At 52.8% G+C, this 230,686-nt stretch carries 203 protein-coding genes, 7 tRNA genes, 6 pseudogenes and 1 other annotated feature (2 of these 217 only partly in view); of the genes and pseudogenes, 112 read left to right on the top strand and 104 right to left on the bottom strand.

Annotation, left to right across the window (positions count from 1 at the left end; translation table 11 throughout):
- Positions 1-592, top strand: the 3' portion of a protein-coding gene (locus V1566_RS18195; protein WP_109845299.1) for a GntR family transcriptional regulator. The gene continues 155 nt to the left of window position 1, outside the view; the window shows 592 of its 747 coding nt (coding positions 156-747); its start codon lies beyond the left edge, outside the window; it ends in the stop codon at positions 590-592.
- On the opposite strand, the gene V1566_RS18190 is transcribed toward V1566_RS18195, so the two are convergent.
- Genes V1566_RS18190 through V1566_RS18180 form a run of 3 tightly spaced genes read right to left on the bottom strand, consistent with a single transcriptional unit; the run spans position 566 to position 3,794 of the window.
- Positions 566-1,519, bottom strand: a complete 954-nt coding sequence (locus V1566_RS18190) for a PfkB family carbohydrate kinase (RefSeq protein WP_395304228.1) — start codon at positions 1,517-1,519, stop codon at positions 566-568. The two genes, V1566_RS18195 and V1566_RS18190, sit on opposite strands and share 27 nt — an antisense overlap.
- Positions 1,516-2,520, bottom strand: coding sequence for an ADP-ribosylglycohydrolase family protein (locus V1566_RS18185; RefSeq protein ID WP_395304227.1), 1,005 nt, complete (start codon positions 2,518-2,520; stop codon positions 1,516-1,518). Before V1566_RS18185 ends, V1566_RS18190 begins: the two co-directional genes overlap by 4 nt.
- Positions 2,517-3,794 (bottom strand): nucleoside permease, encoded by a 1,278-nt coding sequence (locus tag V1566_RS18180; protein ID WP_159514544.1) that lies wholly within the window; start codon positions 3,792-3,794, stop codon positions 2,517-2,519. The genes V1566_RS18185 and V1566_RS18180 overlap by 4 nt, the downstream gene beginning before the upstream one ends.
- Positions 3,795-4,044: 250 nt before the next feature.
- On the opposite strand from V1566_RS18180, the gene fbaB reads away from it, so the two are divergent.
- On the top strand, positions 4,045-5,097 hold the full coding sequence (fbaB, locus tag V1566_RS18175; protein WP_023312424.1) for a class I fructose-bisphosphate aldolase: 1,053 nt from the start codon (positions 4,045-4,047) through the stop codon (positions 5,095-5,097).
- Positions 5,098-5,150: 53 nt separating this feature from the next.
- On the opposite strand, the gene yegS is transcribed toward fbaB, so the two are convergent.
- The 9 genes and pseudogenes from yegS to V1566_RS18130 form a co-directional block, all read right to left on the bottom strand.
- Positions 5,151-6,050: a lipid kinase YegS gene (gene yegS / locus V1566_RS18170; protein WP_395304226.1), complete on the bottom strand. Its 900-nt coding sequence runs from the start codon at positions 6,048-6,050 to the stop codon at positions 5,151-5,153.
- Positions 6,051-6,212: 162 nt separating this feature from the next.
- Positions 6,213-6,764, bottom strand: coding sequence for a hypothetical protein (locus V1566_RS18165; protein ID WP_395304225.1), 552 nt, complete (start codon positions 6,762-6,764; stop codon positions 6,213-6,215).
- A gap of 61 nt (positions 6,765-6,825) precedes the next feature.
- Positions 6,826-7,778, bottom strand: a pseudogene (locus V1566_RS18160) (hypothetical protein).
- A gap of 353 nt (positions 7,779-8,131) precedes the next feature.
- A pseudogene (locus V1566_RS18155) lies at positions 8,132-8,995 on the bottom strand (tyrosine-type recombinase/integrase); the annotation flags it as partial.
- Between the two features lie 23 nt (positions 8,996-9,018).
- Positions 9,019-10,710 (bottom strand): protein kinase, encoded by a 1,692-nt coding sequence (locus V1566_RS18150; protein WP_395304224.1) that lies wholly within the window; start codon positions 10,708-10,710, stop codon positions 9,019-9,021.
- A 6-nt stretch (positions 10,711-10,716) separates the two neighbouring features.
- Positions 10,717-10,998 (bottom strand): hypothetical protein, encoded by a 282-nt coding sequence (locus V1566_RS18145; RefSeq protein WP_395304223.1) that lies wholly within the window; start codon positions 10,996-10,998, stop codon positions 10,717-10,719.
- A 642-nt stretch (positions 10,999-11,640) separates the two neighbouring features.
- Complete coding sequence (locus V1566_RS18140; protein WP_395304222.1) at positions 11,641-12,477, bottom strand: hypothetical protein; 837 nt, start codon at positions 12,475-12,477, stop codon at positions 11,641-11,643.
- A 5-nt stretch (positions 12,478-12,482) separates the two neighbouring features.
- Positions 12,483-12,917: a hypothetical protein gene (locus V1566_RS18135; RefSeq protein ID WP_395304221.1), complete on the bottom strand. Its 435-nt coding sequence runs from the start codon at positions 12,915-12,917 to the stop codon at positions 12,483-12,485.
- A complete protein-coding gene (locus V1566_RS18130; protein WP_395304220.1) occupies positions 12,892-13,956 on the bottom strand; it encodes a hypothetical protein in 1,065 nt (354 codons plus the stop codon). Before V1566_RS18130 ends, V1566_RS18135 begins: the two co-directional genes overlap by 26 nt.
- Before the next feature lie 525 nt (positions 13,957-14,481).
- Between V1566_RS18130 and V1566_RS18125 the strand changes: the two genes are divergently transcribed.
- The gene (locus V1566_RS18125) at positions 14,482-14,769 is read left to right on the top strand and encodes a hypothetical protein (protein ID WP_395304219.1); all 288 of its coding nucleotides are present in this window, start codon (positions 14,482-14,484) and stop codon (positions 14,767-14,769) included.
- A 60-nt stretch (positions 14,770-14,829) separates the two neighbouring features.
- On the opposite strand, the pseudogene V1566_RS18120 reads toward V1566_RS18125, so the two are convergent.
- Both V1566_RS18120 and V1566_RS18115 read right to left on the bottom strand, forming a co-directional pair.
- Positions 14,830-15,000, bottom strand: a pseudogene (locus tag V1566_RS18120) (Presumed portal vertex protein); the annotation flags it as partial.
- 17 nt (positions 15,001-15,017) lie between these two features.
- Positions 15,018-16,138 (bottom strand): IS3 family transposase gene (locus V1566_RS18115; RefSeq protein WP_395304218.1). Its coding sequence is split into 2 segments (ribosomal slippage): positions 15,018-15,880 and positions 15,880-16,138, totalling 1,122 coding nucleotides; the frame shifts between segments, so codons are not numbered across the junction.
- A gap of 387 nt (positions 16,139-16,525) precedes the next feature.
- Here V1566_RS18115 and V1566_RS18110 point away from each other — a divergent pair.
- Entirely contained in the window at positions 16,526-17,641 is a 1,116-nt protein-coding gene (locus V1566_RS18110) for an AAA family ATPase (protein WP_395304217.1), read from the top strand.
- Between the two features lie 3 nt (positions 17,642-17,644).
- Complete coding sequence (locus V1566_RS18105; RefSeq protein ID WP_395304216.1) at positions 17,645-18,322, top strand: hypothetical protein; 678 nt, start codon at positions 17,645-17,647, stop codon at positions 18,320-18,322.
- Between the two features lie 371 nt (positions 18,323-18,693).
- Here V1566_RS18105 and V1566_RS18100 read toward each other — a convergent pair whose 3' ends face one another.
- Positions 18,694-19,407 carry a hypothetical protein gene (locus tag V1566_RS18100; RefSeq protein WP_395304215.1) on the bottom strand — a complete coding sequence of 238 codons (714 nt, stop codon included), beginning with the start codon at positions 19,405-19,407 and terminating at the stop codon, positions 18,694-18,696.
- A gap of 85 nt (positions 19,408-19,492) precedes the next feature.
- On the opposite strand from V1566_RS18100, the pseudogene V1566_RS18095 reads away from it, so the two are divergent.
- Positions 19,493-19,864 (top strand): annotated as a pseudogene (locus V1566_RS18095) (phage baseplate assembly protein V); the annotation flags it as partial.
- A 203-nt stretch (positions 19,865-20,067) separates the two neighbouring features.
- Positions 20,068-20,286 (top strand): DNA-binding transcriptional regulator, encoded by a 219-nt coding sequence (locus tag V1566_RS18090; RefSeq protein ID WP_395304214.1) that lies wholly within the window; start codon positions 20,068-20,070, stop codon positions 20,284-20,286.
- A gap of 48 nt (positions 20,287-20,334) precedes the next feature.
- On the opposite strand, the gene V1566_RS18085 is transcribed toward V1566_RS18090, so the two are convergent.
- Complete coding sequence (locus V1566_RS18085) at positions 20,335-20,517, bottom strand: hypothetical protein (protein WP_395304213.1); 183 nt, start codon at positions 20,515-20,517, stop codon at positions 20,335-20,337.
- A 206-nt stretch (positions 20,518-20,723) separates the two neighbouring features.
- Here V1566_RS18085 and V1566_RS18080 point away from each other — a divergent pair, with 206 nt between their 5' ends.
- Entirely contained in the window at positions 20,724-21,038 is a 315-nt protein-coding gene (locus V1566_RS18080) for a hypothetical protein (RefSeq protein ID WP_395304212.1), read from the top strand.
- Positions 21,039-21,326: 288 nt separating this feature from the next.
- Here V1566_RS18080 and yegQ read toward each other — a convergent pair whose 3' ends face one another.
- From yegQ to V1566_RS18040, 8 genes are all read right to left on the bottom strand, one after another.
- On the bottom strand, positions 21,327-22,688 hold the full coding sequence (gene yegQ, locus V1566_RS18075; RefSeq protein WP_023312421.1) for a tRNA 5-hydroxyuridine modification protein YegQ: 1,362 nt from the start codon (positions 22,686-22,688) through the stop codon (positions 21,327-21,329).
- A 154-nt stretch (positions 22,689-22,842) separates the two neighbouring features.
- Positions 22,843-23,175, bottom strand: coding sequence for a YegP family protein (locus V1566_RS18070; protein ID WP_395304211.1), 333 nt, complete (start codon positions 23,173-23,175; stop codon positions 22,843-22,845).
- Positions 23,176-23,309: 134 nt separating this feature from the next.
- Positions 23,310-24,032 (bottom strand): two-component system response regulator BaeR, encoded by a 723-nt coding sequence (baeR, locus tag V1566_RS18065; protein ID WP_395304210.1) that lies wholly within the window; start codon positions 24,030-24,032, stop codon positions 23,310-23,312.
- Positions 24,029-25,432 (bottom strand): two-component system sensor histidine kinase BaeS, encoded by a 1,404-nt coding sequence (baeS, locus tag V1566_RS18060; RefSeq protein ID WP_395304209.1) that lies wholly within the window; start codon positions 25,430-25,432, stop codon positions 24,029-24,031. Before baeS ends, baeR begins: the two co-directional genes overlap by 4 nt.
- On the bottom strand, positions 25,429-26,844 hold the full coding sequence (locus V1566_RS18055; protein ID WP_395304208.1) for an MFS transporter: 1,416 nt from the start codon (positions 26,842-26,844) through the stop codon (positions 25,429-25,431). The genes baeS and V1566_RS18055 overlap by 4 nt, the downstream gene beginning before the upstream one ends.
- Complete coding sequence (gene mdtC, locus V1566_RS18050; RefSeq protein WP_395304207.1) at positions 26,845-29,922, bottom strand: multidrug efflux RND transporter permease subunit MdtC; 3,078 nt, start codon at positions 29,920-29,922, stop codon at positions 26,845-26,847.
- A complete protein-coding gene (locus V1566_RS18045) occupies positions 29,923-33,045 on the bottom strand; it encodes an MdtB/MuxB family multidrug efflux RND transporter permease subunit (RefSeq protein WP_395304206.1) in 3,123 nt (1,040 codons plus the stop codon).
- On the bottom strand, positions 33,045-34,247 hold the full coding sequence (locus V1566_RS18040) for an MdtA/MuxA family multidrug efflux RND transporter periplasmic adaptor subunit (protein ID WP_395304205.1): 1,203 nt from the start codon (positions 34,245-34,247) through the stop codon (positions 33,045-33,047). Before V1566_RS18040 ends, V1566_RS18045 begins: the two co-directional genes overlap by 1 nt.
- Positions 34,248-34,959: 712 nt before the next feature.
- Between V1566_RS18040 and V1566_RS18035 the strand changes: the two genes are divergently transcribed.
- The 8 genes from V1566_RS18035 (at position 34,960) to V1566_RS18000 (ending at position 44,191) form a co-directional block, all read left to right on the top strand.
- Entirely contained in the window at positions 34,960-35,544 is a 585-nt protein-coding gene (locus tag V1566_RS18035; protein ID WP_023336292.1) for a common pilus major fimbrillin subunit EcpA, read from the top strand.
- A 51-nt stretch (positions 35,545-35,595) separates the two neighbouring features.
- Positions 35,596-36,270 carry a hypothetical protein gene (locus V1566_RS18030; RefSeq protein ID WP_395304204.1) on the top strand — a complete coding sequence of 225 codons (675 nt, stop codon included), beginning with the start codon at positions 35,596-35,598 and terminating at the stop codon, positions 36,268-36,270.
- Between the two features lie 56 nt (positions 36,271-36,326).
- A complete protein-coding gene (locus tag V1566_RS18025) occupies positions 36,327-38,819 on the top strand; it encodes a TcfC E-set like domain-containing protein (RefSeq protein ID WP_395304203.1) in 2,493 nt (830 codons plus the stop codon).
- A gap of 4 nt (positions 38,820-38,823) precedes the next feature.
- Complete coding sequence (locus V1566_RS18020) at positions 38,824-40,437, top strand: fimbrial protein (protein ID WP_395304202.1); 1,614 nt, start codon at positions 38,824-38,826, stop codon at positions 40,435-40,437.
- Positions 40,434-41,114 carry a molecular chaperone gene (locus V1566_RS18015; RefSeq protein ID WP_395304201.1) on the top strand — a complete coding sequence of 227 codons (681 nt, stop codon included), beginning with the start codon at positions 40,434-40,436 and terminating at the stop codon, positions 41,112-41,114. Before V1566_RS18020 ends, V1566_RS18015 begins: the two co-directional genes overlap by 4 nt.
- A 101-nt stretch (positions 41,115-41,215) precedes the next feature.
- Entirely contained in the window at positions 41,216-41,947 is a 732-nt protein-coding gene (locus V1566_RS18010; RefSeq protein WP_395304200.1) for a transcriptional regulator, read from the top strand.
- The gene (locus V1566_RS18005; RefSeq protein WP_395304199.1) at positions 41,922-42,395 is read left to right on the top strand and encodes a hypothetical protein; all 474 of its coding nucleotides are present in this window, start codon (positions 41,922-41,924) and stop codon (positions 42,393-42,395) included. The genes V1566_RS18010 and V1566_RS18005 overlap by 26 nt, the downstream gene beginning before the upstream one ends.
- Before the next feature lie 326 nt (positions 42,396-42,721).
- Positions 42,722-44,191 (top strand): EAL domain-containing protein, encoded by a 1,470-nt coding sequence (locus V1566_RS18000; protein WP_395304198.1) that lies wholly within the window; start codon positions 42,722-42,724, stop codon positions 44,189-44,191.
- Positions 44,192-44,231: 40 nt separating this feature from the next.
- Here V1566_RS18000 and yegD read toward each other — a convergent pair whose 3' ends face one another.
- Entirely contained in the window at positions 44,232-45,584 is a 1,353-nt protein-coding gene (gene yegD / locus V1566_RS17995) for a molecular chaperone (protein WP_395304197.1), read from the bottom strand.
- A 130-nt stretch (positions 45,585-45,714) separates the two neighbouring features.
- Here yegD and alkA point away from each other — a divergent pair, with 130 nt between their 5' ends.
- Entirely contained in the window at positions 45,715-46,587 is an 873-nt protein-coding gene (alkA, locus tag V1566_RS17990) for a DNA-3-methyladenine glycosylase 2 (protein WP_395304196.1), read from the top strand.
- Here alkA and V1566_RS17985 read toward each other — a convergent pair.
- Positions 46,552-49,881 carry a diguanylate cyclase gene (locus V1566_RS17985; RefSeq protein ID WP_395304195.1) on the bottom strand — a complete coding sequence of 1,110 codons (3,330 nt, stop codon included), beginning with the start codon at positions 49,879-49,881 and terminating at the stop codon, positions 46,552-46,554. The genes alkA and V1566_RS17985 overlap by 36 nt on opposite strands.
- 344 nt (positions 49,882-50,225) lie before the next feature.
- Here V1566_RS17985 and udk point away from each other — a divergent pair, with 344 nt between their 5' ends.
- The 3 genes from udk (at position 50,226) to asmA (ending at position 53,413) form a co-directional block, all read left to right on the top strand.
- Positions 50,226-50,867 (top strand): uridine kinase, encoded by a 642-nt coding sequence (gene udk, locus V1566_RS17980; protein ID WP_008500855.1) that lies wholly within the window; start codon positions 50,226-50,228, stop codon positions 50,865-50,867.
- 91 nt (positions 50,868-50,958) lie between these two features.
- Positions 50,959-51,540 carry a dCTP deaminase gene (gene dcd, locus V1566_RS17975; RefSeq protein WP_023312408.1) on the top strand — a complete coding sequence of 194 codons (582 nt, stop codon included), beginning with the start codon at positions 50,959-50,961 and terminating at the stop codon, positions 51,538-51,540.
- Positions 51,541-51,562: 22 nt separating this feature from the next.
- Positions 51,563-53,413, top strand: a complete 1,851-nt coding sequence (asmA, locus tag V1566_RS17970; protein WP_395304194.1) for an outer membrane assembly protein AsmA — start codon at positions 51,563-51,565, stop codon at positions 53,411-53,413.
- A 90-nt stretch (positions 53,414-53,503) separates the two neighbouring features.
- Here the strand turns inward: asmA and V1566_RS17965 are convergent, their stop codons facing one another.
- Entirely contained in the window at positions 53,504-55,087 is a 1,584-nt protein-coding gene (locus tag V1566_RS17965; protein WP_395304193.1) for a TerC family protein, read from the bottom strand.
- Between the two features lie 692 nt (positions 55,088-55,779).
- Here V1566_RS17965 and V1566_RS17960 point away from each other — a divergent pair.
- The 33 genes from V1566_RS17960 to ugd all read left to right on the top strand — a co-directional run bounded on the left by V1566_RS17960 (position 55,780) and on the right by ugd (position 92,310).
- Positions 55,780-56,919, top strand: coding sequence for a polysaccharide export protein (locus tag V1566_RS17960; protein ID WP_134347914.1), 1,140 nt, complete (start codon positions 55,780-55,782; stop codon positions 56,917-56,919).
- Positions 56,920-56,925: 6 nt separating this feature from the next.
- Complete coding sequence (wzb, locus tag V1566_RS17955) at positions 56,926-57,369, top strand: low molecular weight protein-tyrosine-phosphatase Wzb (protein ID WP_023312405.1); 444 nt, start codon at positions 56,926-56,928, stop codon at positions 57,367-57,369.
- 2 nt (positions 57,370-57,371) lie between these two features.
- Positions 57,372-59,534, top strand: coding sequence for a tyrosine-protein kinase Wzc (gene wzc / locus V1566_RS17950; RefSeq protein ID WP_395304192.1), 2,163 nt, complete (start codon positions 57,372-57,374; stop codon positions 59,532-59,534).
- Positions 59,535-59,600: 66 nt separating this feature from the next.
- The gene (wcaA, locus tag V1566_RS17945) at positions 59,601-60,443 is read left to right on the top strand and encodes a colanic acid biosynthesis glycosyltransferase WcaA (protein WP_023312403.1); all 843 of its coding nucleotides are present in this window, start codon (positions 59,601-59,603) and stop codon (positions 60,441-60,443) included.
- Entirely contained in the window at positions 60,443-60,934 is a 492-nt protein-coding gene (wcaB, locus tag V1566_RS17940) for a colanic acid biosynthesis acetyltransferase WcaB (protein ID WP_395304191.1), read from the top strand. Before wcaA ends, wcaB begins: the two co-directional genes overlap by 1 nt.
- Positions 60,931-62,148 carry a colanic acid biosynthesis glycosyltransferase WcaC gene (gene wcaC / locus V1566_RS17935; RefSeq protein ID WP_395304190.1) on the top strand — a complete coding sequence of 406 codons (1,218 nt, stop codon included), beginning with the start codon at positions 60,931-60,933 and terminating at the stop codon, positions 62,146-62,148. The genes wcaB and wcaC overlap by 4 nt, the downstream gene beginning before the upstream one ends.
- Entirely contained in the window at positions 62,123-63,343 is a 1,221-nt protein-coding gene (wcaD, locus tag V1566_RS17930; protein ID WP_395306017.1) for a colanic acid polymerase WcaD, read from the top strand. The genes wcaC and wcaD overlap by 26 nt, the downstream gene beginning before the upstream one ends.
- Positions 63,344-63,359: 16 nt before the next feature.
- Positions 63,360-64,106, top strand: a complete 747-nt coding sequence (gene wcaE, locus V1566_RS17925; protein ID WP_395304189.1) for a colanic acid biosynthesis glycosyltransferase WcaE — start codon at positions 63,360-63,362, stop codon at positions 64,104-64,106.
- 15 nt (positions 64,107-64,121) lie between these two features.
- The gene (wcaF, locus tag V1566_RS17920) at positions 64,122-64,670 is read left to right on the top strand and encodes a colanic acid biosynthesis acetyltransferase WcaF (RefSeq protein ID WP_023330881.1); all 549 of its coding nucleotides are present in this window, start codon (positions 64,122-64,124) and stop codon (positions 64,668-64,670) included.
- A 24-nt stretch (positions 64,671-64,694) separates the two neighbouring features.
- On the top strand, positions 64,695-65,816 hold the full coding sequence (gene gmd, locus V1566_RS17915; RefSeq protein ID WP_063144525.1) for a GDP-mannose 4,6-dehydratase: 1,122 nt from the start codon (positions 64,695-64,697) through the stop codon (positions 65,814-65,816).
- 2 nt (positions 65,817-65,818) lie between these two features.
- Positions 65,819-66,784: a GDP-L-fucose synthase family protein gene (locus tag V1566_RS17910; protein ID WP_395304188.1), complete on the top strand. Its 966-nt coding sequence runs from the start codon at positions 65,819-65,821 to the stop codon at positions 66,782-66,784.
- 2 nt (positions 66,785-66,786) lie between these two features.
- The gene (locus V1566_RS17905; protein WP_395304187.1) at positions 66,787-67,266 is read left to right on the top strand and encodes a GDP-mannose mannosyl hydrolase; all 480 of its coding nucleotides are present in this window, start codon (positions 66,787-66,789) and stop codon (positions 67,264-67,266) included.
- Positions 67,263-68,486 (top strand): colanic acid biosynthesis fucosyltransferase WcaI, encoded by a 1,224-nt coding sequence (gene wcaI / locus V1566_RS17900; protein ID WP_395304186.1) that lies wholly within the window; start codon positions 67,263-67,265, stop codon positions 68,484-68,486. The genes V1566_RS17905 and wcaI overlap by 4 nt, the downstream gene beginning before the upstream one ends.
- Positions 68,487-68,489: 3 nt before the next feature.
- Entirely contained in the window at positions 68,490-69,926 is a 1,437-nt protein-coding gene (gene cpsB, locus V1566_RS17895) for a mannose-1-phosphate guanyltransferase (protein WP_193939472.1), read from the top strand.
- 111 nt (positions 69,927-70,037) lie between these two features.
- A complete protein-coding gene (gene cpsG, locus V1566_RS17890; protein ID WP_395304185.1) occupies positions 70,038-71,408 on the top strand; it encodes a colanic acid biosynthesis phosphomannomutase CpsG in 1,371 nt (456 codons plus the stop codon).
- A gap of 46 nt (positions 71,409-71,454) precedes the next feature.
- A complete protein-coding gene (wcaJ, locus tag V1566_RS17885; RefSeq protein WP_219321720.1) occupies positions 71,455-72,849 on the top strand; it encodes an undecaprenyl-phosphate glucose phosphotransferase in 1,395 nt (464 codons plus the stop codon).
- A 1-nt stretch (position 72,850) separates the two neighbouring features.
- A complete protein-coding gene (gene wzxC, locus V1566_RS17880) occupies positions 72,851-74,329 on the top strand; it encodes a colanic acid undecaprenyl disphosphate flippase WzxC (protein ID WP_063144520.1) in 1,479 nt (492 codons plus the stop codon).
- A gap of 17 nt (positions 74,330-74,346) precedes the next feature.
- Positions 74,347-75,627, top strand: a complete 1,281-nt coding sequence (wcaK, locus tag V1566_RS17875; protein ID WP_033145972.1) for a colanic acid biosynthesis pyruvyl transferase WcaK — start codon at positions 74,347-74,349, stop codon at positions 75,625-75,627.
- Positions 75,624-76,844, top strand: a complete 1,221-nt coding sequence (wcaL, locus tag V1566_RS17870; RefSeq protein ID WP_395304184.1) for a colanic acid biosynthesis glycosyltransferase WcaL — start codon at positions 75,624-75,626, stop codon at positions 76,842-76,844. The genes wcaK and wcaL overlap by 4 nt, the downstream gene beginning before the upstream one ends.
- Before the next feature lie 12 nt (positions 76,845-76,856).
- Entirely contained in the window at positions 76,857-78,248 is a 1,392-nt protein-coding gene (gene wcaM / locus V1566_RS17865; protein ID WP_395304183.1) for a colanic acid biosynthesis protein WcaM, read from the top strand.
- 176 nt (positions 78,249-78,424) lie between these two features.
- Positions 78,425-79,318 carry a GalU regulator GalF gene (gene galF, locus V1566_RS17860; RefSeq protein WP_395304182.1) on the top strand — a complete coding sequence of 298 codons (894 nt, stop codon included), beginning with the start codon at positions 78,425-78,427 and terminating at the stop codon, positions 79,316-79,318.
- Between the two features lie 385 nt (positions 79,319-79,703).
- Entirely contained in the window at positions 79,704-80,792 is a 1,089-nt protein-coding gene (rfbB, locus tag V1566_RS17855) for a dTDP-glucose 4,6-dehydratase (RefSeq protein ID WP_395304181.1), read from the top strand.
- A gap of 14 nt (positions 80,793-80,806) precedes the next feature.
- Complete coding sequence (rfbA, locus tag V1566_RS17850; RefSeq protein ID WP_395306016.1) at positions 80,807-81,673, top strand: glucose-1-phosphate thymidylyltransferase RfbA; 867 nt, start codon at positions 80,807-80,809, stop codon at positions 81,671-81,673.
- A gap of 234 nt (positions 81,674-81,907) precedes the next feature.
- The gene (rfbC, locus tag V1566_RS17845) at positions 81,908-82,444 is read left to right on the top strand and encodes a dTDP-4-dehydrorhamnose 3,5-epimerase (protein WP_395304180.1); all 537 of its coding nucleotides are present in this window, start codon (positions 81,908-81,910) and stop codon (positions 82,442-82,444) included.
- The gene (gene rfbD, locus V1566_RS17840) at positions 82,441-83,304 is read left to right on the top strand and encodes a dTDP-4-dehydrorhamnose reductase (RefSeq protein ID WP_395304179.1); all 864 of its coding nucleotides are present in this window, start codon (positions 82,441-82,443) and stop codon (positions 83,302-83,304) included. The genes rfbC and rfbD overlap by 4 nt, the downstream gene beginning before the upstream one ends.
- The gene (locus V1566_RS17835; protein WP_395304178.1) at positions 83,301-84,077 is read left to right on the top strand and encodes an ABC transporter permease; all 777 of its coding nucleotides are present in this window, start codon (positions 83,301-83,303) and stop codon (positions 84,075-84,077) included. Before rfbD ends, V1566_RS17835 begins: the two co-directional genes overlap by 4 nt.
- 2 nt (positions 84,078-84,079) lie before the next feature.
- Positions 84,080-84,814, top strand: a complete 735-nt coding sequence (locus tag V1566_RS17830; RefSeq protein ID WP_395304177.1) for an ABC transporter ATP-binding protein — start codon at positions 84,080-84,082, stop codon at positions 84,812-84,814.
- 13 nt (positions 84,815-84,827) lie between these two features.
- Positions 84,828-86,744, top strand: coding sequence for a rhamnan synthesis F family protein (locus V1566_RS17825; protein WP_395304176.1), 1,917 nt, complete (start codon positions 84,828-84,830; stop codon positions 86,742-86,744).
- A 2-nt stretch (positions 86,745-86,746) separates the two neighbouring features.
- Positions 86,747-87,601 (top strand): NAD-dependent epimerase/dehydratase family protein, encoded by an 855-nt coding sequence (locus V1566_RS17820; protein WP_395304175.1) that lies wholly within the window; start codon positions 86,747-86,749, stop codon positions 87,599-87,601.
- On the top strand, positions 87,585-88,493 hold the full coding sequence (locus V1566_RS17815) for a glycosyltransferase family 2 protein (protein ID WP_395304174.1): 909 nt from the start codon (positions 87,585-87,587) through the stop codon (positions 88,491-88,493). Before V1566_RS17820 ends, V1566_RS17815 begins: the two co-directional genes overlap by 17 nt.
- Positions 88,490-89,263: a glycosyltransferase family 2 protein gene (locus V1566_RS17810; protein ID WP_395304173.1), complete on the top strand. Its 774-nt coding sequence runs from the start codon at positions 88,490-88,492 to the stop codon at positions 89,261-89,263. Before V1566_RS17815 ends, V1566_RS17810 begins: the two co-directional genes overlap by 4 nt.
- A 241-nt stretch (positions 89,264-89,504) precedes the next feature.
- Positions 89,505-90,911 carry an NADP-dependent phosphogluconate dehydrogenase gene (gndA, locus tag V1566_RS17805; RefSeq protein WP_395304172.1) on the top strand — a complete coding sequence of 469 codons (1,407 nt, stop codon included), beginning with the start codon at positions 89,505-89,507 and terminating at the stop codon, positions 90,909-90,911.
- A 232-nt stretch (positions 90,912-91,143) separates the two neighbouring features.
- Positions 91,144-92,310: a UDP-glucose 6-dehydrogenase gene (ugd, locus tag V1566_RS17800; RefSeq protein WP_395304171.1), complete on the top strand. Its 1,167-nt coding sequence runs from the start codon at positions 91,144-91,146 to the stop codon at positions 92,308-92,310.
- Between the two features lie 418 nt (positions 92,311-92,728).
- On the opposite strand, the gene V1566_RS17795 is transcribed toward ugd, so the two are convergent.
- The 10 genes from V1566_RS17795 to hisL form a co-directional block, all read right to left on the bottom strand.
- On the bottom strand, positions 92,729-93,733 hold the full coding sequence (locus V1566_RS17795) for an NAD-dependent epimerase (RefSeq protein WP_395304170.1): 1,005 nt from the start codon (positions 93,731-93,733) through the stop codon (positions 92,729-92,731).
- A 142-nt stretch (positions 93,734-93,875) separates the two neighbouring features.
- Positions 93,876-94,487, bottom strand: coding sequence for a bifunctional phosphoribosyl-AMP cyclohydrolase/phosphoribosyl-ATP diphosphatase HisIE (gene hisIE, locus V1566_RS17790; protein WP_047344777.1), 612 nt, complete (start codon positions 94,485-94,487; stop codon positions 93,876-93,878).
- Positions 94,481-95,257: an imidazole glycerol phosphate synthase subunit HisF gene (hisF, locus tag V1566_RS17785; RefSeq protein ID WP_047749077.1), complete on the bottom strand. Its 777-nt coding sequence runs from the start codon at positions 95,255-95,257 to the stop codon at positions 94,481-94,483. The genes hisIE and hisF overlap by 7 nt, the downstream gene beginning before the upstream one ends.
- A complete protein-coding gene (gene hisA, locus V1566_RS17780; RefSeq protein ID WP_395304169.1) occupies positions 95,239-95,976 on the bottom strand; it encodes a 1-(5-phosphoribosyl)-5-[(5-phosphoribosylamino)methylideneamino]imidazole-4-carboxamide isomerase in 738 nt (245 codons plus the stop codon). The genes hisF and hisA overlap by 19 nt, the downstream gene beginning before the upstream one ends.
- Positions 95,976-96,566, bottom strand: coding sequence for an imidazole glycerol phosphate synthase subunit HisH (hisH, locus tag V1566_RS17775; protein ID WP_032646447.1), 591 nt, complete (start codon positions 96,564-96,566; stop codon positions 95,976-95,978). Before hisH ends, hisA begins: the two co-directional genes overlap by 1 nt.
- Complete coding sequence (gene hisB, locus V1566_RS17770; RefSeq protein WP_395304168.1) at positions 96,566-97,633, bottom strand: bifunctional histidinol-phosphatase/imidazoleglycerol-phosphate dehydratase HisB; 1,068 nt, start codon at positions 97,631-97,633, stop codon at positions 96,566-96,568. Before hisB ends, hisH begins: the two co-directional genes overlap by 1 nt.
- On the bottom strand, positions 97,630-98,691 hold the full coding sequence (hisC, locus tag V1566_RS17765; RefSeq protein ID WP_395304167.1) for a histidinol-phosphate transaminase: 1,062 nt from the start codon (positions 98,689-98,691) through the stop codon (positions 97,630-97,632). Before hisC ends, hisB begins: the two co-directional genes overlap by 4 nt.
- Positions 98,688-99,992, bottom strand: a complete 1,305-nt coding sequence (gene hisD, locus V1566_RS17760; RefSeq protein ID WP_395304166.1) for a histidinol dehydrogenase — start codon at positions 99,990-99,992, stop codon at positions 98,688-98,690. Before hisD ends, hisC begins: the two co-directional genes overlap by 4 nt.
- A 5-nt stretch (positions 99,993-99,997) precedes the next feature.
- Positions 99,998-100,897: an ATP phosphoribosyltransferase gene (gene hisG / locus V1566_RS17755; RefSeq protein ID WP_028018500.1), complete on the bottom strand. Its 900-nt coding sequence runs from the start codon at positions 100,895-100,897 to the stop codon at positions 99,998-100,000.
- 45 nt (positions 100,898-100,942) lie between these two features.
- Positions 100,943-101,066 (bottom strand) — a sequence feature (His leader region).
- Positions 101,042-101,092: a his operon leader peptide gene (hisL, locus tag V1566_RS17750; RefSeq protein WP_001364200.1), complete on the bottom strand. Its 51-nt coding sequence runs from the start codon at positions 101,090-101,092 to the stop codon at positions 101,042-101,044. (Overlaps the previous feature by 25 nt.)
- A 175-nt stretch (positions 101,093-101,267) precedes the next feature.
- Here hisL and V1566_RS17745 point away from each other — a divergent pair, with 175 nt between their 5' ends.
- From V1566_RS17745 to V1566_RS17730, 4 genes are all read left to right on the top strand, one after another.
- Positions 101,268-102,092: an SDR family oxidoreductase gene (locus V1566_RS17745; RefSeq protein WP_395304165.1), complete on the top strand. Its 825-nt coding sequence runs from the start codon at positions 101,268-101,270 to the stop codon at positions 102,090-102,092.
- 41 nt (positions 102,093-102,133) lie between these two features.
- The gene (locus V1566_RS17740; RefSeq protein WP_395304164.1) at positions 102,134-103,063 is read left to right on the top strand and encodes a LysR substrate-binding domain-containing protein; all 930 of its coding nucleotides are present in this window, start codon (positions 102,134-102,136) and stop codon (positions 103,061-103,063) included.
- A 219-nt stretch (positions 103,064-103,282) separates the two neighbouring features.
- A complete protein-coding gene (gene yoeI / locus V1566_RS17735; protein WP_099458931.1) occupies positions 103,283-103,345 on the top strand; it encodes a membrane protein YoeI in 63 nt (20 codons plus the stop codon).
- Entirely contained in the window at positions 103,335-104,693 is a 1,359-nt protein-coding gene (locus tag V1566_RS17730) for an APC family permease (RefSeq protein ID WP_395304163.1), read from the top strand. Before yoeI ends, V1566_RS17730 begins: the two co-directional genes overlap by 11 nt.
- Positions 104,694-104,792: 99 nt before the next feature.
- Here the strand turns inward: V1566_RS17730 and sbcB are convergent, their stop codons facing one another.
- Positions 104,793-106,229 (bottom strand): exodeoxyribonuclease I, encoded by a 1,437-nt coding sequence (gene sbcB / locus V1566_RS17725; protein ID WP_395306015.1) that lies wholly within the window; start codon positions 106,227-106,229, stop codon positions 104,793-104,795.
- Between the two features lie 198 nt (positions 106,230-106,427).
- Here sbcB and dacD point away from each other — a divergent pair, with 198 nt between their 5' ends.
- The 4 genes from dacD to V1566_RS17705 all read left to right on the top strand — a co-directional run bounded on the left by dacD (position 106,428) and on the right by V1566_RS17705 (position 109,832).
- The gene (gene dacD / locus V1566_RS17720; RefSeq protein WP_395304162.1) at positions 106,428-107,594 is read left to right on the top strand and encodes a serine-type D-Ala-D-Ala carboxypeptidase DacD; all 1,167 of its coding nucleotides are present in this window, start codon (positions 106,428-106,430) and stop codon (positions 107,592-107,594) included.
- 119 nt (positions 107,595-107,713) lie between these two features.
- A complete protein-coding gene (gene sbmC, locus V1566_RS17715; RefSeq protein WP_395304161.1) occupies positions 107,714-108,187 on the top strand; it encodes a DNA gyrase inhibitor SbmC in 474 nt (157 codons plus the stop codon).
- Positions 108,188-108,279: 92 nt separating this feature from the next.
- Positions 108,280-109,338 (top strand): FUSC family protein, encoded by a 1,059-nt coding sequence (locus V1566_RS17710; protein WP_395304160.1) that lies wholly within the window; start codon positions 108,280-108,282, stop codon positions 109,336-109,338.
- A 158-nt stretch (positions 109,339-109,496) separates the two neighbouring features.
- Positions 109,497-109,832 (top strand): DUF496 family protein, encoded by a 336-nt coding sequence (locus V1566_RS17705; RefSeq protein WP_008499467.1) that lies wholly within the window; start codon positions 109,497-109,499, stop codon positions 109,830-109,832.
- A 47-nt stretch (positions 109,833-109,879) separates the two neighbouring features.
- Here the strand turns inward: V1566_RS17705 and V1566_RS17700 are convergent, their stop codons facing one another.
- Entirely contained in the window at positions 109,880-110,215 is a 336-nt protein-coding gene (locus V1566_RS17700; protein ID WP_395304159.1) for a gamma-glutamylcyclotransferase family protein, read from the bottom strand.
- A 53-nt stretch (positions 110,216-110,268) separates the two neighbouring features.
- Positions 110,269-110,344 (bottom strand) — tRNA-Asn (locus tag V1566_RS17695).
- A 161-nt stretch (positions 110,345-110,505) separates the two neighbouring features.
- Between V1566_RS17695 and emmdR the strand changes: the two genes are divergently transcribed.
- Both emmdR and V1566_RS17685 read left to right on the top strand, forming a co-directional pair.
- Positions 110,506-111,960 (top strand): multidrug efflux MATE transporter EmmdR, encoded by a 1,455-nt coding sequence (gene emmdR / locus V1566_RS17690; RefSeq protein ID WP_395304158.1) that lies wholly within the window; start codon positions 110,506-110,508, stop codon positions 111,958-111,960.
- 103 nt (positions 111,961-112,063) lie between these two features.
- Positions 112,064-112,139, top strand: a tRNA-Asn gene (locus tag V1566_RS17685).
- Positions 112,140-112,284: 145 nt separating this feature from the next.
- Here the strand turns inward: V1566_RS17685 and V1566_RS17680 are convergent.
- From V1566_RS17680 to shiA, 3 genes are all read right to left on the bottom strand, one after another.
- Positions 112,285-114,057 carry an aminopeptidase P family protein gene (locus V1566_RS17680; protein ID WP_395304157.1) on the bottom strand — a complete coding sequence of 591 codons (1,773 nt, stop codon included), beginning with the start codon at positions 114,055-114,057 and terminating at the stop codon, positions 112,285-112,287.
- Between the two features lie 18 nt (positions 114,058-114,075).
- Entirely contained in the window at positions 114,076-115,530 is a 1,455-nt protein-coding gene (locus V1566_RS17675; RefSeq protein ID WP_395304156.1) for an AMP nucleosidase, read from the bottom strand.
- A gap of 73 nt (positions 115,531-115,603) precedes the next feature.
- Complete coding sequence (shiA, locus tag V1566_RS17670; protein ID WP_395304155.1) at positions 115,604-116,917, bottom strand: shikimate transporter; 1,314 nt, start codon at positions 116,915-116,917, stop codon at positions 115,604-115,606.
- A gap of 255 nt (positions 116,918-117,172) precedes the next feature.
- Here shiA and pagP point away from each other — a divergent pair, with 255 nt between their 5' ends.
- Positions 117,173-117,748 (top strand): lipid IV(A) palmitoyltransferase PagP, encoded by a 576-nt coding sequence (pagP, locus tag V1566_RS17665; RefSeq protein ID WP_395304154.1) that lies wholly within the window; start codon positions 117,173-117,175, stop codon positions 117,746-117,748.
- On the opposite strand, the gene V1566_RS17660 is transcribed toward pagP, so the two are convergent.
- The 3 genes from V1566_RS17660 to V1566_RS17650 are packed head-to-tail and all read right to left on the bottom strand — an operon-like array spanning position 117,745 to position 122,854.
- Positions 117,745-118,710 (bottom strand): acyltransferase, encoded by a 966-nt coding sequence (locus tag V1566_RS17660; protein ID WP_395304153.1) that lies wholly within the window; start codon positions 118,708-118,710, stop codon positions 117,745-117,747. The genes pagP and V1566_RS17660 overlap by 4 nt on opposite strands.
- Positions 118,707-121,769 (bottom strand): efflux RND transporter permease subunit, encoded by a 3,063-nt coding sequence (locus tag V1566_RS17655; protein WP_395304152.1) that lies wholly within the window; start codon positions 121,767-121,769, stop codon positions 118,707-118,709. Before V1566_RS17655 ends, V1566_RS17660 begins: the two co-directional genes overlap by 4 nt.
- Positions 121,769-122,854: an efflux RND transporter periplasmic adaptor subunit gene (locus V1566_RS17650; RefSeq protein WP_395304151.1), complete on the bottom strand. Its 1,086-nt coding sequence runs from the start codon at positions 122,852-122,854 to the stop codon at positions 121,769-121,771. The genes V1566_RS17655 and V1566_RS17650 overlap by 1 nt, the downstream gene beginning before the upstream one ends.
- 396 nt (positions 122,855-123,250) lie before the next feature.
- Between V1566_RS17650 and V1566_RS17645 the strand changes: the two genes are divergently transcribed.
- The 8 genes from V1566_RS17645 to V1566_RS17610 all read left to right on the top strand — a co-directional run bounded on the left by V1566_RS17645 (position 123,251) and on the right by V1566_RS17610 (position 133,210).
- On the top strand, positions 123,251-123,682 hold the full coding sequence (locus V1566_RS17645; protein ID WP_395304150.1) for a universal stress protein: 432 nt from the start codon (positions 123,251-123,253) through the stop codon (positions 123,680-123,682).
- A gap of 47 nt (positions 123,683-123,729) precedes the next feature.
- Positions 123,730-126,423, top strand: a complete 2,694-nt coding sequence (locus tag V1566_RS17640; RefSeq protein WP_395304149.1) for a cation-transporting P-type ATPase — start codon at positions 123,730-123,732, stop codon at positions 126,421-126,423.
- A 197-nt stretch (positions 126,424-126,620) separates the two neighbouring features.
- A complete protein-coding gene (locus tag V1566_RS17635; protein ID WP_395304148.1) occupies positions 126,621-127,838 on the top strand; it encodes a multidrug effflux MFS transporter in 1,218 nt (405 codons plus the stop codon).
- Positions 127,831-128,772: a 3-hydroxy-3-methylglutaryl-CoA lyase gene (locus V1566_RS17630; RefSeq protein WP_395304147.1), complete on the top strand. Its 942-nt coding sequence runs from the start codon at positions 127,831-127,833 to the stop codon at positions 128,770-128,772. The genes V1566_RS17635 and V1566_RS17630 overlap by 8 nt, the downstream gene beginning before the upstream one ends.
- Positions 128,769-129,485: a hypothetical protein gene (locus V1566_RS17625; RefSeq protein WP_395304146.1), complete on the top strand. Its 717-nt coding sequence runs from the start codon at positions 128,769-128,771 to the stop codon at positions 129,483-129,485. Before V1566_RS17630 ends, V1566_RS17625 begins: the two co-directional genes overlap by 4 nt.
- The gene (locus V1566_RS17620) at positions 129,482-131,644 is read left to right on the top strand and encodes an isocitrate/isopropylmalate family dehydrogenase (RefSeq protein ID WP_395304145.1); all 2,163 of its coding nucleotides are present in this window, start codon (positions 129,482-129,484) and stop codon (positions 131,642-131,644) included. The genes V1566_RS17625 and V1566_RS17620 overlap by 4 nt, the downstream gene beginning before the upstream one ends.
- A 7-nt stretch (positions 131,645-131,651) precedes the next feature.
- Positions 131,652-132,320 carry an RraA family protein gene (locus V1566_RS17615; protein WP_395304144.1) on the top strand — a complete coding sequence of 223 codons (669 nt, stop codon included), beginning with the start codon at positions 131,652-131,654 and terminating at the stop codon, positions 132,318-132,320.
- Positions 132,317-133,210, top strand: coding sequence for a DUF6282 family protein (locus V1566_RS17610; protein ID WP_395304143.1), 894 nt, complete (start codon positions 132,317-132,319; stop codon positions 133,208-133,210). Before V1566_RS17615 ends, V1566_RS17610 begins: the two co-directional genes overlap by 4 nt.
- Here V1566_RS17610 and V1566_RS17605 read toward each other — a convergent pair.
- Positions 133,176-134,069 carry a LysR family transcriptional regulator gene (locus V1566_RS17605; protein ID WP_395304142.1) on the bottom strand — a complete coding sequence of 298 codons (894 nt, stop codon included), beginning with the start codon at positions 134,067-134,069 and terminating at the stop codon, positions 133,176-133,178. The two genes, V1566_RS17610 and V1566_RS17605, sit on opposite strands and share 35 nt — an antisense overlap.
- Positions 134,070-134,235: 166 nt before the next feature.
- Between V1566_RS17605 and ldtA the strand changes: the two genes are divergently transcribed.
- The gene (gene ldtA, locus V1566_RS17600) at positions 134,236-135,132 is read left to right on the top strand and encodes a L,D-transpeptidase (protein ID WP_395304141.1); all 897 of its coding nucleotides are present in this window, start codon (positions 134,236-134,238) and stop codon (positions 135,130-135,132) included.
- A 145-nt stretch (positions 135,133-135,277) separates the two neighbouring features.
- On the opposite strand, the gene V1566_RS17595 is transcribed toward ldtA, so the two are convergent.
- Positions 135,278-135,353: transfer RNA gene (locus V1566_RS17595), tRNA-Asn, on the bottom strand.
- Positions 135,354-135,673: 320 nt separating this feature from the next.
- On the opposite strand from V1566_RS17595, the gene nac reads away from it, so the two are divergent.
- Together nac and cbl are read left to right on the top strand one after the other, a co-directional pair.
- Positions 135,674-136,591: a nitrogen assimilation transcriptional regulator NAC gene (gene nac / locus V1566_RS17590; protein WP_008499475.1), complete on the top strand. Its 918-nt coding sequence runs from the start codon at positions 135,674-135,676 to the stop codon at positions 136,589-136,591.
- 96 nt (positions 136,592-136,687) lie between these two features.
- Positions 136,688-137,638, top strand: coding sequence for an HTH-type transcriptional regulator Cbl (gene cbl / locus V1566_RS17585; RefSeq protein ID WP_023336219.1), 951 nt, complete (start codon positions 136,688-136,690; stop codon positions 137,636-137,638).
- A 43-nt stretch (positions 137,639-137,681) separates the two neighbouring features.
- On the opposite strand, the gene V1566_RS17580 is transcribed toward cbl, so the two are convergent.
- Complete coding sequence (locus V1566_RS17580) at positions 137,682-138,290, bottom strand: glutathione S-transferase family protein (protein ID WP_395304140.1); 609 nt, start codon at positions 138,288-138,290, stop codon at positions 137,682-137,684.
- Positions 138,291-138,460: 170 nt separating this feature from the next.
- Between V1566_RS17580 and V1566_RS17575 the strand changes: the two genes are divergently transcribed.
- A complete protein-coding gene (locus tag V1566_RS17575; protein WP_395304139.1) occupies positions 138,461-139,354 on the top strand; it encodes a LysR substrate-binding domain-containing protein in 894 nt (297 codons plus the stop codon).
- An 8-nt stretch (positions 139,355-139,362) separates the two neighbouring features.
- Here V1566_RS17575 and V1566_RS17570 read toward each other — a convergent pair whose 3' ends face one another.
- The 5 genes from V1566_RS17570 to V1566_RS17550 form a co-directional block, all read right to left on the bottom strand.
- The gene (locus V1566_RS17570; protein WP_395304138.1) at positions 139,363-140,316 is read right to left on the bottom strand and encodes a radical SAM protein; all 954 of its coding nucleotides are present in this window, start codon (positions 140,314-140,316) and stop codon (positions 139,363-139,365) included.
- 162 nt (positions 140,317-140,478) lie between these two features.
- The gene (locus tag V1566_RS17565) at positions 140,479-142,089 is read right to left on the bottom strand and encodes a bifunctional metallophosphatase/5'-nucleotidase (RefSeq protein ID WP_395304137.1); all 1,611 of its coding nucleotides are present in this window, start codon (positions 142,087-142,089) and stop codon (positions 140,479-140,481) included.
- A 22-nt stretch (positions 142,090-142,111) separates the two neighbouring features.
- The gene (locus V1566_RS17560) at positions 142,112-142,993 is read right to left on the bottom strand and encodes a nucleoside-specific channel-forming protein Tsx (RefSeq protein WP_395304136.1); all 882 of its coding nucleotides are present in this window, start codon (positions 142,991-142,993) and stop codon (positions 142,112-142,114) included.
- Between the two features lie 70 nt (positions 142,994-143,063).
- Positions 143,064-144,626, bottom strand: a complete 1,563-nt coding sequence (locus V1566_RS17555; protein ID WP_395304135.1) for a bifunctional metallophosphatase/5'-nucleotidase — start codon at positions 144,624-144,626, stop codon at positions 143,064-143,066.
- A gap of 87 nt (positions 144,627-144,713) precedes the next feature.
- Entirely contained in the window at positions 144,714-146,267 is a 1,554-nt protein-coding gene (locus V1566_RS17550) for a bifunctional metallophosphatase/5'-nucleotidase (protein WP_395304134.1), read from the bottom strand.
- A gap of 132 nt (positions 146,268-146,399) precedes the next feature.
- On the opposite strand from V1566_RS17550, the gene V1566_RS17545 reads away from it, so the two are divergent.
- Complete coding sequence (locus V1566_RS17545) at positions 146,400-147,551, top strand: cytoplasmic protein (RefSeq protein WP_395306014.1); 1,152 nt, start codon at positions 146,400-146,402, stop codon at positions 147,549-147,551.
- 150 nt (positions 147,552-147,701) lie between these two features.
- On the opposite strand, the gene V1566_RS17540 is transcribed toward V1566_RS17545, so the two are convergent.
- The 4 genes from V1566_RS17540 to V1566_RS17525 form a co-directional block, all read right to left on the bottom strand.
- Positions 147,702-149,228: an aryl-sulfate sulfotransferase N-terminal domain-containing protein gene (locus V1566_RS17540; RefSeq protein WP_395304133.1), complete on the bottom strand. Its 1,527-nt coding sequence runs from the start codon at positions 149,226-149,228 to the stop codon at positions 147,702-147,704.
- A gap of 245 nt (positions 149,229-149,473) precedes the next feature.
- A complete protein-coding gene (locus tag V1566_RS17535) occupies positions 149,474-149,863 on the bottom strand; it encodes a M15 family metallopeptidase (protein ID WP_395304132.1) in 390 nt (129 codons plus the stop codon).
- A complete protein-coding gene (locus V1566_RS17530; RefSeq protein ID WP_395304131.1) occupies positions 149,850-150,161 on the bottom strand; it encodes a phage holin family protein in 312 nt (103 codons plus the stop codon). Before V1566_RS17530 ends, V1566_RS17535 begins: the two co-directional genes overlap by 14 nt.
- Before the next feature lie 441 nt (positions 150,162-150,602).
- Entirely contained in the window at positions 150,603-151,541 is a 939-nt protein-coding gene (locus V1566_RS17525) for a LysR substrate-binding domain-containing protein (protein ID WP_395304130.1), read from the bottom strand.
- 141 nt (positions 151,542-151,682) lie between these two features.
- Between V1566_RS17525 and V1566_RS17520 the strand changes: the two genes are divergently transcribed.
- Positions 151,683-152,072, top strand: coding sequence for a RidA family protein (locus V1566_RS17520; protein ID WP_395304129.1), 390 nt, complete (start codon positions 151,683-151,685; stop codon positions 152,070-152,072).
- 429 nt (positions 152,073-152,501) lie between these two features.
- Here the strand turns inward: V1566_RS17520 and V1566_RS17515 are convergent, their stop codons facing one another.
- Positions 152,502-153,179 (bottom strand): helix-turn-helix domain-containing protein, encoded by a 678-nt coding sequence (locus V1566_RS17515; RefSeq protein ID WP_395304128.1) that lies wholly within the window; start codon positions 153,177-153,179, stop codon positions 152,502-152,504.
- A gap of 238 nt (positions 153,180-153,417) precedes the next feature.
- On the opposite strand from V1566_RS17515, the gene V1566_RS17510 reads away from it, so the two are divergent.
- From V1566_RS17510 to V1566_RS17495, 4 genes are read left to right on the top strand one after another with little or no spacing between them, the layout of a single operon-like run.
- A complete protein-coding gene (locus tag V1566_RS17510; protein ID WP_395304127.1) occupies positions 153,418-154,017 on the top strand; it encodes a fimbrial protein in 600 nt (199 codons plus the stop codon).
- A 44-nt stretch (positions 154,018-154,061) separates the two neighbouring features.
- Positions 154,062-154,709, top strand: coding sequence for a molecular chaperone (locus tag V1566_RS17505; protein WP_395306013.1), 648 nt, complete (start codon positions 154,062-154,064; stop codon positions 154,707-154,709).
- A gap of 8 nt (positions 154,710-154,717) precedes the next feature.
- On the top strand, positions 154,718-157,144 hold the full coding sequence (locus V1566_RS17500; protein ID WP_395304126.1) for a fimbria/pilus outer membrane usher protein: 2,427 nt from the start codon (positions 154,718-154,720) through the stop codon (positions 157,142-157,144).
- The gene (locus V1566_RS17495; protein ID WP_395304125.1) at positions 157,141-158,109 is read left to right on the top strand and encodes a fimbrial protein; all 969 of its coding nucleotides are present in this window, start codon (positions 157,141-157,143) and stop codon (positions 158,107-158,109) included. The genes V1566_RS17500 and V1566_RS17495 overlap by 4 nt, the downstream gene beginning before the upstream one ends.
- A 277-nt stretch (positions 158,110-158,386) precedes the next feature.
- Here V1566_RS17495 and V1566_RS17490 read toward each other — a convergent pair whose 3' ends face one another.
- The 8 genes and pseudogenes from V1566_RS17490 to V1566_RS17455 all read right to left on the bottom strand — a co-directional run bounded on the left by V1566_RS17490 (position 158,387) and on the right by V1566_RS17455 (position 168,098).
- Positions 158,387-159,226, bottom strand: a complete 840-nt coding sequence (locus V1566_RS17490; RefSeq protein ID WP_395304124.1) for an MBL fold metallo-hydrolase — start codon at positions 159,224-159,226, stop codon at positions 158,387-158,389.
- Positions 159,227-159,537: 311 nt separating this feature from the next.
- Positions 159,538-159,845 (bottom strand): annotated as a pseudogene (locus V1566_RS17485) (Arm DNA-binding domain-containing protein); the annotation flags it as partial.
- Positions 159,846-159,891: 46 nt separating this feature from the next.
- Positions 159,892-159,967: transfer RNA gene (locus V1566_RS17480), tRNA-Asn, on the bottom strand.
- Between the two features lie 164 nt (positions 159,968-160,131).
- Positions 160,132-162,321: a TonB-dependent siderophore receptor gene (locus V1566_RS17475; RefSeq protein WP_395304123.1), complete on the bottom strand. Its 2,190-nt coding sequence runs from the start codon at positions 162,319-162,321 to the stop codon at positions 160,132-160,134.
- Positions 162,322-162,347: 26 nt separating this feature from the next.
- Positions 162,348-163,673: a lysine N(6)-hydroxylase/L-ornithine N(5)-oxygenase family protein gene (locus V1566_RS17470; protein WP_395304122.1), complete on the bottom strand. Its 1,326-nt coding sequence runs from the start codon at positions 163,671-163,673 to the stop codon at positions 162,348-162,350.
- Positions 163,670-165,412: an aerobactin synthase IucC gene (iucC, locus tag V1566_RS17465; RefSeq protein ID WP_395304121.1), complete on the bottom strand. Its 1,743-nt coding sequence runs from the start codon at positions 165,410-165,412 to the stop codon at positions 163,670-163,672. Before iucC ends, V1566_RS17470 begins: the two co-directional genes overlap by 4 nt.
- Complete coding sequence (locus V1566_RS17460; protein ID WP_395304120.1) at positions 165,409-166,356, bottom strand: GNAT family N-acetyltransferase; 948 nt, start codon at positions 166,354-166,356, stop codon at positions 165,409-165,411. The genes iucC and V1566_RS17460 overlap by 4 nt, the downstream gene beginning before the upstream one ends.
- Positions 166,356-168,098, bottom strand: coding sequence for an IucA/IucC family protein (locus tag V1566_RS17455; protein WP_395304119.1), 1,743 nt, complete (start codon positions 168,096-168,098; stop codon positions 166,356-166,358). The genes V1566_RS17460 and V1566_RS17455 overlap by 1 nt, the downstream gene beginning before the upstream one ends.
- 138 nt (positions 168,099-168,236) lie before the next feature.
- Here V1566_RS17455 and V1566_RS17450 point away from each other — a divergent pair, with 138 nt between their 5' ends.
- Entirely contained in the window at positions 168,237-169,448 is a 1,212-nt protein-coding gene (locus V1566_RS17450; protein ID WP_395304118.1) for an MFS transporter, read from the top strand.
- Here the strand turns inward: V1566_RS17450 and mtfA are convergent.
- Positions 169,445-170,242: a DgsA anti-repressor MtfA gene (gene mtfA / locus V1566_RS17445; protein WP_032658707.1), complete on the bottom strand. Its 798-nt coding sequence runs from the start codon at positions 170,240-170,242 to the stop codon at positions 169,445-169,447. The two genes, V1566_RS17450 and mtfA, sit on opposite strands and share 4 nt — an antisense overlap.
- A 345-nt stretch (positions 170,243-170,587) precedes the next feature.
- On the opposite strand from mtfA, the gene V1566_RS17440 reads away from it, so the two are divergent.
- The gene (locus tag V1566_RS17440; RefSeq protein WP_395304117.1) at positions 170,588-171,487 is read left to right on the top strand and encodes a LysR family transcriptional regulator; all 900 of its coding nucleotides are present in this window, start codon (positions 170,588-170,590) and stop codon (positions 171,485-171,487) included.
- On the opposite strand, the gene V1566_RS17435 is transcribed toward V1566_RS17440, so the two are convergent.
- The 4 genes from V1566_RS17435 to V1566_RS17420 form a co-directional block, all read right to left on the bottom strand.
- Entirely contained in the window at positions 171,462-172,250 is a 789-nt protein-coding gene (locus V1566_RS17435) for a substrate-binding domain-containing protein (protein WP_395304116.1), read from the bottom strand. The two genes, V1566_RS17440 and V1566_RS17435, sit on opposite strands and share 26 nt — an antisense overlap.
- Complete coding sequence (locus V1566_RS17430) at positions 172,247-173,560, bottom strand: MFS transporter (RefSeq protein WP_395304115.1); 1,314 nt, start codon at positions 173,558-173,560, stop codon at positions 172,247-172,249. The genes V1566_RS17435 and V1566_RS17430 overlap by 4 nt, the downstream gene beginning before the upstream one ends.
- A gap of 282 nt (positions 173,561-173,842) precedes the next feature.
- Positions 173,843-175,492 carry a class I fumarate hydratase FumA gene (gene fumA, locus V1566_RS17425; protein ID WP_395304114.1) on the bottom strand — a complete coding sequence of 550 codons (1,650 nt, stop codon included), beginning with the start codon at positions 175,490-175,492 and terminating at the stop codon, positions 173,843-173,845.
- Positions 175,493-175,547: 55 nt separating this feature from the next.
- Positions 175,548-177,056: an anion permease gene (locus V1566_RS17420; protein ID WP_395304113.1), complete on the bottom strand. Its 1,509-nt coding sequence runs from the start codon at positions 177,054-177,056 to the stop codon at positions 175,548-175,550.
- A 610-nt stretch (positions 177,057-177,666) separates the two neighbouring features.
- Between V1566_RS17420 and V1566_RS17415 the strand changes: the two genes are divergently transcribed.
- Positions 177,667-180,447 carry a flavocytochrome c gene (locus tag V1566_RS17415; RefSeq protein ID WP_395304112.1) on the top strand — a complete coding sequence of 927 codons (2,781 nt, stop codon included), beginning with the start codon at positions 177,667-177,669 and terminating at the stop codon, positions 180,445-180,447.
- Positions 180,448-180,541: 94 nt separating this feature from the next.
- Positions 180,542-181,504 carry an FAD:protein FMN transferase gene (locus V1566_RS17410; RefSeq protein ID WP_395304111.1) on the top strand — a complete coding sequence of 321 codons (963 nt, stop codon included), beginning with the start codon at positions 180,542-180,544 and terminating at the stop codon, positions 181,502-181,504.
- Here the strand turns inward: V1566_RS17410 and dcuR are convergent.
- Both dcuR and V1566_RS17400 read right to left on the bottom strand, forming a co-directional pair.
- Entirely contained in the window at positions 181,485-182,204 is a 720-nt protein-coding gene (gene dcuR, locus V1566_RS17405; RefSeq protein ID WP_395304110.1) for a two-component system response regulator DcuR, read from the bottom strand. The genes V1566_RS17410 and dcuR overlap by 20 nt on opposite strands.
- On the bottom strand, positions 182,201-183,817 hold the full coding sequence (locus tag V1566_RS17400) for a sensor histidine kinase (protein WP_395304109.1): 1,617 nt from the start codon (positions 183,815-183,817) through the stop codon (positions 182,201-182,203). Before V1566_RS17400 ends, dcuR begins: the two co-directional genes overlap by 4 nt.
- A gap of 164 nt (positions 183,818-183,981) precedes the next feature.
- Here V1566_RS17400 and V1566_RS17395 point away from each other — a divergent pair, with 164 nt between their 5' ends.
- Entirely contained in the window at positions 183,982-184,845 is an 864-nt protein-coding gene (locus V1566_RS17395; RefSeq protein ID WP_395304108.1) for an N-acetylmuramic acid 6-phosphate etherase, read from the top strand.
- 55 nt (positions 184,846-184,900) lie between these two features.
- Here V1566_RS17395 and ompC read toward each other — a convergent pair whose 3' ends face one another.
- On the bottom strand, positions 184,901-186,064 hold the full coding sequence (ompC, locus tag V1566_RS17390; RefSeq protein WP_395304107.1) for a porin OmpC: 1,164 nt from the start codon (positions 186,062-186,064) through the stop codon (positions 184,901-184,903).
- Between the two features lie 284 nt (positions 186,065-186,348).
- On the opposite strand from ompC, the gene V1566_RS17385 reads away from it, so the two are divergent.
- The 3 genes from V1566_RS17385 to V1566_RS17375 all read left to right on the top strand — a co-directional run bounded on the left by V1566_RS17385 (position 186,349) and on the right by V1566_RS17375 (position 188,999).
- Entirely contained in the window at positions 186,349-187,050 is a 702-nt protein-coding gene (locus V1566_RS17385) for a phosphohydrolase (RefSeq protein WP_395304106.1), read from the top strand.
- Between the two features lie 61 nt (positions 187,051-187,111).
- Entirely contained in the window at positions 187,112-188,527 is a 1,416-nt protein-coding gene (locus tag V1566_RS17380) for a DNA cytosine methyltransferase (RefSeq protein WP_395304105.1), read from the top strand.
- Complete coding sequence (locus V1566_RS17375) at positions 188,508-188,999, top strand: very short patch repair endonuclease (protein ID WP_395304104.1); 492 nt, start codon at positions 188,508-188,510, stop codon at positions 188,997-188,999. The genes V1566_RS17380 and V1566_RS17375 overlap by 20 nt, the downstream gene beginning before the upstream one ends.
- Here V1566_RS17375 and yedA read toward each other — a convergent pair.
- Positions 188,971-189,885: a drug/metabolite exporter YedA gene (gene yedA / locus V1566_RS17370; RefSeq protein ID WP_395304103.1), complete on the bottom strand. Its 915-nt coding sequence runs from the start codon at positions 189,883-189,885 to the stop codon at positions 188,971-188,973. The genes V1566_RS17375 and yedA overlap by 29 nt on opposite strands.
- Before the next feature lie 178 nt (positions 189,886-190,063).
- Here yedA and V1566_RS17365 point away from each other — a divergent pair, with 178 nt between their 5' ends.
- From V1566_RS17365 to dgcQ, 3 genes are all read left to right on the top strand, one after another.
- Positions 190,064-190,975 carry a DUF808 domain-containing protein gene (locus tag V1566_RS17365; protein ID WP_395304102.1) on the top strand — a complete coding sequence of 304 codons (912 nt, stop codon included), beginning with the start codon at positions 190,064-190,066 and terminating at the stop codon, positions 190,973-190,975.
- A gap of 78 nt (positions 190,976-191,053) precedes the next feature.
- Positions 191,054-191,236, top strand: a complete 183-nt coding sequence (locus V1566_RS17360) for a YodC family protein (RefSeq protein ID WP_008500307.1) — start codon at positions 191,054-191,056, stop codon at positions 191,234-191,236.
- Between the two features lie 73 nt (positions 191,237-191,309).
- Positions 191,310-192,998: a cellulose biosynthesis regulator diguanylate cyclase DgcQ gene (gene dgcQ, locus V1566_RS17355; RefSeq protein ID WP_395304101.1), complete on the top strand. Its 1,689-nt coding sequence runs from the start codon at positions 191,310-191,312 to the stop codon at positions 192,996-192,998.
- Here dgcQ and V1566_RS17350 read toward each other — a convergent pair.
- Together V1566_RS17350 and yodD are read right to left on the bottom strand one after the other, a co-directional pair.
- Positions 192,995-193,795, bottom strand: a complete 801-nt coding sequence (locus tag V1566_RS17350; protein ID WP_395304100.1) for a mannosyl-3-phosphoglycerate phosphatase-related protein — start codon at positions 193,793-193,795, stop codon at positions 192,995-192,997. The two genes, dgcQ and V1566_RS17350, sit on opposite strands and share 4 nt — an antisense overlap.
- A 301-nt stretch (positions 193,796-194,096) precedes the next feature.
- Entirely contained in the window at positions 194,097-194,324 is a 228-nt protein-coding gene (gene yodD, locus V1566_RS17345) for a YodD family peroxide/acid resistance protein (RefSeq protein WP_013097742.1), read from the bottom strand.
- Between the two features lie 126 nt (positions 194,325-194,450).
- On the opposite strand from yodD, the gene dsrB reads away from it, so the two are divergent.
- Positions 194,451-194,639: a protein DsrB gene (gene dsrB, locus V1566_RS17340; protein WP_008500312.1), complete on the top strand. Its 189-nt coding sequence runs from the start codon at positions 194,451-194,453 to the stop codon at positions 194,637-194,639.
- 101 nt (positions 194,640-194,740) lie between these two features.
- On the opposite strand, the gene rcsA is transcribed toward dsrB, so the two are convergent.
- The 14 genes and pseudogenes from rcsA to fliF form a co-directional block, all read right to left on the bottom strand.
- The gene (gene rcsA, locus V1566_RS17335; protein WP_008500313.1) at positions 194,741-195,364 is read right to left on the bottom strand and encodes a transcriptional regulator RcsA; all 624 of its coding nucleotides are present in this window, start codon (positions 195,362-195,364) and stop codon (positions 194,741-194,743) included.
- 288 nt (positions 195,365-195,652) lie between these two features.
- Positions 195,653-196,445 (bottom strand): annotated as a pseudogene (gene fliR, locus V1566_RS17330) (flagellar biosynthetic protein FliR); the annotation flags it as partial.
- 7 nt (positions 196,446-196,452) lie between these two features.
- The gene (gene fliQ, locus V1566_RS17325; RefSeq protein WP_008500315.1) at positions 196,453-196,722 is read right to left on the bottom strand and encodes a flagellar biosynthesis protein FliQ; all 270 of its coding nucleotides are present in this window, start codon (positions 196,720-196,722) and stop codon (positions 196,453-196,455) included.
- A 9-nt stretch (positions 196,723-196,731) separates the two neighbouring features.
- Positions 196,732-197,469 (bottom strand): flagellar type III secretion system pore protein FliP, encoded by a 738-nt coding sequence (gene fliP / locus V1566_RS17320; protein ID WP_024909733.1) that lies wholly within the window; start codon positions 197,467-197,469, stop codon positions 196,732-196,734.
- The gene (gene fliO / locus V1566_RS17315; protein WP_023312309.1) at positions 197,469-197,843 is read right to left on the bottom strand and encodes a flagellar biosynthetic protein FliO; all 375 of its coding nucleotides are present in this window, start codon (positions 197,841-197,843) and stop codon (positions 197,469-197,471) included. Before fliO ends, fliP begins: the two co-directional genes overlap by 1 nt.
- 2 nt (positions 197,844-197,845) lie before the next feature.
- Positions 197,846-198,259, bottom strand: a complete 414-nt coding sequence (fliN, locus tag V1566_RS17310) for a flagellar motor switch protein FliN (protein WP_023312308.1) — start codon at positions 198,257-198,259, stop codon at positions 197,846-197,848.
- Complete coding sequence (fliM, locus tag V1566_RS17305) at positions 198,256-199,260, bottom strand: flagellar motor switch protein FliM (RefSeq protein ID WP_023336184.1); 1,005 nt, start codon at positions 199,258-199,260, stop codon at positions 198,256-198,258. The genes fliN and fliM overlap by 4 nt, the downstream gene beginning before the upstream one ends.
- Before the next feature lie 4 nt (positions 199,261-199,264).
- Positions 199,265-199,735, bottom strand: coding sequence for a flagellar basal body-associated protein FliL (fliL, locus tag V1566_RS17300; RefSeq protein ID WP_023312306.1), 471 nt, complete (start codon positions 199,733-199,735; stop codon positions 199,265-199,267).
- A 106-nt stretch (positions 199,736-199,841) separates the two neighbouring features.
- Positions 199,842-201,074 carry a flagellar hook length control protein FliK gene (fliK, locus tag V1566_RS17295; protein ID WP_395304099.1) on the bottom strand — a complete coding sequence of 411 codons (1,233 nt, stop codon included), beginning with the start codon at positions 201,072-201,074 and terminating at the stop codon, positions 199,842-199,844.
- Entirely contained in the window at positions 201,071-201,514 is a 444-nt protein-coding gene (gene fliJ, locus V1566_RS17290; RefSeq protein ID WP_395304098.1) for a flagellar export protein FliJ, read from the bottom strand. The genes fliK and fliJ overlap by 4 nt, the downstream gene beginning before the upstream one ends.
- A 21-nt stretch (positions 201,515-201,535) precedes the next feature.
- Positions 201,536-202,906, bottom strand: a complete 1,371-nt coding sequence (fliI, locus tag V1566_RS17285) for a flagellar protein export ATPase FliI (RefSeq protein ID WP_023336182.1) — start codon at positions 202,904-202,906, stop codon at positions 201,536-201,538.
- Positions 202,906-203,613 (bottom strand): flagellar assembly protein FliH, encoded by a 708-nt coding sequence (gene fliH, locus V1566_RS17280; protein ID WP_311392177.1) that lies wholly within the window; start codon positions 203,611-203,613, stop codon positions 202,906-202,908. The genes fliI and fliH overlap by 1 nt, the downstream gene beginning before the upstream one ends.
- On the bottom strand, positions 203,606-204,604 hold the full coding sequence (fliG, locus tag V1566_RS17275) for a flagellar motor switch protein FliG (RefSeq protein ID WP_395304097.1): 999 nt from the start codon (positions 204,602-204,604) through the stop codon (positions 203,606-203,608). The genes fliH and fliG overlap by 8 nt, the downstream gene beginning before the upstream one ends.
- Positions 204,597-206,276 (bottom strand): flagellar basal-body MS-ring/collar protein FliF, encoded by a 1,680-nt coding sequence (gene fliF, locus V1566_RS17270; RefSeq protein ID WP_395304096.1) that lies wholly within the window; start codon positions 206,274-206,276, stop codon positions 204,597-204,599. The genes fliG and fliF overlap by 8 nt, the downstream gene beginning before the upstream one ends.
- Before the next feature lie 228 nt (positions 206,277-206,504).
- Here fliF and fliE point away from each other — a divergent pair, with 228 nt between their 5' ends.
- The 3 genes from fliE to V1566_RS17255 all read left to right on the top strand — a co-directional run bounded on the left by fliE (position 206,505) and on the right by V1566_RS17255 (position 208,526).
- Positions 206,505-206,819 carry a flagellar hook-basal body complex protein FliE gene (gene fliE, locus V1566_RS17265; protein WP_008500329.1) on the top strand — a complete coding sequence of 105 codons (315 nt, stop codon included), beginning with the start codon at positions 206,505-206,507 and terminating at the stop codon, positions 206,817-206,819.
- A 74-nt stretch (positions 206,820-206,893) separates the two neighbouring features.
- Positions 206,894-207,307, top strand: a complete 414-nt coding sequence (gene yedD / locus V1566_RS17260; protein ID WP_395304095.1) for a lipoprotein YedD — start codon at positions 206,894-206,896, stop codon at positions 207,305-207,307.
- A gap of 232 nt (positions 207,308-207,539) precedes the next feature.
- Complete coding sequence (locus V1566_RS17255; protein WP_395304094.1) at positions 207,540-208,526, top strand: IS110 family transposase; 987 nt, start codon at positions 207,540-207,542, stop codon at positions 208,524-208,526.
- A gap of 62 nt (positions 208,527-208,588) precedes the next feature.
- Here V1566_RS17255 and amyA read toward each other — a convergent pair whose 3' ends face one another.
- Genes amyA through fliD form a run of 4 tightly spaced genes read right to left on the bottom strand, consistent with a single transcriptional unit; the run spans position 208,589 to position 212,359 of the window.
- Positions 208,589-210,076: an alpha-amylase gene (gene amyA / locus V1566_RS17250; protein ID WP_395306012.1), complete on the bottom strand. Its 1,488-nt coding sequence runs from the start codon at positions 210,074-210,076 to the stop codon at positions 208,589-208,591.
- Positions 210,077-210,127: 51 nt separating this feature from the next.
- The gene (fliT, locus tag V1566_RS17245) at positions 210,128-210,502 is read right to left on the bottom strand and encodes a flagella biosynthesis regulatory protein FliT (protein ID WP_395304093.1); all 375 of its coding nucleotides are present in this window, start codon (positions 210,500-210,502) and stop codon (positions 210,128-210,130) included.
- Positions 210,503-210,508: 6 nt separating this feature from the next.
- Entirely contained in the window at positions 210,509-210,913 is a 405-nt protein-coding gene (fliS, locus tag V1566_RS17240) for a flagellar export chaperone FliS (RefSeq protein WP_023312296.1), read from the bottom strand.
- A gap of 21 nt (positions 210,914-210,934) precedes the next feature.
- Positions 210,935-212,359 (bottom strand): flagellar filament capping protein FliD, encoded by a 1,425-nt coding sequence (gene fliD / locus V1566_RS17235; protein WP_395304092.1) that lies wholly within the window; start codon positions 212,357-212,359, stop codon positions 210,935-210,937.
- Positions 212,360-212,760: 401 nt separating this feature from the next.
- Between fliD and V1566_RS17230 the strand changes: the two genes are divergently transcribed.
- The 9 genes from V1566_RS17230 (at position 212,761) to sdiA (ending at position 220,672) form a co-directional block, all read left to right on the top strand.
- Complete coding sequence (locus tag V1566_RS17230; protein ID WP_395304091.1) at positions 212,761-213,585, top strand: flagellin; 825 nt, start codon at positions 212,761-212,763, stop codon at positions 213,583-213,585.
- 62 nt (positions 213,586-213,647) lie between these two features.
- On the top strand, positions 213,648-214,853 hold the full coding sequence (gene fliB, locus V1566_RS17225; protein ID WP_395304090.1) for a flagellin lysine-N-methylase: 1,206 nt from the start codon (positions 213,648-213,650) through the stop codon (positions 214,851-214,853).
- 129 nt (positions 214,854-214,982) lie between these two features.
- Positions 214,983-215,702, top strand: a complete 720-nt coding sequence (locus V1566_RS17220) for an RNA polymerase sigma factor FliA (RefSeq protein ID WP_059310219.1) — start codon at positions 214,983-214,985, stop codon at positions 215,700-215,702.
- Positions 215,703-215,756: 54 nt separating this feature from the next.
- Complete coding sequence (fliZ, locus tag V1566_RS17215) at positions 215,757-216,308, top strand: flagella biosynthesis regulatory protein FliZ (protein WP_025759916.1); 552 nt, start codon at positions 215,757-215,759, stop codon at positions 216,306-216,308.
- Positions 216,309-216,394: 86 nt separating this feature from the next.
- Positions 216,395-217,195: a cystine ABC transporter substrate-binding protein gene (gene tcyJ / locus V1566_RS17210; RefSeq protein WP_023336163.1), complete on the top strand. Its 801-nt coding sequence runs from the start codon at positions 216,395-216,397 to the stop codon at positions 217,193-217,195.
- Positions 217,196-217,302: 107 nt separating this feature from the next.
- Positions 217,303-218,289, top strand: a complete 987-nt coding sequence (gene dcyD / locus V1566_RS17205; RefSeq protein WP_395304089.1) for a D-cysteine desulfhydrase — start codon at positions 217,303-217,305, stop codon at positions 218,287-218,289.
- A gap of 21 nt (positions 218,290-218,310) precedes the next feature.
- On the top strand, positions 218,311-218,979 hold the full coding sequence (tcyL, locus tag V1566_RS17200; protein ID WP_014884380.1) for a cystine ABC transporter permease: 669 nt from the start codon (positions 218,311-218,313) through the stop codon (positions 218,977-218,979).
- Complete coding sequence (gene tcyN / locus V1566_RS17195) at positions 218,976-219,728, top strand: L-cystine ABC transporter ATP-binding protein TcyN (RefSeq protein WP_023336161.1); 753 nt, start codon at positions 218,976-218,978, stop codon at positions 219,726-219,728. Before tcyL ends, tcyN begins: the two co-directional genes overlap by 4 nt.
- 221 nt (positions 219,729-219,949) lie before the next feature.
- Positions 219,950-220,672, top strand: a complete 723-nt coding sequence (gene sdiA, locus V1566_RS17190; RefSeq protein WP_395304088.1) for a transcriptional regulator SdiA — start codon at positions 219,950-219,952, stop codon at positions 220,670-220,672.
- A gap of 66 nt (positions 220,673-220,738) precedes the next feature.
- Here sdiA and V1566_RS17185 read toward each other — a convergent pair whose 3' ends face one another.
- The gene (locus V1566_RS17185; RefSeq protein WP_008500345.1) at positions 220,739-220,963 is read right to left on the bottom strand and encodes a DUF2594 family protein; all 225 of its coding nucleotides are present in this window, start codon (positions 220,961-220,963) and stop codon (positions 220,739-220,741) included.
- 465 nt (positions 220,964-221,428) lie between these two features.
- On the opposite strand from V1566_RS17185, the gene uvrY reads away from it, so the two are divergent.
- From uvrY to V1566_RS17155, 6 genes are all read left to right on the top strand, one after another.
- On the top strand, positions 221,429-222,085 hold the full coding sequence (gene uvrY, locus V1566_RS17180; RefSeq protein WP_013096026.1) for a UvrY/SirA/GacA family response regulator transcription factor: 657 nt from the start codon (positions 221,429-221,431) through the stop codon (positions 222,083-222,085).
- The gene (uvrC, locus tag V1566_RS17175; RefSeq protein ID WP_395304087.1) at positions 222,082-223,914 is read left to right on the top strand and encodes an excinuclease ABC subunit UvrC; all 1,833 of its coding nucleotides are present in this window, start codon (positions 222,082-222,084) and stop codon (positions 223,912-223,914) included. The genes uvrY and uvrC overlap by 4 nt, the downstream gene beginning before the upstream one ends.
- A gap of 56 nt (positions 223,915-223,970) precedes the next feature.
- On the top strand, positions 223,971-224,519 hold the full coding sequence (pgsA, locus tag V1566_RS17170; RefSeq protein WP_023312285.1) for a CDP-diacylglycerol--glycerol-3-phosphate 3-phosphatidyltransferase: 549 nt from the start codon (positions 223,971-223,973) through the stop codon (positions 224,517-224,519).
- Positions 224,520-224,671: 152 nt separating this feature from the next.
- Positions 224,672-224,747 (top strand) — tRNA-Gly (locus V1566_RS17165).
- A 46-nt stretch (positions 224,748-224,793) separates the two neighbouring features.
- Positions 224,794-224,867: transfer RNA gene (locus tag V1566_RS17160), tRNA-Cys, on the top strand.
- 11 nt (positions 224,868-224,878) lie between these two features.
- Positions 224,879-224,965 (top strand) — tRNA-Leu (locus V1566_RS17155).
- 393 nt (positions 224,966-225,358) lie between these two features.
- On the opposite strand, the gene V1566_RS17150 is transcribed toward V1566_RS17155, so the two are convergent.
- The 7 genes from V1566_RS17150 to V1566_RS17120 all read right to left on the bottom strand — a co-directional run.
- The gene (locus tag V1566_RS17150) at positions 225,359-225,838 is read right to left on the bottom strand and encodes a DUF2778 domain-containing protein (RefSeq protein WP_395304086.1); all 480 of its coding nucleotides are present in this window, start codon (positions 225,836-225,838) and stop codon (positions 225,359-225,361) included.
- Complete coding sequence (locus V1566_RS17145; protein ID WP_370733055.1) at positions 225,835-226,326, bottom strand: Hcp family type VI secretion system effector; 492 nt, start codon at positions 226,324-226,326, stop codon at positions 225,835-225,837. Before V1566_RS17145 ends, V1566_RS17150 begins: the two co-directional genes overlap by 4 nt.
- A 154-nt stretch (positions 226,327-226,480) precedes the next feature.
- Positions 226,481-227,197 (bottom strand): ABC transporter ATP-binding protein, encoded by a 717-nt coding sequence (locus tag V1566_RS17140; RefSeq protein WP_023336152.1) that lies wholly within the window; start codon positions 227,195-227,197, stop codon positions 226,481-226,483.
- Entirely contained in the window at positions 227,194-228,069 is an 876-nt protein-coding gene (locus V1566_RS17135) for an ATP-binding cassette domain-containing protein (RefSeq protein ID WP_395304085.1), read from the bottom strand. The genes V1566_RS17140 and V1566_RS17135 overlap by 4 nt, the downstream gene beginning before the upstream one ends.
- On the bottom strand, positions 228,066-229,340 hold the full coding sequence (livM, locus tag V1566_RS17130; RefSeq protein ID WP_395304084.1) for a high-affinity branched-chain amino acid ABC transporter permease LivM: 1,275 nt from the start codon (positions 229,338-229,340) through the stop codon (positions 228,066-228,068). The genes V1566_RS17135 and livM overlap by 4 nt, the downstream gene beginning before the upstream one ends.
- Before the next feature lie 11 nt (positions 229,341-229,351).
- Positions 229,352-230,266, bottom strand: a complete 915-nt coding sequence (locus tag V1566_RS17125; RefSeq protein ID WP_121424252.1) for a branched-chain amino acid ABC transporter permease LivH — start codon at positions 230,264-230,266, stop codon at positions 229,352-229,354.
- 99 nt (positions 230,267-230,365) lie between these two features.
- Positions 230,366-230,686: the end of a branched-chain amino acid ABC transporter substrate-binding protein gene (locus tag V1566_RS17120; protein ID WP_395304083.1), read on the bottom strand. It continues 801 nt past the right edge of the window; only the last 321 of its 1,122 coding nucleotides appear in the window; its start codon lies off the right edge, out of view — the gene reads right to left on this strand; its stop codon occupies positions 230,366-230,368.

Below are 230,686 nucleotides of genomic sequence, written 5' to 3'. Positions count from 1 at the left end.
TCTGAGCCAGTTAACCGGGGTGTCGCGCATCACCGTGCGAAAAGCGATGCAGGCGCTGGAGGAAGAGGGCGTGGTGACGCGTTCCCGTGGCTATGGCACGCAAATCAACAACATCTTCGAATATTCGCTGAAAGAGGCGCGCGGCTTTTCCCAGCAGGTGGTGCTGCGCGGCCAAAAGCCTAATACGCTATGGGTCAACAAGCGGGTGGTGAAGTGCCCGGAAGAGGTCGCAAACCACCTGTCGATCCCGCCGGACAGCGAAGTCTTTTTGCTCAAGCGCATTCGCTATGTGGATGACGATGCGGTGTCGATTGAAGAGTCCTGGGTGCCGGTTGGGCTCATTCCCGATGCGGATGCGATTGGCATTTCGCTGTACGACTACTTCCGCAGTCAGAATATTTTCCCGCAGCGCACCCGTTCACGGGTCAGCGCCCGTATGCCGGACAGCGAGTTTCAGGCGCACATTAAGATGGACGAAAAAATACCGGTGCTGGTGATCAAGCAGGTCGCGCTTGACCAACAGCACCGGCCGATTGAGTACAGCATTAGCTACTGTCGCAGCGATCTATATGTCTTTGTGTGCGAGGAATAATTCGTCGCGAGTCGGGGCGCAGTCCCCGCCGCGGTGGCTGACCACCCAGGACGCCACGGCATTCCCCAGCAGAACGGCGTCAGCCAGTGACCATCCTGCCGCCAGCCCGGCAAGCGTGCCGCCCGCGTGGCTGTCGCCAGCGCCAATGGTATCCACAACCGTCGCCGGAAATGCCGCAACGACGCCCGAGGTATTACCGTCATACCACGCGGCGCCATCTTTATCATGCCGCACAATCAGCGCGGCGCCGAAACGCTGCTGCCACTCCGCACCCAGATTTTCAGCCGCTACACCCAGCCGTTCGGCTGCGATCTCCGATTCCTGACGATTCAGCGACACAATCGGCTTGCAGGCCATAATCCGCGCCATCAGCGCGTCGGGGATATCCGCGATGCGGGGACCGAAATCGATAAAGGCCGTCACGTCCTGCAACCCCTCCAGCCAGCGTGTCAGCAGTTCACCGCACGGCGAGGCCAGCTGATAGCCGGATAAATAGACCAGACTGTTCGACGGGATGTTAAGCACATCAAGCCAGCGCTGCTGCCACTGATTTTCCACGCCGCTAAAGGACATAAAGGTGCGCTCGCCGTCTGGCTCCACCAGTGCCAGGCACCAGCCGTTATCGCCGGTTTCGGCCTCAATGGCGCTGTGCAGATCCTGCTTCGCCATGGCGTTGCGGATGATATCCGCCCATACCCCGTGGCCGACGGGCAGGGCGTTTTGCGCTGTAATGCCGAGCCGTTTCAGGGCGATGGCGATATTCAGCGCGCAGCCGCCAATATTCACGCCCTGCTGTTTAAGCTCGATATCGCACCCTCGCCAGGGCAGGGCGTAGGCGTCGGCGATGACGTCAATCACCGCTGCGCCCAGCACCGTCACCGGGCGCGCGGCGTGCAGGGTGTCGAGACGTTGGGCAAATGAATTCATACGCCCTCCCTTTGCTCCCGGTAGTGCAATAATTTCTCGCAATAGTGGCCGAAATCGAGCCGGTTGACGGCGTCGAGTTCGGCTTTGAGCGTCGGGTCAATCGCCTGCACGCCGTGGAGCGCGCCGCAGATGGCCGTCGCCATTGCGCCAATGGTGTCGGTATCGCCGCCCAGATTGGCACATAAAATGGCGCAGCGGTTTGGGTCGGTTCCCGCCAGTTCGACCATCGCAATGGCCGCCGGAACGGACTCAATGGTGCTGGTTCCGGCCCCCACGAGCTGGTACACCTGCTCGCTGGCGGACTCAACCCCGTTGGCTTCCCGCACGGTCTTAAGCGCCAGCTCGATACGTGCCGCCAGCGACGCGCTGAAGGTGGTGGTTTTCGCCTCCTGCGCATAGCGGGCGATACCCGGCAGGGCATCGACGATGTTCTGCCAGCTTTCGCCGTCGACGGCGCGCGAAACCGCCCAGGCAATCACCACCGCGCCGGCAATGGCGAGGTCCGATTTATGGGTAGGGCTGGAGGCCAGCGCCACCTGCTCAACAAAGTGCTCCAGACGCGTGGCCGGAAGCAGGCAGCCTAGCGGGGAGGCGCGCATTGCCGCCCCGTTGGTCACGCCGTTGTTTTCCAGTTCGCTGACCGGTTTCCCGTCGCGAATCGCGTTAAGCGCGATTTTGGAGGTCGGGCCGAGCACGTTCTTATTAAACGCATCGAAATCGAGCGCCCAGCGAAGAATATGCTTGCCGATAACGTCCGCGTTGATGTCTCCCTCACACTCAATAATCGCGTCCGCCAGGCACAGCGCCATTGAGGTATCGTCGGTGAACTCTGCCTGTTTGAAATAGCAGGCCGCATTATTCTCTGCCGGACCGGGTAAAAAGCGGTCGATCCAGCCGAAGTGCGCTTTGACGCGCTTTCTCGGCCACAGCTCCGACGGCATGCCCATCGCATCCCCTAACGCCTGCCCGTAAAGAGCACCGAGAACACGTTCTTGTTTCATTTAACTTCCCCTTGTGTCAGCGCGGCATCGCCATCAACCACCTCAATTGCGGTGATCTCTTTATCCGATTCGCGGAAAAACAGCATAAACAGCACGGCAATCACGGCAATCATGATTGCACCAAACGCCCACATTCCGGCCCAGTTGAAGGTCAGCCCATTCACCGGCTCTTTGTATGCGAACATTTTTTCCATCATCACGCCGCCCAGGCGGTAGCCCAGCAGGCTCCCAAAGCCCTGGCAGCACAGCGTAATCAGGCCCTGCGCGGCGGTGCGCATGTGCACCGGCGCTTTTTTATCCACGTAGATGTACGCGGTAACGTAGTAGAAGTCGTAGCTCACGCCGTGCAGCAGAATACCGAGGAACAGCAGGGCGTAGGTGAAGTACTGTTCCGCTCCGCCGTAAACGAAGAACCCGTAGCGGATGGCGGCAGTGATCAGACCCAGCAGTAAGACCTTCTTAATACCAAAGCGTTTGGTAAAGAACGGCAACGCCAGCATAAAGAAGATTTCGGAGAACTGGCCGAGCGTCATCCAGCCGGTGGCGTTTTTCATCCCCACTTCGGTGAGATAGCCGTTGGCGAAGATGTAGTAGAAGGCCAGCGGCATGGCGAACAGGAACGAGCAGAAGAAGAATACCAGGAAGTTTTTGTCGCGCAGCAGGATCAGCGCGTCCAGCCCCAGCATCACTTTGATATCCAGCTTGCCGGTGCTCTTCGGCGGGGTGTTCGGCAGGAACAGGGCAAACACGCCGAGCAGGGCGGAACTGGCGGCCGTCATCAGCAGCGGAATATTGGTATCAGAAATGTCGCTGTAGCCCATCATCTGCGGCAGGAATCCGCACGCCAGGCCCGAGGCGATCCAGCCGATGGTGCCCATTACGCGGATGCGTGGGAAATCGGCCTCGACGTCGTCCACGTTGGCGAAGGCAATGCTGTTGGTCAGCGCGATGGTCGGCATATAGGTCAGGGAGTAAACCAGCAGCAGCGGGAAGAAGGTGCTGAACTGGGTTTGCTGTGCGGCGAAGTACATCAGAATCGCACCGGCGAACATCAGCACCGCCAGCACTTTCTGGGCGGCGAAGAAGCGGTCCGTCAGCGAGCCGACCAGAATAGGAGAAAGGATCGCGGCAATGGCGGTACAGGCGTAAGACCAGCCGATTTCTCCGGCGGTAAAACCGCTTTTGCTCAGCCACAGCCACAGCGGCACAAACCATGCGCCCCAGATAAACCATTCAACAAACATCATGAATGACAGTTGGACTTTCGTTTTCATTTTTTAATCCTGCATGTCAGAGAGGGTACGCCTTTAACATACCACTCAATAGCACCTTTTAAATACCTTTGTGGCGATTGTTTGATCAATGTAACAGTTTTGTTGTACACGAATCGAGCCAGCAGATTGTGCTGAAAAAAAATGCAAAGGGTGGAAAATCTGTTAAGTCGGTACCAGGCTTAGTCTGCCCATAAAAGATGGGACTGGATAAACACACACCGACACGACGTCGGACTTACGGGAGTATCACATGACTGATATTGCGCAGTTGCTTGGCAAAGACGCCGACAGCCTTTTACAGCATCGTTGTATGACCATTCCAGCCGACCAGCTGTATCTGCCTGGTCATGACTACGTTGACCGCGTGATGATCGACAACAACCGTCCGCCTGCGGTCCTGCGAAATATGCAGACGCTCTACAACACCGGGCGGCTCGGCGGCACCGGGTATCTCTCTATTCTGCCTGTGGACCAGGGCGTTGAGCACTCGGCGGGCGCCTCTTTCGCGGCGAATCCGCTCTACTTCGATCCGAAGAACATTGTTGAGCTGGCGATTGAGGCGGGCTGTAACTGTGTCGCCTCCACCTACGGCGTGCTGGCTTCGGTTTCGCGTCGCTACGCCCACCGCATTCCGTTCCTCGTGAAGCTGAACCACAACGAAACCCTCAGCTACCCTACCGAATATGACCAGACCCTCTACGCCAGCGTCGAGCAGGCGTTCAATATGGGGGCGGTGGCGGTAGGGGCGACCATCTATTTCGGTTCTGAGCAGTCTCGCCGTCAGATTGAAGAGATCTCCGCGGCGTTTGAGCGCGCGCACGAGCTGGGCATGGTCACCGTACTGTGGGCGTATTTGCGCAACAACGCGTTCAAGAAAGACGGCGTGGATTACCACGTGTCGGCCGACCTGACCGGGCAGGCGAACCACCTGGCGGCGACCATCGGCGCGGATATCGTGAAGCAGAAAATGGCCGAGAACAACGGCGGCTATAAAGCGGTGAACTTTGGCTATACCGATGACCGCGTTTACAGCAAGCTGACCAGCGATAACCCGATCGACCTGGTGCGCTACCAGCTGGCGAACTGCTACATGGGCCGCGCAGGGCTGATTAACTCCGGCGGCGCGGCGGGCGGTGATACCGACCTGTCAGACGCGGTGCGTACGGCGGTTATTAACAAACGCGCGGGCGGTATGGGGCTGATCCTTGGCCGTAAGGCGTTTAAGAAATCGATGGCCGACGGCGTGAAGCTGATCAATGCGGTTCAGGACGTCTATCTGGATAGCAAAGTAACGATTGCCTGACCTGAGGGCGAAACGTAGGCCGGGTAAGGCGTAGCCGCCACCCGGCAATACGATCAGCGCAAAAGCACGCAGTCCGGTGGTAGCCGACACCGCAGCGCGCCGGGCAACACCTCAATGCGGAACTGCGTTCCGCTCAGCGGCTCTCCGTCGAGGTTAAAGGTCATCCCGTGCGGAGCATTCACTTCAAACCACGCCGACTTCCCGGCGATGATATTTGGACTCTCTTCCGGCTGCGTCAGCGTGGTAAACAGCGCGGGCAGCAGGCCGTCGCCCGTGAAAATACGCAGCTGTAGCTGACCGTCATTGATCAGCGCCTCCGGGCACAGCTGCTGCCCGCCACCAGCCTGGCGGCCATTGCCAATCCCAATTACCAGCGCGTCACCCTGCCACTGAAAATCCTCGCCGCGAATTTCGCAGCGGTCAGGCTTGAGGGTGTCCATGCGCATCAGGCCGTGGATCAGGTACGACACGCCGCCCAGCGCCGCCTTAAGCTTTTCCGGTGTTTCGCTGGTGATACGCGTGCCAAACCCGCCCGTCGCCATATTGATAAAGCAGGTTTTATCATTCACCTGCGCAATATCCACAGCGGTGGCCTTGCCGAGGATCGCCAGCTGGAGCGCCTTCTCTAACTCCTCCGGGATCCCGGCGCTGGTGGCAAAATCATTGGCGGTACCGAGCGGTAAAATGCCCATCACCGGCCGGTTTGCCGGGGGCAGGTCGATAAGCGCTGACGCAATCTCATTGATGGTGCCGTCGCCGCCGCCGGAAATGATGGTGTTGACGCCAAGCCTGAGGGCTTCATTGATATAGCGTGCCGCGTCGCCTTTTTCCCACGTCACCCTGACGTGGATGCGCGCGCCGTCGTCACGCAAACCCTGAATGACCTGACGCAACAGATCGTTGCCCGCACTTTTGCCATTGAGAATCAATAAACTGTCTGGATAGGTTGCCATCCGCGCTGCTCCCTTTTTTAGCGTTAGTAAGAGTGTATAGCAGAGAGGAAAAAAGCGGGTAAGAACAGGATGAAAGGAAAAAAATAAGGCTGCGGAAAGGGGATTTATCCCCCTTTGTGGCGTTTACCTTTTATACGCCGGCCCCTCAATTGACGCTTGCTGTCAACGTTTGAGCCCTGCCATTTGCCTGTTCTCAATTTTCAACTGCTTACGCCACACCCGATTATGTAGCGTTAGCGCAATTGAACGATAAAAGACTGACGTATTCATCCACACGATATTCAGGCCGAAAAATCCCAATCCTAATAATGAGGTTATTTGCGGTGTGTAATTCTCTACAGAGCCGAATAAAAGCGAAATCCACGTCCAGATAAAGTAAACGATGCTCATCAAGCCGGTTAGTGTAATGACAAAAATATGCAGTTTATATCCCGTTAAGGACCCTCTGGCCGTTAAAAACATCGTGCTCATTACAATCATGCAATACACCACTGCTGCAAGGAATACTCCCATCATTACCTTAAATTCAGGTAAGCCGAGCAGGCGAAATAGCAACATCCAGACAGAAACTTGTAGCATAGCGTAGCAAAAAATAGTGAGTAAGGTACTTATTGCTAAGGGAATACCTGTCATATGTACACCCACAGGAACACCGAACTGACCTTTTAAGCGATCTTTCAATGATTCAAGCCGTTGGCAATCGTCAGTCGCCATTTCACCTGTTATCACAGTACTTAATGCAAGGCTCTTTTTGATGTAATTTATCATGTCCGGGTCAATAACTTCCTGTAAATGAAAAAGACTGAATCAAACCAAAAACGTATTTACCAGATTGTGTAATATTCTGAGGATTCCGAATTGTACCCGAGATAGCACTGCCAACAAATGCTGAGGAGTTTGAAATAGCATTCAACAGCTCTCGCTGTAAGAGCAGCTGCAGCGCTTCCGAGGGGTAACGTTTAGGGTAAACGCCAGCTTTCATCGCTGCTTTAACCCCTGAATTAGAGATCCCGGGATTTCGAATACGAATGATTTCCTCAGTTAACCGCGTGCGGTCCGCTCGGCTCATTTTTTGTAATAACGAGAGTAAACTTTCGGACGTCGAGCGATTAAGTAGGCGGTAGGTTAATACTGCGCTTTTTAGACCCGCGGCAGCCCCGGCAAGTGAAATCGCATCAAGAGCAGTATTGGTTGCGGTATACCACTCCTGAGAATCCATCCAGGCAACATAGTCATTATGATTCATGGCAATAAGTGACAAGCGGCCAAGCCCGTTTGCACACTGAATTCCTGTTGCTACACCACCAGCGACAATCACAGCGGCAACAGCACCGGAAGAACCTGCGGTGAGAGGAATGGCCATACCTGCGCCTGCAGCAAGTACGACAGTGAGAATGGCAGCTCCGCAAGAAATCGCCGTAGAACCTATTTCAGTCGCTAATGAAGGCGACTGAATCGTCGTCGTCGTTGCCCGGAGAGGATTACTTGATGAGGCGTTTACTTTAGACTTACCGAGCTTTCGTTTGGCGTCGCAATCCGTCTTGAGGGTCTCACTAACCACTGACGCGCACCGTCTGAGTAGATGATCCCAACCTGGCTAAAGTTACGGCTACAGTCCAGCTGATTGGAAAGGGCGGTGAAATTAATATCGCCGCCGGAGGCTAGACCCAGACTGCGTGCGAGTTCGTAATCCGGAATATCCTTTGAAATCTGACCAGGAAAAGTCATGTTGTCTCTCCGTCCGTGTGAAATCGTATAACGCTAAGAAATCAAGAGTAAAGGGCATGTTATGGACGGGAATTAGGAATGATCCGAATAACGCACCATCCTGCCAGAACCAATGAAAATTGTGATGGATATCATATACCCGCCCGATTTTCGTAAAAGATCTTCCAGCAGACGCTGTCGCGAATCAACACCCTTCATTTGGTGGGGCTGTGCAATTTCATTCTGACTCAGTGGACTGAATTGTACAAAAAAATAAGCCCGCGTAAGGGCCATTACGACCCTTACGGCTACTGGCTTTCAACGGTGCAATGCGGGTTTGCGCGGCACACAAGACCATTGAAAGCCATATTTAGTTACCTGTCTGTGGACACTATGTGGACGCTCTGGACATCAGTACCACCTTTCAAAGGATTGAGTAAAACAGCATCCTGTAGGTACTCAGGTGCAAAGTGCGCATAGACCATTGTTTGCTCAATGCGTGAATGACCGAGTATCCGTTGAAGAGTGATAATGCTTCCTCCGTTAATCATGAAATGCGTCGCGAAACTGTGGCGCAATGCATGTGTTGCCTGACCCATTGGCAAATCAGGTTTAACTTCCTTCATCGTTCGCCTGAATACAGGATAGGCGGCATCAGGAAATAGAAAACCTCGCTTATTGCAGGCAATCATTTTCGCCACTTCCTCAGAGACAGGAACTGTGCGCGGCTTGTTCGTTTTTGTCTTAACAAACGTGATGCGATTATGAATGATGTTTTCCGCCTTCAATCGCGCCGCTTCGCTCCATCTGGCCCCTGTACTCAAGCAGAGGATGGCAATTTTTTTGTTGTCACCATCAAGCCTTGAGAGCAGCAGGACGATTTCGTCTTGTGTCAGATAACCCGTTTCTGGTTTTTGCTCTTTCAGTCGTTTGGTACCGCGTATCGGGTGCTCACCAAAGAATAACTCGGCCTCTATCAGTGCCGTGAACATCCCGCTTATGCAGGTCAGATCGCGGTTGATACTTGATGGCTTTATCCCCTGGCTTCGCCTGGTCGCGCTGTAATGACTGATAAGTGCTTTAGTAATCTGGAATGCACACGGGTCATCAGTAATCCGGGTGAAGATTTCGATCTTCCCGAGGTTCGATTTACCGTGTTCTTCATGCTTGCCTTTCAAATTCCACCAGACTTGGGTCAGTTCAGACAGACGCCGCTTATCTGTCGGTTTTGAGAGCCATTAAACGTGGGGTGTTATAAGGTTTATGATAATGAATACACCATGTTTTCATTGAATTTAATATCATAAAGCATGAGGCCGCCCTCACGTAGGATTGAAACTTCACCAATGTATTGATTTGGAATTGAATATATTTCAAAAGGAGTTGATATCTCTCCGGGTGATAATGAAAATGGTGAGCCTGATACTTCGTGATTTTCTGTAGTATGCTGGTCATAAATGTGAATGATATGGTTAAATGGTGTGTCATTTTTAACTGCTACAGTTAATTTATTATTACCGATTTTTCTTAAGTTTCTTCTTTGTACTTTGTCAATAATGCTAACTAAAAAACGCGTTGGGTGCTTATCGGGATTCATTTGTTCAAGAGACTGCAAAACAATAGGAAGCGTAGGTCTTTGGTCCGGCTCAGTACTCAGCATTTTTTTTATTAATGTACTGAGAGTGGTGGGGAGTTGGCTCATATGGTAGTCATTCTCCTTAACGCTACTACTCCGATATACTGAACCAGTAAAAAGAGAAAAAAACGTAGCTCCAATACTATATATATCGCCTTTAATTATTAAGTCTGTGTTTTGTATTGTTCTCCATTCTGGCGGAGCGAATCCTGGTGAACCCCATGGGTCATATATAGATTCAGTCCCAAAATGTGCACCCTCAAAGTCAATTAATGATATGCCTGCACATTCATCTATTATCAGATTGGCGGGTTTTATATCCCTATGATATATATCCATCGCATGAAGTATTCCAACTTGTTCTGAGAGGAGAAATGCCAGTCTTACCATTTGTCCAAATGATAAATTATGTTTTGTGCGAAGCGATTCAGATATCATTTCATCTAATCTAATCCCTGGAATGTAACTTGTTATCACTAGGCAGCGATATTCTGTTTCTATCTTTTTAATTACCTTTGGTACCTTTGCTTTAGTGTCTTTTAAAATGTTCAATATCTTGTGTTCATTGAGCAGTCTTGCATATCCATCTCGACCAGGATGTTCTTCCTCACCATTTTTCCTACCTTCCTTAATTATCACATTATCAATAGATTGTGATAATACTGATAACGCCTTGAACACACCACCTTTTCCTCTTTGGCTTAGACATTCATAAATAAGATATCCATGATCTAAAAGTGAAATAGAGTTATCCTCATTATTAAAATGGATGCTAGTAGTTTGATTTTTTGCCCACAAGGGGACTGCGGTACGTCTAAGTCGGCCATCAAGTATAATGTTGCCTTGAGGGTCAACAATAGTATTTTCACTATTTTGAAAATTACCATACCTATAATAAAGGCAAGAGCTATCTTTTACTTTCATATCAGATGGCACTGAAGGACCTGTGTACGTCCTCGTTGACTCCTTAAGTATCGATATTTTCTCAACAAAATCCACATGGTCAATGCAATATATGGTAATAAATTTACCTATTTGAGAGTATCCAAAAAATAAACCAGTGTTCATCTTTCTAAGTAACTCAATTGACATAATGGCTTTACCCTGCCAATGGTATTTTAATACAAGTTCCCCTACATTTTTTAAAATTTCTAGTGCATTTGCCGGAGTCGCAGAAATATGAATTTTCCATCCTTGTAGAGGTAGGTTGTTGGGTAAAAGGAATTCTGATAAACGCCAATTACCCCTCTTGCCAGGGAAATATTTTTCTACCTCAGCATCATATAATTCTGTAACACCTTCGGAAAAATTACCCATGTGACATCAATTTCCCGTAGTAGTAGTTGTTGTTCCTGTTGTAGTACATGCAGCAGTAGTATATGTAGTTGTTGTTGTCACTGTTGTAAAACCAAATAATTCTGTGTGGTTGCTCCCTGATAATAGTTCTTCAAGTTCATTTTCTGATGATATAAAGTATTGAACTAGCTCTTTATGCTCATCCGAGTTTATACCTTTTTCAGCTGCTGCTTTAGCTGTTTCTCTGAGTTGCTCAGCATATGCTGGATCTTTTAGTGCCCTCTCAACAATTTCTTTTGATGATTTCATATCAGCATCCTCACAATATAGAGTAATAGAGTATGAATAAATGTGGCGAAAACCAATCTAACATTGGTAAGTGTAAATCTAGTTATAGCTCAATAAATAATGTAAATGTCGTATTTTAGTAATTTCATCTAATAACTATGTTTGTCTTACTATTGAGGGTTTTTTTTATGTTATTGAATTGCATAGAGTATATGTGACGTTAACTTATAATTGATGTGGTTTGATTAGTGGCGGTTCTATACCCTCGAGATTGACTATCCTTAAGTGGTATGAGGGGGGAGTGGGTCTTTTATAAGTAAGGCTTGGGCTGAACGATTTTTATCAGGAATATAAAGTTAGTCATTGGTGATAATACAAATGTTAAATAAATAGCGTTTGCTATTTATTAAAAAAGATATAACTAAAACAGGTTGGTTTTTTATTATGCATAAAAATAGATTTGTTTTGATGGTAATAAAACATTAACTATCGTAATGCATGGATGGGGTTTTAATTTTACTTCTTGTGAATCTACACCTGTAAAGTTGTGTCAGGTTTTCGCAAATTAATAATGACAAAGGATCGAGGGGGGAGATAAAAAGTGTTTTTGATAAGGTTGATACCTCAACCTTATACCCGAGTATTTTATTTATAGGGTTTATTTTACTTCGTATTTTTCAATGCATCTTCGACATCTTCGACATCTTCATACTCTTCATCAAGTTCGTCACTATGATAGATTTTTATCTCTTCAAACAATTCATCAATCATTGTATTGTTGAATTGCCCAATAGTCCATAGCTGATAAAAATCGCGAATTCTATTTTTAGCTTGACCAAAAGCAATTGACTGGTTTTTTAGACCACTTTTATCAATTGGATCATGGTGCACATCGATATAAAAGCAACGAATCTTTAAGTCATCACTTGAGGGTTGAATGACATCTATGTCAGCATAGCAACAATCTTGTTTGATTTTTGGACAACTTATGTTTTTTAAATGAGACAGCAATGGAGTCGCTTTTTTTAATGAACCTGATTTTTCACAATAATCTCTCCATTCATGGTTGTAGATGTACTTCAACCATTGTTTGAAGTGATAAGATGATTTTGCCTTTTGAAAATAAATTATTATACCTGCATGGTTATCTCTTTTAACATAGCGGGTAAGCAATTGAAGTAATCCCTCAAATATTTTTTGATTGCCATATCCTATTTTTGCTTCAGCAATCCATACATAATCTCCGTTTCTTGAGCAAACGGTTATATCAACGCTTCCATTCTTTTTGGTTTGTTCTGTTGCATTATATCCAAGATGTACAAGTGAGGCTACAATTGTGTGGCTTAGTTTATCTTCATCGTCGCAATAATACTTGTCACTAGATTGCTCCATTAATTTTATGATGGATTCAATGTCAGAATATAATGTTTTTATAAATCCGGATTCATCTGCAAAATGAATCCGCTTGCCTAATTCGCATGTAACTTGTTGTTTGTCCATGATCATCAATCCATATTTATTATACAATAAAATGAAAGATACTTTGGATTGAAGTCTTCGATTTCCGAACCATTGGCCGTTACTGGTTCAGTTCCGTACAGTATATAGTTCGTATATTCATCAGCTTGTATATCCTCATATTCCATGTTTTCTAGTTCATAGCAGTATTTGACATCAAATAAACAAGATGTATTGCTACTAAAAAACTGAACAACTTTTAATAAATGTTCATAACTATCTGTTTTTATGGCCTTTCGCAACACTGGGATTGTATAAATATTACGTTCAAGATCGCCCTCGATATACTCAAGTAGATTTGTGTAATATTTATGGGAGTCATTGCTTATAAAAACAGATGATTTCCCTGTGTGTTCCAAAAGCACTCTTTGTTTATAGAGCAATGAGTGCATCTTTTTATTTCGCTCTTGTGAGTAAGTCATTTATCACCCTATAATGCACCTGATGATCTGCTGCTTGTGTATAATAAAAATCACCACAAAATTTGTTTGTAGACCAATCAGTTTTGCTGGGTTCAAAGCCAATTTCATTTGAGATATTTTCGTTTGCAACTTTGCTATCTAATCTTACAGCAACGCCTGAAACCTCAAGATTTAGTGAATGAGGTGTTCCGTTTTGGGTTTTAGACACAACTTCACGGTAACGTGCGTCATAACTAGGGTCAGTTCTGCAACGTAGTACTGCATCCTCATCCCCGTTTGGATCAAGAAAATTAACTTGAACGAGTCGCCCATACTGCTTGTCATGATAAATGTTAGAAATTGCCTTGTAGAAATTGATAGTATCAACGTGTAAACCAATTTTGAGCTCTGTTAGCAACTCAAGAAATTTTGTGCGTAAATTCGTCATCGCTTTCTCAGAAGATCTTTTACCTAAAGATTTATCAATGCGATATTCTATACGGCTTAAATCGTTAGGAATGAAAACGGTGTTAAAATATTGTTCCGGATATTGATTGCTTCGTAGTTTACTTCTTCCTTGTATTTTTCTTAGAATAACATAGGAATATATTACGGCGATCCCATCACCCATCTTTTCTATGGCTGTAATGAAATGTCCGGGGGTTAATGGAAGTCCCGTATTATCATCTAGCTTTCTTGGAAACACCGAACTAAATGTTTTTTCAAGATGAGGATAATTGACAATGTTTGGTATTAGGCTAATAGTCCCTGATTTAATACTGTCAATAGAATAATAATGGTTTACACTAGTTATTATTTTCAGGGTAATCAAACGAAGGTTGGAAAAATTTGCTGGCGTGGCTTGCTTCGCTGGATCGTTAAGAGTTTTATTCAAGTTCTCCAATGTGCTTGCCCAGCGACTTGTTACGTCGAAGCCATGTCTTCCACCTACGCGGCGGAAAAAAGCTAATTCCGTTGTTTGCTCCAGTCCTTTCAGCCATTGTTCAATGGTAGCTTGGGAAGCAACTGAAGGGATGTTGAGGACTTGCTGAGTACTCATGAAGTTAAGTTCCTTTTTTGCGTATGCTGTGACAAGGCACATGAAGAAAACTGGCCCTTTGATTATTTTGCTGTCTTAGATGCCAACTTGAGCTCTACATGTTGCAGCCTAGCAGCCTTACCAAAGGAAGCAACATTCTTGATTTCAATGCGTGCAGATCCGCAACTTCGCAATGATCATATTTTTACCATATTGTATTCCAAAGGGAATGCCTGAATGTGCGTTTTTTTGCACGCGCTATATAGGCCTTTACTCAGGTTATGCAGCCGGTAGAGATGTGGTACCACTATGTTAATGCAATGCATTAAAACCGACTCACAAAGCGGGCAGGCGTGGCGGGGAAAGCATTGCGCGCGCTGCGCAGTGTCAGCAATTGTTTTCGCGTATTAGAGTGCATGCCTTAGTGATCGAACGAGGGAGCTATAAGATGTGTGGGGGCCTTCTGCGCATCTTGCTTAAGCAAGGTTGCTGGAGCTTTGGCTGTTAGGTGAAAGTGTAGCAAAGTGGGCTACTCTGAATCAGGTCATGCTCAGAGTAATTTGGCTTGATATCGTATCTGAAAATAAAACTGGCTATCTGGGAGTGCAGAATATGTTTGATTTTGATGTTAAGGCAAAACAAGCCGAAGAATTATTGCATCAACGTGGGTTGGAAAACTCAAGCCTTGTTTTTAACGAACTGGCGCGGATTTACTCCCCTTTCTACCAGTCAGCATCACCAGAGGAGCGTCTGCTTCTCTTGGATTTGTTAAAACGATATGAAGCTCGTAAAGGACTTGGCAAACCATTTGATTGGGTAAACTCACTCAAGTGATCTTGTACCATCAACATCTTTATCTTGTTTTAAATAGCCGCCATTCGGCGGCTGCGAGAGTCACACGTCCTCAGGATCCAGAGAGTAGTTTTTGAAACGGATAATCTCTTCGCCTGCCCACGCATTCAGCTCCATGAAGCGCGACTGCAAAGGGCTGAGCTCGTTACGCACAAAGACCTTCGCCACCTTCTCCACGTCGCCCAGTGAGCCAACATTCTCTGACCTGCCCCCAGGATTAGATACAACCTTCAGTTAGTAATGTCGGTTGGTTTTTCTTCATATTTCCTGTTTCGCCAGTCCGTTGCGAATTCAGCTGGTGTCTGGTAATCCAGCGATGAATGGGGACGGCACTCGTTATAATCCTGCCGCCAGTCAGTAATCGTTTTCCGGGCATGAAGAATATCGCTGAACCAGTGTTCATTCAGACACTCATCGCGAAAGCGTCCGTTAAAACTCTCAATAAATCCGTTCTGCGTTGGCTTACCTGGCTGGATAATCCGTAGTTCCACACCATGCTCAAAGGCCCATTGATCGAGCGCGCGGCAGGTAAATTCCGGGCCCTGATCGGTTCTTATTGTCGCCGGATAGCCCCTAAACAGCGCGATGCTGTCCAGAATACGCGTGACCTGAACGCCTGAAATACCGAAAGCAGCGGTGATTGTCAGACACTCCTTCGTGAAATCATCCACACAGGTCAGGCACTTGATCCTCCGACCGTTGGCCAGTGCGTCCATAACGAAATCCATCGACCATGTCAGGTTCGGCGCATCCGGGCGCAGAAGCGGAAACCGTTCGGTTGCCAGCCCTTTACGGCGTCGTCTGCGTTTTACGCTCAGTCCATTAAGGTGGTAAATACGGTATACCCGCTTGTGATTGACGTGAAGGCCCTCCCGACGCAGCAACTGCCAGATGCGGCGGTAGCCAAAACGCCTGCGCTCCAGTGCCAGCTCAGTGATGCGCCCTGATAAATGCGCATCAGTTGCCGGACGCTGAGCCTCATAGCGACAGGTCGACAGGGACAAACCTGTAAGCCTGCAGGCACGACGTTGCGACAGACCGGTCGCATCACACATAAACTCAACGGCTTCCCGCTTCTGGCCTGTCGTCAGTACTTTCGCCCCAGAGCCACCTGAAGTGCCTCCTTATCCAGCATGGCTTCGGCAAGTAGCTTCTTGAGGCGGGCGTTCTCCTCTTCAAGAGATTTAAGCCGCTTCACCTCAGGAATTTCCATGCCACCAAACTTCTTGCGCCAGGTGTAGAAAGTGGCATCGGAAATGGCGTGCTTACGGCAGAGCTCACGGGCAGAAACTCCGGCTTCCGCTTCGCGAAGAATACTGATGATCTGTTCGTCGGAAAAACGCTTCTTCATGGGGATGTCCTCATGTGGCTTATGAAGACATTACTAACATCGGGGTGTATTAATCAACGGGGAGCAGGTCAAAAACATAGTATACTCAGAACGCCAACTACTTGGACTCAATTTAAGGGAGGTAGAAGCAATAGAAATGATACTTATTCAATACTTAAGTTAGACTAATCGCCCAATTTTAGTCTGTGGAGATTGAGTTTTTTGTGGGAATTCTATAGGTGTAGGCGTTTTTTATGCGGTATAAATTATTTTCCCTAATCTCTTGATACATGAATGAATAAAATTATAATCTAAACTTCGTAATGCAAGCGAGGTATGCCTAGTTAGACTTGGTATAAAAATCACTTTTATAAGAACTATTAAGAATGTAATACAAGAGGATATTGCATGACTAGAAAGGATGAAGATAAATTTGAAGCGCTTTTGGCTTCAATTCATCATGGGAATGTATATTTTGTAACTGGTAAAAATGGCTCTGGGAAGTCTCGTTTTTTTTCTAATGCAACGAGGGAGCATTTCAATCAGCTAGTTAATAACAAAGGAGATGTTAGTAGAATAATATGTATGTCAGGAACCATGCATGATAAATACCCACCCGACATTTATAAAAAAAGTCTTTCTAATGACGCTGTGATTTACCTTGGGAACAAGGTGAATAATAATATGGTCTCTGACACAGCGCCTTTCCGTACACTTTGCAAATATATTCTGAGCAGTGTAGTCAGCAATAGCCAAAACTCGGGCGTTAATAATGAATTGATTTATAATGCCTTACAAAGACTGAACTTTGAAGAAAGCATGGTTTTTAAGTTTCGCTATGGTAAAAATAGAAAAGCAGAAGTATTCTCTTCAGTCTCCTCTGAATTAAAAATCAATCTTCTTCAAGATGTAAATGATTTGCCTTTGATTGGTAAGTATATTCAGCACCTTGAAGCTGGTGATATATTATTATCTGACGTTAGTTTCTTTAGAAATAATTTGCCTTATGGATTGGCTGAACTAAGCTCCGGAGAAAAGCAATATGCCTTGGCTCTTTTAGGATTCATCTACTGTGGTTGCTCTGATTGCATTCTTTATTATGACGAACCTGAAAACTCCCTTCATCCATCTTGGCAGTTAAGTGTGGTAAATGATCTCGCCATTATTGCAGAAAAAATTTTCCCCCGTTCAATATTAATGGTCGCCACTCACTCACCTTTAATTGCGAGTAGTGTACGTAATGAACGAACTTTTATTTGTGATTTTCCGGCCGGTCAGTCATGGCAACGATCAAGTCTACATGGACAAGCCAGTGATGTGGTTCTTCGTGAGCAATTCCACTTATATTCAGCAAGATCGCCAGATGTTTACATTATCGTAAATAAATGCTTGGATCTTATTTCTAAAAGTGAAATTAGCACCCCGGAATTTCTCAGTTACCAAAATGAACTAAGAATGTTCAATTTGGATCTACAAAGTGATGACCCCTTATCTGAGGTGGTTACAACAATTTTGGGGTTTTAGTATATGGCAATACTTAAACCGGTTGCACGAGCAGCCTTAAAAAGAAAAGAATATAAAGATGTCATCTCTGAGTATTTATCAGGAGAAATAGAATGGTCAAACAAATCCCTTAAACCAGTAAAGGATTCTATAAGAGCTCTACTTCGAGTTGAACAAGATGATATCTGCCCATATTGCCAAAGAATAATCATACCGGAAAGACGAAATGTTAATGAACATATAGAGCATTTTTTGGATAAATCCAAAGCCAAATATAAGAAATTTGCATTTACGGCTTCAAATTTAATATTGGCATGTCAAGGCTGTAACGTTGAAAAAGGAACTCGAGACCTGATTGGTAATGGAGTACCGACTCCTACATATCTGAGTCGGATTGGAACATCTTTTCTTTGGCCGCATCCATACTTTGATGATATGACAGCGTGCATTCAAAAAGCACGTGGACCAGTTTACTCTCCTATTCCTGGCTCTGGCCGTGAAACCCAAGCCACAAAATTAATTACGGACCTTAAGCTTAATGATATCCAAAGTATAGAGACGCGACATGGTCGACTTACTGAAAGAAAAAATAAGTTGCTAAAAATCCTAATGAAATTAGCGCGAATAAATGATGAGCGCAGTCGTGCGAGAATGGCTCCACTCATTATAGAATTGGGTAAAGTAGATAATGACTTAAGTTAAACTGTTTGACTTTTTGAAATGGCGAAAATAGATCTTTCAGCTATTGATTGTTGTCTAGTGAATAGTGAAATTTCATTCAATGCCGCCGATGCTCTCCGGCGGCATTCTTTCCCTCATGAAAATACAATTTACTCTTCAGGATATTCTTTTCCTGATGCTCAACCTTATCCACATTGGTACTATTGTTTGACCTTGCGGAGGGGCTCTGTAACCTTTAGTTCGTCGATATTGTTACCGAGTGGCTTTAGTCATCAGTTTTTTATGCTGGATATTCGTGCAAACTGTGGGATACCTTCGAGAGTAAGTGCATGATGATATGACCCAAACACATGAAAAACATTGAATAAATTCATATAAGTATGTCACCAAAATCATAATAAATTTGACGAGCGTGCTCTTGCTTCTGAGGTCTGTATTCCTGCGTAAGTGGAGGACTTAACAAACATTAGGCTGACAGATACGGTTGACCAGACCAAAACCCCCACGCTTATTACTAATTCCTTAGTAGGTTCACTACAGAAAGACAGTTGTGGTATATTCGTAATTGTCATTATCACTAATATTATCCATATACCAAGTAAGTAAAAGGCTACCAATTGATTTATTTTGGATACTGATATTTGCTTAGGGCCTGTAATGTATTTATCTATGAAATCGTCATCTGTGTTAGTTAGCTGTGGGGCCGATTTTTTTGCTTCAGTAGAAGGCCGTGAAAGGACCGTTTTATATAGAGGCCCTGTGACTCCATTTTCCATGAGATCTAAATGATTCTCCCAGTTTTCCTGCCAGTACTTACTACCTCTATTAACTAAAAACCATGAAAGTGTAAAAACAGCCCCCATACTGGATAGCAAAAGGGAAAATGCATTTTTAAACGGAAAGCTATTTGCCGAGGCCAAAGCGAAATAACCAGTAAATGTAATGGCAATGATTGTCCAGAAATATGTAGCTCTTTTCCAGTACATTTCAATTTCAAATTTCCTGATGTCTGCAACCTGTGTAAACGCTCTTATGTGTTTATCGGAAGGCTTATGCGATAGATCATCAGTAATGTCAAAATGCCGCTGATATTCCTTGTTGTTCAATTTGAGTATCCCCTCGAAGTTGTACTAAAAAGCATACAACACCGGTGAATTACATTGAAGGTGTTTTTCTTTCATCCTTCTTCGCATGAAAACTCAATCCACTCTTCAGGATATTCTACGCCTGCTGCGCAATCTGATCCGCACCGGCGTCATCATCGAGACTGACCTCGATGCGGGGCGATGTCGCGTGCAGACCGGCGGCATTGTCACCGACTGGCTCCAGTGGCTGACAGCTCGCGCCGGGCGTTCACGTACATGGTGGGCTCCTTCGGTGGGCGAGCAGGTGCTCATTCTGGCGGTCGGCGGTGAGCTTGATACCGCGTTTGTGCTGCCTGCCATTTTCTCTGACGACTTCCCTGCGCCGTCGACGTCTGCCGATGCGTTTCACATCACCTTTCCCGATGGCGCGATCATCGAGTACGAACCTGACACCAGCGCGCTTTCGGTTAAGCGCGTTATAGACGAGCAGGCGTGGTTAATCAGTAAGGTGACCCACAATCTCAATAATAACGGCTTCACGACGGGCGTAGAGCTTGAGGTAAGGCTTTCAGATGTAGAGTATGAGGCAGAAGTGGGTGAATAAATGAGCGTATGTGTTTGTTTTATATGAATTTAATAGGTAAAATATCACCATTGAAGCTATAAGGTGAGGTGATAAAAATGTTCCATTGTCCGTTATGCCATACTGCCGCCCATGCTCGCACCAGTCGTTATTTCACTGACACCACAAAAGAGCGTTATCACCAGTGCACAAACATTAATTGTAGCTGCACATTCGTCACGACCGAGACCGTCGAGCGCTACATTGTGAAGCCCGGCGAGGTGGCTCCGGCGTTACCTCACCCAGCATCGACGGGACAGCAGCAGCTCTGGATGTGAAAAAGAAATCCCCGCAATCGCGGGGATGTTCGTAGTATGACTACCCGATTAGAGATCGTCCGGAAGTTCGCGTATAGCCTTACGTATGTTTGATTCGGCGTCATCAAGCTCGTTTATAGCTCTGTCGATATCTGAACGACCATTTTCTACCTTAGAGCGAGTACGCTTCAAAGTAGAAATAGCATCATCAATTGCGCTAAGAGCCCGTTTTAGTCTTCTTTTAGTATCCATTTCTGCTAATCCCCTGTTTCGACGAATTTTTCACGATGCATAGTTAAATAATACATCCGTATTTATTTGGATTTTGTGTCAGAAATCACCTTTAAATTACCTAAAAGTATGAGGTATGAATTCTTTTCCTTGTCTAATGTCAAAACAATCCTTCATTTCAGAATATGAAGGGGACTTACACATCATCAAAACTAGAGGATACTGGTATGCAACTTTCCGGTTATGCTTTTGTTATGTCAGATAATAGTGAGATATACATTGCACCTAAAGATGGTGTTGATTCCTGTATGGCTACACATGATCAATTAGAGATAACCATCGATGTCGTGAAAGGGTCTTTTAAGGCAAGAATACTTGATAAAGCAGCTCAAGCACTTGGCGTCTTAGAGTTCAAAAAGGCACTTTTTGAAGTTCCTGACGGTGGGACTCGAGATTCTGATGATCCTGGGAATGTAGGAATTCTATGGTGTCGCGCTACAAACTGTTGTTGTAATTGTGGCGCTGGATGGATTTGCGGCTAGTCGTACTGAACAGTGTGAAAGGTTGATAAAGCCCCGCATTTGCGGGGCTTCTCGTATCGATGTGGTCAATGTGTGGACGTGGCCTGAAATAAATCCTTTTATTTCAATAAGTTATAGGAAAAAATAAGCCCGCGTAAGGGAGATTACGCAGGCTAAGGAGGTGGTTCCTGGTACAGCTAGCATTTATGGGTTATGTTTTTCAGCGGGGGGATAATACCCGTATTGAACGAAGCGGTATGTGATCCGATTCTAAGAATTATCCCAGCGCGAAAAAATTTCCCTGCTTAACTATTTGCCGTGTGGGTTTCGGGTGCTTTCACCGTTGAAGTTACGCATCAGCAGCGCGAACTTCAGCTCCACCTCTTCCGGAACCGGCAGCCAGACGGTATGCCCGTCGCCCGGCGCCACGTCAATCGCTTCGCCTTTGCCGTTTTCCAGATGCTCCAGCGTAAAGTTCATGTTGCCCTGCGGGGTCATCAGCTCCAGGCTGTCGCCTTTGGTGAACTTGTTTTTCACCGCGACGGCCGCCAGCGCGCCTTTGCGCTCGCCGGTAAAGTCGCCGACAAACTGCTGGCGCTCGGAAACGGAGTAGCCGTGCTCGTAGTTCTGGTAGTCGTCATGGGTATGACGGCGCAGGAAGCCTTCGGTATAGCCGCGATGCGCCAGGCCTTCCAGGGTTTCCAGCAGGCTGGTATCGAACGGTTTACCGGCGGCGGCATCGTCGATAGCTTTGCGGTATACCTGTGCGGTACGCGCGCAGTAGTAATAGGATTTGGTACGGCCTTCGATCTTCAGGGAGTGTACGCCCATCTGGGTCAGACGCTCGACGTGGGCGATGGCGCGCAGATCTTTCGAGTTCATGATGTAGGTGCCGTGCTCGTCTTCAAAGGCGGTCATGTACTCGCCCGGACGTTTGGCTTCTTCAATCATAAACACGCTGTCGGTTGGCGCACCGATGCCCAGCGTAGGCTCAACGTTGGTCACCGGGATCGGCTCGTGCTTGTGCACAATGTTGCCGACGTCATCCTCTTTGCCTTCCTGGACGTTATATTCCCAGCGGCAGGCGTTGGTGCAGGTGCCCTGGTTCGGGTCGCGCTTGTTGATATAGCCGGAGAGCAGGCAGCGGCCGGAGTAGGCCATGCACAGCGCGCCGTGAACGAAGATTTCGATTTCCATATCCGGCACCTGGGTGCGGATCTCTTCGATCTCTTCCAGAGAAAGCTCCCGGGAAAGAATGACGCGGGTCAGCCCCATCTGTTTCCAGAACTTCACTGTCGCCCAGTTGACGGCGTTAGCCTGTACGGAGAGGTGAATATCCATCTCCGGGAAGTTCTCCCGAACCAGCATGATTAAACCCGGGTCCGACATGATCAGCGCGTCCGGCCCCATATCCACCACCGGCTTCAGGTCACGGATAAACGTTTTCAGCTTGGCGTTGTGCGGCGCGATGTTCACGACCACGTAGAATTTCTTGCCCAGGGCATGCGCTTCGTTGATGCCGAGCTGCAGGTTCTCGTGGTTGAATTCGTTGTTACGCACGCGCAGCGAGTAGCGCGGCTGGCCCGCATAAACGGCGTCGGCACCATAGGCGAAAGCGTAACGCATATTTTGCAGCGTTCCCGCCGGGGAAAGGAGTTCCGGTTTAAACATGTTTGTTCTCGTTCTGATGACAGGTCAGATCCGCGTGCACCAGGTGCAGCGGTAAGGGGAGATCCCCCACTTTAAGGGCGGGCATTGTAGCGCTGTGGGGCAGGGAGGTAAAGCGCCGGGTCGCGTCACCGCTCTCCCGGCGCGCGTCGTGCCGTCAGGTGTTGTCTTTTACCGTCTGGGTAGAGCCGTTGGTTTTGACCGAGGCTATGCCCTTATCACGCGATTGTTCCGTTGCATAAAGCTGGCTGCTGCCAATCACCTGATGGTTGCCCGCCTTTAGATTGAAATGGAACTTCCCGTTCGAGGCCGTTTTCTTCTCATAGCGCTCGTCCAGGGGGCTGTTCGTGCGTACGGAAGCAATGCCGTTTTCGGCGGCACTTTTGCTGGTATAAAGCTCGCTGGTAAGAATGACCTCACCGTTACCCGCTTTCAGCACAAACCTGAACTGACCATCACTGCTTTTATTTAATTCGAACCAACCAGACATAGGTACTCCTTTATCGAAAGTAAAATTATCAGCACCAGTTATAAATAAGCGAACCGGTAAAAAGAGTATGGTTGATTCATGGATTGATTCCAGAAAAGAAAAACCCGCCTGAGGCAGGTTTCAGAGGTGAAATGTTATGCAATCCTGCACGCATCCGCTTCCCAGCGATACCCCACGCCATAAACCGCACGAATAAACGACTGCTCGGCGTCCAGTGCCTCCAGCTTGCGGCGCAGGTTTTTGATATGGCTGTCGATGGTGCGGTCGGTCACGACGCGGTAATCGTCATACAGGTGGTTCAGCAGCTGTTCGCGGGAGAACACTTTTCCCGGCTCGTGAGAGAGGGTTTTCAGCAGGCGGAACTCCGCAGGCGTCAGGTCCAGCAGCTTGCTGCGCCAGCTCGCCTGGAAACGGCTTTCGTCGACAATCAGCGGGCTTTCGGCGTCCAGCACCTGAAGCTCGCGCTGCGGCTTGCAGCGGCGCAGAATGGTTTTCACGCGGGCGACCACTTCACGCGGGCTGTAGGGTTTGCAGATGTAATCGTCTGCGCCAATCTCGAGCCCCAGCAGGCGGTCAATCTCTTCAATTTTGGCGGTGACCATGACGATAGGCACGTCGGAGAAGCGACGAATTTCCCGGCACAGGGTCAGTCCGTCAACGCCCGGCAGCATTAAATCCAGCAGGATCAGATCCGGCGGGGTCTGACGCACGTATGGCAGCACCTGGTCGCCGTGGCTGATCAGTGACGGGGCGTAGCTGGCCGCGCGTAAATAATCGATCAGCAACTGCCCAAGCTTCGGCTCGTCTTCCACAATCAAAATGCGCGGCGTGTTTTCGTCAATCGGTAACTCGGTCATACTTCTCTCGATAAATCCCGTTCCAGAGGTAACTCTACTGTAATGCTAACCCCGCCAAAAGGCGAATGGGCGGCGCGGATCGTGCCATTATGCGCCTCGACGATGTTAACGCAAATCGCCAGCCCCAGGCCGGAACCGCCGCTGGCGCGGTTGCGGGAGCCTTCTGTACGGTAGAAACGTTCAAACAGTTTTTCCAGCTGCGCGTCCTGCACGCCGGGGGCGGAATCCGCGAAGGTGAGGGCAAAGCGCCCGTTTTCCTGCCTGCCGGAGATGTGCAGCCCGCCGCCGCTGTCGGTGTAGCGCAGGCTGTTTTCCAGCAGGTTGTTGAACAGCTGCATCAGCCGGTCTTTGTCGCCAAACACCACCGCGCTGTCCGGCAGGGAGAGCTCGATTTTCAGGTCGCGGCTGGCAAACCGCTCGCGGAACGCGCCGCTGATCACTTCCAGAATGTTAATCACGTCCACCGGCGCCTTCTGGTAGGCCAGCGCGCCTTCGTCGGACATGGAGAGCTGGTGGAGGTCATCCACCAGCTTGGTGAGCGTGCCCACCTCCGCCTGCAGAGAGGCTACCGATTCGGGCGTAAACTGGCGCACGCCGTCCTGAATGGCCTCCAGCTCGCCGCGCAGCACCGCCAGCGGCGTGCGCAGCTCGTGGGAAATATCGGCCATAAAGTCGCGGCGCATCTGCTGGTTCTTCTCCAGCGTGCTGGCAAGCTGGTTAAAATCCTGCGCCAGCTTGCCCAGTTCGTCCTGGCTGCGGGTATCGACGCGGGTGGTGAAATCCCCGGCGGCCAGCTTGTGCGTGCCTTCCACCAGCCGTTTCACCGGAGCGAGCAGGCCGCGCGCCAGCGGGAAGGTGGCGAGCGCGGCGAGCAGGGTGGAGAGGGCAACAATCAGCCAGCTTGTCCGGCGCTGCTGGCGGTCAAAGTTGATGTCGGTGTTGCGCGTCAGGCGCTCCACCGGAGAGGCGATAACCCAGCCGACTGTCGCATTATTGACTTTGATCGCACGACGGGTGCCGTCCGGCGGTATCGGCGCGCGCGGACCCACCAGCGTGCGCATGTCCTGGTCAATCACCCAGAACTGGGTGCGCCAGCCGTGCGGCGGCATGCCTGGCCCCGGGCGATCGTCACCGGTATCGTGCTCCAGCGAGCGCAGGATCTGGAAAATAAAGCGGTCGTTATTGCGCAGAAAACGCCAGTTGCCGTGCTGGGCGTACTGTTCACTCAACGCATCGCTTAAGCCCTGTAAACGCTGTTCATTGCCATGCTTGATGTAATCAATAAAACCGCGCTCAAAGCTGATCCGCACCGCCCAGTGCATGGTGATCAGCAGGACGATACAGGTGGCAAAGATCGCCACAAAGAGCTTACCGGTAATGCCCGGACGCCAGAATTTCATGAACCACTCCTTTTGCCGCGCCTGATGACGACGTTCTTGCTGGTATCATCCGGCACTCTGGCGAAGATGAAAGCGGGCAGGGCGATGATGACCGCCATGCTGAGATAGGTATACAAAAAGACCTGATGCGCCACCGGCGTGTCGACGCTGAGATGGTGCTGGCCGTACATGCCGAGCAGTAAGCCCGCGATGGTCACCCCGACGCTCATTGAGAGCTGCATGATCATCGACAGCAGGCTGTTGCCGCTGCTCGCCAGATCGTCCGGCAGGTCCTTCAGCGTCAGGGTATTCATCGACGAGAAGCGCATGGAGTTGACGATCCCCTGGCAGAACAGTACCAGCGGCAGAACGTAGTACCAGCCCATCAGCGCCACGGCCATAAACAGCAGACTCACCAGCGACAGCCCCAGCGTGGCGGTGACCAGCACGTGACGGTAGCCAAAGCGGTTCACGACCTGCACCACGATGCGCTTCATTCCCATGCTGCCGAGCACCATCGGGATCATCATCAGGCCCGCGTGGAACGGCGAAAATCCCATTCCGATTTGCAGGAAAACGGGCGTCATAAACGGCAGCATGCCGCTGCCGACGCGCCCGGCGAAGCTGCCGAACAGGCCAAGGCGGTAGGTAGGGTTTTTAAACAGGTTCAGGCTGAAGAGCGCTTTATCGTTACCTCTGGCATGCCACAGGTACCACAGTATGGCGGTAACGCCGAGCGCGATCAGGAGCCCGAGCGTCAGGGGCGAAATCCCCAGACCTTTTTGCCCGTCGAGCGCCAGGGTAAGCGTGGCCATGCCCGCCGCCAGCAGAATAAAGCCAAAGAAATCAAAGCGCCGCGTCTGCATTTTGTAGTTCGGCATCAGCGTCAGGGTGGCGATGGCACCGATGATGCCAACAGGAAGATTGATTAAGAAAATCCAGTGCCAGGAGGCGTACTCCACCAGAATGCCGCCGAGCGCCGGGCCCAGCAGCGGCCCCACCTGACCGGGCAGGGTGACAAAGGTCATCGCCGCCATGTACTGCTCGCGCGGCACAATTTTCATCACCGTTAGCCGCCCGACGGGGATCATCATCGCCCCGCCAACACCCTGCAGCACGCGCGCCATCACCAGCTGGTCGAGGGTATTGGCCTGGGCGCAAAACAGCGAGCCGGTGGTAAACAGCACGATGGCGGTAAAGAAGATATTCCGCACGCCGACCTTATCGGCCAGCCAGCCGCTGGCGGGCAGCATCACGGCAACCGTCAGCACGTAGGAGACAATCACCATGTGCATATGCAGCGGGCTCTCCCCCAGGCTTTTCGCCATGGAGGGGAGGGCAGTGTTGACGATGGTCGTATCCAGCGACTGCATAAAAAAGCCGAAGGCGACTATCCATAACTGCCAGCGAACGTTAGCGGGGAGATCTGTCATCTACTCAGTCACCGTGGTTCTGTTTTTACGCGAAAAGCGCAGCCGCAGGCGGTCGAAGAACAGATAGACCACCGGCGTGGTGTACAGCGTCAGTAGCTGGCTCATCACCAGGCCGCCGACAATGGTGATCCCCAGCGGCTGGCGCAGCTCCGAGCCGTCGCCGCCCGAGATCACCAGCGGCAGCGCGCCAAACAGCGCCGCCAGGGTGGTCATCATAATCGGACGGAAGCGCAGCAGGCAGGCCTGGAAGATCGCCTCTTCCGGCGACAGATTGCCGTTGCGCTGGGCGTCCAGGGCGAAATCGACCATCATGATCGCGTTTTTCTTCACAATGCCGATCAATAGCATGATCCCGATAAGCGCGATAAGGCTGAACGGCGCGCCGAACAGCTCCAGCGCCAGCAGCGCCCCCACGCCCGCAGACGGCAGCGTTGAGAGAATGGTCAGCGGGTGAACGTAGCTCTCATACAGCACGCCCAGCACAATATAAACCGTGGCGATGGCGGCCAGAATCAAAATCACCTGCGAGTTCATCGTCTCCTGGAACACCTGCGCGGTCCCGGCAAAGCTGCCGCGCACGGTGGACGGCACGCCAAGCTGCGTCATCGCGCGGTTGATAGCGTCGCTGGCTTCAGAAAGCGACGAGCCGGCGGGCAGGTTAAAGGAGATGGTCGACGCCGCCGAAAGTCCCTGATGGTTCACCGACAGCGGCGCGTTGGCAGGCTGCCAACTGGCAAAGTAGGAGAGCGGAATCGCCTTGCCATCGTTGTTAATCACAAACATTTTGTCCAGCGCGCTGATGTCCTGGGTGTAGCGCGGGTCAACTTCCATCACCACCTTGTACTGGTTCATCGGCTGGTAGATGGTGGAGATCTCGCGCTGGCCGAAGGCGTTGTTCAGCAGGCTGTTGGCGGCTTCAACGTTAATGCCCAGACGCGACATGGTTTCGCGGTCGTAGGTCAGGGCCATCTCGGCACCGTTGTCCTGCTGATCGGAGTTGACGTCCGCCAGCTCCGGCAGGGCGGCCAGCGCCTTGCGGATCTTCGGCTCCCACTCGCGCAGGGCGGCTAAATCGTCCGAGAGCAACGTGTACTGATAGCTGGCGTTCGCCTGACGGCCGCCGACGCGGATATCCTGAACGGCCATCAAAAACAGATTAGCGCCCGGCTCTTTGGCGAGCTTCACCCGCAGGCGGTCAATCACCTGCTGGGCGGTTTCGTTGCGCTCGCCGCGCGGTTTCAGGGTAATAAACATCATCCCGCTGTTAACGCGTGACCCGCCGGTAAAGCCGGTGACGTTATCCACGGCTTTGTCTTCCCGAATGATCTTCATAAAGTCCTGCAGCTTGCCGCGCATCGCCTGGAACGAAATGCTCTGGTCTGCCTGAATACCCCCCATCAGCACGCCGGTGTCCTGCTCCGGGAAGAAGGTTTTCGGGATGGTGATGTACATCCAGACGTTGAGCACGATGGTGCCAATCAGCACCAGGCCAACCAGTCGGGTATGGTTCAGCACCCACTTCAGCGATTTGCCATACCCTTCCTGCATCGCCATCAGGAAACGGCCAAAGCCTTTACGGCGCGGCTGCGAGTGCGGCTTGCTGCGCTTGAGCATCCAGCCGCTCATCATCGGCGTGAGCGTTAAGGAGATAACCAGCGAAATGCCGATGGCAACCGACAGCGTGACGGCAAACTCCCGCAGCAGACGGCCCGGCAGCCCGCCCATCAGCAGCAGCGGCAGGAATACCGCCACCAGTGACAGGCTCATGGAGAGCACCGTAAAGCCCACCTCGCGCGTGCCCTGCAGGGCAGCCTGCAGCGGCTTCACGCCCGCCTCCAGGTGGCGGGAAATGTTCTCCAGCACCACGATGGCATCATCCACCACGAAGCCCGTGGCAATTGTCAGGGCCATCAGCGACAGGTTGTTGAGGCTAAACCCGCACAGGTACATGGCGGCAAAGGTACCGATCAGCGATACCGGCACGGCCACCGCCGGAATAAGCGTCGCCCGGCCGGAGCGCAGGAACAGGAACACCACCAGGATCACCAGCGCGACGGAGATAATCAGCGTTTGCTCCACCTCTTCAAGCGAGGCGCGAATGGTCGGGGAGCGATCCTGGGCAATTTGCAGATCGATTGCTGCCGGGATGGTCTCCTGCAGGTCCGGAAGACGGGCGCGAATGCTGTTTACCGTCTCAATAATGTTTGCTTCCGGCAGCTTGCGGATCATCAGCAGAATGGCCGGTTTAGCGTTGGTCATCCCGGCGTTACGCACGTCCTGCACCGAGTCGGTGACGCTGGCAACGTCGCTCAAGCGAACCGCCGCGCCGTTGTTGTAGTGAATAATGAGCGGCTGATACTCCGCCGCGGTTTTCAGCTCGTCATTGGTGTGGATCTGCCAGCGGTGGCTACCGTCCTCAATCGCCCCCTGCGGTTTGCGGACGTTGGCGTTGCTGATGGCGGAGCGCACGTCGTCCAGCGACACGCCCTGGTTGAACAGCGCCTGCGGGTTTAGGCCCACGCGCACGGCGGGCAGGGAACTCCCGCCGACGCTCACGTCACCCACGCCGTTAATTTGTGAGATTGTCTGCGCCAGCTGGGTAGACGCAAAGTCGTAAAGCTGCCCCTGCGAATACGTATCCGAGGTCAGCGTCAGGATCATGATCGGCGCATCGGACGGGTTGGCCTTGCGGTAGGTTGGGCGGCTCGGCATCCCGCTCGGCAGCAGGCTTTGTGCGGCGTTGATGGCGGCCTGCACGTCCCGCGCCGCGCCGTTAATATCCCGGTCGAAGCTGAACTCCAGAATGATGCGCGTGCTGCCGAGCGAGCTGCTGGAGGTCATCTCGTTGACCCCCGCAATCCGCCCGAGCGAGCGCTCCAGCGGCGTGGCAACGGACGAGGCCATGGTTTCCGGTGACGCACCCGGCAGCGAGGCGCTGACCATAATCACCGGGAAATCCACCTGTGGCAGCGGGGCCACCGGCAGCAGCCGGAAGCCCAGCACGCCGCAGAGGGTAATGGCGAGCGAGATTAAAATCGTCGCCACCGGACGATAAATGAAGAGGGCGAAAAACTTCACTTATGCCTCCTCTTCACGTTTCGGGAAGCGGCTTTTGGTCCACAGCGCCAGGCGGTCAAACAGCAGGTAGATCACCGGCGTGGTGAAGAGCGTTAGCACCTGGCTCACCAGCAGACCGCCGACCATGCCGATACCCAGCGGACGACGCAGCTCCGCGCCGACGCCGGTGCTGAGCATCAGCGGCAGCGCGCCCAGCAGGGCGGCCAGCGTGGTCATCAGGATTGGACGAAAACGCAGCAGACAGGCCTGGAAGATGGCATCGCGCGGCGACATGCCCTGCTCGCGCTCGGCGGCCAGGGCGAAGTCGATCATCATGATGGCGTTTTTCTTCACGATACCGATGAGCAGGATGATGCCGATGATGGCAATGACGTCCAGCTCGCTGCCCGCCAGCATCAGCGCCAGCAGCGCTCCGACGCCCGCCGTCGGCAGGGTAGAGAGGATGGTGATCGGATGGATAAAGCTTTCGTACAGCACCCCGAGCACGATGTACATCGCCACGACCGCCGCGACGATCAGCCAGATGGTGTTACCCAGCGCGGCCTGAAACGCCAGCGTGCTGCCCTGGAACTGGGTCTGAATATCGGATGGGAAGCTTACCGCTTTTTCAGCCGCCTGAATGGCCTCCACCGCTTCGCCGAGAGAATAATTGTCCGGCACGTTGAAGGAAATGGTGGTGGACGGGAACTGATCCAGATGGTTAATCGACAGCGGGGTATAGCGTTCTTCCACCGTGGCGATAGCGCTCAGCGGCACAATACCACCGTCTTTGCTGGTCAGGCGCACCGAGTCCAGCCCCGCAAGGCCGGGCGTATTCTCCGTGTTGTGCTCCAGCACCACGCGATACTGGTTCGCCTGGGTGTAGATGGTGGAGATCAGGCGCTGACCGAAGGCGTTGTACAGGGCGTTGTCCACGTCCGACATGGTGATGCCCAGACGGCTGGCGGCGTCGCGGTTGACGTTCACGTAGGCCGCCAGCCCTTTGTCCTGCCAGTCGCTGCTGACGTCGGAGAGCTGCGGCAGGGTGTTAAGCTTATTCACCAGCTGCGGCACCCAGGTGCTGAGGGCGTCCAGCGAGGTGGCCTGCAGCGTGAACTGGTACTGCGTGCGGCTGACCTGGGTATCAATGGTCAAATCCTGAATCGGCTGCAGGTAAAGCTCAACGCCCGGCACGCGTGCGACGGCGTTTTGCAGCCGCTCAATGACGGCGTTGACGCGGTCGTCTCGTTCATCCAGCGGCTTGAGGTTGATCTGCAGACGCGCGCTGTTGAGCGACGGGTTGGTGCCGTCGACGCCCACGTAGGAGGTCAGGCTCTCGACCGCCGGATCTTTCATGACGATCTCAGACACCTGCTGCTGGCGCTGGGCCATACTGGCGAAGGAGACCGACTGCGGGGCCTGAAGCGTGCCCTGAATAATGCCGTTGTCCTGGATGGGGAAGAAACCTTTCGGAATGAAAATCCACAGCATCACGCTGAGCGCCAGCGTTCCCAGCGCCACGCCGAGCGTGGCCCACGGATGGTTAAGGACTTTCGCCAGCACGCGACCGTAGGCGGCAATAATCCGCTCGAACATGCGCTCGGAGGCGCGGGAGAAGCGGTTTTGCTTGCGCAGGGATTCATGGCTCAGCATGCGGGCACACATCATCGGCGTCAGGGTCAGCGACACCACGGCGGAGATCAAAATGGCGACGGCCAGCGTGACGGCAAACTCGCGGAAAAGACGCCCGACGATATCGCCCATGAACAGCAGCGGGATCAGCACCGCAATCAGCGAGAAGGTCAGCGAGATAATGGTAAAGCCGATCTCGCCCGCGCCTTTCAGCGCGGCCGCCAGCGGTTTTTCGCCTTTCTCGATATAGCGCGAAATGTTCTCAATAACGACGATGGCGTCATCCACCACGAACCCGGTGGCGATGGTGAGCGCCATCAGCGTCAGGTTGTTAATCGAAAAATCGAGGAACACCATTACCGCAAAGGTCCCGACCAGCGAGAGCGGCACGGCGACGGCGGGAATAATGGTTGCCGGAACGTTGCGCAGGAACAGATAGATGATCATGACCACCAGCGCAATCGCCAGCATCAGCTCAAACTGGGTGTCGGTAACCGACGCGCGAATGTTCGTGGTGCGGTCGGAAAGCACCTTCACGCTGACTGATTTCGGCAGGCTTTCGATCAGCTGCGGCAGCATGGTGCGGATGCTGTCGGCGGTTTCGATGATGTTAGCGCCCGGCTGGCGCTGCACGTTCATCACGATTGCCTGCTGCCTGTTGGCCCAGGCGCCGAGCCAGCTGTTTTCGGCACCTTGTTCCACAGTCGCCACGTCGCCCAGACGCACCGGGGCGCCGTTCTGGTAAGCAATAATCAGCTGACGGTATTCATCGGCGGACTGCATCTGATCGTTGGCAGAGAGCGTCACGGCGCGGGTGGGGCCGTCCAGCGAGCCTTTTGCCGAGTTAACGTTGGCACTGCTGATGGCGGTGCGGATAGTTTCGCTGGTCAGGCCCAGCGCGGCAATCGCCTGCGCGTTCAGCTTTACGCGCACGGCGGGACGCTGGCCGCCCGCCAGCGTGACGAGGCCGACGCCGGAGACCTGCGAAATCTTCTGCGCCACGCGCGTTTCGACCATGTCTTCAACCTGGGTCATCGGCATGGCGGAGGAAGTGACGGCCAGCGTCATGATCGGCGGATCCGCCGGGTTCACCTTGCTGTAGACCGGCGGGTTAGGCAGGTCCGAAGGCAGCAGGTTGGTGGCGGCGTTGATGGCGGCCTGTACCTCCTGCTCGGCGACGTCCAGCGACAGCGTCAGCTGGAACTGCAGCGTCACAACGGATGCCCCGCCGGAACTCTGGGAGGACATCTGTTTTAGCCCCGACATCTGCCCAAACTGGCGCTCCAGCGGGGCGGTAATGGCGGATGTTACCACGTCCGGGCTGGCCCCGGGATAGAGAGTGACAACCTGAATCGTTGGGTAATCCACCTCCGGCAGCGCCGACACGGGCAGGAAGCGATAGCCGATAATCCCGGCGAGCAGGATCGCCACCATCAGCAGCGTGGTGGCGACAGGACGGAGGATAAACAGGCGTGACGGCCCACCTGTAGAGCCTGGGGGCATCACCTGCATCAGGATTTCTCTCCCTGTTTCGCAGGTTCAACCACTTCCACTTTGGCCCCTTCGGTCAGGCGGTCGATGCCGTCTGTCACCACGCGGTCGCCTGCGGAAAGGCCAGCGGCGATGACCACCGTCTGGCTGTCCTGAATCCCGGTTTTCACCAGGTGCTTGCTGACCTTATTGTCGCTGTTAAGTACCCAGACGAAGTTACCTTCATTACCCATCTGCAGCGCGGCGGTGGGGATCACCACCGCGTTCTCTTCGGTCGCGACCAGCATTCGCGCATTGACGAACTGGTTCGGGAAGAGGGCATCGTCCTGGTTATTAAAGCGCGCCTTCAGCTTGATGGTGCCGGTGGTGGTGTCAATCTGGTTATCCAGGCTTAGCAGGGAACCTTCGCTCAATTTCTGCTTGTTGGTGCGATCCCAGGCTTCCACCACCAGCCCCTTTCCGGATTTTTGCGCCTGCACCACGGTCGCAATATCGCTTTCCGGCAGGGTAAAGACTAAATCAATCGGGTGAGTCTGGGTGATCACCACGATGCCCGTGGTGTCGCCGCTGGAGATCTGGTTGCCAATATCGACCTGCTTCAGGCCCACGCGTCCGTCAATCGGCGCGGTGATGCGGCTCCAGTCCAGCTGCAGCTGGGCGCTGGCCACGGCGGCTTCGTCGGCTTTGATGGTGCCCTGCGTTTCGCTGACCAGCGACTGCTGCGTGTCCAGTTCCTGACGAGACACGAGGTTGGTTTTCACCAGCTGCTGGTAGCGCGCCAGATCGCGACGGGTGTTGGCGAGGGTGGCTCTGTCTTTCGCAAGCTGTCCCTGCGCCTGGGCGAGGGCGACCTTAAACTGGCTCGGGTCGATTTCCGCCAGCAGATCGCCAGCTTTGACCTGCTGACCTTCCTGGAAGTGAATGGCCTGAAGCTGGCCGTCGACGCGGCTGCGCACCGTCACGGTGTTGGCGGCGGTAATGGTCCCAAGGCCCGTAAGGTAGCGAGGAACGGCTTTATTCACGGCCGTCGCCGCCTGTACCGGCGCCAGCGCGCCACCGCGCATGCCGTGACGCCCTCCGCCTGCCGGGCGCTGTGCCTGACTGCTGGCACCGGCGGGAGCGGCGGAGTTCGCGGATTGACTGTGCCAGTACCAGGCGGTGGCAAGGACCACCACAATGATGCCAGCGGCGATTGCCCAGCGGGATTTGTTACTGCCTTTCATCGTTATACGTTCTCATCCTGAATACTTCGGGGAATGATACTAGTTTAGTCAGCTAACACAGCGGAAAAATGGAGGAAATATGGAAGACTGTCTGGAATTGTCTGAATGAAGCCGGTGTGGCTTCGTTGCGTGGCGCTTCGCGGATTCTGTTTAATCCAGGAAAATTCTTTATTCGCGGAATATTCCGAAGTGACTCCGTTCAGATGAAAAATATAACCCGTTGCTCATCATTTATTATTTACCAACAGTCCAGGAATATTCCTGTTATTATTAATGTGGTATAGGATTTTTCCCGTCAACACTAAATTGATGCATTTTTTTAGCAAAAATTTAACAAATATTTTTGTTTTGAACCAGGTTCAATAGTTAATTGATTCACAATGCTTTTTGGTTTTTCCGCATTCTTTTCCTATTTTGATTTGTATCAAAACAGGAAAATAGATTTAAAATCTCTGATTTGTGTTAATTTCGGAATTAAAAACCACTTATTAAACATTTATTGGATTTTAATATTATAACAAAGCGTTGCCAACCGATTATTGATAAGTAAATTCTTAGAAGTATTAAGGTTTTTCGTATTTTATGGTGTTGTGAGGAAGGTTATTTCGAATAATAATTTTTTGGCGCAGCAAATCTCGCTCGCAATTAAATGGAGCATCCTGGTTCTTATATAAAGAGTGCCTGGTTGCGCGTTTGTTCTCAGGAGAAAAAAATGAAAAAGTTATTACTGGTGGCCTCTCTGGTTTCTGTATTCGCAGCAGCAAATGCAATGGCTGATGTGACTGCATCAGCTACAGCGTCATGGGATGCTACTGCTACAAAAGATACAACCAGCATGCTGGTTGTTACTCCGCTAAACTCTCTGACTTTCCAGTATGCGGAAGGCCTGAACGGGTTCAACACTCAGGACGGCGCTTTTGACGTAACCATTCAGGGACAAGAAAGTGCGACAGATTTCGAGCTGACTGCACAGGTCATCAGCAATACGCTGACCAACGCAAGCGGCGATGCGTCTACGCTGGACGTGGGTGTGGCATGGAACGGCAATGCGCTTTCCAGCGCGTCTGAGACCGTACTGGTTAACTCCTCTTCAACCTCTGGCCTCGAAAGTCTGATGGCGGATGGTGCTTATAACGGTGCTGAGCGCGTGAGCGATCAGTCCAGCTTCAAGTTCTCCATCTCCTCTGCTACCTCTGACGGTACGACTCCGGTAACAGATTACTCAGCGCTGCCTGACGGCTACTGGACTGGCGATGTGAAAGTACAGTTCAACGCGACCTGGACCACGCCAGCGTAATGAATAAAATTCGGGAGAGTCACTCTCCCGAATTTTCTCAGGAAATAAGTAATGACTAAATATGTGCCAATAGCCATGTTGGTAGGGGTTGCCATATCCTTTTCCAGCTGGGCAATTAATGTGGGTGATATCACGTCGATAATGACTTCCGAAGCGAGTTCATTATCGAAAGAAATTATCAACACGACGGATTCAGCGCGCTACGTAAGCGTGACGGTAAAACAACTCTCCTCTCCGCTGCCCGGCGGCGTAGAGCTGAACGTTAATCCCGGTGAATTATTGTCGACTCCCGCCAACCTTATTCTTCCAGGCGAGGCAAAAGACGTTTTCCGCTTTTTCTATAAAGGCCCGGAGGATGATAAAGAGCGCTATTACCGTCTGCAGTGGATAGACGAGCCGATTAGTGAAAGCGCCACAACCAAAGCCGGTAAGGCCGCGACGGCCACGGCCTCGGCGGAAATTGGCACCATTCTGGTGGTTGCCCCGCGCAAGGAGCGCTTCGACTACAGCCGTCAGGGTGACCTGATTACGAATACCGGCAATGTTTCCTTCCGTGTGATCGCCTATGGCACCTGCAAGGACAAGGCGCAGGATCAGGGCAGGGGCTGCCGCGAGCGTTACTACGTTATGCCGGGTACAAAAATAAGGCTGCAAAAAAGCGATGTGTCGAACAGCCGTACCCGTATTGGCATCTGGCACGGCAAGCAATTTATTACAGTGAAGTAAAAACATAACGCCATTACCGGTACCAAAAATTAAAATGCCGATGTGTAAGGATGCGTATGTCATTTAAATATCTCGTTGGGGGAAGTGTATTTCTCTCGTTAGTGTTAACACCAGGTTTTGCACATTCTGCGCCAGTGAAGATCGGGAAATACGTTATTCCTGGCGCGTTTGCCCATTCGCTGGAGCAGGGAATGACGGTTCCGGTATTTATTCGTTATCAGGAAACGGACGAAAAGAGTCAGCAGCAAATTGCGGACGCGGTGATCTCTCTGGTCGACGGGAATATTACCGTGAAGTCGATTATGGTTTCCGACCTGCCAAATAACGCCGTGCTGTCGGATAAAACCCGCGCCATGGTGGAAAAAATCGCTGACGCTAAGTTTGTCGATAACACTGCGATTGCCCTGACGCCGGAAGCCCGCCTGCAACTGAACGTTTCGTCGTTTCACCTGGAGATGATCGTCAGCCGGGACGCGCTGACCGAGGCGGTCGTGGCGCGCAGCACCTTATTAGGCCCGTCCAGCGTGGACAGGCTCTCTAACGTGCTTAATTACAATTTCGGTACCTATTACAACGACTATCAGAACGGCAGCAGCTCGCGCAGCTATTTAACGCTGGATAACACCCTGTCGCTTCGGGAGCATCACTTCAATATTAACGGTTCGGTATATGGTATTGGCCAGAGCAACAGTTCGAGCAAGGTGTATCGCGCGATGTACGAGCGCGACTACGAGGGCTATCGCCTGGCGCTGGGGATGCTGGACACGTGGAACGTGCAGTCCATTGCCAGCCTGAACGCGCTGAACGGCGGAAAAATCTACGGTGCCAGCTACGGCAACAAAGGCAGCACAGTGGTGGAAAATACCGCGCTGTCGCTGACTCCCATTACGGTCTTTCTTCCCGCCGCCGGGGAAGTCCACGTCTTCCGCGACGGGCGCCTGCTGAGCGTGCAGAACTTCAACATGGGCAGCTACGAAATTGACACCAGCCGTTTTCCCTACGGGGTGTACGACGTGACGGTGGATATCGTGGTGAACGGTCGCACGGTGAACACCCGCGTCAGCCGCGTGAATAAAATCTTCGCGCGCCAGCAGGCCACCGGGCTGGACCAGCTCTCATGGCAGGTGTTCGGCGGATCGCTGGATTACGATCGCGTAAGCTACAAGCGCAATCACTACCACAATGCCGGCAGCGAGCAGACCTGGATTGCCGGCGGCGCGGCCTCTCTGACGCTGGCGATCCTCTCCGGCCTGAACGTGAAGTCCACGCTGTATGGCTTTGATTCCAACGCCGTGAACGAAACCGACCTGACCTTAAACGTTAATGAATACGTGAGCGTGGGCACTCAAACGCTGGTGGCAAACGACGGCACCTGGCGCAACGTCAGCAGCGTGAGCCTCAACGCTCCCGGCGGGTTTGGCTCGGTGTGGGCGTCACGCGAGGACAGCAAAATCGGCGACCGTTTGCCGGTGCAGGAGCGCGATAACTACTCCATTGGCGGTACGATTAACCTCGGACGCTTTATTTCGCACGGGGGATCGCTGACGGTGAGCCAGACGGAAAACCGCTACTCGGGCAACAAATATCGCAACCTGGATTACAGCACCACGCTGTACGCTGGGCGTTACGCCACCGTCGGCCTGCGCGCCGGGGTGCAGCGCTATTACTACAACAACCGTAATGACGACGGTCGTCAGGAGCGTTACGTCAGCCTCGACTTCTCGCTGCCTCTGGCCTCCTGGCTAAGCGTCGGGGCATCGCGGGATCGTTACGGTGCAACGCAGGGCAACATCAGCGCCCGCAAGCAGTTTGAAGACGGGCCAATTACCTCGGCGGGGATCGCGGCCTCCACCCGCCTGAGCGGCGAGCAGAACTACGGCAACGATTATTCCGTGAACGGCAACATGAGTTACGCCACCAAATACAACGCCGGGACGGTCTCCGTTACACGATCGGCGGATAACGCCACCAACCTGAACTTCTCATCCCAGGGTTCGGTTGCCTGGGCAGGGGGCGATTTCGGCCTCAGCAAAGAGCGCCAGCGTTCCGGCATCATCGTGAAAACCGGGCTGGCAGGGGACGGCAAGCTGGCGGCAAAAATCAATAACCGTCACTACGTCCTGAGCGGCAAATCGAGCTTTATCGCGCTGCCGCCGTACGCCCAGTACAAGCTGGAGATTATGAACGACCGCAACTCCGAGGACAGCTTCGATATCGTCTCCGGGCGTAAGCAGTCGCTGAACCTCTATCCGGGCAACGTTGGTGTGGTGGCGCCGGAAGTGAAAAGCATGGTGACTGTTTTCGGGCGCGTGCGCTATCCGAACGGACAGCTCGCGGCCAATACCGATATTCATAACCACATCGGTAAAACGCGCACCGATGCGAAAGGTGAGTTCGCGATTGATATCGATAAGACATTCCCCGTCATTACCCTTGTTTCGGCGAATGGCAACATCTGCGAAGCCGATTTAGATCTGGAAAAAGCCCGCGGAGCTGCGTGGGTCGGGGACGTGCAATGCGCACTGCAATCGACTATGGCGAAGAGATAATGCTATGAAAAATGTTAACCTTATTCTTCCGTTACTCGTTGCGGGCGCATTGACGCCACTGGCGGCGAAAGCGTTGACCGCGTCATCGTCCGGCTCGGTCAGCAATAACTTTCTGTTTATTGAAAACGCCGTGGACGGTGAGTACTTCATTACCCCCTCCGCGCTCGATCCTCGCTTTAGCGGATCCAACACCTGGGTGAAATACGGCACCTCGCAGGTGAGCCTCGGCTATCTCGGCTACGTGAGCTGGACGGCTCCGGCGAATAACTATCAGGATATGTGGATCGATAATTCGCCGATTGACGGGCCATTTAACGGCATCCGCTGTTACAGCGGTACGCAATGCCCAACGTCCGGCTATATCTCCGGTCAGGGCCGAGACAGCAGCGGTTTCTACCACGCTCAGGTCGGCTCGGTCGCGGGCGTGGTGGGCGGGGCGTACGGCTTTGCGTCGCTGAGCGATTCGGCCTACGAATATTTCCGCGCGATGCCGACCGGCAGCAGCGAAACTTACGTCTTTAACCGCTGCTATACCTCGGTTAACTATGATTACGCGGGGGGGGAGCGCTGTAAGGATCAAAGTACCGGACGCTGGAACTACGTGAACTACACCTTAACCAAGCGCGGCCATCTGGCGCTGGAATCTACCAGCGCTTTCCAGGAGCTATGGATCGCCAGCGACGGGACGCCGAGCATTACCAATGACTCCGGCGCCTGCGAACTGGGGGTTGTCGGAAGCGTAAGCGGCGTGATCTGTAAAATGGTCAGCTACAGCCTTCAGCAGACCGCGAACCTGACCGCCTCGCTCACCTTCAGGGCCTATATCGATTCCGCCGCGCTGGGCTTTACCCCGGCGGCGTCAACGGTACGTTATTCCGGCAACGGCTCGAACTGGTATAATTTCAGCGCGACGACGGCCTATTACAATGTCTTCTCAACGGACGGCCACTACGTCTATCTCTTTTTGTCGAAGACGTTTCTTAAAAACCTTGTCGACTCGGGCTACAGCATTACCAACAGCCAGCCTTTTACCTTTGCCTTCCGCAATGGCTTAACGCCGGAATCGGGGCATTACGAGTTCACGCCATCGTTGCAGTTGAACATTATTCCTAAGGAGTATGGAATCAGCATTGTCTCGTCGAATAACACCACGTCGGCAAGCGGCAGCGGCACCATCGGCGATGATACCCCGATTGGCATGGACTATGTCGTCACCGTTTCCGGCCCGCGTCAGGCGGACAGTATTACCGCCCAGGTCACGGGGGATACCACGACAATTAACAATACGCCGTACTGCCTGTTTACCTCCGCGCAGGGTGGGATCAGCGTGCCGATCCCGGCGTATCTTCAGTACAGCAACCAGTCGGGCAGCGTGACGCAGGTGCGCAATAGCTGCGGCGATGCGCCCATCAGCCTCAACGATGCGCTGTGGCAGCAAACGCCGTGGGATGCGAATAACACCGACGACGGAAGCTACTTCAGCACCGGCTTATCGCTGCTGTTCCCGATGAATGACTCCCGCTCGGCGCTGACGGTTGCAGGCTCCGACTGGGAAGGCGTGGTTAGCGCCAGCGGCGAAATCAAAGTCACCGCGAACTGGCTGGGCGTCACCAAATGAAGCGCTGGTATGGGGCAATCATCAGTGCGGCGCTGCTGAGCTTTTCGGCGCACGCCCTGTATCTCGATTCCACGATTTATGAGATGCCAGCGGACAAGTCATTCATAAGCAAACGCATTTTTAACGACAGCAAAAAGCAGAATGTGTATCGCATTTCTGCGGCGAAAATTGATAAGCCCGGGCCGGGCGGGGAGAAGCGCCAGGATATAGAAGAAGGAGAGCTGATTTTTGCGCCGCTGACGTTCTCGCTGGCGCCGGATGCCGGGGAGTTTTTTAAGATTTTCTACCGCGGCCCGCAGGATGATAAGGAGCGCTATTACCGGGTGCAGTTCACGGAGCTGCCCGTCACGATGTTTCCGGAGCGCAACGGGGGGAAAAGAAGCGAAGCGATACCGGCTATCGCACTGGATACGATACTGGTGGTGCGCCCGAGAAAGATCGACCTGCGCTATACCCTGGATGAGCAGGCCGGGGTGCTTAGAAATACCGGGAACACTTTTTTTAAAATCATTGTGCAGCAGGGATGCAATTCAACGGATGATGAGGCCAGTATCCGTTACGTTCTTCCCGGAGAAACGTATCGAAGTAGCGGATTAAAAAATCAAAATAAAAAATTCATTGTCGCTTTGCACAAGTATATCCCTGTTGGCAACGCGTGTTTTAAACCTGACGCATAAAATCTAAATAAAAATATTCTTATATTGCTAACCTGTATAAGGTAAATATACTCTGTATAGGTTGCTTGCATAATGAAAGAAAAATATAAGAGTTTGTCTGGATGAGAAAGATAATTAATGGTCGGGTTTTGTACGACTCAACGAAACGAGAATTGAGCGTACAAAATCAACAACTTGTCCTTTCCGCTTCGGTGGCAAGGCTACTGGATTTTTTTATTGTAAATAATGCCCGGCAATTAAGCAGGGAACTGATCATTGAAGAAGTCTGGGCTAAGTATGGCATGACTCCATCTGGCCATAGTCTTAATAAAAGTATTAGCCTGTTGCGTAAGGCATTTTCTTCGCTGGGCATTGATGACGCTATTATCACCATTCCGCGAGAAGGGTTTATTTTTCAGGCACAGGTTAGTGACAACCGCGAAGAGGTATTGTGTTCTACTGAGAAAGACCTGACGGCCGCTAATCCTGCGATGACCTTTCCGTGGAATAAAACCCTTTTAGTCTGGTTTGTTGTTGCTCTTGTTTTACTGGGCGGTGCAGGTATTTTTCTCACCGTCATGTTGCGCAATAATGACGGCGTGGTGCATGTTTCAAATACCGGGGTCTGCGAGGTGTATACGACGGATGATAATTCTTCGGAGAAAATTTTTAAGTTTCTGCATTCGCAAAGATGGAAAGGGTTTAACACCATTTGTAACGGCACGAAGAAAGCTATCATATTTTATGACGATAACAGTCTGTCTAAGAGCAATAAACTGAAAGAACATTTTTTCAGTATTTGTATGATGGATGAAAAAAAGGTGGCGTATGAGTGTCAAAATTATTTCTATTAGCATCATGGCCGCGCTGATCGCTCTGTTTTTCATTGTACTTGACCGCGGGGCAATCCCGGCGGCGCTGGTCTGTACCTCAAAATATCATATTGAGCTGGACACGCATAAAGACGGGATAAAAATAAAGGGAGAGGTTCTCCAGGTATTCAGGATCTCTTCGGAAAAAGACGGGATGCTGTCGCAGGTGGGTGTACTGGACGTAAATGATAAACAGTACGCCGTAAATCGCACAACGTCGCTGCGTTTTTTAGGGAAGGACAGCGACGGATATCTGCGTACGGAGCGCCTGGCAATAGTCAAGAACGATAATGACGATCTGCCCGACGCGATAACGGATCTGCTGATGTCAAAACAGAAGCTTTTTTATTACAAGGTTATCCATATCGACGACAATGTGTATGGTATCAGGGATTTGCGCCGCACGCTGATGGTCTGTCGTGCGAAGTGATCCTCTGCCTTACAATGATTTACAGTGATTTTTATCTGTTAATTGATGCATTTTTGAAGTTTTAATTTGTCTGGTTGTGAATGTAAGGGCATTTGTTTGTACTTGTCGCAGCTAAGAAAATTCCCTGTTCTGGCGGTAGGAATATTCTTATCATTTTAACTCTGACCGCAGTCGTAGCTCGGGAGATATAAAAAGCTTTCCTTAGCTTTGCAATGATAATATTAATTATCTGACATGTATGTCGTTGGAAACCGAATCAATTGTGAATGTTCTCTCTATTTGAGGGAGGGGTAGCCTTTGCAATTAAAACCATGATGGTGATGATTATGAACACGAAAAAGGTCTTCCTGCTTAGTTATGACATTTATCTTTTCTCAGGGATTAGGTCATTTTTACCTAATCTGATACTGGTGGATACCGGAACCTATATCAACGATTCTGATATCTCCACGCCCCAGTACAAATCCTGCCTGTTAATTATTGATAGCCGAATGCCATTTGGTCTGGTTAAAAGGTGGCTGCAAAGAAACAGTAGTCAGTTTATCAATATCAATAGTGTGGTTATTAAACTGAGTGAAAATAAATGTATTAACCGAGGTTTTGAATACGCGGAGTTTATCGATGCTAAACTGGACGCTGATGCCGTCATTGATTCGCTGAAGCAGATTTTGATGGCGAATACTGAAAACGGTGCGCCCGCCAGAATAGGCTTTGTGGATGAATTTCGCCTGAGCGATTTTGAACAGGAGATGCTGAATGCCTCATTCACCCGAACCGGCCAGGAGGAATTTTGCCGGGCGAACTCACTGGCAGTGAAATCGCTTTATCGTTATCGGGATAAAATCACCCATCGTCTGGAATTTGATAATTTCAACGAGTCCATTATTTTTCTTTCCCGTAACGGCCTGCTGGCAGAGAGAATAAATGGAAATGAAAAGCCGCCGCGCTATGTCTGTGATAATAATGAGGCCGATCGATTGAGTCTGGCGCTGAAAAATGAGGAAATTATTCCGTATTATCAGCCTATCGTCGGCAGCAATGGAGATCTGAGCGGGGTAGAGGTGCTAGCGCGCTGGCCGTTGGGTCATAATTACGCAATCTCACAGCGTGAGTTTATTCCGCTGGCGGAAAAAAGCGGGCTTATTAATGAGCTAACCAGCTATTTAATGAATAAGGTAGCCAGCGATTTAAATCACAGCATTCACTGGCATGGACAGTCCTTTTTTGTCGCCTTTAACGTAAGCCCTTCAAGCCTGAGCAATCCCGTCTTTTACTGGGAGTGCCTTAACTTTTTAGAGTTAACGGAATCGTTGCCGATAAAGCTGATGATCGAAATAACCGAAAACCAGACGCTGGTGGTCACTCCGGCAATAAAAGAGCTGATCCGGTCCCTGCGCAATCGCGGGGTGCTGTTTGCGCTGGATGATTTTGGCACGGGGTATGCGAATCTCTGTTATCTGAACGAGCTTGAACTCGATGTGATTAAAATCGACAAGACCTTTATCAACGGCATCCACGCGCATGAGCAGCCGCTGCCGATGCTGGAGTCGATAATAAACCTGGCCGCCATTCTCGGGCTGCAAACCGTGGCTGAGGGGGTGGAATATGACTACCAGCGCGACTGGCTTTTGGATAACAAGGTCGACTACCAGCAGGGGTACTTTTTTATGCCCCCGGTGGCGCTGGCGGAGTTCAAGGGCTTCATCAAGCGGTGTGAAAATATCGAGAGGACTGTCCGGAAAAAGAAGTCCCCAGGGCAGGAAAAGCAGGTTAATCCGCGCCTTACCGCACCCTGAACCCGCTCGCCCCGTATCATAGTACGGGGCGAGAGTAGTTTTAACTAAACATCACCTGCGCCCAGCGCGCCAGACCGGCGGTAACGGAGCCAAAGTCATCGCCACCCGCAACAGGTATTCCCGGCAGCTGTTCCGCCAGCGCTCTCTTGATCAGCGGCGAACGGGCACTCCCCCCGGTCAGGTAGATAACGTCCGGCTTCTCTTTGCCGTTTTCCAGCGCTAGCTGCACCTGCTCCAGAATACGCTGCAGCGGCTGCGCGAGCGCCGTCTCCAGTCCGTCCTGCGAAATCGCGGTAGCCAGATCGTCGCTGATAAACGGCAAGGAAACCGCATGCTCCGCGCGGTCGGAAAGGGCAATTTTGCTCTCTTCGGCAGTACGCACCACGCGGTAGCTCAGGCGCTGACGCCACACTTTATACAGCAGGGCGACTTTTTCGGCGTCCTGCGCGTCACGCACCAGATCGTTAAGGAAGCGGCCGTTCGCGGTGCTGTAAAAATCACTTTGCGCAGGCACGTCGTTGATGGCAATCGCGTTCCACCACGGCAGGATCGGCAAGGCGATGCCTTTTTCCGTCTGACCGCCCATGCCGAGCAGTGGCATCAGGCTCTTGAATGCCAGCGCGATATCGAGATCGTTACCGCCTACGCGGCAGCCGCTGTGTCCGAGCAGGCTATTTTCACGATCGCGACGGTTATGCCACTGCGGTCCCATCAGCAGCAGCGAGCAGTCTGTGGTGCCCCCGCCGATATCCACGACTAATACGCGCTTCTCTTCCGTCAGCGTAGCTTCAAAATCCAGCCCCGCGGCAACCGGTTCATACTGGAACACCACGTCGCGGAAACCTGCCCGGTGCGCCGCGCGTTCAAGGATCCCCTGTGCCTGCTGGTTGGCCTCATCGCCGCCCAGCCCCTGGAAGTTGATCGGGCGACCAATGACCGCCTGGGTAATCGCATCGGAGACCTGCGTCTGCGCCTGATGACGAATATGCAGCATCATCGCGCACACCAGGTCTTCGAACATCGCCACCTGCTGCGGCTTCAGGCCGCTGGCGCCGAGGAAGGATTTTGGCGACTTAACGAAGTAGACCTCTTCCGGGTCTTCAATGTAGTGCCCGAGCGAAGAGAGGCCGAACTGCACGCTGGATGGCGAAACATCGATGTCTTCCTCGCGGTTAAAGCTGACCGCCCGGCGCAGCAGCGCCTGGGTCTCCGCCGCCGTGGCCGGAACCTGATGGTGGCGGAACAGCCATTCGCTTACCGCTTCACGCGTCGGCGCGCAGAGCATAGAAGGCAGCAGCGTGCTCTCTTTTTCCATTTTCAGGAGCTGTGGCTGCCCGTTTTGCATAATCGCAACCGAGCAGTTTGCCGTACCGTAGTCAAATCCAATAAACACGATGAATCCCCATGCCAGTGAGAAGGGGCGAGACTTTAACGAAATGTCTTCATGGCGACAACAGGAATATGAAAGCAAGGCGAAACAGGACCTTTCCGTTTATGCTGTGGAGAACCCAAAAGGAGAGACGATGTACACTCTGAACTGGCAACCCCCTTACGACTGGCAGTGGATGTTTGGCTTTCTCGGCGCGCGTGCGGTGACGGGCATTGAAACCGTCACGCACGACTACTACGAGCGCAGTTTTGCCTGTGAAGGGCATCAGGGGATATTTCGCGTGACGCCGGATATCGCCACCCATACGCTGACCATCACGCTCAGTCCGGGGTTAATCCCGGTTGCTCAGACGTGCCTTGAACGCATAGAACGCCTGTTCGATCTCGCCTGCAACCCGCAGCAAGTCGCGGATACGCTGGGCGATCTCGGTGCTGCCCGGCCAGGCTTACGTTTGCCGGGGGCGATGGATGCGTACGAGCAGGGCGTCCGGGCGATTCTCGGACAGCTGGTGAGCGTAGCGATGGCGGCGAAACTGACGTCGCGCGTGGTGGCGCTGTGTGGCGAACCGGTGGCGGACTGTCCGGGTTATCTCTGCTTCCCCATGCCGGATGCGCTGGCGGCAGCGGACCCGCTGGCGCTGAAAGCGTTAGGGATGCCGGTAAAGCGGGCGGAGTCGTTAATTCATCTGGCGCAGTCGGTCATCGAAGGGACGTTTCCGCTTTTCCCGCCCGCGAATATTGAGGCCGGGATGAAAGCGCTACAGCAGCGGCCGGGGATAGGGCGCTGGACTGCAAACTACCTGGCCCTGCGCGGCTGGCAGGCGAAAGATGTCTTTCTGCCGGATGATTATCTGATTAAGCAACGTTTTGCCGGGATGACGCCTGCGCAAATTCGTCGTTATGCCGAGCGCTGGCAGCCGTGGCGCTCTTACGCGCTGCTGCACATCTGGTACACCGACGGCTGGGCGCCATCAGTTGATGGCGAAATAGCTGGTATTGAGCAGTAGATCCAGCGGCTGCGGCTCGGCGATGGTGTCACCAAAGATAAAATCAATGCCGATGCCGGAGAGCGTATCCATCATGATGGGCTGGTTGCAGGGGCCTGCGATGGTTTTCATTTCCAGACGCTGGGCGTGGCCCTGCACAATGGTCACCATCATCTCATCCATCAGATTGCCATACACGTTGCTTACCACCTCTGTGTCCAGCATCAGATAGTCGGCCATATTGGCGGTCAGATGGGTAAAGACGTTCATGTCGCGGCCCACCTGGCTGAAGATCACGCGGCAGCCCGCCTGGCGAAGCTTTTGCAGACTCCGCTGCAGGTTTTTATCCGGACTGCACACCACGTCGGCAGAGATAATCAGATGCAGGAGACGGCCCGGCATGGGACTTTTATCCAGCAGGTCGAGAAGTTCATCGACCAGCGTTACGCTGGCTAAACCGGCCTCGGAAAGCGGCAGTGCCACCCCCATGCCTTTACTGGCGATCTGTGCAGCAGAGGCACGGAAAAACTCACTAAAAATACGTCTGTCGAGGGCGTGCAAAAGCTCAGGCTCCGCCAGGCCCGAGCGGAAAGCATGCTCTTCCTGGACTTCGCCCTGGCTGGTCCACAGGCGTAACGACAGCAGCCAGAAATTACTGCTTTCCGGGATGCGCGGGGAGGCGACGCTGCGGGCAATCATCATCAGGTGATTGTCTTTAATCATGTGCCACTGTTCATCAAGCGACATCATGCTGCGCGTGTGGTGATCCCGCTCCTGCTGGGGTTCGTAAACCGTCACCATGCCGCGCCCGCTGTTTTTTGAGGCATAACAGGCAATATCCGCCTGCGACATCACTTCCGACGCCTGATGGTTATTTTCATCAATCAGCGTGATACCTGCGCTGGCGCCGATCCGGTGCAGGCGGCCTTCCCACATAAAGTGATAGTCATTGATTGTATGGATCAGGCGACCGGCAATATAGCGCGCACTTTCAATATTGCAGTCCGGCAGCAGTAACCCGAACTCGTCCCCGCCCAGACGCGCCAGCACGTCGCTGGAGCGAAGCATGGTCAACATCAGGGAAGAGAGTTCCCGCAGCAGGGCATCACCCGCCGCGTGGCCTGCCGTATCGTTGACGGCTTTGAAGCGATCGAGATCGATAAAGACCAGAGCGTGACGCTGTCGCGTTTCACGAACGGTCTGCAGGAGTCGTTTAAGATGATTTTCGAAGCTGACCCGGTTTGCGAGGTGGGTCAGGGCATCGTGGGAGGCGCTATAACTCAGCTGACGCAGCATTTTGCGCGACTCGGTCACGTCCTGAATCACGATAACCGAGCCAATATTCTGCCCATCCAGCGTGCTGAGCGGCGTAATGCTGTAGTGAATATCAAAATTCCCGCCGGTACGGCAGTTCAGTACCACGTCCTGATCGATATCGGAACGGGACATATCGCCGCTGTGAATATTCTCCATCAGCGGCCCTTTTTCACCAAAGGTGATGTGCAACACCTTCAGGATCGGCTGGCCGATAGCCTCGGTCTGCAGCCAGCCGCTCATTTTCTCGGCCACCGGGTTCATAAAGGTGACGTTCATGTTGATATCGGTACACAGCACCGCTTCACCGATGGAATCGAGGGTGATGTGCAGACGCTCTTTTTCCTGGAAGAGGGCCTCGTTGAGCTGCTTAACCTCGGTCATATCCATGTTGATCCCGAGCAGCCGTTCGACTTCACCCTGCTTATTGAGCACCCGGTTCGCCAGGGAGCGAATATGGCGCACGCCTTCCTTCACGCGGATGCGGAATTCCAGCTTAAACGGCAGACGGGAAATCAGCGAGTCACGCAGCACTTTTTCTGCGTGGGCACGGTCTTCCGGCAGCATCGTGTCATGCCAGAGCTGCCAGGTGGGCTTGATGTGCGGCGGGATTTCATACAGCTCAAACATCCGCTTGTCCCAGCTGATAATGTCTGGCTCCAGATCCCACTCCCAGATGCCGATGCCGCCCGCTTCGTTAGCAAGCGTAATGCGCTCCATCAGGCGCTTATTGACCCACTCGGTCTGCTTCAGGTCGTTAATGTCTTCAATCTGGGCGATAAAATAGAGCGGCGAGCCGTCGGCGTGACGCACGACGGAGACGGCAAGCAGCGCCCAGACCACTTCTCCGTCGCGGGTGTAGTAGCGCTTCTCGAGGGTGTAGGTATTGATGTCGCCGTTGACCAGCTGTTCGAGCTGTTCCAGGTCGGTGTGCAGATCTTCCGGCCAGGTGAGTTGCTGGAAGGTCAGCGACTGGAGCTCAGTCTGGCTGTAACCGAGGAAATTGCACAGCGCCTTGTTAGCCTGAAGCCATTTTCCCTCAATGCTGACCAGTGCCATACCGATGGCGGAATACTCCATCGCATTGCGGAAACGCTCCTCGCTTTCGGTGATGTGTTTGCGCTCGGCGCGGAAGGCGTACATCACCATGGTCATGACGTTGGCAGGCAGGAGCAGCATCAGGAACGGCAACCAGGGGGCGTTCAGCATCGCCCCGACGTGCTGGGTTGTCAGCGCCACAGGGTTACGGGCAATCATCAGCGACACGACCATCACGGTGACCAGAAACACAAGGAACGCTTCCATTCGCGGCAGGCGCACGGCGCTCCACATAAGCAAAACGATAACGCAGGTGAAAGGCCACGGCAGCCAGGTAATGGCTGCCCAGCTGAGAGCCAGCGTCACGGCCAGCGTGGTCAGGGTTTCCAGCAGCAGTCTCGGGTCACGGTGGCGCAGCAGATAATGCGGTTTAAACAACAGTCCCAACGGTACTACCGCCAGCGCGCCAATGGCTTCGGACAACACCCAGACGAAAAAATTACGCAGGGGTTCAGGGCCTGGAGCCAGCAGAGACACCAGGACGCCGCCCACCAGCGGCGGTATCACGGCGCTGCCGATGGCCACGCGGACCCAGTCATTCAGATTCTGCAGCGGGTTGTACCACGGGAGCAATTTGCGCAGCAATAGCGCGCCAATAAAGGCCTCAACCACGTTAATTGAGGTGTAGGTGAGGCTTATCGATCCCCACGAAAACAGCATCCAGGTCGCCAGAATATTGCCGAACGAACAGGCCAGGGCGATTCCGGGCCACATTTTTCCTGCATGGCGGTAAAACGCCACCATCATAATCGCAGTGGGGAACCAGAGCGGGGCAAGCAGGGTGCCGAACCGGGTGAGCTCCAGCGAAAATAAGGTAAAGATAAAGGTGACCAGGCCCAGACAGACAAGTCGTATTAAAGGATGTGGGGTAGTAACCAAAACCCGCTGGTATTGTTTATTCATTACCGCTTTATCCAGAGACGCCATGCTGTCAGGGAAGATGTCCGAACGCGTGAATTTGATAATTTGGTTTATGCTAGTACAAACAATTTACAATTCATATGGTGACCGCTCAGAATTTGACATCACAGACTTATTAAATAGAGGTTCCGTGAGAAAAAAACGGTTAAACGCTGAAAAAACGGCCATTTAAATTTCACTCAGGGAATAAAGCGCCACTTTTCGGCCAGTCTCGCAGAAGCTGTGCATTCGACTGGTATCACGCCCGCGAAATCCCTATAATTGCCGCGTTTGACGCTCCGGCGTCGTCCTTCCTTAACATCCAGGTTAATCAGGTCGCTAAATTTATGACTGATAAGTCTCATCAGTGCGTCATTATAGGCATCGCCGGCGCATCGGCTTCAGGTAAAAGTCTAATTGCCAGTACGCTTTATCGCGAACTGCGTGAACAAGTAGGTGATGAGCATATCGGCGTCATTCCCGAAGACAGCTATTACAAAGATCAATCCCATCTGTCGATGGAAGAACGCGTCAAAACCAACTATGACCACCCCAATGCGATGGATCACAGCTTGCTGTTCCAGCATTTAGAAGCGCTCAAGAGCGGCCAGGCGATTGAGCTGCCCGTTTACAGTTACGTAGAACACACCCGCACTCAGGAAACCATCCGCATCGAGCCGAAAAAGGTCATTATCCTTGAAGGCATTTTGCTGCTGACCGACGCCCGCCTGCGTGAATCCATGAACTTCTCCATTTTCGTTGATACCCCGCTGGATATCTGCCTGATGCGCCGCATCAAGCGTGACGTGAATGAACGTGGTCGTTCGATGGACTCCGTCATGGCGCAATACCAGAAAACGGTCCGCCCGATGTTCCTGCAGTTTATTGAGCCATCCAAACAATACGCCGATATCATCGTGCCGCGCGGGGGTAAAAACCGCATTGCTATTGATATCTTAAAAGCGAAAATCAGCCAGTTTTTTGAATAAGCCGCGTGAATTGTGTACCGTTCAGAGATAACCTGGTTTTACCCTGAGCGCTTACTGCCTCAGGGGACGATGCATGAAAGGAGAAAGTGCCATGCGTCTTTGCGATCGTGATATAGAAGCCTGGCTGGATGAAGGCCGTTTGTCTATTACCCCACGTCCGCCTGTTGAGCGTATCAATGGCGTGACCGTTGATGTACGGTTAGGCAATAAATTCCGCACCTTTAGCGGCCATACCGCACCGTTCATTGACCTTAGCGGTCCGAAGGACGAAGTCAGCGCCGCGCTCGATCGCGTGATGAGTGACGAAATCGTCATTGACGAGGGCGAAGCCTTTTATCTGCATCCCGGTGAACTGGCCCTGGCGGTGACGTTTGAATCCGTCACCCTGCCTCCGGACCTGGTCGGCTGGCTTGATGGCCGTTCTTCGCTGGCGCGACTGGGATTGATGGTTCACGTGACTGCGCACCGTATCGATCCAGGCTGGTCGGGGCGTATCGTGCTGGAATTCTTCAATGCCGGTAAACTGCCGCTGGCGCTGCGTCCCGGAATGATGATTGGTGCGTTAAGCTTTGAACCGCTGTCAGGCCCGGCAGACAGGCCTTATAACCGCCGGCAGGACGCAAAATATCGCGACCAGCAGGGCGCGGTTGCCAGCCGTATTGATAAAGACTGAACGCGAGTCCATTGAGGTAGCCATGAGAAGAGTTCTGACGACGCTGATGATTTTGCTGGTGGTGCTGGTTGCTGGCCTTTCGGCGTTGGTTCTGCTGGTTAACCCCAACGATTTCCGCACTTACATGGTGCGGCAGGTCGAAGCACGCAGTGGTTATCAACTGAAGCTTGACGGGCCGCTGCGCTGGCACGTCTGGCCGCAGCTCAGCATTCTCTCTGGCCGCATGTCGCTCACGGCGCCGGGGGCATCCCAGCCGCTGGTGTCCGCAGACAACATGCGCCTTGATGTGGCGCTGATCCCGCTCATTTCCCATCAGCTGCAGGTTAAACAGGTGATGCTGAAAGGCGCGGTGATTCAGCTCACCCCGCAATCCGAAGCCGTGCGTGATGCAAATGCGCCGGTTGCGCCGCGCGAAAATACCCTGCCTGATGAACCCTCTGATACAGGCTGGTCCTTTGATATCGGCAAGCTGAAAGTTGCCGATAGCGTGTTGGTTTTCCAGCATGAGCACCAGGAGCAGGTGACCGTTCGCAACATTAACCTGCAGATGGAACAGGATGCTCACCATCTTGCGTCGGTGGAATTTAGCGGGCGCGTGAATCGCGATCAGCGCGATTTGACCCTGTCGCTGAATGCCAGCGTCAATGCCTCGGACTATCCGCATCAGCTTACGGCCGACATTCAGCAGCTGGACTGGCAACTGACGGGGGCCGATCTTCCCACCCAGGGGATCGCCGGGCAGGGAACGCTGCAGGCCGTGTGGCGCGAAGAGCAAAAGCAGCTGGAGCTGGATAATCTCAACCTGAAGGCAAATGACAGTAGCCTGAAGGGGCAGGCGAGCGTCACGCTGGAAGAGAAGCCGAAATGGGTGCTGAATCTGCAGTTTGACAAGCTCAATCTGGAAAACCTGCTGCCACCGCTGCCAGCCAGCGCCACCGACAGCGATGCCACGCAGACGGGGCAAAGCCAGGCACCGGTATCGCGTCCGGTTATCTCGTCGAATCTTGATCAACCTGACTATAACGCCCTGCGCGGATTCACGGCGGATATTCTGCTGAAGGCCAATAACCTGCGCTGGCGCGGTATTGATTTTACCGACGTGAGCAGCCAGATGTTTAACCATAATGGTTTGCTGGTGATCTCCGAACTGAGCGGTAAGATGGGCGCAGGTAACCTCTCGCTGCCCGGCACGCTGGATGTCCGTAAAGACGTTGCCAGCGCCGAATTCCAGCCGCGTCTCGACAACGTTGAGATAGGCACCATCCTGAAAGCGTTTAACTACCCGATATCCCTGACGGGGCAGTTGACGCTTGCGGGTGACTTCGCGGGCACGAAAATTGATGCCGATGCTTTCCGCCGCGAATGGCAGGGGCAGGCGCATCTTGATCTGAAAAACTCCCGTATGGAAGGGCTTAACTTCCAGCAGCTGGTGCAGCAGGCGGTCGAGCGCAGCAGCGATGTGAAAGCTCAGGATAACTACGACAGCGCCACTCGCCTCGACAGCTTCACCGCGGACCTGACGCTGGACAACGGACAACTCTCTCTCGACGGAATGCAGGGTGCCTCTTCACTGTTATCAATGACGGGTGACGGTAAGCTGGATCTGGTGAAAGAGACGGCGGACACGCGCTTTAACGTGCGGGTACTTTCCGGCTGGCAGGGGGAAAGCAAGCTCATCGACTTCCTGAAAGAGACGCCGGTCCCGCTGACCGTATATGGCAAATGGCAGGCCCTGAATTACAGCCTGCAGGTGGATCAGATCCTGCGTAAGCATCTGCAGGATGAAGCGAAACGTCGGCTTAGCGGCTGGGCGGATCGTAATAAAGATTCACAGGACGGCAAGGATGTGAAGAAGCTACTGGATAAGCTTTGATGCCTGTTGTGCCGGGTGGTGGCTTCGCCTTACCCGGCCTACAAAATCCTGACTTCGTAGGCCGGGTAAGCGCAGCGCCACCCGGCTTTTTTACACCTCAAAATCCAGTTCTTCCTCATCCCGCAGCGGAATGAGCTGAACCTTTTGCACGCGATGGTTTTCAATTTGTAGCGTTTTGAGCAGATAGTCGCCCACCTGAACCTCTTCCCCCGGCTGCGGGATACGCTGCAAATACTCCATCAGCAGGCCGGCAATAGTGTGATATTCCCGTTTTTCATCCAGCGGCAGCGGCACATATTGCACCAGGTCTTCAAGCGGCATATGGCCGTTAGCCGTCCACGAACCGTCTGCGTTTTTCTGAATATCATGGCGGGCATCAATCTCATCTACCTCGTTAGGCAAATTACCGGCGATGGTTTCCATTACGTCGCTGAGCGTGACCAGCCCTTCCACCGAACCAAACTCATCCACCACAAAGGCAAAGTGCGTGCGCGCGTTACGGAATTGCTCCAGGGCGGAAAGCAGCGGTAGCCCTTCCGGGAAAACCAGCGGCTGGCGTACCAGGGCGCGCAGATTGAGCGGCTCGCCGTGAAGCTGCTGCTGGAGCAGGTCAATAACGTGCACCACGCCCAGTAGCTCCTCTTCCTCTTCACCGCCGGTCACCACCACGCGGGTGTGCTGGTTTTTATCCAGCAGGGCGCGAATGTGCTCTTCCGGTGCCGTCAGGTCGATATGTTCAATGTCATGCCGCGAGGTCATGATGCTGCTGACCGTCCGCTGGTTCAGATTGAGCACCCGCTCGATCATCCGTCGTTCCTGCGGGTCAAAGATAAGCCCGTCGCTGTGATCGGCCAGCATGGCGGAGGATTCGGCGTCCAGCTCCGCATCCTCTTTCTTACCGCTTAACAGGCGCATAACCGTGTCGGCCGTACGCTGACGCAGGGTCTGATTCGCGGACAGGAAGCGGCGGCGGTTAAATATTGCCAGCTGGTTAAGCGCTTCAATCATGACGGAGAACCCGATGGCGGCATACAGGTAGCCTTTCGGAATATGGAAGCCAAAACCGTCGGCCACCAGGCTAAAGCCAATCATCAGCAGGAAGCTCAGACAGAGGATGACGATTGTCGGGTGACTGTTCACAAACCGTGTGAGCGCCTTGCTGGCCATCACCATCAGGGTGATGGCGATAATCACCGCGGCCATCATCACCGCAAGGTGGTCGACCATCCCGACAGCGGTGATCACCGAGTCCAGGGAGAAGACCGCATCCAGCACCACGATTTGCGTCACTACCGGCCAGAATTTCGCCCCGCGGCGCTGGGTAGGGTTCTCGCTGTCTTTGCCCTCCAGGCGCTCGTTGAGTTCTACCGTGGCTTTGAACAGCAGGAACAACCCGCCAAAGAGCATGATGAGATCGCGGGCGCTAAAACTCAGACCGTGGATGGAGAACAGAGGCTGAGTGAGCGTGACCAGCCAGGAGATAGAGGCCAGTAGCAGTAATCGCATCACCATCGCCAGCAGCAGACCCGTCACGCGCGCGCGGTCGCGCTGAGAAGGGGGCAGTTTTTCAGCGAGGATGGCGATAAAGACCAGATTATCAATCCCGAGCACTAACTCGATGACGACCAGTGTAACCAGCCCGGCCCAGATTGAGGGATCGGCAATCCATTCCATAGTAATAGCAATACCTTCTGTTATATGACGAATGTCACACTTCGATCATGGATAAAGCCGGGGGAAATTGCAATGCCGGGCTGAGATTTCTCTTAATGCGAAGGGTAAAAAAGAGAGCATTCTCAACAGGGTGTAAATAAGCGAAATACGTATATTTAATTACAAAGAAAGCATTTTAGGATATATCGCAGTTAATGGGTTTTGGTCTTTTTTTGTCAATATAAAGAAAATCCTAAAAGGTCAAAAATTTGCTCTTAATATTAATCTTAAAAACTGATATTAGGACGGTTGTCTCCTTGCCTGCTATTAGGTTAGCTGCAACAATTCTCCCAGCATCAAATGTTAAATCTCGGTGTTGCTATTAATGTTCGGTCTTCAGGGATGGTTATTCATTATCCGTCGGGTTTCTCAAGCGGCTGATATATTTCCAGAAGACCTTGCTCAAGAGGGTGTCTATCCATAACACATTGTTTAGTCAGTGGATTGGTAACTGAAAGCCAAGGGCGGTAGCGTGCCTGAAAGCGTGTGAATCAGCCTCGATTATTCTGTCAATAGCCAATGGATGAATAAGCTTTTTTTAGGACTGATGCCAGTTATATTTCTATTTGATTAACTGCATGCTGAAACCCAATACGACTCGAGCTTATTTAAATTGCACAGGATAATTACTCTGCCAAAGTGATAAATAATCAATGATGAAATCCAAAATGAAATTGATGCCATTATTGGTGTCTGTGACCTTGATGAGTGGTTGCACGGTCTTTCCCGGCAGCAATATGTCAACAATGGGTAAGGATGTGATCAAGCAACAGGATGCCGATTTTGATCTCGACAAAATGGTGAATGTTTATCCACTTACGCCTCGTCTGGTCGAACAATTACGTCCACGTCCAAATGTTGCCCAGCCGAATATGTCGCTGGACCAGGAAATTGCGTCCTACCAGTACCGAGTGGGTCCGGGTGACGTGATCAACGTGACCGTCTGGGACCACCCCGAACTGACCACGCCAGCGGGCCAGTACCGCAGTTCAAGCGATACCGGTAACTGGGTGCAGTCAGATGGCACCATGTTCTATCCCTACATTGGTAAAGTCCATGTTGTGGGGAAAACGCTTGCCGAGATCCGTAGTGATATTACCGGCCGCTTAGCGCAGTACATCGCCGATCCGCAGGTGGATGTTAATATCGCCGCATTCCGCTCGCAAAAAGCCTATATCTCCGGCCAGGTGAACAAATCCGGCCAGCAGGCCATCACCAACGTTCCTCTGACCGTGCTGGATGCCATTAACGCCGCGGGCGGGTTAACCGACGGCGCCGACTGGCGCAACGTCGTACTGACCCACAACGGGAAGGAGCAGCGCATTTCGCTGCAGGCGCTGATGCAAAACGGCGATCTGACCCAGAACCGCCTGCTCTATCCGGGCGACATTCTCTACGTGCCGCGCAATGACGATCTGAAAGTCTTCGTGATGGGTGAAGTGAAGAAACAGAGCACCCTCAAAATGGACTTCAGCGGTATGACGCTGACCGAAGCGCTGGGCAATGCTGAGGGTATCGATCTGACGACCTCTAACGCGACCGGTATCTTCGTTATCCGTCCGCTGAAAGGTGAGGGCAGTGCGAAAGGCAAGATCGCCAACATCTACCAGCTGGATATGTCCGATGCGACCTCTCTGGTGATGGCGACGGAGTTCCGTCTCCAGCCATACGATGTGGTGTATGTCACCACCGCGCCGGTTGCCCGCTGGAACCGTCTGATCAACCAGTTGCTGCCGACCATCAGTGGCGTTCGCTACATGACGGATACGGCGCGCGACATTCATACCTGGTAATTCGCGATGTTTAACAAAATTCTGGTGGTATGCGTGGGGAACATCTGCCGTTCCCCCACGGCTGAACGGTTGTTGAAACACTACCAGCCCGAACTGACCGTTGATTCCGCAGGGCTGGGGGCACTGGTCGGTAAAGGTGCCGATGAGCGCGCAACGAGCGTGGCGCGGGATCATCACCTCTCTCTCGACGGCCACGTGGCCCGCCAGGTCACTGGTCGCATGTGCCGGGAGTATGACCTGATCCTGACGATGGAAAAACGCCATATTCATGCGCTGTGCGATATCGCTCCGGAGATGCGCGGCAAGGTGATGCTGTTTGGTCACTGGGATAATGAACGTGAAATCCCCGATCCGTATCGCAAAAGCCATGAGGCCTTTGAGGCGGTTTACACCTTACTTGACCAGTCTGCCCAACAGTGGGCGCAGGCACTGAAAGTTCAGCAGGGATAACAATGACAGAAAAAACAAGACCTTCTGCCGCCCCGACTTCGGGCAGTGATGAAATTGATATTGGGCGCCTGGTCGGCACTGTTGTAGAGGCAAAGTGGTGGGTGCTGGGCATTACTGCCGTATTTGCCGCGGCGGCCGTCGTCTACACGCTGTTCGCCACCCCTATCTACAGCGCCGACGCGCTGGTGCAGATCGAGCAGAATACCGGCAACTCGCTGGTGCAGGACATCGGTTCCGCGCTGGCGAACAAACCGCCGGCATCCGACGCCGAAATTCAGCTTATCCAGTCACGTCTGGTGCTGGGTAAAACGGTTCACGACCTCGGGCTCGATATCTCCGTCACCAAAAATACCTTCCCGGTCTTTGGTGCCGGCTGGGATCGTCTGATGGGGCGAAACAACGACACGGTGAAAGTGACTGACTTCGTGCTGCCGAAAGGAGCTGCCGATCAGACGTTTACCCTGACGGTGCTTGGCCCGAAACAGTACCAGCTAACCAGCGACGCAGGTTTTAGCGCGCGTGGTGAAGTGGGACAGATGTTGACCAAAGACGGCGTCAGCATGATGGTCAGCGCGATTAACGCCCAGGAGGGCGGTGAATTCACCGTGACCAAATTCTCCACGCTGGGGATGATCAATAATCTGCAAAATAACCTGACCGTCACCGAAAACGGTAAGGACACCGGCGTGCTGAGCATGACCTTTACCGGTGAAGATAAGGATCAAATCCGCGACATCCTGAATAGCATCACCCGCAACTATCTTGAGCAGAACGTTGAGCGTAAGTCGGCGGAAGCGGCGAAAAGCCTGGCCTTCCTCGCCAAACAGCTCCCGGAAGTGCGTGCTCATCTGGATGACGCCGAGAACAAGCTGAACGCCTATCGTCAGGATAAAGACTCCGTTGACCTGCCGCTGGAGGCGAAATCGGTCCTCGATTCGATGGTCAACATTGATGCGCAGCTCAACGAGCTGACCTTCAAAGAGGCGGAGATTTCCAAGCTTTATACCAAACGTCACCCCGCCTACCGCACGCTGCTGGAGAAACGCCGTACGCTGGAAGAGGAGAAAGCGAAGCTCAATGACCGCGTGACCGCGATGCCGAAAACGCAGCAGGAGATCGTGCGCCTGACCCGCGACGTGGAGTCCGGACAACAGGTTTACATGCAGCTGCTGAACAAGCAGCAGGAGCTGAAAATCACCGAAGCCAGTACCGTCGGTGACGTGCGCATCGTCGACGCGGCCATTACCCAGCCTGGCGTACTGAAGCCAAAGAAAGCGCTGATTATTTTCGGCAGCATTATTCTCGGCCTGATGCTCTCCATCGTGGGCGTGCTGCTGCGTTCGCTGTTCAACCGCGGCATCGAAAGCCCGCAGGTGCTGGAAGAGAGCGGTATCAACGTTTATGCCAGCATTCCGCTGTCTGAGTGGCAAAAATCCCGTGACAGCGTCAAAACCATCAAGGGCGTTAAGCGTTACAAACAGAGCCAGCTTCTGGCGGTGGGTAACCCGACCGACCTCGCTATCGAAGCGATCCGTAGCCTGCGTACCAGTCTGCACTTTGCCATGATGCAGGCCAAAAACAACGTCCTGATGTTAACCGGTGTTAGCCCATCAATCGGTAAGACTTTCGTGTGCGCCAACCTGGCGGCCGTGGTCAGCCAGACCAACAAGCGTGTGCTGCTGATCGACTGTGATATGCGTAAGGGCTATACCCACGAACTGCTGGGCACCAACAACGTGAACGGTCTGTCGGAAATCCTGCTCGGCAAAGGTGAGATCAGCCAGAGCGCGAAACCCACAACGGTGCCGAAATTTGACCTGATCCCACGCGGTCAGGTGCCGCCGAACCCGTCTGAACTGCTGATGAGCGAACGCTTCACTCAGTTGATCGAGTGGGCGAGCAAAAACTACGACCTGGTGCTGATCGATACGCCGCCAATTCTGGCCGTGACCGACGCGGCCGTTGTTGGCCGCCATGCGGGCACCACGCTGATGGTGGCGCGTTACGCGGTGAACACCCTGAAAGAGGTGGAAACCAGCCTGAGCCGCTTCGAGCAGAACGGCATTGAGGTGAAAGGGGTGATCCTGAACTCCATCTTCCGCCGCGCGACCGGGTACCAGGATTACGGGTATTACGAGTACGAATATAAATCTGACAGTAAATAAAAATCCCTCTCACCCTAACCCTCAGCCCACAGGGAGAGGGGCGGGGTGAGGGATAAGGGGAAGACCATGACCACACAACGCCCTTTAGTTTCAATCTATATGCCGACATGGAATCGTCAGCAACTGGCGATCCGCGCAATCAAATCCGTCCTGCGACAGGATTACGATAACTGGGAGCTGATCATCGTTGATGACTGCTCTTCCTCGTATGAACAGCTGCAAAAGTTTGTGACTGACCTCAACGACCCGCGGGTGGTCTATACACATAACGCCATTAACTCCGGGGCCTGTGCGGTGCGTAATCAGGCGATTATGCAGGCCAAAGGGCAGTATCTGACGGGGATCGACGATGATGATGAATGGACGCCGAACCGCCTGTCTATCTTCCTGTCGCATAAAGAACAGCTGGTCACGCACGCTTTCCTGTATGCCAACGACTATGTATGCCAGGGCGAGGTTTACTCGCAGCCCGCGAGTCTGCCGCTGTATCCGAAATCACCGTACTCTCGCCGCCTGTTCTACAAGCGCAACATTATTGGTAACCAGGTCTTCACCTGGGCGTGGCGTTTCAAAGAATGCCTGTTCGATACCGAACTGAAGGCCGCGCAGGATTACGATATCTTCCTGCGCATGGTGGTGGAATACGGCGAGCCGTGGAAAGTGGAAGAGGCCACGCAGATCCTGCATATCAACCACGGGGAGATGCAAATCACCTCCTCGCCGAAGAAGTTCTCCGGCTACTTCCATTTTTACCGCAAGCACAAAGACAAGTTTGACCGTGCCAGCCGTAAATATCAGCTCTTTACCCTCTATCAGATCCGCAATAAGCGCATGAACTGGCGCACGCTACTGACGCTGCTGTCCGTGCGTAACGGAAAACGCCTGGCTGATGGACTTCGGGGGAAATAATGTTTCTGGAAGATTGCCGCGCTAACAGCTGGAGCCTGCGTCCGTGCTGCATGGTTCTGGCGTACCGCATCGCGCACTTTTGCTCGGTGTGGCGTAAGAAAAACGTGCTGAACAATATCTGGGCGGCGCCCGTGCTGGTGCTGTACCGCATCACCACCGAATGCTTTTTTGGCTATGAAATTCAGGCCGCTGCCACCATTGGCCGCCGCTTCACCATCCACCACGGCTATGCGGTGGTGATCAACAAGTTCGTGGTCGCCGGGGATGATTTCACCATTCGTCATGCGGTCACCATTGGCAACCGTGGGCCTGACAGCCTGGCCTGCCCGGTCATCGGCAATAACGTCGAGCTTGGGGCGAACGTGGTGATCATCGGTGACATTACGATTGGTAATAACGTCACGATTGGTGCTGGCAGCGTGGTGCTGGACAGCATTCCGGATAATGCGCTGGTGGTGGGAGAAAAAGCCCGCGTGAAGGTGATTAAATGAACATTCTGCAATTTAACGTACGCCTCGCAGAAGGCGGAGCGGCTGGCGTGGCATTGGATCTGCACCAGCGCGCGCTGCAAAAAGGGCTTCAGTCTCGTTTTATTTACGGCTATGGCAAAGGCGGCAAGAAAAGCGTCAGCCACGATAACTTCCCGCAGGTGCACAAGCACACGCCGCGTCTGACCTCAATTGCCAACATTGCGCTGTTCCGTCTGTTTAACCGCGACCTGTTTGGTAACCTGAACTCGCTTTACCGCACGGTTACCCGCACCGCGGGCCCGGTTGTGCTGCATTTTCATGTGCTCCACAGCTACTGGCTGAATCTGGAAGAGGTGGTGGCGTTTTGTCAGAAGGTGCAGGCCCACAAGCCCGATACCCGCTTTGTCTGGACGCTGCACGATCACTGGAGCGTGACGGGCCGCTGCGCGTTTACCGACGGTTGCGAAGGCTGGAAAGATAACTGCCAGAAGTGCCCGACGTTAAGCAACTACCCGCCGGTGAAGGTGGATCGCGCGCATCAGATGGTCGCCGGAAAGCGTCAGCTGTTCCGTGACATGCTTTCGCTCGGCTGTACCTTTATCTCCCCGAGCCAGCACGTGGCCGATGCCTTCAACAGCCTGTACGGGGCAGGGCGCTGTCAGATTATCAACAACGGCATCGACGTGGCGACGGAAGCCATTCTTGCCGAGCTTACCCCGGTGGCGGAAATCGCGGGCAAACCGAAAATCGCTATCGTTGCGCATGACCTGCGTTACGACGGTAAAACCAACCAGCAGCTGGTGCGCGACATGATGGCGCTGGGGGACAAGATAGAGCTTCACACCTTCGGCAAGTTTTCACCGTTCGAAGGGGCCAACGTGGTGAACCACGGGTTTGAGACCGACAAGCGCAAGCTGATGAGCGCGCTGAATGAAATGGACGCGCTGGTGTTCAGCTCCCGCGTGGATAACTACCCGCTGATCCTGTGCGAAGCGCTCTCAATCGGCGTGCCGGTGATTGCCACCCACAGCGATGCGGCGCGTGAAGTGCTGGAAAAGTCCGGCGGGAAAACCTTCACGGAGCAGGAGGTCCTGCCCCTGGTACAGCTGCCGAAGGCGCAGATTGCTGAGATCGTTTTTGGCACTGACCTGGAATCGTTCCGCAACCGCAGCCGCAAGGCCTACAGTGGACAACAGATGCTGGAGGAATATGTCTCGTTCTATCAGAATCTGTAGTTATCTGCTGCTGCCGCTGATCTACCTGCTGGTCAACGTCAAAATTGCCCAGCTCGGCGAAAGCTTCCCGATAACCATCGTGACCTTCTTGCCCGTTCTGCTTCTGCTGTATGTCGATAAAATCAACCTCAAGAAGCTGATGATTGCCTTAGGGCTGGGCACGGGCCTGACGCTGTTTAACTACATCTTTGGCCAGTCGCTGGATGCCAGTAAATACGTCACGTCGACCATGCTTTTTGTTTATATTGTTATTATTATCGGAATGGTCTGGAGTATTCGGTTTAAAACTATTTCTCCGCACAATTATCGGAAAATCCTTAGGTTCTTTTATATTGCCGTTGCGTTAATTGTTATGCTTGCCGCACTGGAGATGGTGCAAATTATTCTGACCGGTGGCAGCAGCCTGATGGAGATAATTTCGAAATATCTCATTTACAGTAACAGCTATGTATTGAACTTCATCAAGTTTGGCGGGAAGCGTACTACGGCCCTCTATTTTGAACCGGCGTTTTTCGCTCTGGCGTTAATCTCAATTTGGCTCAGCATCAAACAGTTTGGTATCAAAACGCCTAAGACCGATGCTATGATTCTTGCAGGAATTGTTCTGTCTGGATCGTTCTCAGGGGTAATGACATTTATCCTGTTTTACCTCCTGGAGTGGGCATTCCAGTACCTGAACAAAGATGCGATTAAGAAAAAACTGCCGCTGGCGATTATCTCCCTGACGGTATTTATGGTAGGCGTGATATTTGCTTTCCCGTACATCTCAGAACGTCTGGGTGATTTGGGAACGGAAGGGTCTTCGTCCTATTATCGCATCATTGGTCCGCTGGTTATGGTGGGTTATTCCTTAACCCATATTGATGGGGTAGTAAGATTCGGCTCACTTTACGAATATGTTGCATCATTCGGAATCTTTAACGGTGCGGATGTCGGTAAAACCATAGACAATGGTCTGTATCTGTTAATTATTTATTTTTCGTGGTTCGCCGTACTCTTGACCCTGTGGTATCTGTTTAAAGTTTTCAAAATGATGATTAACGCGTTTGGTGATAACCAGAATTTTCGCGTTCAGCTTTATCTGTTTACTCCGGTGTCGCTGTTTTTTACCGGGTCAATATTTAGCCCGGAATATGCTTTCTTGATTGTCTGTCCGTTTATTCTGCGCAAAGCGCTTAATATTACGAACGCGTGACGAAATGAGGTGATTTATGTTTCTTAGCGTCATTACTGTCGCTTTTCGTAATTACGAAGGGGTGGTAAAAACCTGGCGCTCGCTGCGCAACCTGGCGCGCGATCCAAGCCTCACCTTTGAGTGGATTGTGGTCGACGGCGGCTCGAATGATGGCACGGCGGAGTTTCTGGAAAAACTCAACGGTGAGTTCAACTTACGCTACATCAGCGAGAAAGATAAAGGTATCTACGATGCGATGAATAAAGGCATCAACATGGCGCAAGGCCGTTATGCCATCTTTCTGAATTCGGGCGACATTTTCCATGATGACGTGGCGCTGTTTGCCCGCCAGCTGGCTCGCCAGAAAGAGGACGCCATGTATATTGGCGATGCGCTGCTCGATTTTGGTGACGGGCATAAAGTGCGCCGCAGCGCGAAGCCAGGCTGGTATATCTATCACAGCTTGCCGGCCAGCCATCAGGCCATTTTCTTCCCGGTAAAAGGTCTGAAAAAAGAGCCTTACGATTTGCAGTATAAAGTGTCTTCGGATTATGCACTGGCGGCCAGTTTGTATAAGTCAGGTTACCCGTTCCGCCGAATTAAAGGGCTGGTATCTGAATTCTCAATGGGCGGCGTGTCAACGTCCAATAATCTGGAATTGTGCCAGGATGCCAAAAACGTACAGCGTAAAATATTACGCGTGCCGGGGTTCTGGGCGGAATTGTCTTATTTATTGCGCCTGCGTACCACAGGCAAAACGAAAACCTTATATAACAAAGCCTGAATATAAGGAAACGCAATGCAGGATCTGAAAGGTTTCTCCGTGCCGAAAGGCTTTCGGGGCGGGAACGGTATTAAGGTACAGCTGTGGTGGGCCGTTCAGGCAACCTTATTTGCCTGGTCACCGCAAATACTCTACCGCTGGCGTGCCTTCTTATTGCGCCTGTTTGGCGCAAAAATAGGAAAAAACGTAGTCATCCGACCTTCTGTGAAAATTACCTATCCGTGGAAATTAACGCTTGGGGATTACGCATGGGTTGGGGATGACGCGGTGTTATATACCCTGGGCGAAATTACGATTGGCGCAAATTCGGTGGTTTCACAGAAATGTTATTTGTGCACCGGCAGCCACGATTTTATGAGTCAGCATTTTGATATTACCGCTTCGCCTATTGTGATCGGTGAAAAATGCTGGCTGGCAACGGATGTTTTTGTTGCACCGGGTGTTTCTGTTGGCGATGGCACGGTAGTCGGTGCCCGCAGCAGCGTTTTTAAATCGCTACCGGCAAATAAAGTTTGCCGTGGCAACCCCGCAGTGGTGATACGCGAACGCGTTGAAACTGATTAAATTCATAAGTAGAGGAATATAAACATGTCTAAAGTCGCTCTCATCACCGGCGTTACCGGGCAGGATGGTTCTTACCTGGCAGAGTTACTGCTGGAAAAAGGTTATGAAGTGCACGGTATTAAACGTCGTGCGTCTTCTTTCAACACCGAGCGTGTTGACCATATCTATCAGGATCCTCACTCCGCGAACCCGAAATTCCATCTGCATTACGGCGATCTGACGGACTCCTCCAACCTGACCCGTATTCTGCAGGAAGTACAGCCGGATGAAGTGTACAACCTGGGCGCGATGAGCCACGTAGCGGTCTCCTTCGAGTCCCCTGAATATACCGCTGACGTTGATGCCATGGGCACCCTGCGTCTGCTGGAAGCAATTCGCTTCCTCGGCCTTGAGAAGAAAACCCGCTTCTACCAGGCATCCACCTCTGAGCTGTACGGCCTGGTGCAGGAAATCCCACAGAAAGAAACTACGCCGTTCTACCCGCGCTCGCCGTATGCGGTAGCAAAACTGTATGCCTACTGGATCACCGTTAACTACCGTGAATCCTACGGCATGTACGCCTGTAACGGCATCCTGTTCAACCACGAATCTCCACGTCGCGGCGAAACCTTCGTGACCCGCAAAATCACCCGCGCAATCGCCAACATCGCGCAGGGTCTGGAGTCTTGCCTGCACCTCGGCAACATGGACTCCCTGCGTGACTGGGGCCATGCCAAAGACTACGTGAAAATGCAGTGGATGATGCTGCAGCAGGAACAGCCAGAAGACTTCGTGATTGCGACCGGCGTGCAGTACTCCGTACGTCAGTTCGTTGAAATGGCCGCGGCACAGCTGGGCATCAAACTGCGCTTCGAAGGTACCGGCGTGGAAGAGAAAGGTATCGTTGTTTCCGTGACCGGCCACGATGCACCGGGCGTGAAGCCAGGCGACGTGATTGTGCAGGTTGACCCACGCTACTTCCGTCCTGCTGAAGTGGAAACCCTGCTGGGCGACCCAACCAAAGCGCACGAGAAGCTGGGCTGGAAACCAGAAATCACTCTGCAGGAGATGGTTTCCGAGATGGTAGCCAAAGATCTTGAAGCAGCGAAAAAACACTCTCTGCTTAAGTCTCATGGCTACGAGGTTGCCATCGCGCTGGAGTCCTGAGAATGACAAAACAACGTATTTTTGTCGCCGGTCATCGCGGAATGGTGGGTTCCGCGATTGTTCGCCAGCTCGAACAGCGCGGTGACGTTGAAGTGGTTGTCCGCACTCGCGACGAGCTAAACCTGCTCGACAGCAAAGCGGTGCAGGATTTCTTTGCCAACGAACGTATTGACCAGGTGTATCTGGCGGCGGCGAAGGTGGGCGGCATTGTTGCCAACAACACCTACCCGGCGGATTTCATCTACGAAAACATGATGATCGAGAGCAACATCATTCACGCGGCGCATTTGCACAACGTGAACAAGCTGCTGTTCCTCGGCTCGTCCTGTATCTACCCGAAAATGGCGAAGCAGCCGATCGCCGAAAGCGAGCTGCTGCAGGGCACGCTTGAAGCAACCAACGAGCCGTACGCGATTGCCAAGATTGCCGGGATCAAGCTGTGCGAATCCTACAACCGTCAGTACAACCGCGACTATCGCTCGGTGATGCCGACCAACCTGTACGGGCCGCACGACAACTTCCACCCGAGCAACTCGCACGTGATCCCGGCGCTGCTGCGTCGCTTCCACGAGGCGACAGCCGAGAACGCACCGGACGTGGTGGTGTGGGGCAGCGGTACGCCGATGCGCGAGTTCCTGCACGTGGACGACATGGCTGCGGCCAGCATTCACGTGATGGAGCTGGATCGCGAAGTGTGGCAGGAGAACACCGAGCCGATGCTGTCGCACATCAACGTGGGCACCGGCGTGGACTGCACCATTCGCGAGCTGGCGCAAACCATCGCGCAGGTGGTGGGCTACAAAGGCCGCGTGGTGTTTGACGCCACGAAACCGGACGGCACGCCGCGCAAGCTGCTGGACGTGACCCGTCTGCATCAGCTGGGCTGGTATCACGAGGTGTCACTGGAGCAGGGGCTGGCCAGTACCTACCAGTGGTTCCAGGAAAACCAGCACCGCTTCCGGGGGTAACGATGTTTTTAAGTCAGGAAGATTTTGCCACGGTAGTGCGTTCCACTCCGCTCATCTCAATTGATTTGATCGTGGAGAACGAACGCGGCGAGTTCTTGCTGGGGAAACGAACCAACCGTCCTGCACAGGGCTTCTGGTTTGTGCCCGGCGGGCGCGTGCAGAAGGATGAGACGCTGAGCGATGCGTTTGAGCGTCTCACTCTGGCGGAACTGGGTCTGCAGCTGCCGATGGCAGCGGGCCAGTTTTACGGGGTCTGGCAGCACTTCTATGACGATAACTTTTCAGGCACCGGGTTCACTACGCACTACATCGTGCTGGGGTTCCGCCTGAAGGTGAGTGAGGCAGACCTGTGTCTGCCTGATTCTCAGCATGACGACTACCGCTGGCAGACGCCAGAGGCGCTGCTGGCCAGCGACAATGTGCATGACAACAGTCGTGCCTATTTCCTGGCCGATCGTCAGTCCGGAGTGCCGGGCTTATGAAAATTTTAGTGTACGGAATCAACTACTCGCCGGAGCTAACCGGCATCGGGAAATACACCGGCGAGATGGTCGAGTGGATGGCGAGCCAGGGACATGACGTGCGGGTCATTACCGCGCCGCCGTACTACCCGGAGTGGAAAGTCGGGGAGCGCTACTCAAGCTGGCGCTACCGTCGCGAAGAGGGTGCAGCGACCGTCTGGCGCTGCCCGCTGTATGTGCCTAAGCAGCCCTCGACGCTGAAACGGTTACTTCATCTGGGCAGCTTTGCCCTGAGCAGTTTTTTCCCGCTGATGGCGCAGCGTCGCTGGAAGCCGGATCGCATCATCGGTGTGGTGCCGACGCTGTTTTGCACGCCGGGCTTGCGCCTGCTGGGCAAACTCTCCGGCGCGCGCACCCTGCTGCACATTCAGGATTATGAAGTTGACGCCATGCTGGGCCTGGGGATGGCAGGCAAAAGCAAGGGCGGCAAGGTGGCGAAGCTCGCCAGCGCGTTTGAGCGCAGCGGCCTGCACAACGTGGATTACGTCTCGACTATCTCGCGCTCGATGATGAACAAAGCGCAGGAGAAGGGCGTCCCGGCGGAGAAGGTCATTTTCTTCCCGAACTGGTCAGAAGTGGCGCGTTTTCGCGATGTGACAGAACAGGACGCTCAGGCGCTGCGCGCGCAGCTCGGTTTGCCTGAAGATCAAAAAATCATTCTTTACTCAGGCAACATCGGCGAAAAACAGGGACTGGAGAGCGTGATTGAAGCGGCCCAGCTGCTGAGTGAACATCCGTGGACCTTTGTGATTGTCGGGCAGGGCGGTGGAAAGGCGCGGCTGGAAAAAATGGCCGGCGAACGCGGCCTGACCAACGTGAAATTTTTCCCGCTCCAGTCTTACGAAGCATTGCCTGCGCTGCTGAAGATGGGTGATTGCCATCTGGTGGTGCAAAAACGCGGTGCCGCGGATGCGGTGCTGCCGTCCAAGCTGACCAACATTCTGGCTGTGGGTGGCAACGCGGTGATTACGGCAGAAGCCGAAACAGAATTAGGCCAGCTGTGCGACAGCTATCCGGGAATTGCCGTGTGCGTGGAGCCGGAATCGGTCCCGGCGCTGGTGACCGGAATTGAGCAGGCACTTGCCATGCCAAAAGTGAACACGGTGGCACGTGAATATGCCGAACGCACGCTCGAGAAAGAGAGCGTGCTGAGCCAATTTATTGCAGATATACGGGGATAAATCATGAGTCAAACCACTTTGTATCCAGTTGTGATGGCTGGTGGCTCTGGTAGCCGGTTGTGGCCGCTGTCCCGCGTGCTCTATCCAAAACAGTTCCTCTGCCTGAAAGGGGATCTCACCATGCTGCAGACGACGGTAAACCGTCTGCACGGCGTGGAGTGTGAAAGCCCGGTGGTGATTTGTAACGAACAGCACCGCTTTATTGTTGCCGAGCAGCTGCGCCAGCTGAACAAACTCACCGAAAACATCATCCTGGAGCCTGCCGGTCGTAACACCGCGCCTGCGATCGCCCTGGCGGCGCTGGCGGCAAAACGCAGCAGCCCGAACTGTGACCCGCTGATGCTGGTCCTGGCGGCAGACCACGTTATCCAGCAGGAAGACGCGTTCCGCGACGCGGTGCGTGCGGCCATTCCTTACGCCGAGAGCGGCAAGCTGGTGACCTTCGGCATCGTGCCGGATCTGCCGGAAACCGGCTATGGCTACATCCGTCGCGGCAGCGTGACGCCGGGTGAAGGCGACAGCGTGGCGTTTGACGTGGCGCAGTTTGTTGAAAAACCGAATCTGGAAACCGCGCAGGCGTATGTCGCCAGCGGTGAGTATTACTGGAACAGCGGGATGTTCCTGTTCCGTGCTGGACGCTATCTGGAAGAGCTGCGCAAATACCGCCCGGATATTCTGAATGCCTGCGAGAAAGCGATGGCGGTGGTGGACCCGGATCTCGACTTTATCCGCGTGGATGAAGAGGCGTTCCTCGCCTGCCCGGAAGAGTCCATTGACTACGCGGTGATGGAACGTACGGCAGACGCCGTCGTGGTGCCGATGGATGCGGGCTGGAGCGATGTCGGCTCCTGGTCCTCCCTGTGGGAGATCAGCGCCCATACCCCGGAGGGTAACGTCCACCACGGCGATGTCATTAGCCACAAAACGGAAAACAGCTACGTCTACGCCGAGTCCGGCCTGGTGACCACGGTCGGGGTGAAAGATCTGGTGGTTGTCCAGACTAAGGACGCCGTGCTGATTGCCGACCGTAACGCCGTGCAGGACGTTAAAAAAGTGGTGGAGAAGATCAAGGCGGATGGTCGCCACGAGCACCATATTCACCGCGAAGTCTACCGTCCGTGGGGGAAATATGACTCCATTGACTCCGGTGACCGCTATCAGGTGAAACGCATCACCGTGAAGCCAGGCGAGGGGCTGTCGGTGCAGATGCACCATCACCGCGCCGAGCACTGGGTGGTGGTTGCGGGTACCGCTAAAGTCACTATCGACGGTGAAGTCAAACTGCTGGGTGAAAACGAGTCCATTTATATTCCTCTGGGGGCGACGCACTGTCTGGAGAACCCGGGGAAAATTCCTCTCGACTTAATTGAGGTGCGCTCCGGCTCGTATCTGGAAGAGGACGATATCGTGCGCTTCCAGGACCGCTACGGGCGGGTGTAGCACTCTGCATGATGCCCGGTGGCGCTGTGCTTGCCGGGTCTACGAATGACAAAAAAATCAATTTGGCCATTTAGTGGTCAGGGCCGACTGTTGCCTGAAAAAGGGGTCATCATGGAAAAATTAACCTGTTTTAAAGCCTACGATATTCGCGGCAAGCTGGGCGAAGAGCTGAATGAAGACATCGCGTGGCGCATTGGCCGTGCGTACGGCGAATATTTAAAACCGCAGACCATCGTGCTGGGTGGCGACGTTCGTCTGACCAGCGAGTCCCTCAAGCTGGCACTGGCGAAAGGGCTGCAGGACGCGGGCGTGGACGTGCTGGATATCGGCCTTTCCGGGACCGAGGAGATTTACTTTGCTACCTTCCACCTGGGCGTGGACGGCGGTATCGAAGTGACTGCCAGCCACAACCCGATGGACTACAACGGCATGAAGCTGGTGCGCAAGGGTGCCCGTCCTATCAGCGGCGACACCGGCCTGCGCGACGTGCAGCGTCTGGCGGAAGCTAACGATTTCCCGCCGGTGAATGAGGCGAAGCGCGGCAGCTACAAAAAAATCAACCTGCAGAAAGCGTACATTGACCACCTGCTGGGCTACATCAACGTGGCGAACCTCAAACCGCTGAAGCTGGTAATCAACTCCGGTAACGGCGCGGCCGGCCCGATTGTCGATGCCCTTGAAGCGCGCTTTAAGGCGCTGAACATGCCGGTCACCTTCATCAAAGTGCACAACACCCCGGACGGCAACTTCCCGAACGGTATTCCTAACCCGCTGCTGCCGGAGTGCCGCGATGACACCCGCAACGCGGTGATTGAGCACGGCGCGGACATGGGGATTGCCTTTGACGGCGATTTCGACCGCTGCTTCCTGTTCGACGAGAAAGGTCAGTTCATCGAAGGCTACTACATTGTCGGCCTGCTGGCGGAAGCGTTCCTCGAGAAAAACCCGGGCGCGAAGATCATTCATGACCCGCGCCTTTCCTGGAACACCGTCGACGTGGTGTCAGCGGCAGGCGGCACGCCGGTGATGTCCAAAACCGGCCACGCCTTCATCAAAGAGCGCATGCGCGAAGAAGACGCCATTTACGGCGGCGAGATGAGCGCCCACCACTACTTCCGTGATTTTGCCTACTGCGACAGCGGGATGATCCCGTGGCTGCTGGTGACCGAGCTGCTGTGCCTGAAGGGGCAGACGCTGGGCGAGCTGGTGCGCGACCGCATGGCGGCGTTCCCGGCGAGCGGGGAGATCAACAGCAAGCTGGCGCAGCCAGCCGAGGCCATTGCCCGCGTGGAGCAGCACTTTGCGATTCACGCGCTGGAAATTGACCGTACGGACGGCATCAGCATGGCGTTCCCGCAGTGGCGCTTCAACCTCCGCTCGTCCAACACCGAGCCGGTGGTGCGCCTGAACGTGGAATCCCGTGCTGACACGGCGCTGATGGAAGCCCGAACGAAGGACATTCTGGCGCTGTTGAATCAGTAACAATTGCCCCTCCCGGCGGGAGGGGGAACCGAATACAGGAACAACGATGACGAATCTAAAAAAACGCGAACGAGCGAGAACGAATGCATCGTTAATCTCTATGGTGCAGCGTTTTTCTGATATCACCATCATGGTTGGTGGATTGTGGGCGGTGTGTCGGATCGGCGGGCTGCCGTTCTTATACATGCATCTGCTGATGGCGCTGATTGCGCTGGTCGTGTTTCAGATGATCGGCGGGATGACCGATTTCTACCGCTCGTGGCGCGGTGTGAAGATGACCACCGAACTGATGCTGTTGCTGCAGAACTGGACCCTTAGTCTGATCTTCAGCGCAGGCCTGGTGGCGTTCAGCCATGATTTTGATAATCGCCTCGTCACCTATCTCTGCTGGTATCTGCTGACCAGCGTCGGCATGGTGGTGTGCCGTTCCCTGATCCGCTTTGGTGCGGGCTGGCTGCGTAACCGGGGCTATAACCGTCGCTTCGTTGCCGTGGCGGGCGATTTGCCGGTCGGGAAGGTCCTGCTCGACAGCTTCCGCAAAGAGCCGTGGTTAGGGTTTGAAGTGGTGGGGATTTATCACGACGCGAAGCCGGGCGGCGTGCCTGCGGACTGGGCGGGTAATTACGAACAGCTTATTGAAGACGCGAAAGCCGGCAAAATTCACAACGTCTATATCGCCATGCAGATGAGAGACGAATCCCGCATTAAGCAGCTGATGCGCGAGCTGGCGGACACCACTTGCTCCGTGATCCTGATCCCGGACGTGTTTACCTTCAACATCCTTCACTCCCGTATTGAAGAGGTGAACGGCGTGCCGGTGGTACCGCTGTACGACACGCCGCTGTCGGGTATTAACCGCGTGCTGAAGCGTGTGGAAGATATCGTGCTCTCTTCACTGATCCTGCTGCTAATTTCGCCTGTTTTGTGCTGCATTGCCCTTGCGGTGAAGCTGAGCTCTCCCGGCCCGGTTATCTTCCGCCAGACACGCTACGGTATGGACGGTAAGCCGATTATGGTGTGGAAATTCCGCTCCATGAAGGTGATGGAAAACGACAAGGTGGTGACCCAGGCAACGCAGAACGACCCGCGCGTCACCCGCGTGGGGAACTTCCTGCGCCGCACCTCGCTGGATGAACTGCCGCAGTTTATCAACGTCTTTACCGGCGGCATGTCGATTGTTGGCCCGCGTCCACACGCGGTGGCGCACAACGAGCAGTACCGATCGCTGATTGAAGGCTACATGCTGCGCCATAAGGTGAAGCCGGGCATCACCGGTTGGGCGCAGATCAACGGCTGGCGCGGCGAAACCGACACGCTGGAAAAAATGGAAAAACGTATCGAATTCGATCTGGAGTACATCCGCGAATGGAGTATCTGGTTCGATATCAAGATTGTTTTTCTGACCATCTTCAAAGGTTTCGTGAACAAAGCGGCGTACTAAGATGAGCTTACGTGAAAAAACCATCAGCGGGGCGAAGTGGTCAGCGATGGCGACCATCGTCATCATTGGCCTCGGTCTGGTGCAGATGACCGTGCTGGCGCGCATTATTGATAATCACCAGTTCGGTCTGCTGACCGTCTCGCTGGTGATTATCGCGCTGGCCGATACGCTGTCTGATTTTGGTATTGCCAACTCGATTATCCAGCGCAAAGAGATCAGCCATCTTGAGTTGACCACCCTCTACTGGCTGAACGTGGGGCTGGGGATTTTCGTGTTCGTGCTGGTGTTCCTGCTGAGCGACACTATCGCCAGCGTGCTGCATAACCCGGATCTGGCTCCGCTGATGCGCACGCTGTCGTTTGCTTTCGTGGTGATCCCGCACGGGCAGCAGTTCCGCGCGCTGATGCAGAAAGAGCTGGAGTTCAACAAGATCGGCATGATTGAGACCAGTGCCGTTCTGGCGGGCTTTACCTTCACCGTGGTGAGCGCGCATTTCTGGCCGCTGGCGATGACGGCCATTCTGGGATACCTGGTCAACTCCTCCGTACGTACGCTGCTGTTCGGCTATTTTGGCCGCAAGATCTACCGTCCGGGGCTGCATTTCTCTCTCGCTTCCGTTTCATCCAACCTGCGCTTTGGCGCGTGGCTGACGGCGGACAGCATCATCAACTATGTGAATACCAACCTGTCGACGCTGGTACTGGCGCGTATTCTTGGCGCGAGCGTGGCGGGGGGTTACAACCTGGCCTACAACGTCGCGGTGGTGCCGCCGATGAAGCTGAACCCGATAATCACCCGCGTCCTGTTCCCGGCGTTCGCTAAGATTCAGGACGACACCGAGAAGCTGCGCGTCAACTTCTACAAGCTGCTTTCCGTGGTAGGGATCATTAACTTCCCGGTGCTGCTGGGGCTGATGGTGGTTTCCAGCAACTTCGTGCCGCTGGTGTTTGGTGAGAAGTGGAACGGCATCATCCCGATCCTTCAGCTGCTGTGCGTGGTGGGGCTGCTGCGCTCCGTGGGCAATCCGATTGGTTCCCTGCTGATGGCAAAAGCCCGCGTGGATATCAGCTTTAAGTTCAACGTGTTCAAAACCTTCCTGTTTATTCCGGCGATTATCGTCGGCGGGCATATGGCGGGCGCCATCGGCGTAACGCTGGGCTTCCTGCTGGTGCAGGTAGTCAATACCGTTCTGAGCTACTTCATCATGATCAAGCCGGTGCTGGGCTCCAGCTACCGTCAGTACATCCTGAGCCTGTGGCTGCCGTTCTATCTCTCATTGCCGACCCTGGCGGTGAGCTACGGCCTGGGCATCATCCTCAGCGGTCACCTGCCGCTGGCCGCGCTGCTGGCGGTGCAGGTTGCCGCGGGGGCGCTGGCATTCGTCGTGATGATTGTGCTGTCACGCAATGCGCTGGTGGTAGAGATGAAGCGCCAGTTTTGCCGTAACGAAAAAATGAAAACGCTGCTTCGCGCAGGCTAGTTATTTAAGAGGCCATTATGAAATTATTAATTCTTGGCAACCATACCTGCGGCAACCGTGGCGACAGCGCCATCCTGCGCGGTTTACTGGATGCAATTAACACCCTTAAGCCTGAGACCGAAGTGGACGTGATGAGCCGTTATCCGGTCAGCTCATCCTGGTTACTGAACCGCCCGGTGATGGGCGACCCGCTCTACAGCCAGATGAAACAGCATAACAACGCCGCGGGCGTGATGGGCCGCGTGAAGAAAGTGCTGCGTCGTCGCTACCAGCACCAGGTGCTGCTTTCCCGTGTGACCGATACCGGCAAGCTGCGCAATATTGCTATCGCGCAGGGCTTTACCGATTTTGTTCGTCTGCTGTCCGGCTATGACGCCATTATCCAGGTTGGCGGATCGTTCTTCGTCGATCTCTACGGCGTGCCGCAGTTTGAGCATGCGCTGTGCACGTTTATGGCGAAAAAACCGCTGTTTATGATCGGCCACAGCGTCGGACCATTCCAGGATCCGCAGTTTAACCAGCTCGCAAACTACGTCTTCGGCCACTGCGACGCGCTGATCCTGCGCGAGTCGGTTAGCCTCGACATGATGAAGCGCAGCGAAATTGACACCTCAAAAGTTGAGCACGGCGTGGATACCGCCTGGCTGGTGGATCACCAGGACGACAGCTTCCAGCCGAGCTACGCGGTGCAGCACTGGCTCGACGTGGCGGCGAAACAGAAAACCGTCGCGATTACCCTGCGCGAGCTGGCGCCTTTTGATAAACGTTTAGGTACGACGCAGGCGGCGTATGAGAAAGCCTTCGCCGACGTGGTGAACCGCGTGCTGGACAGCGGTTACCAGGTGCTGGCGCTCTCAACCTGTACCGGTATCGACAGCTACAACAAAGATGACCGCATGGTGGCGCTGAACCTTCGCAGCCTTGTGAACGATCCGTCCCGCTATCACGTGGTGATGGACGAACTGAACGACCTGGAGATGGGCAAGCTGCTCTCCGCCTGCGACCTGACCGTGGGCACGCGCCTGCACTCCGCCATTATCTCCATGAACTTTGGCACGCCGGCCATTGCCATCAACTATGAGCACAAATCAGCAGGCATCATGCAGCAGCTTGGTATGCCGGAAATGGCCGTGGATATCCGTCATCTGCTGGATGGTTCGCTGGGTGCGATGGTGGGGGATACCCTGGGTCAACTGCCTGCCATCAATGAACGCCTGGCCGTGGCGGTGAAAGCCGAGCGCGAGAAGGGCATTGGGATGGTGAAATCGGTACTTGACCGCGTACGGGAGGGGAAATGAAGGTTGGTTTCTTCTTACTGAAATTTCCGCTGTCGTCTGAAACGTTTGTCCTGAACCAAATCACCGCGTTTATTGATATGGGATATGACGTGGAGATTATCGCCCTGCAAAAGGGCGATACCAAAAATACCCATGCGGCGTATACCCAGTATGGGCTGGAGGCGAAAACCCGCTGGCTGCAGGATGAGCCGTCCGGGAAGCTGAGCAAGCTGCGCCACCGGGCCAGCAAGACCTTACGCGGGATCCACCGAGCGTCGACGTGGCGGGCGCTGAATGTTTCCCGCTATGGGTCCGAATCCCGCAATATGATCCTGTCGGCCATCTGCGGGCAAACGGCGCAGCCGTATCGCGCCGACGTGTTTATCGCCCACTTTGGCCCGGCGGGCGTCACCGCCGCGAAGCTGCGCGAACTGGGCGTGATTGACGGTAAAATTGCGACCATCTTCCACGGTATCGACATCTCCAGCCGCGAAGTGCTGAACCACTACACGCCGGAGTATCAGCAGCTTTTCCGCCGCGGCGACATGATGCTGCCGATCAGCGACCTGTGGGCCGGACGCCTGAAAAACATGGGATGCCCGGGAGAAAAAATTGCCGTTTCTCGAATGGGCGTGGATTTAACGCGCTTCACTCGCCGTCCTGTCAAGGTGCCGGGAAAGCCGCTGCAGATCATCTCCGTTGCTCGTCTGACCGAGAAGAAAGGCCTCCATGTGGCCATTGAAGCCTGCCGCCAGCTGAAAGCACGCGGGGTGGATTTCCACTATCGCATTCTCGGCATTGGGCCGTGGGAGCGTCGTCTGCGCACGCTTATCGAACAGTATCAGCTGGAAGATGTCGTAGAGATGCCGGGCTTCAAGCCGAGCCACGAGGTCAAGGCCATGCTCGATGAGGCGGATGTGTTTCTGCTGCCCTCGGTGACGGGCGCCGATGGCGATATGGAAGGCATTCCGGTGGCGCTGATGGAGGCGATGGCCGTAGGCATTCCTGTGGTATCGACCCTGCACAGCGGGATCCCGGAGCTGATTAAGTCTGACCATTCCGGCTGGCTGGTGCCGGAGAATAACGCGATAGCCCTTGCGGACCGATTAGCTGCCTTCAGCGACATCGACCAGCAGGCGCTGGAGCCCGTGCTGCACAATGCCCGCCAAAAAGTGGAAGCCGATTTTAACCAGCAGGTGATTAACCGTCAGTTAGCGAGCCTGCTGCAAACGTTGTAACGCCGAGGATGTATGCTGAAAAAGATTACCCGACGCACCTTTGTCTCTTCTCTGTCCGTTCTGGCGGCCACGCCGCTGCTGTCGTCACGCATTGCGCGGGCGGCCGCCGGAAGAACGGTCTCTGTTAATCAGTACAATAACAACGACTGGATCGCCGCCTTTAAGCAGGCATTTAATGACGGTGACACTGTCGTTGTTCCTGCCGGGCTCACCTGCGAAAACATCAATACGGGCATTTTCATTCCCGACGGTAAAACGCTGCTGATCCGCGGGGCGTTAACCGGCAACGGGCGCGGCCGCTTTATTCTGCAGGAAGGCAGCAAAGTGATAGGCGAAGGTGCTGGTCGCACGGAGAACATTACGCTCGATGTTCGCGGCTCTGACTGCGTCATCAAAGGGCTGGCCATGAGCGGTTTTGGCCCGGTGACGCAGATCTACATTGGCGGCAAGAAACCGAGCGTGATGCGCAATTTGCTGATTGATAACATCAGCGTGAGTCAGGCCAACTACGCCATCCTGCGCCAGGGTTTCCACAACCAGGTGGATGGCGCCCGCATCACCAACAGCAAATTTAGCCATCTGCAGGGGGATGCGATCGAGTGGAACGTCGCCATCAACGATCGCAATATCCTGATCTCCGATCATGTCATCGACAACATCAACTGCACCAACGGCAAGATCAACTGGGGCATCGGCATAGGCCTCGCCGGCAGCACCTACGATAACGATTATCCGGAGAAGCAAACCGTCAAGAACTTCGTGGTGGCCAACATCACCGGCAGCAACTGTCGCCAGTTGGTGCATGTTGAAAACGGTAAACATTTTGTTATCCGCAATATTAAGGCCAAAAATATTACTCCCGACTTCAGTAAAAAGGCGGGAATAGACAACGCCACGGTGGCCATTTATGGCTGTGATAATTTCATTATTGATAATGTCGATATGGTTAACAGTGCCGGAATGTTAATCGGCTATGGGGTGATAAAAGGCGATTATTTGTCCATCCCGCAGAACTTCAAGCTCAATAATATTCACCTCGATAACCGCCAGCTTGCGTATAAATTGCGCGGAATACAGATTTCATCAGGTAACGCTACCTCGTTTGTGGCGATAACTAACGTGGAAATGCAGCGCGCTACGCTTGAACTGCACAACAAGCCGCAACATCTTTTTTTGCGTAACATCAATGTGATGCAGGAAGCCGCCGTGGGTCCCGCCCTGAAGATCAACTTCGATCTGCGCAAGGATGTGCGGGGTAAATTCATGGCGAAAGATGAGACGTTGCTGTCGCTGGCGAACATAAAAGCAGTGAATGAGAAGGGGCAAAGCTCGGTGGATATTGACCGGGTCGACCAGCAGGTGGTGAATGCGGAGAGGCTGAACTTTGCGCTTCCGCACAGATAATCGACAATCGTCTGTTTTGAGACTATTCCTGGCATAAAAGCGCGATCGAATCAGATTACAACTACAGAAATTTGTGATGCGAAGGCGTAACATTGCCCAAGGATTACGGCAAATCATGCTGGCGAAAACAGGTTTAAGAGCTATAATTCGTCAACCATTTTAAGGTGGAAGAAATAATGATTAATTTGAAAGCAGTCATTCCGGTAGCAGGCTTGGGCATGCATATGCTGCCAGCCACAAAAGCCATTCCTAAAGAGATGCTGCCGATCGTCGACAAGCCAATGATTCAGTACATTGTCGACGAGATTGTTGCTGCAGGGATCAAAGAAATCGTCCTGGTTACCCACTCCTCCAAGAATGCGGTAGAAAACCATTTCGACACCTCTTACGAACTCGAAGCGTTGCTTGAGCAGCGCGTCAAACGCCAGTTGCTGGCGGAAGTGCAGTCTATTTGTCCGCCGGGCGTGACCATCATGAACGTGCGTCAGGCGCAGCCGCTGGGCCTGGGTCACTCCATCCTTTGTGCTCGTCCGGTTGTGGGTGATAACCCGTTTATCGTTGTGCTTCCGGACATTATTATCGATACCGCTTCAGCCGATCCGCTGCGTTACAACCTGGCGGCAATGGTCGCACGTTTCAATGAAACCGGCCGTAGCCAGGTGCTGGCAAAACGCATGAAGGGCGACCTCTCCGAGTACTCCGTTATTCAGACCAAAGAGCCGCTGGAGACGGAAGGGCAGGTGAGCCGCATCGTTGAGTTCATCGAAAAACCGGATCAGCCGCAGACGCTGGATTCGGACCTGATGGCAGTGGGTCGCTATGTTCTGAACGCCGATATCTGGGCGGAACTGGAAAAAACCGAGCCAGGCGCCTGGGACCGTATCCAACTGACCGACGCGATTGCTGAGCTGGCGAAGAAGCAGTCCGTGGACGCTATGCTGATGACCGGCGATAGCTATGACTGCGGTAAGAAAATGGGGTATATGCAGGCGTTCGTGAACTATGGCCTGCGTAACCTGAAGGAAGGGGCGAAGTTCCGTAAGAGAATTGAGGATCTTCTGGGACAGTAAGTCAAATCCTTAACAAAAGAACCAGGTAGCAAAGAGTAGAAGGAGGCTGTTCCAGCTTCTATAATTACTCTTGCTGCCTTTTTTATTGCAATAGAATCAATGCATAAGACACTTTTTTTGAGTGTAGACGTGCCAGTTTAGTATGAGATTTTCCCTTGTCTTCAAACCTATTTAAGTGGAGAATATCAGATTAGCATTCTGTGCCTATTTGATAACAACAGGCACTGGTTCTCTTTACATAGTCGTCAACATTCTTATTGTTTTCAGTGCACTGGTAGCTGGAGAGCCAGGGGCGGTAGCGTGTTTTAAATTTGGCGCGTTGCAAGGTAACCACTCAAAAATAATGTTCGCGATTTAACATGGCGATGCAATACGGAATAGTCTCGTGAAAATACTTGTTACTGGTGGTGCAGGTTTTATTGGATCTGCAGTAGTTCGTCATATTATTAATAATACTCAGGATTCTGTAGTTAACGTAGATAAATTAACCTACGCAGGTAACCTGGAATCTCTGTCAGAAATCAAAAATGATCCTCGTTATGCCTTTGAGCGAGCTGACATCTGTGACGGCAGTGCTATGTCGCGCATTTTCGCTGAGCATCAGCCTGATGTTGTCATGCATCTTGCCGCCGAAAGCCATGTAGACCGCTCAATCACGGGCCCAGCTGCCTTTATTGAAACCAACATTATCGGTACCTATGTATTGCTGGAGGCGGCACGTCAGTACTGGTCTCAATTGGACGACGGGCGCAAGTCGGTGTTTCGTTTCCATCACATCTCGACCGATGAAGTGTATGGCGACCTGCCCCATCCCGATGAAGTGCCTGCCGGTAGCGATCTTCCGCTGTTTACTGAGACCACGCCATATTCGCCAAGCAGCCCGTACTCCTCTTCTAAAGCATCCAGCGATCATCTAGTGCGCGCCTGGCGTCGTACCTATGGTCTTCCGACGCTAGTGACTAACTGTTCGAATAACTACGGACCTTACCACTTCCCGGAAAAACTGATTCCGCTCATTATCCTGAACGCCCTGGCAGGTAAACCGCTTCCAGTGTACGGCAACGGCGAGCAAATTCGCGACTGGCTGTTTGTTGAGGATCATGCGCGCGCGCTATACAAAGTGGTAACTGAAGGTACTGTGGGTGAAACCTACAATATCGGTGGCCACAACGAGCGTAAAAACATTGAAGTCGTGAAGACAATCTGCACCATTCTGGATGAAATTATTGCCGATAAGCCTGCAGGCATTACTCACTTCGCCGATCTGATTACCTATGTAACCGACCGTCCAGGGCACGACCTGCGTTACGCCATTGATGCCAGCAAAATCAAAAACGATCTGGGATGGGTACCTCAGGAAACCTTTGAATCTGGTATTCGTAAAACGGTTGAGTGGTATTTAAACAACGAAAGCTGGTGGAAGCGCGTAATGGATGGCTCCTATGCGGGCGAACGTCTGGGACTGGCAGAATAATAAAGGAAATTATGATGAAAGGTATTGTGCTTGCTGGTGGTTCCGGAACCCGTCTCTACCCGATTACACAAGGTGTGTCTAAGCAGTTGCTTCCTGTTTATGACAAACCAATGATTTTCTATCCTATCTCGGTTCTGATGCTGGCTGGTATCCGTGAGATTCTGGTCATTACCACTCCGGAAGATATGCCATCGTTCAAACGTTTGTTGGGTGATGGTTCGCAATTCGGGATTAGCTTATCTTATGCAGTTCAGCCATCCCCGGATGGCCTGGCGCAGGCATTCATTATTGGCGAAGAGTTTATCAATAATGAACCTTGCGCTCTGGTGCTGGGTGATAATATTTATTTTGGTCAGAGCTTTGGTAAGAAACTGGAAATTGCGTCGCAAATGACTAGCGGAGCAATGGTGTTTGGCTACCAGGTCCAGGATCCTGAGCGATTTGGCGTGGTAGAGTTCGATGAGAACTACAAGGCGCTGTCAATCGAAGAGAAACCATTAAAACCAAAATCAAACTGGGCGGTCACCGGTCTCTATTTCTACGATAAGCATGTAGTGGAAATGGCGAAACAGGTCAAACCTTCTGCCCGTGGTGAGCTTGAAATTACAACGCTTAACCAGATGTATCTCGAGCAGGGTAAACTGCAGGTTGAATTGCTGGGTCGTGGTTTCGCGTGGCTAGATACCGGGACTCATGACAGCCTGGTAGAGGCTTCCCAATTTATCCATACTATTGAAAAACGTCAGGGTATGAAAGTGGCTTGCCTGGAAGAGATTTCATATCGCAATGGATGGATGAGCAAGGACCAGGTTGAGGAACAAGCTAAAAAACTTGCTAAAACAGATTATGGTCGTTATCTCAAAGTATTAATTAGCGAATAAACAATATATACCTCCCTGTTGTGGAAAATAAATTTTAATTTACACAGGGAGATTATGTTTATTTGGCATTCTCCTGGCAGTGTTGTCATTTGATTTATTTATATTGGGAACTAATAAGATATATATAAAGATTTGTCAAAATTAAATTAACTAAGGAAAGACAACACCCGCAGGGATTGTGTTTAAACGCAACAAACAAGTGTTATAAATAATTTCTTATGAAGGGGCAGTTTCGTGAAAGTCATTGATACAATCATACACGACGTGAAAATCATTGAGCCAAGGGTTTTTGGGGATGAACGTGGTTTTTTCCTTGAAACCTTTGAGAAGAAACGTTATCAGGAAATGCTCAATATAGACCTTGACTTTGTGCAAGACAACCATTCTCGTTCAACTAAAGATGTCCTTCGTGGTCTGCATTTTCAAAAAAATAATCCACAGGGCAAATTAGTTCGCGTTGTTAGCGGTGCAGTATTTGATGTTGCTGTTGATATCCGCCCGGATTCTAAATCTTTTGGTCGATGGGTTGGTGTTGAACTTTCTGCCGAAAATAAAAATCAACTTTGGATCCCACCTGGACTTGCGCATGGTTTTTGCGTACTCACGGATACTGCTGACTTTGAATATAAATGTACTGATTACTATTATCCGGAACATGAAGGATGTTTGCTTTGGAATGATGAAGCGGTCGGTATTGAATGGCCAGTGACCAATCCAAAACTATCTGAAAAGGATAAAAAAGGTCTTACTTTGGCGAATCTTTATAAATGAGAGTATTGCTAACCGGAGCTAAAGGTCAGTTAGGGCAGAGTCTTAGCAGATACATCCCACAAGACTGGATTTTACTGGCCGCAGATAAAGTATTCCTCGATATTGCTAACGAAAGCAATGTTTATGATGTTATTTCCGATTTTAAGCCTGATGTTGTAATCAATACTGCAGCTTTCACTTCCGTTGATGATGCTGAAACGCACATAGATTTTTCTGAAAGCGTAAATAATTTAGGCGCTAAATATGTCGCTCAGGCATCATCAAAATATGGTGCTAAGTTAATCCATGTATCCACAGACTATGTTTTCGATGGTAACAGCAGTGTACCTTATACCGAGAAAGACACCGTAAAATCACTTAATGTATACGGGAGTACAAAACATAAGGGAGAACTGGAGGTACTAAAATATCATGCTGATGCTATTATAATAAGAACTTCCTGGGTATATAGTGAATATGGGAAAAACTTTTTAAAAACTATTTTTAATTTAGTTGAGAAAAACAAAGATATCAAAGTTGTAGACGACCAGGTTGGCGCACCCACATATGCGGCGGATATCGCGAATTTGATTATTAATATAATCAAAGAAGGAACGCTTCAGCCTGGTCTCTATCATTACAGTGGTGATACTGTAATGAGTTGGTATGATTTTGCCAATAAAATAGCTGCAGCTATGACATCGTCACATTCTAAAGTTGAACCGATTAGTACTGCAGAATACAGAGCTATCGCCAGGAGACCAAAATATAGTGTTTTAAATTGTGATAAAATAGAAAAGTTTGGTTACAAGCGTTCCTGTTTTTCAAAAGGCTTTGAACAAAGTGTTCGTGCTCTTATTGATGAAAGTAAAAAATTATGAATTCGTTTATTAATGAGATAGTTGAGTATCGACAAGTTTTAAGACAACTGATTCATCAACAGATTACTATGAGGTACAGAAGAACTTTCTTTGGTTTCCTCTGGACCTTACTAAATCCATTACTCAATATGGCGATTATCGCTGTAGTATTTTCGCTAGTAATGAAGTTTCAAGTCAATGAATATGCGATATTTTTATTTGCCGCGATGATACCCTGGTCAGTATTTTCCAACTCTCTTAACCAGGGAGGGGGGGCATTACTGGCAAACGAATCGTTGTTTAAGAAAATATATCTACCAAAACAATTGTTTGTCATATCCGTAGTCATCTCAACGTTGGTAGATTCATTGCTTAGTACTGCGTGCTTGTTTATTATAGCTTTTTTCCTCGGAGCTAAAATATCGTCTGCTCTTTTCTTCCTGCCCGTTGCATTCCTGCTATTGGTCATGTTTTCTCTTGGTGTCACATTTATGCTTTCAATTGTGACTGTTTATTATAGGGACGTACAGTATCTTATTGGGGTTGTATTACAGGCATTATATTTTGCAACACCAATTATCTACCCAATCACTGCGATTCCAGAAAAGTTCCATGTTATATTTACCTGGAACCCGCTTGTATATTACATTGATCTCTTCCGTTCGCCAATTTATTCTGGGACCTTGCCTGAAACTCAATCGCTAATAATATGTTCTATTTGTTCGTTGCTAAGTATTGTCTGCGGTATAATCTATTTTAGACGCAATGACGCAAAAGTTATATTTAGGTTGTAAATATGAATTCTGAAATAGTCCTTAAGAATGTTGGATTGCAATTTGAACTTCATCATAATAAAAGTTCAAGTTTAAAAGAGTTGTTCGCTGATTTATTTTCCAGAAATCATCAGAAAAAAAACGATACCTTTCTGGCTCTAAATGACATTAATTTAAAAATTAACCACGGAGATAGATTAGGCATTATTGGACACAATGGAGCAGGAAAGAGCTCTTTGTTGAAAATATTATGCAAAATTTATACGCCAACAAGTGGTTCTATTGATATAAAAGGTAAAGTTGCACCATTACTTGAGATTGGGGCAGGTTTTAACCCTGAACTGAGTGGCAGGGAAAATATTTACCTTAATGGGACCATACTTGGGTACAATTTTAAAAGGCTGAAAGAAATTGAGGCTGATATTATTAAGTTTGCTGAGCTTGAACAATTTATTGACATGCCCGTAAAATACTATTCAACGGGTATGTATATGAAGCTGGCATTCTCAATTGCGACCGCTACCCAACCTGATATTTTAATTCTTGATGAGCTTTTCGCTGGTGGCGATGCCGATTTTATCCAAAAAGCACAGGCAAGAATGAAAGCGATGATAGAAGATTCCAATATTATGGTGTTTGTTTCTCACCAAATGGATCTTCTGCTTGAGCTTTGCAATCGAGTTATTTGGGTTGACCATGGGAATATTATTGCTGATGGTAAACCTGATGAAATTATTAATCAATATTTGAAAAAATGAGTGGTAATATTTAATGCGCAGGATTGCCTTTTATCTTTTTTATGATGAGTTCGGTGAAGTTGATGATTATATTCCAACTAAACTAACTGCTTTACAGGAATTTGTCGAAGATATTGTTGTTGTATCGAATTCGAAAATGACAGTTGCAGGAAGGGCAAAGCTTGAAAACATCGGTGCTACTGTTTTCTGCCGAGAAAACGTGGGCTTTGATGTTTGGGGTTATAAAGAAGGGATGGAAACTATTGGCTATGATGAATTAGCCAGTAATTACGATGAGGTTATTTTACTCAATTATACCTTCTTTGCGCCGATTTTCCCTTTTGCTGAGCTGTTCAATGAAATGGACAGTAGAGACTGTGATTTCTGGGGGATCAGCGAGCATAACGAAATGGTTCCAAACCCGTTTACAGGAACTGGGATATTACCTCGTCATATACAGTCTCATTTTATTGCTATTCGCAAAAAAATGTTAAACTCGATTGAGTTTAAAAAGTATTGGCAAGATATGCCGATGATTACAAGCTATACTGATTCTGTTTTAAGTCACGAATCACGTTTTACTTCTCATTTCCAGTCAAAGGGTTTCACATCATCTGTTTATATTAGCAATGATGATTATCCTTCAGATTATCCTACATTTATTGATGTTAAACGTACTATTGAAAATAGATGTCCAATTCTTAAGCGTCGTTTATTTTTCCATGATCCAATGTGGCTTGATATCAACTGTGTAGATCTACGCGGAGCCGTGGAAACAATTGAAAGGACGAGTGACTACGATATTGGCCTTATCAATCAAAATATCAATCGCACAGTAAAACCACGCGTTCTATATACAAATCTGGAACAGTTAAGGATCCTGCCTGATAACTACACATCTCCAGAGTATAATACTGTAACTAATCAGGAACCAAAAATTGCTGTTCTTGCTCATATATTTTATTCAGATATGTGGGATGAGATTTATGATTATATAAAAAATATTCCTTACAAATATGATTTATATATATCTACTTCTAGTGAAAAAGATGCATCCATTCTAAGAGAAAAAACGAAGGATATCGGTCAATACGTTGAGGTTCGTGTTGTCGAAGAAAATAGAGGTCGTGATATGTCCTCACTATTTATCACATTTAAAGACATTGGGTCGAGTGATAAATATGATTTTATTTGCCGTTTGCATTCAAAGAAGTCTCCGCAGAATGGTTTTGCGCGAGCCGATTCGTTTAAAAAGCATCTGTACGAGAACCTTCTGGGCTCACCGGAATATATCACCAACCTTATTGGTTTGATGAGCAAACGTGAAGACCTCGGTTTAATTTCCCCTCCTTTGGTCCACATTGGTTATCCTACAATGGGACATGCCTGGTTTGCTAATTATCAGCCAACCGCTGAATTATGTAAGAAGCTTGGTGTTGTTGTTCCACTGGATGATGATACTCCCGTTGCAGTATATGGGACGATGTTCTGGTTCAGACCTGCAGCTTTGCGGCCTTTATTTGAACATGACTGGAAATGGACAGATTTTAATGCTGAACCAGCACATGTTGATGGCAGCTTGTCACATGTACTCGAACGCATTATTAGTTATGTAGCAAAAAATGAAGGTTTTAGCGTTTATAGTGTAATGACACCAGCACAAGCAGAAAAAAACTATACTAAGTTAGAATTTAAACATCAGAAAATTATGTCTGCCCTGCCTAATGGTGACGTTTACTGGCAATATTCAAGCTTGCTCAGATTGTTTACCGAAACTAAATCGGGAAAACCAGATTTCTTGGCTGTATTAAGCGGATGTTCCAGATTGCTGTTTAGTTCGTTTAGGCGTACGGTTTGGGATAAATATCCTCGTGTGGCAAAAATGCTATATGGTCCATATCGTCTAACGAAAAAAATCTATAAACTTTCTAAATTCAAGAAGAAAAACTGATTATGAAAATTGCTGTTACTGGTGCAGGTGGTTACATAGGTAAACATGTCGTGAAGGCATTGGCTTCAATGCACCACGATGTCGTCGCAATAACATATCCAGGGACAAAAAAAACGTCTGGCGCGAATGTAATTGAGATGGATATTTTAGAAGCGAATGATGATCAAATCATCGAAGTTTTTTCTGACTTTGATGCCGTACTTCATCTGGCCTGGAGTGCTGGTTTTAACCATCACGATCAAGGGCACATCGCTAACGTGATGAACCATTATCGTTTTCTAAAAGCCTTAATTAGCGCAGGTGTACAAAATATTTCAGTGGCTGGTACCATGCATGAAATAGGGTATCATGTAGGGGAAATTACTGAAAAAACTGCCTGTAATCCTAGCAATCCCTACGGAATTGCGAAGAATTTTTTACGTCAGATCTGCACTTACGAAATGGAAAAGGCCGGTGTTTCATTAAAATGGCTTCGTATGTATTACATAACTGGCGATGACAGAAACAGTAATTCTATTTTCTCAAAAATCATGGCAGCAGAAGATGCTGGTAAAGAAACTTTCCCACTTAATAGTGGAGAAATGCTGTATGACTTTATCGACGTTGAATGTCTTGCAAAACAAATCGCGACAGCGACTATCCAGACAGATGTTGCTGGTGTTATCAACTGCAGTAGCGGTAAACCGAAAAGTTTACGTACAGCAGTAGAAGAGTTTATTGAGCAGCATAAACTCAAAATAAAACCGGTATATAATGTATTCCCAGCTCGTGCCTATGACTCTCCAGCTATCTGGGGTAATAGTAATAAAATTGAGCAAATCATGGCAGATGGTTGCAGTGATGACAAGCAGGGATAATCCTCAAAAGCATAAGGTTATAGCAATTGTTGTAACCTTCAATCCTGTAATAACCAATCTTCTCTCACTTGTCTCACAATTAGAGACACAATCTTATCGTACCATTATTGTTGACAATGGTAGTGATAATGTTGCGGGTATTGCTCAGCTTCAGGCTTCCTGTTCTAACGTTGAGCTTTTATCCCTCTCGGAAAATATCGGTATTGCCGCAGCACAAAATAAAGGTATCCGCCATGGTCTAAATCTTGGAGGAGACTTTACATTATTCTTCGATCAAGATAGCAGTATAGCTGAAGATTTTGTTAGCAAAATGGTCGAAGATTTCATATCTCTTAAGCATAATTACAATATTGCTGCTCTGGGACCAACGCTGCAGGATAGCCGTTATAAAAAAATATATCCTGTTATACGTATGTCTAAACATGGGTTACGCACTAAAATCATTCCCGATGTAACATCAACTGAGCCTGTTGAAGTGTCATGTATTATTGCCTCTGGTTGTCTTGTTGATAATAATATTTTATCTTTAGATAACCTTATGGACGATTCACTTTTTATTGATTACGTTGATACAGAATGGTGTTTAAGAGTAATTAGTCGTGGTTTTAAAATCTTTGTCACCCCGAATGTTATTATGCAGCATGAGATAGGCGATGCTCATATTGAAATGTTGGGTTTTGTTATTCCAGTACATTCTGCATGGCGCCGTTATTATCGAGTCAGGAATGGTGTCTTTATGCTGAAAATGTCACATGTTCCAAAACTATTGGCCATTCGGGAAATTATTTTTTCTTTTGTGCATCAAATGATTTTATTTTTTAAAAGTAAAAACATTGAATACATTAAGGTATATTTCCGTGCAATGTCGGATGCAGTCAGAAAATTATTATGATACACATAATAGTAGTAAGTCACTTCCATGATGACTATATCATATCATTAATTAATAAAATTAATGAATCTGATTTTGATACAAGCTCTTTATTTCGAATATATATAAAGGATAATGTTAATAGTTCTGGGTTGCGAGACTTTTGCGCGAAGGAAAATATTCATTATATTCCATCTGTAGAGCGGTCGGGATTTTCACGGAATAACAACCATGCAGTTGCTGAGATAATTGAAGATCATCACGTCGATATTGATCAAGATTATTTCTTATTTCTCAATCCAGATGTATTGGTCGATGCTAGCACCCTAAAACGATTGTGCGAAATACTTGCTTGCTATAAATATGATCTTTTTACAGTTGATCTCTACAAAGATCAGAATCTAACCGTAAGGGATCCCTCTGTCAGACATTTTCCCAAATTAGTTAACTTCTTTACTTCATATTTTTTGGGTTATAACAAAAGTATAATAGATCGTACTGATATCAACTCCCATCAGATTGTTGACTGGTGTGCTGGTTCCTTTTTGGGAATGAAATGCTCGGTTTTTAAACACATTAAAGGTTTCGATGAGCAGTTTTTTATGTACTGCGAAGATATTGATATTTGTATCAGAGCAAAGAAAGCAGGTTATGAACTGGTCTACCTTCCTGAAATAAAGGTGGTTCACTTTAGTCAGAATGATAATAGAACTTTTTTTAGCAAAAATTTCATTTGGCATCTGAAAAGCGTTCTGTATATGTTTCGTAAACATCTGCTAAAAGTTTGCTGAAAATAGAGAAATGCTGTGGACGTATTAAATTGCAACAAATTCGGATTGTAAATTAGTTTGTTCTGCTGCCTAACATTTTTTTCTCTGATATGTTTTCCGAAATGTGCACTTAAGGTTAAAAAGATGAGGCAATAAGTTTACATGGATACTGTTCATCGCAATAAATTTTAAGTTAACATGTTTACACTTTGCATCGCCAGGAAGAATCCGCTGGCGTATCCACACCTGACAGGAGTACTTAATGTCCAAACAACAAATCGGCGTTGTCGGTATGGCTGTGATGGGGCGCAATCTGGCGCTCAACATCGAAAGCCGTGGCTATACCGTTTCCGTATTCAACCGCTCCCGTGAAAAAACCGAAGAAGTGGTTGCTGAGAACCCAGGTAAGAAGCTGGTTCCGTTCTATACGGTGAAAGAGTTCGTTGAGTCGCTGGAAACGCCTCGCCGTATCCTGTTGATGGTGAAAGCCGGCGCTGGCACAGATGCCGCAATCGACTCCCTGAAGCCTTACCTTGATAAGGGCGACATCATCATTGATGGCGGCAATACTTTCTTCCATGACACCATTCGTCGCAACCGTGAACTGTCTGCTGAAGGCTTCAACTTCATCGGTACCGGTGTTTCCGGTGGCGAAGAGGGCGCGCTGAAAGGGCCATCTATCATGCCTGGTGGCCAGAAAGAAGCTTATGAGCTGGTTGCACCAATTCTGACCAAAATTGCTGCTATTGCTGAAGATGGCGAACCGTGTGTGACCTATATTGGTCCGGACGGAGCAGGCCACTATGTGAAGATGGTTCATAACGGCATTGAATATGGCGATATGCAGCTTATTGCTGAAGCGTACTCCCTGCTTAAAGGTGGTCTGAACCTTTCCAACGAAGAACTTGCTGAAACTTTCACCGAGTGGAACAAAGGTGAACTGAATAGCTACCTGATCGACATCACTAAAGATATCTTCACGAAGAAAGATGAAGAAGGTAAATACCTTGTGGATGTGATTCTGGATGAAGCTGCGAACAAAGGTACCGGAAAATGGACCAGTCAGAGCTCCCTTGATCTGGGCGAACCACTGTCTCTGATCACCGAATCCGTCTTTGCACGTTATATTTCTTCCATCAAAGATCAGCGTGTGGCGGCTTCTAAAGTGCTGTCTGGACCACAGGCTAAGCCTGCAGGTGATAAAGCTGAATTTGTAGAGAAAGTTCGTCGTGCACTGTACCTGGGTAAAATCGTTTCTTACGCGCAGGGCTTCTCTCAGCTACGTGCGGCATCAGACGAGAATAACTGGGATCTGAACTACGGTGAAATCGCGAAGATCTTCCGCGCAGGTTGTATCATTCGTGCGCAATTCTTGCAGAAAATCACCGATGCCTACGCTGAGAATTCCGGTATCGCGAATCTGCTGCTCGCGCCGTACTTCAAAAAAATCGCGGATGAATACCAGCAGGCGCTGCGTGACGTAGTGGCCTATGCTGTTCAGAACGGTATCCCAGTTCCGACCTTCTCGGCTGCAGTAGCTTACTATGACAGCTATCGTGCTGCCGTACTGCCGGCTAACCTGATTCAGGCGCAGCGTGACTACTTTGGCGCGCATACCTATAAGCGTACTGATAAAGAAGGTGTGTTCCATACGGAATGGTTGGACTAATCTGATTTAGCCTCAGGTTGATATGTAAACCCGGAGATCTTCTCCGGGTTTTTTTTACGTCAAAACCATCGCCAAATATTCGAAGTAGTCTGAATGTTGTCCCGAGACGGGCTAATCCTCTGGCTTCGCCTTGACAGTCCTACAAGGCAGGAGGTAAAAAGCCCAACAGTCATTGATTATCTTGATGGTCCTGCGGTCATCTCATCAGTTCACTTACAGAAGTTACTCGCAAATGAAAATAACTATTTCCGGTACAGGTTATGTAGGTCTCTCCAACGGTATTCTGATTGCTCAGAACCATGAAGTGGTTGCACTCGATATTGTTCAGGCTAAAGTGGACATGCTCAATAGGAAGCAGTCCCCGATTGTAGATAAAGAGATTGAAGAGTATCTGGCAACGAAGCCGTTAAACTTTCGCGCTACGACTGACAAACGTGATGCTTACGAGGGGGCAGAGTATGTGATTATTGCCACCCCTACAGATTACGATCCCAAAACAAACTATTTTAATACCTCAAGCGTTGAGTCAGTCATCCGCGATGTCATTGAGTTCAATCCAAATGCGGTCATGATCATAAAATCTACCATTCCGGTTGGTTTTACCCAGTCTGTTAAAGAGAAGTACGGTATTGATAACGTCATCTTCTCGCCAGAATTCCTCCGTGAAGGTCGTGCGCTTTACGATAACCTGCATCCGTCACGAATCGTGATTGGTGAACGCTCTAAGCGCGCAGAGCGCTTCGCGGCGTTGCTGCAGGAAGGCGCGACGAAGAAAGATATTCCAACGCTCTTTACCGACTCAACCGAAGCGGAAGCCATTAAACTGTTTGCCAACACCTATCTGGCAATGCGTGTTGCTTACTTCAACGAACTGGATAGCTATGCTGAGAGCCTTGGACTGAATAGTCGCCAGATCATCGAAGGTGTTTGCCTCGATCCGCGTATAGGCAACCATTATAACAACCCCTCTTTTGGCTACGGCGGTTACTGTCTGCCAAAAGATACCAAACAGCTACTGGCAAATTATCATTCTGTTCCAAACAATATCATCTCAGCGATTGTGGACGCTAACCGCACGCGTAAAGATTTTGTGGCGGATTCTATTCTTTCCCGCCAGCCAAAAGTGGTGGGCGTCTATCGTCTGATTATGAAAAGCGGCTCCGATAACTTCCGTGCTTCATCTATTCAGGGGATCATGAAGCGTATTAAGGCTAAAGGGGTGCAGGTTATTATTTATGAACCTGTCATGCAGGAAGACGAGTTCTTCCACTCTCGTGTAGTGCGGGATCTGGATGCATTCAAACAAGAGGCCGATGTGATTATTTCCAATCGCATGGCTGAAGAGTTGGCGGATGTTGCAGATAAAGTCTACACCCGCGATTTATTTGGTAGCGATTGATAGATTATTCTGGCACCGCGACCTGTGGTGGTGCCAGTTCTAATCCACCTATCTTTATTATCTTTGGACTTCGTTCACCACGAAATGATTTTCTGATACCGAGTGTATAATGAGTTACAAACATTCATTATACATCAATATTTTCGTCATATTGATACCTGTCAAATGACAACAAGAAGATGATAATGAAAAATAATGATGCAGCGCTTCAGTGTTACGATAATTCGCCCCGGATTTTATAAGGGTGATCTCATTTTTATGATTCTCAATTCCATACCATGTATACTACACCTTTGCGTATCGGCTATTGAAAGATACAATGCCAGGCCTATACTTATAAAATTAATCTGAATTAAAAATCCACCTTAAAGAGGTGGATTGAGTAATTTGTTTTAATATTTATGCGTAATCAAATTTTTTAAACTTTATAAAAGTCCCGATACCAGGTTACAAAATTCTTCACGCCTTCTTTCACCGACGTCTGAGGTTTAAAGCCTGTCACTTCGTACAGTGCAGTCGTATCCGCACTGGTGTTCAGTACATCACCTGGCTGAACAGGCATCATGTTTTTATCCGCTTCTTTGCCCAACGCTTCTTCCAGCGCGGTAATGTAATCCATTAATTCAACCGGGGAGCTGTTGCCGACATTGTATACGTGATACGGAGCAGAACTGGTTGCAGGAGAGCCCGTCTCCACGGTCCAGTCTGGGTCAGGCTGAGGGATAACGTCCTGCAGACGAATAATGGCTTCAACAATGTCATCGATATAGGTGAAGTCGCGCTTCATTTTGCCGTAGTTGTAGACATCAATACTTTTGCCTTCAATAATGGCCTTGGTAAATTTGAAGAGAGCCATATCAGGGCGGCCCCATGGCCCATACACGGTGAAAAATCGCAGGCCGGTCGTTGGCAGATTGTACAGATGAGAGTAGGTATGCGACATCAGTTCGTTGGATTTTTTAGTCGCGGCATATAAGGAAACCGGGTGATCAACTGAGTCATCAGTGGAGAACGGCATCTTACGGTTCAGGCCGTAAACAGAGCTGGAAGAAGCATACAGTAAATGCTGTACCTTGTTGTGTCGGCAGCCTTCCAGTACGTTGAGATGGCCAATAAGGTTTGATTGCGCGTAAGCGTGCGGGTTTTCCAGAGAGTAACGTACGCCAGCCTGCGCGGCGAGGTGGATCACGCGGTCAAATTTCTCAGTAGCAAAAAGCGCGGCCATTCCTTCGCGATCGGCCAGATCCAGCTTACGGAAAGTGAAATTGTCGGACGTCAGCAGATCCAGTCTTGCTTGCTTCAGATTAACATCGTAATAGTCATTAAGGTTATCAATTCCAACAACCTGATGTCCTGCCTGTAACAGTCGCTTGCTGACGTGGAAACCGATAAAGCCGGCGGCGCCGGTGACCAGAAATTTCATCTTCAACCTCAATGTTAAATGAGTAACTCTTAACGCACAAAGTCTTGCGTTTACACTATCGGCTGATGATACCCGCTCAGGAAAGGAATGATAACTGCTTTATTACATGAAAAGGGGAGCGAACGCTCCCCCGGGTGGGTGTTTATTTATGTCTTTTACGTAAATTCTCAATCACCGCCGTCAAATCCAGCTCCTGATCCTGCAGCAGCACCAGCAGGTGATACATTAAATCAGACGCTTCGTTCGTCAGCTCCTCACGGTCATGCACCGTCGCCGCCAGCGCGGTCTCAACGCCTTCTTCACCTACCTTCTGTGCGATACGCTTGGTTCCGCTGGCATACAGCTTCGCGGTATAGGAACTCTCAGGATCCGCCGTTTTACGCTCTGCCAGCAGTTGTTCCAGTTGATACAGGAACAACCACTGGTGGCTCGTCTCACCGAAGCAACTGCTGGTCCCTTTGTGGCACGTCGGCCCAATTGGGTTTGCCAGCACCAGCAGGGTGTCGTTATCGCAGTCGGGTGCCATGCTGACCACATTGAGGAAATGGCCTGAGGTTTCCCCTTTGGTCCACAGGCGCTGTTTCGTGCGCGAGAAAAACGTGACTTTGCCGCTGTCGATCGTTTTCGCCAGCGCGTCCTGGTTCATATACCCCAGCATCAGCACTTCGCCTGAGACGGCATGCTGGACAACCACCGGCAGTAATCCGTCAGTTTTTTCCCAGTCCAGCTGCGCCTGTTGTTGCTCTGTTAACATACCCTGATCTCCACGCCCTGGTCGGCCAGGTACGTTTTTAACTCACCAATATTAATAATCTGTTTGTGAAACACGGAAGCGGCCAGCGCACCGTCCACGTTGGCATCGCGGAAGGCTTCGAGGAAGTGTTCCATGGTGCCCGCGCCGCCGGAGGCAATCAGCGGAACGTGGCAGACCGCACGGACTTTTTTCAACTGCTCGAGGTCATACCCGTTACGTACGCCGTCCTGGTTCATCATGTTGAGGACAATCTCTCCCGCGCCACGCTTCTGCACTTCCTGCACCCAGTCGAGCGTTTCCCACTGCGTCACGCGCGTGCGGCTTTCATCTCCTGTGTACTGGTTGACGTGGTACTTGCCCGTTGCGGCGTCATACCAGGTGTCGATCCCAACCACAATACACTGTACGCCAAAACGATCGGCAAGGCGGGTGATCAGCTCCGGGTCGGCCAGGGCAGGAGAGTTGATAGAAATCTTGTCGGCACCAAACGAGAGAATTTTGGCGGCGTCGTCTGTGGATTTAATCCCGCCCGCCACGCAGAATGGAATGTCGATCACTTCCGCCACGCGTGCCACCCAGCTTTTGTCGACCACGCGGCCATCGCTGGAAGCGGTGATATCATAAAAGACCAGCTCGTCTGCGCCTTCATCGGCATAGCGTTTTGCCAGCGGGACGATGTCGCCAATGATTTCGTGGTTGCGGAACTGCACGCCTTTCACGACCTGACCATCGCGTACGTCAAGGCAAGGAATTATCCGTTTTGCCAGCATTGAATCGCCTCCGTCACAGTAAATTTACCTTCCAGCAGGGCCCGGCCCACAATCACACCCTGTACACCGGTACCGCGCAGCGCGGCCACGTCGCCTATATCACCGATACCGCCAGAAGACTGGAACGCTACCTGCGGATAACGTGCACAGACCTCTTCATACAGCGAAACGTTGGAGCCCGCCAGCGTACCGTCGCGGGAGATGTCCGTGCATAACACGTGCTTCAGACCAACGGGCAGATAGATATCGACCAGCTCTTCCAGCGTCACGCCGGAGTTTTCCTGCCAGCCGCTAACGGCCACCTGCTTGTTACCCTGTTCGTCAATACGAACGTCCAGCGCCAGTACAAGGGCGTCGGCCCCAAAGCGGCGGAACCAGCCCTTCACCGTCTCAGGATCTTTCACGGCGGTTGAACCCACCACAACGCGGGCCACGCCAGCGTCCAGCAGCGCCGCAACGTCCTCTTCCGTACGCACGCCGCCGCCGACCTGGACGGGCACATCAACACCGGCGACCAGATTTTTCAGCAGTGGGATCTGGCGTTTCGCCGGGTCTTTCGCGCCCGTCAAATCCACCAGATGCAGCACCTGAGCCCCCTGGGCGGCATAATCCTGCAGACGCGGCAGCGGGTCGTTTCCGTAGTCGCGCTGCTGGCCGTAATCGCCCTGATGCAGACGGACAACCGTACCGTCAATTAAATCTAACGCGGGAATAATCATCACATCTCCAGGAAGTTTTTCAGCAGCTGCGCGCCGGCGGCGCCAGAGCGCTCCGGGTGAAACTGCACGCCGAAGAAATTGTCTTTCTGTACGGCCGCCGTGAACGCCTCACCGTAGGTGCACTGGGCGATCGTGTTAACGTTCACCGGCATGGCGTAGCTGTGCACGAAGTAAAAATACGCGCCGTCTTCGATACCGCGAAACAGCCTGTCGCCCGCTTTGGCGTAAACGCGGTTCCAGCCCATATGCGGCAGAGGCAGACCGTGGTCGGTCATTTTCGGCACGTCTTCGTCAATAATGCCCAGCAGGTCAACGCCGTTGCTCTCTTCGCTGCGGCGGCCCAGGATCTGCATGCCCAGGCAAATGCCCAGCACCGGTTGGGTACAGGCTTTGATCAGATCGACCAGCTCGCGTTCGCGAATCTGATCCATCGCGGCCTGGGCGGTTCCCACGCCCGGTAAAAAAAGTTTGTCGGCGCGCAGCACCACGTCCGGGTCACGGCTCACCACCGGCTCATAGCCGTGGCGCGCAATCGCCGATTTCACGGAGTTCAGGTTGGCGCATCCGGTATCCAGAATCACCACGTTCATTACAGCACTCCTTTCGACGAGGGCAGGGCGTCGCCTTCCACGCGAATCGCCTGGCGAAGGGTACGGCCAAAGGCTTTGAAGAGACTCTCCACGCGGTGGTGATCGTTCTTGCCTTTGGTCTTCAGGTGCAGCGTCAGGCCCATGGTGTAGGACAATGAGCGGAAGAAGTGCTCCACCATTTCGGTGCTCAGATCGCCCACGCGCTGATAGGTGAAATCGGCTTTATATTCCAGGTGTGGACGACCGGAGATGTCCATCGCGCAGCGCGCCAGACACTCGTCCATCGGCAGGACAAAGCCGAAACGGTTAATACCGCGCTTATCGCCGAGCGCCAGCTTCAGGGCTTCGCCCAGCGCCAGGCCGGTATCTTCCACGGTGTGGTGATCGTCAATGTAAAGGTCGCCTTTTACCGCGATCTCCATGCGGAAGCCGCCGTGGGTGGCAATCTGATCCAGCATGTGGTCGAAGAAACCGACGCCGGTGTGGATCTTGCTGCCGCCTTCGCGGTCCAGCCAGACCTTCACATCAATCTGCGTCTCTTTGGTGTTGCGCTCAACGTGGGAATAGCGGTCACGTTTTGTCAGCTGCTCGCCAATCTTCGCCCAGCTAAGGTTGTTGCGGTCGTAGCGCAGCCCCGCGATGCCCATGTTTTCCGCCAGCGTGATATCGGTGATGCGATCGCCGATGACATAGCTGTTGGTTTTATCCAGCGCATCTTCAGCCAGGTAACGCTCTACCAGCTTCACTTTTGGCTTACGGCAGTCACACTCATCGGCGGGCATGTGCGGGCAAATCAGCACGTCATCAAATACCACGCCCTGAGAGGTCAGCACCTGCATCATCAGGTTGTGCGGGCCGTCGAAGTCCGCCTGCGGGAAGCTGTCGGTACCCAAACCGTCCTGGTTGGTGATCATCACCAGCTTAAAGCCTGCTTTTTGCAGCTTAAGCAGCACCGGGATCACGTCCGGTTCAAAAGCCAGCTTGTCGAATCGATCGACCTGAAAATCGGCTGGTGGCTCCGAAATAAGGGTGCCGTCACGATCGATGAAAAGGATCTTCTGGGTCATACTTTCTCCGCTTTCAGGGCGTCAATCACGCGCTGGCTCTCTGCACGGGTGCCTACGGTAATGCGCAGACATCCGCTCAGAGAAGGTTGTTTATTCTGGTCTCGTAAGATAATGCCCTGATCCCACAAAGATTTAAATACGGCGCTGGAGGCGGTGAAGCGCACCAGGATGTAGTTGGTTTCTGAGTCGAACACCTGCTCCACGCAGGGAATATCCTTCAGTGTACTCACCAGATACTGACGTTCCTCCAGGATTTGCGCCACGCGCTCGCGCATCGCGTTGATCCCCTGAGGCGTCAGCGCCTGTGCCGCAATATCGGCAACCGGCGTCGCGAGCGGGTACGGGGCGATCACTTTCAGCAGCAGGTCGATGACCTCTTTATTCGCCAGCGTGAATCCGCAGCGCAGACCCGCGAGGGCAAAGGCTTTCGACAGCGTACGCAGTACCACCAGGTGCGGATACTCATCCAGCCAGCCTGCCAGCGTCGCCTGCGGGCAGAACTCGATGTAGGCTTCGTCGGCCACCACCAGGGCTTTACCGCGCGTCATCTCCAGCAGGGTGCGGATATCCTGCGGGTTGATAATCTGTCCGGTCGGGTTGTTCGGGCTACAGACAAAGACAACTTTTACGCCATCGAGATTGTCGGCAATGCCCTGCAAATCCAGCTGCCAGTTCTCCAGCGCCTGCACGTTGCGGCACGCCACGCCGAAGGTTTCCGCGCTGACGCTGTACATGCCGTAGGTCGGCTGGCAGTACATCACCGCGTCTTTGCCCGGCTCGCAGAAGGCGCGGATCAGCAGTTCAATACCCTCGTCCGCGCCGCGGCTGACCAGCACCTGCTCCGGCTTCACGCCCGCGTACTGCGCGTAGTTTTCAATCACCGCTTTCGGCTGACACTCCGGATAGCGGTTCAGCGTTTGCTGCGACAGCTCAAACTGCACCGCCGTCGGGAATTCGTTGGCGTTCAGCCAGACATCTCCTTTGCCGCCGAGACGACGCGCAGACTGGTAAGGCGTCAGGCGACGGACATTTTCGCAGGCTAATTCTTCAATGTTCATGCTTGCTCCTTCAGGGCTGCAACGCGCAGCGTAACGGCATTCTTGTGGGCGGTCAGTCGCTCGGCGGCAGCGAGGGTTTCAATAGTAGACGCCAGTGACGCAAACCCTTCGCGGGAGAGTTCCTGCACGGTCATGCGTTTCTGGAAATCCGCCAGGCCCAGGCTGGAGCAGGTAGAAGTGTAGCCATACGTTGGCAGCACGTGGTTGGTGCCGGAGGCGTAATCTCCTGCAGACTCAGGTGACCAGTCGCCGAGGAACACCGAGCCCGCGCTGGTAATGCTGTCGACCAGATCGCGCGCGCTGCGGGTCTGAATAATCAGGTGCTCCGGGCCGTACTGGTTGGAAATGGCAATGCACTGGTCCAGGTCGCGCGCCACAATCAGGCGGCTGGCCGCTAACGCCTGGCGTGCCGTGTCGGCGCGGGGCAGGTCGGCAAGCTGACGCTCAACGGCTTCGCCCACGCGTTTCGCCATATCGGCATCCGGCGTCAGCAGGATGACCTGCGAGTCCGGACCGTGTTCCGCCTGAGAAAGCAGGTCGGAGGCCACAAAGTCCGGCGTTGCGCCGCTGTCGGCAATCACCAGCACTTCAGACGGGCCGGCAGGCATATCGATGGCCGCGCCGTCCAGACGCTGGCTGACCTGGCGCTTGGCTTCGGTCACGTACGCATTGCCCGGGCCAAAAATTTTGTCGACCTTCGGAATGGATTCCGTACCGAACGTCAGGGCTGAAATCGCCTGCGCGCCGCCCACTTTATATACCGCCTGCACGCCGCACAGCTTCGCTGCATAAAGGATCTCGTCGGCAATCGGTGGCGGTGAGCAAAGCACCACTTTCTGGCATCCGGCAATGCGTGCGGGAGTCGCCAGCATCAGTACGGTGGAGAAAAGCGGGGCAGAGCCGCCAGGAATATAGAGGCCGACGGATGCAACCGGGCGCGTGACCTGCTGGCAACGCACGCCGGGCAGGGTTTCGACATCCACGGTCTGCAGCTTTTGCGCGGTGTGGAAGGTATCAATGTTTTTCACCGCGACGGCCATCGCCTGTTTGATGTCGTCACCCAGACGATTGCTGGCGTCAATGATTTCCTGCTCGGTTACCCGTAATGCGCCGACTTCCGTCTTATCAAATTTTGCACTGTATTCACGCAGCGCGTCATCGCCACGGGCTTTGACGTTGTCCAGGATCTCAGCCACGATGCGTGAGATGCTTTCTGAGGCGGAAATCGCCGGGCGCATCAGCAGCTCGCGCTGCTGTGCGTCGCTACAGTTATTCCAGTCGATGATTGTGTTAAAGTTCATGGCCATTACTCCATCATCTTCTCAATAGGCAGCACCAGGATGGAGCTTGCGCCCAGCGCCTTCAGTTTTTCCATGGTTTCCCAGAACAGGGTTTCGCTGCTCACCATGTGCATCGCCACGCGCTGCTGATCGCCCGCCAGCGGCAGGATGGTTGGACGCTCAGCGCCCGGCAGCAGGGCAATCACTTCATCCAGACGCTCGGTCGGGGCGTGCATCATGATGTACTTAGACTCACGCGCCTGAATCACGCCCTGAATACGGGTCAGCAGCTTGTCGATCAGCTGCTGCTTGGCGTCGGCCATGTCGCCGTCGCGCTGAATCAGGCACGCTTTAGAGCGGTAGATGACTTCCACTTCGCGCAGACCGTTCGCTTCCAGCGTCGCGCCGGTAGAGACGAGATCGCAGATGGCGTCCGCCAGACCCGCACGCGGTGCCACTTCAACAGAGCCGTTCAGCAGGCAGGATTTAAACTGCACGCCTTTCTGGTCCAGGTAACGTTTTAACAGGTGAGGGTAAGAGGTGGCGATACGTTTGCCGTTCAGCGCGGCCGGGCCGTCCCACGCTTCATCAACCGGCGTTGCCAGCGACAGGCGGCAGCCGCCGAAGTCCAGACGACGCAGAGTGAAGTAACGTGGATCTTCGCCCTGCGCGCGGCGGGTCAGCAGCTCTTCTTCAAGCACGTTTTCACCGATGATGCCGAGGTCAACGACGCCATCCATCACCAGGCCCGGAATATCGTCATCACGCACGCGCAGAATGTCGATGGGCATGTTTTCAGCCAGAGCAATCAGGCGCTGGGTGTGCAGGTTAATTTTAATCCCGCAGCGGGCCAGCAGTTCGCGTGAGTCGTCGCTCAAACGGCCTGATTTTTGAATAGCTATGCGTAAGCGTGAGTTATCTAACATTCTTTGTTCCTCGTTAACCTGTTTTAACCTGTCTGAATTCGGTCCAAAAAAAAGCCCCCGGAAGAAGATCTTCCGGGGGCTTTCTCATGCGTTCATGCACCACTGGAAGATCCAAACGTCTTCCAGCACACATCGCCTGAAAGACTAGTCAGGATGATGGTGATGATGGTGGTGTTTAAATTGAACGCGTGTCATATAAATTCTCGATGAATGCTTATTCATTTGATGTCTTTTAACCTAAACCAGTTGTACGACATATTGCAAGGGCTTTTTTTGATCATTAATTCATTTCATATTGATGCTATGAATTGTGTGTTCTGCCAGGCTGGCGTAGCCTTATAAAAGACGAGTGAGAGTCAGGAGAATTCGCATGAAAAAGGTCGCGATTGTCGGTTTAGGATGGCTGGGAATGCCGCTGGCGATGTCATTAGCCGCGAAAGGCTGGCAGGTGACCGGGAGCAAAACCACGGCGGATGGGGTAGAGGCAGCGCGCATGTGCGGTATTGATGGCGTTGAACTGCGACTTGAGCCGGAGCTGGTGTGTGATGCTGACGATCTGGACACGCTGATGAACGTTGATGCGCTGGTGATCACGCTCCCCGCGCGGCGCAGCGGGCCGGGCGAATCGTTTTATCTGCAGGCGATGCAGGAGATCGTCGACAGCGCGCTGGCGCACCATGTGCCGCGCATCATTTTTACCAGCTCGACGTCGGTCTATGGCGAGGTTGAGGGCGTGGTGAAAGAGAGTTCCGAGCGCCGTCCCGTGACGGCGAGCGGTCAGGTTCTGAAAGACCTGGAAGACTGGCTGCATCATCTTCCCGGCACGCAGGTTGATATTGTACGTCTGGCGGGGCTGGTGGGCCCAGGCCGCCATCCGGGACGCTTTTTTGCCGGAAAATCTGCGCCAGACGGCCAGCATGTCGTCAATCTTGTACATCTTGACGATGTTGTTGGCGCGATTGAGCTACTCTTACAGGCTCCGAAAGGTGGACACATCTATAATATATGTGCACCGTCTCATCCGGCGCGCAGCACGTTTTACCCACTGATGGCACGTCAGCTGGGCCTGGCGGCGCCGGTTTTCGGTGAGGCAAAGGATGACAGTAAAGGCAAAATTGTTGATGGCAATCGCATTTGTCATGAGCTGGGGTTTGAGTATCAGTATCCCGATCCGCTGGTGATGCCCATGGAATAAGTCCCGCAGCGGAGACGATCGCACACCAGAAGGGGGCGAGCATGAAACCGCTGCTGGATGTTCTTATTATTCTGGATGCACTGGAAAAAGAGGGGAGCTTTGCCGCTGCGTCGGCAAAGCTCTACAAAACCCCATCTGCGTTGAGCTATACCGTTCAAAAACTGGAAAGCGATCTCAATATCCAGATCCTCGATCGCTCCGGGCACCGCGCTCGTTTTACCCGTACCGGACAGATGCTGCTGGAAAAAGGCCGCGAAGTCCTTCATACCGTCCGTGAACTCGAAAAACAGGCCGTTAAACTCCATCAGGGGTGGGAAAACGAGCTGGTTATTGGCGTGGATGATACCTTTCCGTTTTCTCTCCTGACGCCGCTGATTGAAGCCTTTTATCAACACCACAGCGTGACCCGGCTGATCTTTATCAACGGCGTGCTGGGGGGCTCCTGGGATGCCTTAACGCAGGGCAGGGCGGATATTTTTGTCGGCGCACTCCATGAGCCTCCCCAGTTGAGTGATTTTGGTTTTGCCCGGCTGGGCGTGCTCGAGCAGGTGTTTGCCGTAGCGCCCCATCATCCCCTGGCCCAGGAACCCGAGCCTATTAACCGTCGCGTGATTAAAGGCTACCGCGCCATCGTGGTTGGGGACAGCTCGCGTCCTGAATGTTCGGTCTCCTCGCAGCTGCTTGATGAGCAGGAGGCCATTACCGTTTTTGACTTTAAAACCAAGCTGGAACTGCAAATAAGCGGCCTGGGCTGCGGCTATTTACCCCGCTATCTGGCGCAGCGGTTTATTGACAGCGGTGCGCTTGTTGAAAAACAGGTACTTGCTCAAAGCAGTAATGACTCGGTGTGGGTAGGCTGGAATGAACAGACTGCCGGACTGGCCAGCGCCTGGTGGCGGGACGAGATTTTAGCAAATAGTGCTATCGCCGCCGTTTACTCTCAGCCCGGCGTCCAGAAATCAGCCAGTTAGCAAAAAGAAAAACGGACCGGGCGTTGCAAAGTATTGCCTTTTGTATCCGATGTGGGGCAAAATGCCGCCGCTGCAACCAAATGAATAATCGACGATATAAAAGGCGTCGGTTATTTTTTTTTGCATGTACGAAACGAAACTAAAAACCAAGAGGCCGGGCTTCGTACCGGATAGATATTTACTAAAATCCGACAGTTGTTGTCGCTGAGGAAGAAAGAAATGGGGCAATTTTTCGCTTACGTGGCGGTTATCACCGTAAAGGAGAATAACTATGTCGCATAACGCAACTCCAAACACCTCTCGCGTGGAATTACGTAAAACGCTTACGTTGATTCCGGTTGTTATGATGGGCCTCGCCTATATGCAACCGATGACGCTGTTCGATACATTCGGTATCGTATCGGGCCTCACAGACGGTCACGTGGCAACGGCGTACGCCTTTGCGCTGGTCGCTATTCTCTTTACTGCGCTGAGCTACGGTAAACTGGTTCGCCGTTTCCCGTCTGCAGGCTCTGCCTACACCTATGCCCAAAAATCCATCAGCCCGGCGGTTGGCTTTATGGTGGGCTGGTCATCTCTGCTGGACTATCTGTTCATGCCGATGATCAACATTCTGCTGGCAAAAATTTACTTCGAAGCGCTGGTGCCTTCTGTTCCATCGTGGATCTTCGTTGTCGCGCTGGTGGCCTTTATGACCATATCTAACCTGCGCAGCATCAAGACCGTGGCGAACTTCAACACCCTGATTGTTATTCTGCAGATGGGCATTGTGGCGGTTATCGTTGGCCTGATCATCTACGGTGTTTCTCACGGTGAAGGTGCAGGTACGCTGACCAGTACGCGTCCATTCTGGTCTGAAGGTGCGCACGTTGTGCCGATGATTACCGGTGCGACAATTCTGTGCTTCTCGTTCCTGGGCTTTGACGGTATCTCTTCTCTGTCCGAAGAGACCAAAGATGCTGAGCGCGTGATCCCGAAAGCGATTTTCCTGACAGCGCTGATTGGCGGCCTGATCTTTATCGGAGCTTCCTACTTCCTGCAGCTGTACTTCCCGGACATCTCTCGCTTTAAAGATCCGGATGCGTCACAGCCTGAAATCATGCTGTACGTTGCGGGTAAAACCTTCCAGTGGGGCGTGCTGATCTTCTCCAGCGTGACCGTACTGGCGTCCGGCATGGCGGCACACGCAGGCGTCTCTCGTCTGATGTACGTGATGGGCCGTGACGGCGTATTCCCGACCCGTTTCTTCGGCTACGTTCATCCGAAATGGCGTACTCCGGCGTGGAACGTGCTGCTGGTTGGCGCTATTGCCCTGCTGGCGATTAAATTCGATCTGGTGACGGCGACCGCGTTGATTAACTTTGGTGCGCTTGTGGCGTTTACCTTCGTTAACCTCTCCGTGATCTCCCAGTTCTGGATCCGTGAGAAGCGCAACAAAACGCTGAAAGACCACTTCAACTATCTGGTGCTGCCAGTGTGTGGTGCCCTGACCGTGGGCGCGCTGTGGATTAACCTGGAAGAGAGCTCTATGGTTCTGGGTCTGATCTGGGGTGCTATCGGTTTGGTTTACCTGGCCTGCGTCACCAAGAGCTTCCGTAACCCGGTTCCTCAGTACGAAGACATCGCGTAATTCCGTGTCGGGTGGCGGCTACGCCTTACCCGACCTACAAAACCCAAGCGGGCAAAAAAAAGCCGGAGACATCGCCTCCGGCTTTTTTATTTCCCTCACTCAGACTATCTCTTGCGCGTACTGGAACAGGGATTTCAATAGTGCCTGTTTTTCAGCATTCCCTTCATACTGGCCATAAAGCATTTCCAGCTCCTGGGCATAGCTATTAAGGAACTCTGGGGTAAAGACATTGCGACGATGCTGCAACCAGCGTTCCTGTTCCGCTTCATCCAGGGTTCCCGGGTAGTTACGCGCGCGGTAATTAAACATCAGCCTTTCGATGCGTTTATCGGCGAAGGTGATATCCAGCGCAGGCAGGTTGCGCGGCTCGGTTTGCAGAACGATATTCATCGCCGCGCGATCGGCATCGCTGAAGAAACCGTTATAGAGCTGGGCATCCACGTTTTCAGACGGAACGAAAGGCTCCGCCTCGGCAAAGATGGCGACCACTTTCTCGCGCACCTGCGGGTTATCACGCAGCACTTTCAGGTTATCGAGGCAGTGCTGCCGGTTTATGCCCAGTCTGTCCGCATCTTCCGGGCGCAGCGTATTGGCCTGCGCCAGGACCGGACATTTATTGATATGCACCAGTTTGACCGGCACCGCAGGCAGATCCCCAAGTTCATTTTTCGGGGTATAAAGCCGTTCGCGCAGGGTATCGCTGTCAAGCTCCAGCAGCGGCGAAATATCGCCGGCCAAATCCACCATGATGACCGCATTACGGTTATCCGGATGCCAGGCCAGCGGGGCGACCCAGCTGGTATTACCGCGCCAGGCGCCAAACATGCCGGAAATATGCACCAGCGGCTTCATCTGCGGCACATCAATCAGCGTGGTCAACTTCTGTTTACTGCGGTGGCTCAGCAGATACTCAAACAGCCGGGGCTGCGCGTTTTTCACCAGCTTCGCCATGGCAATGGTGGCATAGACGTCCGCCATCGCGTCGTGGGCATTGCTGTGCTCGATACCGTTAGCGCGTGTCAGGTGCTCCAGCCGGAAGCTGGTCAGCCCTTCCTCATTTTCCGGCCAGTTAATGCCTTCAGGACGCAGGGCATAACAGGCGCGCATGATGTCGAGTAAATCCCAGCGTGAATTGCGGTTCTGCCAGCTCCAGGCATAGGGATCGTAAAAGTTACGATAGAAGATGTTGCGCGTCACTTCGTCATCGAAGCGGATGTTGTTGTAACCGACCACGCAGGTATTGGGGACGGTAAACAGGTCGTGGATGCGTCGGGCGAATTCTGCCTCGTTTACGCCTTTCTCCCGTGCTTCCTGAGGGGTGATCCCGGTGACCATGACCGCCCCGGGCTGCGGCAGGTAGTCATCAGCCGGTTTGCAGTAAAAGACCTCAGGCTCGCCAATGATGTTGAATTCGTCGTCGGTACGGATGGCGGCAAACTGCGCCGGTCGGTCCAGCGCCGGGTGCGTGCCAAAGGTTTCGTAGTCGTGGAACAAAAAAGTCGGGCGAGCGGCAGAGTCAGACACCAGTAATACCATCCTGTTAAAAAATGACGTCACTATGGTAAACGATCGTGCGGTCCAGACCGAATAAAAAGCACCGCCGTAGCGCAAATTTGCGCGCCAGCTTCAGAGAAAAATCTGCGTTCTGTCACATTTTTTTGCAATTAAGCCAGGTAACGACATCAGAACTCCCGTAAAAAGGTCATCGATTTTTAATGACCTGAGGATATACCGTTGAAACGCCGTCTGTTTATTGCTGTTTCTTTACTCGCTTCGAGTGTCTCATCTACTTTTGCGGCCGAACCACTGGATTTTTCGCCGCAGCCTCCGGCCATTCAGGCTGGCTCCTGGGTGCTGATGGATTACACGACTGGTCAGATCTTAACGGCGGGCAACGAACATCAACAACGTAATCCGGCGAGCCTGACCAAGCTGATGACGGGATATGTGGTTGATCGGGCCATTGATAGCCACCACATTACGCCGGACGACATTGTCACCGTAGGGCGTGACGCGTGGGCTAAAGGCAACCCGGTTTTTGACGGCTCGTCTCTCATGTTCCTGAAAGAGGGCGATCGTGTCTCCGTGCGTGACTTAAGCCGCGGCCTGATTGTCGATTCCGGCAACGATGCCTGCGTGGCGCTGGCCGATCACGTGGCGGGCGGTCAGCCGCAGTTTGTGAAGATGATGAACGACTACGTGCAAAAGCTGAACCTGCGCGATACGCATTTTGAAACCGTCCACGGGCTGGACGCACCGGGCCAGCACAGCTCGGCCTATGACCTGGCTGTACTCTCCCGGGCCATCATCCACGGCGAGCCTGAGTTTTATCATATGTACAGCGAAAAGAGCCTGACCTGGAACGGGATCACCCAGCAGAACCGTAACGGCCTGCTGTGGGATAAAACCATGAACGTGGACGGCCTTAAAACGGGACATACCTCGGGGGCGGGCTTTAACCTGATTGCGTCCGCCGTTGACGGGCAGCGCCGTTTAATCGCGGTGGTCATGGGGGCGGACAGCCCGAAAGGGCGTGAGGACCAGGCCCGAAAACTGCTGCACTGGGGGCAGCAGAACTTCGATACGGTGCAGATCCTGCATAGCGGTAAAAAAGTGGGGACAGAGCGTATCTGGTACGGCGATAAGGAGCAGGTGAAACTGGGTACCGACCAGGACTTCTGGCTGGCCCTGCCGAAAGCGGAAGTGCCGAACATCAAAGCCAAATACGTGCTGGATAAAAAAGAGCTGGAAGCGCCGATCGCCGCGTACCAGCGGGTGGGTGAGATCCAGCTCTACGATCGCGACAAAGTGGTGGCGCACTGGCCGCTGGTGACGCTGGAAGCCGTTGATAAAGGCGGCCTGTTCTCTCGCATGAGCGATTATCTGCATCACACGCTCTAACGGTATTTGAGCAGACTGGCAGGGTTGCGAGTCTGCTCACATAATAAACACTTCTCGTTTGCTGATAATAGTAATCCGGTTTTATAGTGTATAAATATACAGTAATAAGCGGAGGCAGCATGGACTACAGCATTAAGCAGCAACAGAAACGTAAGATTGCCGGTTTTCATTTGGTCGGACCGTGGGAACAAACGGTAAAACAGGGCTTTGAACAGCTGGTGATGTGGGTGGACGGGCGCCACATTGAGCCGCTGGAGTGGGTTGCGGTCTACTACGATAATCCGGATGAGGTCCCGGCAGAAAAACTGCGCTGCGATACGGCCGTTACGGTACCGGATGATTTCGTTATCCCGGAAAACAGCGAAGGCGTCATGATGACGGAAATAGCGGCCGGGGATTATGCCGTGGCGACGGCGCGCGTGGAAAACTACGACTTCGCCACGCCGTGGTATCAGTTCTTTAATTCCCTGCTGCAGGACAATAAGTACCAGATGGCGCTCAAACCCTGCTTCGAGCGCTATCTCAATGACGGTAATGCAGACGGTTACTGGGATATCGAAATGTATATCGCGATAGAGCATAAAACGGTTTAAGCCTGCTAAATGAAGGGTTTTTCAGCCGGGAGCGATCCGCCCGGCTGAAAACACAGTACAATTGTGATTTGCCGTGTAGCTGGAGAGCGGGTGTGCGTCCCGACAAATCATTAACTCCTTTTGAAATTCGCTTGTACAAACATTACCGCGTGGTGCACGGGTGTCGCATTGCGCTGGCTTTCGTGTTGACGTTTGTGCTGGTCCGTTTGCTGGACGTTCCGGAAGGGACGTGGCCGCTGATCACGCTGGTGGTGGTGATGGGGCCCATCTCGTTTTGGGGGAACGTTGTTCCGCGCGCCTTCGAGCGAATTGGGGGGACGGTTTTAGGCTCGGCCCTTGGGCTTATCGCCCTGAAGCTGGAGCTCATCTCATTTCCCGTGATGCTGGCATGGTGCGGTGCCGCCATGTTCCTGTGCGGCTGGCTGGCGTTGGGTAAAAAGCCGTATCAGGCGCTGCTGATTGGTATTACGCTCGCGGTGGTTGTCGGTGCGCCCGCCGGGGATATGACCACGGCGCTGTGGCGAAGCGGGGATGTCATCCTGGGGTCACTGCTGGCCATGCTCTTCACCGGTATCTGGCCACAGCGTGCTTTTCTACACTGGCGTATTCAGATGGCTAACTACGTCACCGCCTTTAACCGCGTCTATCAGGCCGGTTTTTCCCCGAATCTGGTTGAGCGCCCCAGGCTGGAAAAACATCTGCAAACGATCCTCAACGACGTGGTCAAAATGCGCGGCTTGATCACGCCTGCCAGCAAAGAAACCCATATTCAGAAATCGATTTTTGAAGCCATCCAGACCGTAAGCCGCAATCTGGTCTGCATGCTTGAACTGCAAATCAACGCCCACTGGGCCTCGCGTCCCAGCCATCTGTTGATGCTTAACGCGCAGACCCTCAAAGAGACCCAGCAGATGACGCAGCAAACGCTGTTGACCATCGCCCATGCGCTCTATGAAGGGAACCCGCAGCCGATACTGGCCAACAGCGAGCGGCTGAATGAGATCGTCGCGGAGCTGAAGCAGCTCATCAACGAACGCCAGAGCGATAACGTGGCGGAAACGCCTATTCATGGCTACGTCTGGCTGAGCATGGAACTGGCGCGGCAGCTTGAGCTGTTATCGCACCTTATTTGCCGGGCACTGCGCAAATAAAAGGCGTATGTGACGGCTGCTGCTTCGATTCAGCAGCAATTGGGGTTATGATAGCTTTAAACGATATACTCATTGTCATTCGCAGCCGCTGTCAGTAAGGTTATTGTTACAACGGTTGCCTTAACGAATCCGAATCTCACATTATCAGGGGTGTAAAAATGGAAACTACCAAGCCTTCGTTCCAGGATGTTCTGGAATTCGTCCGCCTGTTCCGCCGCAAAAACAAACTGCAGCGTGAAATCCAGGACGTTGAGAAGAAGATCCGTGACAACCAGAAACGTGTTCTGCTGCTCGACAACCTGAGCGACTACATCAAGCCAGGTATGAGCGTTGAAGCTATTCAGGGCATCATCGCCAGCATGAAGAGCGACTATGAAGACCGTGTTGATGACTACATCATCAAAAACGCTGAGCTTTCCAAAGAGCGTCGCGACATCTCCAAGAAGCTGAAAGTGATGGGCGAAATCAAAAACGGCGAAGCAAAAAGCGAGTAATCGCAGCGAATAGTGAAAAAGGCTCTCTTTCACCAGAGAGCCTTTTTTTATGCTTCAGAACGCGGCTGTAGCTGATAAATCCAGGCCTTAACCTGCTTGCCTTCAAGGGTGGTCACCGTGACCTCAACCCGATCGTAGCCGTCTTCAAATTCATCCAGCATTTGCCAGTGTGCGGCAAGGTTATCAGAGATAAACAGATAGCCTTCGACGCGGGGGCCATCAGCGTGGAGCACAATCCCCGGAAAGTCCGCTGCAGCGCCCCAGCCGCGTTCGTAAAACGTACCGGATACGAAGCCGGCCAGCCATTCGCCGCCAATGTTTTCAAGAATATGCGCGTTAGAGTGACCGGGGCGTAGTGTGCCGTAAACAAACAGTGCGTCCATTTATCCTCACCGGAAAAGCAAAAAGCCCGCTCGAAAGCAGGCTTTTCTAAATGTGGCTCCTCTGACTGGACTCGAACCAGTGACATACGGATTAACAGTCCGCCGTTCTACCGACTGAACTACAGAGGAATCGTTGTGGAGGCTTATCTTAGCGGCGAAAAAACTTTTGTCAAACCTGATCTTAGGGAAAATCGACTGATTGCTGATTCTGTCGTCAGTTTGTTGTAAATCCACACATCTTTTTCTGGAAAATACTTTGCAGGATTAGCATTTGTCCCTCATCATTTGAAATGGAGTTTCAACTTTTCTCGCTAAGGTCCATTTTGAACGTCACTGCCTCCTTACGCCAGGCGATATCGCGCACGCCATGGTATGCAAAACGTAAAAGCTATCGTGTCCTGTTCTGGCGTGAAATCACCCCTCTCGCTGTGCCTATCTTCCTGGAAAATACCTGCGTTTTGCTGATGGGGGTCCTGAGCACCTTCCTGGTGAGCTGGCTGGGAAAAGAGGCGATGGCCGGGGTTGGGCTTGCGGACAGCTTTAACATGGTGGTGATCTCCTTCTTTGCCGCCATAGATCTCGGGACGACGGTGGTGGTGGCTTTTAGCCTCGGCAAGCTTGACCCCAAACGTGCACGCGAGGCGGCCCGCCAGTCGCTAATGATCATGACCATTTTTTCGATCGTTCTGGCGGCGGTGATCCACTATTTCGGTAAAGAGATTATCGATTTTGTCGCCGGGGAGGCCACGAACGAGGTTAAAGACCTGGCGCTGACCTACCTGGAAATGACCGTCTTAAGCTATCCGGCGGCGGCCATTGCGCTGATTGGCAGCGGCGCGCTGCGCGGGGCAGGCAACACCAAAATTCCGCTGCTGATCAACGGCGGGATGAATATCCTGAATATCATTATCAGCAGCGTGCTGATCTACGGCGTGTTCTCGTGGGAGGGGCTGGGGTTCGTCGGTGCGGGACTGGGCTTAACCATTTCACGCTATATCGGTGCGGTAGCCATCATCGGGGTGCTAATGGCGGGGATCACCCCCTCGCTGCGTCTGACGCTAAAAAGCTATTTCCGTCCTTTTAATTTCGCCATTATCTGGGAAGTGATGGGGATCGGCATTCCCGCGAGCATTGAATCGGTGTTGTTCAACGGCGGGAAGCTGCTCACGCAGATGTTTGTCGCCGGGATGGGGACCGACGTTATCGCCGGTAACTTTATCGCCTTCTCCATCGCCTCGCTGATTAACCTGCCGGGTAACGCGCTGGGTTCGGCATCGACCATCATCACGGGTAAACGGCTCGGGAAAGGGCAGATAGGCCAGGCGGAGCGGCAGCTGCGGCACGTCTTCTGGCTGTCGACCATTGGACTGACGCTGATCGCCTGGGGAACCGCGCCGTTTGCCGGGCTGATGGCCTCGTTTTATACCCACGAAGACGACGTTAAAGAGGTCGTTAAGATCCTCATCTGGCTCAACGCGGCCTTTATGCCCATCTGGGCGGCCTCATGGGTATTGCCCGCCGGGCTGAAAGGGGCGCGCGATGCCCGCTTTGCGATGTGGGTATCGATGCTCGGCATGTGGGGATGTCGCGTTGTCGCGGGGTATACGCTCGGGGTGATGCTCGGATGGGGTGTGGTCGGCGTCTGGTTGGGGATGTTCCTTGACTGGGCTGTGCGGGGCGCGCTGTTCTACTGGCGGATGGTCAGCGGGCGCTGGCTGTGGAAATATCCGCGAAAGAGTGCCTGACAATTGCGCGAAGTGGAGAATAATTCGGCAAACGATCGGAAATATGCATTCTGCCTTTGACATCATGGGGGAGCATCGATAATATGCGCCCCGTTCACACGATTCCTCTGTAGTTCAGTCGGTAGAACGGCGGACTGTTAATCCGTATGTCACTGGTTCGAGTCCAGTCAGAGGAGCCAAATTTAAAAAGCCTGCTTTTAAAGCAGGCTTTTTGCTTTTCGGCATCTGGTAAAAATGTCGGGTGGCGGCTTCGCCTTACCCGACCTACAAAAACCTCGAATCGTAGGCCGGGTAAGGCGAAGCCGCCACCCGGCAAAAGCCGCACTATCCGTTCACACGAATCGGCGCCGTCGCCTCAACCAGCCACGGACGCGCATCGCTATCCACCAGCGGTGACAATGCCTTCCGTACCTGCTGATGATATTCATCCAGCCACTGCTTTTCCTGCTCGCTCAACAGATGCAGCTCAACCTGGCTTAGGTCAATCGGGATCAGCGTCAGCGAGGAAAATCTGCAGAACCCCGGACGGCTCTCCACAATCTCCACCTGGTTTTCAATACGAATACCGTGGCTATCGCCCAGATAGTAGCCCGGCTCGATAGTCATGATATTGCCCGCCACCAGCGGCCACGGGTTGACCTTTTTGGCGATGCGATGCGGGTTCTCATGGATCAGCAGCTGGTGCCCCACGCCGTGCCCCGTGCCGTGATCGTAATCCAGCCCCATCTCCCACAGCGGGCGGCGCGCAAACGCATCCAGCTGATGCCCCTGAGTCCCGGAAGGAAACTGCAGGGTAATGAGCGACAGGAAGCCTCTCAGCACGGCAGTGTAATGCAGGCGCTGCTGCGGATCGACTTTCCCCCACGCCAGCGTGCGGGTGGCGTCGGTGGTGCCGTTAGCATACTGGCCGCCGGAATCGTTCAGGTAAAAATGGTCATGGCCGATGGGCTTATTGCTGGCCTCGCTCGAATGATAGTGGCACATCGCCGCATTGCTCGAAGAGGCGGAGATGGTCGCAAAACTCTGCTCGATGAACCCAGGCTGCTGTTGACGGAACGCAAGCTGCTGCGCCTGCGCGTCCAGTTCGGTGAGCGGTTGTCCTGCCGCCTCGCGCAGCGGCACTTCACGGCTCAGCCAGGCGAGGAAGTTGACCCACGCGGCCCCGTCCTGGTGATGGCACTCGCGATAACCTGCCAGCTCGACCGGGTTTTTAGTCGCTTTCATCAGGGTGATGGGGTCAGTCCGCCAGACAATTTCTCCCCGTGGCTCAATGGCGAAGCGCAGGGCTACCGGCGCGGAATCGGCATCAACCATCACCCGTTTGCCTTCAGCAATCTGCTGGCAGCGTTCTATAAAGGTATCCTGCGGCGCAATGGTGAACGCATTGCGCACATCGTCAGGCAGGGCGCTGAGCTTATTGTCGTTAACAAACCACTCAACATGACCGTCACGACCAAGAAGGGCAAAGGAGAGCGGTACCGGGCTGTAAGGGATATCCGCGCCACGGATGTTTAACAGCCAGGCGATGTTATCCGGCAGGGTGACGGCGAGATAATCAGCATTGTTTGCGGCCAGCACGGCGGCGACGTGCTGACGTTTGTCCGCGCTGCGTTCACCGCTGTGTTCAACCGGCATTTCACGGATAAGCCCCGTCGGTGCGGCAGGGCGGTCAGTCCATAAGGTGTCGAACGGCGAGGTCTTCAGAGGTACCAGCTCGCACGGCGTGGCTGACAGTTGCTCGAACTCCGAGTTAGTCATCAGCAGCGCGTCAAAACCGATTCGTGTCCCGGCCTCAACGTTTTCTGCAAGCCATTCTGCCAGCGGCTCGTTGTGCAGATGGTGGATCTCAACCTCATCCGTATTGACCTGAACGCGAGCCTGAACCTGATAGCGCCCGTCGACGAACAGCAGCGCTTTGTTTTTCAGCACCAGCGCCACGCCGGCAGAACCGTCAAAACCCGTCAGCCAGGCCAGCTTTTCGTCGTAGGGCGCGCAGTATTCGCTTTGCCAGGCATCCGCCCGCGGGACGATCATCCCGTCGAGATGACTGGCCTCAAGCCAGTGGCTCAGGGCAGAGAGCGGTGATGTGCTGGACATTGTTTTTCCTTATCGTTATTAGCGGAACGGCGGCTCGTTGAAGGTGCGCAGCTTGCGGGAATGGAGCTTGTCACCTTCTGCCCGCAGCAAATCAATGGCGCGAATACCAATTTGCAGATGCTCAGAAATAGCCCCTTCATAGAAACGGTTGGCCTGGCCCGGCAGCTTAATTTCACCGTGCAGCGGCTTATCGGAGACGCACAGCAGCGTGCCGTAAGGGACGCGGAAGCGATACCCCTGCGCGGCGATGGTAGCGCTCTCCATATCAATCGCCACCGCGCGGCTCAGGTTGAACCGCAGCGCGGAGGCGGAGTAGCGCAGCTCCCAGTTGCGGTCATCCGTTGTGACGACCGTACCGGTGCGCAGGCGCTGTTTAACCTCTTCACCCGGCATGCCGCTGACCTCTTTGGTGGCGTCATACAGCGCGCGCTGTACTTCCGCGATGCTCGGGATTGGGATGTCCGGCGGCAGCACCGCATCAAGCACGTGGTCATCACGCAGATAGGCGTGGGCCAGCACGTAGTCGCCAATCAGCTGGCTTTCGCGCAGGCCGCCGCAGTGGCCAATCATCAGCCACACATCCGGACGCAGAACCGCCAGATGGTCACAGATGGTTTTGGCATTTGACGGGCCCACGCCGATGTTGATCAGCGTAATGCCCTGTCCGTCGGCGGTGATCAGGTGCCAGGCGGGCATCTGGTGCTTTTTCCACGCCAGGTCGGAAATGGCCTGCTCGGGCGCTTCGGTCTCCGCGGTGATCCAGATCCCGCCCGCGCAGGACAGCGCGATGTATGGGCTTTCCGGGTCAAGGATCTGGCTGCAGCCCCAGCGGACAAACTCGTCAACGTAGCGGGTGTAGTTGGTAAAGAGCACGAACGGCTGGAAATGTTCGACAGGCGTACCAGTGTAGTGGCGCAGGCGCGCGAGGGAGAAATCGACCCGGCGGGCATCAAAGTGCGACAGGGGGGAAAATTCTGCCGGGTGATAAATCCCGTCAGCCGTCTCATCGCCAATCTGAGAAAGCTCGGTGGTCGGGAAGTGGCGGGTCAGCCCCGCGCTCATGGAGCGATCCAGCGTTAACGCCGAACCGTCAATCACGTAGGGATACGGGATCTCATGCAGTGAGGGCTCAACGTGAATGTGCGCGCCGTAATCCTGGTACAGCAGCGTGAGTTGTTCTTCAAGATACGGGCGGAACAGCGCAGGGCGGGTGACGGTGGTGCTGTAGCAGCCTGAGTGGGTAAAGCGCGCGTAGGCGCGGGTTTTGGGATTGCTGCTGGCGCTGCCGTCCCAGGTCACAGAGAGCGATGGATAAACAAAAAGGCCCTCGTTTCTGGCCTTTTGGTCGGGAAGTTTCCCTGTTTCGATATATTCGCTGATGGCGCTGCGCAGCGCGTTGACGGACTGTTCGTACAGCGCGTCGAGTTTTTCCAGCGCCTGAGCCGGGGTCAGGCTGGAGCCCTTATTATTCATCTCTGTCTCCTTGTTCCACAGGTGTGCGACTCTACCCGATAGTATGTCACACGCCTGTGAAACAAAAGGGAGATCAGCTGTGGCTCGTCTCTTTCATCAGCAGCGCCGTCGCCGCCGACAGCAGACAGCCGGCCAGCAGATAAATCGCCACGCTGTGCCAGTTGCCGCCGGAGAAGGTCACCAGCGCGGCGGCAATAAACGGCGTAAATCCGCCGCCGACCACGCTTGCGACCTGGTAGCCCACGCCCGCGCCGCTGTAGCGGTAGCTTGCGCCAAACAGCTCGGTGAACATCGGCTGCTGCACGCACACCACCATATCGTGAGCGATGTTGGCGAGCATGATGGCGAAGAAGACAATCCAGAAGATCGACTGTGCCTCCAGCGCCATAAAGAACGGCCAGGCGCTGAGGGTGCCAATCAGTGCCCCGGTGATGTAAACGCGACGGCGACCAAACCGGTCAGCCAGCCAGGCGAAGCAGGGGATTGTCAGGCAGCTGATCCCGCCGACCAGCAGGCCAATATTCAGGAACAGCTCGCGGGGGAGACCGAGGTTCTGCGTCGAGTAGTTCAGGGCAAACGCGGTGACGATATACATCGTCAGCAGTTCACAGAGGCGCAGGGCGATAATTTTCAGAAAAGCGCCAGGGTGCCGGACGAGGGCTTCCATGACCGGAAGGCGCTTGTTCGTGGCCGGTTTTTCCTGCTGCTTTTCGAACTCTGCCGACTCCTCCATCCCGTTACGGATCCACAGCGCGGCGATGACCAGCACGATGCTGAAGATGAACGGAATGCGCCAGCCCCAGCTCAGGAACTGCGCGTCGGTGGTGAGCTGGCTGATTAGCGATACCAGCCCGGTGGAAAGCAGCAGGCCTACGCCGTACCCGACCTGTACGCCGCTGCTGTAAAACGCTTTCCTGTTCTTCGGCGCGCTCTCAACGGATAACAGCGCCGCACCGCCCCATTCACCGCCTACGGCGAAGCCCTGGATGGCGCGCAGGGTGACCAGCAATACCGGTGCCCACCAGCCAATAGAGGCAAACGAGGGGAGAATACCGATAAGCGCGGTGGCGATCCCCATCATCCAGACGGTAAGCATCAGCATGCGCTTGCGGCCAAGACGGTCGCCGAAGTGGCCGAAGATCACCCCGCCAAGCGGGCGAAACAGAAAGCCGACGCCAAAGGTGGCAAACGCGGCGAGCGTGCCCATCGCAGGGCTGACCTGAGGAAAAAACTCGCGGTTAAAAACCAGGGCGGCAGTGATGCCGTAAAGCAGAAAATCATACCAGTCGACGACGGCACCCGCGAAGCTGCCTAAGGCTGCGCGGCGGGCACGATTGAGCGAAGGTGTCTCCTCGTTGGGACGATCGGAGATGAGGGTGGAGTCCATAGTTGTCCTGTCCGTACTGATTTTTAATTATTGGTATAAGAAAAGGTCACTCACATTGCGTCCGTCATATAAACGGAACCTATGAGACTACCGCGACAAAACGCCTGAGAAAACGTTTTTATCTTTCCGGAAGGCGCTGAATAAATAAATTTCATCTACACCTGCGGCGTATAATTAAGTCTTCCCGGCTCCGTTAAGTGCTGAATGGGTTACAGTAATAGTGACTGCTGCGTGAGTTAAACTGAGGGAATAACGATGCAACGCACCTTTTCGGCATTCTGGATGGTCCTGTTTTTATTTGTCGCACCGCTTAACGCGGAGCCCAACGTCTATGGTGAGCAACGCATCAGCGGCTGGTGGAATGCGCTGACGGATGATATCTCCCGGACCTGGGAAGACCCTCAACGTTACGACCTGTACCTGCCGTTCCTGAGCTGGCACGCACGCTTTATGTACGACAAAGAAAAAACGGACAATTACAATGAAATGCCGTGGGGCGGCGGGCTGGGCGTTTCCCGCTATAACGAAGAGGGCAACTGGAGCGCGCTGTTCGCGATGATGTTCAAGGACTCGCACAACGAATGGCAGCCCGCGATGGGCTATGGCTGGGAGAAGGGCTGGTATCTGGATAATGCCAAAGATTTCCGCCTTGGGCTCGGTGCCGCAGCGGGCATCACGGCGCGAGATGATTTTGCAAACTATGTCCCGCTACCTTTTATCTTCCCGCTGTTTTCGGCCGGGTATAAGCGCGTTACCGTTCAGTTCACCTATATTCCAGGAACCTATAACAACGGCAACGTGCTCTTTGCCTGGCTGCGCTTAGGCTTTTAAAGGGTGATCACCTTTTTTGCCACGGCGTTAGACAATACCAGCATGGAGAAGAGAACAGAGGTAATGAAAGTGAGCACAATCAGCGCCAGCTTCATACCGAGAGAGGTCACCGGTATCAGCGCCGTCAGCAGATGAAACACCGAGTAGTGCACGATGTACACGCCGGTCATCGTTTTGCTGATGGCGGCCAGTATGGACTCCTTAAATTCAGCGTTGCGGCGAAAGCGCACGCCGTTCGCCGCAATCACCAGGGCAATAATCAGGATGTAGATCTGCGAGCCGGTGAGAATAAAGGCGTTTCTGTCCGCCTTGAACAGCGCGAAGAAGAAGTGGCGCTCGTAAAACCAGGTGAAAAGGTAGATAAACGGGATAGCGACAACCGCTGCCCGGACCACCTTTTTGCGGCTTATCCACTCAGCGACTTTCGGGTCGCAGAAGAGTTGCCCCGTCAGATAAAACAGCAGCCACGTCCACAGCCGATACTGCGGTGAAAGAGAAAGGACGTGCGTTTCAGGATAAAGCGCCGAAAGCAGATCGTATCCGTAGGAAAAGAGCAGCAGGGCGGCAATCGCGCCGCAGAACAGCGCTCGCCGCTGGCTCAGCCATTCCACCACCGGATGGAAGGTGTAAATCACCACAAAGGCGAACACGAACCAGGGCTGGATTAAATACCCGCGCTGATAGGGCTCCCACAGGTAGTAGATCGTTATCCAGAACAGAAAAACAATCACCAGACTTTTAATTTTACCCAGCTGCCAGCGGGTGCCGTGCCGGGATTGTCCGTCGAGATAACCCGCAACGACAAAAAACAGCGGTGTGGCAATCGTCGAGATAAAGGTCAAAAACCCCAGGATCCAGTGATAGTCATAATCATAATGATCCCAGGTGTTGTAGATGGTAAAGAAGGTCACCGCCGTCATACAGCCCAGCGTCTTGATAATGTTCAGCCCTGTCGCATTCATTGTTGTTTGGCTTCGTCCTTACGATGGAAACACGCATAGATAACGGGGAGTACCAGCAGCGTCAGGATTGTAGCAAACCCCAGTCCAAACATAATCACAACGGCCATGCTCTGGAAGAAAACGTCCAGCAGCAGCGGAGCCAGGCCAAGTACGGTCGTAAACGCGGTGAGCAGGATGGGGCGCAGGCGCGAGGTCGCGGCGTACACGATCGCGCTGTGCTGATCCTTTTGCGTTTTCTGCTGTTCGATCTCTTCCACCAGCACGATGCCGTTGCGGATGAGCATTCCGCTCAGGCTCAGCAGACCAATCAGCGCCATAAAGCCAAAGGGAATGCCGGTAAGTAAAAATCCCGGCGTCACGCCAATCAGCGCCAGCGGCACGGTCAGCCAGATGGCGACCGCATTTTTTACCGAGCTGAACATCAGCACTGTAATGACAAACATCACCAGATATCCGAGAGGTAGCGTAGTGAATAGACCTTGCTGCGCTTCACTGGAGTTTTCCGCGTCGCCCCCCCACTCGATGCTGTAGCCGTGTGGCAGGCTAAGGGCATCAATCTGCGGCTTCACGCGGGCGAGAATGTCCCCGGAGGTTTGCTGGCTCAGCGGATCGGGATCGGTCTGCACCGTCAGCACCCGCGAGCGGTCGCGGCGCAGAATGAGCGGATCTTCCCACTCCAGCGAGAAGCGGCTGACGACGTTACTCAGCGGGATATACTGCTGCCGCGTCTGGCTCCACACCAGCACGTTGTTCAGGTGATTGGCGTCCAGCCTTTCGCTTTCCGGGGGCCTCACCACCACGGGGAGCAGGTCGCTGCCTTCCCGATACAGCCCCGCCCGACTGCCGGAGAAGTTCATCTCCAGCGCGTTGTCGACGTCCTGCTTATCTACGCCAAGCTCGCGGCCCAGGGCGACAACGTACTGTGGGCGGATCACCTTGCTGCGGTTTTGCCAGTCGTTCCTGACGCTGCCCGTGGCCGGGTCGCGCGTGAGGATATCGTCCACCTGGCTGGCTATCAGACGCAGCCTGTCAGGGTCCGGGCCTTTAATGCGCACCTCAATGGCGCTGTCGCCGGAGGGGCCAAACATGACGCGTTTGGTACTGGCGTTGACCTGGGGATAGTTTCGCGCGATGTACTCGTCCACGTGGCGCGTCAGGGCAGAGATGTTGCGCTGGTCGTCCATGCGCACCATGATCTGCGCATAGTTGCCGTACTGCCGCTGCCCGCTGTAGGTCAGAATAAACCGCATACTTCCCTGACCGATGGTTGAGACGGTGGTCTCCACGCCTGGCTGGCCATTGATCGTCTTTTCAATATCGCTGGTCATTTTCTCGGTCCATTTAATATCGGTACCGTAGGGTAACCAGAGGTCGACAAAGAAAATCGGCGTATTAGACGACGGGAAAAAATTTTGCCGCACGGTGCCGAAGCCCCAGATGGACGCTGCCAGCAGCGCAGCCATCACAATGAGCGTCGGTGCCTTATGGTGCAGCAGCGTGTTTAGCAGGCGCTGGTAGGCGCGGTAGAGTCGTTTATCGTAAGGATCTGACTCGTCGGTTTTATCAGGCGCGCTGTCGTTTTTAAACAACCACCACTTAATCAGCACCGGGGTAAGGGTGAGCGCCGAAAACCAGCTCAGCATCAGGGAAATCAGCAGCACCTGGAACAGGGATTTACAGTATTCCCCGGTGGAATCCTGCGACAGCCCGATTGGGGCAAACGCCAGGATGGCAATCACCGTCGCCCCCAGCAGCGGCAGGGCGGAGCGGCGGATGATGTAGTTCACGGCGGTTAGCAGCGGGGAGCCCTGCTGTCGGGCAATCAACACCCCTTCGACAATCACGATGGCGTTATCCACCAGCATGCTGAGGGCGATAATCAGCGCCCCGAGCGAGATGCGCTGCAGCTCAATGCCCCACAGATACATAATCAGCAGCGTGCCGAGCACGTTAAGCGCGAGGGAGAACGCGATGATGATCCCGCTGCGTACGCCCATAAAGATCAGCAGCACGCCGATGACAATCGCCAGCGCCATCAGGAAGTTAATAATAAAACCGTTAACGGAGTGGCCCACTTCGGCTGCCTGATCGTAAAACAGGTCTATCTGTATGCCCGCCGGTTTTTCCGCCGACATCTGGTTTAGCTTCGCCTCCAGCGCGTGGCCCACGTCGATCACGTTCACGCCGGGAATAAACGAGACGCCCATGGTAACGGCTTTTTTACCGTTGGCATGGTAGATACTGGCTGGCGATTCGTTCAGCCCGCGCGACAGCGTGGCGATATCCCGCAGACGCGTCGCCGCCCCGGTGCCGGAAGGCGTGATGATGATATCCGCCAGTTCATCAAGATTCTCGAACTCACCGGTGGGGTGCAGGCGAATGGATTCGGTGCCGGAGGTGATTTCTCCGGCGCTGGAAACGACGTTAAGTCTGCTGAGCAGGGAGGAAAGCTGGTTCAGCGTAATGCCGCGCGCGGCCATTTTGGTCAGGGAGATATCGATGTTTACCTGTTGGCTAATAGCCCCGCCGATGGCGACCTTCGCGACGCCGGGGATCAGAATCAACTCCCGGCGCAGCTGCTCCGCATATCGCACCAGCTCAGGATTACTGAATTCATCTCCGGAAATGGCGAAGAAGAAGCCGAACACGTCGCCGAAATCGTCATTTACAAAGGGCGTGACGACGCCGGGCGGGAACAGACGCGATGCATCGCCCACGCGGCGGCGCAGTTCATCCCAAATCTGCGGCAGCTCGTTCGAGTGATAGCGAGAAGCGATGTTAACGGTGATTTGCGACAGACCGTTTGAAGAGATGGAGCTCACGTTGTCCAGATAAGGCAGCTGCTGAAGAGCATTCTCCAGCGGAAGCGTCACCTCCTCTTCAACCTGCTGAGCGGATGCGCCGGGGTAGTGGGTGACCACCACTGCGGTTTTGATGGTAAAGGCGGGATCTTCCAGCCTGCCGATATTCAACAGGGCGAAAATACCCCCGATGCCCAGCAGCAGGATCGTTAGCCAGACGCGAACAGGGTTATTGATAAATTGACGAGAGATATCCATTACAGTCCCCGTTCACGCGTCCAGATACGCACCGGCTGGTTAGCATGGAGCTCACCAACGCCCGCGGCCACCACGCGTTCGCCCGCCTTAAGCCCGCTGGTAATCACCACGCCTTCGGTACTCACTTGCCCCACGCTGACCTTGCGGTCTTCCAGATGCAGCGTGTCGCCTTCGCCCGTTACGACCCAGACGTGCGGCTCGTTGCGCGGGCTGTTGTTCGGGTTAAAGACTGCCTCAACCGGGACGACCAGCGCCTGAGCGTCCGCGCCCGCCGGGAGGTTGGTTAAATTGATGGTTACCGTACCGCTTACGCCGCCGACGGCGGGAAAATCATCTGGCCGCGGCATGGTAAGTATCACCTGCCAGGTCAGGGTATTGCTGTCGCTGCTGCCCGAGTGCTCTTTGTAGACGGCGGTAAATTCCCGATCCGGCATGGCGTTAATTTTCACCACGGGGCGATACTGCGCGTTGCGGATATCAAAGGTCTTAAACAGGTTTTCAGGGATGCTGAACACCACGTCCAGCAGGTCGGTGCGGGTTAACGTCGCGATGGGCTGGCCGGGGGACACTACCTGATGGTTTCTTACGTGTACGCTGGCCGCCGTTCCGCTGAAGGGCGCGACGAGCGTCATCTGATTCAGCTCTTCTCGGGCAATCTGTAGCGCCGCATTCGCCGAATCGCGGTTTGCGCGCTGCACGTCCATTTCTGCTTTCGAAATCGCCTGGCGGCCCGCCAGCGTCTGGAAGCGGTCGAACTGCCTCTGGGCCAGCGTCGCCGCCGTTTGTCTGTCGTTAACCCGCTGCTGGGCTTCACGAGCGTTCAGCCTGGCAAGCTGTTGCCCCTGTTTGATGGCTGCACCCTGACGAACATTGAGCGCTTCAATTTGACCTGCGCGCTTGAAGGAAAGGTCTGTGGCATCGCCCGATTCAATGCGGGCGGGAAAAACGCGCTGCTGGGCGTGACCGGGAACCGTTACCTCCGCCACTTTTACCATCCTGGGCAGGGGGGCGACTTGCTTGGGTTTCGGGTCGCACGCCGTGAGCGTTAACAAAACGAACGGTAAAAGAGAGAGATAGCGGTTCACTGTATTCCCCTAATAAATAACTGTTTTATTTATTCCATAACCTGGACAGGGGTGACACTATTCTGCCAGAACAGTGACGACCATATAGGTAAATAAACCAATCGCCGTGCTGGCGATAATGGCAAGTGCAATAAACATACCCAGACGGATCAGGCTTAAACCATACATACATTCCTCCATGAGCCGGGATCGGTAGCTGACTATGAGCATAGTCGGCGAAAAGATAAATGTTAAATAACCATTATCAGTGGGGAAGCGCTAAACCTGATATTCCTGTGCTACGTTTAATGTTATCCATCTTTTTTTACCGTAACTGGCATTAAGGGCAACCCCCTGCATTTAATGCGTTTTTTTGCTTCATTCACTCTCGTGTTGGTTATAAAAAGGATGCTCGATATGTATAAAAACATTCTCGTTCCGGTGGATGTCTACGAGACAGGCCTGGCAGATAAAGCGTTGCAGCATGCACAGTTTCTGGCGCAAAGCGCATCGGGTGACATTCATTTGCTGCATGTCATGCCCAAATTTTCAGCCGAACTGACGCGTGGTTTTATTTCAGATGCGCGCAAAATGGATGAATATATGATTAATAATTCGAAAGAAAAACTGTTTGACCTGGTCAAAAAAGTGAATCTGCCAGCAGAGCGTGTTCATCTCCATGTCCGTAGCGGGAATGTTCGTGATGAGGTTATTAAGCTGGCGGATGAACTTACCGTCGGCGCGATTATTGTCGGCTCTCGAAATCCAAATATTCAAACCCATTTGTTAGGATCAGAGGCGGCAAGTATTGTTCGTTACGCACATGTTCCTGTTTTCGTTATTCGTTAATTACAGAGAAGCAAGGTGATTTCTGAATAGAACCTGAGGAAGGAACGATGAAAACAGGAAAACCTGAACGTCCGTATTATCAACAAACCGTTGACGAAACCCTGTCGAATATCCACTCCACCCTGGAAGGCCTTAGCGGCACTGAGGCATCAGCCCGACTTCAGCAGTACGGTGAGAATGCGTTACCGCAAAAAAAGGGCAAACCCGCCTGGCTGCGCTTCCTGGCGCATTTTAACGACGTTTTGATTTACGTTCTGCTGGTGGCCGCGTTGCTTAAGCTCTTTATGGGCCACTGGGTAGACATGTTTGTGATCCTTGGGGTTGCCATCATTAACGCGCTGATTGGCCATATCCAGGAGAGCAATGCCGAAAAATCGTTGCAGAGCATTCGCAATATGCTCTCCAGCGAAGCCGTGGTGGTACGGCAGGGGAATCATGAAACGATCCCCACCACGGCGCTGGTCCCGGGAGATATTGTGGTGATCCGCGCCGGGGATCGTATCCCTGCTGACCTGCGCGTGATTGAAGCACATAACCTTCGCGTGGAGGAGGCCATCCTGACCGGCGAATCCACCGTTGTTGAGAAAAACAGCGATGCGTTAAGCGGGGAACTGCCTTTAGGTGACCGGTATAACCTGCTCTACTCAGGCACCACCGTCAGCTCCGGCGGCGGTAAAGGCGTGGTGGTGGCAACCGGGGGTGAGACCGAGCTGGGCCACATCAATCAGATGATGTCCGATATTGAAAAGCACCGCACGCCGCTGATGGTGCAGATGGACAAGCTCGGTAAGACCATCTTCATCACTATCCTGGTGATGATGGTGGCGCTGTTTGTCTTTAGCCTCCTGTTCCGGGATATGCCGGTTTCTGAACTGGTGCTGTCGCTTATTAGCCTCGCCGTTGCCGCCGTGCCGGAAGGCCTGCCGGCTATCATTTCCATCATCCTTTCGCTTGGCGTACAGGCCATGGCGCGTCGCAAGGCCATCATTCGCAAGCTGCCTACGGTGGAAACGCTGGGCGCAATGACGGTCATCTGCTCGGATAAAACCGGCACCCTGACGATGAATGAAATGACGGTCAAAGCGGTGATTACCGCTGACACGACCTATCGCGTGGAGGGCGATAGCTACGAACCGGTGGGGAATATTCACCCCGTAGATGACCCGACGCCCGTCAGCGTAACGCAGGGTTCCCTGCTGGAACGCTACCTGCGCACCATTGACCTCTGTAATGACAGCCAACTGATCAAAGACGAGCAGGGGCTGTGGAAAATCACCGGGGGACCAACCGAGGGCGCGCTGAAGGTGCTGGCGGCGAAAATTCCGCTCCCACCGCTCGATACCGAAATGCGCAGTAAAATCCCGTTTGATTCGCAGTATAAATATATGTCCACGCTGTACAGGCTGGGCAATGAAGAGGTGATTTTAATCACTGGCGCACCGGACGTCCTGTTCCGCCTCTGCCAGTACCAGCAGACGAATGACGGACTGCAGCCGTTCGATCAGCCTTACTGGGAAGGGAAGATTGAAGAGTATGCCCGGGAAGGATTGCGCATGGTGGCCGCGGCCTGGAAACCTGCCCACGAGGGACAACGCGAGCTGGATCACCCGGACCTGCATGATGGGGTGATTCTGCTGGGTATTGCAGGAATGATGGATCCGCCGCGTCCGGAGGCCATTACCGCCATTGCCGACTGTCTGCAGGCCGGGATCCGTGTAAAAATGATCACCGGTGACCACCCGCAAACCGCAATGAGCATTGGGCAAATGTTGGGGATTGGTAACGCCGCAAGCGCTATCACCGGACGTGAGCTGGAGGCGATGGACGATCGTCAGCTGAGCGACGCCGCGCAGCAGTACGATATTTTCGCCCGAACCAGCCCGGAGGATAAATTCCGCCTTGTGCAGGCCCTGCAAAGTAAACAGGAAGTCGTGGGCATGACCGGGGATGGCGTAAATGACGCCCCAGCGCTCAAGCGGGCGGATGTGGGTATCGCCATGGGGATTAAGGGGACGGAAGTGACCAAGGAAGCCGCCGACATGGTGCTAACGGATGACAACTTTGCCACAATTGCCAGCGCGGTTCACGAGGGGCGTCGGGTTTACGATAACCTGAAAAAGACCATTCTGTTCGTTATCCCCAGCAACATCGCGCAGGCTCTGCTGATCATCATCGCGCTGCTGGCGGGGAACCTGATCCCGCTGACGCCGGTCCTGATCCTGTGGATGAACATGGCGACGTCGGCAACGCTGTCGTTTGGCCTGGCCTTTGAAGCGGGTGAGAAGGACATCATGAATCGGCCACCGCGCAAGGCGAATCTCCATGTGATGGACGGCTATGCCATCTGGCGCGTGGTGTTTGTCGGTCTGATGATTGCCATTAGCGCCTTCGTGCTGGAAGCCTGGCTACAGCCGCGCGGCTATTCGGCGGAATTTATCCGCACCGTGCTGCTGCAAACCCTGGTCACTGCGCAGTGGTTCTACATGCTCAACTGCCGCGTTAATGACGGCTTCTCGCTGAGCAAAGGCCTGCTGGAGAATAAAGGGATTTGGATCGTCAGCGGCGTACTGCTGGCGCTACAGCTTCTTATTATTTACGCACCCTTCATGCAGATGCTGTTTGGCACTGAAGCGCTGCCGTTCCGCTACTGGGTCATCACCTTCCTGATTGGTTTTGTGATGTTCCTAATTGTCGAGGCGGAAAAAGTGCTGACGCGCAGGTGGCGTAAAACCGAGGCGTGATAGCGCAAACTGAGAAAGCCTGAGCCCAGGCTTTCTCTTCTCCGCCGCATGCAGTTGATGGTTGCGCCGCTACCGTTATCTTATCGACAGAAAACGTTTGTTTACTAATGTGCAACAGACCGTTTAGTTTATTATTGTTCTCATTGTGAAGCGCTTTCGATAAATTCGTATTACCCCAATTCCTGGTTTAAACGAATATGAATAAAACGCTATCTATGCCCCTGGTGGTATTAATTGCATGCCTGTCCGTGGGCGGATTAATATCTACCGATATCTTTTTACCTGCGCTGAGTGAAATGCAATTATTCTATAAGGTCACGGAGGCACAAATACAGGATGCTATCGCCCTGTTTTTATTTGGTGTTGCGTTTTCACAATTGGTGTATGGGCCGTTAAGCGACAGTCTGGGGAGAAAGAAAACGCTTATTGTTGGGCTGTTAATCTGGTTGATTTCAACAGTCGGGGTTATTTACTCAACCCATATTAATGAGCTGCTCATTTTACGCTTATTACAGGGCGTCGGTTCCTGCGCCGGTATCACCGTCAGCCGGGCTATTATTAACGACATGATGGATAAAAAGTCTTCGGCTCAGCTTTATCTTGTCATATTTCCCTTTGTCGGGATGTCACCAGCTATTGCACCCATGATCGGTGGCGTTTTAACCCAACACTTCGGCTGGAAATCCTGTTTTATCTTTTTGACCTTGTTTATCGTCATGACGCTGGGACTGTGTCTCACCGCACTGCGCGAAACGTTACCGCCTGAAAAAAGGCAAAAGCTGAGCGTGGTGGCGGCCATGGTCAACACCATTGTGGTGTTAAGAAACCGGCAGTTTTTGTTTTATGCCGCCATTCCCTGTTTTGCTTACGCGGCCTATTTTTCCTATATCGTCGAATCCCCCTTTTTACTGGGTAAGCTTGGGCTTTCACCGCTTTATATTGGCTACACCTATATTTTGCTTTCAGTCAGCTACGTGGCGGGAAATCTTATCGCTAAAAAAAGATCTCGCCTGGCGGGTATTGAAGAGACCATTCGCCGTGGGTATCGCATTTTTGTCATCGGCGGCATCGTTTTTGCGCTTCAGATGTACTTAAGCCCTGTGCCTTTGTTCACCAGCATTCTCTCCATCGGCATTCTGACTTTTGGCAATGGATTTCTGCTGCCATTGGGCACGGCGTCTGCCATCGCGGCGCACCCGCAGGCGTCAGGAACCGCCTCGGGTGTTATGGGGGCATTACAACTCGGAAGCGCAGCGCTCGCAACCTTCCTGATTGGAAAACTCTCAGCCCATGCGCCCGTCATGACCGCGCTGATTATTGCCTGCGTCTGCGTTGTAGGTTTCCTTGTATATGTTTTTGGTCAATATGGGTTTATGGAATTAATTTCCAGTAAAGAGAGTAATATCAATGATTAATAATATAGATGTCACATTAAGGGATGGCGGGTATCAAAACAATTTCAGCTTCCCCATAGACTACGCGATTAAGCATGTACGAGCACTGGTAGGCAGCGGCGTTGAATGGATAGAAATAGGTTACCGAAACGGTTCGTTTAAACCCATTCCGGATATTGGTTTAACTGGAATGTCTCCCGATAATTATATCCGGGCGATTCATGATGTCGTACCCGAAGCGAAATTAGTGGTCATTGCCCACCCTCATAATATTACCCGCCAGGATATTATTAGCCTGCGAAAAAGTGGCGTTGCGCTGCTGCGGATCTGTATCAAAACCGATAATCCCCAACCTGCGCTGGAAATGTGTGAGGTGGCGAAAGAGAACGGCCTGCGCGTGAGTATGAACTTTACGCGAGCCAGCCAAATTAACGTCAAGACGCTTGTTGACGTAGCATTGCAATGTGAGAACGCCGGGGCCGATATTATTTGCATTGCGGACTCGAACGGCAGCTTGCGGCCTGATCAAACCGCACAGCTGGTCAATCTGCTTAAATGCACCACGCCGCTTGAGGTGGGATTCCATGCCCACGATAACCTGGGGCTGGCAATGGCAAACTCCATTGAAGCCGTAAAGGCCGGTGCAACCTTTATTGATAGTTCCCTGACCGGCATGGGAAAAGGGGCGGGAAACCTGGCGATGGAAACCTGGCTGTCGCTGTGTAATTTCAACGAAGGTAAAGAACGTTATCACACGGAGTGGATATTTAATCAGGTGCATCAGCTGGTATCGAAGGAATTCTACAACGCCTCTTACCGCAGCGTAGTGGATATGATCCTTGGAGTGAAAAATCTCAGTGTCGAAAACCGAAAAATGGTTGAAGAGACGCTGACGACAGAAAACCAGAGAACCTTCAGCGCTATTGATAACGTGATCACAGGAACGGCAGCATGAAAATACAGGATGCAGTGATACTGGCGCCGGTAATGCCTGCCTGGGACGGTGGGGCGTTTTGCGCTCCGCTGGTTACTTTGCTCGAAGAGAAAGGATTTTCCGTCACGATCGTTGATACGTTGAGCCTGATTGCGCACGACGATCCGCAGAGCGCGATTGACGCGCTTTGCCACAAGCTAAATGCCCAGGTCAAACGCCCCTGGCTGCTGGTGGGGTATGCGATGGCAGGCACGCTGGTGCAGTTGCTGGCACACCGTTTACGCGGCGTAGCGGGCGTCATGAGCGTGAGCGCCCCCGGTTTTGCCGACGAAAAATTAACGCAGCGACTGGTTCGTCTCATCTCACTACTTGAAAAAGGCGAACTCGGATCGGCCATGGATATTCTGCATCACTATGTCCTGCCTGAAGGTCAGCCTGCGCCGCAGGAGAAATTTTCCCTGTCAGATACAGAGAAAATGTCGGCGATTAAGAGAATGCTCACCGGATTCTCGCTGCTGTTAAAGATGGATGCCCGCGCGGATATTGCCGCCTATGACGGCAACTTCCTTGCGATTGTGGGTGAAAAATCTCAGCTGGCCTCATGGGAAAACCAGACCCACAGCCCCCGAACCCAGCACTATTACAAACGTATTCCCGGCGCGGGGATGCGCCCGTGGAATGACAATCCCGCTGCGGTGAATGCGCTGCTCAACGAATGGATCGATACCTTATGAAAAAAAATGTTCTGGTTTTGCCGGGAGATGGTATTGGTCAGGAAGTCTGCGACGCCGCGTTACCCGTCATCGGTGCACTGGATCTTCCCATCAACCTGACCTTTGGGGAAATAGGCTGGTCCTGCTGGGAACATGAGGGCAATCCTGTGCCGGCCCGTACCTGGGAGCAGATTGCGAAGGCGGACGCGGTGCTGCTGGGGGCCATCACCAGCAAGGGAAAAATGCAGGCTCAGCAGGCGTTACCTTTAGCGCTCCAGCAGAAAGGCATTGAGTACGTCTCGCCGGTGATTCAACTCCGGCAGAGGCTTGGGCTCTTTGCCAACATCCGTCCGGTGAAATATGTAACAGGGGAGCGACGTCCTTTCCGCTGCTGTGTGATCCGGGAAAATACCGAAGGGCTGTACGCCGGAATGGATTTTAAAGGTGTCGGCGCGAACGTGGCCAGCTGGCTTAAACACCCCAACCTCGAAAAATATGGCCCGGAAGAGGCGGCATGGTCAGTGCGTCTGCAAACGCGCTATGGCCTGGAACGCCTGTTTCAGACGGCCTTCAACTATGCCCGCAAAAACCACTTTTCGCGCGTAACGTTTGCCGATAAACCCAACGTCATGCGAGAAAGCGGCCATTTCGCGGCAACAATTTTTCATGAGGTGGCCGCGCGCTTTCCTGACATTCGGGCAGATATTCATAACGTGGATGCTATTGCCCTCTGGCTGGTACGCAAGCCTCACGAGTTTGGCGTGATTGTCGCAGAAAATATGTTTGGCGATATCCTTTCGGATCTGGCCGCTGGCGTGATGGGGGGACTTGGCCTGGCACCCAGCGCCAATATTGGCAGTGAGGTAGCCTATTTTGAACCCGTACACGGCAGCGCACCGGGAATGGCGGGGCAGGGAAAAGCCAATCCGTGTGCGATGTTCTACACGATTGCGCTAATGCTGGAGTACCTGGGCTTTGAGGGGCAGGGGGAAAAACTGCAGCAGGCTGTCGATCGCGTTGTTCGTGACGGGAAGGTGGCCACCTACGATTTAGGCGGCTCGGCGACAACGGAGGAGATGGCGAAGGCAATAATCGACGCCCTGGTTCAGCCAGCCATCGCTAAAACGGCCAGCGTGATCGCGATTGGTGATGAGCTCCTGTCCGGGCAATGTCTTAACACGAACCAGCAGACTATCAGTCAATGCCTTGAAAAGGCGCAGTACCAGGTCAGATTTCAGGCGACCTGTGCAGACAATATCCCGCAGATAAGCTCGGTAGTGACGGGGCGTATCGGGCAGGACGATCTCATTGTGGTGTGCGGCGGTCTTGGCCCAACCTCTGACGATAAAACCCGCGAGGCGATTGCTCAGGTCCTGAGCAAACCGCTGGTACACAACGAAGAGACGTGGAAAACCATCGAGAGCCGTCTCGTGACGTTCGGGGTGAAGAACGATCCTTCCAATCGTCTTCAGGCGCGTTTTCCCGAAGGCGCTTCCATTCTGGATAACGCTTCCGGTACCGCACCAGGATTCAGCGCATGCGCGGCGGGCAGCCAGCTGGTGGTTCTGCCTGGGCCGCCCTCCCAGGCGTTACCGATGCTGGAAGAGACGCTGGCAAACAACGTGGAAACCGGGCCTGAAAGGAAAAAGCACAGCTGGACGCTGCTCGGTATCAGCGAGAGCGAGGTCGGTTCTATTGTCAGTGCGCTGGTCAGCTCCACTGACTGGGACAGCCATTTCCTATGGAAAAGCCCTTACGTCATTGTCCAGATTGAGACGCCTGAACATCGGCCTCTGCCGCTTTCGGTGAGGCAAAGTCTGGACAGCGCGCTGCGTCCATATCTTGTTAGTAAACGGAATAAAACGGCGGGAGAAATACTGCAGGGGGCGTGCAGTATTCACTGGCATACGTCGGATGCTGACCTCCAGGCTTATTTGCCCGCAGGATCCCGGCCCCGAAAGGGAGAGCTGGCGGTCAGGATGGATGTGACGGTCAGCCCCTCGCTCCCTGAGATTCTGATCGGCGAAGCCCATCTGGGGCAAATGACAATATCGGTTCGTCATCAGAATGGTCAGGCGCATCAAATGACGTTTCCGATGAACAAAATACTGCTTGCGCAAACCCTGCCGGAATATGCCGCCTGGTGCGCCTTAAAAACCCTGACAATACAACATGGATAATTCGACAATGACGACTCACCCGACGCTTCAGTCGCGCCTGCTGGCGCTGGATACGGCAGCCATTTCGGACGCGCTGGACAGTTTATACATTGCGGGTGGCCTTGCGGGCATTAAGCTGCAGGCCGGGGGCAGGAAGCTGGCGGGGCCTGCTTATACCGTAAAATATGAAGCCTGCGTGGCGGAGAAAAATCAGTTTATGAATGCCGGGAACTATATCGATCAGGTTCCGGCTGATGCGGTCATCGTTGTGGACAATGGTGGCCGTACGGACTGCACCAGTTGGGGCAATATTCTGACCACCAAAGCCGTGCTTAAAGGCATCGCCGGGTCCGTCATCTACGGTTCAGCCAGGGACATTGCAGACATTCGTCAGATGAATTACCCGCTGTTCGCCAGCAATATCTATATGGTTTCAGGCAAGAACCGTGCGCGGGTCAGCGCGGTACAGTGTGCGCTGCAGATTGAAGGGGTAACGGTCTGCCCCGGCGACTGGATTTTCGGCGATGAGAATGGCGTTCTGGTGATCCCCGCTGAGCATCTGGAAGAGGTGATCCGTCGGGCTGAAAATGTTGAAATGACGGAGCGTGAAATCATCAACGCTGTGCGTGAAGGCTCTTCACTCGACGTAGCCCGACAAACGCTGGGCTACCATGTGCCCTGGGAAGAAAAAGCATGACACGCCCGTTTTTTGACTACTGGGCGTCCCGTTTGCGCTTTCTGGACGTGCACTATCACGCGCGCCCGGACAGCTATCAACGGCGTTATTCTGCCATGGAGGCCGGAGAGCGCTACGCGCAGTTTCAGGGGGGCGTGGTCCTTAAAAACCATTTGGGGAGCGTTAGCGCGCTGGCATCGGAAATGCAGGAGAGAGGCCTGCCCGTCTTTGGCTCGGTTGTACTGAATGCCGCCGCCGGGGGAATAAACCTAAACGTTGTCCGCCAGGCGCTGAGTCAATATCAGTTTGACGGCGCGCCCAGGCTGCTTGTGCACTTGCCAACCGTGGTTCCAACGGCGCATAAAAGTGGGTTATCCCGGACGTTCAGTAACGAGTACGCCCGGCATTTCGCCGGGCAGCCGCTCTCGATTACTGACGATAAGGGTGAACTACGTTCTGGCGTAAAAACACTCATTCACTTTGCCCGCCACCATGACATTGTGCTCTCCTCAGGACATGCGACGAAAGACCAAACGCTGCGACTGATTGAGGCCGTTGAGCGAGTGGGCGGCTGCAGGCTGATGCTGAACCAGCCGGCGAATCCGATGACGGGATTTGCCGCCCGTGAACTGCGCGCGCTCGGCGAACACGAGTGGCTCTTTGTTGAGCAGTGCGCCCTGACGGTCTACTTAGGCTATCAGCCCCTCGACGATCTCTATGAGGTACTGACGGGAGTGCATAACCTGGTTTACAGCTCGGATCTGGGCCAACCGGGCCAGCCCGACATCGGTGAGTGGCTGGAGGATAGCCACCGCTGGTTCAGAGAGGCCAGACTGGATGCGGCGCGCATCGATGAGATCACACGTCTGAACCCGCTCAGGATGTTGGCGCCGGGGCTGTTGCAAGGTTAAGCGTGCGGAGGAAATCAATAAATGCCTGTTCCTTAGGTGAGGGATGAGGATTGATATGCACCACATACATGGGAAGAGGGGCAGGCATATAGGCGTCAAGGGCGGTGATAATTTCTCCCGATTCCATTCCCGCTCTCACGGTGAATTCCGGCAGGTAACAGATCCCTAACCCGTGTTGCACCATATTGCACAGGTCGAGGCTGTTACTCACTCTGGAGACGTAATGAGGGCGGATTTCGACCAGTTCATCGTCAATAACAAATTTCCAGCTGCGACGGTGGTTATCAAAATGCAGAAGGCAGGTATGCTGGCGCAGCTCATCAGGATGTTGCGGAATACCGTGCTGCTGAGCGTAGACCACTGAAAGACAGGTATATTTTCGCCAGTAGCCAATCAGCGTGTAATAAAGGTTGCTGTCGGGGAGTGGGCCACACTGAAGCGCCAGATCGAAGCCGTGGCTGAACAGCTCCATGCAGTGATTGCCGGTCACGATATCCAGCTTAAGATTTGGATAGCGTTCCAGGAAGGCGCTGAGATGCGGAATAACGTGCTGGTTGCTGATTGAATGGGGTATACCCACCTTGAGATTGCCGCCAATTTCGTTACTGAGGCTTTTGACATCCCTGAGGCAAGACTCATATTCATCAATAATGAGCAGGCAGCGCTGGTAAAATTGCTCTCCGGCCGTCGTCAGTGAAATGCGGCGCGAATTGCGTTTAATCAGTTGCGCATTCACCTCGCTTTCAAGCTTTTCAATTCTGCGGCTGATCATGGCCGGGGAGAGTTTCATGGCCATCGCGGCGGCGCGGAACCCCTGACACTCTACGACCATTCTGAAGGCTTTCATATTTTCCAGCATTGTGTCCTCCTGACGCCGGTCTCGTAACGCTATTCTCGCATTAATTCATCAGCATGTTGTGCTGGTTTTTATTGCAAACCGTTATCGCAGCGTGACTATTCTGACAAATTTCGCAGCGGGCAGTTATAGTTAGCCTGTGACTACCAGGTTTAAGAACAGGGAAACTATGATTCGCTTATTCTCGCTCGCGTTAATGCTTGCTGCCATAACACCCGGTGCGCTGGCCGTTACGTACCCACTTCCACCTGAAGGCAGTCGTCTTGTTGGTGCCCCCGTTACGGTTGTGGTCCCTCAGGGGAATACCCGGCCGCTGGAGTATTTTGCGGCCCGGTATGGGCAGGGGCTTAGCAACCTGCTGGAAGCAAACCCGGGCGTGGATCCTTTCTTGCCAAAAGCGGGAACAACCTTAACCATTCCCCAGCAGCTGATTTTGCCTGACACCGTCCGCGAGGGCATTATTGTTAACGCGGCGGAAATGCGCCTCTACTACTACCCGCCTGGCGGTAATACCGTAGAAGTGCTGCCCATCGGCATCGGTCAGGCCGGGCGTGAAACGCCGCGTAACTGGGTGACGGCCGTTGAGCGTAAGCAGGAGGGGCCAACCTGGTCTCCGACGCCGAATACGCGCCGCGCCTATGCGGCAGAAGGGAAAACGCTTCCGGCATTCGTGCCCGCCGGGCCGGATAACCCGATGGGACTCTATGCGATTTATATCGGCAGGCTGTACGCCATTCACGGCACAAACTCGAATTTCGGCATCGGGCTGCGGGTGAGTCAGGGCTGTATTCGTCTGCGTAATAACGACATCAAATACCTTTTCGATAATGTGCCCGTAGGAACCCGCGTGCAGCTTATCGATCGGCCCGTTAAAGTCACTACCGAGCCGGACGGCAGCCGCTGGGTGGAAGTTCACGAGCCATTATCACGTAACCGCGCGGAATTTGAATCAACCCGGAAAGTGCCTCTGCCCATTTCAGCCGCGCAGCGAACGCAGCTGATAAACGAGGGCGCGGGCGCTGAACTGGAACGTCGGTCGGGGATGCCGGTTAAGATCGATATGTGAGGTGATTTTCGCCGGGTGGCGGCTTCGCCTTACCCGTCCTACGATTCGAGGTTTTTGTCGGTCGGGTAAGGCGAAGCCGCCACCCGACAATTTAACCAGACGCAGAAAAGCAAAAAGCCTGCTTTAAAAGCAGGCTTTTTAAATTTGGCTCCTCTGACTGGACTCGAACCAGTGACATACGGATTAACAGTCCGCCGTTCTACCGACTGAACTACAGAGGAATCGTGTGAACGGGGCGCATATTATCGACCTGCGTTCGCCTTGTCAAAGGGTGGATCAACGCCTTTTGATCGTTTGCTGACAAAATCGGCAAAGTGATGTTTTTGACAGCGGAATGCACCGTCATGGTGCGGGTATACCCCTAATGGGGCAGATCATAAACTGCTGTTTCGGTAATAAAACCCCCCTCTGTAATTAGGTTTCCTTATTTTCAGGCGCTTAGCGAACAATTTAGACCGCCTGGTAAAAGTGGCATTCATATTGCAAAACTTGTTCAACAACGACAGCCGGTTCCGGCACAGCATTTCGAACAGGGGGCAAAATGAACTTAAGACGACTGAAATACTTCGTAAAAATCGTCGATATCGGCAGCCTGACTCAAGCGGCAGAAGTGCTGCATATCGCGCAGCCCGCGCTGAGCCAGCAGGTGGCTACTCTGGAAGGCGAGATGGATCAGCAACTGTTGATTCGCACCAAACGCGGCGTCACGCCAACGGAAGCAGGTAAGATCCTGTATACCCATGCGCGCACCATCCTCCGCCAGTGTGAACAGGCGCAGCTGGCGGTGAATAACGTGGGCCAGACTCTGAGCGGGCATGTGTCTATCGGCCTGGCGCCGGGAACGGCCGCATCTTCTATTACGATGCCGCTGCTGCAGGCCGTTCGCGCTGAGCTGCCTGAAGTGCTGGTGTACCTGCACGAAAACAGCGGTTCCGTACTGAATGACAAACTGCTCAACGGCCAGCTGGATATGGCAGTCCTTTACGATCGCTCCCCGGTCGCCGGCATCACCAGCCAGCCGCTGCTGAAAGAAGATCTCTACCTCGTGGGCACCCGCGACTGTCCGGGCCAGAGCGTCGACCTCACCGCCGTGGCAGAGATGAACCTCTATCTGCCGCGCGATTACAGCGCCGTGCGCGTGCGCGTGGACGAAGCGTTCTCCCTGCGTCGATTGACGGCCAAAATCATCGGCGAAATTGACTCAATCTCCACGCTCACAGCGGCCATTGCCAGCGGAATGGGCGTGACGGTTCTGCCTGAATCCGCAGCCCGCTCGCTGTGCAGCGCGGCAAACGGCTGGATGGCGCGGATCACCACGCCTTCGATGAGCCTGCCGCTGTCGCTGAACATGTCTGCGCGCGGTTCGCTGTCGCCGCAGGCGCAGGCGGTAAAAGAGATTTTGATGTCGCTGGTCAGCAAGCCATCGCTTGAGAACCGTGAACTCCAGCTTGTGAGCTGATATTCCATAAAAGCATAAGATGCTGGTTTTTATTATTTGTTCTGCAGCTCGGCTGACTCTAACAATAGAGCAATGTCAGATGCGCCGGAGTGAATCGTGAATTTCCAGCAACTTAAAATTATCCGTGAGGCGGCCAGGCGGGATTACAACCTGACCGAGGTCGCCAATATGCTTTATACCTCTCAGTCCGGCGTCAGCCGCCATATCCGCGAGCTGGAAGAGGAACTGGGTATAGAGATCTTTATCCGTCGCGGCAAGCGGCTGCTCGGCATGACGGAGCCGGGTAAGGCTTTGCTCACCATTGCTGAGCGGATCCTCAACGAGGCCAGCAACGTGCGTCGTCTGGCGGATCTCTTCACCAACGACGCCTCGGGCGTACTCACCATCGCCACCACCCACACCCAGGCGCGCTATAGCCTGCCGCCGGTGATTAAAGCGTTCCGCGAACTTTTCCCCGACGTCCGTCTGGAGCTCATCCAGGGCACGCCGCAGGAAATTGAAGTGCTGCTGCAAAACGGTGGGGCGGATATCGGCATTGCCAGCGAACGCCTGAGCAACGACCCGCTGCTGGTGGCGTTCCCGTGGTTCCGCTGGTACCACAGCTTATTGCTCCCGGTCGATCATCCGCTGAATCAGGTCTCTCCCCTGACGCTGGAAGACGTTGCGAAATGGCCGCTGATCACATACCGCCAGGGGATCACCGGACGTTCGCGCATTGATGAAGCCTTCAACCGCAAAGGGCTAACGCCGGACGTGGTGCTGAGCGCGCAGGACTCCGATGTGATCAAAACCTACGTCGAGCTGGGTCTGGGCATTGGTCTGGTGGCGGAACAGTCCAGCGGGGAACGCGAAGACGGGAACCTGGTGCGTCTCGATACACGCCATCTGTTTGACGCCAATACCGTATGGCTTGGCCTGAAGCGCGGGCAGCTGCAGCGCAACTACGTGTGGCGCTTTATCGAGCTCTGCAACGCCGGGCTGTCGGTGGATGAGATTAAACGTCAGGTGATGGAACCGGAAGAAGTGGCGATTGATTATCAGATTTAGCTGCTGACTTGCCCGGTAGCGCTGCGCTGACCGGGCTCGTCGCTTAGTTGAACGGATATTTTTTAAAAACTGCCTGTGATTCGAATGATTCGGCAACCGCCTGAATCTCTCTAAAATCCGCTGCGTTAACGACGTGCGGGATCATCGACTGAATAAACGTCCAGACAACCGTGCTCGTGACGGCAACCTGATCGGGAACTGCGGTGGTCGGGCGCGTCTCCAGTAAGGCATTCCATTCCCTGCAGGCCGCAAGCAGCTGGGTTGTAATGCGTTCGACCCATGCAGCGTGCTGCTTTTCTACCGGGCGCTGGTTGTGTTCATACACATTTTGCACGGTTTTCTCAGCGGCGGCGAGAATAAAGCCCAGCGTCTGAAGAGCGTTTGCCTGCGCATCCGGCGCGACGGGCAGGAGTCTCCGCTCGGGGGCGGCCTGAGCCTCAAAATAATTCAGTATCAGCGATGAGTCCATCAGCCGTATTCCGTTATCCAGAATCAGGGTTGGCGCTTTTACCGCGGGATTGATCCGGGAGAACGCTTCGAAGGTGCTAAAGACTGACAGCGGCTGACTTTCAAACTCAACGCCATAAAGCTCAAGAGAGATTGCCACGCGCCGTACATAAGGCGAATCCATCATGCCAATAAGCTTAATCATAATTCCCGTTTTCCTGTCTCTGTGAAATAACGTTTCATTGAAGAGGATGAACAGACATTACAATACAATCTTCCTGTCGAATATCTTCAGTATCTTACCGTAAAGGTTAGTATTACTGACATGTGGCCAGGTTGCCGTTCTAAATCCAGCGCAGATAAGGGAGTGCTTTCATGTCGGATTTTCCAACTATTGCCAGTTTGCGAAGCTTTGAGGCCGTCGCCCGTCTTGGCAGCGTGACGCTGGCGGCGAAAGAACTCCACGTTACCCATTCCGCTATCAGCCAGCAGATCAAAGTGCTGGAGGACATGATAGGCGTTAAGCTCTTTATCCGGAACGGGCGGGGGGTACAGATCAACGAAGAAGGACGGCTCTATGCCTTACAGGTACGCGAGGCGCTGAACCATATCGCAGATGCCACCCGGCTCGTGCAGGTGAAGCCGAGAAAGCAGGAGCTGACGCTGGCAATGGTGCCGTCTTTTGGATGCCACTGGCTGTTGCCGCGCCTGGAACGCTTTCGGGCGAAATATCCGCTTATCACCTTGCGGATCCAGGCCAGCCTGACGGTCACCAGCCTGCAGCAGGAAGGGATAGATATCGCGATAAGGATGGGGAAAGGAAACTGGGAAGGGAGTGCAAGCCATTGCCTTTTTTCCGATGAACTCATTGTGGTGGCCGCACCTGGCTACAACGGCGGTGTGCTGCCCTCTACGGCGTCTGAGATTTCAAAGAGTCATATTATTTTTTCCATGGAGTCCTGGAAAACATGGTGTGTGAATGCGGGGCTTGAGAAAGAGATCGTGCCTGGCGGTTTATGTATTAACGACTCCAATATCATTATCGAAGCCGTTCGGCTCGGGAAGGGCATCGCGCTGGAGCGTCGCTCTCTGGTTCAGGATGCCATTACCCGGGGTGAATTGGTCCAGCTAACCTCCATCACCGCGCCATATCCCTGGCCTTACTGGCTGGTGACAGCGCAGTCAACGGAGGCAAAGCCGGAGGTGGCTCTTTTTGTTGCGTGGCTGAACGAAGAGGTGCGGAACTGGCTTCAGCAAACGGCGTCCTGAGAACGATGTCAGGCCAAATACTTCCGAATATCGGAAGGCGCATAGTGTTGTTCCCACAAAGCCCTCATCATCAACATATAGGGTTCAACATACGTAAAAAAAGCCTGATAGCTTTCACAAAAATAATTAAGCCGCGGAACACCGGATTGGGAAAGTGCTATGCGGTCTTTTGCACAACCGCCGTGGCAGGCGAATTCCATTTTGCAACGCGTACATTCTTCTGCAAGTGGCGTTGTAAATTGCTCAACTCTATGATTCACCGTACTTTCCTGCATCGTGGCTGCAACAGGTTGATTGCTGTCATCACAGGATGCATAAACGCAGGTCGGCACAGATAACCCGCACCATGCAGCAAATGCATGCTCAAAAATGGGGATTTTAATCGTTCCAATGTCCATGCGTATCCATGTATAAAAAATTGTTTTCAAAAAAATCCCCAGTGCGGAGGGCGCAAGGCTTTGCGCATCCACACCATCTTGTTCAGGCGATTTAAGTAAGGGGATAAACAACATATGGCGACTGCCAAGATTCTTCAAATAATAATATACCCGCAGTGGTTGCTGGCTATTTATGTTATTAATGACGGTAAGCGTATTAAATGTAATGTCATGCTTTTGCAGTAATCTCACGTTTGCTTCAATCCTATTAGTTACTGGGCTTTCAGACATCGTTTTGCTGAACGTGTTGCATAACTGACTATCACCATCTACCGAGATGCATAATAGGAAATGATTCTTTTTGAAGAATTCACACCAGCCATCATCTAACGTAATACCATTGATGAGAAATGTATTAATAATATTTTTACCTTGTGCAAATCTCTGCTGTAACGCGATTACACGTTTTAAAAAAACTAACCTGTCAGAGGTGAAGTCGCCGTCCTGCCAGGAAAATTGCACATCATCAGTTTCCCATGTATCAATTTTCTGACGAATATATTGCTTAAGCATCGTATCGTCCATACAACCTGTTTGCCACTCCGAGTACAGTCGCGTTTTATGGAAATGAATGCAATTTGTACAATGTAAATTACAGAGTGCAGTTAAGTGTTTTTCCGTCATAGAGCAACTTTCCATCTTTATAAAAAATGATGCCACCCATAAATGAATGGCATCATTATTGTATTACTTACTGACTTTAACTCGCATTTCATTAACTTGTGCAGGAACGATTTTGTGCCCTGACTTCAAATAGTCAATGACCACATCGGACATATTATGTCCGGCACGGACTTGTACATTTTTCCCTTCTTTAAACGCCAGAAAACCATCACCCCCTAAAGCAAGGAATGTCGTCGTAGCAACATGGTAGGTCTCCGTATCTACAACCGGTTTGCCATTGATTGTGAACGATGCCATGCGCTGCCCGACGGGTTTCTGCGGCATGTAACGCATTTCAGCTCCTTTTGACATTTGCAGTATGCCATTAGTGAGTGATGCCCCATGTTCCATTAGATTGCGGAGATCCTTACCGCTAAGATCCATCTCCGTAAGCTCATTCTTGAAGGGGAAGGTACTGGTAATGTCACCAAAGCTAATGGGACCCGCATTGAGGTCTGCGCGTAAACTGCCAGAATTGATCAGCGCGATCTGTGCATCCGGCGCTGCGACGAGCATTGCATCTGTAAACAGGTTGCCCAGTTGTGATGATTCGCCATAGGCGCGGGTCAACATGATAGGCGATTCACCGACTGGCTGACGCACAATATCCGCGAGTTTTTTATTCCAGCCATCGATAACTTTCTGTGTCGTTGGGTCTGGTTTCCATTCATCAGCATAAAGTGTTTTCAGCTCAAAACTTTTTATTTTTTTGGTTTTAGCCCCAGGTTCAACATCAAGTATCAATTTACCCACATCGATACCGCCACTATCCGTTGAGAGGATTAACGTATTCCCCACTTTGATAGGTTCTGGTGTCCCTACGTGAGCATGCCCGGTGATAAGAATATCAAGTCCTTTGACCTGGCTTGCCGTCTGAATATCTTTGTCCAGTGCGCGCCGGACATCTGTATTCCCAATGCTGGACTGACGCGCTGGAACGCCTTCGTGAACGAGCGCGACGGTAACGTCAACCTTGCCCTGCAACTCATCCAGATAGTGCTGGAGATATTTCACCTCATCGCGAGCTTCAATCCCCTGGTTCTTAAGGGCTGCAGCTGATTTATCAAAGCGGTTGTTTTTATCATTATCGAGACCCTGGATCGAGAGTTCTGAAATAGTGTCATTAAACGCAAACACACCGTGCAGTCCAATAACACCAATCTTTACGCCATTCTTTTCCAGGATGGTATACGGTTTGTTCCAGAAAGGTTTTTCGCTGTCCTTATGGAACACATTTCCCAACAGAACAGGGAAGTTTGCCTTGCTCAACTGCCGCAAGAGATTATCCCAGCCATGGTCAAACTCATGATTACCAATTGATACCGCATCAAAGGGCATGGTATTCATAATATCAATAATTGCCTGACCCTTAGTCAGGCTGCTGATATACGGCCCGGTAAAATAGTCGCCCGCATCAAAATAAAATGTGGCTTTATTTTTGACTTTTTCCTGCTTAACGAATGTGGTTATATTCGCGAATCCACCAATTGCGCGCTTACCGTCTGCGATATACGGGAGTTTGTAAGTATCAACATGCGCATGAAGATCATTAGTATAAATAATGGTGACATCTTTGGCGCAGGCCCAGAATGGCAACGTCAACAGAATGCCTGCTGCAATCATTTTTGGCTTCATGGTTAATTCCTTGCCGTTATATTTAAAAAGCGTAACCAACAGTTAAATAGTATGCCCACCCCGTTGAATCTATAGAGATGATGTCTCCGTCGCTGCTAAATGCTTTGCTACCTTCGTCAAACTGTCCACCATGATAGAAATAACGAAGGGTCGCGCCATAGTTCCAGTGGGGATAAACTAAACTGAGTACATTGGTGGAAACAATAGAGCTATTGGTCCGGGAGTAATATTTCTGCTCGCCGCCTGACTCGTCTTTAAGGTCTGAACCAAAATCAAAATTGGTAAAGCCGACGTAATTTAGTTTTCCACCCAATATAGTTGTAATAGGAATGACATATTTGACTTTGAATCGATATCCATCCCACTCGTTTTCGTTGGCAGCATTGTAATTGTTACCTTGATATTTTGCATAGATGTTTGCAGATAACGACATCGGTAGTCCCGTATCAATATCGGTCCCTATCCCCATATACCATGTGCTCTGACGCTGGCCTGCATTAGTTCCTGCATCATAGATATAGTTGTGGGCAAAATACCATTCTTTAAATGGGCCAAAGCTTAGGTCGATCCCCGTTAACTTATCGATGCTAAAACGCGGTTCTATCTCCATGAAAAATGGAGAGCCATTATCCCAGATACCGATATCATTATCATTACCTATACCAAAAAATTTAGGTAAGTCCGCATAGCCATAGAAATCAAACCAATCCACATGTGCCCATGCACGATATTCTGGATATAAGTCTGCTCTTTTTAGAGGCCCAAATCGAGTGGAGTTACTCCCTACGATATTAATACTTTGATGCCACCAGTCTGATAGGTATTCGTTATTAACAGAGTCTGCCAATGCTACCGTGGGTAAAAGCATAAGTGCGCCTGATAATATGTGTTTTATTTTTTTCATAAGTAGGGGTTCCTTCCGCAGAGATTTTTTAATAAAAACTTTTTATGTTATGGTAAATAAATTGTTGAAATTATTTGGCTGTGCTTACATCGACCACTCTCATTTCAAGATCGGGTTTCAATGGATTATGGGATTTGACATAATCAATAATTGACTCTGCAGAGGTGGTGCTGTTGATAGTTTTGACATTCGTTCCTTTTAAAAATGTCTCAAACCCATCCCCTCCTGTTGCACAAAATGAGTGTGTAGCAACCCGATATTTTTTGCCTGGATCTACCGGTTGATTATTAATAGTGAATTTAATGATCCGCTCACCCAACGGTTTTTTACTATCATATTCAACGTGAACACTTTTTGACACTTGTAACACGCCATTGGTAAGATTTGTTGCATGAATCATTAAGTCGGTGAGATCTTTTCCGGTGAGATCCATTTCAACCAGTTCGTTATTAAATGGGAAGGTAGTAATGACATCACCATATCGTAAATTTCCCTGTGGGAAATCAGCACGCAACCCTCCGCTGTTTTGTAATCCCACGACGGCGTCCGGTGCTTTGGCCATCATGGCGTCAATAACTAAATTGCCAACAGGTGACGATTCACCATAAGAGCGAGTGAAGGGGGCCGTTGTCGACCCAATAACCTGGTCAGTAATACTTTTCAGCTTAGCATTCCACTCATCAACCCTGGCCTGAACTTTAGGATCTGGCTTGTATTCATCTGCAAATACAGTGATTAATTTACCGCTATAGCCATCAATTTTTTTAGTCTGAGGGTTAAAATCCAGTACTAATTTTCCAATGTCAGTACCATATGCATCTGTTGAAACAATGAGAGTGTCATTGACTTTAATTGGCTCTGGTGTTCCCACATGTGCATGGCCTGTGATTAACACATCAATACCCTTAAATTTCTTTGCGGTATCGATATCGGCTTGCAGCATTCTGGCTACGTCTTTGTTTCCATAACTTGATTGACGCGCTGGCGTACCTTCATGGATAAGAAGGACGATGATGTCCACTTTGCCTTTTAATGCATCAAGTCCTTTTTGAATATAAGGCACCTCGTCACGAGCCTCTGAACCAGCGTAAGCCTTAGCCGCAACGGTGTCATAAAATGCAAATTTCTGATGTACCCCGATTACGCCAATTTTAATGCCATCTTTTTCGATAATCGTCCAGGGGTTATCCCAGACGGGTTTGTCACTGTTGCTATAAAAAACATTACCCAGCAAGACGGGGAAGTTCGCTTTTGATAACTGCTTAACCATATTATCAACGCCATGGTCAAATTCATGGTTGCCCACCGACACAGCATCAAAAGGCATAGAGTTCATTATGTCAATAATCGCCTCACCTTTGGTCAGGGTGCTTATATAGGGCCCAGTAAAGTAATCACCCGCATCAAAGAAAAAGACATCTTTATTTTTTTTCTTAGCATCATTAACGATGGTCGCTATATTAGCAAAACCACCTACTGCACGTTCTTTATCGACGGCTGGAATTTTCCCTGGAGAGACATGAGCATGTAAATCATTGGTGTAATAAATAGTCACATTCTTCGCGCTAGCTGATACAACTAGCGTAGCGGACATGCACAATGCAATCAGACTAAGCTTTATATTTTTATTCATAATGAGTCCCTTTGAAAAAAGCAAGAGTTTAAATAAGGGTTCATGCCGATGTATGAACCCTTTTAATATGCACAGTCTAATAAACTGTTATTTTTTCACATCAACAACGCGCATGCCGTTGAGCTGTTCATCCGTAATGGTATTACCCGCCTTGAAGTAATCGATCACTGCGTTAGATACGTAGTAACCGCCTGTTGTATTACGTGCTTTACCCTCAGTAAACGTGGCAAAACCATCTCCACCGTCGGCAAGGAAGCTCTGGGTGGCAACGTGGTAGACTGTCGCATCCTCAATCGGTTTGCCATTAAGTGTAAATACGACGACCCGCTGACCGACCGGTTTACTGCTGTCATACTTCATCTCGAGGCCTTTCGATACCTGCAAGACGCCATTGCTTAAACTTGCGGCATGCTCCATCAAAGTGCGCAATTGTTTGCCCGTAAGATCCATTGTGGCCAGTTCGTTAGGGAATGGGAACGTACTAATGACGCCACCCATTGTAATCGCGCCAGACGGGATCTCATTGCGAATACCGCCCGAGTTGGTTAAGGCTAACTGTGTATTTTTACCCGCTGCCGCCAGCAAAGCGTCCGCAGCCAGATTCCCCAGTGAGGCTGATTCACCATATGCACGCGTCAATTCAACCGGCGACTGCGCCACCGTTTGTTGAACCACTTCATCAAGTTGCTTATTCCAGCCGTCAATGACCTGTTTCGTCTGCGGATCGGGCTTCCACTCATCAGCGAAAATGGTTTTAAGCTCAAAATTTTTCACCGTAAACTGATGCGGCTTCGTGTAGTCCAGTACCAGTTTCCCCACATCAATGCCGCCGCTGTCGGTCGAGAGGATCAGCGTCTTGCCTACTTTAATCGGTTCCGGCGTACCGACATGCGCATGGCCCGTAATCAGAATATCCAGGCCTTTTACCTGGCTTGCGGTTTGAATATCTTTATCCAGGGCACGGCGTACGTCGGTTCCCCCCACACTGGACTGACGCGCTGGCGTGCCTTCATGAACCAGCAATACGGTTAAGTCGACTTTTCCTTTCAGTTCATCGAGATAGCCTTGCAGCCACTTAATTTCATCCCGCGCTTCAATACCTACGCGCGTTGCCGCGGAAACGGTATCATTGAAGGCAAATACGCCGTGCAAACCAATGACGCCAATTTTCACACCCTCTTTCTCGATGATGGTATAAGGCTTATCCCAGAATAATTTGCTGCTGTTCTGATAGAATATGTTGCCCTGGACAATAGGGAATTTAGCCTGACTTAGCTGTAATAACGTATTATCCCAGCCATGATCAAATTCATGATTACCTATCGTGACAGCATCAAACGACATGGTATTCATAATATCAATAATTGCTTTTCCCTTCGTTAAACTACTAATATAAGGACCCGTAAAATAGTCACCCGCATCAAAAAACCAGGTTGCTTTACGTTTTGCTTTTTCCTCTTTTACCAGGGTGGTGATATTCGCCCAGCCTCCAACATCGCGTTTGCCGTCAGCAATCCAGGGGACTTTATAAGGCTCCACATGAGCATGGAGGTCATTGGTGTAAATAAGAGTGACATCCTTGGCGCAGGCCCAAAATGGCAAAGACAACAGAACACCTGCGGTAATCGCTTTTATATTCACAACTCGTTCCTTTCATTTATATAAAGATTCGTTACTTTACGTTCTGAAAGCATTTTTTATGCGAGTCCGCTCACACAATCAACCAGGAGTTATGAGGCAAAATCAGCGACCTCTTAAAATCGTTGGTGAATCATATTGGCTATATTTACGATTAATACCTGCAAATCGTTTGGTTGCCGAAATTTGGGGCTACCACTATCGGCATCTTCAGATTACAGTTGGCCAGACTACAGACTGGGATATCCGGCATTACACTGTCGGGCATGCGGGAGTTATCCTCCGCTGTTTGATGAACAACAATTTAATGAATGGCTTTCTGTTCACTTAAGCGCATATGCCTCAGAAAACGGTTATTTTTGCCCTGAATGTTATAGCCAGGAAACTATTTGTTATGGTTATAACCCACAGAGAACACAGCGCATACAGTGCCGAGCCTGCAGAAAAGTCTGGACACCAAAACGGCAAACAAAAAGAAAAGTCGTCCCTCCAGAACGAATTGAAACGGTTTCACTCATTGTGCTTTTCCAGGGGAGCTGTACAAAACAGAAGCTGTATGTGCTACTCAGCTTCGACGCCGACCGCGGTAGTGTTCTTCATATCTCCACAAATTTTACTCCGCATGCCAGCGGTGAAACCTTAAGGTATCACTGGCGCGGGGATATTGAGCCTGATTTGCACTATAGCGATATCGTAAATCGCGTTGATATGCGTGAAATGCAATTTCTACATCGGAGCCAGTTTGATGAAATTCAGTATGGAAGTGCGGCTCTCAAACGTAACGCCAGAGGTGCAATTCTGCGTCCCGTTATCTCGGCTCATGGGCATTTTCGCGTGCTGAACATCCTTTTTCCTCAGGTAAAGAAGCACGTTATTTCACATGAATGCTTTCTTCGAGGAGCCGTTATTACCGCCTGGGCAGATCTGTTTCGCCAGCGGCAAGGTGAGCTTTGGTTTATAGAAGAGGAAATCAATGAAGCTGAGAGTGATATACCCTGGAGTTTTCTGAGAGCATCACAGCACGGCTGGTGGCAAACTCAGTGGCAGCTTTGGGGGCAGGGGAAAAACCGCAGGATGGTATGTCCTTTGACAGGGGGGGATAAGCGTAACGCTAAAATACTCTCTTTAACTGCCAGCCGGAACTTTAGCCATTGGCTATACAAACAAGCTGAATTTTCGCACAGTGCCAAACTATCCGCTGGGCACGTAATGCAAATTCTCCTTTCTCTGGCGAATGAGTATAACGATAAACTTTCACAAACGTTGTTTGACACGAGTGCCGGCTAAATTTATTCGGTGATAAAATTATACCCTACGTTTCTGGTATATAGGTTAAGGGTTCATGGAGATACATGAACCCTTTTAACATCAGCTGTGCAATCAATGAGTAATTAAAACTAGCCGATCAATTGCTAATGTTTTTATTACATCGTTTTATTAATTTGCATGAATGGATGCCGCAGTGATTACGTCAGTAAGCTCCGTTTCGTTAAACAATCTCGCACGATAGGCCTCCCCAGGGAATTGAGGCGCGCCATCAGGTAATGAAATCACATCGTAGATAGAGGCAATCATATTACCGTCTACATCACTGATGAAGAATGAACGAGCATGACAGGTGAAAATAGTGAAATAATCACCATGATCAAACACGCTTCCCATAAAGTCAGTCCATTGGATGATAGGTGTCGTTGGGAGTTCAATAGGTGCATGGATTTCTACTGCAGTTTTGGCTGCCAAGTCTACGGCATAGAAAAGAATGCGTGCTGGATCTGTTTGATAGGCATCCGTGGTTGCTTCGTCATTTATCGGGCGAATAACAGGGCTTCCATTTGCATCAACGCAAGATCTGTTATCAAAGACAGATAAGACAAATTTACCTACGGTAGGGTCGATATTTGCTGAAAATGCACTGTTATTAGTGATACATACAGTGTGGGCTCCATTTTCATAGTGAGCAATACCAAGGTTATCAATATGAATAGTTTCTGGATCCACCGGGAATTGGGAGTTGAAATTACCTGTGTCGATCGCCCATAAGATACTGCCATCAACGATAGAAATACCAAAAGTAGTACTTGTTGTACGTGAATGGACAACAACGGCTTCTTCGTTATTTGGGCTGCTTGCAATCCATGTTAGTGAGTTAAAATGAACATCATTAGGGGTATTGTTATTCAAGATTTGAGAGCCACTATACTCACTGGTATAGTTTTTCGCCCAAATCATTTTCCCTGTCTGATCGTTGAATTTTAGCACCAGAGCGTCTTGCGCCATCGTATTGGTTATACGATTAGGGCTATCGGAGCCAAACATATAAATGTCGCCCGCTGAGTCCCAGACTACATCGTGAGTATTTGCATAGTGATTGCCATCAGCATCACGCATATCGAATTCAAGGACGACATTACCCATAATGTCAATTTTGAAGAAGCGACGACCATACCACGACATATCTTCATCGCTACCGGTATAGAGGTAGCCATTGTGGATACGCAAAGGCTGGAGATGATAAACCGATAAAAAGTTAAAGCGCAGGTCACCATTTTGGTCATAACCACGGCCTGTGGATTCCATTAACCAGCTGTTTCCCCATACAGAGGTAAAGAGTGCAGGATCGGTTTGTTCAATATCGAGGTGGAAGATGACAGATGTATCATATACCTGATTTTCCGTACTAATAGTGAATGCTTGATTGAAAACTTCAGTTCCAGTTTCATCCTTAAACACGACCTGCACGCTGTTTGCATATTGCGCATAAAGACCAATAACAGGAATTTTTATGGTTTGCGAAACGCCATAAATGAGATCCGATGCATAGGAAAAATCTACGCTGGTTGGGCTAGTCGTCCGTTTTGATACGGTATAAGAGTAGCTTACAGGCGTATCTGAGGTAAAATAAATATATGCAGCGAGCTGGTTGTCGGCTGGAGCAAGTTCAGTTTTAACATAAGTAATAGTCATGATTGTATTCCTTTTTTTCGTTCAATGAGATATATATTTTTTGTTAGCGAAATAAAACATCGCCAATAAAAATAGCGAGCAAATAAAAGCCTGACGGATAATTTAATGCTGTGGTGGTTAAAAAATATTTTGTATTGAAATTCTCCTCTTATAAAATTACTGAGTAAACAGGGTATGGTTAATCAAGCGGCAAATCTCGGTGTGCCATATTATCTGCTGGAATAAACCTGCCAAATATTTAGTGCCTATTCAGGATACATCTTTCGTGAAAGCTGAAAATGAACGCCATCCTTTATTTCCGTCCAGTTGCCGCCCCACTCAACATCAACAGCTAACTCCTTAGCGGCCTGAAACACAGCCATTGCTATTGTCTGGTAATGTTTAAACTCCCATGATGCTGTGCCGTTTATGACTGCGAATACATCGACGGCGTGCCCTGTTAAATGCCTGCTTTTTGACGTTAATGATTTTCCTGCTGCCAATAGCTCAAGCTGCCGTTTTTGGTTTCTTACCCCTTCTGAAATACCAAAATCAATAGGCGATAATTTCAATGCTTTTCTCATTACATCAGAGAGATCCTTATGTACACCTTTAAGATTCTTTTCAGTCGTTTTACTAAATTCATGATTTATCATTACTATCTCCAGAGATTTTTTTCCAGTAATAATTGAGAGCTACAACACCCATTGCACCTGATATACCGCTGACGGCAAGGGAAGTATGAAATACTGTTCCCAGGCTTTGGGACATCAATCCAGCAAGTACACCGGTGAATCCTGACACAATAATTTGTGCTACTGCCGAAAATAAATTTCTTCCTGACTGGCCCGACTTAACGTCAAGGAGATATCTAACAAGACCTCCCCATGAACCGAATAATATTATGTAAATCCAGCTAAAAAATGCATTTGATGATGGGTCTTTCCATGGCAAAACAATTACCTCCATAGGTGAGTTAATAACGAACTTTACCTCATGATGAGATTATTTTTTCCTGACCGAAAAATATGTTTTTGCTTTGCAGTAAATAATAAACGTTGAGCGACCCCGTTTTGTGATGAATGTCACACGGAATGCAATTAATAGATTTTGTCGATCAATTAATGCTGAATGATAGTTATGTATTATTGATATTAATAATTATATTTAGCAGTGGAATACATAAGAGGAACCAGTAGGAGAGGGGGATTCCGGTAGCGCGATAATTAACGGATTCAGTAAAGAAATCATGCTGTAATCGTAACGCTCAGACCTTCAAATTTCGTGGTCTTACCCGAGACGTTTCGCTCCAGCGGCAGATCGGGAAAGGGATAAAGCTTTTGTACTCTGGATTTGGAAAACGGGAAGAGATAAGCCAATGCGCTGAAGAGTGAATCAGGGGCTGGGATGGAGTGACTTATTATTGGAATCAGGGACATGCTGCTGCATCAATTCAACGATCCAATCAATAAAAACGCGCAGTTTGGCGTTCACATGGCGGTTCGGGGGAAATGCCAGGTACAGGGGCATTGGATTAATACGCCAATCTTCAAATAGCGGAATCAAGGAGCCACAAGCCTGATGTGCTGCCGCCATATAGACGGGTAGCGCAATCACGCCTAATCCCGCTAGCCCTGCTTCGAGGTAGGCGTTGCCATCATCCACTGCAAGCACATAGCTGGCCTTGATTTCAATATGTTCACTCTCACCGTGCAGTACCAGAGGATCAATCTTACCTGTGCGTGAGGACAAGAATCCCACTATGCGATGGTCCGTGTTTTCCAGCTCTCGCGGGTGCGCAGGGACGCCGAGGCGTTCCACATAGCTCGGTGCGACGTAAACGCCGATTTGCAAATCGCCGACATGGCGTGCGATCAGGGACTGGTCATTTATTTCGCCGCCCCGCAGGACGCAATCCACATTATCGCCGATCAGATCCACCACCCGGTCACTTACGCCCATGTCGAACTGTATATCAGGGTAGCGTGCGTGAAAAGCCAGTAGCGCGGGTATCAGCACCAGGCGGGCGAGAGGAGTGGGCACATCTACCCGTAGCCGTCCCCTGGGCGTCATCGCCGAACTGGACAGGCTGTTTTCAGCATCTTCCATGTCCGCCAGCAGGCGGATGACGCGCTCGTAGTAGACCGCGCCATCAGGAGTGACGCCGAGCCTGCGGGTAGTGCGATGGAGCAGCCTGACGCGCAGGCGCGCTTCCAGCTGCTGAATAAGCTGCGTCACCGTGGTTTTGCTCATATGAAGCGTCTGGGCAGCCTTTGTGAAACTGCCTGCCTCCACCACGCGAGCAAAGGCGCGCATCGCATCGAAACGATCCATCCCTTGTCCTCTCTTTTCACCGATTGTTTGGATATTACAAACAATGATGGACAAAGTCGCTTGTTTATCCGCCCGATCTGGCACCTGTAAAGTGTCTTTATGTTCACCGGGCAGATTTCGCCCCATTACAAAGGTGTAAATATGACGACACGCGAAGCTGTTTTTCCCTTCGGACGACATGCGCTCTATGAGCGTAATCGGTATTCACCCGCCATCAAATCTAACGGATTCCTGTTTGTTTCGGGGCAGGTTGGCAGCCGGGAGGATGGTTCGCCTGAAGAGGACCTCAACGCGCAGGTCCGACTGGCATTCGATAACCTCAACGCTGTTCTTACGGCTGCGGGCTGCACGTTCAGTGACGTGGTTGACGTTACCCTCTTTGTCGTCGATCCCGAGTCAAACCTCGACGCTATCTGGAGTATCCTGCCAGAATATTGGGGGGAAGCGCCTTACCCGACGCTGACCGGGATCGGCGTGACGTGGCTGTATGGATTCCAGTTTGAGATTAAGGTGATTGCCAGGCTGCCCTAGCGTTACGGGTCTTTTCGCCAGTCGAAAGATAAGGTAGTGTTTCCAGTTAGCCAGAACGCCCCCTGTTTTGGTGTTGTGTTCATACCCGAGCCAGTGCTAGTGGGCTTTACTGCCGACAAAATAGGTATAGGTGAGCAAACACGCGGTCACAATGAACAGTAACGCTGGCCATAAAAACCTCAAAAGGGGACATTATTCATCAATTCAACTAATTAGAGGCATCACCTGGTTGAGGATATTATGCGCCAGGTGATGGAGTCGGATCATGCCGCGTTTGATTATCAGATATAAAATATCAGGCAGGGCGAATTAATAAATAAGTCAGTTCAGGGCATTGGCGCTTAACTCTTGTTTATTATAATGGTGGATGATTTGTACTTTTCTTACATCGGGATGCCCTTGTTGAACGTGTGATTTTGCGCCATGAAATTACTTTGATTTAGCGTGAAACATATTGAGATGGGCAGGGAGATTGACAATATCCATCAACACGCCGCGTGAGAGGTGAATATATCCATCAGCTTTGAGCTTTGACAAAATACGCATTATCCCGCTACGCGAGAGAAAGGAACGGTCCATAATATAACTTGCCGCAGTCACGTTGATTCTTAATTCAGTTGGTTCATCCATTAAATCAAGAAGATGGCTACGAATGATTTCATATGCGGACAGTTGAGAGACCGTCAGGCAATAGGCGTAAACTTTAGCTGCCGTATAATCCTGGAGCGTGGCTAAAGATTGCCAGAGATGATATTGTTCGACGGTTTCGTAAAATTTCATTTGTGGAATCAGCAATAACTTTGAGGTCTCTTTGGCTCTGGCATACAGGTGTCGGGAATAAGACAGTCGAATATTGGCGCCAAAAATAAAGGGAGCGTTTTCAGCATTTAACACGATACCATCACTGACTCGGAAAAGCTCCACACTGCCCTGAAGTAAAATGATGCAGTGACGCTCATTACTTTGCGTCAGGCTAATATGTCGCCTCTTGGGTATCGTGATGGTCTTACTTTTATCCACAATGGATTGAATCAACTTTTCTATGTCTTCCGTGGGCTTGGCGATGTTTTGTAATATGTCATCTCTAAGTGTTTTTTTGCTATACATCGTTATCATATCCTTTAAAAACAATGAGTTAATTATATCCCAATAGAGTTGGCTGGCTAAGTATGTTGTTTAATTCAGTCCAGATGTAGACTAACTGAATCTTGTGGGGTGATTCTTACTGTATTAAATTATGTGGGTAAAATACACCCGCCAGATAATATCAGTCAATATTATTTTACTGATATAGATGAACATATCCCCTCCCTTATATTTCAGGAGGGGTGGGGTATTATTATCTATGCCGATAAATACGACTTTGGTTTCACATTTATTCGTTTTAGTCATTGAAGTTCAGACTCCAGAGGTGGATATGTTCAATTCAGACGTGAGTAAAAAAGTAGCATTAACTTTATTCGTGCTTTGCTCATATGGCGCGATGGCTGCAGATGGCGAGATAAAATTTACAGGCAGTATTATCGATCAAACCTGTAGCATCGATAGCATGTCTCATAATCAGACGATACAGTTAGGTAAAATCGCGAAAAATGCGCTGAGTGGTTTTGTAGGCGCGAAAGCGGCAGCGACGCATTTTAGTTTAATTGTTAAATCGTGCCCGGAAACTATTACCGGAGCCACTGTTAAGTTCGATGGCGACGGCGATAGCCTTTATCCCAACTTACTGGCATTAGATGCCGGGAGTGAGAAAGCGACAGGCGTTGCTGTACAGATTGCGGATAAAACAGGGAAAGAGATTCCGCTACACTATTCCTCTAGCGAATTTCCTCTAACAACGGGAATAAATACGCTTGATTTTACGGCGCGATATGTTTCAACGGCGAGTACGGTGACAGCAGGCAGTGCTAATGCTACAACGCAATTTACCATCATCTATAAATAATAAATGAAGGTTCGTGAGGTAATTGATTGGGAAGATATATAGTGATGCTTGTAATGATACTACTTACAGCTAGTGTACAGGCGGGCGTTGTTATTGGTGGAACACGAATTATATACCCGGAAGATAAAAAAGCCGTCTCGTTAACCGTCATGAATAGCAACACATCTGGCGTTTATCTAGTTCAAAGCTGGATTGAGTCAGATGAGCCAGGGAAGTTGTCGCCATTTATTATTTCACCACCGCTTTTTCGCATCGGCTCGGGGGAAGAAAATATACTGCGCATTGTATTTGTAGGCGGGGTATTACCACAAGATCGCGAATCGGTATTCTGGTTAAACGTGAAATCTATTCCCGCCGTGGAAGATAACTCGTTGTCGGATAATGCATTACAGATGGTCGTGAAATCGCGCATTAAGCTGTTTTATCGGCCTGCCGAACTACCTGGTACGCCAGAATCATGTTGGCAAAATTTACAAGTGAGCCATGAAGGTAAACGACTGATTATTAAAAACTCTGGGGCTTATTATGTTTCGCTCTATTCTTTGCGAGTTGATGGCAAAGAATATGATGATGTGAGCATGATTCCGCCGAAAGGGAATGTTGTTCTGACAGTGAAGCAGGCCTCACGGTTAGTCTGGCGAGCTATTAATGATTATGGCGGCATTGCACCGGAGGTTCACCGTCAGTTGTAGGAAATATTATGGCCAGAACATCATATCATCTGGTGATAACCCTCGCGCTACTGAGCCATTGTCCTGGGTATGCGCGGGAGTCATTTAATATACATGCCCTGGAACTGGATAATATCAACCAGGGTGATATTGATATCTCGGCATTTACTCAGGATAATAGCCCGGTGCCGGGGATTTATTTCGTTAAGGTATATATTAATGGCAAATCACAAGGTGAAGCAAAAAGTATTTATTTTGTTAGTTATCATGATGGAAAACTATATCCTCAACTTACTCCTCTGATGCTAAGATATTGGGGGGTTAAGGTTGATGCTTTTACAACGGTGCATGAACAAAATGAAAACACCCCCATTGATAATATTGCAGATATTATCCCAATGGCATCCGTTGATTTTATATTTAACCAACAACGGCTGAATATCAGTATTCCACAGGCTGCCATGTATAATTCTGACCCAGATGCCATCAAGAGTGTTGATTGGAATGAGGGCGTTTCCTCTGTATTTCTGAATTATAATTTTAATGGTGGTCAGGGAGGGGCAATCGACAACAGTAAAAATTATTACGCCAACTTGCAAAGCGGCGTTAATGTGGGGGCGTGGCGTTTACGTAACTACTCAACATGGCAATACGATGATAAATCGGGGGACGACTGGCAATCCATTAGTAGCTATTTACAACGTGATATTGCACTGTTGAAAAGCCAGTTTATTTTAGGTGAGAGTAATTCGTTCGCTGGTATCTTTGATAGCATACCGTTTCGCGGCGCGCAGTTAGCCTCCGATGACAATATGTTATCGGATAAGCAGCGAGGTTTTGCGCCGGTTATTCGCGGCATTGCGCATTCCAACGCGGAAGTGACGGTAAAACAAAATGGCTACACGATTTTGCGAACCTACGTCACACCGGGAGAGTTTGTGCTGAATGATCTCTATCCGATCGCATCAGGGGGAGATTTAACCGTCACCGTACGAGAAGCCGATGGCCGTGAACAGTCGTTCACACAACCTTATGCCGCCACGCCATTGATGCAGCGTGAGGGGCGGCTGAAATATGCGCTCACCATGGGGAAATACCGCAATCGCAGCGATGAACCTGTTTTCGTACAGATGACGGCGATATATGGGCTTTCCCACGGAATGACGTTTTATGGAGGCACCCAGCATAGTGATGGCTATTGCGCTTATGCGCTGGGATTAGGCGCCGGGTTGGGGAGGATTGGCGCAGTGTCGGCTGATATAACGGTCGCGCAGTCGGGGAAAGATAAAGGGGTATCGTATCGTCTGCTGTACTCAAAAAACGTGCAGGCTACCAGAACCAACGTCACTCTTGCGGGGTATCGCTACTCTACGGGCGGGTTTTATACCTTCGGCGATGCGTTGGATCCGCAAGTGAGAAACGCTGGGGAAAATCGTCGCCAGCGGGTGCAACTGGATATCAGCCAGCCAGTGGGCGAGGCAGGGTCGATATTTCTGTCGGCCTGGCAGCAAAGCTATTGGCACCGAATGGGGAATGAACTTACGTTAAGCGGTGGGTGGAACGCTCGTTATCGCGAAATAAACTACAGCATTTTTTATTCTCAAAATAAATCGAATGATAGTGCTTGCAGTCAGGACAAACAGCTCGCAATGAATATCCAGATCCCGCTGACTCGCTTTCTCCCTGATAGCTGGGCAAGCATTAGCATGACCAGTTCCAGGAAAGGAAATAGCCGTATGCAACTGGGAATAAATGGCACGGCATTGGATGATCGGAATTTTAGCTACAACGTTGCGCAGGGGTATACACGCGGTTCAGGGAGCGATGGCAACCTGGGGGGCAGCTATAAAGGACGTTATGGGGAAATTAGCGCCGGATATAGCAATAACAATGATCAACATCAGCTGAATTATGCGGTGAAAGGTGGGATGGTGATCCACCCTTACGGCGTCACATTATCACAACCCCTTGCCGAGCAATTCGCGATAATCAGAACGCCCGGCGCCAAGGGCGTCAGGCTGCTAAATTATCCCGGCGTGATGACCGATAAATGGGGCAACGCAATTGTTCCTTATGTGACGCCTTACCGGAAAAATAACCTTGCATTAAATGTTGAAGAGCTGGATAGCGATATTGATGTTAATTCATCGGTAGCGACAGTTATTCCGACGCGGGGCGCAAGCGTGCTGGCGAATTTCAATACGCGCCAGGGCGCCAGGGCGTTATTGACGCTGACCTATAAGAAACAGCGAATACCGTTTGGCGCTATTGTGACTTCCTCATCGGGAAGCAGCGGTATTGTGGATGATAATGGTCGAGTCTATTTATCTGGTCTACAGCCCAAAGAGCAATTGACGGTAACCTGGGGCAAAGCGCGTTCATGTTTGGCGACGCTAAAACTCCCTCCAGCGGAAAATGAGACAGTACTCCATCTCAGGGAGGTATGTGATCAATGAAATTTCAACGATGCTTTCTTTTGTGGCTGTTGTTAATCATTTTGCTGGCGCTGACGTTAAAAACATATGCTTATTGTTCACCATCTGGAGGCTGGGATAATCGACCGCTGACTTTCAATTTCCCCCTTAAAATTATGGTTGCTGTGGACAAGCCGATCGGCAGTGTGATTTATGAAACGGAGATTACGGAAGATCATAACCGGGTGACTTATGCAATGTGCGTTGGGCAAAACACACGAGGTGTGAAATACCTTAATGGCTGGGTAGCCGATAGCAATGGGATTGCCGAAACAAATGTTTCAGGGGTCGGTATCCGAATCCATTGGGTATACGATGGAAGCGTAGTACAAGTGCCCACGGATCCCTATGCCATGACATGGGGACCGGTATTGGTATGGAAAGAGGGACCTCGATGGAAACTTGAGTTAATTAAAACAGGGCCTATTTCTGGGGGAACATTGAAAACCGGAAACTATGCCGTTTATGGCGTAGGTGGTGTGCTGATTAGTCGGCTTGTTGTCGCTGGAGGTGGGAATATCGTGTCGCCGGGTTGTTCTGTACTTTTATCCAGTATTTATGTTCCTCTGGGAGATCATCTGAAATCGGAACTCGGCAGCTCTGGAAAAACAACGTCATGGCAACCGTTTAATATCCGGTTAATCTGCAATCCAGAAACCCGGATTAATGTGCGTATTGATGCGACCGCTGAGATATCTTCTGTGCCAGGCGTAATGAAACTGGACCCGCAGAAGGGGGATATGTCGGCGACGGGCGTCGGGATTCAGCTTTGGTATAGCCATAACGAGGGACGACCCGTCGAATTTGGGCGGGAAACTTACTATAAAACCGTCCAGACTGGCGGTGGCGAGGTGGTCAGGTTTCAGGCACGATACTATCAGACAGGAAAAAGGGTCACCGCAGGTAAAGCGGATGGTACGGCAATGTTTACGCTTACCTATCGGTAATAGTATTAAACGGTGGTGGTGCTTGAAGTCAACCATCTTAAGTCAATGGAAAATTAGGAAAAGAGAAAGCTGAAACAAGGCTCACGATTATTCCTGGTGCGGAAGTTACTACAGGTATGAATGGTGCTCATGAGTGCCATGATATTCAATTTAAGGAGGATGTCTTTTTACATATATTATCTATATAAAAGAAAAGAGCGCTTAGATTTTTTAAAAATGATTTTTTTAAACTCATGCGCTCTATTCTGCACGATAATTTTTGCGGTTCTCTACAATTTTATCTTACAGGGAAATCTACACTTAAACCAACACCAACTTCTTTAATATCAACATAGCGGGAAAGATGAATCTTGGCAGTAAGATCTGTACAATGGCAAGGATAAAGAGTTTCTGCGGAAAGTGATTTTAGATATTTTCCTGTTTCATCCAATAATTTATTGTCTGCATTCATTAGATGAAAGCCACCTATTACTGAATTAATCTGTGAAACGCCTGTAACCTTTTTAGCATATTCAATGATATTGCAAATTCCGGCATGTGAACAGCCCGTAATAATGATTAGACCTTGTTTCGTTTCTATCACCAGTGCTGAGTCATCAAGCACATAGTCATCTGTTAATTCGCCGTTTACACCAAGTGTATGTCCCACTGGTTCTTGGGCTTCAAATTTGTTAATCCGAGGAACTTGTCCTAAAAAAGTCATATGTTCTGACAGTTTCAGTGGTTCGATGGTACTAACTATTTTAAAGAAATATTCTTTTTCATCCTGACGATGGCTCATGCCAATGGGTTTTGCTTCGAAATATTTAGGCATTAATGCTGCAGGGTGTGCTATGATATCTATTGGCTGTTTGATTTTTTTTATTGTGCGGTCATAGTATTGTATTAAATGATTTAAACCCCATGTATGATCATTATGACCATGTGAAAAGACGATTTTATCAATGGATGTTAGATCGATAGAGAGTAACTGTGCATTTTTAATAAAAACATCAGAATATCCAACATCAAACAAAATTTTTAACTCATCACACTCAATGTAATAGGAAACTCCCGGCTCTCCAATCAGATACTCATCGATAAAAGTATTGTTATCAACTAAGACTGTTAGTTTCATGCGGTTAAAGTCCAATGTCACTTTCCTATATTAGGTATAACAGAATTTTAAAAATCGACTAATAAAAATACCACTCATTCAGCATTGTGTCAAAAAAAGTCAATCTTTTTCGATGAAAATATTACTCTTAAATACATTGTCGGAAAGAGTCTCATCATTAACAGGCTACAGCTGTTCAGCAACTGATTGTCTGGAACAATCAGTTCGTGCTGCGTAGTTTAATTTAAAATAAAATTTTCGACTTCCGCCTGCGGTTTGATCTTTTCCTTTTTTAATTGTATTTGATGTTTTTAACAACAAAAAGAGAAAATAACCTCTGCCTGTTTCTTTGCATTGGGGTCAATACCTTGAGCAAGAAGCCTTTTGGCTTCATCACTGTGTTGTCTTGCAACAGCAAGTGAAACAGCAGGGTAGATTCCTGTGGAGAAAATTTTTGCTTCTCCTGGAAGCGGTAAGCCATCTGCCAGTATTTGGAAACCTTGGGGGTAACGCGAAGGAACATACCGAAGCCATCGGTCAGCTTGTATTCCTTATCGAGGGGTTTGGCGTTTTTTACTTTGGTATTGGTATGGCTTCGAGTGGTTTTTAGTGAACGTGAAAGAAGGTATAACCAGCTGATAGAAATGCAGAAAGCAGACGTCAGTGAACGTCTGCTTTCCTTAATTTGGCTCCTCTGACTGGACTCGAACCAGTGACATACGGATTAACAGTCCGCCGTTCTACCGACTGAACTACAGAGGAATCGTGTGAACGAGGCGCATAGTAGCGACCTCAGTACGCCTTGTCAAAGGGTGAAAACGCACTTTTCGTTCGTTTGCCGACAATTTCAGCAAATCGCTGATTTTATGGCAAATTCGCGTTGAAATTACACAGCAAAAAGCGCCGCCCGCAGGCGGCGCGCAGGATCAGAACAGTACGGAGTAGTTCAGACCAAAGGTACGTCCACGGCCTTTATAGGTATACAGGCCCGGTGCACCGTAAGTTGGGCTATACAGCCCCGGCGCGCGCTGGCCCCAGGCGGTGGTGTAGTCTTTGTCCAGCAGGTTTTCCACGCTGAAGCTGACCTTACCCACCGGCAGGGCGTAGCTGCCCAGGAAGTCGACCGTGTTATAGCCATCGATCTTCTTGCCGTCGGAGTCTGACACGTCAAAGGTCTGCGTGCTCTGCACGCGCAGGGTCCAGTCGCCCGGCGCCCAGTTGACCCATGCGCTGGCTTTCGACGGGCTGGCGCTGTCGACCGTCAGCTTCTCCCATTTGCCGTTTTCGCGGGTTTCAGACTTGATGGCGTTAAAGTTCGCACCGGTGCTCCAGTCGCTGTCGGTGAAGAAATAGTCCACCTGACCTTCCACCCCGTAGATACGACGCTTGTCGTCTTCCAGGTTGATGGTCATATCCGTCTTGTTGATGGTGATGGTTTTATCCGAGAGCGAGTAATACGCCGCAACCTGCGTGCGCAGGTTATCGCCGGTGTAGCGCCAGCCCAGCTCATAAGCGTTGACCTTGATACCGTCCAGCGTCGAGTCGTTCACGTTGACGCTGTTCAGCAGGCGATAGTGACCGTTGCTGAGCTGATAGGTGCCCGAGCCGTAGTACTTCGCCAGGTCCGGAATTTCGAAGCCCTGGGAGAAGTTAAACCACAGCTGCTGCTGTTCGGTCAGGCGACCGAGGATCCCAGCGTTGAACAGGAAGTTGTTGTAATCGGTTTTCCCGCCCGGCACCGCGTCTGCGGAGGTGGCTTTCCCGGTGGCGATGGCCTGCTGCTGGGTGTAACCGACAAAGTCGTCCACCTTGTTTTCGGTGTACTGATAACGCACGCCGCCGCTCAGGGTGATGGCGTCAATGTCGTAGCTGGCCTGCAGGAACGGGGCGAGGTTGGTGATGCTGTAGCCCGGGTAGCGGCCCACGTTGTAGGCGTTATCCAGCTCCATGCCGCCGCTCGCCGCAGCTTTGCTCAGGTTAAAGAACTGCTGGTTGGCATCAAAGGTTTCGTGGTCGGCATCCACACCCCAGGTCAGCGTTAAATCGTCCACTGGCTTACTGTTCAGCGTCAGCTTACCGCCGTAAAAATCGGTTTTCTGCTGTGACGCGCCGATGCTGCTTACCACGCCTTTGGTCAGGGTCGGGAACGGATAATAGGTCAGGCTCTCGTCGCGATAGTAAATCTGCGCGACCAGATCCTGGCCCCAGAAGTCGGTATTGGAGTACTGCAGGTTAATCAGATGGCGTTCGGTACCCGGTACGCGGTCAGAATCAAGATTACCTTTGTTGTAGGCGGTCGCATCCCCCGTTACCGCCGAGAAGTTCTTCCCGAGATACAGCCCATGCTTGCCGTCGGACTCGCTCTTGTAGTACTGCGTCGTCAGCTGCAGCTGCTGGTGATCGTCGATGTTGATGGTGCCTGTCCCCATCACATCGATACGGTCGGAATACTGGAGGCCGGTCTGGGTGTTATCAATAATCACCTCGTCGCCGTTGCCGTCATACCAGCCGCCGTAGCGTTGATACGACACCGACAGACGACCGGAGGCATTGTCATTGCCGCCGCTTACGGCTGCCGACACGTTCTCATCGTGGTCGTTGTGGCTGTTAAATCCGCTCTTGGTCCCGGTCTGGAACTCAACTTCGGTTTCCGGCTGGCCCTTTTTGGTGACGATGTTCACCAGGCCGCCGGTGCTGCCGCCGCCGTAGAGTGAGGTAGCGCCGGAGATCACTTCGATACGGTCAATGTTGAACGGATCGATAGAGTCCAGCTGGCGGCTGTCGCTGCGGGACGAGTTCAGGCGAACGCCGTCCACCATCACCATCATGGAGCGGCCGCGCAGGTTCATGCCGTAGTTGGTACGCCCCTGGCTGCTGACGTCCATGCCCGGGATCAGCTGCGCCAGCACTTCTTTAATCTCTTTCCCGCCCTGAACCTGCTGCTCAATTTCAGCCCGCTCAATGACCCAGGTTGTCTGCGCCATCTCCGCCACGCTGCGGTGCGCGCGGCTGGCGGAGACAACGATATTTTCTTCCTTTTGTTCTTCCGCCCACGCAGAGGTAGAAAGCATTGCAAGCAAGCAAGGATTTAAAACCCAAAGATGAGAACGTTTCATTGTTATGTTGATCCTGATTGTGTGTGTCAGTACTCGGTGGTTTTTGCTAACGATTTAAAAACCGGGTTGCTGTCCGGGCTGGCGGTGGTGCGCCAGTGGATAACGCCGGGGGTGGTGGCCAGCTCAAACGGCTCGTCGGCGTGCGCGCGATTCAAGATCCGCGCCGCGCGCCAGGCCATCAGGCTGAGCTGGGGTTCGGCAATGCCGAGACGGTGCATCCCGGCATTCACGGCGAACAGGCGGTTGCTCTGCGGTCCGTCCCATTCGAGGGTGAAATCGTTGTTGATGCAGAAGGCTTCGTCCGTATCCAGATGCAGGCGATGAGACAGTGGCGCGAGGAACGCGGGCTGCACGGCGCGGTAGCCGGTGGCGAAGATCGTCACGTCGCTCTCCAGCTGCTCGCGGCCGCCGTCGAGATGATGCTGAATGCTCAGACGATGTCCGTTTTCCTGGCGCGTCAGGGACGTCACCGAGCGGGACGGCAGGAGATGCGCCCAGGGTTTTTCACGCAGCACTTCGAAGCGGTGGTACATCGCTCGGTAAATCGCCAGCAGGGACTCGGTGGTGATACCGTCGGACGTCATCTTCTGCTCGTGCAGCATCTGACGACGGGCCTCTTCACCCAGCGTGGAGAAGCTGTCCACGTACTCGGGCGTGAAATACTCGTTGGCAAAGGCGGCTTCATCCAGCGCGTTGTAGTTATTGCGGCGCGATACCCAGTTCAGGCTCAGCGGCTGGCCCCATTCGCCGCGGAAGATATTCAAAAACAGGTCGGCCCCGCTCTGACCGCCGCCGACGACGGTGACGCGCTTGCCCGCAAGATCCGGCGTGCGCAGCATCATCTCGCTGGCGTGGAAGCAGGTATCGTCCTGAGCGGTGACGCAGTCAGGCAGGTTGATCTGTTTGCCAATCCCCACGCAGACGTGACGCGCCAGGAAGCGATCGCGCTGGGTCACCACCTCAAACAGGCCGCTTTTCTCATCAAAGTTCACCTGCTGTACCTGCTGGCTGAAGGCGAGGTTGGTAAGGTTTTCCGCCGCCCAGCACAGGTAGTCGGCAAACTCCTCGCGGGAGACGGTGCGCTGCTCGGTGGTCAGGAAGCGGTAGAACTTTTTGCGCTGCACCAGGTAGTTCAGGAAGCTGTGGCGGTTGGTCGGCTCCACGGCGCTGACCAGGTCTTTCAGGAAACTTGTCTGCATGTGGCAGTCGGGCACCATCATCCCCGGGTGCCAGGAGAAGTGCGGCTTACGCTCAAGGAACAGCGAGCTAAAGCCGTCCAGCCCTTCGGCCAGAGCGGCGATGCTGAGGTTAAACGGGCCAATACCAATGCCGATGAAATCATAGGTTTTCATTGCGCTGACTCCCGGGAGGCGAGAAAAAGAGGGTTATCGAGGTCGGTAACGTAGTTCGGCAGCATGCGGCTGCCGCCGTCGTGTTCGGAGAAGGTCAGTTTGACCGGGTTGAGGATCACGCGAATAATCTGCGGCTTGAACAGGTCGAACGTCGCGAAGCGCTCCGCAAGCTCCGGGTGCGCGGCCATATAGCGTTGTAATACCTGCGCCAGGATCTGATAGAAACGGGTTTCGCTCACGCCGCATTGCAGAGTGAGGCGCGAGATAAAGCGCAGCACCGTCACAAAGTTGCCGGTTTGCAGGTCGTGAATGATGTAATCCGCGCTGAGGCGCGCCGTGACGGCCTTCACCTGCTCCGGCAGGCTCTGCGCCTGCGGGAAATCCTCATCCACCAGGCGCATATCGCCCTGGAAATCTTTTAGCAGAATGCGCTGTGGAATAGAGTCCTTCATCACCAGCGTCACGTTCTGGCCGTGGGCGATCAGCGCCACGCCGTAGCGGCAGAGCAGGTGATAGAACGGGATAACCGTTGCCTCAAACAGCTTTTCCAGCCACGCGTCGGTGCTTAGCCCCGAACGTTTAATCCACGCGTCGATCAGCGGGCGCCCGGCATTGTCGGTTTCCATTAGCGCCGCCATCAGCACCGCCTGCTCACCGTCTTCTAAATAACAGGATGGGTTCTCGCGCCAGATCACCCCCAGCATCTCCTGATAGCGGTAGGGCGCTTTCGGCAACGCGGCATAGCCCGGATGCGATAGATATCCGGCGGCGGGTTCGCCAAGCACCTGCGCGCCAGAGCGGATCAGCGTGGCGTCGGTGGCAAACTGCTGCTGTAGCCAGCGCGAGGCCAGCGGCCCGGCGGCAATGTACTTGCCTGGAATGCCGCGATAGCAGGAGGTGTTGTAGATAGTCAGCGGAAGCTTGATGTCATACGGCGTGCGACGGCTGGCGTTGGTGAGCGTGCGCAGTGACTGCTGCGCCAGATACTCATCGCCAAATTCGCCCAGCTCAACCATCTCTCCGCGCGCCAGCTGCGCCAGGAAATGAATGGCAATTTTCTGCTGCCACTGCCACGGGTGCAGCGGCACCGGCAGCCAGCCGTCGTCAAGACCCAGCGCCTGCCAGCGGGCGTCAAAGCGGGCGCGCTCGGCGTTGTCCATGGCGCTCGCCAGCAGAGCGTTGATATCGCAATCGGCGTCGCTGCTCCAGACCAGATACTCCCGCTGGACGGCAACCCAGTGCAGACGAAAACGTCCGCGATACTCCGGCGCGTACTGACGCAGCGCGTCCAGCCCCCAGCCGCGGCGGCCTTTGTTGAAAATAAACTTCGGGTGACCGCTCATCAGACACTGTAATTCGTCCGGGTCGAGGTGGATTAGCGCGTCCGCGTCCAGCGCTTCACGCGCCTGCAGCAGCTGCATGTCGCCGCGCAGCGTGGCGTAGAGATCTTCCATGTGCTCTGCCGTTTGCGCATCGCTCATCTCCAGCACCGTCGCCAGCTGCAGCAGTGCGCTTTCCGCTTCTACGGCATCGCCGCTGTCGGCGATCAGGCTGTCCGGATCGATATGCAGCCAGCCCCAGATCCCGCGCGCGGCGCGAAACTGCCAGGACTCGTTGCCAATGATAATGCGCCAACTGTCCGACGAAACCGGTTCAGCGCGCAGGGTGCGTTCGTATTCCAGCTCGGCGAGGATCTTCGCCACCATCTCGCGGTTCACTTTCTCCCAGAGCGCGTTCACAGGCCCACCTCGCTGAAGAAGCGGTGACGCTGGCTCATGATCAGGCGCGAGCGTTTGTGCGGGAAGTCGAACTCTTTCATCGTGTCAAAACCGGCGGATGCAAGGTGGCGGAACAGGCGCTGGTTGTCGAAGCGCGGCTCGGCGACGATGCGCGTGGTGCGCGGTTCATCGAGATACAGATAGTGGCTCAGGCCGCGCAGCCAGCTGCGGATGTACTGCGCGCCGCGCCAGTTCTCTTCACCCACCAGCATGTGCAGGCCGCGGTCAAACGGCTGCCAGCGGTAGTGGCGGCCGATGCGGTCTTCCGCCGCCCAATAAAGCTCAAAATAGCCGAACGGCTGGTCGTCGAAGCAGCCGATAACCGGGTAGCAGTAGGTCGAGTCAAGCTGGCGGCGCAGGTAGTTTTCCTGCTCGGCCTGTGGGCCCGCCATCTCCCAGAAGGCGTTCACGCGCGGGTTGTTCATCCATTGGGTAAAGCGCTCGCCGTCCAGCGCCACGTCGGCCACGCGGAAGCTGAGGGTACGCTTAATTTGCGGATCGTAACGACGGTACACTTCGCCCTGCGGGCGGTGAGGACGCAGCGGGAAATACAGCTGACGGCTCTCGTCAAACTGCATCCCGCCGCTGGCCCGTGATTGTTCGCCTTTCAGCCACAGCGGCAGCTGCCAGAAGGTTTCGCGTGCCAGATAGTCCCCGTGGGCCAGGCTAAACAGCGCCTGCGCCTGGGGTTCATCCTGCCAGCTCGCCCAGGGCAGGGTAATGCCGGTCAGCGCGGGTGCGGCAACAAACAGCTGATCCAGGGCTTCGACCAGCCAGCCGTCCGGGATCCCATTCAGACGCTCCAGCACCGCGCTGCCGTCAAGACCCAACGTCAGCGGCAGCGCGCGATCCGTGGCGGTGCAGCGAAAGCCATAGCCGGAATGGACGATATTCGCGATTGCCATTACGCCTTCTCCTTGTAAAACGGGTTGCTAAAGTCGAAATAGATCACCGCCGGATCGGCGATGGTGTTTTCATTGCGATCGTGCAGGTAGCAGAAGAAGTTGCCTTTACAGTTCCAGGTTGGGCTGTCGAGCACGTAGTCGAGGCAGCGGGTCTGCTTTGCCGTGCTGCGCAGTTCCGTCAGCGCGTCGCGCACCCGGGACATCAGGCTCTCCTCGCTGTCGAAACCTGCGGCGGCAAGGGCGGCGGTGACGGCAAGGGTAGAGTTCAGCAGCAGGTAATAAGGGAAGTAGCGCAGCAGCTGGCTATCACCGAAGCGGTTTTCCACCTCCGTTTCGCCCGCCTCTTTCAACCACGCGTCGGCTCCTTCGGTCCACGCGCTGCCCTGGCAGTCGCGGTAGATCAGCCCGACGGGGAAATCCTGCTGCATCTCAACGAGGATATTTTGCTGGTGCGCCAGCAGGACCAGACCGTAGTCCGCCTCGGCGCTGAACAGCGGAAGTAATACGCGGTCGCAATAGGCGTCCAGCCAGCAGCGGGCGGCCTGGGCGAGCGGTAATTCCAGACGCTGACTCAGACGGCGCACCGCGGAGGCCAGCAGGCTATCACCGCCGTCCGGCGCGGCCTGGGTCAGGCTCACCAGCACGTTGGTTTGTGTTTCGGGGGTATCGAACAGCAGGTTGACGCGCAGGGCCATCAGGCTCTCTTCCTGAATAGCGCCGCTTTCGTCACGCAGCCCCGCCCAGCCATCTTCCTGCATCACGCGCATGGTCGGGTAGCGCGCCTGTAATTCCTGCCAGCGTTCCGTTTTCGCCAGGCGCGCCAGGCGCATCCCGCGCTTAACCTCTTTGACCGACAGCGTGCGCACGGAGTTGGTCAGGCGCACGCTGAGGGAGAACTTAATCATGTCGCTGTTGGTTTCGCTGTACAGCGAGCGTGACGAGCTGGTGGGCAGCCACTGCGCGCCCGCTTCACCCAGGTCCTGCAATGAACCGTTTTCCGCCAGACGCTGGCACCACTCCTGCTCCAGCAGATAGTCGGCCTGCCACGGATGCATCGGCAGCAGCCAGCGGGTGTCGGTGAAGTGGCCGAGCAGTTCAGGCGCGCTCTGGGCCGCGAAGCGCAGCAGCCGCTCGCGCAGGGAGACGTTCAGGCTGTCGCCAGCAACGAGCGTGCTCTCAACGGCAAACCACCGCAGCGGGAAGCGGGAGGCGAAATCGGGCAGATAGCGACGCGCCTCGGTTTCGTTGAACGGCTCGTGCGACTTCGGTGCAGGGTGAAACGCGTGGCCGACCAGCAGCGCCTGTTCCGCGTCGGCAAACGTCAGCGGCTTATCGCGCAGGCTTGCCCAGCTGTGGCGTAAATCAATCGCCTGCCAGGTGTGCGCATGGCTTTCGAGAACGCGCTGCTTAAAACGCGCCAGCGTATCGGCGTCAAGCGAGCCTTTTACTGACGGTTTTTCAAGAATTAAATCAACCAGTTGATCAAATGTGACGGCGTCACCGCCATCACTGTTGCTCTGAATAAGGGTTGCCGGGAAACGGTACTGATGATGCTGGGTGGGAGAGAAATAGCGTACCGGAACCCGAAGCGCCTGGGTTTGTGACAGCGGAATATGAATGTCCGGTAACGCATCCGCAGCGGTAGCGGGGAGATAGCGCCAGTCCTTCGTTTCGCGTAACAGGGCGTTTAAAAAACACTGGGCTGCAACGTCTGTACCGGCAGAGCGGGGCAGAGCACGCATAGATGTACCTCATTCCATGATTGATAATAATTCTCGTTATGATATTCATTCTGTTTACAGTCGCAACCATTTTTGCAATATTTGTTTTCATAAACTTCATGATTTCCACACATTTATTGACACTATGTTCACATTCTCATGCGCACTGACTCTGAAATACTGACCGAAAACGTCCCCTCAAAAGCCAACTGGCCCCTGGCGCTATGTGCAGGTTTATTAGGTATCGGGCAAAACGGCCTGCTGGTGATGCTCCCGCAGCTGGTGACCCTGACCGGACTGTCGCTCTCGGTCTGGGCCGGTCTGCTGATGTTCGGATCCATGCTCTTTTTACCGGCCTCGCCCTGGTGGGGACGCCAGAGCGAGCGGCGGGGGTGTAAAGCCGTGATGCTGGCTTCGCTAAGCGGCTATCTGGCCAGTTTCGTCGTCATGGCGCTGGTGGTCTGGGCGATGGCGGCCGGAAGGCTGGATACCATCTGGGGACTGGCGGGGCTGATCCTCTCACGCCTGCTTTACGGACTGACGGTCTCGGGGCTGGTGCCTGCGGCCCAGACGTGGGCTATTCAGCGTGCGGGGCTGGAGAAGAGAATGGCGGCGCTGGCGACGATAAGCTCCGGCCTCAGTTGCGGACGTTTGCTCGGCCCGCCGCTGGCGGCGCTGATGCTCAGCGTCAGCCCGGTGGCGCCGCTCTGGCTGATGGCGATCGCGCCGTTAATCGCCCTGCTGCTGGTGCTTCGCGAAGTCGCGGACCCGCCGCTGCCGCCGGTGGCGCACCAGGCGACCCGACTTCAGGCCTCCATGCTGCCGTTCCTGCTGCTGGCGCTGCTGCTGGCGGCGCTGGTAAGTCTGATGCAGCTTGGGCTGTCACCGCATCTTAGCCCCCTGCTGGAGGGCAATGCCCGGGACATCAGCCATCATGTTGCGCTTCTGCTGAGCCTGGCCGCGCTGGCCACGCTCGCGGCGCAGTTTCTGGTGGTCCGCCCGCAGCATTTCACCCCGGTGACGTTGCTCTGCATCGCGGCGGTGCTGATGGTGGCCGGGCTTGGGCTGATGTCCGTCGCGGGTTTAACGCTGTTCTACGTGGGGATTGTTATCACTTCACTCGGGGCGGCGATGGCAACACCGGGCTACCAGCTGCTGCTGAACGACAGGCTGACCACCGGGAAAGGGGCGGGCGTCATCGCCACCAGCCACACGTTAGGCTACGGCGTCAGCGCGCTGCTGGTGCCTGTGGTGACGCGCTTTTACGGCGAGCAGTCTTTAACGGTGGCCGCATGGGGAATGGCATTGCTGTTTTTAGCGTTGAGCATAGGGGTACGGTCAACCGAGCGTCCCCCTGCTGAAAAACCTTAATGGATCTGGCGGGAGGAATGGCCGCCAGACTCCTCATTTTGCCGCAGACGCTGCAGGGGATCCTGCTGATAAAACTGGCAGAAACGCTGCCACAGTGCCGGGAAACGGGGCGCGAAGAGCTCCGGCGCGCTGAAGAAATACTCTGAGAGTACCGCAAAACACTCGGCCGGGTCGGTTGCCGCATAGGCGTCAATGCTGGCCGCGCTTTCGCCGACCAGGTCTATTTCATCCTGGATGTTATCCATCGCCGCGTGCAGATCGTGCTCCCAGCCCGCCACCTCGCGAAGCGGGATCAGCGGTACTCCGCTGGCGCGATCGCCGTTGCGGGTATCCAGCTTGTGCGCCACTTCGTGAATAATCAGATTAAAACCGGACGCATCGAACGAGTCCTGAATGTCGAGCCAGTTCAGGATAATCGGCCCTTGCTGCCAGCTTTGTCCGGACTGCACCACGCGCTGGTTGTGCACCAGCCCGATATCGTCCTGCCATTCGTCATCCACCACGAACGGTGCGGGATAGATAAGCACTTCGTGGAAACCGTCCAGCCACTCAATGCCGAGCTCAAGCACCGGCAGACAGAATAGCAGGGCGATGCGCGCGTTTTTCAGGGGATCGAGTTCGAAACCCTGCAGTGGAACCAGGCGTTTTTGCTGTAAAAAACGATCCGCCAGCTGAACCAGTTTCGCTTGTTCATCCGGCTTAAGATTCGCCAGAACAGGGATCGTCAGCGCGTCATCCCATGGCAGCGCCATATCCCGGCCAGCCTCATTCGTTTTCCAGGGCCACTTTATCATCGCTTTGCTCGCAAACTCGTCACTTGAACAAAAATGGGAAAGTCAGGTTCGGTTAAGATGCCAGAAAATCGCTCACTACGACAATTCCAGCCTGAATAAACTATCATTCGTACGTAGCGGTGGGTAGCGGTTTGCGGGCATCACCTTCATTTTGTGAAGTCTGTCGTAGCCTTGTCTGTAGTCCCAGTGAATTTATCATTACAGTACTGACAAAGAGAAACTATCGGTGCCTGGAGCACAATGAACGTTAATCTGAATTTCCACACCGCACCGGTTGCGGTAGGTCAATAAGACGCTATTATTTTTGACTTTGTTGCGTATTCCCTGACAGGACATCCAGACGCTATGCCCGTGAATTTTGACCTTAACGATCTTTATGCTTTCAGAGCGTTAGTGGAATACGGTAACTTCCGTGTCGCTGCTGAATCTATCTGCTTATCACAGTCGGCGTTGAGCCGCAGGATTGAAAAGCTGGAAGCCGCGCTGGGAAACCGGCTGTTTGACCGTACCACCCGCCGCGTGGCATTAACGCTATACGGGCAAAACTTTGCTGAACGCTCCGCGCAACTGCTCGACAACGTTGAGTCAATGCTGGCGGATGTTGATAAAGTCAGTGAAGAGCGGACGGGGCTGATCACGGTTGCCACGGTACCTTCCGCAGCCTGTTACTTTATGCCTGATGTGATCCGTCGTTTTCAGTCTCGCTATCCGCGCGTTCGCATTAAGCTCATCGACAGCAGCGCGGGGAATGTGATTGACGCCGTGGCCCGAAGTCAGGCGGATTTTGGCATCTCCTTCGCAGGCAACTTGCCGTCTGAGATCGAATTTTTCCCGCTGGTGGAGGATGTCTATGTTGCGGCATGCAGAAAGGATCACCCGCTGGCGCAGAAGAGTCACCTGACGTGGCAGGCATTTTACCAGCAGGATTATATCTCCCTCGATAAAACGTCAGGTAACCGTAACCTGCTCGATCGGATGCTGGGGAATATCATTCCCGAACGCCCCAGCGTCTGCGAAACGCGCCACGTTACCACGATGCTCGGTATGGTAGAGGCGGGGATCGGCATTGCTGCCGTTCCCGCCATGTCGATGCCGACGTCAGCGCACACGCTGCTGACGCATCTGCCGCTGGTGGCGCCGGAAGTGAAACGCACCGTGGGGCTTATCCGGCGCCGGGGGCGCATCCAGTCTTACATTGCGGCTGAACTGGAAAAGCAGATCACCGAGCAGTATCGCCGGACGTAACGGGGATCATCCCCGTCTCCTGGATGACGGCCCTTGAGGGCGGTGAGGCGAGATAGGTCAGCAGCGCTTTCCCCTCCGCGGGATGTTCTGCATGACGGGTGACCGCACCCGCGAAGCGCGTGATGTATTGCAGATTATCAGGAATTTTCCCGATAAAAGTGACGCCCTGAACCGGCAGCAGCTCGCTAACCTGCTGGAAGCCCACGGCGTATTTTCCTTTCGCCACTTCTGAGGCGACCGGAATACGTTCGACTTTTGTCGCTTTACCCGCTACTTCCTTTTCAATCCCCAGCTTTTTGAACAACGCCTGGCTGACATACCTGCCGCTGGCGCTGTCAGAGTAGGCGATGGAGCTGGCCTGCAGCAACGTGTTACGCAGACTCGCCTCGCTGCTGATATCAGGAACGTCCGCACCTTTTTTCACCACCATGCCAACGGGAGAGTCCGCGAGTTCAGTTCGCGAACCCGGCTGGGTCTGGCTGGCCTTTTCGAGCTTCTCCAGCGCATCGCCCACCATAATCACCACGTCGGCTTTCTCGCCGCGCGCCAGTCGGTTTGGGATCGCCTGCGGCGTCGTGCCCATTGAGGGGCCGGGGATGATCACAATTTTATCCCCGGTCCGGTGTTCATATTCCGGGGCCAGCTTTTCCAGGGCAGCTTTGAAGCCGCCTGAGATCATGACCTTCACGTCCTGAGCACAGGCATTAACGCTCAGGAACGTCAGCACCAGCGCGCTGGCGGTACAGCGATAAGTGCGTTTCATACTGCCTCCTGTGACTTGACGGTGTTTTGCAGCGATACCGCGCGGCGGCGATAGAGGTAGAGCGTGGCCAGCAACGCACACACCGCAGCGAAGCTCATCCAGTAGCCAGGCGACGCTTTGTCACCGGTGTATTCAATCAGCGCGGTGGACATTACCGGAGTAAAGCCGCCAAAGACCGCTGTTGCCAGGCTGTAAGCCAGAGAGAACCCCGCCACGCGCACTTCCGCAGGCATAATCTCCGTCAGGGCAGGGATCATCGCGCCGTTATACAGGCCGTAGAGGAAGGAGAGCCACAGCAGCACGCTCAGCATCATGGAGAAGCTGGGGGCGCTCGCCAGCAGCGTCAGGGCAGGATAGCTGGTCGCCAGCGCCAGCAGGGCCATGGCAATCAGCACCGGCTTGCGTCCGAAGCGATCCGACAGCGCGCCGCCCACCGGCAGCCAGATGAAGTTAGAGATAGCCACCAGCAGCGTGACCAGCAGGCTGTCTGAGGCGCTGAGCATCAGCACCTTTTTGCCAAAGGTGGGGGCATAGACGGTGATCAGGTAGAACGCGGTGGTGGTCATCGCCACCATCAGCATGCCCGCGACCACCACCTGCCAGTTGCCAAGCAGCGTTTTAAAGACCTGACGCATCTCCAGATGATGGCGGCGCGCGCTGAACTCTTCTGTTTCCTCCAGCTTGCGGCGCAGGAAGAAGATAAACGGCACGATTAAACAGCCGAACAGGAACGGGATGCGCCAGCCCCATTCGCGAATGGCGCTCTCCTCCATCAGGGCATTCAGGGCAAAGCCCATCGCCGCGGCGACCATAATGGCGACCTGCTGGCTGCCGGACTGCCAGCTGGTGTAAAACCCTTTGCGGCCCGGCGTGGCGATTTCAGCCAGATAGACTGATACGCCTCCAAGCTCTGCACCGGCGGAAAAGCCCTGCAGCAGACGGCCTGTCAGCACCAGCAGCGGTGCCCACAAACCGATGCTTTGATAAGAGGGGATAAGCACAATCAGGAACGTCCCCGCCGCCATGATGGAAAGCGTGACGATCAGCCCCTTTCTGCGCCCTACCTTGTCGATATACGCGCCAAGCACAATGGCCCCAATGGGCCGCATCAAAAAGCCCGCACCGAAGACGGCGAAGGTCATCATCAGCGACGCAAATTCACTGCTAGCGGGGAAGAACGTGTGGGCGATGTAGGTGGCATAGAAGCCGAAAAGAAAGAAATCGAACTGTTCGAGAAAGTTGCCGGACGTCACGCGAAGTATCGCGCCCGCCTTAGACCGTACGGTTGCAGGTGAGGTTGAGGAAAACATGGTTATCTCCAGTTTATTGTTGACGTTTTACGCGTCTGTTTCTGAAAACTGGATCAGGACGAGGAAATAGATAAGCGCAAATGCCGCATCGGCTGATGCATTTTTTGCATGAATACCATCAACCGTGCAAATACAATTAATGGCAACAATAACTTAACAATTGATTGATTTTTTATTCACCACATATTGCTAAGTGGCTGATATCACGGTTTTGTGACATGACGCAGGCTCATGTCTGTCTGCGAGTGCCGGGCAGCGTGGCGCCACCCGGCCTGTCTCAACCTATCGCTGTGAACAACCCGCACACTGTTTGTTCTGGATCTGCTGGAAGAAATCGTTGCCTTTGTTATCCACCAGAATAAACGCCGGGAAGTTCTCGACTTCGATTTTCCAGATGGCTTCCATTCCCAGCTCCGGATACGCGACGCATTCCAGGCTCTTAATGCTGTTTTGCGCCAGCACCGCCGCCGGGCCGCCAATGCTGCCCAGGTAGAAGCCGCCGTGCTTATGGCAGGCGTCGGTTACCTGCTGGCTGCGGTTGCCTTTTGCCAGCATGATCATGCTCGCGCCGTGGGATTGCAGTAAGTCCACGTACGAGTCCATACGTCCCGCCGTGGTCGGGCCGAGTGAGCCAGACGCGTAGCCTTCCGGCGTTTTGGCCGGGCCCGCGTAGTAAATCGGATGATCTTTGACGTACTGCGGCAGTTCTTCACCGTTGTCGAGCAGCTCTTTCAGCTTCGCGTGGGCGATATCGCGCGCCACGATGATGGTCCCGTTCAGCGACAGGCGGGTAGAGACCGGGTGCGCGGAAAGCTGCGCCAGGATCTCATTCATCGGCTTGTCCAGATTGATGCTCACCACGTCGCCTTCGCCCTGATGGCGCAGTGACTCCGGAATGTACTGACCCGGGTTGTGCTCCAGTTTCTCAATCCAGATCCCGTCGCGGTTGATTTTCGCTTTGATGTTGCGGTCTGCGGAGCAGGAGACGCCCATGCCGATCGGGCAGGAGGCGCCGTGGCGCGGCAGGCGGATCACGCGGATATCGTGGGCGAAGTATTTACCGCCAAACTGCGCGCCGAGGCCGAGGTTCTGGGCTTCCTGGAGCAGTTCCTGTTCGAGCTGAACATCGCGGAACGCCTGGCCGTGTTCGTTCCCTTCCGTCGGCAGCGCGTCGTAGTAGCGGGTGGAGGCCAGCTTCACGGTTTTCAGCGTGCTTTCGGCAGAGGTACCGCCAATCACAAACGCGATATGGTAAGGCGGGCAGGCCGCAGTGCCCAGGGTGCGCATCTTCTCAACCAGGTAGTTTTTCAGCTTTGCCGGGGTGATCAGCGCTTTGGTTTCCTGATAGAGATAGGTTTTGTTGGCAGAACCGCCGCCTTTAGCCATGCACAGGAATTTGTATTCGTCCCCGTCCACGCTGTAGAGATCGATCTGCGCGGGCAGGTTGGTGCCGGTATTCACCTCTTTATACATGTCCAGCGCCGCATTCTGCGAGTAGCGCAGGTTATCTTCAATGTAGGTGTTATACACGCCCTGGCTCAGCGCCGCTTCGTCACCGCCGCCGGTCCAGACGCGCTGGCCTTTTTTGCCCATGATGATCGCGGTGCCGGTGTCCTGACAGGTTGGCAGCACGCCTTTTGCGGCAATTTCAGAGTTACGCAGGAACTGCAGGGCAACGTATTTGTCGTTCTGGCTGGCTTCCGGGTCGTTGAGAATGGCGGCAACCTGCTTCTGATGGGAAGGACGCAGCATAAATGCGGCATCGTGGAAGGCCTGCTGCGCCAGCAGGGTCAGCGCTTCTGGCTCTACTTTCAGCACTTCCTGACCGTCGAATTCGGCAACGGAGACGTGCTCTTTGGTCAGCAGGTAGTATTCGGTGTCGTCATGGGAAAGAGGGAAAGGGTTCTGGTAGATAAACGGTTTGTTTGACATAGCGTATTGCTCCACAAAAATAAAACCGCCGGAGGAGGAGTCCGGCGGTCAGGAATCAGAACATCATGGACATCCACGGATAACCAATCAGCAGCAGGGCCGCCAGGAAGATGGCACCGAAGATGGTGCCGAGGCGCCAGTAGTCTTTGGTTGGCAGGTAGCCGCTACCGTAGTAAATCGGGCTTGGGCCAGTACCGTACGGGGTGATGATCCCCATCACGCCCAGCGAGGTCACCATCAGCAGGACAAACACTTCCATATTCATGCCCGGAATGGTGGAGGCGATGGTCAGCATCGCTGGCAGCAGCGCCGTAGTGTGCGCGGTGGTGCTGGCAAACAGGTAGTGCAGCAGGTAGAACGCCAGCAGCAGGACGACGGTCGCCACGCCTGGGGAGATACCGCTCATTAACAGACCGCCTTCTTTACCTAACCAGCTGATAAAGCCGGTAGAGGAGAGACCGTCCGCCAGCGCTACCAGGGTGGCGAACCAGACGAAGGTGTTCCATGCGGCTTTGTTACCGGTGATATCGTTCCACTCCAGCACGCCGGTCCACAGCATCAGACCCACGATGAGCAGGGCCGCCATGGCAGGCTCAATCCATGCGGCAGCGAAGATCCACATCAGCAGCGCACAGCATACGAACACCAGCAGCAGAATTTCATTGCGGGACAGTTTGCCGAGTTTTTCCAGCTCGCGGGTCGCCCACAGCGGCACTTCGTTATTCACTTTAACTTCGGGTGGGTAGAACCAGTAGGCCAGCAGCGGCATGGCCAGAATCAGCAGGATACCCAGCGGCAGGAAGGCGAGGAACCAGGTGCCCCAGGAGATATCAATCCCAACCGTACTTTTCACCAGCGCCAGGGCCAGCAGGTTTGGCGCGAGGGCGGAGAGGAACATTGAGCTGGTGATACAGGCCGCGGTGATCGCCACCCACATCAGGTAGGAACCAATCTTACGTGCGCTTGGGTCATTCGGTTTTGAACCGTACAGCGGCGGCAGGTTAGCGATGATCGGGTAGATGGTCCCGCCGCTGCGCGCGGTGTTGGACGGGGTGAACGGTGCCAGCAGCAGGTCCGCAAACGTAATGGCATAACCAAGCGTCAGGCTGCGACGCCCCAGGTACTTCACCAGAATCAGCGCCAGACGACGGCCGAAGCGGGTTTTGTCATAGCCTGCGGCGAACATAAAGGCACCGAAAATCAGCCAGACGGTGGAGTTACCAAACCCGCTCACCGCCCATTTAAAGGAGGCGCCCGCCAGCTTGAATTTCGGGTCAGCCAACTGGTCAGGGCTAAACAGTACCCACTGGCTGCACAGGGCAATGGCGACGACACCAGTCAGGCCGATCACCGCACCCGGCAGGGGTTCGAAGATCAGACCGACGATCACGCCGACAAAGATGGCGAAGTAGTGCCATGCGTAAGGCGGCAAGCCTTCAGGAACGGGAACAAACAGCAGCAGTACGGCGACGACGATGGGTAACGCCATCATCAGCAATCGTTTTGCGTTTCCCTTTGATGCCTGGTTCGCCACTGGGGGCGTTACAGCAGTTTTTGTATTCATAGTTTCACGTCTTAAGTTGTCAAAAATTCGGTCGCGCTGAAAAACAAAATTGCTTTCTTAAGTTTCTTTGCTTTTTTTAGTTATTAAAGGTGCTTTCTTGTTTTTTCGGTAATAGCGATTTAACGCGTTTTCGTTTGCGCTAAATTAAAAATGATGATGTTTTTATATTGCGCTTTTGAATGCCATAACTATTGATCGTGATCAAAAAAATAGAATTGCAGCGTTATTTTTATGCTTTTATTAATAACCACTCTGGCGTATGTGGGTATTGCGTGTTTTTCGCGTATTCTTTTATCATTTTTTTAACAACATTTATTTTGGTGTATTCATATCCTCTTGTTTTTGTTGTGATTATTTCTTTTTGGGTGAATTGGTTTTACCATTAACCGCTTAACGAACTTTAAATTATTGTGAATGGTTAAATGACAATCTCTAACACCAATGTGTTATTTGTGTTATTGCAGGGATTAAATAGTTTTTTAACTAACGTAATAACTTTAGAAACTAAAAAAATCATTATATTAATATCATGACATCGGCAAATAACGACGAAATAAAAAAATCAATCCGATAACGAATTCTTAATTTTTAAAAGTTTGGAGTTTCTATTATGAGCACTAACGAACGCATTCTTAGCCCCTTCACATTACCGAATGGCACTGAACTGAAAAACCGTTTGTTAATGGCCCCTATGACAACCTGTACCGGCTATTTTGACGGCACCGTCACCAGCGAGTTGGTGGAGTATTATCGGGCCCGTTCCGGTAGCATTGGTACTATCATCGTGGAGTGTTGCTTCGTTGACAATCTCGGTCTCGCCTTCCCGGGTGCCATCGGTATTGATAATGACGAGAAAATCGCCGGGCTGGCGAAAATCGCTGAGGCGATTAAATCCAAAGGCTCTAAGGCACTGCTGCAGATCTACCACGGTGGCCGCATGGTTGACCCGAAACTGATCGGTGGACGTACGCCCGTTGGCCCAAGCGCTGTTGCCGCACCGCGTGAAGGCGCAGCAACGCCAGTGGCACTGACTGGCGAAGAAGTCGAAGGCATGATCGGCAAGTTTGGTGAAGCCGTGCGCCGCGCCATCCAGGCTGGCTTCGACGGCGTAGAAATCCACGGCGCAAATACCTATCTGATTCAGCAGTTCTATTCGCCAAACTCTAACCAGCGCGATGACGAGTGGGGCGGCAGCCGCGATAACCGCGCGAAGTTCCCGCTGGCGGTGCTGGACATTACCCACAAAATGGTGCGCCAGTACGCGGACGATGCGTTCATCGTTGGCTATCGCTTCTCCCCTGAAGAGATGGAAGTCCCGGGCATTCGCTTTGACGACACCATGTATCTGCTGGAAAAACTGGCGGCGCGCGGTGTGGACTATCTGCACTTCTCCGTCGGCGCGACCCTGCGTCCTTCCATTGTCGACACCCAGGATCCCACCCCGCTTATCGAAAAATACTGCGCGATGCGTTCTGAAACGCTGGCGCAGGTTCCGGTCATGGGCGTGGGCGGCGTGGTAAATGCTTCAGACGTGAATGAGGCGCTGGACCACGGTTACGACCTGATTGCCGTTGGCCGCGCCACCATCGCTTATCCGGACTGGACCGACCGCATCGCGGCCGGGGAAAGCCTGGAGCTGTTTATGGACAGCACCAAACGCGAGGCGTTGAGCATTCCTGAACCGCTGTGGCGCTTCTCGCTGGTAGAAGCGATGATCCGCGACATGAGCATGGGCGAATCCAAATTCAAACCGGGTACCTTTGCTGAGAAAGTGCAGGATGAGGCTAACGAACTGGTGATTAACGTCAGCCTGGAAACTGACCGCATTGCGGACATCGAGCTGGCCTCCGGCCCGAGTGAAGACGTTGAGTTTGTCACCAGCTTTGAAGAGATCCGTACCCGCATTCTGGATGCCAATACCCCGCATGTGGATGCCATCACTGGCGCAACCAGCCAGAGTGAAGCGGTGAAGAAAGCGGTCTCTAAAGCGATGCTGAAGTCCAGCAAAGCGCTGGCAGCGGAAGAGGGCGTCGACCCGAACGAAACCCGCATCGTGGACGTGGTCGTTGTCGGCAGCGGCGGCGCCGGTCTGGCGGCGGCGATTCAGGCTCACGACGAAGGCGCGAGCGTGCTGATTGTCGAGAAAATGCCAACCATCGGCGGGAACACCATTAAAGCCTCTGCCGGGATGAACGCCGCCGAAACCCGCTTCCAGCGCGTGAAGGGCATTCAGGACAGCAAAGAGCTGTTCTATCAGGAAAGCCTGAAAGGCGGCGGCAACAAGAATAACCCGGAACTGCTGCGCCGCTTTGTTGAGAACGCGCCGCAGGCGATTGAGTGGCTGGCAACGCGCGGCATCATGCTGAACGACATCACCACCACCGGCGGGATGAGCATCGACCGTACTCACCGTCCAAAAGACGGTTCTGCGGTGGGGGGCTACCTGATCAGCGGTCTGGTGCGTAACGTCAACAAACGCAACATCGAGGTGATGCTGGATACTTCCGTCAGCGACATTATCTTCGAGAACGGCGAAGTGACCGGCGTACGTCTGACCACCGAAGAGAACGAAACCATCACCGTGGCTACCAAAAGCGTGATTGTCGCCACCGGTGGTTTCAGCGCCAACAGCCAGATGGTGGTGAAATATCGTCCGGATCTGGAAGGGTTCGTCACCACCAACCATAAAGGGGCGACCGGCGGCGGCATCGCGCTGCTGGAGCGTATCGGTGCTGGCACCGTGGATATGGGCGAAATCCAAATTCACCCAACCGTTGAGCAGAAAACCTCGTACCTGATTTCCGAGTCCATTCGCGGCGGCGGAGCGATTCTGGTCAATCAGAAAGGGGAACGCTTCTACAACGAAATGTCGACCCGCGATAAAGTCTCGGCGTCAATCATCGCGCTGCCGGAGAAGTACGCATACATCGTCTTTGACGAGCACGTACGTGCCAAAAACAAAGCCGCGGATGAGTACATCGCGAAAGGTTTCGTGACCAGCGCCAGCTCGCCAAAAGCCCTTGCTGAAGCGCTGGGAATGGATTACCACGCTTTCCTCGCGACGCTGGAACGTTACAACGGTTTCGTTGAGAAACAGCACGATGACGATTTTGGTCGTACCACCGCGCTGCGTGCGCCTATCAACGAAGGGCCTTTCTACGCCATTCAGATTGCGCCGGGCGTGCACCACACCATGGGCGGCGTGACCATCAACACTGAAACCTGCGTGCTGGACAGCAACCACAACGTGCTGCCAGGCGCGTTTGCAGCCGGTGAAGTAGTCGGCGGGATCCACGGCGGTAACCGTATCGGCGGTAACGCAGTGGCAGATATCATTATTTTTGGTACGCTTGCAGGACATCAGGCGGCTATGCGTTCGAAAAAGCAGTAAGACCCCTGTGTTGTAGGCCGGATACGCGCAGCGCTATCCGGCATTTTCCCCGGCGGCGCGGTGCTTGCCGGGGCTACATCTGAGGACTCTTGCTATGCCTGATAGCCATCGCGTTTACAGCTACTCCGCCGTCCTGATGGGCTCACCCATTCTCCTGAAACTCTTCTCCCACGATGAAGCCCTCGCGTCCCGCGTATTTCGCCTGATCAAACAGTACGAAGATCTGCTCACCGTCAACCGCGCGCACTCGCAGGTGATGGACATCAACCATGCCGCTGGGCAACATCCGGTTACCGTCAGCCGGCCGGTGTTTGAGCTGATCCGCTGTGCAAAAGCGGCAAGCCTGCTTAAGGACAGCGCCTTTAACCTGACCATCGGCCCGCTCGTGAAGCGCTGGAAAATTGGTTTTCAGGGGGACAGCGTTCCGCCTGCCGATGAAATCGCGTCGCTGCTGGCGATTACCCGTCCTGAGGATGTCCTTCTTGATGAGGCCAGCAGCAGCGTGTTTCTGACCAGAGCGGGGATGGAGATCGATCTGGGGGCCATCGCCAAAGGCTATATCGCCGACAGGGTGCGTGATTACCTTCATAAAGAGGGCGCTGAGCTGGGGCTGATCAACCTCGGCGGGAACATCCAGACGTTAGGCTCGCCGGAAGGGGGCTGGGGCGTGGGGCTGAAAAAACCGTTCGCCGGAGAGGCGCTCATCGGCACCATGACCCTGGAGAACCTGTCCGTCGTCACGTCGGGAACGTACGAGCGCTATTTTGAACAAGACGGCAGGCGTTACCACCACATTCTCGACCCGCGCACTGGGTATCCGCTGGACAACGAACTGGACAGCGTGACGATTGTTTCGAAAGACTCTATCGACGGCGATATCTGGACCACACTGATGTACGGCATGGGCGTTGAAAAAGGCTGCGCTGCGCTGCACGCTCGCCCCGATATTGAAGCAATCTTTGTGACCAAAACAAAAGAAGTGGTGATCTCCTCGATGCACCACTTCCGCTTTACCCTGCTGGACAACGACTACCGCGTTACTGACAGTATTGCTTGAGCAAGCCGGTCTGCTCCGGCTGGAGACGGTAGCGATACACCGGACGGCCGGTGGCGCCGTAATGAATGCTGGTGAACAGAATGTTGATTTGCGCGAGCCAAATCAGGTATTTACGGCAGGAAACGCGGGAGATATTGACGGCGTTTGCCAGGTCATCGGTAGAAAACTCCGTCTCCGGATGAGCGTCAATCCACTGGCAAATCGTGCGCAGCGTTTGCGGCGTTAACCCCTTCGGCAGCTTTTTACTGTCCGCCAGTTCCGGCGCCCCGCCGTGGATCAACCGGTCGACGTCGGCCTGCTCATAATACTGGTGCGAGCCCATCAGGCTATGCTTTGCCTTCCAGCCGTTCAGCGCCTCTTCAAATCGCGGGAACTGGAACGGCTTTATCAGATAATCCACCACGCCGTAGTGAATGGAGGTCTGGATCGTGGCGGCATCGGCAGCGGACGAGATCATAATCACATCAATTGGGCGACCGGATGCGCGAATAACGGGCAGCAGATCCAGCCCGTTATCCTGCTGCATATAGACATCCAGCAGCACCAGATCGACAGGCTGGCTGGGGTTATTAATGATGGCCTCGGCCTGGTTTAGCGTAGAGGCGACGCCGCAGCAGCTAAAACCTTCAACACGGTTGACATACAGACGGTTGAGGTCGGCTACCATGGCGTCATCATCGACAATTAATACATTTATCACGCGATATTCCTCTCGCTATCCCAGGGGATGTGAACAAAAAATTGGGTAAATACGCCAGGTTCAGACTCGACGGTGATATCGCCGCCGAGGTTCTGGATTTGCTGGCGAGCAAGGAACAGCCCAACGCCGCGGTTTTCACCTTTTGTTGAGAAGCCCTTTGTAAAAATAGCCTCCAGCTGAGTAGGATCAATGCCGGGGCCATCGTCGCTGACTTCGCAGCTGAGCCAGCCATTCTGATAATGCAGCAGCAGGCCGATCTCTCCTTCCTGCTGTTCTTCCATCGCGTCGAGCGCGTTTTCAATAAGGTTACCCAGCGCGGTGATCAGCACCGCGACCTGCTCTTCACTCGCGGTGTCCGGTATCTGGCTTTCATCCGCCAGCGTCAGGGTAACGCCCGCTTCTTTCGCCCGGTTGATTTTACCCAGCAGGAACCCGGCGATAACCGGGGATTTTACCTTGCTCTGTATCGTACCGATATCCGTCTGGTAATGATGCGCCGTCTGGATGATGTACTCTTCCAGCTTGTCGTAGCGCTTAATGTGCAGCAGGCCGAGGATCACGTGCAGCTTGTTCATAAACTCGTGCGTATGGGCACGCAGGGCATCGACGTAGTTGACCATGCCATCAATACGCTGCATCAGTTGGCTGATTTCCGTTTTATCACGGAAGGTGGTGATGGCACCGATCACCCGATCCTGACTTTTAACGGGCACCATATTGCACAGCAGCAGACGCCCGTTACAGCTGATCTCCTGATCCTGGCGCGCAATGCCCGTCTTTGAGACTTCACGCAGGCTGGCCAGCAGGGGCGCGCTGGCGTTTTCGGTCTGCTTGCCGGAGGGGAGAAGCAATATTTCTCTGGCAGTCTGATTGATCATCGTCACGCGCCCGTGAATATCGACAGCCAGCACTCCCTCACGAAGCGACTGCAGCATCGCCTGACGCTGTTCGAACAAGGCGGAAATTTCGTAAGGTTCGAGTCCGAACAGGATACGTTTCAGTACCCTCACCAGACCCCAAATCGCCATGGAGCTCATAAAAATACTGAATAAAATGGTCCAGACGGCGTTTAGCCGCCCGCGGGCAATCTGATCTTCCACTTTTTTGAGGGAGATACCGACCACCACCACACCGATCTGGTCGTGCTGGCTGTCGTAAACGGGGGTGAAGACGCGAAGTGCTTCGGCGAGGGCGCCACGGTTTACGGAGACATTCTCTTTACCTTCCAGCGCAGGCTCAAGGTCGTTGCCAATAAAGTGCAGGCCGATGAGCGCTTCGTTCGGATGCGAGTAGCGAATCCCCCTCATGTCGGTCACCACGGTGAGCAGCAGATCGTTGCGTTGGGTGACGGCCTTGGCTATGGGCTGAATGATATCCGCCTGCGGCGGCTGCATCAGGCCGCGCTGGATCTCCGGGCTGTTGGCCAGCGTTCTGGCAATACCCAGAGCCGTATCTTTAACATCATCGCGGGTCGCCCGGGTGATTTGTACGGAGTAGAGCGCAAAGACCACCACCAGCACAGAGGCAATAATCGCGCATACCATCAACGTGACGAGCGTGTTCAGTTTCATGGGGCGCTTGCGCGTCGGAAGGAAAGGCTGCAAATCGCTCATCAATACTCCGCGATGATTAAGAAAGGGGTAATTATCGCCGATGACGCGCTTTTCTTAAAGCCATGTAAAGGCGTGGATTTGGTCCTCTTTTCGTGACCCTCCTCGCAGGTCATCTATATAAAACACTTTATAGTGTGTGGGTACTCATAATAAGGAGGCTGTTTATGAGCATTATGCTTACCGGTTCGGTCAAGGAAAGACGGCACGCCAGCACGATGAATATTGATAGATTGTCCACGCTGGACATGCTGAAAGTCATTCACCAGGATGATGCACTCATTTCTGCTGCGATCGCTCCCTGTTTACATACCCTTGCCCGCGTGGTGGACAACGCCGCCGCGACGCTGAGCCATGGCGGTCGCCTGGTCATCGTTGGCGCGGGGCCGTCGGGGCGCATTGCGCAACAGGTTGCCGATGAATATGCGCCGGGCAAAACCCCTGTGATGGCCGTTACGACACAAGAAGGGGAAGGGAGCTACGAGCGCGGCGTTGCCGATCTGCAGGCTATCAAGTTTAGTGAACACGATATGATGCTGGCCGTGACCGTCAGCGGAAAAACGCCGTGGGTCTGGGGGGCAATGCGGCATGCGTGGTCGCTGGGTTCACCGGTCGCTATTATTACCGGTGATGCGCAAAGTGAAGCTGCACAGCTGGCGAGCATGGTTATCGCTCCGGAGCTGGGGGCCGATGTCGTCGCAGGCTATCTCAACACCAAAGCGGGGATTGCGCAGAAAATGATCCTCTCGATGATCGCCACCGGGCTGGCCGTCCGAACCGGACGGGTTTACAGCAACCTGCGCGTGGATCTTGAGTCAAGCACGACCAAATGGGCTGAACGGCAAATCGCTATCGTCATGGAAGCGGGGGGATGCAGCCGGACGGAAGCAAAAGCCGCGCTGGAGAGCTGTAACCATAACTGTAAAACGGCGGTACTGATGGTACTGACGGGGCTGGATGCGTGGAAAGCCCATGAGCTGCTGGCGCAGAATAACGGGTTTATCCGCGTGGCGCTGCAGGAAGCGCCATAGAGCCTGGCAAATAATATAAAAAAGCCCGCGAATGCGGGCTTTCGTATTTTGAAGATTAGAACTGGTAGGTCATGCCTACGCCAACGATGTCATCGGTGGAGATACCATTGGCTTCGTAGAAGCTTTCATCGTTGTCCAGCATGTTGATTTTGTAATCAACATAGGTCGAGAAATTCTTGTTGAAGCTGTAGGTCATGCCCAAGTCGATATAATTAACCAGGTCCATGTCACCATGCTGGCCCTGAGGGTTGCTGGCATTGCCTGGATAAGTCATGTCCTTGCCCCTGGAGTAAACCCATGCCAGGGATGGACGCAGGCCGAAGTCGAACTGGTACTGTGCTACCGCTTCGAAGTTCTGAGTCTGATCCGCAATACCGTAGTCACCGTATGGCGTCATGTTGCGGGTTTCAGCGTACATCATCGCCAGATAGACGCTGTTGGCATCATATTTCGCGCCAATGGTCCATGCTTCTGCTGTTTTACCGCTGGCAAAGTGCGCGTTATTCACGCCCGCAGCTTCTTGTGCGTTGGTACGATCAGAAGAAGAGTATGCCGCACCCAGGCTCAGGCCGGACAGATTGCCAGAGAAGTCATAGGAGCTAGACATGCCGAAGCCGTCGCCATTCTGGAAACGCACATCGTCATGACCGTTTTTCGTGCCTTCCTGATCTTCTGTTGCATCCTGGCCTTCGTTCGCACCCTGATACTGCAGCGCGAAATTCAGCCCCTCAACCAGACCGAAGAAATCCTGATTACGGTAAGTTGCCAGACCGTTAGCACGGCCGTTCATGAAGTTATCGGTCCAGGTGTAAGAATCGCCACCAAATACAGGCAGCATATCGGTCCAGGCTTCAACGTCGTACACGACGCCGTAATTACGGCCATAATCAAATGAACCGTATTCGCCATATTTCAGGCCAGCGTATGCCAGACGGTTAAACGATTTGTCACCTGCGCCTTCGGTATCGTTAGCGTAGGTTTTATATTCCCACTGGCCGTAACCGATCAGGTCGTTAGCGATCTGGGTTTCGCCTTTGAAACCAATCTGCACATAGGTTTCATCGCCGTCGTCGCCAGCGTGGTCAGAGAAGGTGTGACGCGCATCGACTTTGCCATACAGGTCAACTTTGTTGCCGTTTTTGTTGTACATCTCAGCCGCATTTGCTGCGCCTGCCATTAATAAGGCGGGTACAAGAATTGCCAGAACTTTTCTTTTCATTATATATTCCCTTGAAAGATAATTTATATGAATATATGTAATCACTCTCCATAATTACAGGGTCGATACTATTCCAGGAGTTGTTATTTAGTTTCAAAAATAAATGTAATTAAATTCTATGAAATATTGCAAAATATTTCTATTGATCTCTTTATTTTTCCTGTGAATTAATCGATTGAATTTATAAGGGTTAATTATTATTAAGTATTTCGCAATTCTATTTTTAAATTGCTTTAATTCGGTTGTGTTATAATTCATTCTCTTTTTAATAACAGGACATGACGATGGAACTTGCCCGGTGGCAGCACAGCTTTGAAAGCTGGCTCGAAGAAAACCACACGACCGACGATGCCGCACATGATATTTCGCACTTTCGTCGTGTCTGGACGACGGCGCAAAAAATCATGGCACATCAGGCGGCTAATCCACTGGTGGTTCTGGCCGCTTGTTATTTTCACGACATCGTCAGCCTGCCGAAAAACCATCCCGAACGCAGCCGGTCGTCACAGCTGGCAGCGCACAAGGCGGGTGACATTCTGCGTCGTGACTTCCCTGACTTTCCGCCAGAGCACGCTGCTGCCGTTGCGCACGCGATTGAGGCGCACAGCTTCAGCGCCGGGATTGCGCCGCAGAGCATGGAGGCCAAAATCGTGCAGGACGCAGACCGGCTGGAAGCGTTAGGCGCTATCGGCCTGGCGCGCGTCTTTGCCGTCTCGGGCGCGCTGGGCGTGCCGCTTTTTGATGCCAACGATCCCTTTGCCGATGCGCGTACCCTTGACGACCGTGCGTTTGCCCTCGACCATTTTCAGACCAAGCTGCTGCGTTTGCCTGATACAATGCAAACGGAAATGGGCCGCGAACTGGCACGTCACAATGCCGATTTCCTGATCCAGTTTATGGCGAAACTCAGCGCCGAATTACACGGCGACTGCATCGGGCTGGATAGCCAGGTGTTGAACCGCTTCCGTCGCAGTTTGCGCAACTGAACTGTGGTAATCTGTTTCCAGTCTTTATTCTCCGGTTAAAAGAATGCAGGAAAATCGATCAGTGACAGAGCCCGCGCCTGAGCAGGCTGAGAAATCAACGGCAACGGTGCAGGCGTTACTGCGCCAGCTGTTGGATATCTATGATGCTAAAACGCTGGCCAATCTGCTGGTAGCGCACGGCGAGAGCCACTGGAGCCCGGCGATCCTTAAACGTCTGCTGACCAGCGAACGCGCAGGGCGTCGCCTGAGTGAAGGCGAGTTTCGTTATCTGCAAAACCTGCTTCCGCGCCCTTCTGCCGCGCACCCAAACTACGCCTTCCGCTTTATCGATCTGTTTGCCGGTATCGGCGGAATCCGACACGGTTTTGAAGCTATCGGCGGGCAGTGCGTGTTTACCAGCGAGTGGAACAAACATGCCGTAAGGACCTACAAGGCTAACTGGTACTGCGATCCGCACGAGCATCATTTCAATGCGGATATCCGCGATGTTACCCTGAGCCATAAAAGCGGCGTAACGGATGAACACGCCGCCGAGCACATTCGCCAGACGATCCCGGCGCATGACGTGCTGCTGGCAGGTTTTCCGTGTCAGCCTTTCTCGTTGGCCGGTGTCTCCAAAAAGAATGCCCTCGGACGCGCCCACGGTTTTGCCTGCGATACCCAGGGAACGCTGTTTTTTGATGTGGCGCGCATCATCGATGCCTGCCGCCCGGCCATCTTTGTGCTGGAAAACGTCAAAAATCTAAAGAGCCACGACGGCGGGAAAACCTTCCGCATTATCATGCAAACGCTGGATGAGCTGGGTTATGACGTGGCCGATTCACAGGACATGGGCGCGGACGATCCCAAAATCATTGATGGGAAACATTTCCTGCCCCAGCATCGTGAACGTATCGTACTGGTGGGTTTCCGCCGCGATCTCAATCTCAAGGGGGATTTCACCCTGCGGGATATCCCGTCCCTGTACCCCGAGCGACGTCCTACCGTGGCCGACCTGCTGGAACCTGTCGTCGACGCGAAATTTATCCTTACGCCGGTGCTGTGGAAATACCTCTACCGCTATGCCAAGAAACATCAGGCGAAGGGCAACGGCTTCGGTTTTGGGATGGTCAACCCGAACGATCCGCACAGCGTGACCCGCACGTTGTCAGCTCGCTACTACAAAGACGGCGCGGAAATCCTGATCGACAGGGGCTGGGACAAGGCGCTGGGTGAAAAAGATTTCGACGATCCGCATAATCAGCGTCACCGTCCGCGACGCTTAACGCCGCGGGAATGCGCCCGGTTGATGGGATTTGAGACCCCGCAGGGTTACCGCTTCCGCATTCCGGTTTCGGACACCCAGGCGTACCGCCAGTTTGGTAATTCGGTGGTGGTTCCCGCGTTCGCGGCGGTGGCCAAACTGCTGGCCTCGCGCATCAGACAGGCGGTGGCACTCCGTCAGGGTGAGGCCGTCAATGACGGATGTTCACGATAAGGCGACGCGCAGCAAAAACATGCGTGCCATCGGCACGCGTGACACCGCCATCGAAAAGCGCCTGGCCGGGCTGCTGACGCAGGCGGGCTTTGATTTCCGCGTGCAGGATCCCGCGCTCGCCGGTCGTCCGGATTTCGTCATCGACGCCTGGCAGTGCATCATCTTTACCCACGGCTGTTTCTGGCACCACCACGACTGCTACCTGTTCAAAGTCCCCGCAACGCGTACCGATTTCTGGCTGGATAAAATTGGCAAGAACGTCGAGCGTGACCGCCGGGACCTCAGCGCGCTAATTGCGCAGGGCTGGCGGGTGATGATCGTCTGGGAGTGCGCGCTGAGAGGCAGATTAAAACTGAACGATACCGATTTGACCGAACGGCTGGAAGAGTGGATCTGCGGCGGCGGCCAGACCGCCCAGATCGACACGCAGGGAATTCACCTGCTTAAGGTTTCTCCACCTCGCAAGGGGTGACCACCGGTTTTGCGGGCAGTAAATATTTGCCCAGGGTGACCAGCACGACGGCAAAAACAATCACCCCTAATGCCAGCCATTCAACGGAAGAGAGCGTTTCTCCCCCCAATCCCGTTCCGAGCAGCACGGCCACGACCGGATTGACGTAGGCATAGCTGGTGGCGACGGCCGGGGAGACGTTGCGGATCAGGAACATGTAGGCGTTAATGGCGATGATGGAGCCAAACAGCGCCAGGTAGCCTACCGCCAGAAAGCCCGACAATGGAGGCAGGGTCGTCAGCTTTTCTCCCGTCAGCGTGGAGGCGAGCAGCAGCACGATTCCGGCGGCAAGCATCTCAATCGCGCCGGCCATCATGCCGGTCGGCAGTTCGATACGCGAACCGTAGACGGAACCAAATGCCCAGCTCATCGAGCCAATCAGGATGATGACGGCGCCCCACGGATTCCCGCTCAGGTTACCGCCGCTATTCAGCAGAATGATGCCGGCAAGGCCAATACCAATTCCCAGCCATTCCAGCTTACGGGTACGGATACCAAAAAGGCGGCTAAAGCAGAGGGTAAACAGCGGTACGGTGGCAACGACCACGGCGGCGATCCCGGACGGTACGTTCTGGTGCTCGGCAATCGTTACAAACCCATTGCCTACCGCCAGCAGCAGCAGGCCGATCAGGGCGGCGTTCAGCATCGGGCGCCGTGGGGGAAGCTTGTGGCCGCGCAGCAGCAGGAAGGCCAGCAGCAGCACGCCAGCAGACAGGAAGCGGATGCCCGCCATCATCAGTGGCGGCCAGCTTTCCACGCCGATGCGAATGACAAAGTAGGTTGAACCCCAGATGATGTACAGCGAAAATAGTGCCCCAATGAGCGGTAGCAATTGCCGGAAACGCATAATCCCTCACGACGAAATAAAAAGGTCGCTGATAGTAAACGCGAAAACTACCGCGCTGGCGAGCCCTTTAATTGTGTGGCTGATGTGAATTTTTTGTTGACGTGAGGTGCCTGTTTCCGGGTTCGCGCTTTTGCTCCATACTATTCACTTAATTACCAAAAAATGAAGGATTAAGATTTTGGCAGGAAGTAGCTTATTAACATTGCTGGATGATATTGCCACCTTACTGGATGACATTTCAGTGATGGGTAAACTGGCGGCGAAAAAAACCGCGGGTGTGCTGGGGGATGATTTATCGCTTAACGCCCAGCAGGTGAGTGGGGTGAGGGCTAACCGTGAACTGCCGGTGGTGTGGGGCGTGGCAAAAGGCTCCTTCCTGAATAAGGTGATTCTGGTGCCGCTGGCGCTGCTGATCAGCGCGTTTATTCCCTGGGCCATCACGCCGTTGCTGATGATTGGCGGGGCATTTCTGTGCTTTGAGGGCGTGGAGAAGGTTCTGCACTCCTTTAGCGCACGCAAGGAGAGCGATACGCCGGAGATGCGCCAGAAGCGTCTTGAAGCGCTGGCCGCGCAGGATCCGAAAACCTTCGAGCGCGATAAGGTCAAAGGCGCCATTCGAACCGACTTTATCCTGTCCGCGGAGATTGTCGCCATCACGCTGGGCATCGTGTCTGACGCGCCGCTCCTGAATCAGGTCCTGATCCTCTCCGGCATCGCCATTCTGGTCACCGTCGGCGTGTACGGCCTGGTGGGACTGATCGTGAAGCTGGATGATATCGGCTACTGGCTGGAGGAGAAATCGAGCGCGGTGGCAAGAGGCATCGGTAAAAGCCTGCTGGTGCTGGCCCCGTGGCTGATGAAGAGTTTGTCGGTGGTGGGCACGCTGGCGATGTTTCTCGTGGGCGGCGGGATCGTGGTTCACGGTATCGCTCCGCTGCACCATGCTATCGAACATTTCTCCTCGGCGCAGGGGGCCGTTGTCGCGGCGATCCTGCCGACGCTGCTGAATCTGGTGCTGGGCTTTATCATTGGCGCTATCGTGGTCGCAGCGGTGAAGCTGGTTGAAAAAATACGCGGCACGTCGCACTAATTGTTACCTGCTGTGGGATGCAAAAAGACCATTCCTCGTCTAAATTGAAACAGTTTCACCCTGATACAGGAGGCAGGTATGGTCTTTTTGGTCAGTGATGAAGTTAAGCCTAAGAAGGGCGGCCCACGTATGATTGTCACCGGATATTCCAGCGGAATGGTGGAATGTCGGTGGCACGATGGCTATAGCATCAAGCGGGAAGCATTTCGTGAAGATGAGCTTCAGCCGGGAGACGGGCAGCACAAGCGGGACAAGGCTTAATCACATAACGCCCGGCTTTGCCGGGCGTTTTTATCTCAAGTACCGGGTGTAAGGCAGTCATCATGGAGTGTGTGTGCAGCGCGATACCTTTGTTGTAAGACAATCATTTTTGCAATGGCTGCATAAGCGTAGCAATCCCGGGTTGATTGTTAATCTCTGTTTTCTGGTCGTTCTGGTGTTTTCCACTCTCCTGACCTGGCGTGAGGTGGTAGTCCTCGAAGAGGCGTATATCTCCAGCCAGCGTAACCATCTGGATACGGTGGCCAGTTCGCTGGACAGGCAGTTACAGAACAGCGTGGACAGGATGCTGTTGTTCCGTCAGGGCATGCGTGATGCAATCCAGACGCCGCTGGCATTTGATGTATTACAGAATGCGGTGTCACGCTTTAACTCCGTCCGCATGCTTCCCACCTGGCAGCTTGCCGTTGATAAAAAACGCACCCTCCCCATTAACGGCGTTTCGGATGCGTTCGTCGAAAAAACCACGCTTCTTAATCGTGACGCTGAGCGTCTCAGCCACGAAATTTCTGCCGCGCTCGAAGTGGGGTATCTGCTCAGGCTGGCGTCATCGAGAGCGCAAACGGAAGCGCGCGTGATCTACGTATCCCGCGCCGGATTTTTCATTTCAACGGATACGCCGGACCAGGCGGGGGATATTACCTCCCGCTATTATCATCTGGTCACGCAGTCCTGGTTTACCCAGCAGTCAGAACGGAACAATCGCGCGCGCGCGGTCCGCTGGTTTATCTCTACCCCTTCATCCTGGACCAATGATGAACGTACGATCACCGCCAGCGTTCCTATCTATTTCGATCATTACTGGTATGGCGTCGTGGCGATGGATTTTACGTTGAGCACGATGCAGCGTCTGCTGGCCGATGCGACGGAAGACCGAACGGAAGGGGAGTATCAGCTGTACGATACCCGGCTCAATATGATTGCCACCTCAGTCCACGCGGAAAACGCGGTTAACTATTTTGACGAACGCGAAACGGCGCAGATTGCGCAGGCGATTGAGCACGCGACCGGCGGCGGTATCCGCCTCGGAAGCCGTTTTGTTAGCTGGGAGCGGCTCGATCACTTCGACGGCGTTGTCCTGCGGATCCACACCCTGCATGAAGGGGTACAGGACGACTTCGGCAGCATCAGCATCGTGCTGGCGCTGCTGTGGGCGCTCTTTACCGCCATGCTATTAATCTCGTGGCTGGTGATCCGTCGGATGGTGAGTAACATGTATACGCTTCAGCACTCGCTCCAGTGGCAGGCCTGGCATGACCCGCTTACCCGGCTGAATAATCGCGGCGCGCTGTTCGACCGTGCAAAAATACTGGCGGAAACCTGTCGCCAGCAGTCGCTGCCTTTCTCGGTGATTCAGATCGATCTCGACCATTTTAAAAACATCAATGACCACTTCGGCCATCAGGCCGGGGATAAAGTCCTCTCCCACACGGCAGGGCTGATTGCCAGCGCGTTACGCAAGAATGACGTAGCAGGGCGCGTAGGCGGGGAAGAGTTTTGCGTCGTCCTGCCGGGGATTGGTCTGGAGGAGGCGAGAAGCGTCGCGGACCGTATTCGCTGTCGAATAAACAGTAAGGAGATCCTGGTGAGGAAGAGCACGACCCTGCGCATCAGCGCGTCGCTGGGTGTCAGCAGCGCGGATGAAGCGGGTAACTACGAGTTTGAACAGCTGCAGTCCGTGGCGGACGCCAGGCTATATCAGGCCAAACAGTGCGGTCGTAACCGGGTCGTCTGGCGGGATTAAGACAGAAAGTGATCCAGCCCCTCCTGCCAGCCCGCCGGGCCAGGCTGCCGGGTGTGATAAACCCGGGCGGGATTATCATCCCGTAGCGTGATGCCCTGGCGGTTAATGCCCTTAATCACCACCGCGAAGTCAACGCTGTCGAGCAGCGGCGCATCGTTAGGGCCGTCGCCGAGCCCCAGCGTGGTGGGTTCGATCTCTTCCTGATCGCGGTACTGCGCAATCAGCCAGTTAACCGCAACATCCTTGCCACAGCGGGCGTCCAGAATATGCCAGAAGCGTGCCCCCTGCAGACATGTCAGGCCGCTGTGCGCCAGCTCCTCTTCAAACTGGACCATTTTCTCGTCGGTATCGCGCCAGATGAGCGTAACGGACGCTTCATGCTTGCGGGCAAGCGCCGAACGGTAGCGCGTCAGCCCGGTCCACTCGCTAATAACGTGCTCATCCACGTCGTCAAAGGTGGTGAATTTAAAGCCTGTCTGCAGGCGAATTTGCTCGATCCGCGGGCGAATATCCCGGTGCGTCATCCCCCTGATCTGGCGCTGAACCTTGTCCCAACGCACGTCAGGCTGAATCACAGCGCCGTTCTCGGCAATAAAAGGCAAGCCTTCCAGCCCCAGATCCTGCTGGATATCCAGCATCTCAGCCGCGGTCTTGCTGCTGCAGAGAATGACCGGAATCTGGTTATCCAGCAGCCTGTCCAGCCAGGGCATTGCGGGTTGCCACTCATAGGTATGAATATCCAGCAACGAGCCATCCAGGTCAGAAAAAATCAACAGTGTATCCCGTAGTGAAGGCATAGTGACTCCTGGTAACGGCTGCGTTGTGCTCTAAGAAAATTCCTAAAAAATAACCGAGACGAAAACCGGGGATAAGAGAGATGTCCTCGGCAAACCCGCATTCGGCGTGTGTTATTGCTCATAACAAAAAGCATTATGTTAAAAATATTATATTCACCATAAGAATATATGCTTGTCAGCCAAATTCGTTGGGGATAGTGTGGCATGTACATCAGATTTCCTGGTGTAACGAATTTTCAAGTGCTTCTTGCATAAGCAAGTTTTGATCCCGGCCATCCCCATGACCGGGATTTTTTTCGCCCTACCGATTGGCTTCCGACACGCTAAAGTCGTGAATATCAAGCTCGAAGGCCTCGGCCAGCTCACGATAGGTGTGATAATCCCTTCCGTTAACAATGACGCGGTCCGAATTGTCGTCCGTCCGGCGGACTTCGGACTCACTGATCTCATTGATGGCGGCCAGCAGGGCATCGACATCCACCTCGACCTCGCGCTTGATGGTGTCGCTGTACTCTTTATCGGTCTTCATTACGGGACTCCTCTTTCAACCTACACGGCTAAGTATAGCTTGTGCATAAAAACGCCATTCACACCGGGCGGCGATGTGTGTTTTTGCGTTTTGTTCTACACTGGCTCAAAACCAGAGGAGGAATGTATGAAGGTCAACGATCGGGTAACGGTTAAAACGGACGGTGGGCCGCGCCGCCCGGGTGTGGTGCTGGCAATTGAAGAGTTTAGCGAAGGCACAATGTACCTGGTATCACTCGAAGACTACCCGCTCGGCATCTGGTTTTTTAACGAACTGGGGCATCCGGACGGCATTTTTGTTGAGAAAGCGGACTAGCACAGCGTCGGGTAGCATAGCGCGTGCCCGACAACCTCATAGAAGCAAAAATCTCTGGCCAGGCCAGAGATCAAAGGTAGGGTGCACAGGGTCTTAAGGGACTAACGCATGTTGACGAAAATCCCGTTCGTCACATTATCGGTCAGGCGTACCACGTGGTAGATCACTTGCTTATTATGCGTTTTAATTTTCCTTTTAATATTTCCTTTGTGTGACGAAACGGTTTTCGCTTTAATATTCATCTGGTCCGAGATCTGAATAGTTCCTTGTCCCGCCATCCACATTCGCAGCATACTTGATTCAGTCCTGCTTAATGATAGGGTGGGTAAGTTAACCGCTCCTACATTCTTAACTTCTTTATTCAAATAATCACCCAAAATGTCATCCAGCGACTCGGGTTTAATCGATTTAGAACTGATCAATAAATTTTTACGGACCAACAAATACTCATCGAAATGGATATTCGCGATCGCCATAAAAACAATAAACAGGGTTTTTGGATGCTGATTAATGATTTGCTTAATGTGCTGACTGTTGGCTGGATCGTGAATGAAACAGTCCTCATTAATAAACACCACGCCTGGTTTTAGTTCGTCACAAGCGGCTGCGAGTTCGTCAACGGTGTGTGCATCGTTGATGTCTCTCTTTCTTACCCCTCTGCTTGCCAGGTACCCGGTTAACCCTAGCCGGGTGTAGCTGCATAAATCCATAATGATCGTTGACATGGCATACCCTCACTCAATGCGTAACGATAATTCACCATCTGCCTGAGAGCTCAAAACAGCCATACGGGATGGAAAAAAAATAATAAACCTGTGAGCATGACAAAGACTTTCAGGCGGACTCACTATCCCGTAAAGTTACGTATAATTTGCCAGGAATCTTCTTAAAGTAAAGTAAATATTAAGTATTGTGAGATGGTTAGAAACAATTAAACCGCGTCAGATATATCCTGGAAGATGTTTTTCGCGTTTTATTTTAGGAATATCCTCAGAAAGACAGCAGCAACAGTGCGGGCTATTATTTACGTGGCAACTCGCTGACAATATCCGCTAACAGGTTGAATATCTCGCCGAATAAATGTTCACAGAAGGGAGCGATAAGTGGCATTAGCAATGACATTAATAAAATTCCAACCGTCAGCGTCAGCGGAAAACCAATGACAAACACCGAAAGCTGCGGTGCCATTCGGTTGAGTAAACCTAACGCCAGGTTGACGGTCAGCAGCAGGGTGATGATCGGCAGCGCCAGCATCAGTCCGTTCAGGAATATCAGCCCCGCAGCGCGAGTGAGCGCCAGAAAGGCGTTGCTGTTCACCGGATTTTCGCCAATCGGCAGCGTATGGAACGTATCCACCAGCATGGAGATAAGCCACAGATGGCCGTTGAAAGACAGGAACAGCAGCATGGCGAGCAGATCGATAATGCGCGCCAGCACGGGCATGTTGAGATGACTACCGGGATCGACAAACGTGGCGAACGATAGCCCCATCTGCAGGCCGATCAGTTCCCCTGCGGTACGCACTGCGGCAAAGGCGAGCTGCATGGTAAAGCCGACGGCGACGCCAATCATCACCTGCTGCAAGGCCACCCACACCGCGTTCGCCGAGAAGATCGGAATATCCACGGGGGGAAGAGAGGGCGCGACGATAATCGAGATGATAATGCCCAGCCCCACCTTGACGCGCTTGGGTATCGACTTCTCACTGAGAATAGGGGCGGTGGATATCAGCGCCATGATGCGCAGCATCGGCCAAAAATAGACGCCGAGCCACTGAACCCACTGGTCGCTGGTGAAGTGCAGCATCGTCAGGTCAGCCGATGATGTACGGCAGGTTGGTAAACAGGTTGCGCATATAGTCCAGCAACAGGTTCAGCATCCACGGCCCGGCCACGATAATCGCCACGAACACGGCGATGATTTTCGGGATGAATGACAGCGTCATTTCGTTAATCTGCGTGGCGGCCTGCAGGATACTGATAATCAGACCGGTAACCAGCGCGACAAGCAGCAGCGGCGCGGCAACGGCAATCGCGATTTTCATCGCTTCCGTGCCCATCATCATGACCGATTCGGGTGTCATTACCGTTCCTTAACTGTAGAAACTCTGCGCCAGAGAACTGACCAGCAGCTGCCAGCCGTCGACCAGAACAAAGAGCATGATCTTAAAGGGCAGGGCAATGGTCGCAGGCGGCACCATCATCATCCCGAGCGCCATCAGGACGCTGGCGATCACCAGGTCGATAATCAGGAACGGAATAAAGATGGTAAAGCCAATCTGGAACGCGGTTTTCAGCTCGCTGGTGACATAGGCAGGCAGAAGAATACGCATTGGCACTGATTCCGGTCCCTGCAGCTCGCCGGTGTTGGACAGGCGGGCAAAGAGGGCCAGATCGGCTTCGCGCGTCTGGCGCAGCATAAATTCTCGCAGCGGCTGGGCGCCTTTATCCAGCGCCTCCTGCATGGAGATTTTGTCTTCGCTGAACGGCTGGTAGGCGTCGGTATAAATCTTATCGATAACCGGCGACATAATGAAAAAGGTCAAAAACAGCGCCAGGCCAAGCAGAACCTGGTTTGGCGGTGCGGAAGGGGTTCCCAGCGCGTTTCGCAGCAGGCCAAAGACGATGATGATGCGGGTGAAGCTGGTCATCATCAGCAGGATGGCCGGAATAAACGTCAGCGAGGTGATGAAAACCAGCGTCTGGACCGGAAGCGACCAGCTTTGTCCGCCGCCCGCGAGAGGGGTGGAGACCAGACCGGGCAGTTGGGCATAAACCGCGGGAGCAAACAGGCCAACGCCCGCAAGCGTCAGGGATAACAAACGGCGCATCAGGATCTCCCGGAACGCTTAAGCAAACTCTTCATGACGGACTGAAAATCCGCAGGGGCGTCTGCGCGCTCGTCCACCACAACAGGGGCGGGCGGCAGCTTATGTAATACGCTGATGTTTGAGGCCGTGACGCCCAGGACCAGACGCGCGTCGTCCACCTCGACGATGACCACGCGTTCACGTGGCCCCAGCGTGGTGCTGGCGCTGACCTTCAGGCCGCGGGCACCGGCGGTTTTACCCGCCAGGCCAAAGCGCTTCGCCAGCCAGGCGGCGATAAGGATAAAGGCAATAATACCGAACAATGCCCCGCTCACCTGGAGCAGAGGCGAGCCGGGAACGGCAGAAGGTTGTGATATTGTTGCCTGGGTTTTCATGCTTAACGGCTCAGACGACGCATACGTTCAGACGGGGTAATGATGTCGGTGATACGTACGCCGTATTTATCGGCAACCACCACCACTTCACCCTGGGCAATCAGATAGCCGTTGATCAGAATATCCAGCGGCTCGCCGGCCAGACCGTCAAGGGCCACCACGGAGCCCTGCGTCAGGCGCAGTAGCTCTTTAATGGTCATCCGGGTGCGTCCCAGCTCAACGGTCAGCTTAACCGGGATATCCATAATCAGGTCGATGTCCTGCAGCGTGCCGCTGACATCACCGCCGCCGAGCTGCTGGAATACGGCATCCGCAGCACTTTTGGCCGGGGGTGCTTTTTGCTCGTTTAACGCGTCAGCCCACAGATCGTCCAGTGCTCCGCTGTTTTCATCGGACGGATTGTTCATGTCACTCATTTGGGCTGTTCCTCATTCAGCGAATTCAAAATCGGGTTGATCAAGTGCTCAACGCGTAACGCATACTGACCGTTAATCGTGCCGTACTGGCTTGTCAGCACGGGGACACCATCCACATGGGCAATAATGCGGTCGGGTTTTTCTATCGGCAAAACATCGCCGGGTTGTAATTTCAGGATCTGGGATAACCGCAGCGGGATATCGGCGAAGCTCGCCACCAGCTCAAGCTGCGAATGCTGAACCTGGCGGACCAGGTTTTCACGCCAGTTCTGGTCTTCGTTGCGGGAGTTCTCCAGCGGCGGGTTAACCAGCAGCTCGCGCAGCGGTTCGATCATGCTGAACGGCAGGCAGATGTTGAACTCGCCGGTCAGGTTACCGATCTCCACGTGGAACGGGGTGTTAACGACGATATCGTTCGGGGAGGTGGTGATATTGGTAAATTTCACCTGCATCTCAGAACGGACGTACTCCACTTCCAGCGGGTTAATCGCTTTCCACGCGTCGCTGTAAGACTCCAGCGCCAGCTTCAGCATGCGGTTAATGACGCGCTGTTCGGTGTGGGTGAATTCACGACCTTCTACTTTGGTCGGGAAACGCCCGTCGCCGCCGAACAGGTTATCCACCGCGATGAACACCAGGCTTGGCGAAAATACCACCAGACCGGTGCCGCGCAGCGGCTTCAGATGAATCAGGTTAAGGTTGGTTGGCACCGGCAGGTTGCGGGCAAACTCATGGTATGGCTGAATGCGGATCGCACCGACCGTGATATCCGGGCTACGACGCAGCAGGTTAAACAGCCCCATACGGAACTGACGTGCAAAACGTTCGTTAATGATCTCCAGCGCCTGCAGACGTTCACGTACCACGCGACGCTGGGTATTCGGATCATAGGGACGAATATCGCTGTCGCCGCCAATACCCGGTTTAGGATCATCATTGTTATCGCTGTCGCCGTTGAGCAGCGCATCGATTTCTGCCTGAGAAAGAATACTGTCGCCCATGTCGTTACCGCAGAATGAATGCTGTATACAGAACGTCAGTGACTTCCTGCTTAGGTTGGCCGTTTACCAGCGGGGTCGCCAGCGTTTGTTTAATAGCGTCGACCAGCTTTTGCTTACCCACATCGGTGGCCAGCGCCGAAGCGTCCTGACGAGAGAACAGCAGCAGAAGTCTGCTGCGCACTTCTGGAAGGTAATCGTTCAGACGTGAACGGGTGGCTTCATCTTTCAGGCGCAGCGTAATGCCAACATAAAGCACGCGATCCGCATCACCCAGATTGACGGTGAAGGTATCCAGCGGGAAAAACACGGGTGCCGGCGGAGGTGGCGCTTCAGCTTTGGCTGCAGCGGTGGTAGGTTCCTGCTGCATACGCCAGTAACTATAGCCCGCGGTGGCGCAGGCGGCGAGCGTGATCAACACCAGCAGCGGGATCCAGATGGAGCGCTTACTTTTTTTGGTGATAGCGGAGTCAGTCATCTGATACGAGCTTCCTGTTTCGGTACAGCTTAATAAGGTGATTATCCCGTGTCCTGCTGTCGTCAAAGCGTGGAAAAGACGGGGATAATCACGCTACCTCTGGCGTTTAGGCGAAGATGTCTACGGCACTGTTACCGCGCGCTGCGGATTGCAGGGCGGCAGGAACAGGCAGTAACTCATCACTCTCTTCATTAAAACCGCCGGTATTGCCGGAACGCGAAGCCTGGTGCTGCTGCTGGGATGAGGACTGCTGCTGCCCGGCAAAGCTCTCGCTGCTGACGCTGCTCTGTGCAAGCTGAATGCCGTTCTCCGCCAGTGAGGTTCGCAGTACCGGCAGCGCGGCTTCCAGTGCCGCACGAACATGGCTGTGCGCAGAGACCATCTGCAGCTGCGCCTGGTTATCATCCAGCTTAAGCGATATTTGCACCTGACCCAGATCTTCCGGGTGCAGGCGCAGCTCTGCCGTCTGCTGGCCCTGCTTAGTGAAGAGAGTGATGTGCTGGCTCAGGGATTGCTGCCATTCATGGGTCCCCAGAGGCTGGCTTAACACCGGCGCGGTGGCGACGGTGGCGGCCGTCTGACTGGTCGCATGGCTGGACATAATCGGTGCCAGGGTGGCCGTTGGGGAGGCTGAGGAGGAAGAACTGGCGAGTTCCTGCTTCTCTGCCGCCACGGCCACGGCCGGGGTTGCAGGCGTGTTGCCCGACAGGGCCGGGTCGTTTTTTTTCACCTGGCTCTGATAAGGCGTAGAACTCTGCGCTTTTTCATGGCCTCCCGGAGGCGCGTTCAGGGACGGTTGGCCCGCGCCATTGTGCGAAAGTGTCGCGGTATTCAGCGTTGAGGTGGAGGCTACGCCGTCACTGCCTGCCACGCGAGAGGCGGTAGTTTGCTGGTGCGGCAGCATCGCCATCAGCGCGCTTAATCCGGCCAGCTCTTCTTCGCTCAGCTCGCTTTTACCGTCATCTTTGCTGTTTGCCGCATTGAGGGTCTTCAGGGCGTCACCCTTAGAGAGCGGAACCAGCCCGGAAACCAGCGTATCAAGCGGCGTGACGGGCGACGTTTCATCGCCATTAAGCGCGGTTTGGCGCGAGAGCAGGTCGGCAATTTTGGCCTGCAGGGTAGTATCGCCTTTGGCGTCCTGAGCCACTTTTGACAGCTTACTGCCGGCGGCTTTCAGGTCAGCCAGGGTCAGCGGCGCATCTTTGCCCTTGCCCGTTGCGTCCGACAGGGCGCCCGCCAGCAGAGAGAGAAAGTCCTGTGCACCGTCGGTGCCTTTCCCTGTTTGCGTGCCGCCCGACAGGTCGCTGTCGCTCATCAGCAGTTGTTGCAGTGTGATCATTCCGGTTTCCTCATTGATGCGCGCTGGGCAAACTCATCCATTTTCTTCTGATCCAGACGGTTTTCCGCCAGGGTCGTTGCCGCGATTTGTCGGTCCTGTAAAGTCTGCCAGGCCTGCAGTCGCTGCTTCTTCTCACGCCAGAAACTCAGCGCGGTATCGACTTTCTGGGTCCACTGGTTTAGCTGCTGGCGATGCTGATCTATCGCCTTCTCCAGCGTCTGGATAAACTGCTGATAGTTAATCCAGCGCTGGCTTCCAATGCCCTGTGTCATATCGGTATTGAGGTTGGTGCGATATTCATGCTGATAGTCGATCAACATCTTCAACTGTTCTTCAGCCTGCTGGCACCCGCGTCGCATTGCGCCGAGCTGCAATGCGGCATCATCAACTTCTTTTTCAGCCAGATCTTTCAGCGTTGATAACGCGCTGTTTTGCGCCATGACCTTCGCCCTCCACCTGTGTTACACCTGCGGGAAAATCAGCTCCAGTGCCTGAATTGAATCTTCCCAGTCGGCGCGTTCAAAAATACCTTGTTGCAAAAATGCCTCCAGCTGCGGCCACAGGCTAATCGCTTTGTCGAGCATCGGGTCGCTGCCTTTGGCATACGCCCCCACGCTGACCAGATCGCGGTTGCGCTGGAAGCTGGAGAGGAGTTGTTTGAAGTTACGCACGCGGGCGTAGTGCTTCTCGGTTATCAGCGCCGTCATTGCGCGGCTGATAGAGGCTTCAATATCAATGGCCGGATAGTGCCCGGCTTCGGCCAGACGACGCGACAGCACAATATGACCGTCAAGGATCGCGCGCGCGGAGTCGGCAATCGGGTCCTGCTGGTCATCGCCTTCCGTCAGTACCGTATAGAACGCGGTGATGGAGCCGCCTCCGCTGATGCCGTTCCCGGCACGTTCAACCAGGGCAGGGAGTTTGGCGAAGACCGAAGGCGGGTAACCTTTGGTCGCTGGCGGTTCACCGATGGCCAGCGCGATTTCACGCTGCGCCATCGCGTAACGGGTCAGGGAATCCATGATCAGCAGCACATGCTTGCCGCGGTCCCGGAAATCTTCGGCAATACGGGTGGCATACGCGGCACCCTGCATACGCAGCAGCGGCGACACATCCGCCGGCGCGGCGATAACCACCGAGCGGGCGCGGCCTTCCGCACCCAGAATGTTTTCAATAAAGTCTTTTACTTCACGACCACGTTCGCCGATCAGCCCCACGACGATCACATCGGCCTGCGTGTAGCGCGCCATCATGCCGAGCAGGACGGATTTGCCTACGCCTGACCCGGCGAACAGGCCCATACGTTGTCCACGTCCCACGGTCAGCAGGGCGTTAATCGGGCGCACGCCGGTGTCCAGCACATGCTCGATAGGGGTACGCTGCAGGGGGTTGAACGGTTGGGTGATTAGCGCGCCGGTTTCGGTGGTGTCCGGGGAGGGCAGCCCGTCGAGCGGTTTCCCGCTACCGTCCAGCACGCGGCCCAGCAGGGCAGGGCCAAGCGGCAGCTGTTTCCCGCTTTGCAGCCCGTCGCCAGAAATGTTTTTGGCATACACGCGCGCGCCGGGCAGAATGCCTTCCACCTCTTCAAGCGGCATCAGGAACAGACGCTGGCCGTTAAACCCGACCACTTCGCTTTCAACTTCACGCGTTTCCAGACCATCCTGACGCTCAATGACGCAGGTCGCACCCAGCGGAAGCTGCAGGCCGGTGGCCTCCAGTACCAGACCAGTGGCGCGCGTCAGTCGCCCATAACGACGAACGGACGGCAGTTGCGCCATCTTCGTCTCAAAGTTGTCGAGCGTGGTGAGCCAGCGGGTGAGGCGCGCAGTCATCAGACGACTCCCGGTGCCGCCAGGCGGCACAGTTCCTGCCAGCGGGTGGCGACGCTGGCATCCAGGTCACCTTCGTCTGCAGAGACTTTGCAGCCGCCGTGATGGAGCGACGGGTCGCCGCGCAGACGCCAGCCGTGCAGGTTTAGCGTCGCCCCCAGGCTTTCTTCAACGCGCTGCAGATCGTCCGGATGGACGCGCAGCTGAGGTTTCCCGCTGAACAGCGGCTCCTGCTGAAGCAGACCCTGAATTTGTTTGATCAGCGCAGTGTTATCCACCACCGGCGTCTGGCCGATAACCTGACGCGCGGCTTCCAGCGCCATCTGCATCAGTCGCGAGGCAATCACGCTGTCCAGCGCATCCAGCGTGTGCTGGAACTCGCTGACCAGCTGCTGCATGCGGGCATGGATCGGCGCCTGCTGCTGGCGCGCCTGATCGATACCGTGCTCTAGCCCTTTTGCCAGACCTTCCTGGTAGCCAAGGTCGTGGCCTTTCTGCCGGCCTTCGTTCAGACCGGCATTATAGCCCTGCTCGTGCGCCTGCATTTGCAGCTGAGCCAGCATCTGTGCCTGCTGCTCCTCTTCGCTCAGCTCGGGCTGCTCGACGTCCGGATCAAGCTCCTCGGCTGCGATGACGGCCGGCGTGAACTCGGAGAGGGGAGGCGCCAGATCGTCCGGCGTCCAGCGCTTCCACGGCAGCTCATTAGACATAGGTGTCGTCTCCGCTGCCAATCACCATCTCGCCGGTTTCCGCCAGACGACGAACAATAAGCAGAATGGCTTTCTGTTCGTTTTCCACCTGAGACAGACGAACCGGGCCGCGGTTGGCAAGGTCGTCGCGCAGGATATCGGCCGCACGCTGAGACATGTTGCGCAGGAATTTCTCGCGCAGCGGCTGCTCGGCACCTTTGAGGGCGATGAGCAGCGACTCGGAATCCACTTCCTGGAGCAGGCGCTGGATGCTGCGGTCGTCCACTTCCACGAGGTTTTCGAACAGGAACATCTCGTCGATGATTTTTTGCGCCAGCTCGCCGTCGAATTCGCGAACCGCCGTAATAACAGCCTCTTCCTGCTGCGTTTTCATCAGGTTGATGATTTCCGCCGCCGTTCTCACGCCGCCCATTTTGCTGCGCTTGAGGTTCTGACCGTCGAGCAGGTTGTTCAGCACTTCGGTCAGCTCCGCCAGTGCGGCCGGCTGGACGCCGCCGAAGGTGGCGATACGCAGCATCACATCGTGGCGCAGGCGTTCTTCGAATAGCGCCAGAATATCGGCCGCCTGGCCACGTTTGAGGTGGACAAGGATGGTGGCGATAATCTGCGGGTGCTCGTCGCGAATAAGGTCGGCGGCACTCTGCGGTTCCATAAAGTTGAGCGTTTCGATACCGCTGGCGGTATCGCGCGTTTCCAGAATGTCTTCCAGCAGGCTGGAGGCACGCTCTTCGCCCAGCGCCTTGACCAGCACGGAACGCAGGTAGTCGTTGGCGTTGATGTTCAGCGCGGCAAACTGTTCGGCTTCCTGTTCAAATTCCGACAGCACTTCAGTCAGCTGTTTATTGGAGATTTGACGCACGTTGGCCATGGCCGCACTGAGAATTTGCACTTCTCGCTGGGAGAGGTGTTTAAACACCTCTGCCGCGCGATCTTCGCCAATGGTCATCAACAGGATGACGCTTTTATCGGTGCCCGTAAGCGTATTACTCATGTTCGTTACCCATCCACTGGCGGATGACCAGCGCCACGACGCGCGGATCGTTATCTGACATTTCGCGAATGCGCTGGCTCATGACCTCAGCGCCCATGCGCTGGTTAGCACGACGCTGCTGCATCTGTTCATCTTTACTGAGACGAACTTCAACCGCTTCTTCCGTTTCCTGACGCGTAGACATCTGTTCGCGAGCCGCTTTTTCGGCTTCAGCACGACGCTGAAGCTGCGGACGAACGCCCTTACGCCACAGCAGCCACGCGACAATCAGCACCAGCAGCCAGCGTCCTGCGGACATCAGCTGATCGATAAACGCCTGCTGTTGCCAGAACGGCAGTTCACCGCCGGTCTCTTCAACCGAGTTGAACGGTGAGTTCACCACGTTGAGGGTATCGCCGCGCTTCTCGGAGTAACCCATCGCTTCACGGGTCAGGTTTTCAATCTGTTTCATCTGCTCGGCGGTCAGTGGCAACGGCTTGCCATCCGCCAGCGTTTTGTAGTTCACCACCACCGCAACGGAAAGACGCTGAATATCGCCCACGTTCAGTTTAGTGTGGCGAATCGTCCGATCCACTTCGTAGTTCGTGGTTTCGTTACGGCTGCTGGTACGCGGACCGGCGTTACTGGTCGTTGAGGTGGTCTGCTGATTATTTTGCTGACCGTTCTGCTGATTGGCCGGAGGCGTGGAAATCGGCGCCGCGTTAGCCGGGGCAGGCTGATTAGACAGTGCGCCCGGTACGCCGCCCGGGTATGCACCGCCGACCTGCTCGTTTGAATTGATCTGGCGTGAACGCATCACCGCCTGAGCCGCATCGCCGTTCGGGCTGTATTGCTCTTCAGTTTGTTCTTTATTCGCGAAGTCGATCTGCGCGGTAACCTGCGCGTGCACGTTGCTGTTACCCACGACCGGGCCGAGGATGGCTTCAATACGGCGCTGGAGACGGTTTTCGACATCGGAGGCATACTTCAGCTGCGCATCATTCAGATCGCGACCGGCGGTATTGGATTGCGTCAGCAGGTGACCGCTTTGGTCAACCAGCGTCACGTTACCCGGCGGCAGACCGGCGACGGCGCTGGAGACGAGATGCGTCACCGCGCTGATTTGCCCTTCGTCCAGCGCGCGGCCAGGTTGGAGGTTCACGGTAACGGAAGCCGAAGGTGATTTCTGTTCACGGACAAATAAAGAAGGTTTAGGCATCGCCAGGTGCACGCGGGCACTCTTCACCGGGCCTAATGTTTCAATGGTGCGGGCCAGCTCACCTTCCAGCGCACGCTGGTAGTTCACTTGCTCGCTGAACTGGCTGATACCGAATTTTTCCTGATCCAGCAGCTCAAAGCCAACGGCACCGCCCTTCGGCAGCCCCTGCTGAGCCAGACGCAGACGCAGTTCGTGCACCTTATCTGCCGGTACCTCAAGCGCACCGCCATTATCGGCAAAGCGATAAGGGATGTTCATCTGGGTAAGCTGGGTGACGATGGCACCGCCATCCTGATCGGAAAGGTTGCTGTAGAGCGTCCGGTAATCAGGGCTTTTCGCCCACAGGACCATCGCTACAAGGATCGCAATTGCGGCAGCGCCTGCCACGATCAACGGGATTTTAGGATTCGCGCGAAGGCGGTTCATCCACTCGAGTGATTTATTCTGCGGCGCTGTCGATGCTGTTGCACTCATTGCGCACCTCTTAAATCCTGGTGGTTTACGTTATTCGTGTAGAGAAACAAAACTGACTCCCGGGTCGGCAAACACGACAAAAGTTCCATATTGATGGCCCTGCCATTATTTGATGATTCGTGATTTTCTATGCGTCAAATAACCTGGTTTTTTCACGCTATTTACCGCCATTATCTTATTGACAAGCTGTTAGTCTTGACCGCGTAAAAAACCATCCAGGGGAAAGTCATGGCTATACAGGGCATTGAAGGGGTAATCAGTCAGTTGCAGGCAACGGCGATGACGGCCCGTAATCAGAATGTGGCAGATCAGCAGCCGAGCATCAGCTTCGCAGGGCAACTGCATGCCGCTCTTGACCGTATCAGTGATACCCAGACCGCAGCACGCACTCAGGCTGAGAAGTTCACCCTCGGTGAGCCTGGCGTGGCGCTGAATGATGTGATGACCGATTTGCAAAAAGCCTCGGTTTCCCTGCAGATGGGGATCCAGGTGCGTAACAAGCTGGTGTCGGCGTATCAGGAAGTGATGGGGATGCAGGTTTAACACCTGTCGATCTTCGCTGGCAGCCGCAGCGCTTTAATGCCACAATATTTTTTTCTTCGAATGCAGGAAAGATGATGAAAAAAATAGCAATTGCTGGCGCGCTGCTGGCACTGACCGGGTGCGTTCAGGTCGATAACTATAACGACGTGATCAAGCATCCTGTCCCGGCAAGTCTGGCGGGATACTGGCAGTCGAAAGGACCGCAGAGCAAAATGGTCAGCCCGAAGGCGATTGCCACGCTGGTGGTGACGGAGGAGGGCGACACGCTGGACTGCCGTCAGTGGCAGCGCGTGATTGCCGTGCCGGGTAAAATCATGCTGCGATCAGACAGTTATTACAACGTGACGCGTAAGCTCGATATCTATCCGCTGGAGCGCGATGGCTCGACGCTTGAGTACGACGGGCTGGAGCTGCAGAAGGTCGACCGCCCAACGGTTGAGTGTGCAGATTACCTGAGCAAGAATCCGCTCGAGAGTAAACTACCGTAGCCGTTTGTTGCCGGGTGGCGGCTTCGCCTGACCCGGCCTTGTATTATCCTTCCGTGCAGAAAGAACCGGCCAGTTCTTTCTGCCATGTAGTCCACATGCCGTACCCGGCCTTAGGCCACGAGCCTGTGTTGTAGATCCCTGCAGTGGACTGCACCTTCTCCACAAGTGACAAACCGGACAGTATCATGGACCGGTTTTCCCGGTAATCCGCATTCACAAGGTTGGTTTCACTATGGAACAGGAACTTCACTTTATTGGTATCGATGTCTCCAAAGCTAAGCTGGATGTCGATGTGTTGCGACCTGATGGCCGTCACCGCAGCAAAAAGTTTACTAACACACCTAAAGGTCACGATGAGCTGCTCAACTGGCTCCGCAGCCATAATGTGGCGCCAGCACATGTCTGCATGGAAGCGACCAGCACCTATATGGAAGACGCAGCAGCATCCCTCAGCGATGCCGGTTTCACCGTATCCATCATCAACCCGGCTCTTGGTAAAGCCTTTGCGCAGAGCGAAGGCCTGCGCAGTAAAACCGATGCCGTTGATGCCCGTATGCTGGCAGAGTTCTGCCGGCAGAAGCGTCCGGTAGCCTGGGAGGCACCTCATCCGCTGGAGCGCGCGTTGCGGGCGCTGGTGCTGCGTCACCAGTCCCTGACAGACATGCACACGCAGGAGCTGAACCGTCGTGAGACGGCGCGGGAGGTGCAGATGCCGAGCATCGATGCGCACCTTCTGTGGCTGGAAGCGGAGCTGAAGCGGCTGGAGAAACAGATAAAGGACCTGACGGATGACGACCCGGACCTGAAGCACCGGCGAAAACTGCTGGACAGCATACCGGGTATCGGTGAAAAGACATCCGCGGTGCTGCTGGCGTATGTGGGGCTGAAGGACAGGTTCGGTCAGGCGCGGCAGTTCGCGGCTTTCGCAGGACTGACACCGCGGCAGCATGAATCAGGAAGCAGCGTACACAGGGCAAGCAGGATGAGTAAGGCTGGCCATGTCTCGCTTCGCAGGGCGCTGTATATGCCCGCGATGGTGGCGCTGTACAAAACGGAGTGGGGAAAAGCGTTCAGGACGCGTCTGGAAAAGAACGGCAAGGGAGCGAAGCTGATAATCGGAGCGATGATGCGTAAGCTGGCGCAGGTGGCGTATGGCGTCCTGAAATCAGGACGCCCGTTCGATGCCACATTACATCAGGAAAATGCTTGCGTGGCATAACAGTATCTACAAAAGTACCGTCCCGTAGGCCGGCTAAGCGTCAGCGCCACCCGGCATTGTTTCTACAGCGCATCCTCTATTACCCAAATGCTGACGCTCCCCCCATTACAGGTAAACGTCCCTTCGCCATCCGCCGCCGTAGTGATGGTTTCTTCACGATTGCAGAGAAAATCCCGCCACGTTTTGTTGCCGTAGTTTTCCCCAAGACAAATCACTTTTTCACCGTCGTCGCCGTTAGACAGCACCACCACGCAGCCGGGATCGTCTTCCGTGCCGCTGCGGCTGAAGGCAATGCAGTTAGGATGGTCAAAAAACAGCGTCTGCACACCGTGGGCAAAACGCTGGCGCGCGAGGATCAGCTCGTGAAGCTGCTCAATGACCGGCATATCAATATGGTACGTTTCACCGTCCCCTCCCGTGTCGTCATAGCTGGCGCCGAAGAGATCCGGATAAAAGACGCTCGGCACGCCATTTTCCCGCAGCAGGATCAGCGCGTAGGCGAGCGGTTTAAACCAGGCTTCGACCGGTGCTTCCAGCGCCTGCAGAGGTTGGGTGTCATGGTTCGCGACGAGGGTGACCGCATGAAACGGATCGGCTTCCACCAGGGTACCGGTGAAGATTTGGCTCATGTCGTAATCCCGGCCCTGACGTGACGCCTCGTGGAATTTCATCTGCAGGGGGGCATCAAACAGCATGGTTTTGCCTTCGACCTGGTCGATATAGGCCTGAAGTTTATCCACCTCATGGGACCAGTATTCCGCCACAATAAATAGCGGCTGGTCGGCGACTTCCTGGACATGCTCAATCCACTCTTTGTAAAACCAGGCGGGAATATGCTTAACGGCGTCCAGACGAAAACCGTCGCAGCCCGTCTGTTCCATGACCCAGCGGGCCCAGTATTTGATCTCCTCGGTCACGGCGTGATTGCGAAAGTCGATATTCTCGCCCATCAGATAATCGAAGTTACCCATCTCATCATCAACCTGATCGTTCCAGCCTTCGCCGGTGTAGTCGTTGACGATTTTAAAGATGCCATCTTCATCAGGGTTTTCAATATGGTCGACGCCGCTGAAGCATTTGTAATCCCAGATGAACTGCGAATATTGCCCGGCGCGGACGGGGAAGGTGTAGCGGGTCCAGGCTTCACACTCAATGACTTCATCGTCGATTTGCGTGCGGTCCTGTTCATTCACGCGCTGAACGCGGACAGACTCTTTCTCATCGGCACCCATTTTGTGGTTGACCACCACGTCCAGCAGCACGGCAATATCGTTGCTTTTGAGCGCGGCGATAGCCTCAAGCAGCTGCGCTTTATCGCCGTATTTCGTGGCAATGCTGCCTTTCTGGTCAAACTCGCCGAGGTCGAACAGGTCGTACGAATCATAGCCAACAGAATACCCGCCGGATGCACCTTTATAGGCGGGCGGGAGCCAGATCATGTTGATGCCGATTTCGTTAAGATTGGGGGCTAACGCCGTGACCTCTCGCCACAATTCACCGCCAGCGGGGTAATACCAGTGAAAACATTGTAACAGGGTGGGGTTTTTCATCATCCTTGCTCCAGAAGCCATTGGCAGACTTCTGGAGTATGGATGAAGAAATCATAATTGTGTGTCGCGGGTCAAACTTTCTGGATAAAGAATATTCCCTGACAGCTTTCCATAGGTAGACGTGATGGATTGCTGTTTACCGGTTTGATCAATCAGGCTGCGCAGTTCGTCCATGCGGACTTTCAGCAGCGCCTTTAGCGCATTCTCATTGTCGAGGATCATTTCCAGCAGCGCACGCGCTTGCTCAACCTGAGCCGGAGGGCATGACATGATGGGCGTTTGAGAAATCCTTTCCACCAGTTGTACGTAATGCATTTCCTGCTCGATAAGCGCATCCCATTGACCAGAATGTGCGAGATTTAGCATAGCAATGCTCTGAGCATGTAACGCCTGCCAGTGGCTAAGCGCTGCGCTGGGATTATTCATCAAAAATTATCCTGAAATAGAGGACGCATTGGGGCCGATTTGCTTCCACGCATCCGCAATGTTGTTTAATAAACCCTCGACTTCAACAATTGCGTCTACGTCGTTACTGACATTCGCCAGCAACAAACGTCGAACCATATATTCGTACAAGGAGGCAAGATTACCGGACAATTCGCTCTCAACCTCCATGTTCAGTCCTGCTTTTAAACCGTTGTCGATGATGTTGATGGCTTTGGATAGGGCTTCGCCTTTCTCACGAATTTGTCCGGCTTCCATGAACAAACGCGCGCGAACAAGGGCGCTATGCGCCCCGTCGAACAACATGACAATCAGCTGGTGTGGACTGGCATTCATGACTGCGCTTTCTACTCCTATCTGCTGATAGGATTGAACACCAGAGGTCTTATACATATCCACTCCTGAAGGCTACGACTACTTTTGTGAGAACTGTTGGGTCAGGTAGTTGGCTGTACTGGTCATTTTGGTGACTAATACGTCCAGACTGGTGAACTGGGTTTTGTAACGCGCCATGGTGGCTTCAATTTGGGCATCCATGGCATCGTAACGTTCGCCCAGCGTTTTCAGCGTTTTGTTGATCCCGTCTTTCGCGTTCTGGATCACCCCGGCGCTGCCGGTACTGGTGCTGAGCATAGTGGTCAGCGTGTTGTTCATCTGGGTCGCCATACCGGTTTTCTTTCCGTCACCGACAAAATACTGCTGTACGGCGTTCGGGTTGTCGGTCAGCGCTTTTTTCAGCTTATCGGTGTCGACTTTCAGGTTACCGACGGTACCGTCCGCGCCTTTCACCGGGTCCTGGGTAATTCCCAACTGGGCCATGATCTGAATGGAGCCGGTCTGCACTTCGGTCAGCAGGCCGCGCAGCTGAGACTGAACCCCGCGCACGTTCGCATCACCGACCAGCGCACCGTTGCTGGTAGACTGGCCGCCAGCGCCTGCATCGACAGGAACATACTTCGTCAGACTGTTAATGGTGGACTGCAGCGAGTTGTACGCTGTAACCCAGTCCGTGATCGCCTTCTGGTTCGCATCCGTTGCGCGTGATACCTCAAGGGTTTCATCGGCTTTGCTTTCGGCCTTCACCGAGAAGGTGACCCCAGGCAGCGCATCGGTAATGGTATTCGACTGGCGCTCGATGGAGATGTTGTTTACCACCACAATCGCGTTCTGCGCGTCGGTGTTCACCGTCAGCGCACCCGTTTTGGTGGTTGAATCGTAACCAATGGCGCTTTGCAGCTTGGCGTCGCCAGTAACGTTGATGGTCATCGCACCATCCGTACCGGTGGTTTTGGATGACAGCATCAGGCGGTAATCACCGTCTTTCGCTTTAATGACGCTGGCGGTGACGTTGCCGTTCGCTTTATTAATCGCGCTCGCGATCCCCGCCAGCGACGTATCGCCATCAGCCAGGGTGACTTCTAAAGGCGTTTTGGTGCCCGGCTGGGTGATGGTGATTTTACGCGTTGTACCTGTCGTATCGCCCAGCAGGTCAGTGTTGTTAGCATAGGAGCCGGTAGTGAGTGCCTGTGCCTTTGCAACCTGATTGACGTTGACAACAAAGGAACCCACGGATGCGTCAGCCGTTGTCGTGGCGGTAAAGGCCGTGTTGGTGCTGCTAACGGACGTTGAGTTCCAGGTGGTTGCTTTACCCAGTGCAGCGGTCGCAGTCTGCAGCGATGTCATGGCGCTCTGCAGCTTGCCGTAAGCGCTTAACTGTGCGTTATACGTTGATTGCTGGGAAGTAATCGTCGTCAGCTTGGTTTTCTCTGCCGCTTCCAACTGATTATATAAATCCCCGAGTCCTGCAGAACCTATCCCGAGGTTACTGATAGTAGCCATGCATATTTTCCTTAAAATACGAAAGTAGTTCAGGACTCTTATCGGCCTCTCAACGTAAAAGTTTACGATGGTGAGAAAAAAATAATCCAAAGAATAGACACGTCCTGGCGGGGTAAATGAAGGGATTGCACTTTAGTGCCATTATCAGCGCATTGAAAACATGAAAAAGTGTGTGCCTTTTTTGTCATCTCTTTGAGCGTTAAAAAAGCGTAAATAATAAGCCTCTGGCAGACCTTAATTGATTTTTTAAAAATAAAATGATTAATAATCAGTAACTTATAATTTTTTCAAAATTGATTCTAAAGTCTTTTGGGGACCCGTCGATAACCTTGTTGACGGTGAGAGACGCTGTGAGTGTTAGGCACCGGACCTAAAACCCAATTTTTGAAGGAAACAAAATTATGGCAGTTATCAATACTAACCTGTTGTCCCTGACCACTCAGAACAACCTGAACAAATCTCAGTCTTCTCTGGGCACTGCTATCGAGCGTCTGTCTTCCGGTCTGCGTATTAACAGCGCGAAAGACGATGCTGCTGGCCAGGCGATTGCAAACCGCATGACCTCCCAGATCAAAGGTATGACTCAGGCAGCGCGTAACGCCAACGACGGTATCTCCATGGCGCAGACTGCTGAAGGCTCCCTGAACGAAATCAACAACAACCTGCAGCGCGTTCGTGAACTGGCTGTTCAGGCAAGCAACGGTACTAACAGCACTACTGACCTGGCCTCTCTGCAGGATGAAGTTACTGCTCGTCTGAAAGAAATCGACCGCGTTGCGGGCAAAACTGACTTCAACGGCATCAAACTGCTGAACGGCACTGCTGGTACTGCTGGCGTAGTTAAAATTCAGGTTGGCGTGAACGACGGCGACACTATTGATCTGGATCTGAAAGGCGCGCAAGCTGATACCGCTACCCTGAAAGTAGATACCCTTGATTTGACTGCACTGAAAGGAACTGATCTGGCAACTATCGATGCCGCTATCGCTACTGTCGATAAAGCACGTTCAGGCCTGGGTGCTGTGCAGAACCGTTTCACTTCTGCAATCAACAACCTGAACAACACCTCTAACAACCTGTCTGCTGCTCAGTCCCGTATCCAGGACGCTGACTACGCAACTGAAGTTTCCAACATGTCCCGCGCGCAGATCCTGCAGCAGGCTGGTACTTCTGTTCTGTCTCAGGCAAACCAGGTTCCACAGACCGTTCTGTCTCTGCTGCGTTAATTTTACGCGTGAAACCCCGCTTCGGCGGGGTTTTTTTATCTCTGTTATTTGAGAATCCGCCTGTGAAACAAATCAGTGTCACTCAACCAAAGCTGGTCGCAGATTTTTCATGTGTCGGTGGGGAATGCCGTGAACATTGTTGTCAGGGCTGGACCATCGCGTTTGATAAATCCTCCGTTAATCGCTATCTGAACAGTAAAAATGCCGCCATTCGTCATACGGCGAAAACGGCAATAAAAGTCACCAAAAAACAGTATGGCAACTGGGGCGAAGTGATTTTCCATACGGAAAGTAAAAACTGCCCGTTTATGGATACGGAAAAACTCTGTTCTATTCATAGCGCCATGGGCGCCCAGGCCTTAAGCCCAACCTGTTCGTCGTTTCCACGGACAAATCGGGTCTATAAAAATGAAATCGAAAAATCGCTGAACCTCTCGTGTCCGGAAGTGACCCGACTTCTGTTGAACGATCGGGAGTCTATGTCGATGATGGAATCCATCAGCGTCCAGCAGGACGTCAATAATGCGCCGATGATTGATTTGAAGGCAAAGGTCATCAATCTCTTCTGCCAGAATATTTTCAGCGTTGAGGCGGTCAGCGTTGAAGAACAGGTTTACGCCGTGGTGAAATTCCTGATGGTGGCTGAAAAGCTCGAAAATCTCGAAGAGAATATCGGCACGCTCGAAACGGTCTATTTCTCGCTGGTTAACGAACTGGTGAGCGGTAAAATCAAGACGGAGTTAGGCGGCTTTAATCAGAACTATAGCCTGAAATTCGCGTTAATTTCGCTCATCCAGAGTTACTTTACAAAGAAAGTGACAGCCCGCGGCGGTGCCGTGTTGAATCGTTATTTTACTCAGCTTTATCAACAATTTGAGTCTGCTGGTGACACCGTGCCGGCAGAGAAGGTCATGGAGAACATCGAGTCCGTCTGGCGCGATGTGGCGGGCAGTTACCTGGCGATCAATGACCATTTATTTAAGAACTTTTTTAAATACAAACTGTGGGAGCAGGGCTTCCCGCAGAACAATGGCCGCAGCATGTTGAATAATCTTTATTTAATCGTCGCGGAGTTCTATTTCCTTAAAACGTTACTTGCCGGTCAGGCACTCGTGGCGGGAAAAATTGAGCAAGATAATATCATTGATGTTATTTACAGCTTCCACTCCCTTAGCCAGCATAATCAGGAAGCGGGAAAGCTCTTTCATCAACATATAGATAGCGTCAAACTCGGCGACGATCTTTCATTGTTACAACTGTTAATTTAGGCAGAAAAGTTGCCCCTGTTGTGGGCAACCTCAGAATAACCTCACTTTATCCCCCTTTTTCATCCAATTGAACGCCCTGCAGAATCGGATAATCATGCCGATAACTCAACTAACGCAGGGCTGTTTATCGTGAATTCACTCTATACCGCTGAAGGTGTAATGGATAAACACTCGCTGTGGCAGCGTTATGTCCCGCTGGTGCGTCACGAAGCATTGCGCCTCCAGGTGCGCTTGCCGGCGAGCGTGGAACTCGACGATCTGCTACAGGCGGGCGGTATCGGGTTATTGAATGCAGTTGACCGATACGACGCTCTGCAAGGAACGGCATTTACGACTTACGCAGTTCAGCGTATTCGTGGTGCGATGCTGGACGAGCTGCGCAGCCGCGACTGGGTGCCGCGCAGTGTTCGCCGTAACGCGCGCGAAGTGGCGCATGCGATGGGGCAGCTGGAACAGGAACTGGGACGTAACGCAACGGAAACCGAAGTGGCGGAACGTCTTGGCATTGCTGTTGAAGAGTATCGTCAGATGTTGCTCGATACCAATAATAGCCAACTCTTCTCTTATGACGAGTGGCGCGAAGAGCATGGCGATAGCATCGAGCTGGTGACGGATGAGCACCAGCAGGAAAACCCGTTACACCATTTAATGGAAGGGAATTTACGCCATCGCGTTATGGAGGCTATTGAAGCTCTGCCTGAACGCGAACAGCTGGTGTTGACCCTTTATTACCAGGAAGAGCTTAACCTCAAAGAGATTGGCGCTGTTCTGGAGGTGGGAGAGTCGCGGGTGAGCCAGCTGCACAGCCAGGCCATTAAACGCTTACGAACCAAGCTGGGTAAGTTATAGGTGATTGATTCACCTTAAAAATGCCGCACAACGTATTGACAACCAGGAGTTATCATGACGGTGCAGCAATCTAAAAGACGGCCTTTAAGCCGCTACCTGAAAGACTTTAAACACAGCCAGACGCATTGCGCCCACTGTAACAAGTTACTCGATCGTATCACGCTGGTTCGCCGGGGCGAAATCGTCAACAAGATTGCGATTTCACGTCTCGACACGTTGATGGACGAAGCCGCATGGCTCGAAGAGCAAAAAGAGTGGGTGGCGCTTTGCCGTTTCTGTGGCGATCTCCACTGCAAAGAGCAAAGCGACTTCTTCGACATTATCGGCTTCAAGCAATTCCTGTTTGAGCAAACAGAGATGAGCCACGGCACCGTTCGCGAATATGTGGTTCGCCTGCGTCGCCTTGGGCAACATCTGACCGTAAACAATATTTCTCGCGATCTGCTGAAAACCGGTTATCTGGATGAAAATCTGGAGCCGTGGCTGCCTGCGACCAGCACCAACAACTACCGAATTGCGCTGCGCAAGTATGCGCAATACAAGGTACAAATGCCGGGTGCCGTAAAGCAGAAAGCCCACGCCGGAACAACTTCTGATATATATTAAAAAAGAATAAGATGTAGCGCAGTCGCCTTTGACGTTGCAGGCGATTTCTCTACACTACGTAAAAATTCCACTATATCGGGGTATTTATGAAATTTGCACTTCTGGGTCGTCAGGCGCTGATGGGTGTTATGGCCGTTGCGCTGGTTGCGGGCATGAGCGTGAAAACGTTCGCCGCAGAAAACCTGCTGAATAAAGTAAAAGAGCGCGGTACGCTGCTGGTCGGGCTGGAAGGAACCTATCCTCCATTCAGCTTCCAGGGCGATGACGGTAAGCTGACCGGTTTTGAAGTGGAGTTTGCTGAAGAGCTGGCGAAGCACCTCGGCGTTAAAGCGTCACTGAAACCGACCAAATGGGACGGAATGCTGGCGTCACTGGACTCCAAACGTATTGATGTGGTTATTAATCAGGTGACCATTTCTGACGAGCGTAAGAAGAAGTATGACTTCTCTACGCCGTACACCGTGTCCGGTATTCAGGCGCTGGTGAAGAAAGGCAACGAAGGCGGGATTAAAACTGCCGCGGACCTGAAAGGCAAGAAAGTCGGTGTCGGTCTGGGGACCAACTACGAAGAGTGGCTGCGCCAGAACGTGCAGGGCGTGGATATCCGCACCTATGATGATGACCCGACGAAATACCAGGATCTGCGCGTGGGCCGTATCGACGCCATTCTGGTTGACCGCCTGGCAGCGTTGGATCTGGTGAAGAAAACCAACAATACCCTGGCGGTAGCGGGTGATGCCTTCTCTCGTCAGGAATCCGGCGTGGCCGTTCGTAAAGGTAACGAAGACCTGGTCAAAGCGATTGATTCCGCGATTGCTGACATGCAAAAAGACGGTAGCCTGAAGGCGCTTTCCGAGAAGTGGTTCGGTGCAGACGTCACCAAATAAGTCTTTGACGTAAAAAAAAGGCGCTTTTAAAAGCGCCTTTTTTATTTCTTTCGCGTCTGCGTGCATAATGAAAAATATCACATTTTGTCAGAGTTACCGGAGAACCCATGTCACTACAGAATTTAACGCGCTTTCCCCGCCTGGAGTTTATCGGCGCGCCGACGCCGCTGGAGTACCTGCCGCGATTTTCTGATTATTTAGGCCGCGATATTTTTATTAAGCGTGATGACGTGACGCCGATGGCGATGGGGGGCAATAAGCTGCGCAAGCTGGAGTTTCTGGCGGCGGACGCCCTGCGTGAAGGCGCAGATACGCTCATTACTGCCGGGGCTATCCAGTCCAACCACGTTCGTCAGACGGCGGCAGTGGCTGCAAAGCTCGGACTCCATTGCGTGGCGTTGCTGGAAAACCCGATTGGCACGCGGGCAGAAAACTATCTGACCAACGGTAACCGCCTGCTGCTGGACCTGTTTAATGTACAGGTCGAAATGGTGGATGCGTTGACCGACCCGACCGCCCAGCTTGACGAGCTGGCGACGCGCCTGGAAGCGCAGGGATTCCGCCCCTACGTTATCCCCGTCGGCGGCTCAAACGCGCTGGGCGCGCTGGGGTATGTGGAAAGTGCGCTGGAAATCGCTCAGCAGTGCGAGGGCGCGGTGAGTCTCTCCTCCGTGGTTGTCGCGTCTGGCAGTGCGGGCACGCATGCCGGGCTGGCGGTGGGGCTGGAGCAACTGCTGCCGGACGTCGAGCTGATTGGCGTAACGGTATCCCGCAGCGTCGCGGATCAGAAGCCGAAAGTGGTCACCTTACAGCAGGCGGTAGCCGGGCAGCTGGAGCTGAAGGCAAAGGCCGATATTCTGCTCTGGGATGACTATTTTGCGCCGGGTTACGGCACGCCTAACGAAGAGGGCATGGAAGCGGTGAAGCTGCTGGCGCGCCTCGAGGGGATACTGCTCGATCCGGTGTATACAGGCAAAGCGATGGCAGGACTGATTGACGGCATTGCTCAGAAACGCTTTAAGGATGAAGGGCCGATTTTATTTGTCCATACCGGCGGGGCGCCTGCGCTGTTTGCCTACCATCCTCATGTCTAAAAATCAGGTCGAAAAATAATAATGCAAGAAAGTATTCAACTGGTTATTGATTCTCTGCCGTATCTGCTGAAAGGTGCGGTATTTACGTTACAGCTCAGTATCGGCGGGATGTTCTTCGGGCTGGTACTGGGATTTGTGCTGGCCTTGATGCGCATGTCACCCATCCTGCCGGTACGTTGGCTGGCACGCTTCTATATCTCCGTGTTTCGCGGTACACCGCTTATCGCCCAGCTCTTTATGATCTACTACGGCTTACCGCAGTTTGGTATTGAGCTGGATCCGATCCCCGCAGCGATGATTGGTCTGTCGCTCAATACCGCGGCGTACACCTCAGAAACCCTGCGAGCTGCCATCTCCTCCATTGACAAAGGGCAGTGGGAAGCGGCGGCCAGTATCGGGATGACCCCGTGGCAGACGCTGCGTCGGGCCATTCTGCCGCAGGCGGCGCGCGTGGCGCTTCCGCCGCTGAGCAACAGCTTCATCAGCCTGGTGAAAGATACTTCCCTGGCGGCAACGATTCAGGTACCGGAGTTGTTCCGTCAGGCGCAGCTGATTACATCGCGCACGCTTGAAGTTTTTACCATGTATCTGGCCGCCTCGCTGATTTACTGGGTGATGGCGACAGTGCTGTCTGCCCTGCAAAACTACTTCGAAAACCAGCTTAACCGCCAGGAGCGTGATCCAAAATGAGTGCTATCGACGTCAAAAACCTGGTGAAAAAATTCCACGGTCAAACGGTGCTCCATGGGATCGATCTTGAAGTCGAGCAGGGGGAAGTCGTGGCGATTATCGGACCGAGCGGTTCGGGAAAGACGACGCTGCTGCGCAGTATTAACCTGCTTGAACAGCCGGAAGGCGGCACCATTCGGGTAGGGGAGATAACGATTGATACCGGAAAATCCATCAGCCAGCAGAAAGGGTTGATTCGCCGCCTGCGTCAGCATGTCGGCTTCGTTTTCCAGAACTTCAATCTTTTCCCGCACCGTACGGTGCTGGAGAACATTATTGAAGGGCCGGTCATTGTAAAAGGCGAATCGAAAGAGGACGCAACGGCGCGCGCGCGTGAACTGCTCGCCAAAGTTGGGCTGGCGGGGAAAGAGACCAGCTATCCGCGCCGTCTGTCGGGAGGGCAACAGCAGCGCGTGGCGATAGCGCGTGCGCTGGCTATGCGTCCGGACGTGATCCTTTTTGATGAACCGACCTCAGCGCTCGATCCGGAACTGGTGGGTGAGGTGCTAAACACTATTCGCCAGCTGGCACAGGAAAAACGGACGATGGTGATCGTAACGCATGAGATGAGCTTTGCGCGCGATGTTGCTGACAGAGCCATCTTCATGGATCAGGGCCGGATTGTGGAGCAGGGGCCGGCAAAAAGCCTGTTCGCTAACCCTCAACAGCCGCGAACCCGTCAGTTCCTTGAAAAATTCCTGATGCAGTAGAATTTTTGCACTAATTTGCTCCAGAAATTTAGCCTGGAGCAAATTATTCTCCCCCTGCGTGCCGTCCTTTGTTTTTTTATTCCATCCAGCACGGATAAACCTTATCGATAGTAAAGTTAATTGTGCTAATGCCGATATTTTGTAGTTAGAAAAAAGTTTTATGTGTTAGGTTATATTCACCATAATAATGATTATCTTTTCAGAGGCTTCATTTAGTAAGTATGAAGGATTCAGACTTTTTCACCTGGCGACGGGATTGCTCCCTCCGGTTTCAGGAATTGACCTGTGCCGACGAGGTATATCAGGAACTACAGCGACAAACTCAGACGCTTGAATTTGATTATTACTCGCTCTGCGTGCGCCATCCCGTACCATTTACCCGGCCTAAGATCGCTGTACATACCACTTACCCAAAGCAGTGGATGGCGCAATATCAATCCGCGAACTATTTCGCTATTGATCCCGTCTTAAAACCGGAGAATTTCATTCAGGGTCATTTACCCTGGACCGATGCATTATTCGCTGACGCGCAGGAATTATGGCATAGCGCGCAGGACCACGGTTTACGTTCGGGAATAACGCAGTGTCTGATGCTGCCTAATCACGCGCTCGGCTTCCTGTCGGTTTCCCGTACTAGTGTACTGGAAGGGCCGTTTGCCCGTGAGGAAATAGAATTGCGGCTGCAAATGCTGGTGCAAATGGCCTTAACTTCTCTGGTACGTTTTGAAGATGAGATGGTCATGCCACCCGAAATGAAATTCAGCAAACGCGAACGCGAAATTCTGAAATGGACTGCGGAAGGGAAGACCTCTGCGGAAATAGCGATCATTCTCTCCATCTCCGAGAATACCGTTAACTTCCATCAGAAAAATATGCAGAAGAAATTCAACGCGCCCAACAAAACCCAGATCGCGTGCTACGCGGCGGCAACGGGACTGATCTGACCGGATAATACGTTCTGCGTGACAGACGAGCGAACGGCTGAATGCACTGCATCCAGCCGTTTTTTGTTACTGGCGATAGGCCTGCTTGATTTGCTTAACGGTGTTAGCAAATACCGCAGATTCAGCCTGGTCTTCCATCTCCGCGATTTGTTTTTCCATTTTAATGATCACACGACCGGCATCCGCCTGGCCCATCGCCTGCAGCATCAGCGTCAGCAGCGCTTTCAGGCAGTTTACTTCCTGTGCCAGTTCCTGGTTATTCTCCGCAGTGGCAAATTCAGGTGTGCTCATTTATTTTCCTCATTATTAAACGGCGCTAAAGCGCGACGACGAAAGTCAAGGCGGCGGAGTATACCACAAGCTGAAGCAAAAAATGCAGCGGTTGTTTTTCGTACTTTTACGCGGATGTTTAATTGCGTAAACAGACCGTACCGGTAAACTGAACCGCTGTTATAGACTATTAATTGTTTATGCCGGTTCGCTTGCCGTTAATTATTGTTACAAAAATTTGAGATCTGTTTTTTTGCAGGGAAAGCCTGCACGTTTTTTGTAACTTTTTGAATACAGATGCTTAAAAAAAGCTGCAAAAGGCCTGTGTGCATGGACTCTCTTTCCACGGACTGTACAGCCTAATTTCCAAAAACGAGAGCAAAATCGAATAGCCGGTTTTTTAACGTTTTAATCTTGTGAGGAAAACCGTTAATATAAACCAAATTATCACTCAGTAGCGTTATCCCTATTCTGGAGACATTTCCTTTGATCAACGTCCTTCTTGTTGATGACCACGAACTGGTGCGCGCAGGGATACGACGCATTCTTGAAGATATTAAAGGTATTAAAGTTGCCGGTGAGGCGTGCTGTGGGGAAGATGCGGTAAAATGGTGCCGCACAAACTCGGCCGATGTGGTACTGATGGATATGAACATGCCCGGTATCGGTGGTCTCGAAGCAACACGCAAAATCGCGCGTACCTTTGTTGATACAAAAGTCATCATGCTGACCGTGCATACCGAAAACCCACTGCCTGCGAAAGTGATGCAGGCGGGCGCAGCGGGCTACCTGAGTAAAGGTGCTGCGCCGCAGGAAGTCGTCAATGCAATCCGTTCCGTATTTGCCGGACAGCGTTACATTGCTTCTGACATCGCTCAGCAGATGGCGCTGAGTCAGATCGAGCCCGAGAAAACCGAATCACCATTTGCGAGTTTGTCTGAGCGTGAATTGCAGATTATGCTGATGATCACCAAAGGTCAGAAGGTGAATGAGATCTCGGAACAGCTGAATCTCAGCCCGAAAACGGTGAACAGCTATCGTTACCGGATGTTCAGTAAACTGAACATTCATGGCGACGTCGAACTGACGCACCTGGCCATCCGGCACGGTTTGTGTAATGCGGAGACGTTGTTAAGTCAGTGAGTGATGTGTTCGATTCAAAAGCATTTCTGAAAACCGTAACCAGCCAGCCTGGCGTCTATCGCATGTATGATGCTGGCGGTACGGTTATCTATGTGGGGAAGGCAAAAGATCTTAAAAAACGTCTCTCCAGCTATTTTCGCAGCAACCTGGCCTCCCGTAAGACCGAAGCGCTGGTCTCCCTCATTCAGAATATTGATGTCACCGTCACGCACACAGAGACAGAAGCGCTGCTGCTTGAGCACAACTATATAAAGCTCTACCAGCCGCGCTATAACGTTCTGTTGCGTGATGATAAATCCTACCCGTTTATTTTTCTGAGCGGCGACACCCATCCGCGCCTCGCCATGCACCGCGGCGCAAAACACGCCAAGGGTGAATATTTTGGGCCGTTCCCTAACGGCTATGCCGTGCGTGAAACGCTGGCGCTGCTGCAAAAAATCTTCCCGATCCGCCAGTGTGAGAACAACGTTTACCGCAACCGCTCGCGCCCGTGCCTGCAGTACCAGATTGGACGCTGCCTGGGCCCCTGCGTGGCCGGACTGGTGAGTGAAGAAGAGTATGCGCAGCAGGTGGATTATGTGCGCCTGTTCTTAGCCGGAAAAGACGATCAGGTCTTAACGCAGCTGATCGCGCGGATGGAAAAAGCCAGCGCCGCACTCGAGTTCGAAGAGGCCGCGCGGATCCGCGACCAAATCCAGGCGGTGCGCAGAGTTACTGAGAAACAATTTGTCTCGAATACCGGTGACGATCTTGACGTCATCGGCGTAGCCTTTGACGCCGGCATGGCCTGCGTACACGTGTTGTTTATTCGCCAGGGCAAAGTACTCGGCAGTCGCAGCTATTTCCCGAAAGTGCCTGGCGGCACCGAACTGGGTGAAGTGGTGGAAACCTTTGTCGGCCAGTTCTATCTACAGGGGAGCCAGATGCGCACGCTGCCTTCTGAGATCCTGCTCGATTTTAATCTTGACGATAAAACCCTGCTGGCCGATTCGCTCTCTGAACTGGCGGGCCGTCGGGTCAATGTACAAACCAAACCGCGCGGCGACAGGGCGCGTTATCTGAAGCTGGCGCGAACCAACGCGGCGACGGCACTCACCACTAAGCTGTCGCAGCAGTCGACGGTGCACCAGCGTTTAACGGCCCTGGCGACGCTGCTGAAGCTTCCGGAAGTGAAACGGATGGAGTGTTTCGACATCAGTCATACGATGGGGGAACAGACGGTCGCGTCCTGCGTGGTGTTTGATGCAAATGGCCCACTGCGCGCCGAGTATCGCCGCTATAACATCACCGGGATCACGCCGGGTGATGACTATGCTGCCATGAATCAGGTGCTGCGTCGTCGCTATGGTAAAGCCATAGAAGAGAGCAAAATCCCGGATGTGATCCTGATTGACGGTGGTAAAGGGCAACTCGGCCAGGCGAAAGCGGTATTTGAATCGCTTGATGTTAGCTGGGATAAAAACCATCCGCTGCTGCTGGGCGTCGCAAAAGGGGCAGATCGTAAGGCCGGTCTGGAGACATTGTTCTTCGAGCCGGAAGGTGAGGGCTTCAGCCTGCCGCCGGACTCCCCGGCGCTGCATGTCATCCAGCATATTCGCGATGAATCGCACGATCATGCCATCAGCGGTCACCGCAAAAAACGGGCGAAGGTGAAAAATACCAGTAGCCTGGAAACGATCGAAGGCGTGGGGCCAAAACGTCGCCAGATGCTGCTGAAATATATGGGCGGATTGCAAGGATTACTCAACGCCAGCATGGAGGAAATTGCAAAAGTGCCGGGTATTTCGCAAGGGCTGGCAGAAAAGATCTACTACTCGTTGAAACATTGAGGGCTCTGTAGCAACATAGAGCTAAATTTTACTGACAACAAACAGTTACCGTCATTATGCAATTTAATATCCCTACGTTGCTCACTCTCTTTCGTGTTGTACTCATCCCGTTCTTTGTACTGGCGTTTTACCTGCCGGTCGTCTGGGCACCTTTCGCCTGCGCATTGCTCTTCCTGATCGCGGCGGTCACCGACTGGTTTGATGGCTATCTGGCCCGCCGTTGGAATCAAAGCACCCGTTTCGGTGCCTTCCTCGATCCGGTGGCAGACAAAGTGATGGTCGCTATCGCCATGGTGCTGGTGGCCGAGCACTATCACACCTGGTGGGTAACGCTGCCCGCGGCAACCATGATCGGCCGTGAGATTATCATCTCTGCACTGCGCGAGTGGATGGCGGAACTGGGGAAACGCAGCAGCGTGGCGGTCTCGTGGATTGGCAAAGTCAAAACGACGGCGCAGATGGCAGCGCTGGTCTGGATGCTCTGGCGTCCGAACGCCTGGGTTGAATGGGCGGGAATTGGTCTGCTGTGGGTAGCGGCAGTACTGACGCTGTGGTCCATGCTGCAATACTTGAACGCTGCGCGCGGGGATTTGCTTGATCAGTGATCGTTTCGCCGTAATTTTCAGCAAACGATCCGGGGATGCAAAAAATAACGTTGACTCATAACGTCATATCAGTAGAATGCAACGCATCGAACGGCGGCACAGCAAGCCGGACGATAATGAAATCAAGTGGTTAGACGTATACTTGATGACATGCGGGAATAGCTCAGTTGGTAGAGCACGACCTTGCCAAGGTCGGGGTCGCGAGTTCGAGTCTCGTTTCCCGCTCCAGATTAAAGACATACGCAGTAGCGGGTGTCAGTTTGAAAAGTTTTACGGCGCGTTAGCAAAGCGGTTATGTAGCGGATTGCAAATCCGTCTAGTCCGGTTCGACTCCGGAACGCGCCTCCACTTTCTTCCCTGGCCGGATGGTGGAATCGGTAGACACAAGGGATTTAAAATCCCTCGGCGTTCGCGCTGTGTGGGTTCAAGTCCCACTCCGGCTACCATGGGAAACAAAGAATAATCAAAGCAATAAGCAGTGTCGTGAAACCACCGAAAGGTGGTTTTTTTATTTCATTTGCGTTACTTCAGCATTTTCACTGTGCCATTTTCCGTTTCCGAGTCAAAAAAGCCTTCGAGGCCCTACGCCTGAAGGCTCATAAATCACATTCGTTTTACTACTTTCCTTACTAACAAACCAGTAAGAATTGCCGGAAGCAATCCAAACAAAGAGGCGATATCTACTAACGTATCCTCCAATTCTTCTATCCCGTATGTGCCGAAATGATCCATCACTGCATAAGCCCATTCGGCAGGTATCAAAATAAAAAGCCATCGCGTATATAAAAGAAAGCTGATAAGGCCGATTGCAAGGCTAATAATGATTTCTATAAAAGTCCTCATGTTACAGTTATTGTCCCGTAAGCTTTCAAGCTCGTGCAAGGTACCGGCATCATGGTTGTTTTCATGAGGGCGTCACGGAGATAGTCAAAGTCACTCAGATGGAGCAAGGTTATACATCCTTCGCTTAACCCCCTCGGGCCAATAGGATGAAGTCGAAAATGCCCGCGTCTCACTCCTTCAACAAAAACTTGATCATCTATTTGCCAGTCATCTTTATACAAGGCAAACCAGGTTGAGCGATCGGTGCCATAAACATTTTTAAGGGCAAAATCATTTAAGCTTCCTAACCTGCCCCCACTCTGTCGGTTCACAATGAAGTACCGTCCGGGCGGTATCGGACCGATTTCTGGCTTGCTTGCCATAGTCGGATTGTTTCTGCCGTAAAGTTGACCAGAGAATGCCGGAAAGTTTCCTACACCTGGAACGGTAAGGATAGATGACGGTAAGCCATTCAATGCATAGCGGGCAATAATCATGCTGTAACCCGAATATTCCAACCGTCAGTAAACTGGATGTTCCCGTCGCAGTGCTTCCAGGTTATTTTCTCGTAACGCAGTTCTATGGCCTCAAGATGGTTGTGTTTTTCCATTGAGGGATTTTTTACATTATGCATAACAGGCGTTATCCCTACGATTTTCACATTTTCTAAAAGCATGTTGAAATACTCAACTTCCTGCCCTGCATCGTTGACACGGTACCATTTGATTTCAGCTGATTTTAGGGTTTGGCCAGTTGCTACAGCCCGGTAAAGGTAGGGAGAGGATGAATCAAACTCTTTTTCGATTGTTAGTGGAGAGTGGATGCGGGTGCCGGTTAGTTTCCCCGTATTGCCATCGGTTGGAATGTGCAAACCATGACCGAACGATAAAACCTCAATACTACCTTCACGGTGCTGAACATCTACAGAACCTGTAATATTCGCACCTCCGTCATCTTTGAGCCATAAATATGCGGGTATAGCCATTCTGAACGCTCCTTTTCAGTGAGTTTGACGTTATTGTCAGAGACAAATAAATCAACAAGCTCAGGCCTTCTCAAGGCATTGCGTGCTATACTTTTCGTGAATATCACATTGTTATTTATATGAAAATATTTCTAATGGTTCCTTAGGTATCAAATCACACCCCACCCAAATAAGCCTTCCTCACCTCCTGATTCCCCAGCAGCTCCTCACCGCTGCCGCTCAGCCGGATCTGTCCGTTAACCATCACGTACCCGCGGTCAGACAGCTTCAACGCGTGATGCGCATTCTGCTCCACCAGAAAAATCGTCATCCCGTTACGGGCCAGCTCGCGCAGCGTCTGGAAGATCTGTTTCACCACTATCGGGGCTAAGCCCAGGCTCGGCTCATCCAGCAGCAGCAGCTTCGGACGGCTCATCAGCGCCCGGGCGATCGCCAGCATCTGCTGTTCCCCGCCGGACATGGTCATCGCGCGCTGCTTGCGTCGCTCCTTGAGGCGAGGGAACAGGTCGAACATGGTTTGCATATCCTCAGCGGCAAACTGGCTGCCGATGGGGATGGTCCCCATCAGCAGATTCTCTTCAACGGTCATATCCGGGAAGATTCGTCTGCCTTCCGGCGCCTGCGCAATGCCGCCGGACGCGACGTAGTGGGTTGATTTATGGCTGATATCTTCACCACCGAAAAGGATCTGCCCGTTGCGGATGCGGGGCTGGCCAAAGATGGACATCAGCAATGTCGATTTACCCGCGCCATTTGCGCCAATCAGCGCCACGGTTTCACCCTTATTGACCTCGAGGGAGACCTGCTTCAGCGCCTGAATGACGCCGTAAAACACATCCACCTCGCGAAATGCCAGCAGCGGTTCGCTCATAGGGTGACCTCGCTTTCGTCCGTACCCAGGTAGGCGGCAATGACCTTTTCATCATGCTGGATCTGATCGGGTTTTCCCCTGGCAATAACATCGCCGTGGTCGAGCACGATAATGTCGTCCGAAATCTCCATCACCATCCCCATATCATGCTCAATAAGTAATACCGTGATGTCATGGTGATCCCGCAGAAAACGAATAATGCTGCTCAGCTTATGCGTTTCAACCGGGTTCAGCCCGGCGGCGGGTTCATCCAGACAGATCATTTCCGGCCCGGTGCACATTGCCCGTGCAATTTCCAGACGCCGCTGCTGGCCGTACGACATCTCTCCCGCGAGGCGATTGGCGCACTCCACCAGATCCACCACTTCCAGCCAGTAGAAGGCTCTGTCCAGGGCGTCGCTTTCCGCCCGCCGGTATGCCGGCGTATTTAAGATCCCGGCGAGCAGATTGCGGTTAACGCGCATATGCTGCGCGACCAGCAGGTTTTCCACGACCGACATCTCGCGAAAAAGACGGATATTTTGAAACGTGCGCGCCAGTCCTGCGCGGTTAACCAGATGCGTTCCGCCAAACATTTTGTAGAACAGACGCTGCCCGAACTGCGCGGGATTAATCCAGTCACTCGGCTGGAATTTTTGTCCGAGGACCTGAATAACGTTGGTCGTTTTAGTGCGGGTATTAAATAAAATGTTGCCGCCGGAGGCCCTGTAGAAGCCCGTCAGGCAGTTAAACACGGTTGTTTTTCCCGCCCCGTTTGGCCCAATCAGTGCGGTAATAGATCCACGCTGCACGTCCAGGTTGACGTCGTTTAGCGCCTTAATCCCGCCAAAGTGCATCATCAGATGTTCAACGCGTAATATCGTTTCGTTCATGGCGCGATGCCCTTACGCACGGCAAACCCGCTGCGGTTAATGCGGATCAAACCGCGTGGACGCCAGATCATCATTACCACCATGAGCATGCCAAACAGCAGAACGCGGTACTCGGCAAAACTGCGTAACAGCTCTGGTGTTACCGTGAGCACAAAGGCGGCCAGCACCACGCCAAGCGTAGAGCCCATACCGCCCAGCACCACAATGGCGAGGATCAGTGCCGATTCAAAGAAGGTAAAGGAGGTTGGATTCACGAACCCCTGGTAGGTCGCGAAGAACACCCCGGCAATGCCCGCGGTCGACGCACCCAGCGTAAAGGCCGACAGCTTAACCAGAACATGATTTAACCCCATCGAACGGCACGCTATTTCGTCTTCACGCAGCGCTTCCCACGCCCGGCCAATCGGCATCCGCGTCAGGCGGTGCTTGATATAGAGCACCAGCATCACCACCAGGAACAGCACCGCGTAGATAAAAATAAACTTCATGTTCGGGTTGTAGGTCAGGTGGAAAAATTCGTGGAAGGGCACACCGCCTTCTTTCGCGCGTCGCCCAAATTCCAGACCAAAAAAGGTGGGGGGAGGGGCCGACACGCCGTTTGGTCCGCCGGTGAAGGTCAGCCAGTTGTTCAGTATCAGGCGAATGATCTCCCCGAACCCGAGGGTGACGATGGCGAGATAGTCACCGTGCATGCGCAGTACCGGGAAACCGAGCAGGGCGCCTGCGGCGGCGGCCATGATTGCCGCCAGCGGCAGCATGCTCCAGAAGCCTAAGCCGAGATACTGGTATCCCAGCGCCAGACCGTACGCCCCAATCGCGTAGAACGCGACATATCCCAGATCCAGCAGACCGGCCAGACCCACGACGATATTCAGCCCCAGGCCGAGAAGCACGTAGATCAGCCCGAGAATGGCGACGGTCAGCACATACTTAGTGGCAACAAACGGAAAGCAAATCGCAAGGGTAATCACCAGCGGAATAATCCAGCGCATGCGGCTTTTGTATTCCGGTGGCCGGACATATACGCCCGCGCTATCGGCTTCGAAACGCGCCTGGAAATGGGCGCCCGCGGCGGTACCTAAAAAGACGCTCAGCAGAAAACGCCCGAGCATGACGATGCCAACCATCCAGGCCAGTCGCTGCCCGGCGAAGTTAAAGCTGTACCCGTCCAGCACCACGCCCGCAATGGGGCCGAAGATTATCAGCGCAATCAGCCCGGAAAAAATCGCGTCCAGAATGCAGCGTTTAAGTGAAAAACCGTGTGATGTCATCAGTCTCTCCCTCACACCTTGGCCACAATCGGCCGCCCAAGCAGGCCCTGGGGACGGAAAATAAGGATCATGACCAGCAGGCCGAACGAGAAGACGTCTTTATAGTCCGAGTTCACCATGCCCGAGAATTGGGCTTCCGCCACGCCCAGGATAAGGCCACCGAGCATGGCGCCGGGGAGGGAGCCGATGCCGCCGAGTACCGCCGCAGTAAAGGCTTTAATGCCAATCACGAACCCGACGTAGAAATCAAAGGTGCCGTAATTCATGGTGATCAATACCCCCGCCAGACCGGCCATCGCCGCGCCGATGACAAAGACCAGCGAAATAATCCGGTCGGTGTTAATGCCCAGAATGGAGGCCATCTTACGATCCTGCTGTACCGCGCGGCACATCCGACCCAGCCGGGTATGGTTGATTATCCAGGTGAGCACCAGCATGCCGACAAACGAGGCAACCAGAATAAACACTTTGGTGTAGGTTATCTGCACGAACCCGTCGCCCAGATGCAGGCGTATAACACCGTCCAGCATGGTCGGCACCCCTTGCTGGCGCGGCCCCTGGCTCAGCTGCGCGTAGTTTTGCAGGATAAGCGACATCCCGATGGCGGAGATCAGCGGCGCCAGGCGCGTGGAGTTGCGCAGCGGCTTGTAGGCGATACGTTCGATGGTCCAGCCGTACACCCCGGTTACCACAATGGTGAACACCAGCGTCCCGAGGATCAGCAGCGGGAACGACTGCAGACCGAAGAAAGAGAGCAGCGCCAGGCCAATGGCGCAGAGATAGGCGGAAATCATATACACTTCGCCGTGGGCAAAGTTGATCATGCCGATAATGCCGTACACCATGGTGTAGCCGATGGCGATCAGGCCGTAGACGGAGCCCAGCGTTAAGCCATTAATTAACTGTTGCAGGAAGAATGTACTCATCTTAGCGCGCTCGTTTTATAGGCTGCGCGAGACGCGCAGCCTGATGTTTATTACGCGCCGACGGGCAACCCCGCCGACGTTGAGCGTGACTCCGTCCCGTTACTGCACTTCCTTATATTTTCCTTTGTCGTCCCACTGGTAAACCACGTAGTCAGACACTTTCAGATCGCCTTTGCTGTCCCAGGCTTTTTTGCCCATTACCGTGTCGACGGAATTGGCTTTCAGCCACTCGCTGGCTTTGGCGGAGTCCTTGCCACCGGTGGCCTTGAAGGCCGCGGCAATGGCCTGTACGGAGGCATAGGAGTAAAGGGTGTAACCTTCCGGCTCGAATTTACCGGCGCGGAATTTCTCGATAACCGCTTTACCGTCCGGGATAAGGCGCGGATCTTTACCGAAGGTCATGTAAATGCCGCTGGTGTA

Source organism: Enterobacter sp. ECC-019 (assembly GCF_043974075.1).
GTDB classification, from domain to species: Bacteria; Pseudomonadota; Gammaproteobacteria; order Enterobacterales; family Enterobacteriaceae; genus Enterobacter; species Enterobacter asburiae_D.
This window is presented reverse-complemented; position numbering and strand designations above follow the sequence as displayed.

Coding starts and splice junctions, on each gene's coding strand:
- V1566_RS18190 (WP_395304228.1), bottom strand. CDS start 1,519: ATGAATTCATTTGCCCAACGTCTCGACACCCTGCACGCCGCGCGCCCG.
- V1566_RS18185 (WP_395304227.1), bottom strand. CDS start 2,520: ATGAAACAAGAACGTGTTCTCGGTGCTCTTTACGGGCAGGCGTTAGGG.
- V1566_RS18180 (WP_159514544.1), bottom strand. CDS start 3,794: ATGAAAACGAAAGTCCAACTGTCATTCATGATGTTTGTTGAATGGTTT.
- fbaB (WP_023312424.1), top strand. CDS start 4,045: ATGACTGATATTGCGCAGTTGCTTGGCAAAGACGCCGACAGCCTTTTA.
- yegS (WP_395304226.1), bottom strand. CDS start 6,050: ATGGCAACCTATCCAGACAGTTTATTGATTCTCAATGGCAAAAGTGCG.
- V1566_RS18165 (WP_395304225.1), bottom strand. CDS start 6,764: ATGGCGACTGACGATTGCCAACGGCTTGAATCATTGAAAGATCGCTTA.
- V1566_RS18150 (WP_395304224.1), bottom strand. CDS start 10,710: ATGGGTAATTTTTCCGAAGGTGTTACAGAATTATATGATGCTGAGGTA.
- V1566_RS18145 (WP_395304223.1), bottom strand. CDS start 10,998: ATGAAATCATCAAAAGAAATTGTTGAGAGGGCACTAAAAGATCCAGCA.
- V1566_RS18140 (WP_395304222.1), bottom strand. CDS start 12,477: ATGGACAAACAACAAGTTACATGCGAATTAGGCAAGCGGATTCATTTT.
- V1566_RS18135 (WP_395304221.1), bottom strand. CDS start 12,917: ATGACTTACTCACAAGAGCGAAATAAAAAGATGCACTCATTGCTCTAT.
- V1566_RS18130 (WP_395304220.1), bottom strand. CDS start 13,956: ATGAGTACTCAGCAAGTCCTCAACATCCCTTCAGTTGCTTCCCAAGCT.
- V1566_RS18125 (WP_395304219.1), top strand. CDS start 14,482: ATGCTCAGAGTAATTTGGCTTGATATCGTATCTGAAAATAAAACTGGC.
- V1566_RS18110 (WP_395304217.1), top strand. CDS start 16,526: ATGACTAGAAAGGATGAAGATAAATTTGAAGCGCTTTTGGCTTCAATT.
- V1566_RS18105 (WP_395304216.1), top strand. CDS start 17,645: ATGGCAATACTTAAACCGGTTGCACGAGCAGCCTTAAAAAGAAAAGAA.
- V1566_RS18090 (WP_395304214.1), top strand. CDS start 20,068: ATGTTCCATTGTCCGTTATGCCATACTGCCGCCCATGCTCGCACCAGT.
- V1566_RS18085 (WP_395304213.1), bottom strand. CDS start 20,517: ATGGATACTAAAAGAAGACTAAAACGGGCTCTTAGCGCAATTGATGAT.
- V1566_RS18080 (WP_395304212.1), top strand. CDS start 20,724: ATGCAACTTTCCGGTTATGCTTTTGTTATGTCAGATAATAGTGAGATA.
- yegQ (WP_023312421.1), bottom strand. CDS start 22,688: ATGTTTAAACCGGAACTCCTTTCCCCGGCGGGAACGCTGCAAAATATG.
- V1566_RS18070 (WP_395304211.1), bottom strand. CDS start 23,175: ATGTCTGGTTGGTTCGAATTAAATAAAAGCAGTGATGGTCAGTTCAGG.
- baeR (WP_395304210.1), bottom strand. CDS start 24,032: ATGACCGAGTTACCGATTGACGAAAACACGCCGCGCATTTTGATTGTG.
- baeS (WP_395304209.1), bottom strand. CDS start 25,432: ATGAAATTCTGGCGTCCGGGCATTACCGGTAAGCTCTTTGTGGCGATC.
- V1566_RS18055 (WP_395304208.1), bottom strand. CDS start 26,844: ATGACAGATCTCCCCGCTAACGTTCGCTGGCAGTTATGGATAGTCGCC.
- V1566_RS18045 (WP_395304206.1), bottom strand. CDS start 33,045: ATGCAGGTGATGCCCCCAGGCTCTACAGGTGGGCCGTCACGCCTGTTT.
- V1566_RS18040 (WP_395304205.1), bottom strand. CDS start 34,247: ATGAAAGGCAGTAACAAATCCCGCTGGGCAATCGCCGCTGGCATCATT.
- V1566_RS18035 (WP_023336292.1), top strand. CDS start 34,960: ATGAAAAAGTTATTACTGGTGGCCTCTCTGGTTTCTGTATTCGCAGCA.
- V1566_RS18030 (WP_395304204.1), top strand. CDS start 35,596: ATGACTAAATATGTGCCAATAGCCATGTTGGTAGGGGTTGCCATATCC.
- V1566_RS18025 (WP_395304203.1), top strand. CDS start 36,327: ATGTCATTTAAATATCTCGTTGGGGGAAGTGTATTTCTCTCGTTAGTG.
- V1566_RS18020 (WP_395304202.1), top strand. CDS start 38,824: ATGAAAAATGTTAACCTTATTCTTCCGTTACTCGTTGCGGGCGCATTG.
- V1566_RS18015 (WP_395304201.1), top strand. CDS start 40,434: ATGAAGCGCTGGTATGGGGCAATCATCAGTGCGGCGCTGCTGAGCTTT.
- V1566_RS18010 (WP_395304200.1), top strand. CDS start 41,216: ATGAGAAAGATAATTAATGGTCGGGTTTTGTACGACTCAACGAAACGA.
- V1566_RS18005 (WP_395304199.1), top strand. CDS start 41,922: ATGAGTGTCAAAATTATTTCTATTAGCATCATGGCCGCGCTGATCGCT.
- V1566_RS18000 (WP_395304198.1), top strand. CDS start 42,722: ATGAACACGAAAAAGGTCTTCCTGCTTAGTTATGACATTTATCTTTTC.
- alkA (WP_395304196.1), top strand. CDS start 45,715: ATGTACACTCTGAACTGGCAACCCCCTTACGACTGGCAGTGGATGTTT.
- V1566_RS17985 (WP_395304195.1), bottom strand. CDS start 49,881: ATGAATAAACAATACCAGCGGGTTTTGGTTACTACCCCACATCCTTTA.
- udk (WP_008500855.1), top strand. CDS start 50,226: ATGACTGATAAGTCTCATCAGTGCGTCATTATAGGCATCGCCGGCGCA.
- dcd (WP_023312408.1), top strand. CDS start 50,959: ATGCGTCTTTGCGATCGTGATATAGAAGCCTGGCTGGATGAAGGCCGT.
- asmA (WP_395304194.1), top strand. CDS start 51,563: ATGAGAAGAGTTCTGACGACGCTGATGATTTTGCTGGTGGTGCTGGTT.
- V1566_RS17965 (WP_395304193.1), bottom strand. CDS start 55,087: ATGGAATGGATTGCCGATCCCTCAATCTGGGCCGGGCTGGTTACACTG.
- V1566_RS17960 (WP_134347914.1), top strand. CDS start 55,780: ATGATGAAATCCAAAATGAAATTGATGCCATTATTGGTGTCTGTGACC.
- wzb (WP_023312405.1), top strand. CDS start 56,926: ATGTTTAACAAAATTCTGGTGGTATGCGTGGGGAACATCTGCCGTTCC.
- wzc (WP_395304192.1), top strand. CDS start 57,372: ATGACAGAAAAAACAAGACCTTCTGCCGCCCCGACTTCGGGCAGTGAT.
- wcaA (WP_023312403.1), top strand. CDS start 59,601: ATGACCACACAACGCCCTTTAGTTTCAATCTATATGCCGACATGGAAT.
- wcaB (WP_395304191.1), top strand. CDS start 60,443: ATGTTTCTGGAAGATTGCCGCGCTAACAGCTGGAGCCTGCGTCCGTGC.
- wcaC (WP_395304190.1), top strand. CDS start 60,931: ATGAACATTCTGCAATTTAACGTACGCCTCGCAGAAGGCGGAGCGGCT.
- wcaD (WP_395306017.1), top strand. CDS start 62,123: ATGTCTCGTTCTATCAGAATCTGTAGTTATCTGCTGCTGCCGCTGATC.
- wcaE (WP_395304189.1), top strand. CDS start 63,360: ATGTTTCTTAGCGTCATTACTGTCGCTTTTCGTAATTACGAAGGGGTG.
- wcaF (WP_023330881.1), top strand. CDS start 64,122: ATGCAGGATCTGAAAGGTTTCTCCGTGCCGAAAGGCTTTCGGGGCGGG.
- gmd (WP_063144525.1), top strand. CDS start 64,695: ATGTCTAAAGTCGCTCTCATCACCGGCGTTACCGGGCAGGATGGTTCT.
- V1566_RS17910 (WP_395304188.1), top strand. CDS start 65,819: ATGACAAAACAACGTATTTTTGTCGCCGGTCATCGCGGAATGGTGGGT.
- V1566_RS17905 (WP_395304187.1), top strand. CDS start 66,787: ATGTTTTTAAGTCAGGAAGATTTTGCCACGGTAGTGCGTTCCACTCCG.
- wcaI (WP_395304186.1), top strand. CDS start 67,263: ATGAAAATTTTAGTGTACGGAATCAACTACTCGCCGGAGCTAACCGGC.
- cpsB (WP_193939472.1), top strand. CDS start 68,490: ATGAGTCAAACCACTTTGTATCCAGTTGTGATGGCTGGTGGCTCTGGT.
- cpsG (WP_395304185.1), top strand. CDS start 70,038: ATGGAAAAATTAACCTGTTTTAAAGCCTACGATATTCGCGGCAAGCTG.
- wcaJ (WP_219321720.1), top strand. CDS start 71,455: ATGACGAATCTAAAAAAACGCGAACGAGCGAGAACGAATGCATCGTTA.
- wzxC (WP_063144520.1), top strand. CDS start 72,851: ATGAGCTTACGTGAAAAAACCATCAGCGGGGCGAAGTGGTCAGCGATG.
- wcaK (WP_033145972.1), top strand. CDS start 74,347: ATGAAATTATTAATTCTTGGCAACCATACCTGCGGCAACCGTGGCGAC.
- wcaL (WP_395304184.1), top strand. CDS start 75,624: ATGAAGGTTGGTTTCTTCTTACTGAAATTTCCGCTGTCGTCTGAAACG.
- wcaM (WP_395304183.1), top strand. CDS start 76,857: ATGCTGAAAAAGATTACCCGACGCACCTTTGTCTCTTCTCTGTCCGTT.
- galF (WP_395304182.1), top strand. CDS start 78,425: ATGATTAATTTGAAAGCAGTCATTCCGGTAGCAGGCTTGGGCATGCAT.
- rfbA (WP_395306016.1), top strand. CDS start 80,807: ATGAAAGGTATTGTGCTTGCTGGTGGTTCCGGAACCCGTCTCTACCCG.
- rfbD (WP_395304179.1), top strand. CDS start 82,441: ATGAGAGTATTGCTAACCGGAGCTAAAGGTCAGTTAGGGCAGAGTCTT.
- V1566_RS17835 (WP_395304178.1), top strand. CDS start 83,301: ATGAATTCGTTTATTAATGAGATAGTTGAGTATCGACAAGTTTTAAGA.
- V1566_RS17830 (WP_395304177.1), top strand. CDS start 84,080: ATGAATTCTGAAATAGTCCTTAAGAATGTTGGATTGCAATTTGAACTT.
- V1566_RS17825 (WP_395304176.1), top strand. CDS start 84,828: ATGCGCAGGATTGCCTTTTATCTTTTTTATGATGAGTTCGGTGAAGTT.
- V1566_RS17820 (WP_395304175.1), top strand. CDS start 86,747: ATGAAAATTGCTGTTACTGGTGCAGGTGGTTACATAGGTAAACATGTC.
- V1566_RS17815 (WP_395304174.1), top strand. CDS start 87,585: ATGACAAGCAGGGATAATCCTCAAAAGCATAAGGTTATAGCAATTGTT.
- V1566_RS17810 (WP_395304173.1), top strand. CDS start 88,490: ATGATACACATAATAGTAGTAAGTCACTTCCATGATGACTATATCATA.
- gndA (WP_395304172.1), top strand. CDS start 89,505: ATGTCCAAACAACAAATCGGCGTTGTCGGTATGGCTGTGATGGGGCGC.
- ugd (WP_395304171.1), top strand. CDS start 91,144: ATGAAAATAACTATTTCCGGTACAGGTTATGTAGGTCTCTCCAACGGT.
- V1566_RS17795 (WP_395304170.1), bottom strand. CDS start 93,733: ATGAAATTTCTGGTCACCGGCGCCGCCGGCTTTATCGGTTTCCACGTC.
- hisIE (WP_047344777.1), bottom strand. CDS start 94,487: ATGTTAACAGAGCAACAACAGGCGCAGCTGGACTGGGAAAAAACTGAC.
- hisF (WP_047749077.1), bottom strand. CDS start 95,257: ATGCTGGCAAAACGGATAATTCCTTGCCTTGACGTACGCGATGGTCAG.
- hisA (WP_395304169.1), bottom strand. CDS start 95,976: ATGATTATTCCCGCGTTAGATTTAATTGACGGTACGGTTGTCCGTCTG.
- hisH (WP_032646447.1), bottom strand. CDS start 96,566: ATGAACGTGGTGATTCTGGATACCGGATGCGCCAACCTGAACTCCGTG.
- hisB (WP_395304168.1), bottom strand. CDS start 97,633: ATGACCCAGAAGATCCTTTTCATCGATCGTGACGGCACCCTTATTTCG.
- hisC (WP_395304167.1), bottom strand. CDS start 98,691: ATGAACATTGAAGAATTAGCCTGCGAAAATGTCCGTCGCCTGACGCCT.
- hisD (WP_395304166.1), bottom strand. CDS start 99,992: ATGAACTTTAACACAATCATCGACTGGAATAACTGTAGCGACGCACAG.
- hisG (WP_028018500.1), bottom strand. CDS start 100,897: ATGTTAGATAACTCACGCTTACGCATAGCTATTCAAAAATCAGGCCGT.
- V1566_RS17745 (WP_395304165.1), top strand. CDS start 101,268: ATGAAAAAGGTCGCGATTGTCGGTTTAGGATGGCTGGGAATGCCGCTG.
- V1566_RS17740 (WP_395304164.1), top strand. CDS start 102,134: ATGAAACCGCTGCTGGATGTTCTTATTATTCTGGATGCACTGGAAAAA.
- V1566_RS17730 (WP_395304163.1), top strand. CDS start 103,335: ATGTCGCATAACGCAACTCCAAACACCTCTCGCGTGGAATTACGTAAA.
- sbcB (WP_395306015.1), bottom strand. CDS start 106,229: ATGGTATTACTGGTGTCTGACTCTGCCGCTCGCCCGACTTTTTTGTTC.
- sbmC (WP_395304161.1), top strand. CDS start 107,714: ATGGACTACAGCATTAAGCAGCAACAGAAACGTAAGATTGCCGGTTTT.
- V1566_RS17705 (WP_008499467.1), top strand. CDS start 109,497: ATGGAAACTACCAAGCCTTCGTTCCAGGATGTTCTGGAATTCGTCCGC.
- V1566_RS17700 (WP_395304159.1), bottom strand. CDS start 110,215: ATGGACGCACTGTTTGTTTACGGCACACTACGCCCCGGTCACTCTAAC.
- emmdR (WP_395304158.1), top strand. CDS start 110,506: ATGGAGTTTCAACTTTTCTCGCTAAGGTCCATTTTGAACGTCACTGCC.
- V1566_RS17680 (WP_395304157.1), bottom strand. CDS start 114,057: ATGTCCAGCACATCACCGCTCTCTGCCCTGAGCCACTGGCTTGAGGCC.
- V1566_RS17675 (WP_395304156.1), bottom strand. CDS start 115,530: ATGAATAATAAGGGCTCCAGCCTGACCCCGGCTCAGGCGCTGGAAAAA.
- shiA (WP_395304155.1), bottom strand. CDS start 116,917: ATGGACTCCACCCTCATCTCCGATCGTCCCAACGAGGAGACACCTTCG.
- pagP (WP_395304154.1), top strand. CDS start 117,173: ATGCAACGCACCTTTTCGGCATTCTGGATGGTCCTGTTTTTATTTGTC.
- V1566_RS17660 (WP_395304153.1), bottom strand. CDS start 118,710: ATGAATGCGACAGGGCTGAACATTATCAAGACGCTGGGCTGTATGACG.
- V1566_RS17655 (WP_395304152.1), bottom strand. CDS start 121,769: ATGGATATCTCTCGTCAATTTATCAATAACCCTGTTCGCGTCTGGCTA.
- V1566_RS17645 (WP_395304150.1), top strand. CDS start 123,251: ATGTATAAAAACATTCTCGTTCCGGTGGATGTCTACGAGACAGGCCTG.
- V1566_RS17640 (WP_395304149.1), top strand. CDS start 123,730: ATGAAAACAGGAAAACCTGAACGTCCGTATTATCAACAAACCGTTGAC.
- V1566_RS17635 (WP_395304148.1), top strand. CDS start 126,621: ATGAATAAAACGCTATCTATGCCCCTGGTGGTATTAATTGCATGCCTG.
- V1566_RS17630 (WP_395304147.1), top strand. CDS start 127,831: ATGATTAATAATATAGATGTCACATTAAGGGATGGCGGGTATCAAAAC.
- V1566_RS17625 (WP_395304146.1), top strand. CDS start 128,769: ATGAAAATACAGGATGCAGTGATACTGGCGCCGGTAATGCCTGCCTGG.
- V1566_RS17620 (WP_395304145.1), top strand. CDS start 129,482: ATGAAAAAAAATGTTCTGGTTTTGCCGGGAGATGGTATTGGTCAGGAA.
- V1566_RS17615 (WP_395304144.1), top strand. CDS start 131,652: ATGACGACTCACCCGACGCTTCAGTCGCGCCTGCTGGCGCTGGATACG.
- V1566_RS17610 (WP_395304143.1), top strand. CDS start 132,317: ATGACACGCCCGTTTTTTGACTACTGGGCGTCCCGTTTGCGCTTTCTG.
- V1566_RS17605 (WP_395304142.1), bottom strand. CDS start 134,069: ATGCTGGAAAATATGAAAGCCTTCAGAATGGTCGTAGAGTGTCAGGGG.
- ldtA (WP_395304141.1), top strand. CDS start 134,236: ATGATTCGCTTATTCTCGCTCGCGTTAATGCTTGCTGCCATAACACCC.
- nac (WP_008499475.1), top strand. CDS start 135,674: ATGAACTTAAGACGACTGAAATACTTCGTAAAAATCGTCGATATCGGC.
- V1566_RS17580 (WP_395304140.1), bottom strand. CDS start 138,290: ATGATTAAGCTTATTGGCATGATGGATTCGCCTTATGTACGGCGCGTG.
- V1566_RS17575 (WP_395304139.1), top strand. CDS start 138,461: ATGTCGGATTTTCCAACTATTGCCAGTTTGCGAAGCTTTGAGGCCGTC.
- V1566_RS17570 (WP_395304138.1), bottom strand. CDS start 140,316: ATGGACGATACGATGCTTAAGCAATATATTCGTCAGAAAATTGATACA.
- V1566_RS17565 (WP_395304137.1), bottom strand. CDS start 142,089: ATGAAGCCAAAAATGATTGCAGCAGGCATTCTGTTGACGTTGCCATTC.
- V1566_RS17560 (WP_395304136.1), bottom strand. CDS start 142,993: ATGAAAAAAATAAAACACATATTATCAGGCGCACTTATGCTTTTACCC.
- V1566_RS17555 (WP_395304135.1), bottom strand. CDS start 144,626: ATGAATAAAAATATAAAGCTTAGTCTGATTGCATTGTGCATGTCCGCT.
- V1566_RS17540 (WP_395304133.1), bottom strand. CDS start 149,228: ATGACTATTACTTATGTTAAAACTGAACTTGCTCCAGCCGACAACCAG.
- V1566_RS17535 (WP_395304132.1), bottom strand. CDS start 149,863: ATGATAAATCATGAATTTAGTAAAACGACTGAAAAGAATCTTAAAGGT.
- V1566_RS17525 (WP_395304130.1), bottom strand. CDS start 151,541: ATGGATCGTTTCGATGCGATGCGCGCCTTTGCTCGCGTGGTGGAGGCA.
- V1566_RS17520 (WP_395304129.1), top strand. CDS start 151,683: ATGACGACACGCGAAGCTGTTTTTCCCTTCGGACGACATGCGCTCTAT.
- V1566_RS17515 (WP_395304128.1), bottom strand. CDS start 153,179: ATGTATAGCAAAAAAACACTTAGAGATGACATATTACAAAACATCGCC.
- V1566_RS17510 (WP_395304127.1), top strand. CDS start 153,418: ATGCCGATAAATACGACTTTGGTTTCACATTTATTCGTTTTAGTCATT.
- V1566_RS17505 (WP_395306013.1), top strand. CDS start 154,062: ATGCTTGTAATGATACTACTTACAGCTAGTGTACAGGCGGGCGTTGTT.
- V1566_RS17500 (WP_395304126.1), top strand. CDS start 154,718: ATGGCCAGAACATCATATCATCTGGTGATAACCCTCGCGCTACTGAGC.
- V1566_RS17495 (WP_395304125.1), top strand. CDS start 157,141: ATGAAATTTCAACGATGCTTTCTTTTGTGGCTGTTGTTAATCATTTTG.
- V1566_RS17490 (WP_395304124.1), bottom strand. CDS start 159,226: ATGAAACTAACAGTCTTAGTTGATAACAATACTTTTATCGATGAGTAT.
- V1566_RS17475 (WP_395304123.1), bottom strand. CDS start 162,321: ATGAAACGTTCTCATCTTTGGGTTTTAAATCCTTGCTTGCTTGCAATG.
- V1566_RS17470 (WP_395304122.1), bottom strand. CDS start 163,673: ATGAAAACCTATGATTTCATCGGCATTGGTATTGGCCCGTTTAACCTC.
- V1566_RS17460 (WP_395304120.1), bottom strand. CDS start 166,356: ATGGCAATCGCGAATATCGTCCATTCCGGCTATGGCTTTCGCTGCACC.
- V1566_RS17455 (WP_395304119.1), bottom strand. CDS start 168,098: ATGCGTGCTCTGCCCCGCTCTGCCGGTACAGACGTTGCAGCCCAGTGT.
- V1566_RS17450 (WP_395304118.1), top strand. CDS start 168,237: ATGCGCACTGACTCTGAAATACTGACCGAAAACGTCCCCTCAAAAGCC.
- mtfA (WP_032658707.1), bottom strand. CDS start 170,242: ATGATAAAGTGGCCCTGGAAAACGAATGAGGCTGGCCGGGATATGGCG.
- V1566_RS17440 (WP_395304117.1), top strand. CDS start 170,588: ATGCCCGTGAATTTTGACCTTAACGATCTTTATGCTTTCAGAGCGTTA.
- V1566_RS17435 (WP_395304116.1), bottom strand. CDS start 172,250: ATGAAACGCACTTATCGCTGTACCGCCAGCGCGCTGGTGCTGACGTTC.
- V1566_RS17430 (WP_395304115.1), bottom strand. CDS start 173,560: ATGTTTTCCTCAACCTCACCTGCAACCGTACGGTCTAAGGCGGGCGCG.
- fumA (WP_395304114.1), bottom strand. CDS start 175,492: ATGTCAAACAAACCGTTTATCTACCAGAACCCTTTCCCTCTTTCCCAT.
- V1566_RS17420 (WP_395304113.1), bottom strand. CDS start 177,056: ATGAATACAAAAACTGCTGTAACGCCCCCAGTGGCGAACCAGGCATCA.
- V1566_RS17415 (WP_395304112.1), top strand. CDS start 177,667: ATGAGCACTAACGAACGCATTCTTAGCCCCTTCACATTACCGAATGGC.
- V1566_RS17410 (WP_395304111.1), top strand. CDS start 180,542: ATGCCTGATAGCCATCGCGTTTACAGCTACTCCGCCGTCCTGATGGGC.
- V1566_RS17400 (WP_395304109.1), bottom strand. CDS start 183,817: ATGAGCGATTTGCAGCCTTTCCTTCCGACGCGCAAGCGCCCCATGAAA.
- V1566_RS17395 (WP_395304108.1), top strand. CDS start 183,982: ATGAGCATTATGCTTACCGGTTCGGTCAAGGAAAGACGGCACGCCAGC.
- ompC (WP_395304107.1), bottom strand. CDS start 186,064: ATGAAAAGAAAAGTTCTGGCAATTCTTGTACCCGCCTTATTAATGGCA.
- V1566_RS17385 (WP_395304106.1), top strand. CDS start 186,349: ATGGAACTTGCCCGGTGGCAGCACAGCTTTGAAAGCTGGCTCGAAGAA.
- V1566_RS17375 (WP_395304104.1), top strand. CDS start 188,508: ATGACGGATGTTCACGATAAGGCGACGCGCAGCAAAAACATGCGTGCC.
- yedA (WP_395304103.1), bottom strand. CDS start 189,885: ATGCGTTTCCGGCAATTGCTACCGCTCATTGGGGCACTATTTTCGCTG.
- V1566_RS17360 (WP_008500307.1), top strand. CDS start 191,054: ATGGTCTTTTTGGTCAGTGATGAAGTTAAGCCTAAGAAGGGCGGCCCA.
- V1566_RS17350 (WP_395304100.1), bottom strand. CDS start 193,795: ATGCCTTCACTACGGGATACACTGTTGATTTTTTCTGACCTGGATGGC.
- yodD (WP_013097742.1), bottom strand. CDS start 194,324: ATGAAGACCGATAAAGAGTACAGCGACACCATCAAGCGCGAGGTCGAG.
- dsrB (WP_008500312.1), top strand. CDS start 194,451: ATGAAGGTCAACGATCGGGTAACGGTTAAAACGGACGGTGGGCCGCGC.
- rcsA (WP_008500313.1), bottom strand. CDS start 195,364: ATGTCAACGATCATTATGGATTTATGCAGCTACACCCGGCTAGGGTTA.
- fliQ (WP_008500315.1), bottom strand. CDS start 196,722: ATGACACCCGAATCGGTCATGATGATGGGCACGGAAGCGATGAAAATC.
- fliP (WP_024909733.1), bottom strand. CDS start 197,469: ATGCGCCGTTTGTTATCCCTGACGCTTGCGGGCGTTGGCCTGTTTGCT.
- fliO (WP_023312309.1), bottom strand. CDS start 197,843: ATGAAAACCCAGGCAACAATATCACAACCTTCTGCCGTTCCCGGCTCG.
- fliN (WP_023312308.1), bottom strand. CDS start 198,259: ATGAGTGACATGAACAATCCGTCCGATGAAAACAGCGGAGCACTGGAC.
- fliM (WP_023336184.1), bottom strand. CDS start 199,260: ATGGGCGACAGTATTCTTTCTCAGGCAGAAATCGATGCGCTGCTCAAC.
- fliL (WP_023312306.1), bottom strand. CDS start 199,735: ATGACTGACTCCGCTATCACCAAAAAAAGTAAGCGCTCCATCTGGATC.
- fliK (WP_395304099.1), bottom strand. CDS start 201,074: ATGATCACACTGCAACAACTGCTGATGAGCGACAGCGACCTGTCGGGC.
- fliJ (WP_395304098.1), bottom strand. CDS start 201,514: ATGGCGCAAAACAGCGCGTTATCAACGCTGAAAGATCTGGCTGAAAAA.
- fliI (WP_023336182.1), bottom strand. CDS start 202,906: ATGACTGCGCGCCTCACCCGCTGGCTCACCACGCTCGACAACTTTGAG.
- fliH (WP_311392177.1), bottom strand. CDS start 203,613: ATGTCTAATGAGCTGCCGTGGAAGCGCTGGACGCCGGACGATCTGGCG.
- fliG (WP_395304097.1), bottom strand. CDS start 204,604: ATGAGTAATACGCTTACGGGCACCGATAAAAGCGTCATCCTGTTGATG.
- fliF (WP_395304096.1), bottom strand. CDS start 206,276: ATGAGTGCAACAGCATCGACAGCGCCGCAGAATAAATCACTCGAGTGG.
- fliE (WP_008500329.1), top strand. CDS start 206,505: ATGGCTATACAGGGCATTGAAGGGGTAATCAGTCAGTTGCAGGCAACG.
- yedD (WP_395304095.1), top strand. CDS start 206,894: ATGAAAAAAATAGCAATTGCTGGCGCGCTGCTGGCACTGACCGGGTGC.
- V1566_RS17255 (WP_395304094.1), top strand. CDS start 207,540: ATGGAACAGGAACTTCACTTTATTGGTATCGATGTCTCCAAAGCTAAG.
- amyA (WP_395306012.1), bottom strand. CDS start 210,076: ATGAAAAACCCCACCCTGTTACAATGTTTTCACTGGTATTACCCCGCT.
- fliT (WP_395304093.1), bottom strand. CDS start 210,502: ATGAATAATCCCAGCGCAGCGCTTAGCCACTGGCAGGCGTTACATGCT.
- fliS (WP_023312296.1), bottom strand. CDS start 210,913: ATGTATAAGACCTCTGGTGTTCAATCCTATCAGCAGATAGGAGTAGAA.
- fliD (WP_395304092.1), bottom strand. CDS start 212,359: ATGGCTACTATCAGTAACCTCGGGATAGGTTCTGCAGGACTCGGGGAT.
- V1566_RS17230 (WP_395304091.1), top strand. CDS start 212,761: ATGGCAGTTATCAATACTAACCTGTTGTCCCTGACCACTCAGAACAAC.
- fliZ (WP_025759916.1), top strand. CDS start 215,757: ATGACGGTGCAGCAATCTAAAAGACGGCCTTTAAGCCGCTACCTGAAA.
- tcyJ (WP_023336163.1), top strand. CDS start 216,395: ATGAAATTTGCACTTCTGGGTCGTCAGGCGCTGATGGGTGTTATGGCC.
- dcyD (WP_395304089.1), top strand. CDS start 217,303: ATGTCACTACAGAATTTAACGCGCTTTCCCCGCCTGGAGTTTATCGGC.
- tcyL (WP_014884380.1), top strand. CDS start 218,311: ATGCAAGAAAGTATTCAACTGGTTATTGATTCTCTGCCGTATCTGCTG.
- tcyN (WP_023336161.1), top strand. CDS start 218,976: ATGAGTGCTATCGACGTCAAAAACCTGGTGAAAAAATTCCACGGTCAA.
- sdiA (WP_395304088.1), top strand. CDS start 219,950: ATGAAGGATTCAGACTTTTTCACCTGGCGACGGGATTGCTCCCTCCGG.
- V1566_RS17185 (WP_008500345.1), bottom strand. CDS start 220,963: ATGAGCACACCTGAATTTGCCACTGCGGAGAATAACCAGGAACTGGCA.
- pgsA (WP_023312285.1), top strand. CDS start 223,971: ATGCAATTTAATATCCCTACGTTGCTCACTCTCTTTCGTGTTGTACTC.
- V1566_RS17150 (WP_395304086.1), bottom strand. CDS start 225,838: ATGATTATTGCCCGCTATGCATTGAATGGCTTACCGTCATCTATCCTT.
- V1566_RS17145 (WP_370733055.1), bottom strand. CDS start 226,326: ATGGCTATACCCGCATATTTATGGCTCAAAGATGACGGAGGTGCGAAT.
- V1566_RS17140 (WP_023336152.1), bottom strand. CDS start 227,197: ATGAGCGAACCGCTGCTGGCATTTCGCGAGGTGGATGTGTTTTACGGC.
- V1566_RS17135 (WP_395304085.1), bottom strand. CDS start 228,069: ATGAACGAAACGATATTACGCGTTGAACATCTGATGATGCACTTTGGC.
- livM (WP_395304084.1), bottom strand. CDS start 229,340: ATGACATCACACGGTTTTTCACTTAAACGCTGCATTCTGGACGCGATT.
- V1566_RS17125 (WP_121424252.1), bottom strand. CDS start 230,266: ATGAGTACATTCTTCCTGCAACAGTTAATTAATGGCTTAACGCTGGGC.